The sequence below is a fragment of the Gymnodinialimonas sp. genome, assembly GCF_059726805.1.
In genome coordinates, this window is sequence record NZ_AP041059.1 from 2352062 (window position 1) to 2581084 (window position 229023).

202 protein-coding genes, 1 tRNA gene and 5 pseudogenes (2 of these 208 only partly in view) are annotated in these 229023 nt (G+C 63.0%); 98 read left to right on the top strand and 110 right to left on the bottom strand.

The window, feature by feature from the left end:
* Both AC6I9R_RS11535 and acuI read left to right on the top strand, forming a co-directional pair.
* On the top strand, positions 1-331 hold the final stretch of the coding sequence (locus AC6I9R_RS11535; RefSeq protein WP_461425711.1) for a dimethylsulfoniopropionate demethylase. The gene continues 773 nt to the left of window position 1, outside the view; 331 of the gene's 1104 nt are visible here — the last part of the coding sequence; the start codon falls outside the window, past its left edge; it ends in the stop codon at positions 329-331.
* Positions 332-374: 43 nt separating this feature from the next.
* On the top strand, positions 375-1367 hold the full coding sequence (acuI, locus tag AC6I9R_RS11540) for an acryloyl-CoA reductase (RefSeq protein WP_461425712.1): 993 nt from the start codon (positions 375-377) through the stop codon (positions 1365-1367).
* A gap of 54 nt (positions 1368-1421) precedes the next feature.
* Here the strand turns inward: acuI and AC6I9R_RS11545 are convergent, their stop codons facing one another.
* Entirely contained in the window at positions 1422-1880 is a 459-nt protein-coding gene (locus AC6I9R_RS11545; RefSeq protein WP_461425713.1) for an Lrp/AsnC family transcriptional regulator, read from the bottom strand.
* Between the two features lie 118 nt (positions 1881-1998).
* Here AC6I9R_RS11545 and AC6I9R_RS11550 point away from each other — a divergent pair, with 118 nt between their 5' ends.
* From AC6I9R_RS11550 to AC6I9R_RS11560, 3 genes are read left to right on the top strand one after another with little or no spacing between them, the layout of a single operon-like run.
* Positions 1999-2217, top strand: a complete 219-nt coding sequence (locus AC6I9R_RS11550) for a DUF6356 family protein (RefSeq protein WP_461425714.1) — start codon at positions 1999-2001, stop codon at positions 2215-2217.
* Entirely contained in the window at positions 2218-3027 is an 810-nt protein-coding gene (locus AC6I9R_RS11555; RefSeq protein WP_461425715.1) for a class II glutamine amidotransferase, read from the top strand.
* Between the two features lie 47 nt (positions 3028-3074).
* On the top strand, positions 3075-3509 hold the full coding sequence (locus tag AC6I9R_RS11560; protein ID WP_461425716.1) for a c-type cytochrome: 435 nt from the start codon (positions 3075-3077) through the stop codon (positions 3507-3509).
* A 20-nt stretch (positions 3510-3529) separates the two neighbouring features.
* On the opposite strand, the gene arsC is transcribed toward AC6I9R_RS11560, so the two are convergent.
* A complete protein-coding gene (arsC, locus tag AC6I9R_RS11565; RefSeq protein ID WP_461425717.1) occupies positions 3530-3934 on the bottom strand; it encodes an arsenate reductase (glutaredoxin) in 405 nt (134 codons plus the stop codon).
* 238 nt (positions 3935-4172) lie between these two features.
* Between arsC and AC6I9R_RS11570 the strand changes: the two genes are divergently transcribed.
* The gene (locus AC6I9R_RS11570; protein ID WP_497862949.1) at positions 4173-5555 is read left to right on the top strand and encodes a S8 family peptidase; all 1383 of its coding nucleotides are present in this window, start codon (positions 4173-4175) and stop codon (positions 5553-5555) included.
* A gap of 4 nt (positions 5556-5559) precedes the next feature.
* Positions 5560-5793 (top strand): hypothetical protein, encoded by a 234-nt coding sequence (locus AC6I9R_RS11575; RefSeq protein ID WP_461425719.1) that lies wholly within the window; start codon positions 5560-5562, stop codon positions 5791-5793.
* Between the two features lie 122 nt (positions 5794-5915).
* On the opposite strand, the gene AC6I9R_RS11580 is transcribed toward AC6I9R_RS11575, so the two are convergent.
* The 5 genes from AC6I9R_RS11580 to AC6I9R_RS11600 all read right to left on the bottom strand — a co-directional run bounded on the left by AC6I9R_RS11580 (position 5916) and on the right by AC6I9R_RS11600 (position 11061).
* Positions 5916-7130, bottom strand: a complete 1215-nt coding sequence (locus AC6I9R_RS11580; protein ID WP_461425720.1) for an NADP-dependent isocitrate dehydrogenase — start codon at positions 7128-7130, stop codon at positions 5916-5918.
* Positions 7131-7321: 191 nt separating this feature from the next.
* Entirely contained in the window at positions 7322-9517 is a 2196-nt protein-coding gene (locus AC6I9R_RS11585; protein ID WP_461425721.1) for an NADP-dependent isocitrate dehydrogenase, read from the bottom strand.
* 148 nt (positions 9518-9665) lie between these two features.
* The gene (locus AC6I9R_RS11590; RefSeq protein WP_461425722.1) at positions 9666-9965 is read right to left on the bottom strand and encodes a hypothetical protein; all 300 of its coding nucleotides are present in this window, start codon (positions 9963-9965) and stop codon (positions 9666-9668) included.
* A 209-nt stretch (positions 9966-10174) separates the two neighbouring features.
* Complete coding sequence (locus AC6I9R_RS11595; protein WP_461425723.1) at positions 10175-10402, bottom strand: hypothetical protein; 228 nt, start codon at positions 10400-10402, stop codon at positions 10175-10177.
* Positions 10403-10407: 5 nt separating this feature from the next.
* A complete protein-coding gene (locus tag AC6I9R_RS11600; RefSeq protein ID WP_461425724.1) occupies positions 10408-11061 on the bottom strand; it encodes an alpha/beta hydrolase in 654 nt (217 codons plus the stop codon).
* A 213-nt stretch (positions 11062-11274) separates the two neighbouring features.
* On the opposite strand from AC6I9R_RS11600, the gene iscR reads away from it, so the two are divergent.
* The 9 genes from iscR (at position 11275) to AC6I9R_RS11645 (ending at position 19828) form a co-directional block, all read left to right on the top strand.
* Positions 11275-11733 carry a Fe-S cluster assembly transcriptional regulator IscR gene (gene iscR / locus AC6I9R_RS11605; protein WP_461425725.1) on the top strand — a complete coding sequence of 153 codons (459 nt, stop codon included), beginning with the start codon at positions 11275-11277 and terminating at the stop codon, positions 11731-11733.
* Between the two features lie 202 nt (positions 11734-11935).
* Positions 11936-12976: a cysteine desulfurase family protein gene (locus AC6I9R_RS11610; protein WP_461425726.1), complete on the top strand. Its 1041-nt coding sequence runs from the start codon at positions 11936-11938 to the stop codon at positions 12974-12976.
* Positions 12977-12996: 20 nt separating this feature from the next.
* Entirely contained in the window at positions 12997-14526 is a 1530-nt protein-coding gene (sufB, locus tag AC6I9R_RS11615; protein WP_461425727.1) for a Fe-S cluster assembly protein SufB, read from the top strand.
* A gap of 68 nt (positions 14527-14594) precedes the next feature.
* Entirely contained in the window at positions 14595-15386 is a 792-nt protein-coding gene (locus AC6I9R_RS11620; RefSeq protein WP_461425728.1) for a glycosyltransferase family protein, read from the top strand.
* A gap of 16 nt (positions 15387-15402) precedes the next feature.
* Positions 15403-16158 (top strand): Fe-S cluster assembly ATPase SufC, encoded by a 756-nt coding sequence (sufC, locus tag AC6I9R_RS11625; RefSeq protein WP_461425729.1) that lies wholly within the window; start codon positions 15403-15405, stop codon positions 16156-16158.
* The gene (gene sufD / locus AC6I9R_RS11630; RefSeq protein ID WP_461425730.1) at positions 16159-17451 is read left to right on the top strand and encodes a Fe-S cluster assembly protein SufD; all 1293 of its coding nucleotides are present in this window, start codon (positions 16159-16161) and stop codon (positions 17449-17451) included.
* A gap of 3 nt (positions 17452-17454) precedes the next feature.
* Positions 17455-17994, top strand: coding sequence for a YIP1 family protein (locus AC6I9R_RS11635; RefSeq protein ID WP_461425731.1), 540 nt, complete (start codon positions 17455-17457; stop codon positions 17992-17994).
* Positions 17991-18608 carry a YIP1 family protein gene (locus AC6I9R_RS11640; RefSeq protein ID WP_461425732.1) on the top strand — a complete coding sequence of 206 codons (618 nt, stop codon included), beginning with the start codon at positions 17991-17993 and terminating at the stop codon, positions 18606-18608. The genes AC6I9R_RS11635 and AC6I9R_RS11640 overlap by 4 nt, the downstream gene beginning before the upstream one ends.
* Positions 18605-19828, top strand: coding sequence for a cysteine desulfurase (locus tag AC6I9R_RS11645; RefSeq protein WP_461425733.1), 1224 nt, complete (start codon positions 18605-18607; stop codon positions 19826-19828). The genes AC6I9R_RS11640 and AC6I9R_RS11645 overlap by 4 nt, the downstream gene beginning before the upstream one ends.
* Before the next feature lie 90 nt (positions 19829-19918).
* On the opposite strand, the gene AC6I9R_RS11650 is transcribed toward AC6I9R_RS11645, so the two are convergent.
* The 10 genes from AC6I9R_RS11650 to mazG all read right to left on the bottom strand — a co-directional run bounded on the left by AC6I9R_RS11650 (position 19919) and on the right by mazG (position 29357).
* Positions 19919-20536 (bottom strand): TetR/AcrR family transcriptional regulator, encoded by a 618-nt coding sequence (locus tag AC6I9R_RS11650; RefSeq protein ID WP_461425734.1) that lies wholly within the window; start codon positions 20534-20536, stop codon positions 19919-19921.
* Positions 20536-21420 (bottom strand): polyphosphate kinase 2, encoded by an 885-nt coding sequence (gene ppk2 / locus AC6I9R_RS11655; protein ID WP_461425735.1) that lies wholly within the window; start codon positions 21418-21420, stop codon positions 20536-20538. Before ppk2 ends, AC6I9R_RS11650 begins: the two co-directional genes overlap by 1 nt.
* Positions 21421-21495: 75 nt before the next feature.
* Positions 21496-22428, bottom strand: coding sequence for an alpha/beta fold hydrolase (locus AC6I9R_RS11660; protein WP_461425736.1), 933 nt, complete (start codon positions 22426-22428; stop codon positions 21496-21498).
* Positions 22425-23366: a homoserine O-succinyltransferase gene (locus tag AC6I9R_RS11665; RefSeq protein ID WP_461425737.1), complete on the bottom strand. Its 942-nt coding sequence runs from the start codon at positions 23364-23366 to the stop codon at positions 22425-22427. Before AC6I9R_RS11665 ends, AC6I9R_RS11660 begins: the two co-directional genes overlap by 4 nt.
* A gap of 105 nt (positions 23367-23471) precedes the next feature.
* Complete coding sequence (locus tag AC6I9R_RS11670; protein ID WP_461425738.1) at positions 23472-24275, bottom strand: hypothetical protein; 804 nt, start codon at positions 24273-24275, stop codon at positions 23472-23474.
* 41 nt (positions 24276-24316) lie between these two features.
* Positions 24317-25174, bottom strand: coding sequence for an ATPase (locus AC6I9R_RS11675; RefSeq protein ID WP_461426610.1), 858 nt, complete (start codon positions 25172-25174; stop codon positions 24317-24319).
* Between the two features lie 48 nt (positions 25175-25222).
* Entirely contained in the window at positions 25223-26125 is a 903-nt protein-coding gene (locus AC6I9R_RS11680; protein ID WP_461425739.1) for a DMT family transporter, read from the bottom strand.
* A 116-nt stretch (positions 26126-26241) separates the two neighbouring features.
* A complete protein-coding gene (locus AC6I9R_RS11685) occupies positions 26242-27396 on the bottom strand; it encodes an OmpP1/FadL family transporter (RefSeq protein ID WP_461425740.1) in 1155 nt (384 codons plus the stop codon).
* Positions 27397-27557: 161 nt separating this feature from the next.
* The gene (locus AC6I9R_RS11690) at positions 27558-28481 is read right to left on the bottom strand and encodes a DMT family transporter (protein WP_461425741.1); all 924 of its coding nucleotides are present in this window, start codon (positions 28479-28481) and stop codon (positions 27558-27560) included.
* Between the two features lie 66 nt (positions 28482-28547).
* Complete coding sequence (mazG, locus tag AC6I9R_RS11695) at positions 28548-29357, bottom strand: nucleoside triphosphate pyrophosphohydrolase (protein WP_461425742.1); 810 nt, start codon at positions 29355-29357, stop codon at positions 28548-28550.
* Positions 29358-29522: 165 nt separating this feature from the next.
* Here mazG and AC6I9R_RS11700 point away from each other — a divergent pair, with 165 nt between their 5' ends.
* Both AC6I9R_RS11700 and AC6I9R_RS11705 read left to right on the top strand, forming a co-directional pair.
* Positions 29523-30155 (top strand): outer membrane protein, encoded by a 633-nt coding sequence (locus tag AC6I9R_RS11700; protein ID WP_461425743.1) that lies wholly within the window; start codon positions 29523-29525, stop codon positions 30153-30155.
* 166 nt (positions 30156-30321) lie between these two features.
* Positions 30322-31482: a M20 aminoacylase family protein gene (locus AC6I9R_RS11705; protein WP_461425744.1), complete on the top strand. Its 1161-nt coding sequence runs from the start codon at positions 30322-30324 to the stop codon at positions 31480-31482.
* A 6-nt stretch (positions 31483-31488) separates the two neighbouring features.
* On the opposite strand, the gene AC6I9R_RS11710 is transcribed toward AC6I9R_RS11705, so the two are convergent.
* Positions 31489-32679 (bottom strand): Hint domain-containing protein, encoded by a 1191-nt coding sequence (locus tag AC6I9R_RS11710; RefSeq protein ID WP_461425745.1) that lies wholly within the window; start codon positions 32677-32679, stop codon positions 31489-31491.
* Between the two features lie 80 nt (positions 32680-32759).
* Positions 32760-33320: a flavin reductase family protein gene (locus tag AC6I9R_RS11715; RefSeq protein ID WP_461425746.1), complete on the bottom strand. Its 561-nt coding sequence runs from the start codon at positions 33318-33320 to the stop codon at positions 32760-32762.
* A gap of 64 nt (positions 33321-33384) precedes the next feature.
* Here AC6I9R_RS11715 and speB point away from each other — a divergent pair, with 64 nt between their 5' ends.
* The 7 genes from speB (at position 33385) to AC6I9R_RS11750 (ending at position 39106) form a co-directional block, all read left to right on the top strand.
* The gene (gene speB / locus AC6I9R_RS11720) at positions 33385-34347 is read left to right on the top strand and encodes an agmatinase (RefSeq protein WP_461425747.1); all 963 of its coding nucleotides are present in this window, start codon (positions 33385-33387) and stop codon (positions 34345-34347) included.
* Between the two features lie 85 nt (positions 34348-34432).
* Complete coding sequence (locus AC6I9R_RS11725) at positions 34433-35392, top strand: lysophospholipid acyltransferase family protein (protein WP_461425748.1); 960 nt, start codon at positions 34433-34435, stop codon at positions 35390-35392.
* Positions 35392-36201 carry a glutamate racemase gene (locus tag AC6I9R_RS11730; protein ID WP_461425749.1) on the top strand — a complete coding sequence of 270 codons (810 nt, stop codon included), beginning with the start codon at positions 35392-35394 and terminating at the stop codon, positions 36199-36201. Before AC6I9R_RS11725 ends, AC6I9R_RS11730 begins: the two co-directional genes overlap by 1 nt.
* Before the next feature lie 156 nt (positions 36202-36357).
* Complete coding sequence (gene argC, locus AC6I9R_RS11735) at positions 36358-37386, top strand: N-acetyl-gamma-glutamyl-phosphate reductase (protein WP_461425750.1); 1029 nt, start codon at positions 36358-36360, stop codon at positions 37384-37386.
* Positions 37387-37398: 12 nt separating this feature from the next.
* Entirely contained in the window at positions 37399-37845 is a 447-nt protein-coding gene (gene ccmE / locus AC6I9R_RS11740) for a cytochrome c maturation protein CcmE (protein ID WP_461425751.1), read from the top strand.
* Positions 37846-37967: 122 nt separating this feature from the next.
* Complete coding sequence (locus tag AC6I9R_RS11745) at positions 37968-38579, top strand: holin-associated N-acetylmuramidase (protein ID WP_461425752.1); 612 nt, start codon at positions 37968-37970, stop codon at positions 38577-38579.
* Positions 38570-39106, top strand: a complete 537-nt coding sequence (locus AC6I9R_RS11750; RefSeq protein ID WP_461425753.1) for a holin family protein — start codon at positions 38570-38572, stop codon at positions 39104-39106. Before AC6I9R_RS11745 ends, AC6I9R_RS11750 begins: the two co-directional genes overlap by 10 nt.
* Here AC6I9R_RS11750 and AC6I9R_RS11755 read toward each other — a convergent pair.
* Complete coding sequence (locus AC6I9R_RS11755; RefSeq protein WP_461425754.1) at positions 39103-40473, bottom strand: M20/M25/M40 family metallo-hydrolase; 1371 nt, start codon at positions 40471-40473, stop codon at positions 39103-39105. The two genes, AC6I9R_RS11750 and AC6I9R_RS11755, sit on opposite strands and share 4 nt — an antisense overlap.
* A 178-nt stretch (positions 40474-40651) precedes the next feature.
* Between AC6I9R_RS11755 and AC6I9R_RS11760 the strand changes: the two genes are divergently transcribed.
* From AC6I9R_RS11760 to AC6I9R_RS11785, 6 genes are all read left to right on the top strand, one after another.
* Positions 40652-41620, top strand: a complete 969-nt coding sequence (locus tag AC6I9R_RS11760; RefSeq protein WP_461425755.1) for a TAXI family TRAP transporter solute-binding subunit — start codon at positions 40652-40654, stop codon at positions 41618-41620.
* Between the two features lie 78 nt (positions 41621-41698).
* The gene (locus AC6I9R_RS11765) at positions 41699-44347 is read left to right on the top strand and encodes a TRAP transporter permease (protein ID WP_461425756.1); all 2649 of its coding nucleotides are present in this window, start codon (positions 41699-41701) and stop codon (positions 44345-44347) included.
* Positions 44348-44359: 12 nt separating this feature from the next.
* Entirely contained in the window at positions 44360-44794 is a 435-nt protein-coding gene (locus AC6I9R_RS11770) for a universal stress protein (protein WP_461425757.1), read from the top strand.
* Complete coding sequence (locus AC6I9R_RS11775; RefSeq protein WP_461425758.1) at positions 44791-46113, top strand: aspartate aminotransferase family protein; 1323 nt, start codon at positions 44791-44793, stop codon at positions 46111-46113. The genes AC6I9R_RS11770 and AC6I9R_RS11775 overlap by 4 nt, the downstream gene beginning before the upstream one ends.
* Before the next feature lie 189 nt (positions 46114-46302).
* Entirely contained in the window at positions 46303-48339 is a 2037-nt protein-coding gene (gene lodA / locus AC6I9R_RS11780; protein WP_461425759.1) for a CTQ-dependent lysine 6-oxidase LodA, read from the top strand.
* Positions 48340-48341: 2 nt separating this feature from the next.
* Positions 48342-49622 (top strand): FAD-dependent oxidoreductase, encoded by a 1281-nt coding sequence (locus tag AC6I9R_RS11785; protein ID WP_461425760.1) that lies wholly within the window; start codon positions 48342-48344, stop codon positions 49620-49622.
* A 3-nt stretch (positions 49623-49625) separates the two neighbouring features.
* Here AC6I9R_RS11785 and AC6I9R_RS11790 read toward each other — a convergent pair whose 3' ends face one another.
* From AC6I9R_RS11790 to AC6I9R_RS11820, 7 genes are read right to left on the bottom strand one after another with little or no spacing between them, the layout of a single operon-like run.
* Positions 49626-50807, bottom strand: a complete 1182-nt coding sequence (locus tag AC6I9R_RS11790) for a hypothetical protein (RefSeq protein ID WP_461425761.1) — start codon at positions 50805-50807, stop codon at positions 49626-49628.
* Positions 50808-50819: 12 nt separating this feature from the next.
* Positions 50820-52178: a hypothetical protein gene (locus AC6I9R_RS11795; protein WP_461425762.1), complete on the bottom strand. Its 1359-nt coding sequence runs from the start codon at positions 52176-52178 to the stop codon at positions 50820-50822.
* Between the two features lie 13 nt (positions 52179-52191).
* On the bottom strand, positions 52192-53937 hold the full coding sequence (locus AC6I9R_RS11800; protein WP_461425763.1) for an FISUMP domain-containing protein: 1746 nt from the start codon (positions 53935-53937) through the stop codon (positions 52192-52194).
* Complete coding sequence (locus AC6I9R_RS11805; RefSeq protein ID WP_461425764.1) at positions 53934-58211, bottom strand: hypothetical protein; 4278 nt, start codon at positions 58209-58211, stop codon at positions 53934-53936. Before AC6I9R_RS11805 ends, AC6I9R_RS11800 begins: the two co-directional genes overlap by 4 nt.
* Complete coding sequence (locus AC6I9R_RS11810; protein ID WP_461425765.1) at positions 58208-59131, bottom strand: hypothetical protein; 924 nt, start codon at positions 59129-59131, stop codon at positions 58208-58210. The genes AC6I9R_RS11805 and AC6I9R_RS11810 overlap by 4 nt, the downstream gene beginning before the upstream one ends.
* Positions 59128-60753: a hypothetical protein gene (locus AC6I9R_RS11815; RefSeq protein WP_461425766.1), complete on the bottom strand. Its 1626-nt coding sequence runs from the start codon at positions 60751-60753 to the stop codon at positions 59128-59130. The genes AC6I9R_RS11810 and AC6I9R_RS11815 overlap by 4 nt, the downstream gene beginning before the upstream one ends.
* Positions 60750-65381, bottom strand: coding sequence for a DUF6603 domain-containing protein (locus AC6I9R_RS11820; RefSeq protein ID WP_461425767.1), 4632 nt, complete (start codon positions 65379-65381; stop codon positions 60750-60752). Before AC6I9R_RS11820 ends, AC6I9R_RS11815 begins: the two co-directional genes overlap by 4 nt.
* 386 nt (positions 65382-65767) lie before the next feature.
* Here AC6I9R_RS11820 and AC6I9R_RS11825 point away from each other — a divergent pair, with 386 nt between their 5' ends.
* Positions 65768-66844, top strand: coding sequence for an AbrB family transcriptional regulator (locus AC6I9R_RS11825; RefSeq protein ID WP_461425768.1), 1077 nt, complete (start codon positions 65768-65770; stop codon positions 66842-66844).
* A 3-nt stretch (positions 66845-66847) separates the two neighbouring features.
* On the opposite strand, the gene AC6I9R_RS11830 is transcribed toward AC6I9R_RS11825, so the two are convergent.
* From AC6I9R_RS11830 to AC6I9R_RS11915, 18 genes are all read right to left on the bottom strand, one after another.
* Positions 66848-67618 (bottom strand): ABC transporter permease, encoded by a 771-nt coding sequence (locus tag AC6I9R_RS11830; protein ID WP_461425769.1) that lies wholly within the window; start codon positions 67616-67618, stop codon positions 66848-66850.
* The gene (locus AC6I9R_RS11835; RefSeq protein ID WP_461425770.1) at positions 67615-68439 is read right to left on the bottom strand and encodes an ABC transporter ATP-binding protein; all 825 of its coding nucleotides are present in this window, start codon (positions 68437-68439) and stop codon (positions 67615-67617) included. The genes AC6I9R_RS11830 and AC6I9R_RS11835 overlap by 4 nt, the downstream gene beginning before the upstream one ends.
* Positions 68440-68648: 209 nt before the next feature.
* Entirely contained in the window at positions 68649-69662 is a 1014-nt protein-coding gene (locus AC6I9R_RS11840; RefSeq protein ID WP_461425771.1) for an ABC transporter substrate-binding protein, read from the bottom strand.
* Positions 69663-69826: 164 nt separating this feature from the next.
* Positions 69827-71158, bottom strand: a complete 1332-nt coding sequence (locus AC6I9R_RS11845; RefSeq protein WP_461425772.1) for a sigma-54-dependent transcriptional regulator — start codon at positions 71156-71158, stop codon at positions 69827-69829.
* Positions 71155-72888, bottom strand: a complete 1734-nt coding sequence (locus AC6I9R_RS11850; protein ID WP_461425773.1) for a sensor histidine kinase — start codon at positions 72886-72888, stop codon at positions 71155-71157. The genes AC6I9R_RS11845 and AC6I9R_RS11850 overlap by 4 nt, the downstream gene beginning before the upstream one ends.
* Positions 72889-72892: 4 nt before the next feature.
* Positions 72893-74887 carry a TRAP transporter permease gene (locus AC6I9R_RS11855; RefSeq protein ID WP_461425774.1) on the bottom strand — a complete coding sequence of 665 codons (1995 nt, stop codon included), beginning with the start codon at positions 74885-74887 and terminating at the stop codon, positions 72893-72895.
* A 12-nt stretch (positions 74888-74899) separates the two neighbouring features.
* Positions 74900-75364, bottom strand: a complete 465-nt coding sequence (locus AC6I9R_RS11860; protein ID WP_461426611.1) for a DUF1850 domain-containing protein — start codon at positions 75362-75364, stop codon at positions 74900-74902.
* Between the two features lie 2 nt (positions 75365-75366).
* On the bottom strand, positions 75367-76353 hold the full coding sequence (locus AC6I9R_RS11865; RefSeq protein WP_461425775.1) for a TAXI family TRAP transporter solute-binding subunit: 987 nt from the start codon (positions 76351-76353) through the stop codon (positions 75367-75369).
* Positions 76354-76613: 260 nt separating this feature from the next.
* On the bottom strand, positions 76614-78671 hold the full coding sequence (locus AC6I9R_RS11870) for a hypothetical protein (RefSeq protein WP_461425776.1): 2058 nt from the start codon (positions 78669-78671) through the stop codon (positions 76614-76616).
* Positions 78668-82642 (bottom strand): DUF6603 domain-containing protein, encoded by a 3975-nt coding sequence (locus tag AC6I9R_RS11875; protein ID WP_461425777.1) that lies wholly within the window; start codon positions 82640-82642, stop codon positions 78668-78670. Before AC6I9R_RS11875 ends, AC6I9R_RS11870 begins: the two co-directional genes overlap by 4 nt.
* Positions 82639-84924, bottom strand: a complete 2286-nt coding sequence (locus AC6I9R_RS11880; protein WP_461425778.1) for a hypothetical protein — start codon at positions 84922-84924, stop codon at positions 82639-82641. The genes AC6I9R_RS11875 and AC6I9R_RS11880 overlap by 4 nt, the downstream gene beginning before the upstream one ends.
* A gap of 11 nt (positions 84925-84935) precedes the next feature.
* Complete coding sequence (locus AC6I9R_RS11885) at positions 84936-87242, bottom strand: hypothetical protein (RefSeq protein WP_461425779.1); 2307 nt, start codon at positions 87240-87242, stop codon at positions 84936-84938.
* A 154-nt stretch (positions 87243-87396) separates the two neighbouring features.
* Positions 87397-90912 (bottom strand): hypothetical protein, encoded by a 3516-nt coding sequence (locus AC6I9R_RS11890; RefSeq protein ID WP_461425781.1) that lies wholly within the window; start codon positions 90910-90912, stop codon positions 87397-87399.
* Positions 90913-91333: 421 nt separating this feature from the next.
* Positions 91334-92608, bottom strand: a complete 1275-nt coding sequence (arsJ, locus tag AC6I9R_RS11895) for an organoarsenical effux MFS transporter ArsJ (protein ID WP_461425782.1) — start codon at positions 92606-92608, stop codon at positions 91334-91336.
* Positions 92605-93603: an ArsJ-associated glyceraldehyde-3-phosphate dehydrogenase gene (locus AC6I9R_RS11900; RefSeq protein ID WP_461425783.1), complete on the bottom strand. Its 999-nt coding sequence runs from the start codon at positions 93601-93603 to the stop codon at positions 92605-92607. The genes arsJ and AC6I9R_RS11900 overlap by 4 nt, the downstream gene beginning before the upstream one ends.
* Positions 93600-94445, bottom strand: coding sequence for an arsenate reductase/protein-tyrosine-phosphatase family protein (locus AC6I9R_RS11905; RefSeq protein WP_461425784.1), 846 nt, complete (start codon positions 94443-94445; stop codon positions 93600-93602). Before AC6I9R_RS11905 ends, AC6I9R_RS11900 begins: the two co-directional genes overlap by 4 nt.
* A gap of 769 nt (positions 94446-95214) precedes the next feature.
* On the bottom strand, positions 95215-95697 hold the full coding sequence (locus AC6I9R_RS11910; RefSeq protein ID WP_461425785.1) for a hypothetical protein: 483 nt from the start codon (positions 95695-95697) through the stop codon (positions 95215-95217).
* Between the two features lie 325 nt (positions 95698-96022).
* A tRNA-Ser gene (locus AC6I9R_RS11915) sits at positions 96023-96112 on the bottom strand.
* A 221-nt stretch (positions 96113-96333) separates the two neighbouring features.
* Here AC6I9R_RS11915 and AC6I9R_RS11920 point away from each other — a divergent pair.
* From AC6I9R_RS11920 to AC6I9R_RS11960, 9 genes are all read left to right on the top strand, one after another.
* Complete coding sequence (locus tag AC6I9R_RS11920; protein ID WP_461425786.1) at positions 96334-97230, top strand: hypothetical protein; 897 nt, start codon at positions 96334-96336, stop codon at positions 97228-97230.
* Between the two features lie 108 nt (positions 97231-97338).
* Entirely contained in the window at positions 97339-97782 is a 444-nt protein-coding gene (locus AC6I9R_RS11925) for a hypothetical protein (RefSeq protein WP_461425787.1), read from the top strand.
* 214 nt (positions 97783-97996) lie between these two features.
* Complete coding sequence (locus AC6I9R_RS11930) at positions 97997-98752, top strand: 50S ribosomal protein L21 (protein WP_461425788.1); 756 nt, start codon at positions 97997-97999, stop codon at positions 98750-98752.
* Between the two features lie 7 nt (positions 98753-98759).
* On the top strand, positions 98760-99029 hold the full coding sequence (gene rpmA / locus AC6I9R_RS11935; protein ID WP_461425789.1) for a 50S ribosomal protein L27: 270 nt from the start codon (positions 98760-98762) through the stop codon (positions 99027-99029).
* A gap of 154 nt (positions 99030-99183) precedes the next feature.
* The gene (locus tag AC6I9R_RS11940) at positions 99184-99723 is read left to right on the top strand and encodes a GNAT family N-acetyltransferase (protein ID WP_461425790.1); all 540 of its coding nucleotides are present in this window, start codon (positions 99184-99186) and stop codon (positions 99721-99723) included.
* A gap of 95 nt (positions 99724-99818) precedes the next feature.
* Complete coding sequence (gene obgE / locus AC6I9R_RS11945; protein WP_461425791.1) at positions 99819-100853, top strand: GTPase ObgE; 1035 nt, start codon at positions 99819-99821, stop codon at positions 100851-100853.
* Positions 100841-101944 (top strand): glutamate 5-kinase, encoded by a 1104-nt coding sequence (gene proB / locus AC6I9R_RS11950; RefSeq protein ID WP_461425792.1) that lies wholly within the window; start codon positions 100841-100843, stop codon positions 101942-101944. The genes obgE and proB overlap by 13 nt, the downstream gene beginning before the upstream one ends.
* A 61-nt stretch (positions 101945-102005) precedes the next feature.
* Entirely contained in the window at positions 102006-103274 is a 1269-nt protein-coding gene (locus tag AC6I9R_RS11955; protein WP_461425793.1) for a glutamate-5-semialdehyde dehydrogenase, read from the top strand.
* An 88-nt stretch (positions 103275-103362) separates the two neighbouring features.
* Complete coding sequence (locus AC6I9R_RS11960; protein ID WP_461425794.1) at positions 103363-104553, top strand: trans-sulfuration enzyme family protein; 1191 nt, start codon at positions 103363-103365, stop codon at positions 104551-104553.
* Here AC6I9R_RS11960 and AC6I9R_RS11965 read toward each other — a convergent pair.
* Entirely contained in the window at positions 104550-104957 is a 408-nt protein-coding gene (locus AC6I9R_RS11965; protein ID WP_461425795.1) for a response regulator, read from the bottom strand. The two genes, AC6I9R_RS11960 and AC6I9R_RS11965, sit on opposite strands and share 4 nt — an antisense overlap.
* 173 nt (positions 104958-105130) lie before the next feature.
* Between AC6I9R_RS11965 and AC6I9R_RS11970 the strand changes: the two genes are divergently transcribed.
* From AC6I9R_RS11970 to phoB, 7 genes are all read left to right on the top strand, one after another.
* Positions 105131-106168, top strand: coding sequence for an ATP-binding protein (locus tag AC6I9R_RS11970; RefSeq protein WP_461425796.1), 1038 nt, complete (start codon positions 105131-105133; stop codon positions 106166-106168).
* Positions 106169-106307: 139 nt separating this feature from the next.
* Positions 106308-107342 (top strand): substrate-binding domain-containing protein, encoded by a 1035-nt coding sequence (locus AC6I9R_RS11975; RefSeq protein ID WP_461425797.1) that lies wholly within the window; start codon positions 106308-106310, stop codon positions 107340-107342.
* Between the two features lie 80 nt (positions 107343-107422).
* Complete coding sequence (gene pstC, locus AC6I9R_RS11980) at positions 107423-108877, top strand: phosphate ABC transporter permease subunit PstC (RefSeq protein ID WP_461425798.1); 1455 nt, start codon at positions 107423-107425, stop codon at positions 108875-108877.
* Positions 108874-110235: a phosphate ABC transporter permease PstA gene (gene pstA / locus AC6I9R_RS11985; RefSeq protein WP_461425799.1), complete on the top strand. Its 1362-nt coding sequence runs from the start codon at positions 108874-108876 to the stop codon at positions 110233-110235. Before pstC ends, pstA begins: the two co-directional genes overlap by 4 nt.
* A gap of 18 nt (positions 110236-110253) precedes the next feature.
* The gene (gene pstB, locus AC6I9R_RS11990) at positions 110254-111102 is read left to right on the top strand and encodes a phosphate ABC transporter ATP-binding protein PstB (protein WP_461425800.1); all 849 of its coding nucleotides are present in this window, start codon (positions 110254-110256) and stop codon (positions 111100-111102) included.
* On the top strand, positions 111102-111812 hold the full coding sequence (gene phoU / locus AC6I9R_RS11995) for a phosphate signaling complex protein PhoU (protein WP_461425801.1): 711 nt from the start codon (positions 111102-111104) through the stop codon (positions 111810-111812). The genes pstB and phoU overlap by 1 nt, the downstream gene beginning before the upstream one ends.
* Before the next feature lie 3 nt (positions 111813-111815).
* Positions 111816-112502, top strand: a complete 687-nt coding sequence (gene phoB / locus AC6I9R_RS12000) for a phosphate regulon transcriptional regulator PhoB (RefSeq protein WP_461425802.1) — start codon at positions 111816-111818, stop codon at positions 112500-112502.
* Positions 112503-112519: 17 nt separating this feature from the next.
* On the opposite strand, the gene AC6I9R_RS12005 is transcribed toward phoB, so the two are convergent.
* The 3 genes from AC6I9R_RS12005 to AC6I9R_RS12015 all read right to left on the bottom strand — a co-directional run bounded on the left by AC6I9R_RS12005 (position 112520) and on the right by AC6I9R_RS12015 (position 115788).
* Entirely contained in the window at positions 112520-113443 is a 924-nt protein-coding gene (locus AC6I9R_RS12005) for an amidohydrolase family protein (protein ID WP_461425803.1), read from the bottom strand.
* Positions 113444-113548: 105 nt separating this feature from the next.
* The gene (locus AC6I9R_RS12010) at positions 113549-113890 is read right to left on the bottom strand and encodes a RidA family protein (RefSeq protein ID WP_461425804.1); all 342 of its coding nucleotides are present in this window, start codon (positions 113888-113890) and stop codon (positions 113549-113551) included.
* Entirely contained in the window at positions 113887-115788 is a 1902-nt protein-coding gene (locus AC6I9R_RS12015; RefSeq protein WP_461425805.1) for a propionyl-CoA synthetase, read from the bottom strand. The genes AC6I9R_RS12010 and AC6I9R_RS12015 overlap by 4 nt, the downstream gene beginning before the upstream one ends.
* Before the next feature lie 126 nt (positions 115789-115914).
* Here AC6I9R_RS12015 and AC6I9R_RS12020 point away from each other — a divergent pair, with 126 nt between their 5' ends.
* The 3 genes from AC6I9R_RS12020 (at position 115915) to AC6I9R_RS12030 (ending at position 117638) form a co-directional block, all read left to right on the top strand.
* On the top strand, positions 115915-116313 hold the full coding sequence (locus AC6I9R_RS12020) for a rhodanese-like domain-containing protein (protein ID WP_461425806.1): 399 nt from the start codon (positions 115915-115917) through the stop codon (positions 116311-116313).
* A gap of 81 nt (positions 116314-116394) precedes the next feature.
* Positions 116395-116838 carry a type II 3-dehydroquinate dehydratase gene (gene aroQ / locus AC6I9R_RS12025; RefSeq protein ID WP_461425807.1) on the top strand — a complete coding sequence of 148 codons (444 nt, stop codon included), beginning with the start codon at positions 116395-116397 and terminating at the stop codon, positions 116836-116838.
* Positions 116835-117638: a helix-turn-helix transcriptional regulator gene (locus AC6I9R_RS12030; protein ID WP_461425808.1), complete on the top strand. Its 804-nt coding sequence runs from the start codon at positions 116835-116837 to the stop codon at positions 117636-117638. Before aroQ ends, AC6I9R_RS12030 begins: the two co-directional genes overlap by 4 nt.
* A 510-nt stretch (positions 117639-118148) precedes the next feature.
* On the opposite strand, the gene AC6I9R_RS12035 is transcribed toward AC6I9R_RS12030, so the two are convergent.
* The 4 genes from AC6I9R_RS12035 to rpsB all read right to left on the bottom strand — a co-directional run bounded on the left by AC6I9R_RS12035 (position 118149) and on the right by rpsB (position 121588).
* The gene (locus tag AC6I9R_RS12035; protein ID WP_461425809.1) at positions 118149-119060 is read right to left on the bottom strand and encodes an LpxL/LpxP family acyltransferase; all 912 of its coding nucleotides are present in this window, start codon (positions 119058-119060) and stop codon (positions 118149-118151) included.
* A gap of 79 nt (positions 119061-119139) precedes the next feature.
* On the bottom strand, positions 119140-119436 hold the full coding sequence (locus AC6I9R_RS12040; RefSeq protein ID WP_461425810.1) for a hypothetical protein: 297 nt from the start codon (positions 119434-119436) through the stop codon (positions 119140-119142).
* A gap of 370 nt (positions 119437-119806) precedes the next feature.
* On the bottom strand, positions 119807-120682 hold the full coding sequence (gene tsf, locus AC6I9R_RS12045; protein WP_461425811.1) for a translation elongation factor Ts: 876 nt from the start codon (positions 120680-120682) through the stop codon (positions 119807-119809).
* 81 nt (positions 120683-120763) lie between these two features.
* The gene (gene rpsB, locus AC6I9R_RS12050) at positions 120764-121588 is read right to left on the bottom strand and encodes a 30S ribosomal protein S2 (RefSeq protein WP_461425812.1); all 825 of its coding nucleotides are present in this window, start codon (positions 121586-121588) and stop codon (positions 120764-120766) included.
* A gap of 268 nt (positions 121589-121856) precedes the next feature.
* Between rpsB and AC6I9R_RS12055 the strand changes: the two genes are divergently transcribed.
* From AC6I9R_RS12055 to AC6I9R_RS12065, 3 genes are all read left to right on the top strand, one after another.
* On the top strand, positions 121857-122747 hold the full coding sequence (locus AC6I9R_RS12055) for a PfkB family carbohydrate kinase (RefSeq protein ID WP_461425813.1): 891 nt from the start codon (positions 121857-121859) through the stop codon (positions 122745-122747).
* On the top strand, positions 122744-123652 hold the full coding sequence (locus AC6I9R_RS12060; protein ID WP_461425814.1) for a pseudouridine-5'-phosphate glycosidase: 909 nt from the start codon (positions 122744-122746) through the stop codon (positions 123650-123652). Before AC6I9R_RS12055 ends, AC6I9R_RS12060 begins: the two co-directional genes overlap by 4 nt.
* A gap of 75 nt (positions 123653-123727) precedes the next feature.
* Positions 123728-124429, top strand: coding sequence for a DUF502 domain-containing protein (locus tag AC6I9R_RS12065; protein ID WP_461425815.1), 702 nt, complete (start codon positions 123728-123730; stop codon positions 124427-124429).
* Between the two features lie 109 nt (positions 124430-124538).
* Here AC6I9R_RS12065 and AC6I9R_RS12070 read toward each other — a convergent pair whose 3' ends face one another.
* Positions 124539-126359, bottom strand: a complete 1821-nt coding sequence (locus AC6I9R_RS12070; RefSeq protein ID WP_461425816.1) for an extracellular solute-binding protein — start codon at positions 126357-126359, stop codon at positions 124539-124541.
* A gap of 357 nt (positions 126360-126716) precedes the next feature.
* On the opposite strand from AC6I9R_RS12070, the gene AC6I9R_RS12075 reads away from it, so the two are divergent.
* From AC6I9R_RS12075 to AC6I9R_RS12085, 3 genes are all read left to right on the top strand, one after another.
* A complete protein-coding gene (locus AC6I9R_RS12075) occupies positions 126717-127502 on the top strand; it encodes a 3-hydroxybutyrate dehydrogenase (protein WP_461425817.1) in 786 nt (261 codons plus the stop codon).
* 313 nt (positions 127503-127815) lie between these two features.
* Positions 127816-128250 carry a pentapeptide repeat-containing protein gene (locus AC6I9R_RS12080; RefSeq protein ID WP_461425818.1) on the top strand — a complete coding sequence of 145 codons (435 nt, stop codon included), beginning with the start codon at positions 127816-127818 and terminating at the stop codon, positions 128248-128250.
* Entirely contained in the window at positions 128234-129283 is a 1050-nt protein-coding gene (locus tag AC6I9R_RS12085; RefSeq protein WP_461425819.1) for a patatin-like phospholipase family protein, read from the top strand. The genes AC6I9R_RS12080 and AC6I9R_RS12085 overlap by 17 nt, the downstream gene beginning before the upstream one ends.
* A gap of 120 nt (positions 129284-129403) precedes the next feature.
* Here the strand turns inward: AC6I9R_RS12085 and AC6I9R_RS12090 are convergent, their stop codons facing one another.
* The gene (locus tag AC6I9R_RS12090) at positions 129404-130030 is read right to left on the bottom strand and encodes a helix-turn-helix domain-containing protein (protein ID WP_461425820.1); all 627 of its coding nucleotides are present in this window, start codon (positions 130028-130030) and stop codon (positions 129404-129406) included.
* A 66-nt stretch (positions 130031-130096) separates the two neighbouring features.
* Here AC6I9R_RS12090 and AC6I9R_RS12095 point away from each other — a divergent pair, with 66 nt between their 5' ends.
* The 4 genes from AC6I9R_RS12095 to AC6I9R_RS12110 are packed head-to-tail and all read left to right on the top strand — an operon-like array spanning position 130097 to position 133864.
* Complete coding sequence (locus AC6I9R_RS12095; protein ID WP_461425821.1) at positions 130097-131533, top strand: class I adenylate-forming enzyme family protein; 1437 nt, start codon at positions 130097-130099, stop codon at positions 131531-131533.
* Entirely contained in the window at positions 131530-132195 is a 666-nt protein-coding gene (locus AC6I9R_RS12100) for a DsbA family oxidoreductase (RefSeq protein ID WP_461425822.1), read from the top strand. Before AC6I9R_RS12095 ends, AC6I9R_RS12100 begins: the two co-directional genes overlap by 4 nt.
* Positions 132192-133412 (top strand): multidrug effflux MFS transporter, encoded by a 1221-nt coding sequence (locus tag AC6I9R_RS12105; protein ID WP_461425823.1) that lies wholly within the window; start codon positions 132192-132194, stop codon positions 133410-133412. The genes AC6I9R_RS12100 and AC6I9R_RS12105 overlap by 4 nt, the downstream gene beginning before the upstream one ends.
* Positions 133413-133450: 38 nt before the next feature.
* Entirely contained in the window at positions 133451-133864 is a 414-nt protein-coding gene (locus tag AC6I9R_RS12110) for a hypothetical protein (RefSeq protein WP_461425824.1), read from the top strand.
* A 34-nt stretch (positions 133865-133898) separates the two neighbouring features.
* Here AC6I9R_RS12110 and AC6I9R_RS12115 read toward each other — a convergent pair whose 3' ends face one another.
* The 4 genes from AC6I9R_RS12115 to AC6I9R_RS12130 form a co-directional block, all read right to left on the bottom strand.
* A complete protein-coding gene (locus AC6I9R_RS12115) occupies positions 133899-134609 on the bottom strand; it encodes a DUF2306 domain-containing protein (RefSeq protein ID WP_461425825.1) in 711 nt (236 codons plus the stop codon).
* Positions 134610-134698: 89 nt separating this feature from the next.
* Positions 134699-134980 carry an excalibur calcium-binding domain-containing protein gene (locus tag AC6I9R_RS12120; protein ID WP_461425826.1) on the bottom strand — a complete coding sequence of 94 codons (282 nt, stop codon included), beginning with the start codon at positions 134978-134980 and terminating at the stop codon, positions 134699-134701.
* 43 nt (positions 134981-135023) lie between these two features.
* Positions 135024-138470, bottom strand: coding sequence for a transcription-repair coupling factor (gene mfd / locus AC6I9R_RS12125; RefSeq protein WP_461425827.1), 3447 nt, complete (start codon positions 138468-138470; stop codon positions 135024-135026).
* A 68-nt stretch (positions 138471-138538) separates the two neighbouring features.
* Positions 138539-139057 carry a component of SufBCD complex gene (locus AC6I9R_RS12130; protein WP_461425828.1) on the bottom strand — a complete coding sequence of 173 codons (519 nt, stop codon included), beginning with the start codon at positions 139055-139057 and terminating at the stop codon, positions 138539-138541.
* 187 nt (positions 139058-139244) lie between these two features.
* On the opposite strand from AC6I9R_RS12130, the gene hemB reads away from it, so the two are divergent.
* The 4 genes from hemB to AC6I9R_RS12150 all read left to right on the top strand — a co-directional run bounded on the left by hemB (position 139245) and on the right by AC6I9R_RS12150 (position 144057).
* Positions 139245-140243, top strand: coding sequence for a porphobilinogen synthase (gene hemB, locus AC6I9R_RS12135; RefSeq protein WP_461425829.1), 999 nt, complete (start codon positions 139245-139247; stop codon positions 140241-140243).
* A gap of 142 nt (positions 140244-140385) precedes the next feature.
* Positions 140386-140961 (top strand): lipid-binding SYLF domain-containing protein, encoded by a 576-nt coding sequence (locus AC6I9R_RS12140; protein ID WP_461425830.1) that lies wholly within the window; start codon positions 140386-140388, stop codon positions 140959-140961.
* Positions 140962-141051: 90 nt separating this feature from the next.
* Complete coding sequence (locus tag AC6I9R_RS12145) at positions 141052-141528, top strand: DUF302 domain-containing protein (RefSeq protein WP_461425831.1); 477 nt, start codon at positions 141052-141054, stop codon at positions 141526-141528.
* 45 nt (positions 141529-141573) lie between these two features.
* Positions 141574-144057, top strand: coding sequence for a penicillin acylase family protein (locus AC6I9R_RS12150; protein WP_461425832.1), 2484 nt, complete (start codon positions 141574-141576; stop codon positions 144055-144057).
* A gap of 12 nt (positions 144058-144069) precedes the next feature.
* Here the strand turns inward: AC6I9R_RS12150 and AC6I9R_RS12155 are convergent, their stop codons facing one another.
* The 5 genes from AC6I9R_RS12155 to trkA form a co-directional block, all read right to left on the bottom strand.
* Positions 144070-145299 (bottom strand): sensor domain-containing phosphodiesterase, encoded by a 1230-nt coding sequence (locus AC6I9R_RS12155; RefSeq protein WP_461425833.1) that lies wholly within the window; start codon positions 145297-145299, stop codon positions 144070-144072.
* A gap of 82 nt (positions 145300-145381) precedes the next feature.
* Complete coding sequence (gene hflX / locus AC6I9R_RS12160) at positions 145382-146632, bottom strand: GTPase HflX (RefSeq protein WP_461425834.1); 1251 nt, start codon at positions 146630-146632, stop codon at positions 145382-145384.
* Positions 146633-146685: 53 nt separating this feature from the next.
* Positions 146686-146919, bottom strand: a complete 234-nt coding sequence (gene hfq / locus AC6I9R_RS12165) for an RNA chaperone Hfq (protein ID WP_011455365.1) — start codon at positions 146917-146919, stop codon at positions 146686-146688.
* 127 nt (positions 146920-147046) lie between these two features.
* On the bottom strand, positions 147047-148564 hold the full coding sequence (locus AC6I9R_RS12170) for a TrkH family potassium uptake protein (protein ID WP_461425835.1): 1518 nt from the start codon (positions 148562-148564) through the stop codon (positions 147047-147049).
* Positions 148565-148573: 9 nt separating this feature from the next.
* A complete protein-coding gene (trkA, locus tag AC6I9R_RS12175; RefSeq protein WP_461425836.1) occupies positions 148574-149950 on the bottom strand; it encodes a Trk system potassium transporter TrkA in 1377 nt (458 codons plus the stop codon).
* A 222-nt stretch (positions 149951-150172) separates the two neighbouring features.
* On the opposite strand from trkA, the gene AC6I9R_RS12180 reads away from it, so the two are divergent.
* Positions 150173-151900 (top strand): tetratricopeptide repeat-containing protein, encoded by a 1728-nt coding sequence (locus AC6I9R_RS12180; RefSeq protein WP_461425837.1) that lies wholly within the window; start codon positions 150173-150175, stop codon positions 151898-151900.
* A 72-nt stretch (positions 151901-151972) separates the two neighbouring features.
* Here the strand turns inward: AC6I9R_RS12180 and ntrX are convergent, their stop codons facing one another.
* The 5 genes from ntrX to dusB form a co-directional block, all read right to left on the bottom strand.
* Positions 151973-153370 carry a nitrogen assimilation response regulator NtrX gene (ntrX, locus tag AC6I9R_RS12185; protein WP_461425838.1) on the bottom strand — a complete coding sequence of 466 codons (1398 nt, stop codon included), beginning with the start codon at positions 153368-153370 and terminating at the stop codon, positions 151973-151975.
* 3 nt (positions 153371-153373) lie between these two features.
* Positions 153374-155608: a sensor histidine kinase NtrY-like gene (locus AC6I9R_RS12190; RefSeq protein WP_461426612.1), complete on the bottom strand. Its 2235-nt coding sequence runs from the start codon at positions 155606-155608 to the stop codon at positions 153374-153376.
* Positions 155609-155721: 113 nt separating this feature from the next.
* Entirely contained in the window at positions 155722-157101 is a 1380-nt protein-coding gene (locus tag AC6I9R_RS12195; protein WP_461425839.1) for a response regulator, read from the bottom strand.
* Between the two features lie 135 nt (positions 157102-157236).
* Positions 157237-158304 (bottom strand): two-component system sensor histidine kinase NtrB, encoded by a 1068-nt coding sequence (locus AC6I9R_RS12200; protein WP_461425840.1) that lies wholly within the window; start codon positions 158302-158304, stop codon positions 157237-157239.
* A complete protein-coding gene (gene dusB, locus AC6I9R_RS12205) occupies positions 158301-159266 on the bottom strand; it encodes a tRNA dihydrouridine synthase DusB (protein ID WP_461425841.1) in 966 nt (321 codons plus the stop codon). Before dusB ends, AC6I9R_RS12200 begins: the two co-directional genes overlap by 4 nt.
* A gap of 203 nt (positions 159267-159469) precedes the next feature.
* Here dusB and AC6I9R_RS12210 point away from each other — a divergent pair, with 203 nt between their 5' ends.
* The 4 genes from AC6I9R_RS12210 (at position 159470) to AC6I9R_RS12225 (ending at position 162905) form a co-directional block, all read left to right on the top strand.
* Positions 159470-160636: a bifunctional 2-C-methyl-D-erythritol 4-phosphate cytidylyltransferase/2-C-methyl-D-erythritol 2,4-cyclodiphosphate synthase gene (locus tag AC6I9R_RS12210; protein WP_461425842.1), complete on the top strand. Its 1167-nt coding sequence runs from the start codon at positions 159470-159472 to the stop codon at positions 160634-160636.
* Positions 160633-161118, top strand: a complete 486-nt coding sequence (locus AC6I9R_RS12215) for a phosphatidylglycerophosphatase A family protein (RefSeq protein ID WP_461425843.1) — start codon at positions 160633-160635, stop codon at positions 161116-161118. The genes AC6I9R_RS12210 and AC6I9R_RS12215 overlap by 4 nt, the downstream gene beginning before the upstream one ends.
* Positions 161115-161579 (top strand): CinA family protein, encoded by a 465-nt coding sequence (locus AC6I9R_RS12220; RefSeq protein WP_461425844.1) that lies wholly within the window; start codon positions 161115-161117, stop codon positions 161577-161579. The genes AC6I9R_RS12215 and AC6I9R_RS12220 overlap by 4 nt, the downstream gene beginning before the upstream one ends.
* A 141-nt stretch (positions 161580-161720) precedes the next feature.
* A complete protein-coding gene (locus AC6I9R_RS12225; RefSeq protein ID WP_461425845.1) occupies positions 161721-162905 on the top strand; it encodes an ammonium transporter in 1185 nt (394 codons plus the stop codon).
* Positions 162906-162991: 86 nt separating this feature from the next.
* On the opposite strand, the gene AC6I9R_RS12230 is transcribed toward AC6I9R_RS12225, so the two are convergent.
* The gene (locus tag AC6I9R_RS12230) at positions 162992-163438 is read right to left on the bottom strand and encodes a type II toxin-antitoxin system RatA family toxin (RefSeq protein ID WP_461425846.1); all 447 of its coding nucleotides are present in this window, start codon (positions 163436-163438) and stop codon (positions 162992-162994) included.
* An 85-nt stretch (positions 163439-163523) separates the two neighbouring features.
* Between AC6I9R_RS12230 and hpt the strand changes: the two genes are divergently transcribed.
* The 3 genes from hpt (at position 163524) to AC6I9R_RS12245 (ending at position 165607) form a co-directional block, all read left to right on the top strand.
* Entirely contained in the window at positions 163524-164063 is a 540-nt protein-coding gene (hpt, locus tag AC6I9R_RS12235) for a hypoxanthine phosphoribosyltransferase (RefSeq protein WP_461425847.1), read from the top strand.
* A 108-nt stretch (positions 164064-164171) separates the two neighbouring features.
* Positions 164172-164633, top strand: coding sequence for a c-type cytochrome (locus tag AC6I9R_RS12240; protein WP_461425848.1), 462 nt, complete (start codon positions 164172-164174; stop codon positions 164631-164633).
* Between the two features lie 74 nt (positions 164634-164707).
* Positions 164708-165607: a c-type cytochrome gene (locus AC6I9R_RS12245; RefSeq protein WP_461425849.1), complete on the top strand. Its 900-nt coding sequence runs from the start codon at positions 164708-164710 to the stop codon at positions 165605-165607.
* Positions 165608-165626: 19 nt separating this feature from the next.
* On the opposite strand, the gene AC6I9R_RS12250 is transcribed toward AC6I9R_RS12245, so the two are convergent.
* The 4 genes from AC6I9R_RS12250 to AC6I9R_RS12265 form a co-directional block, all read right to left on the bottom strand.
* On the bottom strand, positions 165627-167075 hold the full coding sequence (locus tag AC6I9R_RS12250) for a tetratricopeptide repeat protein (protein ID WP_461425850.1): 1449 nt from the start codon (positions 167073-167075) through the stop codon (positions 165627-165629).
* 98 nt (positions 167076-167173) lie between these two features.
* Positions 167174-168127 carry a lipoyl synthase gene (lipA, locus tag AC6I9R_RS12255; protein WP_461425851.1) on the bottom strand — a complete coding sequence of 318 codons (954 nt, stop codon included), beginning with the start codon at positions 168125-168127 and terminating at the stop codon, positions 167174-167176.
* A gap of 107 nt (positions 168128-168234) precedes the next feature.
* A complete protein-coding gene (locus AC6I9R_RS12260) occupies positions 168235-168507 on the bottom strand; it encodes a hypothetical protein (protein ID WP_461425852.1) in 273 nt (90 codons plus the stop codon).
* 256 nt (positions 168508-168763) lie between these two features.
* A complete protein-coding gene (locus tag AC6I9R_RS12265; RefSeq protein ID WP_461425853.1) occupies positions 168764-169897 on the bottom strand; it encodes a DUF6456 domain-containing protein in 1134 nt (377 codons plus the stop codon).
* 209 nt (positions 169898-170106) lie between these two features.
* On the opposite strand from AC6I9R_RS12265, the gene AC6I9R_RS12270 reads away from it, so the two are divergent.
* Positions 170107-170349, top strand: a complete 243-nt coding sequence (locus tag AC6I9R_RS12270) for a DUF6477 family protein (RefSeq protein WP_461425854.1) — start codon at positions 170107-170109, stop codon at positions 170347-170349.
* Positions 170350-170484: 135 nt separating this feature from the next.
* Here the strand turns inward: AC6I9R_RS12270 and AC6I9R_RS12275 are convergent, their stop codons facing one another.
* Positions 170485-172038 (bottom strand): trimethylamine methyltransferase family protein, encoded by a 1554-nt coding sequence (locus AC6I9R_RS12275; protein ID WP_461426613.1) that lies wholly within the window; start codon positions 172036-172038, stop codon positions 170485-170487.
* Positions 172039-172186: 148 nt separating this feature from the next.
* Here AC6I9R_RS12275 and guaA point away from each other — a divergent pair, with 148 nt between their 5' ends.
* Positions 172187-173779 (top strand): glutamine-hydrolyzing GMP synthase, encoded by a 1593-nt coding sequence (gene guaA / locus AC6I9R_RS12280; RefSeq protein ID WP_461425855.1) that lies wholly within the window; start codon positions 172187-172189, stop codon positions 173777-173779.
* Positions 173780-174093: 314 nt separating this feature from the next.
* Entirely contained in the window at positions 174094-175350 is a 1257-nt protein-coding gene (locus AC6I9R_RS12285) for a tyrosine-type recombinase/integrase (RefSeq protein ID WP_461425856.1), read from the top strand.
* On the opposite strand, the gene AC6I9R_RS12290 is transcribed toward AC6I9R_RS12285, so the two are convergent.
* From AC6I9R_RS12290 to AC6I9R_RS12350, 13 genes and pseudogenes are all read right to left on the bottom strand, one after another.
* Positions 175340-175609, bottom strand: a complete 270-nt coding sequence (locus tag AC6I9R_RS12290; RefSeq protein WP_461425857.1) for a helix-turn-helix transcriptional regulator — start codon at positions 175607-175609, stop codon at positions 175340-175342. The two genes, AC6I9R_RS12285 and AC6I9R_RS12290, sit on opposite strands and share 11 nt — an antisense overlap.
* Positions 175610-175746: 137 nt before the next feature.
* Positions 175747-175995, bottom strand: coding sequence for a DUF2274 domain-containing protein (locus AC6I9R_RS12295; protein ID WP_461425858.1), 249 nt, complete (start codon positions 175993-175995; stop codon positions 175747-175749).
* Positions 175992-176831, bottom strand: coding sequence for a TraB/TrbI/VirB10 family type IV secretion system protein (locus tag AC6I9R_RS12300; RefSeq protein ID WP_461425859.1), 840 nt, complete (start codon positions 176829-176831; stop codon positions 175992-175994). The genes AC6I9R_RS12295 and AC6I9R_RS12300 overlap by 4 nt, the downstream gene beginning before the upstream one ends.
* Before the next feature lie 340 nt (positions 176832-177171).
* The gene (gene trbG / locus AC6I9R_RS12305) at positions 177172-178152 is read right to left on the bottom strand and encodes a P-type conjugative transfer protein TrbG (RefSeq protein WP_461426614.1); all 981 of its coding nucleotides are present in this window, start codon (positions 178150-178152) and stop codon (positions 177172-177174) included.
* Positions 178152-178841: pseudogene (gene trbF, locus AC6I9R_RS12310) on the bottom strand (conjugal transfer protein TrbF). The gene trbG and the pseudogene trbF overlap by 1 nt, the downstream one beginning before the upstream one ends.
* Before the next feature lie 572 nt (positions 178842-179413).
* Positions 179414-180454, bottom strand: a pseudogene (locus tag AC6I9R_RS12315) (conjugal transfer protein TrbE); the annotation flags it as partial.
* Positions 180455-180458: 4 nt separating this feature from the next.
* Positions 180459-180731 (bottom strand): VirB3 family type IV secretion system protein, encoded by a 273-nt coding sequence (locus AC6I9R_RS12320; RefSeq protein WP_461425860.1) that lies wholly within the window; start codon positions 180729-180731, stop codon positions 180459-180461.
* Positions 180731-181057 (bottom strand): TrbC/VirB2 family type IV secretion system protein, encoded by a 327-nt coding sequence (locus AC6I9R_RS12325; RefSeq protein ID WP_461425861.1) that lies wholly within the window; start codon positions 181055-181057, stop codon positions 180731-180733. The genes AC6I9R_RS12320 and AC6I9R_RS12325 overlap by 1 nt, the downstream gene beginning before the upstream one ends.
* Positions 181054-181989, bottom strand: a complete 936-nt coding sequence (gene trbB, locus AC6I9R_RS12330; protein WP_461426615.1) for a P-type conjugative transfer ATPase TrbB — start codon at positions 181987-181989, stop codon at positions 181054-181056. The genes AC6I9R_RS12325 and trbB overlap by 4 nt, the downstream gene beginning before the upstream one ends.
* Before the next feature lie 378 nt (positions 181990-182367).
* Positions 182368-182880: an SRPBCC family protein gene (locus AC6I9R_RS12335; RefSeq protein ID WP_461425862.1), complete on the bottom strand. Its 513-nt coding sequence runs from the start codon at positions 182878-182880 to the stop codon at positions 182368-182370.
* Positions 182873-183217 (bottom strand): ArsR/SmtB family transcription factor, encoded by a 345-nt coding sequence (locus AC6I9R_RS12340; protein ID WP_461425863.1) that lies wholly within the window; start codon positions 183215-183217, stop codon positions 182873-182875. Before AC6I9R_RS12340 ends, AC6I9R_RS12335 begins: the two co-directional genes overlap by 8 nt.
* A 226-nt stretch (positions 183218-183443) precedes the next feature.
* A pseudogene (locus tag AC6I9R_RS12345) lies at positions 183444-184073 on the bottom strand (LysE family translocator).
* 345 nt (positions 184074-184418) lie between these two features.
* Positions 184419-185573 (bottom strand): AraC-like ligand-binding domain-containing protein, encoded by a 1155-nt coding sequence (locus tag AC6I9R_RS12350; protein WP_461425864.1) that lies wholly within the window; start codon positions 185571-185573, stop codon positions 184419-184421.
* A gap of 496 nt (positions 185574-186069) precedes the next feature.
* Between AC6I9R_RS12350 and AC6I9R_RS12355 the strand changes: the two genes are divergently transcribed.
* The 5 genes from AC6I9R_RS12355 to AC6I9R_RS12375 all read left to right on the top strand — a co-directional run bounded on the left by AC6I9R_RS12355 (position 186070) and on the right by AC6I9R_RS12375 (position 194901).
* Entirely contained in the window at positions 186070-186930 is an 861-nt protein-coding gene (locus AC6I9R_RS12355) for a MarR family transcriptional regulator (RefSeq protein WP_461425865.1), read from the top strand.
* 1 nt (position 186931) lies between these two features.
* A complete protein-coding gene (locus AC6I9R_RS12360; RefSeq protein ID WP_461425866.1) occupies positions 186932-187654 on the top strand; it encodes a hypothetical protein in 723 nt (240 codons plus the stop codon).
* A 950-nt stretch (positions 187655-188604) separates the two neighbouring features.
* Complete coding sequence (locus AC6I9R_RS12365; protein ID WP_461425867.1) at positions 188605-188901, top strand: hypothetical protein; 297 nt, start codon at positions 188605-188607, stop codon at positions 188899-188901.
* A gap of 3 nt (positions 188902-188904) precedes the next feature.
* Positions 188905-193485: a Hint domain-containing protein gene (locus AC6I9R_RS12370; protein ID WP_461425868.1), complete on the top strand. Its 4581-nt coding sequence runs from the start codon at positions 188905-188907 to the stop codon at positions 193483-193485.
* Between the two features lie 339 nt (positions 193486-193824).
* Entirely contained in the window at positions 193825-194901 is a 1077-nt protein-coding gene (locus AC6I9R_RS12375) for a helix-turn-helix domain-containing protein (protein ID WP_461425869.1), read from the top strand.
* A gap of 215 nt (positions 194902-195116) precedes the next feature.
* Here AC6I9R_RS12375 and AC6I9R_RS12380 read toward each other — a convergent pair whose 3' ends face one another.
* Together AC6I9R_RS12380 and AC6I9R_RS12385 are read right to left on the bottom strand one after the other, a co-directional pair.
* Positions 195117-196085: a helix-turn-helix domain-containing protein gene (locus AC6I9R_RS12380; RefSeq protein WP_461425870.1), complete on the bottom strand. Its 969-nt coding sequence runs from the start codon at positions 196083-196085 to the stop codon at positions 195117-195119.
* A gap of 756 nt (positions 196086-196841) precedes the next feature.
* Complete coding sequence (locus tag AC6I9R_RS12385) at positions 196842-197333, bottom strand: helix-turn-helix transcriptional regulator (RefSeq protein ID WP_461425871.1); 492 nt, start codon at positions 197331-197333, stop codon at positions 196842-196844.
* A gap of 238 nt (positions 197334-197571) precedes the next feature.
* On the opposite strand from AC6I9R_RS12385, the gene AC6I9R_RS12390 reads away from it, so the two are divergent.
* Complete coding sequence (locus tag AC6I9R_RS12390) at positions 197572-198789, top strand: flavin monoamine oxidase family protein (RefSeq protein WP_461425872.1); 1218 nt, start codon at positions 197572-197574, stop codon at positions 198787-198789.
* Between the two features lie 34 nt (positions 198790-198823).
* Positions 198824-199633: a cyclase family protein gene (locus AC6I9R_RS12395; RefSeq protein WP_461425873.1), complete on the top strand. Its 810-nt coding sequence runs from the start codon at positions 198824-198826 to the stop codon at positions 199631-199633.
* A 275-nt stretch (positions 199634-199908) separates the two neighbouring features.
* Here the strand turns inward: AC6I9R_RS12395 and AC6I9R_RS12400 are convergent.
* The 4 genes and pseudogenes from AC6I9R_RS12400 to AC6I9R_RS12415 all read right to left on the bottom strand — a co-directional run.
* Positions 199909-200316: pseudogene (locus AC6I9R_RS12400) on the bottom strand (type 1 glutamine amidotransferase domain-containing protein); the annotation flags it as partial.
* 21 nt (positions 200317-200337) lie between these two features.
* Positions 200338-200646, bottom strand: a complete 309-nt coding sequence (locus tag AC6I9R_RS12405; protein ID WP_461425874.1) for a type 1 glutamine amidotransferase family protein — start codon at positions 200644-200646, stop codon at positions 200338-200340.
* Between the two features lie 13 nt (positions 200647-200659).
* Positions 200660-201214, bottom strand: coding sequence for an antibiotic biosynthesis monooxygenase (locus AC6I9R_RS12410; RefSeq protein WP_461425875.1), 555 nt, complete (start codon positions 201212-201214; stop codon positions 200660-200662).
* Positions 201211-201798: an NADPH-dependent F420 reductase gene (locus AC6I9R_RS12415; RefSeq protein ID WP_461425876.1), complete on the bottom strand. Its 588-nt coding sequence runs from the start codon at positions 201796-201798 to the stop codon at positions 201211-201213. The genes AC6I9R_RS12410 and AC6I9R_RS12415 overlap by 4 nt, the downstream gene beginning before the upstream one ends.
* A 140-nt stretch (positions 201799-201938) precedes the next feature.
* On the opposite strand from AC6I9R_RS12415, the gene AC6I9R_RS12420 reads away from it, so the two are divergent.
* Positions 201939-202811: a LysR family transcriptional regulator gene (locus tag AC6I9R_RS12420; RefSeq protein ID WP_461426616.1), complete on the top strand. Its 873-nt coding sequence runs from the start codon at positions 201939-201941 to the stop codon at positions 202809-202811.
* 186 nt (positions 202812-202997) lie between these two features.
* On the opposite strand, the gene AC6I9R_RS12425 is transcribed toward AC6I9R_RS12420, so the two are convergent.
* The 3 genes from AC6I9R_RS12425 to AC6I9R_RS12435 all read right to left on the bottom strand — a co-directional run bounded on the left by AC6I9R_RS12425 (position 202998) and on the right by AC6I9R_RS12435 (position 208079).
* The gene (locus AC6I9R_RS12425) at positions 202998-203567 is read right to left on the bottom strand and encodes a GNAT family N-acetyltransferase (protein ID WP_461425877.1); all 570 of its coding nucleotides are present in this window, start codon (positions 203565-203567) and stop codon (positions 202998-203000) included.
* Between the two features lie 394 nt (positions 203568-203961).
* On the bottom strand, positions 203962-207081 hold the full coding sequence (locus AC6I9R_RS12430; protein WP_461425878.1) for an efflux RND transporter permease subunit: 3120 nt from the start codon (positions 207079-207081) through the stop codon (positions 203962-203964).
* Positions 207082-207086: 5 nt separating this feature from the next.
* Positions 207087-208079 (bottom strand): efflux RND transporter periplasmic adaptor subunit, encoded by a 993-nt coding sequence (locus AC6I9R_RS12435; protein ID WP_497862950.1) that lies wholly within the window; start codon positions 208077-208079, stop codon positions 207087-207089.
* 235 nt (positions 208080-208314) lie between these two features.
* On the opposite strand from AC6I9R_RS12435, the gene AC6I9R_RS12440 reads away from it, so the two are divergent.
* The gene (locus tag AC6I9R_RS12440; RefSeq protein ID WP_461425880.1) at positions 208315-208929 is read left to right on the top strand and encodes a TetR/AcrR family transcriptional regulator; all 615 of its coding nucleotides are present in this window, start codon (positions 208315-208317) and stop codon (positions 208927-208929) included.
* Positions 208930-209088: 159 nt separating this feature from the next.
* Here the strand turns inward: AC6I9R_RS12440 and AC6I9R_RS12445 are convergent, their stop codons facing one another.
* From AC6I9R_RS12445 to AC6I9R_RS12455, 3 genes are all read right to left on the bottom strand, one after another.
* Positions 209089-209568 (bottom strand): SRPBCC family protein, encoded by a 480-nt coding sequence (locus tag AC6I9R_RS12445; RefSeq protein WP_461425881.1) that lies wholly within the window; start codon positions 209566-209568, stop codon positions 209089-209091.
* Between the two features lie 116 nt (positions 209569-209684).
* Positions 209685-210518 (bottom strand): oxidoreductase, encoded by an 834-nt coding sequence (locus tag AC6I9R_RS12450; RefSeq protein WP_461425882.1) that lies wholly within the window; start codon positions 210516-210518, stop codon positions 209685-209687.
* 12 nt (positions 210519-210530) lie between these two features.
* Positions 210531-211412, bottom strand: coding sequence for an oxidoreductase (locus AC6I9R_RS12455; RefSeq protein WP_461425883.1), 882 nt, complete (start codon positions 211410-211412; stop codon positions 210531-210533).
* A gap of 79 nt (positions 211413-211491) precedes the next feature.
* Between AC6I9R_RS12455 and AC6I9R_RS12460 the strand changes: the two genes are divergently transcribed.
* Entirely contained in the window at positions 211492-212055 is a 564-nt protein-coding gene (locus AC6I9R_RS12460; protein ID WP_461425884.1) for a TetR/AcrR family transcriptional regulator, read from the top strand.
* A 565-nt stretch (positions 212056-212620) separates the two neighbouring features.
* Here AC6I9R_RS12460 and AC6I9R_RS12465 read toward each other — a convergent pair.
* From AC6I9R_RS12465 to AC6I9R_RS12480, 4 genes and pseudogenes are all read right to left on the bottom strand, one after another.
* Positions 212621-212752, bottom strand: a complete 132-nt coding sequence (locus AC6I9R_RS12465) for a transcriptional regulator domain-containing protein (RefSeq protein ID WP_461425885.1) — start codon at positions 212750-212752, stop codon at positions 212621-212623.
* Positions 212706-213188, bottom strand: coding sequence for a hypothetical protein (locus AC6I9R_RS12470; protein WP_461425886.1), 483 nt, complete (start codon positions 213186-213188; stop codon positions 212706-212708). The genes AC6I9R_RS12465 and AC6I9R_RS12470 overlap by 47 nt, the downstream gene beginning before the upstream one ends.
* A gap of 49 nt (positions 213189-213237) precedes the next feature.
* Positions 213238-213591, bottom strand: a pseudogene (locus AC6I9R_RS12475) (DUF932 domain-containing protein); the annotation flags it as partial.
* Between the two features lie 198 nt (positions 213592-213789).
* Positions 213790-214770 carry an EamA family transporter gene (locus AC6I9R_RS12480; RefSeq protein ID WP_461425887.1) on the bottom strand — a complete coding sequence of 327 codons (981 nt, stop codon included), beginning with the start codon at positions 214768-214770 and terminating at the stop codon, positions 213790-213792.
* Between the two features lie 177 nt (positions 214771-214947).
* Here AC6I9R_RS12480 and AC6I9R_RS12485 point away from each other — a divergent pair, with 177 nt between their 5' ends.
* Positions 214948-215460 (top strand): hypothetical protein, encoded by a 513-nt coding sequence (locus AC6I9R_RS12485; RefSeq protein WP_461425888.1) that lies wholly within the window; start codon positions 214948-214950, stop codon positions 215458-215460.
* Between the two features lie 117 nt (positions 215461-215577).
* Positions 215578-216042, top strand: a complete 465-nt coding sequence (locus AC6I9R_RS12490; RefSeq protein ID WP_461425889.1) for a hypothetical protein — start codon at positions 215578-215580, stop codon at positions 216040-216042.
* On the opposite strand, the gene hmuQ is transcribed toward AC6I9R_RS12490, so the two are convergent.
* From hmuQ to AC6I9R_RS12515, 5 genes are read right to left on the bottom strand one after another with little or no spacing between them, the layout of a single operon-like run.
* Positions 216039-216365: a heme-degrading protein HmuQ gene (gene hmuQ / locus AC6I9R_RS12495; protein WP_461425890.1), complete on the bottom strand. Its 327-nt coding sequence runs from the start codon at positions 216363-216365 to the stop codon at positions 216039-216041. The two genes, AC6I9R_RS12490 and hmuQ, sit on opposite strands and share 4 nt — an antisense overlap.
* 18 nt (positions 216366-216383) lie before the next feature.
* A complete protein-coding gene (locus AC6I9R_RS12500; RefSeq protein WP_461425891.1) occupies positions 216384-217169 on the bottom strand; it encodes a heme ABC transporter ATP-binding protein in 786 nt (261 codons plus the stop codon).
* A 4-nt stretch (positions 217170-217173) separates the two neighbouring features.
* Entirely contained in the window at positions 217174-218247 is a 1074-nt protein-coding gene (locus AC6I9R_RS12505; RefSeq protein ID WP_461425892.1) for a FecCD family ABC transporter permease, read from the bottom strand.
* Positions 218248-218250: 3 nt separating this feature from the next.
* On the bottom strand, positions 218251-219138 hold the full coding sequence (locus AC6I9R_RS12510) for a heme/hemin ABC transporter substrate-binding protein (protein ID WP_461425893.1): 888 nt from the start codon (positions 219136-219138) through the stop codon (positions 218251-218253).
* Positions 219135-220190 carry a hemin-degrading factor gene (locus AC6I9R_RS12515; RefSeq protein WP_461425894.1) on the bottom strand — a complete coding sequence of 352 codons (1056 nt, stop codon included), beginning with the start codon at positions 220188-220190 and terminating at the stop codon, positions 219135-219137. Before AC6I9R_RS12515 ends, AC6I9R_RS12510 begins: the two co-directional genes overlap by 4 nt.
* 299 nt (positions 220191-220489) lie before the next feature.
* Here AC6I9R_RS12515 and AC6I9R_RS12520 point away from each other — a divergent pair, with 299 nt between their 5' ends.
* The 6 genes from AC6I9R_RS12520 to AC6I9R_RS12545 are packed head-to-tail and all read left to right on the top strand — an operon-like array spanning position 220490 to position 225450.
* Positions 220490-222514 (top strand): TonB-dependent receptor domain-containing protein, encoded by a 2025-nt coding sequence (locus AC6I9R_RS12520; protein ID WP_461425895.1) that lies wholly within the window; start codon positions 220490-220492, stop codon positions 222512-222514.
* A complete protein-coding gene (locus AC6I9R_RS12525; RefSeq protein ID WP_461425896.1) occupies positions 222502-222933 on the top strand; it encodes a hypothetical protein in 432 nt (143 codons plus the stop codon). Before AC6I9R_RS12520 ends, AC6I9R_RS12525 begins: the two co-directional genes overlap by 13 nt.
* On the top strand, positions 222930-223616 hold the full coding sequence (locus tag AC6I9R_RS12530) for a MotA/TolQ/ExbB proton channel family protein (RefSeq protein ID WP_461425897.1): 687 nt from the start codon (positions 222930-222932) through the stop codon (positions 223614-223616). Before AC6I9R_RS12525 ends, AC6I9R_RS12530 begins: the two co-directional genes overlap by 4 nt.
* A gap of 31 nt (positions 223617-223647) precedes the next feature.
* Positions 223648-223986 (top strand): ExbD/TolR family protein, encoded by a 339-nt coding sequence (locus AC6I9R_RS12535; protein ID WP_497862951.1) that lies wholly within the window; start codon positions 223648-223650, stop codon positions 223984-223986.
* 4 nt (positions 223987-223990) lie between these two features.
* Complete coding sequence (locus AC6I9R_RS12540; RefSeq protein WP_461425899.1) at positions 223991-224365, top strand: ExbD/TolR family protein; 375 nt, start codon at positions 223991-223993, stop codon at positions 224363-224365.
* The gene (locus AC6I9R_RS12545) at positions 224362-225450 is read left to right on the top strand and encodes an energy transducer TonB family protein (RefSeq protein ID WP_497862952.1); all 1089 of its coding nucleotides are present in this window, start codon (positions 224362-224364) and stop codon (positions 225448-225450) included. Before AC6I9R_RS12540 ends, AC6I9R_RS12545 begins: the two co-directional genes overlap by 4 nt.
* Here AC6I9R_RS12545 and AC6I9R_RS12550 read toward each other — a convergent pair.
* The gene (locus tag AC6I9R_RS12550) at positions 225447-225743 is read right to left on the bottom strand and encodes a DUF2218 domain-containing protein (RefSeq protein WP_461425901.1); all 297 of its coding nucleotides are present in this window, start codon (positions 225741-225743) and stop codon (positions 225447-225449) included. The two genes, AC6I9R_RS12545 and AC6I9R_RS12550, sit on opposite strands and share 4 nt — an antisense overlap.
* A gap of 131 nt (positions 225744-225874) precedes the next feature.
* Here AC6I9R_RS12550 and AC6I9R_RS12555 point away from each other — a divergent pair, with 131 nt between their 5' ends.
* The 4 genes in view from AC6I9R_RS12555 to AC6I9R_RS12570 are tightly spaced (each overlapping or abutting the next) and all read left to right on the top strand, a layout consistent with a single transcriptional unit that may run on beyond the window.
* Positions 225875-226771, top strand: coding sequence for a siderophore ABC transporter substrate-binding protein (locus AC6I9R_RS12555; protein ID WP_461425902.1), 897 nt, complete (start codon positions 225875-225877; stop codon positions 226769-226771).
* Positions 226772-227716, top strand: a complete 945-nt coding sequence (locus AC6I9R_RS12560) for an ABC transporter permease (protein ID WP_461425903.1) — start codon at positions 226772-226774, stop codon at positions 227714-227716.
* Entirely contained in the window at positions 227709-228653 is a 945-nt protein-coding gene (locus tag AC6I9R_RS12565) for an iron chelate uptake ABC transporter family permease subunit (protein ID WP_461425904.1), read from the top strand. The genes AC6I9R_RS12560 and AC6I9R_RS12565 overlap by 8 nt, the downstream gene beginning before the upstream one ends.
* On the top strand, positions 228650-229023 hold the 5' portion of the coding sequence (locus AC6I9R_RS12570) for an ATP-binding cassette domain-containing protein (RefSeq protein WP_461425905.1). Its footprint extends 379 nt past the window's final position; 374 of the gene's 753 nt are visible here — the first part of the coding sequence; its start codon is at positions 228650-228652; its stop codon lies off the right edge, out of view. The genes AC6I9R_RS12565 and AC6I9R_RS12570 overlap by 4 nt, the downstream gene beginning before the upstream one ends.

Here is a 229023-nt window from a genome sequence, read left to right on the forward strand (position 1 = left end):
CGGGCTTGGCAAGTTCTGCAACACCGCCACGGCGGTGGGGTGCATCGGGCGCGACGCGCTTTTGCGGGTGGCCAAGGAAGGCCCGGTGCAGCAGTTGCGCCCGATTGCGATTGACGCGCCCGCGTTGCCGTCCTGTGACCGGGCCTGGCCGCTGATGGCGGGCAAGAAGCGGGTGGGGCAAGTGACCTCGGCCGCCTATAGTCCGGATTTCAAGGAAGGTGCGGCGATTGGCATGGTGCGCATGACCCATTGGGATGCGGGCACGCAACTGCATGTACAATCCCCCGACGGGCTGTTGCCCGCCGAGGTGCGAGAGAATTTCTGGATTTAACGCCAAGCAGTTACGCGGCGATGCTAAGGTAAAGGATGAAGAGATGACGTTTAACGCACTGATCGTGGAAAAGAACGACGAGGGCAAGACCAGCGCCTCGGTCCAGGCCATTACCGAGGATCGTTTGCCTGCGGGTGATGTGACGGTGGCGGTCGAGTATTCGACCCTCAACTACAAGGACGGCCTCTGCGTTGGCCCCGGTGGCGGGCTGGTGCGCAACTACCCCCACGTGCCGGGGATCGACTTCAGCGGCACCGTGGAAGCCTCTGACGATCCACGATATTCCCCCGGCGACAAGGTTGTTCTGACGGGCTGGCGCGTGGGCGAGGCCCACTGGGGCGGCTATGCGCAGAAGGCGCGGGTGAAGGCCGATTGGCTGGTGCCGCTGCCCGAGGGGTTGAGCACGCGGCAGGCCATGGCGGTGGGCACCGCCGGGTTTACTGCGATGCTGGCGATCATGGCACTTGAAGATCACGGGCTAAAGCCCGGAAATGGCGAGGTTTTGGTCACCGGGGCCGCCGGTGGTGTCGGGTCTGTCGCCACCGCGATCCTGGCGAATTTCGGCCATGAAGTCGCGGCAGTCACAGGCCGTCCGGAGCAGGCGGATTACCTGAAATCCCTGGGTGCTACCCGGATCGTGGCGCGGGAAGAGTTGAACGAGACGACGAAAAGACCTTTGGAAGCAGAGACTTGGGCCGGATGCGTCGATGCGGTGGGCGGCGATATGCTGGCCCGCGTGTTGGGGCAGATGAAATACGGTGCCTCCGTCGCTGCCGTGGGTCTGGCCGGGGGCGCGGGTCTTCCGGCAACGGTCATTCCGTTTTTGTTGAGGGGTGTCAATCTGTTGGGCATCGACTCGGTCATGCAGCCCTATGATAACCGGGTCCGGGCGTGGAACTTCATCGCCAAGGATCTGCCGATGGAGAAGCTGGAGGCCATGGTGGTGCCCGCCACCCTGAACGACCTGCCTGACCTCGGTCGCGCGATCCTCAAAGGCGGTGTTCGGGGGCGTGTCGTTGTCGATGTGAACGCCTGACGCGCCGCCCCGAAGGTAAATCAATGGTATATCAATCTGCCCCCTAGGGAGATGTCATAGAGGGAGAGCGGTGCTCTCCTTCAACTCCTCCATCACGAAGCTGGCGGAGACGTCGCCCATCTCGACCCGCTCGATCAGGCGCTGGTAGAGGCGGTCGTAATCGGCCATGTCCGACACGCGGGCGCGGATCAGGTAATCCAGATCGCCGGTCATCCGGTAGACGCCGAGGACCTCGGGCATGGAGCGGACGGCGCGGCGAAACTGCTCCAGCCAATCGGCGGAGTGATGCGCGGCGCGGACCTGGATGAAGACCATGAGGCCAAGGCCCACGGCTGCGGGGTCGACAACCGCGACGCGCCCCGCGATCACGCCGCTTTCCTCCATCGCCTTGATGCGCCGCCAAACCGCGTTGCGCGACAGGCCAACGCGGTGGCCAAGCTCGGCCAATGGCTCATCACAGCGTTTTTGCAAACGGGCGAGGATTCGGGCGTCTACTGGGTCGAGAGTATTCATTTCGTTAATTTAGCGGGAACGCTTCCACAATGAAACAGCATTTCGCGCCCAAATTGGGAGCAATGCACGCCCCTGATCTGGCACTGTGGTGGAATATAGCGCAACAGGAGCCCCTGACATGATCCCCAAGGTGATGAACCGCATTTTTTTTGACCACCCTGCCACCGTGGACGAGAGTTTCCTGGAACATATGGCCTTCGCCGGAAAGTTCAGCGGCAAGCTTTTCCTGGCGGCGGGCGCGGCCGCGGTCCACGCGGTGATCCCCTGTCTGTTCGAGAAGACCGCCAGCAAGATCATCGCCGAGCTTTACGCCAAGACCCACAACCGGGGCGCGTGAATGTGCCGGTGGGCCGCCTACCTCGGGCGGGCGATTTTCCTGGAGGAACTGCTGACCGCGCCCGGGCATTCCCTGATTGACCAAAGCCGCGCGGCCACCGAATGCAAGACGGCGATCAACGCCGATGGCTTCGGCGTGGCGTGGTACGGCGCGCGGCCCGAGCCGGGCCTTTACCGCGATGTTTTTCCGGCGTGGTCGGACCCGAACCTCGCCTCCCTTGCGCGCACGGTGCAAAGCCACGCCTTCCTGGCCCATGTCCGCGCCTCGACCGGCGCTGCCACCAGCCGCAACAATTGCCACCCGTTCACCCATGGGCGGTGGAGCTTCATGCACAACGGCCAGATCGGCGGCTTCGATCGGTTCCGCAGGAGCGCTGATATGGGTGTGTCCGACGCGCTTTACGGGCACCGTAAGGGCGCCACGGACAGCGAGTTGTTGTTCCTTTATGCCTTGGAAAGCGGCCTGGACGCGGACCCGTTGGGCGCGGTGATCGACGCCCATCACAGGTTGGAGCAGATATCGCGTCGCAACGGCATACCGCCGCATCTGCGCAGCTCTGCCGCGTGGAGCGACGGGCAGCGCCTGTTCGCGCTGCGCCTTTCCTCGGACCACATCGCGCCCTCGGTCTTTTATCGTTGGAGCGCCAGCCGAAGCGGGTGGGCGGTGGTCTCTGAACCGCTGGAGGTGGGGCAGGGCGGATGGTCTGAGCTGCCGCCGGGACATGTGGCGGTGTTTGAGGGCGACGGCGTGGCGGTGCGCGCCGTGGTCGACCAAGCCGCCTTACGTCCGCCGATGATCCGGCCCCCATGATCCAGGTCAATCGCAAGGGCGGTGCGATGGTGTAGGATTGGCCCGACATGACATGGGAGAGCGATGACATGAAGGGTGTGAGATGGGGTGTGGTCACGATGGCGGTGCTTGCGGCGGCTTGCACGCCGGATCTGGAGGATCGGACGAGTGCCGCCAATGGCGCGGCGTTGTTTGCGCAGAACTGCGCGGCGTGCCACGGCGCGCAAGGGCAGGGCTATGACGGTCCGGCCCGGGATTGGACACCGCCGCCAGACCTGACGCTTCTGTCGCAACGCAACGGCGGCGTCTTCCCCGAGATCGAGGCCTTGGCCACGATCTTCGGCAGCGCCGATCACACCAACCCGGAAGGCCGCGCGATGCCCGAGTTCGGGGCGGGTGATCTGGGGCCGACGGTGGTTGTGGAGGTGGAAGAGGGCATCGGCACGCCGATCCCGGCGGATCTTGTGGCGCTGTCAGAGTATTTGCGCAGCATCCAGCGGTAAGGCCATGGCTCGGGCCAGCGTCAGGGCGCGGGCCAGATCACCTCACCATCCGCGTCGCGCACCTCGCCCCCCGGGGGCGCGGGTAATAGGTTAACGACGTTAACGCTCGGACGGCAGAGGGCCACGCCCTTGGGCGTGCAGACGATGGGCCGGTTCACCAGAATGGGATGCGCAACCATCGCGTCGAGCAACGCATCGTCGCTTACGTCGGGGTCCGTCAGGCCAAGCTCCTCCGCCGGAGATTTGGCGATGCGCAGCGCCTCCCGCGGGGTGATGTCGGCGGCGGCAAAGAGGCCTTGGAGCTGGGACCGGGTCCAACCGGTCTGAAGGTACTCGATCACGACGGGCTTAACCCCTGTGGCTCGGATGATGGTGAGGGTGTTGCGAGACGTGCCGCAATCGGGATTGTGGTGAACGACGATCATGGGGGCCTCCGGTGTTTTGCGGGCATATACTGCAACGTCCACGTAACAGGTGAGTGGCAAAAAACCGCCGCTGGGTCAGTCTTGCGATTTCTATTGGCTTCCAAGCCTCCGGCGGCAGGCGGGTCCAGCAGAGACCTTTATGCGGCGCTCCGATACCGTGACGCCCAAATGGAACTTAGAATTCTTTCAAAAATATGATACGAATTAGAATTACATTTTATTTCTTGGAGGCAATTCGATGACCGGTGTTCAAGTATTAATTGAAGTAACAGCAGAGCGCGAAAACTCATTGGAGATGTTTGGCGCGGCCACCAGTTCCAGCGCTGAGGCGGAGCGACAGGCATCAGATTTTCTATCGGATGTCGGCGGATCTGGGATTGAGTTCGAAGAGGGTTTTGCACCCGTCCCGATGTATGAGCCCGAGGATGGCTCGGCCGAGCTGCAGACGTTTTCCGAGGCGTTTTCGCCCAGTCTGGGCGTGAGCCCGCCGCGATCAAACTCCTTCGTTCTGCCAGCCGAGGTGACGCGATCCCGGTTGGATGAGCTGTACGAGACCGATGGGGTTACGGTTTGGCCGAACTCTCAGATCACCCTGTTTGGGTCCGGGCGCCAGGCGATATCCGATGCCAGTTCGAAAGGGGGCGTTGATTGCCGTCCGTTTCGCTCGGCCGTCGATCTGGATGTGCTGCGTGACCTCTTGGGCGTGGATACCCTGTGGGACCGGGGCTACCGGGGCCAGAACATCATCGTTGGCATCCTGGATGAAGGTGTTGATGGGAGCGTTTACCCGGTGGTGGGCGGTTTCGCCCGACCGAATGCGGCACTTCAACCGGGTGCGGCCGCCATCTCAAGCCATGGGTCGATGTGCGCCGCCGATGTCATGGTCGCCGCGCCCTTCGCGCGGCTTTATGATTACCCCTTCCTTGGTATTCCCAGGTCAGGTGGCGCCCTGCAGATGTTTCAGGCGGTCCTGAACCAGCGCAATATCGACGGAACACCGCATTTGACGAACAATTCCTACGGCTTCGTCGGTGTGCCTGACCAAGCAAGCTTCCCCAATCATGAAGTTCACAACTTGAACCATCCCGTGCACCGCAAGGTTCGCGAAGTCGTGGCGGCGGGTGTTCCCTGTTTCTTTGCGGCCGGGAATTGTGGGCAGAATTGCCCGAGCGGCGCCTGCCATCCCTCCGGTATCGGGCCCGGCCAATCCATTCACGGCTCCAATAGCCTTGAGGAAGTCATTACCGTTGCCGCCGTTAATGCGCGGCATGAACGTATTGGCTATTCCAGTCAGGGCCCCGGAATGTTTGAGGCGCAGAAACCAGATATCGCGAGCTATTCCCACTTCTACGGGAACTCCGGGCCTGGGCGGCCAGCTGGGGGGACGGCAGATAGTTTCGACAACGGGACCTCTGCGGCGACACCGGTTGCGGCGGGCGTCGCGGCGGCATTGATGTCGGCCGATCCGTCGCTGACGCCCCAGCGCCTGAAGGAGTTGATGGTGGCTTCCGCTGCAGATGTGGGCCCCATCGTGGGTTGGGACCGTGACCACGGCCACGGGATCGTCAATGCAGCGGCGGCCTACATGGCTATGCAGGCGACCGCGCCGTTGATATCCTGAGGCCATGCAGTCATGGCTCGTTACGGTTGATCAAAGCATTTCCGACGCGGATGCCTTTGCCAGGCTTTCCGAGGCCGGAGCGGCGCCGGACGGCGACACTGATGTGATCGCTCTCGACGATCGGGAGCGTATCATCACGGTTCACGCCACTTCAGATGTCGCGGAGGCCCTGTCCCAGTTTTCCTGGGTCTGCGGTGTCTTCCCTAATTCTGAAATGACGCCTTATGGACCCCGGTGAGGGGAAGCATTCGGTGATCTGGTCGCGGCCATCCTTGGTCCTGGTTGGACGGGGAGGGTGGTGGCGTCTTTGGACGTTTCAGAAGTAGCGTTCGAAAACGCCTTTGCGCAAGATGCGTCTGCTTACTTCGAAAGTGCCGCCTGCAGGTTCTCGTCAATCTTCTCCAGGAAGCCCATCGTCGTCAGCCAGCTTTGGTCGGGACCGACCAGAAGAGCGAGGTCTTTGGTCATGTGACCGGCCTCCACGGTTTCCACGATCACCCGCTCCAGCGTTTCGGCGAACTCCAGCAGGCGCGCGTTGTCGTCCAGCTTGGCGCGGTGCTTCAGGCCGCCGGTCCAGGCGTAGATGGAGGCGATGGAGTTGGTCGACGTGGCCTTGCCCTCCTGGTGGTTGCGGTAGTGGCGGGTCACGGTGCCGTGGGCGGCCTCGGACTCGACGATTTTGCCGTCGGGGGTCATTAGGACGCTTGCCATCATGCCGAGGGAGCCGAAGCCCTGGGCCACGACGTCGGATTGCACGTCGCCGTCGTAGTTCTTGCAGGCCCAGACGAAGCCGCCGTTCCATTTGATCGCGCAGGCGACCATGTCGTCGATCAGGCGGTGTTCGTACCAGATCTTCTTCTCTTCAAAGGCGTCTTTGAATTCGGTGTCGAAGACTTCCTGGAAGATCTCCAGGAAGCGGCCATCGTATTGTTTCAGAATGGTATTCTTGGTCGACAGATAGACGGGCCAGCCGAGGTTGAGGCCGTAATTCAGGGACGCGCGGGCGAAGTCGTAGATCGATTTGTCGATGTTATACATCGACATGAAAACGCCCGCAGAGTCGGCCTTGTAGACCTCATGCTCGATCTCGGTGCCGTCTTCGCCGGTGAATTTCATCGTCAGCGTACCGGCGCCCGGAAACTTCATGTCGGTGGCTTTGTACTGGTCGCCAAAGGCGTGGCGGCCCACGACGATGGGTTTGGTCCAGCCGGGCACAAGACGCGGCACGTTCTTGCAGATGATCGGCTGGCGGAAGATCACGCCGCCCAGGATGTTGCGGATGGTGCCGTTGGGCGAGCGCCACATCTCTTTCAGGCCGAATTCTTCCACGCGCGCCTCATCGGGCGTGATGGTGGCGCATTTGACCGCAACACCGACTTCCTTGGCCTTGTTGGCGGCGTCGATGGTGATCTGGTCGTTGGTGTCGTCGCGCGCCTCGATGCCCAGGTCGTAGTAGAGCAGGTCGATGTCGAGGTAGGGCAGGATCAGCTTTTCCTTGATGAAGGCCCAGATGATCCGGGTCATCTCGTCGCCGTCCATCTCGACGATGGGGTTGTCTACTTTGATTTTGGTCATTCGTCTGTTCCTGTTACCTCGCGCGGGATCAAGGCGAAGCCGCCGCGCATCGCCGGGCCGCCCCCCCCGGCACAACGATTTGGTTGGTCTTTGCGCATCGTTTGATCTGCGCCATAATTTGGCAACCATAAATCGAATTAGTACGTCCGTGGATCGCCGCACCGCAGCCCGACGATCCACGGCTTGAGTGTTCAACCGATGATCGCGTTCAGCGTTGCGCTTGGCCGCATGACGGCCTCCAGCTTGGCGGGGTCGTTCATGTAGTAGCCGCCGGTATCGGCCTCGGCGCCTTCGCCCGCGTCGAGTTCGGCGATGATGTCGGCCTCGCTGTCGGTGAGGGCCTGGGCGAGGGGGGCGAACTCGGCGGCGAGGTCTGCGTCCTCCGATTGTGCGGCGAGGGCCTCGGCCCAGTAGCGGGCGAACCAGTAGTGGCTGTCGCGGTTGTCGGGCTGGCCCACCTTGCGGCCGGGGGAGCGGTTGTCGTCGAGGATGCCTTGGGTGGCGGCGTCAACGGCGTTGCCCAACACGCGGGCCTTGGGGTTGTTCTTGGCGTCGGCCAGGAAGGTGAAGCTTTCGCCCAAGGCGCAGAATTCGCCCAGGCTGTCCCAGCGCAGGTGGCCCTCGGAATGCAGCTGCTGGACGTGTTTCGGGGCCGAGCCGCCCGCGCCAGTCTCGAACAGGCCGCCGCCCTGCATCAGCTTCACGATGGAGAGCATCTTGGCCGAGGTGGCCAGCTCCAGGATCGGGAAGAGGTCGGTCAGGTAATCGCGCAGCACGTTGCCGGTGATGGCAATGGTGTTCTCGCCCTTGGTGATCGTCTCCAGGCTGGCGCGGGTCGCTTCACGGGGTGCCATGATCTCGAATTTGTCAGCAACACCAGCGGCTTGCAGGAGGGGCTTAACGTATTGGATCAACTGCGCGTCATGGGCGCGGTTGGCATCGAGCCAGAAGATCGACCGGTATCCGGTGGCCTTCTGGCGGGCAATGGCGAGGTTCACCCAATCCTCGATCGGCGCCTTGCGCGCAGAGGCCGAGCGCCAGATGTCACCGGGCTGGACGTCGTGCTGGTGCAAGACCGTGCCGTCGCTGGCGATCATCTTGACGGTGCCCGCCTCCGCGATCTCAAACGTTGTGGGGTGGGAGCCGTATTCCTCGGCCTTCTGGGCCATCAGGCCGAGGTTCTGGACCGTGCCTGCGGTCGCAGGGTCGAGCGCGCCGTTCTCTTTGAAGAAGGCGATGCTTTCGTCATAGACGGGCGCGTAGCTGTTGTCGGGGATGACGCAGACGGCATCATGTTCCTTGCCATCGGGACCCCAGCCTTTGCCGCCCGCGCGGATCAGGGCGGGCATAGAGGCGTCGATGATGACATCGGAGGAGACGTGCAGGTTGGTGATGCCCTTATCGCTATCGACCATATACATGGGCGGCCGCGCGGCCATGCAATCGTTAATAGCGTTAACGATCTCGGCGTTGTCCGCCACGCGGGCCAGCAGATCGCCCAGGCCCTGGTTTGGGTTGACGCCAAGGGCCGCCATCGCTTCGCCATGGGCCTCGAACACCGGGGCCAGGAAGGCACGGACGGCGTGGCCGAAGATGATCGGGTCCGAGACCTTCATCATCGTGGCCTTCATGTGCAGCGAGAACAGCACGCCCTCGGCCTTGGTCTGTTCGATCTGCTCGGCCAGGAAGGCATCGAGCGCGGCGGCGGACATGTAGGTCGCGTCCAGCACGGTGCCGGCAGGGTAGGAGAGGCCGTCTTTCAGGACGGTCTCACCACTGGCGGTTTCCAGCACGATCTTGGCGGAGGTCTCATCAGCCAGCGTCACTGAGGTCTCATTCGAGAAGAAGTCACCGCCGGACATCGACGCGACGCGGGTCTTGCTGGCGGCATCCCAGGCGCCCATGCGGTGGGGGTTGTTCTGGGCGTAGTTCTTCACGGCGGTGGCCGCGCGGCGATCCGAGTTGCCTTCGCGCAGGACCGGGTTCACGGCGGAGCCCTTGATGGTGTCGTACTTGGCGCGGATGGCCTTTTCGGCGTCTGTCGCGGGGGCCTCGGGATAGTCGGGGATATTGAAGCCCTTGGACTGCAGCTCAGTTATGGCGGCGACAAGCTGCGGGACGGAGGCCGAGATGTTGGGCAACTTGATGACGTTGGCTTCAGGCGTTTTGACCAGTTCGCCGAGGGCGGAAAGGTCGTCAGAGACGCGCTGGTCGTCCGTGAGGTGTTCGGGGAAGGTGGCCAGGATGCGGCCCGCAAGGGAGATGTCCTTGGTGCCCACCGTGATGCCTGCGGCGCGCGCAAAGCGCTGGATGATCGGCAGGAGAGAGGCCGACGCCAACTCGGGCGCTTCGTCGACTTTGGTGTAGATGATGTCTGGATTGGTCATGGCAAGGCCCTCGCAGCGTGTGTCTGTTGAGGGTCCGTGTAGCGGATTTCACCCGTTTGTCAAAGAGCGTATACCATTGCATACCGGGATGTAGTGTCGCGGGAGGGAATTGGTCGGTACCAAACACGGGCCAAGTCACCGATGAAACTCACTTCGCCAAAATCAAGGCCAATGCAACGGCTAGGAAAATGAAGAACCAGCGGATCTCCCGAATGAGACCACGCACTTCGCTGATGAGAGATCGGCAGGCATCGACCAGTTTTGTAATTGCTGGAATTGCTGACGTTGGGACATCCGCGTCCATTTGGTTTTCTATGCGCAACCGTATCATCTCGGGCGGGAGCGGGGGCGTCCCTTCCAAAATGATCTTATCCACGGTTTTCACGAATTGATTGTGCTCAGGCATACGTCGCAGATGCGGCGGATAATGATATCGTTGAACGGACACGGCAGCGCCTCCCTTTACGCAAGCAAACAGGCCTAGCGTATGGCGTCCGACGGAACTTCCTGAATCATGTTTCTTACTAACGCCCGTCAGGCGCTTCTCGTAAGCAATGCTTACAGAACGACCCCATGAATTCTGCGCTGCAGCACGCGTAGGGTGCTGGCTTGCTAATCTGCAAATTCAAACTTGGATTCAATAACTTAGTTTGGAATCTAGGAGGTCTCCGCCTCAGCCGCCGCGATCTTCGCTTCCAGCACCTTACGGGCGCGCGCCTCGGCCTGGATCACGCGTACGGCGGTGCGGTAGAGCTCTTCTGTTGTGGGCGAGGACGCTCCGACGACCTGGGCGATGGCCTCGGGCAGGGTCTCGTCATCCAATGCGATCGCCGCTGCGCAGGCGTCGATGGCAAGTCTTTCGGCTAGGTCTGTCGCAAGGCTCATAGGGTCTACCGGGTGTTCTCGGTCAGGCGGCGGCGGACGTAGCTTTGGACGCTGTCGATCATCGGATCCATGTAGGGATCTTCAAAGAAATGGCCCGCGCCTTCGGCCTCTTCATGGGTGATCGTGATGCCCTTTTGCTCGTGCAGTTTATCTACAAGAATGCGGGTGTCCTGGGGTTTGGCGACACGGTCCGAGGTGCCGTTGATGATCAGGCCAGACGCCGGGCAAGGGGCGAGGAACGAGAAATCGTACATGTTGGCGGGCGGCGAGACGGAGATGAAGCCGGTGATCTCGGGCCGGCGCATCAGAAGCTGCATGCCGATCCAGGCGCCAAAAGAGAAACCCGCGACCCAGCAATGCTTGGAATTGGGGTTCATCGATTGCAGATAGTCCAGCGCCGAGGCGGCATCGGACAATTCACCAATCCCCTGGTCGTATTCGCCTTGGGAGCGGCCCACGCCGCGGAAATTGAAGCGCAGGACGGTGAAGCCCATCTGGTGGAAGGCGTAGTGCAGGTTATAGACGACGCGGTTGTTCATCGTGCCGCCGAATTGCGGATGCGGGTGCAGGATGATGGCGATGGGGGCGTCTTTGGCCTTTTGCGGGTGGTAGCGGCCTTCAAGGCGTCCTTCGGGACCGGGGAAAATAACCTCGGGCATCCATGTCTCCAATCGCGTTCGCGTGCTCTGCGGATGGGTGCGGTTTCTTGACGGAGACCACGCACCACCCTAGAACGATTCCAAAGTATGCGCAGGCAGCACCCTGCGCAAAGGTTGCATCGCAGTTACGCGCGGGGCGCGAAAAGGTCAATCATTCAGGCGCTGACCGTCCGGTTTTGGGGCAGTTGGCGGCGCGGCGGCAGGAGCAGGCAGATGAAACTGAGCACCAAGGGCCGTTATGCAATGGTGGCGATGGCCGATCTGGCGTTGCAGAAGGACGACACGCTGACGCCGCTGTCGGAATTGTCGCAGCGCCAGAACGTCAGCCTGCCGTATCTGGAACAGTTGTTCGTGAAGCTGCGCCGGGCGGGGCTTGTCGTGTCTGTCCGGGGACCCGGCGGGGGCTACCGACTGGCAAGGGCGGCAAGCGAGATCCGGGTGGTGGAGATTTTCGAGGCCGTCGATGAAACGGTGAGTGCGATGCACCTGGGCGCGGGGGCCACGGGCGGTGGATCCGGGAGCCGGGCGCAGAGCCTGACGAACAGGCTGTGGGAGGGGTTCTCGGCCCATGTCTATGTGTTCCTGCATCAGACGCGGCTGTCGGATGTGGTGAAGAACGAGCTGTCGCCGTGCCCTGCGGTGCCCAACCTGTTCGAGTTGGTGGATGAGTAGGGCCAAGGCCAAGCAAAGGGGTTGCGCCGCGCGGGCGCGCGTCGCCGGTAGCGATTTTCCTGCGCGAGGATCGCGGCGTGTGGCTTCGGGTGTGCCCCTGTGTCTGATCGCGGTGCGCGCGACAGGTGTTGGAGCCTCCGGCGGGGATATTTTTAAGAACGGGGAATGGGGGGCGGTGCGCGCAGGCCTTGGCGGCTGTGGCGTGAGGACGCGGGTCTACCTCGATTGGAATGCCACGGCACCTTTGAGGCCTGAGGCGCGGGCCGCGATGGCCGCGGCGATGGATGTCGTGGGCAACCCCTCGTCGGTCCATGCCGAGGGGCGTGCGGCGAAGGCGATGATGGAGCGGGCGCGGGGCCAGGTGGCCGAGGCACTCGGGGCCTCAGGCGCGGATGTTGTGTTTGTCTCGGGCGCGACGGAAGCGGCGGCGCTGGCGATGGCGGGGCGGGGGCTGCATACCTCGGCGGTGGAGCATGACGCGGTGCGGGCTTGGGGTGTGGAAGACCTTTGCGTGGGCGCTGATGGCCGCGTTGCGGTGCCGGAGCCCGGGGCGGCCTGCGTGCAGGTTGCCAATTCCGAGACCGGTATTTTGCAGGATCTGCCCGAAGGATTGGCGGTCAGCGATTGGACGCAGGGGTTTGGAAAAATCCCTTTGGCGTTTGATTGGTCGGGCATCGACATGGCGTTCGTGTCGGCCCACAAGATCGGCGGCCCCAAGGGGGTCGGCGCGCTGGTGATCAAGCGCGGGCTTGATGTGCAGGCGCAGATCAAGGGTGGCGGCCAGGAGATGGGGCGGCGCCATGGCACGGAAAACCTCATCGGCATTGCTGGATTTGGGGCGGCGGCGCAGGCGGCGGCACAAGATTTGGCCGATGGTTTGTGGGAGCCGGTGGACAAACTTAGAATATTTCTAGAAAAGACTCTGGAAGACGCGGCAAGTTCGACTATTTTAGTCGGGAAAGGTGCAGATCGCCTGCCCAACACCTCGATGTTCATCACCGAGGGGTGGAAAGGCGAGACGCAGGTGATGGCGATGGACTTGGCGGGATTCGCCGTTTCGGCGGGCTCGGCGTGTTCCAGCGGCAAGGTGAAGACGTCGGGCGTGCTGCGCGCGATGGGATACTCGGAGGCTCAATCGGGATGCGCGTTGCGCGTGTCGTTGGGGCCCACGGTCACAGAGCCTGAAGTGGCGGCGTTTTGCGACGCCTGGCTGAAGGCTCGGGGTAAGAAATTTCCGCGCTAGGGGCGCGGGTGGAGGGAACGATGAGCGCACTCGATATCGATGAAGTTCAGGTGAAAGACGGCGTGGATCAGGAGACCGTGGATGCGGTCAAAGGTCTGGGCGGGGCGTATAAATACGGCTGGAACACCGAGATCGAGATGGACTACGCGCCGATGGGCGTGAACGAGGACATCGTGCGCCTGATCTCTGAGAAAAACGAAGAGCCCGAATGGATGCTCGACTGGCGTCTGCAAGCGTTCAAGCGCTGGAAGCAGATGAAAGAGCCGGAGTGGGCGATGGTCGACTACCCGGCGATCGACTACCAGTCGCAGTATTACTACGCGCGGCCCAAGAGCATGGAGACCAAACCGAAGTCTTTGGATGAGGTCGACCCCAAGCTGTTGGAAACCTACAAGAAACTGGGCATCCCGCTGAAGGAGCAGATGATCCTGGCGGGTGTGGAAGGGGCCGAGGATATCCCGGCGGAAGGCCGCAAGGTCGCTGTGGATGCCGTGTTTGATTCTGTGTCCGTGGGCACGACATTCCAGGCGGAGTTGAAGAAGGCGGGCGTGATCTTCTGCTCGATTTCCGAGGCGATCAAGGACCACCCGGATCTGGTGAAGAAGTACCTCGGCTCCGTGGTTCCAATCACCGACAACTTCTTTGCGACGTTGAACTCGGCGGTCTTCTCGGACGGGTCCTTCGTCTACATTCCGCCCGGCGTGCGCTGCCCGATGGAGTTGTCGACGTATTTCCGCATCAACGCCGAGAACACCGGCCAGTTTGAGCGGACGCTGATCATCGCGGACCGCGAGAGCTATGTCTCCTACCTCGAAGGCTGCACCGCGCCGATGCGCGACACCCATCAGCTGCACGCGGCCGTGGTGGAGCTGGTCCTGCTGGACGACGCCGAGATCAAGTATTCGACCGTCCAGAACTGGTATCCGGGCGATGAGAACGGCAAGGGCGGGATCTATAACTTCGTGACCAAACGGGCCGATTGCCGGGGCGACCGCTCCAAGGTGATGTGGACGCAGGTGGAGACAGGAAGCGCCGTGACCTGGAAGTACCCAAGCTGCGTGCTGCGCGGTGATGACAGCCAGGGTGAGTTCTACTCCATCGCCATCGCCAACAACATGCAGCAGGCCGACACGGGCACCAAGATGGTGCATCTGGGCAAGCGGACGAAGTCGCGGATTGTGTCGAAGGGGATTTCTGCGGGCAAGGCGCAGAACACTTATCGGGGGCTGGTTTCTATGCACCCGAAGGCGAAGGACTCGCGCAACTACACGCAGTGCGACTCGCTTCTGATCGGCGACAAATGCGGGGCCCACACGGTTCCTTACATCGAGGTGAAGAACAACTCTTCCCGGGTGGAGCATGAGGCGACGACGTCCAAGGTCGACGACGACCAGATGTTCTACTGCCAGTCGCGCGGCATGGACGAGGAGGAGGCCGTGGCGCTGATCGTCAACGGCTTCGCCAAGGAAGTGCTGCAGGCGTTGCCGATGGAGTTCGCGATGGAAGCGCAGCAGTTGGTGGCGATTTCGCTGGAAGGCTCGGTGGGCTGATCCATGGCACTGCGCCGGGTGATATTGGACGTGACTGGTCGAGCGCTGGTCGGGGCGGCTGTGCGGCTATGAGCGCGCCAATCCGCCTCTACTATTGGCCTGCGCCGAATTTCGGCGATGCGCTGAGCCACTTGATTGTGGAGCATGTCTCGGGGCGTGCGGTCGTGAACGCGCGGCCGAAACAGGCGGAGCTGTTCGCGCTGGGATCGTTGATGCATGTGATCTCCAAGCATTGGACGGACCGGACGCGGGGCGAGGGGCCTTTGTTGTGGGGCACGGGCCTGCTCAACCCATTCTACCGCAAGGACTTTCTGGAGAATGTGCGGGTGCGGCTGCTGCGCGGGCCGATCTCTGCCGCGTTTCTGCGCTTGAAGATGACCGAGTTTGGCGACCCGGGGCTGCTGGCGGATGAGGCCCTTGGCCCGGTGCCTGAGCGCCATGACCGCGTGGCGATCATCCCCCATCATAGCCAGATGGAGGACCCAAGGTTCGTGGACATGGTAGAGGCCGATCCGGCGCTGCATCTGATCGATTCACGGCTCGATCCGGTGACGGTCTGCCGCGAAATCGCCGCGTCGGCCCATGTCTTCAGCGCCTCCTTGCACGGGCTGATCGTGGCGGATGCCTACGGGGTGGCGAACACCTGGATGGACCCCGACACGCAAGGTCGCCTGAAGTACCACGACTACGCCGCCTCCATCGGGCGCGACATGATCGCGCCGGTCGAGATTGACGATGTCCCCAAAGCCGCCCGCGCGGCCCGAGACACGCCGTTCCCCTATGCCGAGGGCATCGCGCGCTGTCGCGAAAGCCTTCACACACATTTCCCGGCCGAGCTGCGCGCCGGGGCCCAACCATAAGACACGAGGTGAGATTATGCTGAATATCAAAGACTTGGCCGTAAAGCTTGAAGAAGAAGACAAGCAGATCTTGAAGGGTGTCGACCTGGAGGTTGAGGCCGGCGCGGTCCATGCGATCATGGGGCCCAACGGCTCGGGCAAGTCGACGCTGTCCTACGTGTTGTCCGGCAAGGGCGGCTATGAGGTCACGGGCGGCGAGGCGACGCTGGACGGTGAGGATCTTCTGGGCATGGATCCGGAAGAGCGCGCGGCAGCGGGCCTGTTCTTGGCGTTCCAATACCCCGTGGAAATCCCCGGCGTGGGCAACATGACCTTCCTGCGCACCGCCGTGAACGCACAGCGCAAGCTGCGCGGCGAGGAAGAGATGTCGGCGGGCGAGTTCCTCAAGGTGATCCGCGCCAAGGCCAAGGATCTGAAGATCGATGCCGAGATGCTGAAGCGTCCGGTGAACGTCGGCTTCTCGGGCGGTGAGAAAAAGCGCAACGAGATCCTGCAGATGGCGATGCTGGAGCCCAAGATGTGCATCCTCGATGAGACCGACTCTGGCCTCGACGTGGACGCGATGAAGCTGGTGTCCGAGGGCGTGAACGCGCTGCGCGATGCGGGTCGGGGTTTCCTGGTTATCACGCATTATCAACGGCTTCTGGACCACATCAAGCCCGACGTCGTGCATATCATGGCCGACGGTCGCATCGTGAAATCGGGCGGGCCCGAGCTGGCCCTTGAGGTCGAGAACAACGGCTATGCCGATATCCTGGCGGAGGTGGCGTAGATGGCCAATCCGGCACCGAAACCTGACCTGACGCAGGTCCGCCTGGCGTCTCTGACGATGCCAGAGGGCGCGTCCGAGGCGCGTAACGCGGCGCTGGCGCGCGTCAACGCGATGGGCCTGCCCACACGGCGCGACGAATACTGGCGCTACACCGATCCCGCGACGCTGACACAGGCCAATGCGCCCCGCGCGGCGATCTTCCATGACCCCAATGAGCAGCCCCTTTTCAGCGATGTTGACCGGGTGCGGGTCGTGTTTGTGGACGGCGTTTTTGATGCCGAGCAATCGGACGATCTGGCCCTGGCGGGACTGGAGATCGAGCGTCTGGCCGACGTGCTGCGCAAGGACATCCACTGGGCCAAGGACCTCTACGGCACGCGCGAAGCGGCGGGCCAGGACCCTGTGGCGCGGCCCTTGGCGGCGCTGAACACGGCCTTTGCAACCGACGGCATCGTGATCCGCGCGACGGCCAAGGCCGAAAAGCCCGTGGCGCTGATCTACCTGCACCGAGACGAGACCTCGGACGCGATCCTGCACCATCTGGTGAAAGTGGAAAGCGGTGCCGAGTTGACGGTGCTGGAAAACGGCCCCGCGGCCGCGCGGTTCAACAAATGCATGGAGATCGACGTCGCCGACGGCGGCGCCTTCCACCATGTCCGCGCCCAGGGCCGCGATCACGAGCGGCGCTGCGTCAGCCATATGTTCGCCCGCGTCGGCGCCGAGGCGCAGTACAAGTCCTTCACCATGACCGCCAATGGCGTCACCACCCGCAACGAGCATGTCATTGAAATCGTGGGTGATAACGCGATTGCCCACGTGGCGGGCTGCGCCCTTGGCGATGGCAAAAGCGGTGATTTCCACCACGATGACACGGTGTTCATCACCCACGACGCGGTCAATTGCGAAAGCCGCCAGGTGTTCAAGAAGGTCCTGCGCAATGGCGCGGAGGGCGTGTTCCAGGGCAAGATCCTGGTCAAGGCGGGCGCCCAGAAAACCGACGGCTATCAAATCAGCCAGGCACTGCTTCTGGACGACGACAGCAGCTTCCAGGCCAAGCCCGAGCTGGAGATCTACGCCGACGATGTGATCTGCTCCCACGGCTCTACCACCGGGGCGATTGACGAAGAGGCGCTGTTCTACCTGCAATCGCGCGGCGTGCCGAGCGATCAGGCGACGGACCTTCTGGTTCTCGCCTTCCTGGCCGAGGCGATTGAAGAAATCGCCGACGAGGCGCTGCGCGACGACATTCACACGCGCCTGGAAGAGTGGTTGCTGCGCAGGCGGGCCGGCTGATCGATGAGCGTCAGCCAAGACATAGTCGCCACCTGGCGGCGTCCGCGCGCTGTGATGCGGCGTCTATTGGCGATGGGGCGGCGCGAGGATCGCGCGCTGGCGTTCCTCTTTGCCGCCTGCGCGCTGATCTTCGTGGGCCAACTGCCGCGCCTGCAGCGGGCCAACACGCTTGAGCAGCAGGAATGGCTGGCGGCGGGCGCCAAGGCCTCGGACAAGGTAGCGACCTTCCAGGCCGAGATCGCGATTACAGGCTTCGCGTGGCTCTTGGTCTGGCCGCTTTTGTTCTACTTCATCGGCGGGCTCACGCATCTGATCGCCAAGCTATTCGGCGGCAAGGGCAGCTTCTACTCCGCCCGTCTGGCGCTGTTCTGGACGCTTCTGGCCACCAGCCCGGCGTGGCTGTTCCACGGATTGGTCTCGGGCTTCATCGGGCCGGGCCCGGCGCAGCAAATCGCGGGCATCATTGTCGTGGGGTCGTTCCTGTTGTTCTGGAGCGTGTGCCTGAGAGAGGCCGAAACCAACCCCGAAGGGGCAACGCCATGAGCGAGATACTCGACCTGCGCTTTCTGACCAAACTGGCGTTCGAGACGCTCCGCGATCCCCGCCAGGGCGCGGAAACCGCCCTGCGCCTGGCCCCGCCGCGCCCGGCACTGTGGCTCGCGTTTTCGCTGATGATCACCCTGTCGCTGATGATGGGCGAGGTTGTCACCCTGATTGCCGCCCCGCCCGAGGCCGGGCCTTTGACCGGCCAATCCGCCCTCGCGCTGGGTCTTCTGCAGGCCGCGTTCCTGTTCCTGATGGTCTTCGCCGTGACGCACATCGGCCGCGGCTTCGGCGGCACGGGCACCTTCGACGGCGCGCTGGCGCTGATCACCTGGCTGCAATTCGTCTTCTTCCTGCTGCAGCTTTTGCAGCTGGTGTTGCTACTGATCGCCCCGCCTCTGGCGGCGATCGTGACGATCCTGGCCATCGGACTATTCTTATGGGTCCTGGTCAACTTCATCACCGTTTTGCACGGTTTTCAATCGGTTGGCATGGTCTTCGTGATGACCATCGTCAGCTTCATCGGCATTCTTTTCGCGCTCAGCATCGTTCTGACGATCCTGGGCGTAACACTCGACACGGGCGCCATGCCCCAAGGAACTGTGGCCCAATGACCTATGATGTAGAGGCGATCCGCGCCGATTTCCCGATCCTGTCGCGTGAGGTCAACGGCAAGCCGTTGGTCTACCTCGACAACGGCGCCTCGGCCCAGAAGCCGCAGGTGGTGATCGACGCGATCACCCAGGCTTACAGCCAGGAATATGCGAACGTTCACAGGGGCTTGCACTACCTCAGCAACCTCGCGACCGAGAAATATGAGGGCACGCGCGCGACCATCGCGCGCTTCCTGGGCGCGCGCGATGAGGAAGAGATCGTCTTCACCTCCGGCACCACGGAGGCGATCAACCTGGTGGCCTACGGATGGGCCATGCCCCGCATGGAGGCCGGCGATGAGATCATCCTGACCATTGCCGAGCATCACGCCAACATCGTCCCCTGGCACTTCCTGCGCGAACGCCAGGGGGTGGTGATCAAATGGGTCGATGTGGACACCAACGGCGATCTGGACCCGCAAGCGGTGATCGACGCCATGGGCCCGCGCACCAAGCTGGTCGCCATGGCCCATATGTCCAACGTCCTGGGCACCGTCTTTGACGTCAAAACCGTGGTCGAGGCGGCCCATGCCCGCGGCATCGCGGTGCTGGTCGATGGCTCGCAATCCGCAGTCCACATGCCCGTCGATGTCGACGCCCTCGGCGCTGATTTCTACGCGATCACCGGCCACAAGCTCTACGGTCCCAGCGGCTCCGGCGCGATCCACATCAAGAAGGACCGCATGGCTGAAATGCGCCCCTTCATGGGCGGCGGCGATATGATCCGAGAGGTCGGGCGCGACGTAATCACCTGGAACGACCCGCCGATGAAGTTTGAGGCCGGCACACCGGGCATAGTGCAACAAATCGGCCTGGGCGTCGCGCTGGAATACATGATGGGCGTCGGCATGGCGAATATCGCCGCCCATGAGGCGGACCTGGCTTCCTATGCCAGCACGCGCCTGAAAGGGCTCAACTGGCTGAATGTGCAGGGACAATCCGCCACCAAAGGCGCGATCTTCAGCTTCACGCTGGAAGGCGCGGCCCACGCCCATGACATCTCGACCGTGCTCGACAAGAAGGGCGTCGCCGTGCGCGCGGGCCACCATTGCGCGCAGCCGCTGATGGAGCATATGGGCGTTAACGCCACCGCGCGCGCGTCCTTCGGGATGTACAATACCAAGGCCGAGGTTGACGTGCTGGTCGACGCATTGGAACTCTGCCACGACCTCTTCGCTTAAGCGCCTACAGGCTTCCCCGTTCTCTAAATATCCCCCCCGGAGGGTCCCACGCCGCCCAAAAGCACGGACCTTGCCGGAAAGGGCGACATCCTATCCGTCAGGCTCAATCAAACCCAACCCTCGCAGATAAATCCCGATCCCGGCCTCCAACAGGTCTTCGGGCGGGAAGGGCGCATTGGCCCCGGGCCGGCCGCGCGCAAACAGCTCCACCACCCCGTGGGACATGGACCAGATATGGGCCGAGAACATCGACGGCGGCGGGCGCTTTTCGGGCGGGATGTGCTTGGACAATTCCTCAGCCGCATGTTCCAGAACCGCGCTTGACTTGCTGGCCGCCGCCGCCAGTTCCGGCGTTGCATTGACCGAGGTGCCGCTTTCGAACATCGCCATGTAGTGACCGGGGAACTTGCGGGCAAAGGCCAGGTAGGCGCGTCCCGTGGCCTCAAACGCCGCTAGCGCAGTAGGTTTGCCGCCATTGAACGCATGTTCCATCAGGTCGGCAAAGATCTCATGGCCCTGGCGCGCGCATTCCGCGATCAGATCCTCGCGTCCTTCAAAATGGCGATAGACCGCCGCCGGGGTGACGCCCGCGTTTTTCGCGGCCTCCGACAGGGTGAAGCCGGTCGGGCCCTTGGTCTCGATCAAGCGAAGCGCTGCATCGACCAGCGCTTGCTTGAGGTTGCCGTGATGGTAGCCGCGCTTGGGCATCAGGCCGCAGCACCGGGATCAGACCACATCTCCGGCCCGCCGGTGATCGCAGGGTCGGGCGCGCCCACAAGACCCTCGTCTTTGCCTGCGTAATCAAGCCCTTGCAGCACCGCTCGGATCACCGCCAGACGCGCCCGGCGCTTGTCGTCGGACCGGATCACCGTCCAGGGCGCGGCTGCCGTATGCGACCGCTCCAGCGTTTCGCCAATAGCCTCGGAGTAGGCGTTCCATTTCTTCAGCCCCTCCACGTCGATCCAGCTGAGCTTCCATTGCTTCAACGGATCATCTTCGCGATCAAGGAACCGGCGCAATTGCTCGGCCCGGCCCACGTTCAGCCAGATCTTCGTCAGGTGAATACCGTCCGTCGCAATCGTGCTTTCCACCCCGGGAAGCTGCGCAAAGAACGCCTCGCGCTGTCCGTCATCGCAAAAGCCGAAGACCTTCTCGACCACGCCGCGATTGTACCAGCTGCGGTCGAACAGCCGGATCTCTCCGGCGCTTGGCAGATGCTGGATGTAGCGCTGGAAATACCATTGCCCGGCCTCCCGGTCGGTCGGCTTCGACAGCGCCACAACGCCCGCAGCGCGCGGGTTCAGGTTCTCGCGGATGCGCTTGATCGCGCCGCCTTTGCCCGCCGCATCGCGCCCCTCGAACACCACGGCCACGCGGGCGCCCGTCTCGCGGACCCAGGCCAGCATCTTGACCAGCTCGATCTGCAGCGCGGCCAGATCCGCCTCATAATCCGCGCGCTTCATGCGCTTGGCGTAGGGGTAGGAAGGGTCGAGCACCCGGGTCTTCTGCGCATCGGCGATCTGTGCGCGCACCCAATCGGGGGCTGCGTCGTGGAAATAGGCGCTGATGGCGCCATCGAAGGGTTTGGTCATGGGATCCCGCTGCTCATGTTATTTGACATTACATTAAGGGCGCGGGCGCGGTTTCGCAATGAACCTTGGGGATAACTACCGTGCGGCCAGCCGATCAATCGCCTCCACCAGCGCCTGCGGCGCGGCATGCTGCGGCATGTGGCCGACGCCTTCCAGAACCGTGAGATTTGCATCGGGGATCTGTTGGCTGAGCGGGACGGAGTGGATGTGCAGCCCCACGGTCGTGTCAGCGTCGCCGTGCAGGATTTCGGTGGGCACGGGGATGTCGGGATAACGCGGCACCATCGCCTCGATCTGCGGCAGAAGCGACGTGCGCTGCCAGGCGTTCTCCAGCATGGAGAAGCGGCGCAGGGTCAGGCCGGTGCCGAAGTGATCGCTGTAGCCTTCCGGGGCGGATTGCGGCGCGAATGTTGCCTCGACGCTGGCCTCCACCACGCGGTCCGGCACCCAGGCGACGATGGCCGTAGCCATGATCGGGCCGAAGAAACGGTTGGAAAGCAGGCGGTAATAGGTGCTGATGCCCGTATCCCAGGGGTTTGAGGCCCCGGCCAGAACCACGAGGCCCGACAGAACGTCGGGCCGCTCGATCCCCCAGGCCAGCGCCACGGCACCGCCAAAGGAATGGCCCACGACGATGGGGTTTTCGGCACCCAGCGCCAGGGACGCCTCTGCCAAAAGGCGCGCCTGATCCGCGATGGGCGTGTTGCGGCCAAGCGTGTCGGTGTAGCCCAGACCAGGGCGATCAAAGGCGATCACCCGGTAGCGGTCCGAGAGGCGCGCGACCATGTCCAGCGTCCAGTCGTTCAGGTTCCCGCCCGAGCCGTGGATCAACACCACGGCCGGGCCGTCGCCCTCTTCCACGTAATGCACGCGCGTACCATTCACCTCCACAAATGCCCCGGCGGGCGGATGCGCGGCCTCGGCCCGCGCCTCGTTCTGCCCGGCTTTCCAAATCGTGACCGCTGCGAGGAGCGCTGAAAGCGCGAGGAGGGCCAGAACCACCTTCATTTGCGCAGATCCGTCGTCGCCAGGCCGATCTGATCCATGTCGAAGGGCGTGGTCAGGTACAATTCGCTCACCCAATTGCCGTAGAGAAGATGCGCATGGGACCGCCAGCGGTTCATCGGCTCGCGGCTGGGGTCATCGTCGGGATAATAGTTCACCGGCACATTGATCGGCGCGCCCGCGTCCGCGTCGCGGTCATATTCCTGCTTCAACGTGCCGCTGTCATATTCAAAATGGTTGAACACATAAAGCGCGCGGTGGGCCGGGTCCTCGATCAGCGCCGGGCCGACCTCGTCCGAACCGATCAGCGTGCTCAAGCCCGCGGCGGCCACTTCGTCGGCACGCACCTCCGTCCAGCGCGACACCGGCATCAGCACATCATCGGAGAACCCGCGCAAGTAAGGCGAGGCCGGGGCCTGGTTCACATGGCGGAAGCAGCCGAACGCCTTGGCGTCGAGCATATGTTTCTTGATGCCGTGGAAATGATAGGCCATCGCCATGCCGCCCCAGCAGATGCCGAAGGTGGAATGAACGTGGGTCTGGGTCCAATCCATGACCGTCTTCAACTCGTCCCAATAGGTCACCTCTTCAAACGGCAGATGCTCAATCGGGGCACCGGTGATCAGCAAGCCATCGAATTTCTCTCCGGTGGCCTGAACTTCGGCGAAGGGGCGGTAGAATTCATCCATATGCTCGGACGAGGTGTTCTTGCTTTCATGCTCGGACATGCGGATCAGCGACAGCTCGATCTGCAGAGGAGACGCCCCGATCAGCCGGGCGAATTGCGTCTCGGTCTGGATCTTTTTCGGCATCAGGTTGAGCAGCCCGATGCGCAACGGACGGATGTCCTGCTTGGACGCCGCATCCTCGGGCATCACCATCACGCCTTCGCGCGACAGGATGTTATAGGCGGGCAGGGTATCGGGTAGTTTGATCGGCATGGGGTGCGCTCTTTGGCAGTCTGACGCCTTGATCTAGGACCTTAGCGCCCGAGCGGCAACCACGTGGCCGGACGGATCACTCAAACGCGATGTCGATGGGCGGGTTTAGCCGCCGACAAGCATCAACGGCGCCAGGGCTGCAAGGAACTGCATGCGGCGTCCTAGGTCCTCGGGCGGGATCTCCATTTGCTCATAATAGCTGCCTCTATTGGCCGAGACCTCGATCACCATGCGCGCGCCGGGCACATCAAGGGCGGTGTTTACGCTCAGGATGTCTTCGATGTTCGTCAGGCCGAATTGCGACGTGTCGCCGGGGAAGGACTCGAGCCGAAGAGTCAGATCGGATTGAGGGAACCGCAGCCGGACGCGGATGTTCTCGGGCGCGGCGCGGCCCAACTCCATGTTGAAAACCGCGCCGTCATAAAGAACCCTCGGCGCGATGACGATGTTAAGGCCGACGAGATCGCCCAACGTCGTATAGGTCCGCTCAAATAGCGCGCCCTGGGGGGCGTCAGTGAAGAACGTCTCACATTCAAACTCACCGGCGACGGGGGTGTCGGCGAAACAGGCGGCGAGTTGCTCCTGCTCCGGCGCACCAACTGCCGAAAAGCGCGCAACCAGTTGCGTATCGCGGTAGATGACCTGCACCTCGCCGCCGTCGACGGGGATGTTTTCGACCGCGACCATCTCGATCTGGCCATCGGCGCGACGGTAAAAGATGCAGCCCATCGCCTGGCCAAATCTTCCCGGCGTGGTGAGTGGTGAGACGATGACCGAGGGCTCCGCGCCATGGGGGACATCGCCAAAGGCGGTGACCGTGGCGCAAGCCTGTCCGTCGATGGATTGGGCGTTTGCGGGCACGGAGGCGGTGCAAAAGGTGGCTAAGGCATAAAAAAGAAAGTGCTTCATCGCGCCATAACAGGGCAAAGCGCCCGATCTGGCAAGAGCGCCTAGCGCGACAGCGCCGTGGCGATCATCTCTTCCGCATCCGTGGCGTCGCGCACGGCCTCCACCTCGGCCGCCGAAACGCTGACGCCCCAATGCTGTGCCATCGCCGCATAAAGTGGCGCGCGGTGGTGGATGACGTGGGCGAAGGCGTGGACGGCGAAGGCGTCGGGGTCAACGTCGGCCTCTTTCACCCCGTGGGTGTCCAGATAGCCCTGCCACAGCGCGTCGAGCATCGCGGGCCGATAGTAGATCGGCTTGGGGTTCAGCTTGAAGCGGCGGATCAGCTCGGCGTCATGGCCCTCGGGCGTTTCGATCCAGATCATCAGCGCGTTCTGTGCCAGGGTGCTCAGCACCTCGTCAGCGGGGTCCGAGGGATCCACGACCTCACAGATCGACCCGCCGGTGTCGCAGATGAAATTGTCGTAGCCGTAAAGCGAGGTGGCGCGGTGAATGAAGGGCAGGGTGTCGAGCAGCGCGTTGACCTCGGCCCGGCGGTGCAGGGCCTGGCGGCGATTGTATTCCGCAAACGGCAGACCGCCGCGCGCGGGATCGCCGGGCTTGCCCAGATAGGTGGACAGGGGCGCAAGGTTGCCGAAGGTGATGTTGGACCCGATGTAGATGCTATCAGAGCGAAAAAGATCGGCCAGAAACGGCACCGTCATGGCCTGCGCCTTGAGGTTATCGGTAATGTGCTCGCCCATATAGGCCGTGCCGATGCGGTAATCGACGGAGTAGTGGAACCAATCACCACCCGCGCGCAGCTTGTCTGACAGCACCGTCTTGCCGAGGCCCGACATGCCAAAAACCGCCACCCGCTTGGCGGGGGCGTCCAGGAAGGCTTGGGGGCTGTCGTAGATCAAGTCCATGGCCGCAGGCTTGCCACGGCGCTTGCGCGATTGGCAAGGACCCTAGGGGCGCAGCCACCGGATTATGCGCCCATCCAGGATCAGGAGACCCAGCGCCAGCAGGCTGAACCCCGCGAAGGCTTGCGGGGCAAGGCGCTCGCCCAGAACAAGGGCGCCGAGCACAATGGCGACGGGCGGGATCAGCAAGGTCACCAGCATCGCATTGCCCGCGCCCGCCATGGCCAGCACGCGGTAATAGAGAAGGTAGGCAATCGCGGTGCCAAAGATGGCGAAGTAGGCCACAGCGGCGTAGGTGACGGGCAGGGCGGGCCATTGCGGCGTGCCGTCGAGGATCAGCGCGGCAGGCACCAGGATCAGCGTGGCACCGGTCAACATGCCCGCCGCCGCGACGGGCGGGGCCAGGCCTTGCAACGTCCGGCGCGCCCAAGCGCTGGCGAAGGCATAAGAGATCGTGCCGCCGATCACCGCCAATTGCGCGAGTGAGCGGATATCAAACTGCCGCAGGCTGTCGAGGCCGATGGCCACGGCGACCCCCGCAAAAGCGACGATCACGCCCGCGCTCTTGCGCAGGGTCAGGCGCTCATCGGCAAAGACCAGCGCCGCGACCAGCACGCCGAAGATCGCGGTACCTGCGTTGAAGATCGACGTCAGGCCCGTCTCGATGAACTGCTGGCCCCATGCCATGAGCGAGAAGGGGATGACGTTGTTCAAGAGGCCCATGACGAGAAACGCGCCCCAGATGCGCGGATCGCCCGGCACGGGCAGGCGGCGGATCAGAACGTAGGCCCAAAGGATCACGCAGGCCCAGACGACGCGGTGCATGACGAGGGTGACAAAGGGGATCTCTTCAAGGCCCACTTTGATGGACAGGAACGAGGCGCCCCAGATGAGGCCCAGAAGGCCCATCTCGGCCCAGGCGCGGGTGCTGACAGAGGTTTGCGTCATGGCAGCGGTCTAGACCGGGCATTGGCCTCGCGCGACCCGGAACCTGCGGATCAGGCGAAGAAAAACCCCGCGCGCCTTCGGGGCACGCGGGGTTTGGGGTGCGTCAGGCTGCCAGCTTAGAACGTGTAGCCAACCCGCAGGCCGAAACCGACGGCAGTGTTGTCGTTGAAGTTGGCAAATGTCGTCCCATTGGGGAACGGCTGCGGCGCTTGGGTGATCGCATCGCCCAGAAGCGTGTAGTTGATGCCGCCGGTGATGGTGACGTTGCCGCTGGTGTAGCGCGCGCCAAGGCCAAAGGAGGTCCGCCCGTCTGTGGGCCCGAGGTTGCCGGCAAAGCCGCCGACCTGATCTTCATAGGTGATCGAGCCCAGAAGCGTCCAAGTGTCGTTCAGCACCCGGGCACCGCCGAGCGTGTAGGTCCAGACGTCAGAGTTGTACTCCACCAGCGGACGCCCGGCAGAGACGGCGGCGATATAGGTGGGGGGCGAGATGTTGAACTCGGTCCAATCGGTCCAACGGACCGAGCCGAAAACCAGCGTGCCCTCCGCGACGCCCGATTGCGCCTCCAGCAGCACTTGCTGCGGGATCGTGGAGTTGAACGTCGACGGTCCGGTCACGCCGCCGGCGGTTTCGGTGCCGGTGAAGGTGTGCTCGGTGGCGCTGTAGTAGGTTAGCGCGACGCGCAGGGCGATGTCTGGACGCTCGTAGGCGGCACCCAGCATGAAGCCAAGCTCATGATCCGTGTCGGCTTCAACCTGATAGCGCGTGGCGCCCCCGCCCGAGCCGTTGAACAGGCGCACATCGCCCTCCAACGTCACGGCGCGCAGGCCGCCGTAAACCGAGATGTTCTCGTTAAACTGGTAGCGTGCCGCGATCGTCAGGGCCTGCGCGCGCAGTTCCGCTTGAGAGCCTGCGCCCAAACCGTAGAGGTAGGCGGCGTTCTGATAGTCGACGTCCGCGCCAACCGGCTGATCATAGATCAGCGCGACAGACACCGAATCGGTGATGTCCTGGCGGTAGGCCAGCGACGAAAAGCTGTAGGACGGGGCCACATCGCCCGAGTCCGCGCCCGCCGCCGTCGGCGGGGCGTTCACCGCCTGGATGCCGGAAATGTCGGGGTCGACATAGGTGAAGCCAAACTCAACATAGGTGCCTTCCTGGAACAGGATGGCGGGGCTTTGGGCCTGACGCTCCACCCCGCCGGCATGGGCAAGGGTCGTGGTGGCCAGAAGTGCCGCAAGGGCGGTGGTCGATGCAGTGAAGCGGGTCATACGTGTCTCCCCGTCGAAGTGTCCCGGAATGTCCCGCGCTCTCCCACGCAGGTCTTGCCTAAGTTTAAGGCGTAATATCCTTGCGCCGGTCAATTATTCCCCAGCGTCACGTGACAATTGTCATGGTTTCAGGATTTGTTCTGTGTCCCTTTTGTGACACTTCACCGGGTCTGGGCAGGGTTCCGGCTGCGCCGATGCTCGGCCAGGATGTTCATGTAATTGGCCCCGAAGATCAGAACCGCGCCGATCAGCACGCCCCATTGCAATGGCTCGGCGTAAAGGATCATGCCCACAATGGCGATCAGCGGCAGACGCGCGAAGTCGATGGGCATGACCACAGAGGCGGGCGCATAGGCAAAGGCGGCGGTCATGCAGAAGTGTGCCGCAAGCCCGGCAACGCCGATCACGATGACCCAGGGCAGGGTCTGCGCCGAGGGGAAGGCCATCTGCCCGTCATAAAGGCAGAAGGCGAGCCCCAGGATCAGTTGGATCACGGTCAGCCAGAACAGGATGCAGGTGATGGACTGGTCGCGGGTCAGCCGTTTGGTGAAGATCGCCGTGATCGCAAAACAGACCGCCGCCAGAAGTGCGGCACCCATGCCAATCGAAAACGGTGCTGATCCCGGCTGCACGACAATCAGCACGCCGATAAAGCCCAGGATCGCAGCGAAGGTCTTCACCCGCGTCAGCCGCTCGCCCAGAAACAGCGCCGCAAAGCCCATCACCCAAAGCGGAGAGGTGAATTCCAGCGCAAAAAGCTGTGCCAGGGGAATCAGGCCGACGGCCAGAAACCACAGGTTTTGGCCCGCGAAATGGAAGATGTTGCGAAAAACATGGGTCGGCATCCGGTCCGTGCGGATCTCGTTCAAATGCCCGGTCAGCCCGCCGATCAGCAGGACCAGGAACAGCCCGACGATGGAGCGGTAGGTCATCAACTCGAAGGTGTCGATCTCTAGCGTTGCCTCGCGGCCTGCCACGGCCATCGCCGAAAACGCGAAGATCGCGCCGACCATGAAGGCCGCCGCCTTGGGCACATTGGAGGGCGCAACCTCGGGCAGCGCGGGTGAGGGGGGATGATCGACCATTGGGGCGCAATGTATCGGCCCGCACGGCGGCGACCAGCGAAAAGCGCGGCGCAGGGCGCGCGCCCGTCAAAGCCCCTTGGCCTTGGCCGCGTCCCAAAACGCGTCCATTTCTTCCAACGTGCTGTCTGCGGGGCTTGAAGAACGCGCTGCAAGTTGTTGTTCAATATAGGAAAAGCGGCGCACGAACTTGGCGTTTGCGCCGCGCAGCGCGGTTTCCGGGTCCACCTTGAGGTGCCGCGCGAGGTTGGCCATGACGAACAGCAGATCGCCCATCTCTTCCTCGATCTTAGCCTGAGGAAGCGTATCGCGCGCCTCAACCAGCTCTTCAACTTCTTCGGCTATCTTGTTGATAACCATGTTAATCTCGGGCCAATCAAACCCGACGCGCGCGGCGCGCTTCTGCAGCTTCTCGGCCCGCATCAGCGCAGGCAACCCCAAGGCCACGTCATCGAGCACACCGCCTTTTGCCTTGGCAGCCCGCTCTGCCGCTTTCACGGCCTCCCAATCGCTGACCTGCTGTTCGGCGGATTTTTCGTTGCTTTCTTCGCCAAAGACATGGGGGTGGCGGGCGATCATCTTGTCGCCGATCGCACGGGCCACGTCGTCGAAATCAAAGAGCCCCGAATCCTCGGCCATTTGGGCGTGGAAAACCGATTGAAACAGCAGATCCCCCAATTCGCCTTTCAATTCCTCCATATCGCCCCGTGCGATGGCATCGGCAACTTCATAAGCCTCTTCAATGGTATAGGGGGCAATGGTTGCGAAGCTTTGCGCCACATCCCAGGGGCAGCCGTGCACCGGGTCGCGCAGGCGGGACATGATAGCCCGCAGACGCGGCATCGGGTCAGAAGGCAGGGCGTGGTTTGGATGGCTCATACCGGCCTTATTGTGGCGAGAATTTCGGTCAATCAAGGGGGCGTGCCGAATCCGCCACAGTCTCAACACATTTCAATTCCGGGGCGGACGCGGCAATTGAACGCCGCCTGCCGCAGGGTTAATCAATCCTCAGCTTCAACCGAAGAGTATCAGTGAGGATTACCAATGAACAAATTTACTGCTGCCGCACTCGTTTCCCTGATGGCCCCGACAATGGCATTTGCCGGCCCCGTAGAAGTTCCCCCTGCACCGGTTCCGGTCGTGATCGACCCCGTTGTGACCTGGGACGGTTTCTACGTCGGTCTTGGCGCCGCCACGACGATGGGCGACATCGACTTCTTCAACCCCGATGTTCCGCGTGAGCTGGACGACGGCAACCTCCACTCCATCTTCGCCGGTTACCGCATGCAGAACGGCAACTTGGTTTACGGTGGTGAACTTGCCCTCCACATGGTCGACGAGATCGCTGTGACCGGCTTCGCGGGCACTTCCGCGCTGGACGGCACGTTCGTCGACGCCCGCGCCACGTTGGGCTATGCGCTTGGTTCGGTGCTGGTCTACGGTGCCCTCGGTTTCTCGACCGGTACCTATGACGACATCCTGGCGACCGACGGCAACGAGTTCGATCTGACGGGCTTCAACTATGGCCTCGGCGCCGAGTTCCAGATCACCGACAGCATCATCGTCGGTCTCGACTACACCGCACGTATGCTGGAAGGCGACAACCCCAACAGCGCCACGCAGACGACCGAGGTTGACCTCAACACGATCTCGCTGCGCGCGTCCTTCCGCTTCTAAACAAGCGTAAGAACCCAAGTTACCTCGAAGCCGCTTCCCGATGCCATCGCGTGTTGGGGGGCGGTTTTTCTTTGGGCGTGGTGCAAAGCCCAGATGCGGATAGGCGTTGAGGTTTGGTGGAACCTGTGGCTCCATCTCGGGCGGATCCACCAAGGAAGCACGCCCCATGCCTGTCATCAATTCCATCGCCGCCGCTGCGCCCGAGATGAAGACCTGGCGCAGGCACTTGCATAGGCACCCCGAGCTGAACTTTGATTGCCACGGGACCGCCGCCTTCATTGTGGAGCGTCTGAAGGCCTTTGGCATCACGGACATTCACACCGGCATCGCAACCAGCGGCGTCATCGCGATCATCGACAGCGGCGTGCCGGGCCCCACCATTGGCCTACGCGCCGACATGGACGCGCTGCCCATCGCCGAGGCGACGGGGGCAGAACATGCCTCGACCGTTCCGGGCACAATGCACGCCTGCGGCCATGATGGGCACACGACGATGCTGCTTGGCGCGGCGAAATACCTGGCCGAGACGTGCAATTTCAGGGGCCGTGTGGCGCTGATCTTCCAACCCGCCGAGGAAGATGGCGGCGGCGGAGAGGTCATGGTGCGCGAAGGCGCCATGGATAGATTTGAGATCGAGCGTATCTTTGCGATCCACAACATCCCCGGCGCGCCGGAGGGGGCGTTTTACACCACGCCGGGGCCGATCATGGCCGCCGTCGATACCGTCACGGTCGAGATCACGGGAAAGGGCGGGCACGGCGCCTATCCGCAGGACACCCTCGATCCGATCCCGCCCGCGCTGGCCATCGCCCAGGCCTTTGGCACCATCGTGTCGCGCAACAACCGCTCGCTCGATGATCTGGTGGTGTCGGTCACGCAGATCCACTCCGGCTCGGCCAGCAACGTGATACCCGATACAGCGATGCTGAACGGTACCGTGCGCACGTTTGACCCCGCCGTTCAGGACATGGTGGAACGCCGCATGGGCGAGATCGTCGACGGCACCGCGGCGGCGTTCAACGTCACCGCGCAGCTGACCTATGAGCGCGGCTACCCCGCGACGATCAACGATCCCGAACAGACCGCCTTCGCCGCTCGGGTCGCGCGAGAGGTCGTGGGGGACGCCGCTGTCGTGGATGATGGCAACAGGGAAATGGGGGCCGAGGATTTCGCCTATATGCTGCAAGCCCGCCCCGGGGCGTATCTGTTTCTGGGAGCCGGCGCGGGCGCGGGGCTGCACCACCCGGAATTCGACTTCAACGATGACATCGCGCCCATCGGCGCCAGTTTCCTTGCGCGGATCGTCGAGACGGCAAACCCTGCCTAAGGCGCTTTATTCGGCCTCGATCAATTGCCTTTGAGGGTTGCGCCCATGGCGCTCGACCAAGCGGCGCAGCCTGTGACCCTTGGGGATCCCGCGCGCGGGCGTCGGCATCGTCGGGGGCAGATCCGGGAACAGGGCGGCGATTTCCGCCAGTGCATCTGCGCCAAGCGTTTCGCGGGCCATCGGGCCGAGGTAGAGGCTTTCGGTGGCGCTGCCCTCGGAAAACACGATCTCGTGGCGGTCGAAGAGCAGATGATAATAGGTCACCGGGGCCGGTCCCATGCGGGTGACGCCGGGCAGGGGCAAAAGCTTCACCGCAGGCACCAGAACGCCGCCCGGGCCGAACATCCGCTCGGCAATGCGCGACTGCACCAAAATCCGATGCTGCGGCGACACCAGAAGATCGCGGGTGGGCAGGCCCTTGCCCAGGGCCCCCGTCGCGATCCGGATCGGGCGCAGGTGGGGCGCGGCGCAAAGTGCGGCGCGGCTCTGCGCGCTGCTGCCAATCCAGCGCAGGGTTTGGGGGCCATTGTCCCGGGTCACAATCAGATCGCCCGGCGCCAAGTCTTCGATGGGGCGCGGGCCCGTCGCGGTCAGGATCTGCGTGCCTTTGACGAAACAAACGGGCCCGGAATCGTCAGGGTCCGGCGTACCTTCGACCAGATCGCCGTTTGCGTCCCGCTGAATGCTGGTCGCATTCGGCGCATCCGAGGTGGTGCTTTCCAGGCCCACGTTGATTGTGCCAGGAAACCCCAAGGGTGTCGCGACATTGCCGGGATGGGACGGGCCATATTCCAGCGCGATATACTCTAGGGTCGTCTCGTTGACGAGGTAGATCGTGTCCCACTTGCCGGATTCGCCGTCCTCCAAGAACCCCTGGTTCGCGTTGCCCTCGGGCAGGCCCGCGCTGAAGTAATTGGACCCCATGGGGGGCGTGCCAGTGTAGTTGCCCACAACCGTCGCCGTGCCATCGCTGGCGATGGAGGGGTTGGACACCGTGCCGAAATCAAACAGCTCACCGCGCTGCGCGCTCCAGATTGAATAGTTGCTCAGGTCGATCGTGGATTTGGTGTTGTTCTGGATCTCGATGTATTCATCGGCCTTGTTGGTCGCACCATCGCCATCGGTGTCAAACGCACCGGACCCGGCGTTGTCCGCCAGGATTTCACTGAAAAAGAGGCCATCCAGAAAAGCTACCATGGGGCGCAGTTAAAAACTGACTTTGGCACATTTCTGGAAGAATCGTGGCGAACCGGTGAAACCGGCAAAAACGGGCCTGTTCAGTGGGATTGCGCCCGCAGATATCTGCGCATTCCGTAAAGCAGCGGCTCGCCCTCGGGGGCCACTTGCACGGCCTGAACCGCGCCGATGCAGATGTGGTGCGTGCCGAGCTTCTCGGCTGAGACCAGCGTGCAATCAAACCCCACCAGCGCCTCGGTCAAATAAGGCGCACCGCTGGCCAGGACGCCGTGGGTGACCGCGTTGAACTTGTCACCACCCGGCGCCGGGATGCGGGACGAGAATACGTCCGATATCTCGGTCTGCGCGGTGTTGAGCACATTGATGCAGAAGCACCCGTTCTTGAGCACAATCGGCAGGCACGACGAAGACGCGTTCAGGCAGGTCAGCATCGTCGGCGCCTCGCCATCGGCCGAGATCGACGTCATCGCCGAAACCGTGACGCCCGCGCGCCCTGCAGGCCCATCGGTCGTGACCACACAGACCGAGGCGGCTGCCTTGCTCATGCCTTCCAGAAAGGTTGCTTTCAGATCGTCCATCACATGCCCCCAATTCGCGCCGCCACACTCGCCCACGGCGTCACGCGGCACAAGATGGATCAATTTGGGGCTTCGTCTCGGGAAAACTTGCGGTTAGCAAGGCTTAAGCGAAGCAGAGGGGCAGATCATGGCGCTGGAAGATGCGAAAAACGACGTAGATGCAGCCTTCACCCGGCGCGATTTGAAGGGCCTGTCGTTCGAGAACGTCTTTGCGGGCGCGCCGTCGTTCCTACGCCGCAAATACACCAAGGACCTGAGCGGCGTGGATGTGGCCGTCACCGGCATCCCCTTTGATCAAGCCGTCACCAACCGCCCCGGCACCCGCCTTGGCCCGCGCGCGATCCGCGCCGCCTCGGCCCTGCAGCCCTGCGATCCGCCCTATGGCTGGGACGGCTATTCACCGCTGGAGGCGCTTGCCGTGGCAGATTACGGCGATATGGCGCTGGATTACGCCTACACCGCGGATGTCCCGGCCCGGATCGAGGCGCATATCGCGGGCATCCTGGGGGCAGGGACCGCGGCCCTCACCCTCGGTGGCGATCATTCCATCACGCTGCCCATTCTGCGCGCCCACGCCGCCGTCCACGGGCCTCTTGCCCTGATCCAGGTCGATGCGCATACGGACACCTGGCCCGACGATGATCCCCTGCGGATTGATCACGGCACCTTCTGCTACACGGCGGTCAAGGAAGGGCTGATCAATGTCGCGCGCTCCTCTCATATCGGGATCCGCACGGTGGTCGAGGATAACCTGGGCATTCATATCCACGACGCTCGCGAGGTGGTAGAGGCAGGCCCCAGCGCCGTCGCGGCAGCCGCCAAGGCGCGCGCGGGGGACGCGCCGGTCTACCTCAGCTTCGACATCGACGCGCTCGATCCGGCCTTTGCGCCGGGCACCGGCACGCCGGTCTGGGGCGGGCTGACCTCGGCCCAGGCGGCGATCCTTCTGCGCGATCTGGCCGGGATCAACCTGGTCGGCGGCGATGTGGTCGAGGTCTCGCCCCCCTTCGACACGGCCGAGATCACCGCTGTCGCCGGCGCCCATGTGGCGATGGAGCTTCTGTGCCTTTGGGGCTGGACGCGTCGATAGGCGGCCCCTGTCGCCGAAACGTCACTGGACCGGGCAGGCGGCAATCCCTACATGTCGGGGTGCACGCCCCTGACGAGGTCATCCAATGCCCAACCGTCGCCGCCCTGACCCCGAGACCCGCGCCGTCGCGCGCGAGATCTCCTACGCCAATTCGGCGGCCACCAAGGGCGGGCGCGCGATGATCCGCGCGATGGAGAACACCACCGGACGCCTGCGCCTGATCAAGGCGGCGGAAGGCTACGACGACGAGGTGCGCCGGGGCCGCGATTTCTGGGACGTGATGGTGGAGCGGTACAAGCTGGAGCTGAAGGTGATCGGCGGCGCGCTCTCCAACATCCCTACGACCGGGCCCGTCGTGCTGATCGCGAACCACCCCTACGGCATCCTCGATGGGCTGATGATGGGCCATATCCTGGCCCAGACCCGGGGTGATTTTCGCATTCTCGCCCATCAGGTGTTCCGCAAGGCCGAGGACCTGAACCGGATCATCCTGCCGGTGTCGTTTGATGAAACCAAAGAAGCGCTGGCCCAGAACATCGCCACGCGCAAGACCGCACTGAATTACCTGGCCGAGGGCGGTGCGATTGGCGTGTTTCCCGGCGGCACGGTGTCCACGGCGGCCAAGCCCTTCGGGCGTCCCATGGACCCCAAGTGGCGCAGTTTTACCGCACGGATGATCGCCAAGTCGGAAGCCACCGTGGTGCCGATCTACTTCGACGGCCACAACTCGCGCCTGTTTCAACTCATGAGCCACCTGCATTACACCCTGCGGATGGGCCTTCTGATCAAGGAGTTCAAAGCGCGCACGAATTCCGAGGTGAAGGTGGTCGTGGGGGAGCCGATCCCGCGCGCGGACCTCGATGCGCTGGCAGGTGACGCGAAAGCCTTGATGGAGTTTCTGCGCCAAACCACCTATGCCCTGTCTCCACGGCCCCTTGACGCGCAGGCGCATGGGTTCGAATTTGAGGACAGGCACCGTGGACCGGAAGAGAAGTCCGCGAAACTGAGGTTGAAGGCCAAGAAGAGCATGAAGGACTATTATTGATGGCAGTGGGAATTTTCGATTCTGGCCTGGGCGGGCTGACAGTGCTCGACGCGGTTTCCAAGGCGCTGCCCGAGGTGCCGCTGATCTACATGGGCGACAACGCCCACACGCCCTATGGCGTGCGCGAGGCCAATGACATCTACAACCTGACGACGGACGGCGTGCAGGAGCTGTTTGATCGCGGCTGTGACCTGGTGATCCTGGCGTGCAACACCGCCTCTGCGGCGGCGCTGCGGCGGATGCAGGAGGGCTGGGTGCCCGAGGGCAAGCGCGTGCTCGGCGTCTTCGTGCCGCTGATTGAAGCGCTGACCGAGCGGCAATGGGGCGACAACTCTCCACCGCGCGAAGTTGACGTGAAAGAGGTGGCGCTTTTTGCCACGCCCACGACGGTCAGCAGCCGCGCGTTCCAGCGCGAGTTGGCGTTCCGCGCCATCGGCGTCGATGTGGAGGCGCAGCCCTGCGGCGGTGTCGTCGATGCCATTGAGGACGGCGATATGATCCTGGCGGAAGCGCTGGTGCGCAGCCATGTGGATGCGTTGAAGCGGCGGATGCCCAACCCGCAAGCCGCGATCCTGGGGTGTACCCATTATCCCCTGGTCGAGGATGTGTTTCGCGATGCCCTCGGCGACGGCGTTGCCGTCTTCTCGCAGCCGTCACTGGTGGCGGCGAGCCTGGGCGATTATCTGCAGCGCCGCCCCGAGATGTTGGGCGAAGGCCAGCCCGCGTTCCTGACCTCGGGTGATCCAAAATCGGTGGAGGCCAAGGCCACGATCTTCCTGCGACGAGAGATCAAGTTCCAGGCCGTGTGACCCGGCGCAGGCGCCCATCGGTGTATGGGGTGTGTACAGGGTGTGTACGCGCTGTGTACCGATGTCACTGCCCGTGATGGGCCGATCACAAGCGATGATTTGAACGCGCAGACGCATTGGCATAGACCCCCTCGAGATGAAAAAACGGTGACGACAATGACCAAGAAAATCGCGATCCTCGGCGCCTCGGGCTACACGGGCGCAGAGCTGTGCCGCCTGATCGCCGGGCACCCGGAAATGGAGATCGTGGCGCTGACGGGCGACCGCAAGGCAGGCCAGCCCATGGCCTCGGTCTATCCTTTTCTGCGCACGGCCGGGCTGCCCGATCTGGTGCGGATCGAGGATGTGGATTTCTCTGGGGTTGATTTGGCTTTTTGCGCCTTGCCGCACGCGACGTCACAAAGCGTTATCAAAGACTTGCCGGGCGATCTTAAAGTTGTGGATTTATCGGCAGACTTCCGGCTGCGCGACGTCGCGGATTACGCCAAATGGTATGGCAAAGCCCACGACGCGCCCGAGCTTCAGGCCCAGGCCGTCTATGGGTTGACCGAGTTCTACCGCGACGAAATCCGCACCGCGCGGCTGGTGGCGGGCACCGGCTGCAATGCGGCCACGGGGCAGTTTGCTTTGCGTCCGCTGATCGCGGCGGGGGTGATCGATCTTGATGAGATCATCCTTGATCTGATCTGCGGCGTCTCGGGCGCGGGGCGGTCGCTGAAGGAAAACCTGCTGCACGCAGAACTCAGCGAAGGCACAAACGCTTATGCTCTGGGCGGCACGCACCGGCATTTAGGTGAGTTTGATCAAGAGTTTAGCCGTGTCGCAGGCCGCAAGGTCGAGGTCCAGTTCACCCCCCATCTTGCGCCCTTCAACCGGGGCATTCTGGCGACGTGCTACGTCCGGGGCGAGGCGCAAGCCATCCACGGCGCGTTGGTTGATGCGTATCAAAGCGAGCCCTTCATCGAAGTGCTACCGATGGGCGCAGCCCCCTCGACACACGACGTGCGGGGCACCAATTATTGCCACATCGGCGTGGTCGCCGACCGGCGCAGCGGCCGGGCCCAGGTCGTGGCGGCGTTGGACAATTTGTGCAAAGGTTCCAGCGGTCAGGCCGTGCAGAACGCGAACCTGATGCTGGGGTTGGAAGAGACGGCGGGCCTGACGGGTGTTGGGGTCTTCCCGTAAGGAGATGTTGAGATGCGAGGACTGAAAAAACAGCGCCGGATCCAGATCCTTATCGTTGCCGCTGTTGCGCTGACCCTGTCGTCGGTCCTGATCGGCTATGCTCTGCGGGACGGCATCAATTTCTTCCGCCCGCCCGCGGAAGTGGCCGAGAACCCGCCGCCCCCTGATGAGGTTTTTCGCATTGGCGGCATGGTGGAAGAGGGCACCCTGGTGCGCGGCCAGGGGGAGACGATTACGTTTAATGTCACCGATTTCGCGGCGTCCATTCCCGTCAGCTACACGGGCGTGCTGCCGGATTTGTTTGGCGAGGGCGAAGGTATGGTCGGGACCGGGCGGATGGTGGACGGCACGTTTCAGGCCACGGAAATTCTCGCCCGCCATGACGAGACTTACATGCCCGCCGAAGTGACCGAGGCGCTGGAAGCGCAGGGGTACACCATGGAAGGCAACGGTACCTGAGGCGGGCCAACCCCTCCTCGGCTGACGCCTCCTCGCAGCTTTTTTGAGGTCCGTTAGGGCTTTGTTAACCCTGCCATTGTTCCTTTGGGTCTTCCGAAACCTAGAGCATGGAGGGCGAACCCATGCAGTCGGTTCGGTCTATCGCAGAAGAAATCGTGGCCCGCGAAGGGGGCTTTGTGAATGATCCCGACGATCCGGGTGGGGCGACGAAGCATGGTGTGACGATCCACACGATGCGCGCCTTGGGCCTTGATCTGGACGCGGATGGCGACGTGGACGTGGCTGATGTGCACCTCGTCACGCCGGAAATCGCCACGGATCTGTTTCTGGAGCATTACTTTCGCCGCCCCAACATCCACATGTTGCCCGAGCCGCTGCAGGCCAGCGTATTCGACATGCAGGTCAACGCGGGCTCGAACGCGGTGAAGATCCTGCAGCGGCTGTTGCGCGATATGGGGCTCGATATCGCCGTGGATGGCGCGATTGGCCCGCAAACGGCGCGGGCGGCCCATGCGGCCTTCACCGATGCGCCGGATCATCTGGCCGATGCCTACGGCATCGCACGGCGCAATTATTACTACCGGATCGGGGATCGCAGGCCGGCCTCACGCAAGTATGCGCGCCGGCGCGATGGCGGCAAGGGCGGCTGGATCGTGCGGGCGGAAGAGTTCATCTCACCGCGCTATCACCTGACCTTGGCGCAGCACCGGGATCGGACCGCGTCATGGGGCTGATTGACCGCGCCCTGGGCGGGGGGCAAACCGTGGGCAGCATCGGCGAGGCGGCGGAGGGACTGTCGGAGGTCTTCGTGCCCAACGCCACTCGCGCCATGGAACTGGCCGCCGAGATCCATCAGGCCACGCTGGAGACCGCCTCAGCCGAGTTCGAGCACGCAGGCACCGGCTGGTTCGACCGAATGATTAACGGTCTTAACCGTTTGCCGCGTCCGATGCTGGCGCTCGGGACGCTGGGTCTGTTCATCTATGCGATGGCTGAACCCGTGGGCTTCTCGGACCGGATGGTGGGCCTGCAAGAGGTGCCCGAGCCGCTGTGGTGGCTTCTGGGGGCGATTGTCAGCTTCTACTTCGGCGCGCGTGAGTTGCATTACACACGCGAACAGGACCCGCGCCCGGGCGGCACCCGGCGTCGCAGCCTGCGGGATCGATTGGGCAACGTGTTCCAACGCCGCCGCCGGGAAGAAGAGCCCGCGCCCCAAGCCGCCGACAATCCGGCCCTGTCAGAGTGGCGCGGCAGCGACTAACCGCGCAGATCCCCGGGCCGGACACCGTCCAACGCGCCCCAAGCTATGCTCATCACGCCTGTTGCATCCTGCAGCAGGCGTTTTGGCAGATGCTCGTCCGGGGCGTGTTGCGAACAGCCGGGGAAGGAATGGGGCACCCAGACCGTGGGCAGGCCGAGGGTGTCGCGGAAGATGTCATTGGGCAGCGACCCGCCGAGGGCGGGCAGGATCACCGGAGGCGTCCCGGTGCCCTCGGCAATGGCGCGGGCGATCAGCTGTGCGGCGGGATGGTCGACGGGCGTTTGGCTGGCGGCAAAGAACGGGCCTTCCTGGGTAATGGCGATGTCGGCGAAGCCATGGGCATCGAGATGCGCGCGCAGGGCGGCCTCTAGCCGGGTATCATCGGTGCCGGGGGCAAAGCGTAGCTGCACCCAGGCCGAGGCGCAGGGCGGAATGGCGTTGACCGGTGCGGGCGGGTCGCCTGCGTGAAACGCCAGCACTTCGGCCGAGGACCAGGCGTGAATGCGCTCCGCCGGGGTCAGACCGGGCGCGCCCCAGTCGGGATCAATCGCGCCGCCCGCAGGGGTTAACCCCGTTAACGCTTGCCGTGTGGCGTCGGGGATCGTGCCGGGTGTCCAGCCTGGGATCTGGATCGCGCCGTTACGGTCCGCGATCGAGGTCAGCGCATGGGCCATTTCCAATGCCGGATTGCGCAGGGCGCCGCCGAAGTTGCCCGAGTGCCGCCCGGCCTCCCGGTGGATCAGATCGAGCCGAAACGTCGCCCCGCCGCGCGCGCCCAGAAACACCGTCGGGCGGTCCACGGCCACACGAGGCCCGTCAGAGGCCAGCAGCATGTCGGCGGCAAGGGCTTCAGAATGCGCGGCACAGAACTCCGCCATGCCCGGAGAGCCGATTTCCTCGCCCATCTCGATCAACCAGGTGACATTGGCACCGAGGCGCCCGCGGTTGGCCAGCACCGTCTCTAGCGCCGTCAGGTTGACCAGAAACTGGCCCTTGTTGTCGGCAATCCCGCGCCCGAACCAATCCTCTCCCACTTCCGTCAGGGTCCAGGGATCAAGGCCGCCCTGCCACCGCCCCTCCATGCCCGGCACGACGTCCCCGTGGGAATAGCTGAGGACCGTGGGCAGGTCTTCGGCTTCAAACCGGTGGGCAATCAGGAACGGCAGACCGTCAGCCCCGTGGCGCGCGATTGTAAATCCTAACGCCGTTAACCATTCACCGACGAGGTCAAAATAGGCCGAGAGATGCGGCGCAGCCCCTGGGGCCTTGGCATCGGTCGGCACGGCGATCAGCGCCGCGAGGCGGTCACGAAACGCATCGGTGCCAGCGGCGGCAGCGCCCGCCCGGTGAAGAGAACTTGGGGACATGGGCCAAGCATAAAAGGCATCGCCGCCCTCTGCATCCCCTAAAACCAAGCGCTCCGCGCCGCCAGCGCCCCCTTACGCGGGGGAAACTAACCCTCACGTCCGGTTGACAGATTTCCCGCTTTCGCCCCATGCTCGCGAGGTCTGAACAATAAATCTGCCAGACCAACGGGAGCATATCATGAACAAGAAATTGGTTGGCGCGCTTGTCGCGGCCACGACGATCTTTGGTGCCGGTGTATCCAGTGCCCAGGAATCCTTCATCTCCATCGGCACCGGCGGCGTGACCGGGGTGTACTACCCCACGGGCGGCGCGATCTGCCGCCTGGTGAACCGCAACCGCGCCGACCACGGCATCCGCTGCGGCGTGGAGTCCACCGGTGGTTCGGTCTTCAACATCAACGCCATTCGCGGCGGCGAGTTGGAGTTTGGCGTGGCCCAGTCGGACTGGCAGTACCACGCGTTCAACGGCACGTCCCGCTTTGAAGAGCAGGGCGCGTTCGAGGATCTGCGGGCGGTCTTCTCGGTCCACCCGGAACCCTTCACCGTGGTGGCGCGTGCCGACAGCGGCATCACCAACTTCGAGGATCTGCAGGGCATGCGCGTGAACGTCGGCAACCCCGGGTCCGGCCAGCGCGGGACGATGGAAGTGCTGATGGAAGCGATGGGCTGGACGATGGACGACTTCGCCGTCGCCTCCGAGCTTCAAGCCGCCGAGCAATCGCAAGCGCTGTGCGACAACAACATCGACGCGATGATCTACACCGTGGGTCACCCGTCGGGCTCGATCCAGGAGGCCACCACGGCCTGCGACTCCATCCTGGTTAACGTAACCGGCGACGCCGTTGATGGGCTGGTGGAAGAGAACTCGTTCTACCGCACGGCCACGATCCCCGGCGGCATGTACCGGGGCAGCGACGATGACGTCATGACCTTCGGCGTCGGCGCGACCTTCGTGACCTCGGCCGATGTGCCCGAAGAGGTGGTCTACACCGTCGTGTCCGCCGTGTTCGAGAACATCGACACCTTCCGCGGCCTGCACCCGGCGTTTGCCAACCTCGACCCGGCGCAGATGGCCAATGACGGCCTTTCCGCACCGCTGCACCCCGGTGCCGAGCGTTATTTCCGCGAGGCGGGCCTGATCGAGTAATCGGTCCCCAAAGACTTGGCTGCGGGCGGGATGCCTTGCCCGCGGCCCCAACAATAAAAGCGCGAGAGGGATGGCCCGATGAGTGATCAAGGCACGGATCAAGACGGGCGCGAGGGGCGCCAATTCTCCGACGAAGAGCTCCAGGATCTGGTGGCCAGCACCGACAGCGGTGCGCGCAACCCCAGCAATCGTTATGTGGCCCTTCTGATCGCAGGCATCGCGCTGATCTGGTCGATCTTCCAGCTTTGGATCGCGCAGCCGCAGCTTTGGTTTGCTGAGTATATCTCGGCGATGAACTCCACCCAGACGCGGCCCCTGCACCTGTTCTTCGCCATCGTACTGGCGTTCCTGGCCTATCCGGCCTTCAAGAATTCCCCCCGCAACTACGTGCCCTGGTACGATTGGGTGCTGCTGGCGATTGGCGCCTTCACGACCTTCTACGTCTTCTGGGCCTCGGACCAACTGGCGATGACCGCGCGCTCCGGCCTGCCGACGCAGTTCCAGGTGATCCTGGGCGCCGTCGGTATCCTGCTGTTGCTGGAAGCCAGCCGCCGCGCGCTTGGGCCCGCGCTGACCATCGTGGGATCGCTGTTCCTGCTCTATGCCTACTTCGGGCAGGGCGCGCTGATCCCCGATCTGATTTCTCACGAAGGCCTGTCGTTTACCTCGCTGATCAACGCCCAATGGCTCGACACCGGCGGTGTCTTCGGCATCCCGCTCGGCGTGTCGACGGCGTTCGTGTTTCTCTTCGTGCTCTTCGGCTCGCTGCTGGATAAGGCGGGTGCGGGCAATTACTTCATTAAACTGGCCTTTGCGGGCTTGGGCCACCTGCGCGGGGGCCCGGCCAAGGCGGCTGTTGTGGGCTCGGCCATGACGGGCCTGATCTCGGGCTCTTCCATCGCCAACGTGGTCACGACGGGCACGTTCACCATTCCGCTGATGAAACGGGTCGGCTTCACGTCAGAGCAGGCGGGCTCGGTCGAGGTTGCCTCTTCCGTCAACGGTCAGATCATGCCGCCCGTCATGGGCGCTGCCGCCTTCCTGATGGTGGAATTCATCGGCATCTCCTACGTCGAGGTGATCAAACACGCCTTCATCCCGGCGGTGATTTCCTACATCGCGCTGGTCTACATCGTGCACCTTGAGGCGCTGAAAAAAGACATGCCCGCCCTGGGGCAGGCCAAAAGCTTCAGCGGCATGTTGATCAAGTTTTTCCTCGGCTTCGCCGTGGCGGGCGCGGGCTTTACCGTCCTGATCTACGGTGTGGGCTTCCTGCGGGACACCGTGCCCGGCGGCACCGGGCCGATCATGATGGCGCTTCTGGCGGCGGTCTATGTCTGGTTGGTGGCGATCGCCTCGCGCAAGCCGGATCTGGAGGTCGATGACCCCAACGCCAAGGAAATCAAGCTGCCCGAGGTCAAGGACATCTACGCCACGGGTCTGCACTATGTGCTGCCCATCGTCGTGCTGGTCTGGTTCCTGATGGTGGAGCGTCAGTCGCCCGCCCGCTCGGCCTTCTTCGCGACGTCTTTGATGATCGGCATCATCGTCACTCAACGCCCCCTGAAGGCGCTGTTCCGGGGCGAGGCCGCGCGCATCGCGTCGGAGTTCAAGGCAGGTCTCGTGGACCTGCGCGAGGGCCTGATCGCGGGCGCGCGCAACATGATCGGCATCGGCGTCGCCACGGCGGCGGCCGGTATCATCGTGGCCACGGTCACGCGGACCCCCATCGGCACGGAATTGGCCGGATTGGTGGAGATGCTGTCGGGCGGCAACCTGTTCCTGATGCTGTGTCTTGTGGGTCTGTTCTCGCTGATCCTCGGGATGGGCCTGCCAACGACGGCCAACTACATCGTGGTGTCCTCGCTGATGGCAGGCGTCGTGGTGTCGCTCGGCGCGCAGGAAGGGCTGATCGTACCGCTGATCGCGGCGCACCTCTTCGTGTTCTACTTCGGGATCATGGCGGATGTGACGCCCCCTGTGGGGCTTGCAAGTTTCGCCGCCGCCGCTGTGTCCGGCGGCGATCCGATCAAGACGGGCTTCACCGCGTTCTTCTATTCGTTCCGCACCGTGGCGCTGCCGTTCCTCTTCATCTTCAACCCCACGCTGATCCTTTACGGCGTGGACCTGGGCACCTGGGCGGGCATCGGTCAGGCGATCTTCGTGTTCATCGTGGCCACCTTCGCGATGCTGCTGTTTGCCGCCGCGACCCAGGGCTACTTCTTGGCCAAATCGCGGATCTACGAAAGCGCCGCGCTTCTGCTGGTGGCCTTCACGCTCTTTGTGCCCAACGTCTGGCTCAACATGGTGCAAGACCCGTTCCGCACCGCAGCGCCTGCGGAGTTTGAAACCCTCCTCGCCGAAGCGCCGGAGGGCGAGCAGCTGCGCCTGTTGATCGCAGGGCCGGACTTCAACACCGGGGAGACGGCGGAAACCACCCTGATGGTCACCGCCGAGGGCGCCTCGGCGGGGGAGCGGATGACCAACACCGGGCTCTTGCTGCTGCCCGAGGGGGAGGTCATGCGCCTGGATGAGCCGATGTTCGGCACCGATGCCTCCGAGGCGCTGATCGACTTCGACTTCTACGCCGACAACCCCGTGCAACTGGCCGCCGTGCAGGTGGCCCAAGACCGCTGGCCCGAGCAGATCTTCTACCTGCCCGCGCTGCTTCTGCTGGGGATCGTGATTCTGCTACAACGACGGCGTCAAACCAAACCGGCTTTCTAAGGAGGGAAGACCATGTTCAACACCATCCTTTTGCCCATCGACCTGTCCGCCGAAAACAGCTGGTCCAAGGCGCTTCCCGCAGCGCTGGAGCTGGCCAAAGGCTCGGATGCGGCGCTCTTGCATGTGATGACCGTGGTGCCGGATTTCGGCATGTCCGTGGTTGGCAGCTTCTTCGAGCCGGGGTTCGAGCAGCAGGCGCTGCACAAGGTCGGCCAGGACCTGTCCGATTGGATCGCCGCCCAAGTGCCTGAGGGGATCAACGTGCAGCCCCACGTCATGCATGGACGCGTCTATGATGAGATCATTTCGGCGGCCAATCAATTGAACGTCGACGCTATCGTCATGGGCTCTCACACGCCCGACCTGTCCGATTACTTGCTTGGCCCCAACGCCGCCCGCGTGGTGCGCCATGCTAACCAATCGGTCTTCGTGGTCCGCGGCACATGACCCATGTTTTTGGCCGCAGCTCTGCCAAGCTGCGCCGCGCGGTGGCGGGCGATGGATGCTACATCATCGACGCCGACGGCACGCGTTTTCTGGATGGCTGCTGTGGCGCGGCGGTGTCGTGCCTGGGCCATTCCGACGAGACAGTACGCGCCGCGATGCACGCACAGATCGACGCGATTGCCTATGCCCACACCGGTTACTTCACCTCGGGCCCCGCCGAAGACCTGGCCGATCTGCTGATCGACCACGCGCCCGACGGGATCGAGCGGGTCTACTTCCTGTCCGGCGGGTCCGAGGCGATGGAAACCGCCCTGAAACTCGCGCGGCAATATATGGTGGAGACGGGGCAGGGCAGCCGCCACCGGATCATCGCGCGTCGGCAAAGCTACCATGGCAACACGCTCGGCGCCCTTGCCGTCGGCGGCAACGCCATGCGGCGCGAGAAATACGCGCCTTTGCTGGTCGAGACCTCGCACATCAGCCCCTGTTTCGAATACCGCCACCGCGCAGAGGGCGAAAGCGCGCGCGACTATGGGTTGCGGGCCGCGAATGAGTTGGAGGCCGAGATCCTGCGCCTCGGGCCCGAGACGGTCATGGCCTTCGTGGCTGAGCCGGTCGTGGGCGCCACGGCAGGCGCCGTGCCAGCCGTGGAGGGCTATTTCAGACGCATCCGCGAGATCTGTGATCACTATGGCGTGCTGCTGATTTTGGACGAGGTCATGTGCGGCATGGGCCGCACCGGCACGTTGTTCGCGTCCGAGCAGGAGGGCGTTTCCCCCGACATCGTGGTGATCGCCAAGGGCCTTGGCGCGGGCTATGTGCCGATTGGCGCGATGCTGTGCTCGGGCACCATATACGACGCCATCACGGGTGGTTCCGGCGCGTTTGAGCACGGGCACACCTATCAGGCGCATCCGACATCGGCGGCGGGCGCTTTGGCCGTTGTCCGCGCGCTCCTGGATCGCGGGCTTCTGGACCGCGTGAAAGAGCAGGGTGATAAGCTGCAGGCAAGCCTTACCGCCGCGCTGGGGCAGCACGCCCATGTGGGCGATATCCGGGGGCGTGGCCTCTTCCGCGCTGTGGAGCTGGTCGCGGACCGCGCCACGAAAGAGCCGTTTGACCCCGCCAGAAAACTTGGCGCGGCCCTGAAGGCGGCGGCCATGGACGAGGGGTTGATGATCTACCCCGGCAACGGCACGGCGGATGGATGGCGCGGCGATCACATTCTGATCGCGCCGCCCTTCATCATCTCGGACGACCAGATTGATGAGCTGACCACGAAATTGACCCGCGCCCTGACGAAGGTCCTCGCCGCGTAGTTCCTTCGCCTGCCCCCCATGGCCATTGTGAAACTGCAACACCGCAGCAGCAGGCGGTGTTTACTTGCCCCTACGTCACCCACCATGGCCCTAGCGTGTTGACAGAATGCCGCGCGAAACGGACGCTACTTTTATATCTCGTTTTAAGTGTTTCGATCTGTTTTTCGGCAAACGACAAAGGACTTTTCAATGGACGTTTTTGAGATTCACCCCCGCATCGGCGTCGCGCGATTGGGCAATAGCCTGAATGAATGCTACCTCGCCCCCGATGAAATCGGGGGCCTGCCAATTGCCTGTGACGAAAATGGCAATGAGATCAAGGACGCAGGGCCGGTTAAGGTTTTCAAAGACAAGGTCGGTGCGATCAAACGCCAGGCCGCGAAGTTCCGGATCTTTCGCGCCGACGGGTCCGAGCTTAGCCTGCAGGACCCCGATGTCGAAACGGTTGAATGGGTGGCGCATATCGCCAACAAAAAGCCCGTTTGGTACACGTTTTCGGAATTGATCGGTGACCTCGAATTTGGCGAGGGCAATAGCTACAAGGCCAACCACGTCCCCGTGAACAACCCCGATGTCACGGACCTGGCCGACCGCCAAAAGCTGATCATCGATCCCGGCCCGCGCACGATCACGGCGCCGGGGCAATCGGTGTCATTCTCTCGCTACACGATCCCCGAAAGCTACCCCCACGGCGCCTTTCCACCCGTGGATGCGGGCGGTCAGCAGATCGACACCCTGGGCGAGTTGAAGATGGACGCCGACGGCAACCTGATCGCCCTGGGGGGCTTTGGCCGTGTCACGGGCAGCGCGCAGATCACTAGTTTCCGCGGTGCCTCGGGCTATTGGGATGACATCGCCGATGGCTATGTCGCAGCGCGCGTGAAGATGACGGGCGGGGAGTGGGTTGATGCGGGCACCGCCTGGCTCATCGTCGGCAGCCCGAAGTACGCGCCCGAGGTAGTGAATATCACCACGCTTGCCGACACGATGGAGGATATCGCGATCCGCAAGAACCGCGCGCGGCCCGACATCTACAACGACAGTCAGTCCTACGAGGGCTGGCCCCGTGATCCGCGCAATGACTACACGCCGCTTTACGGGTTCAACCCCGAATATGTGGTCAATTTTGACCGCGATGTGAAGCCGATCATGGACCGGATGGGGCTTTACAAATTCGTGGCCAATGTGCCCACGATGGATGATTTCGCGCGGCCCCGGTTCGATGTGCGCGACGCCTCGGACGCCAATGCCGATAACCGCATGGCCTATTTCAACATGTTCCGCATGCCGCTATTGCCGACGGATTACGCTAAGTTCTATTCAACGATGTCCAAAGGTCCCGCGCAGCTTTACGGGTTGGAAGACAACGACCCGGATCGCCCCTCGGGCCTGCCGATGATGCCGTTGAATTCTGGCGACAATTCAGTGACGAACACCGGGCCGATCTACAAGTTTGAGACGCTGTCGCCGACGCAATATTTCTATCTGTTCCAATGGGCGCAGGGCAGTTTCTCGACCGACCCGCCGCCCTGCCATTCCAAACGGGAGCATCTGGACCGTGTCGATGCGGCCAACTGTGTCGGGGCGCCGTTTTCCCCCGGCATCGAAGTCACCTGGAGCGTGCGCAGCGCCAAGATCTACCAGGCCCCGCTGCATCTGAAACTCGCCCATGATAGCGACGGCATCGGAGCGATGATCAAGCATTACGAGCGCACCGGCCTGTCGCCTGAGCGCAACGAATGTGAAGGCGGCGGCTGTGAGCCCGGCGATCTGACCAAGCGCATGGCGATCCCCTGGATGGCGGATTTCCACGAATGCACCGTACAGATGCCCAACATCACCGACATCAACGTCAACCAGCTGGCCGACGGATCCGGCATCGAGGTGCCGCCCGCCTTCTATGTTTACTGGTGGCCGCCCCAAAGCCCGTTCAACGTCACCACAGGCACGGTGTTGGCCCAGGATCAGGTGCTGGATGCCTTCGTCAGCGACATCGACGGGCAGACGATCATTCCCCAGGGCCAGAACGTGGAGTTTCAGCGCGGCATCAACTCGGCCGAGGATATGATCAACTCCTGGTTCATGTTGGGGTTCGTGCTGAATCGCGGCACGGAAACCATGCCCTATATGGTTGAAACGGAACGCAATTTCGATCAGCTGGCCCAGGCCCATATCCAGACCATCGCGAAAGCGGCGGCCTCGGCCTCGACGGCGGCCAAGGGCTAGGGTTGGACTGCGACGTTGCCATCATCGGCGGCGGCCCGGCGGGGGCTGCCGCCGCGTTGACCCTGCGCAAACGGCCCGACATCTCGGTCGTGGTGGTGGAGCGCGGGTCCTACGCCACCCCCAAGATCGGCGAGTCCCTGTCGCCTGGCACGCGGGCTTTGCTGCAATATCTTGGGGTGTGGGAGCGGTTTCAAAGGGATCAGACCCTGCGGCTGTTCGGCAGTGAGGCCGCATGGGGGCAGGATGCCCTGGGGTCGATGGATTTCATGCTGACCACCCACGGCGCCGGGTGGGCGCTGGACCGACGGCAGTTCGATGAGATGCTGGCAGAGGAGGCCGCCCGGGCGGGCGCAAAGCTGCGCACCGGCACGCGGGTGAAGGGATGCGAGCGTCTGGAAGACGGCTGGCGGATCGAGACGGATCAGGGCGCGCTGACGGCGCGTTATGTGATCGACGCGGGCGGGCGGGCCTCGCCCTTCGCGCTGGCCACCGGAGCGCAACGGCAGCGCAACGATGCGCTCACCGCGATTTTCGCACGGCTGCCGAGGTCCTACACCGCGCCACAGATGAGCCGGGTGGAAAGCGTCGAGCACGGTTGGTGGTACGGGGCGCCGCTGCCCTCGGGCGAGACGATCCTCTGCCTTTTCGCGGATGCCGAAGGGGTGCACCGCCTTGGCCTCTCCGCGCCCGACGTCTGGATGCAGCACCTGGCGCAGACCCGCCACATAAGCGCGATGGCCAAGCCCCCAACCGCCCCGCCCAAACTCGAAGTTCAGTCCGCGTTCTCGGCCCTGTTGACGGGCCACGACGCCTCGATCCCGCTGATCGCTACAGGCGACGCCATGGCGGCGCGCGACCCGCTGTCGTCCTCGGGCATTCCCAACGCGATTGGCGGCGGCATTCAGGCCGCGCGGGTGGCGGCGGATTACCTGTTCGGCGACGGGCAGCTGCGCCAGGGCTACCTACATAGCGTGACGCTCGATCATCAGGCCTACCTGCGGACCCATTGGGCCACCTACGCGCGCGAGGCGCGCTGGCCCGACGCGCCGTTCTGGCGTTTCCGCACCGCGCGGGTGACGCGCGCGCCGGAAATCGCGGTCAGGCAGGCGCCGGGGGCGCAATCGTCGATTTTCGTCCCGGGCCCGGTTGCCGCCTGGATAGCCGAAGCCGCGCGCACACCGCTGCGCCAGGTTGACCTGGCCCGCGCCGCCCGCGCGACTTTCCCGGACCTCGCCGATGATCGCCTGCTTCTGGCAATCGAAGACCTGACACAACCGGCCTGAGGTTTACTTCGGCTGCGGCGTGTACTGCGCCGGTTTGCCCGAGACCGTGCCGTCGACGCCGGGATCGCCAATCTCGCCGTCGCCGCCATATCCCCCATCGGGCCCCTTATGGCTTCCCTTGCCGCCCTCTGCCCCACCGGTGCCGCCACCGCCCTTGCCGCCTGCCGCGCCGCGATCGCCTGCTTTGCCGGGAGGGGCCTGTGTGGCAATGGCGGTCTGCTGAACCTTTGCAAAATCGGCGTTGGGCACCGAGAGAACGATGTTGGCGGCGGCATCCACGCCGTTGCCGCCATCGCCCGCGCGCCCGCCTTTGCCACCGATGCCGCCCTTTTGACCGGGCCCGCCATCCAGCGCCGTCCCGCAGCCGCAGCCATCGCCCTTGCCGCCATTGCCGCCCTTGCCAGCATCGCCGCCGGGCCCGCCGTTCTGCCCGGCGCCGCCCGCACCCGATTGGGTCGCCACCAAAAGCTTCGTGGTGCCGGTGACGCTCAGCGACGTCGTGATATCGATGTTGGCAAACTGGCTGGGGATTCCGTCATTGCCGCGCGCGCCATTGCCGCCGTTCGTCCCGTTGGTGGCCACTTCGCCGATGCCCCCCGGCTTGCCAGAGCCACAGACCGCCACATGCCCGGTGGAGGCCTGGCCCGGCGTGCCGGGCTTGGAAATCGCGCCATGGGCGGCGCCGGTCTTGCCCAGAATGTTGAAATGGCCTTTCCCGGCCGGCGGATCCCCCTCCAGGATCAACTTGTCACAGGTGAAATCCAGCGGCGTCGCCTCGGCCACGATATAGCCGCCCGCCTTGATGGTGACGGTGCCGTAGACGACCTTGTGCAACTCGCCATTGGTCGTAGTCAGGTCCAATTCGCCGTCCACGTCAATCGACTTGGCCGCTTGCAGATAGATGTCGAGCGGAAAGGTCGGCCCGGCGGATTGTTCGGCCAAGGCCATGTCATCGGCCAGGCCGAAGACGAATTCCTCAGCGGCGCGCAGCTGTTCGTCCTGGAAATTGGGCGTGTCCGCAAAGATCGCGTCGAAGCGTGCGCGCCTTGTGTCGATATCCCCTTGGACACCAATGATGTCCCGCAACTCTCGCAGGCTTTTGACGCTGACGCGTATGTCGAGCGGGGCGTCTGAAGCCTCATCGGGATCGATGCCCAGGGCGCTCAATCGGGCTTGGAAATCCATGGTATGTGTCTCCTAAGTGGTCGCGCCGGACCGGACGGCGGCGCGCGGGGGATCAAATTCAAAGGTGGCGGGACGCTCGTTGAGGAACATGGGCGGGGCAGGGCGGTCGCGCCCGGGATTGCCGGGCTTGGCGGGGGCACCGGGGCTGCCGTTTTTACCGTCGGGGCCGATGATCTCGGGCCTGTCGCCAGCCCCTCCGGCACCGCCTTTTCCGCCCGAACCAGAGATGCCGGCCGCCCCGCCCGCGCCGCCTTTGCCGCCCTTCGCGACAAGGCGCACCTGGTGCGTCTGGGTTTCCGGCACGGTGACATAGATGTTGGAGGCGATGCCGCCGTTGCCGCCCTTTCCGCCATCCCCGCCGCGCCCGCCGTGGCCGCCATCGCCGCCCGCGCCGCCCCGGATTGGGCCTTGCCGGGTGCGCGCGCCGGGCATGGCATTGCCCCCTTCACGCCCATGGCCACCATTGCCGCCGTCACCCCCTTTGCCGCCCCGCCCGCCTTCGCCGCGCACCACCAGATTGCCGGAGAGGCGGCGGATGATGACCTCGGCCAGTTTCGCGGCACCGCCGGTGCGTGCCGGGTCGCCATGGGTGCCGGGCAACCCGTCGGTGCCGGGCGTGCCGTCCAATTGCCCGGGCTCGGGCGGGTGCATCAGCTGCGGTCCGAGGAGAGAGGGGCTGAGTTGCAAGATCCGTCCGTCATTGCCCGGCACGCCATCGTGCCCGTCTCGGCCGTCTTCGCCATCGGTAGGGCCGGTGCGAAAATCGACCGAGAATGGCGTGGGCAGGATGCCGATGTGAAAATCCTCCGCCCCCATCGGAGCGGGTTCGATCACCAGGTGTTGGCAGAGGAAGAAGAACAGGTTGCCGCGCACGATGATGCGCGCGCCGGGCTCCAGCCGCAGGGTGCCTACGTTGAGAACCGCGATGACATCGTCGCGGTAAGAGATATCGAATAGGGCCTCGCCGTCAATGGTCAGATCCCAGGTCTCTCCCGCGCGCACGGTTTTGTCCCGCAGGCTGGTGGCGCGGACGTTGAAGGGCAGGTGGACGGCGAGGCCGTCAAGGTCAGATTGCGCGATCTCTGTATGACCGCCGTAGGCCACCGCTTCGCAGCGGTCGTGTACGCCTTGGCCCAGGCGACGGCGGGCGCGAATGGTCGGGTTGAAGAAATACTGCGCCCGCATCGCGAGTTCCGCAGGCGAGGCGGCGGTGAGGTAGCTGCCGCCCTGTAAGGAGGGCAACAGCACGTGGGTCTCGATGACCTCGCCCCGGGCCAAGCGCTTTGGATCGTGGCCGAACTGTCGGGCGCGGATGTCAAACTCGGAGGCGTCGCCATCTGCCTTTGGGGGCTCCAACACATGGGTCCCCATCCCGTTTGGGGTGTCAAATATTGCGGACATAGCGGCACGAGACCCAGAATTCATTTTGAAAGATGTTGGGGTTCACGGCCGAGGATTGCCGCAGGAACATCGCCGCGTATTTTGAGGTAGCGGACCAATAGGCGCCGAGGTCGCCGTAGCCGCTGGACCCTGACGCGGCATGATGCCCCGACAGCGTCGCATTGAACCCGGTGGAGCCGCCGGTTTGCAGCGCCGTGAACGCATCCTCCCCCTCGGGCACTTCGGCGATCAACCGTTCCCAATCGGCCTTCGTGGGCAAGCGCCACCCCTCGGGCGCGGTGTCGGCGCTGGAGGCCGCGTCCCACGAATACAGCATCGTGCCCGCCTTCTGCCCCTTGGTGCTGCCGTCGACCGGAAGCGTGTAATCCTCGGTCATCCAGAAGGTGTCGCCGAACTGCTTGATCGGATAGACGGTGCCCGCCTTGTCGGTGACGAACATCGCCTCGGCAAAGGTGGCGAACTGCAAGGCATTCAGGAACCCGCCGTTGCCGTCGAAGGCTTGCAGGCTGATGATATAGGCCGTGTTGCGCGCGACCGACGGCACAGAGAATGTCGTGGTGTCATTGGCGATCGGCTCGGGCACGGCATAGTCTTTTTTGTAGGGCAATTGCCCCGGGATATTGGTGATCGCCATGACCGAGGCGACGTCAAACATGGTCCAGCGCACGTCAATATCGAACGGTTTATGGGGATCTGTCACCTGAACCACCGGGTTGATCCCGCTGAACGCCAAAAGGCCGCGCGTCGGCGGTGGATCCTGTTTGGAGATATCGAGCACAAACAGATGATCGGCGTAATTCGTCGTGTCGTCCTTCTTGAAGCCCTTGAACTGCACATACATCTGCGTGTGGCCGATGGGCGTGAAGGCGATGATATCGCTGAAGGAAAACGACACGTTGGCCTGGGCGGCGGTGCCCAGAACCACCGGGTTGCCGGGAAAAAGGCTCCAGACAGGTTGCGGCATCCCGCCCGCGCCCTGGGGGTTGTTGACGCTCCAACTCAGCGGGGCGACGCTGGTCTCGCCGGTGATGTTCCAGGCAGACCCCAGGGGGTGCTGATGCTCTCCCTCGGCGGCGGGCGCAAGCGCGCCTGCGGTGGTGCCATAGACGAAACTGACGCTCACCTCGCCCTGGGGTTGCTGCTTGGTGCCGCTGTAAAGCGGCTTGGGCCCGACGTTCTTGAAGTTAAGGCTCAGAGTGTTCTTCAACGGATCGCCCGGGCGCGAGCGGTAGACCGATCCGCGATTGTCCAACGAGATCTGCAGGACCTGCGACAGATCGGCATCGCCGGGCTGGGGCTTGGCATTCAGGATCAGCGGCGCGAATGCCGAGGATGGCACGTCATTGCCAAAGTCCGCCAGCAGAAGCGTCACCCGGAACATGCCCGGTTTGGCCGACGAGGTCAGCGCGTCGATGCAGAACGTCAGCGTGTCATCCTTGGCCCAGATCTGGTCCTGGGTCGCGGTCAGCACCAGGCTTTTCGAGGTCGTGTCGTGCGAGAAATCCCACCCGGCCGCGTCGATGGTCGCGGCTTCCAATTGCGCAGGCGTGATGAACGTCGGCGGCAGGAAAAGGATCTTCAGTGTGGAGGCCGGCGCCCCGCTTTGGATCTTGATATCGGCGCCCGTCTTATTGCTCAGCACGACGTTCAGGCTGGCCGAGGTGTCCACCTGCATCTCGGGCTTGCGCAGCGCCGGGTTGCTGACCGTCATGGTGATGGCGGCGGTCATGATTTGGACCCCGATTTCTCGGGCGTGCGTGACAGTTTCAGCCAGCCGTCCTGCAAGGTTTGCGGCGTGTATCCATAGGTGGCCACATCGGTCCCGCCGCCGGGCGACAGCGGCTCGGTCGGTTGGTTATACATGACCCACGACCAGTCGAACCCGGCCTCTTCAGGCAGTGGCAGGGACAGGCCTTGCGCGGTGCGCAGCACCGGGTGGGTCGCGAAGGTGACGGCCAGATCGGCCATGGCGGCGGCGAATTGATCCGGCGGCACCGCGCGTTCCGTCACCGGCAGAATGCCCGTTGTCGCATGGACGGGCGCGCGCGGGTCGATCAGCATTGTCAGCGGTGTCGCCAGATCGTTGAGCGTCAATTGCACGGTATTGGCCTGGGGCCGCACCACGCCGTGGGTGCCCGTGGCCTTGGCGAAGGCGGAATAGACGATCGTATAGGGCTGCTTGGCCTTTGCCTCCGGCAGGAAGGCCACTAGGCCGTCATCGATGCTTGCCAGATTGCCCATCCGCACCGGGAAGGTCACGGCACTGAGGTTGGCACTGGTGTTTGCCTCGCGCGTCTCATAATCGGTCCAGCCTTTCAACACGGCCTTCGACAGCGCCGACGCCTCAGACGTATAGGCCTGGCTGACCGGCAGGATGCCGCCAAGGGTGCTGAGCCCCAGTTTGGCGCGCACAAGCGCCAGCGGCCGCCCGATCAGCACCGAGAGCGAGACAGAGTCGTTGCGCAGCGCCGGGTTGATGAATTGATCCGAGGCCTCGATGGCATGCATCAGGTCGTAAAGGCCCGTGGCACTTTGCCCGTTCACATAATGCATGAACTCCGCCAGATGCGGGTTGGTGCCGTTGGCGGGATCGCCAAGCGGGCCGATGTCGACATCCAGCACGCTGCCTGGATTGGCCGTGTTGCCGGGCCGCGTGCGGTAGCGGATCTTGTCATTCTCCACCCCGAACGAGCCGATGGGGCTGCTGTCGCCATCATAGAACATCAGCGATACATCCAGATGGTTCGGCACCACCCAACCGCAGATCGGAGAGGTCGCGGGGTGGTCGTTCATCATGATGAAATCGCCGTCGACGGCCTTGATCTTGCCGTCGAACCTGGCCGACAGCCAATCAAAATCCAGCCGCGCGGGCGCCAGAGAGCGCGGCGGCAGGAAGATCCGCTCGGCATTTTTCGTGTCGGCCTCGGGCGGCATCAGGCTGAAGGCGCGCGTCGTCTCCATCGCGCCAGATGCGGTCTTTCCGGCGTCCAGCTCCATGATCTGGCCGAAGACATCGACAATCGTCAGGGTGCTGACGTCCATAAAGCCCGAGCGCAGCGGGCCGAAGTTGTATTGCGCCAAGGGCCCGGTCGAGATCGGGGACAGATCGTTGAAGCCCACGTCGTACCATGACGGCACCGGCGGCGCGGGCTTGGCGGCATCGGCGACCTTGGGCGTGGTGGTATCGACGAAGGGAAAGATCAGGTTCTCGACCTCGATCTGCGGGATCGGGGCGCGCAGGGTTTGGGCCTGGGACAAGCCGCTGAGCGATTGCGACAGGATGCGTCGCTTTAAAAGACCCTCGCGGGCGCGCTTCAGGTCTTTGTCGGCATCGCCATCGTTCGGGAAATCCTTCAGGTAGGCGCCAATCTGCTCGGACAGGCCCTTCATCGGGCGCCGGTTCAGCAGTGCGGCCCCGGAATAGGTGAGCGTGTTGTCGGGGTTCGTCAGACCGGGCAGCGGCGCTCCGTTCTCGACCGGGTAGACGTAGTCCACGGCGTCGTCGTCCAGCTCAAACCGCCGCTCGATGGCGTCGGGCAGGTAATCCTTGCCGGGGTTGGGCCCGAGGCCGCGCTCCAATGGGGAAAGCTCCGCCTCCCACAGCAGCCAAACCGGCAGAAACGGGTCGACGCGGCTTTTGCTGAACGCGGGCATTGCCGTCTGCTTGGTCCAACCGACCGGGTCCGGGGCCCAGGCCGTGGCATCGTTGGCGAAGGTGACCGAGAGGTCGAGGGGCGTCGTGACGGCCTCCACCGGGTTCGGCTTGGGGTCCGCGCCTTCGGCATGGACCGCCTGGAACAGGCCACTGGCGGGCGCGCCGACCTGCGGGCTTTGACCGCCCTGGGTCAGGCGCAGCGCCTCGACAAAGGCCGTCGGGCTTTCCATGGCGGGATTATCCGCGCCGCCTTGCGCCGCAAGCGCTGCCTGCACGCAGGGCGCAAAAAGCGGCATCAGCACGCCCGCCTCTGCCACCAGCGCGGCAGCCGTCGCCGCATGGGGCCAGGCGCTTGGAACCGTCGCCAGCCCCGCCAGGTCGCCCGCCGCGACCTCAAAGCTCTTGCCGTTCGAGGTCAGCGACAGCTTCCCGATCACCTCCGCCGTGGTGCGCACGTCGATGTCGTGGGTGGCGCCGTTGCGGCGCACGGGCTCGATCCGGTCTCCTTCTATGGCCAGCACCGGATCGGTGGGGTGCCAGAACGGCTGTGCGTTGGAGGCTTCCAATTGCCAGTGATGCTTGTGCGCCTTCAGCGCCGCGTCCACCGAGTTGTAGGCCGCCACCAAAGCGCCCGCCGCCGTCGTCGCGTCCGAGGATGTCGAAACGCCGGTAATCGCCCCGGACTGCGGATCACGGACGTAGCTGATCACGCCCGCCTCTGCATGGGCCTGCATCACGAACCCCAACTCACCGGAAGAGCGCGAGCCGATGAACTGCTGCAAATCCTGAATGGTGACGTAGGGCGTGGGGCTTTGGGGGTCCACATTCAAGCGGGTGAATTGTTTAACGTAGGTGACCCAGTCCATGAATAGTTGGCGGCGCAACTCGTCCAGGCGCGCTTGGGCGCGGTCATAGGTTTGTTGTGCGACGTTGAGAATGTGCAACTGCTCGGCCAGGGGCAAGGGCAGGGTGACCTCGCTTCCCGCCTGGGGCGGCGCGCCTGCGGGTTGGGCCGGATCGGGCAGTTGCGAGACCGCCCAAAGCTGCCCACCCGAGCGCGAGCCAAAGGACTTGGAATGCACGGTTTCCGCCAGGACCGACAGCTGGCTGCCCTTGGTGGCTTCAATATCGCGCAGGATGCCCAGTTGCAGCGCGTCGAGCAGGAATTCGTAGCTTTCCAGCACGCCCGTCCCACCTGCTGGCGGCAGGTCACTGCTGATCAGGGCCGACATCGATTCCGCCGTGGTATTGCCCACCGCGACCTTGACGGCGTCGGTCCAAAAAGCCTCGCCGGTGGGGGAGGCCAGAAACGGTGTGTCTTGCAGGGGCTTTTCCTGGTTCCAGGCGATCTCTTGCGTCAAGCCCGCCACAAGCGTGGCCTCTGGCGCGGTCAAAGTGTCCAACTTGCCGTCAGAGTCGTTCAGCGTGTAGCTGACGGCGTCGGGTTTGAAGATCCATCCGAACTGGCGCTGCGCCATGTCCAGGAACACGTCGGTCGGCGTGCGTTTGATCGGGGTCTTCTCGGCAATGGTCTGGTCGACATAGTCATCGTATTGGGTGCGCACGGCGTCCGCGAAAGACGCCAGCGGATCGGTCGCCGCGTCGCTGAGCGCGCCAAACACCTGATAAGAGGCAGTGAATTCGGCCGGCAGATTGCCATTGATGGCTTTTGACAGCTCGGGCAGGTCGTAAAAATTGTCCCAGAAGCCAAACACCGTGCGGCAATCGGGGTAGTAGGACGCGAAGGCAGGGCCCACGAAACCGATGGAATTGAGGAAGTAATTGCCGCCCTGCGGGTTTTTGAAATGGGTCAGGTAGTTGGCGGGTTCGTCTTTGCTGGGATCCCACCCCTCGGCCTCCAACACGCGGCCCATGTACATGAAAGGCGGGTCATTAGCGCCCGCCTTCAGAGGCACAGAGATCTGGCGGCGCAAGGATTTGTCAGGGCCCTCTGCGGGCTCTACCGAGACGTAATCGCTTTCCACCACCCAGGCCTTGGATTGAACCGGGGTTGCCGCGCCTTTGACCGAGATCGAGCGGACCACCAGCCAGCGGTTCGGGGCATGGGGGAAGTGGATGCTGCCGTCAGGCCGCTGCGCGCCGCGTTTGAACGCGTCCGGCAGTTCCCAATGCAGGTGAATGCCTGCCTCCAGGGCCGAGACGGCGCGGTTGGTGGCCAGCGGGCGATTGATCGCATCGCCGGTGCTGGCGCGGGTGTCATTGGGGGTGAATTCATAGGGCAGCTTGTCGAAGGCCGCCGTCAAACCTTTGAATTTCAACGTAACGTTGCTGTGGTCGACGTTGCTGACCCTCAGGGCCACGACGTTGAGGGGGACAATGGCAGTCATGATACGTCCCGATTGATGAAGGTGACTTTGCCGACGCCCTGCGTCATCTCGAACCCCATTTCGGCGGAATTGACGGGCGGGCGATCGTTGGCGGTGCCGACGATCTTGGCCATCTCCGTCATCTTCATCACCCGGGGGGAGGCTGTGCGGAAGGTGCCGCCGATTTGCACCGGTTCCTTGGGTTGGTCCGAGCACCAGACGATCTCTCCGCCTGGTTTGATTTCGAACCGGCGCAGGAACTTGGTGGCGACAGGCTGCGCGCCGGGGACCTGGGAATAGGTGTCGATCCCGTAGTGCAGCGCCTCGGGCGCTTCGTGGATATCGACGTGGAACGCCTCCCCCTCCACCAGACACAGGATGGTGTCAGAGGTCTCTCCCAACCGGTCGAGGCGGCGCACGGGCAGCAGGATCGGTTGCTTGTCGGTGGGCGTGTGGCCCTTGGGATAGACGTTGACGCCCAGGCCCGGGTAATCCGTGACGAGGCGCGAGCGCATGATGAACCCGTTCCAGATCGGCGGGGCGGCCTGCGCCTTCATCGGGGCGAGGGTGGCCGCGCGACGGGGGCGCAAGGGCGCCAGATCCTGGCTTTGCCCCAGGACATCGCCCAGAACCGCCGCATCAAGGGTGGTGCTGGCCGAGGCTTCTGCCGTCAGGTTGCGCCCCAGGCTGAATGCCCCGTCGATCAGCGCTTTGACCCAAGCGCCGTCGAGGCGGAAGAACCGGATCGACTCGGGCGGCAACATCCCCTCATCGGGCACCAGATAGTGGAAGGGCACGCCCACCAGCGTGTGCAAGCGCCCCAGCCATTTCGCCACATCCTGGGGCAATTCTGCGGTGCCGAGGGCGTCTTGAACCGTGGCAGGCGCGCTGAAGGCCCGCGCGATCTCGGTGCCGAGCTTGGTGTTGGCGGTCGTGATCATGGCGTATCCCCCCGGCCTGCATCGTCTTGGCCTGTATCTTCCTGACCTGTATCTTCCTGGCCCGCATCCCCGGGCCCTCTTGCGCTTTCGGCTTCTTGGACAAACCCCATTGCCCGGCCCAGAAGGGACGTCGGCTTGCCGTCTGCGGACATGGTGCCCAACTGACCGGCGCCGATGGCACCGAAGAGATCGTCAATCAGGCCGCGCTCGACCTCATTGACGACCTTCGCCGACAGCCCGCGCTTCCATTGGTAGAGCGAGGTGGAAAACGTCGTGTCCTGCAGGGCTGCCAGCCGCCCGATGGTCCAGGCCGCGCCTAGCGACACGTCCAGCATCCCCATCGTCGGGTCAAACACCGTCAGATTGTCCGCCGAGGGCACGGGGGTTTGCAGCTCCGACGCGGGCACTTTGGCGGGCGACAGGGGCCCGCGATACCACGACACCGTGTTGCCGCCGCCGCGCAGGTCGTGGTTCATCGGCACATACCCCAACGCCAGCGCGTCTTTCACGGGGCCCTCGGCATCGGGCAGGTCCAGCCTCAGGTTCGTATTGGGCGCATCGCCCGTCCCGTCGCCACGGCCATTGAGCGCCATCAGACGGTCCACAAAGCCCGCCGTCGTCCCGGTGGCGAAAAAGCTCCAGGAGGCCAGTACCGCCAGGCGGATGGATTTGGTCATGTTCACATTACTGCCCGCAGGCGCGGTGCCGTCTTCATCCCCGGGCAGGAAGTCCGATAGCCCCTCTAGTGAGACCAGGACGGCGTGGGATTGCTGCATGCTTTGGGGCAGGCGGGTGCCGATGACGATGGAGAAGGACCCGATGGGATTGTCCGGCGCCGCCGTGCCCGAGGGGATCGGCTTATTCTCCACGCTGACCTCGCGCACATGGGCGGTCAGTTTCAGGTCGTCGAGCGTCGGGGCGACGGGCACGAACAGCGAAAGCGGCACGTCGACGTAGTGGATCGCATCGTCGAGGCTTTCGCCAATCTCCAGCCCGTCGGTGTTCGTGACCCCAAAGAAGTAGGAGTAATTGTCGCCCAAGGTGCTTTTGCCGTCGCCGGGCCCGAGGGCCGCGGGCGGGAACAGATCGCGCAATGTGCCGGTTTGGGTGGTCAGGGTCAGCCCATCGTGGGCCTGGGCGTCGTCTTCATCGAACACCAGAACCGCCAACCACGTGGCGCGGTCCTGATCCACGGGCACGTCCATCTCGGCCACGGGCCCGGTGGATTGCGGTGAGCGGGTCCAGGGGAAGGCGGGGTTCGACAGGACCGCATGGGCGAAGACGCCGCTGTATTCACCGCTGGCGTTGTTGGCGGGGAACACGCTGTTGAGCGTGCCCGGCCCGTTGGACAGGGCAAACCGGTCGCCTTGCACGGCGAAGGTGTAGGTATTCTCGATCTCGCCATCATCGATGCGGGTGTCGGTGTCCTTGTCATCGTTGCGGGCGGCGGCGCCCTGCTTGGGTTTGCCGGGATCCGCCTCTTTCATCAGCTTCTGTGAGACGTGAAGCTCGAACGTGCCGTCCTCCAGCCCCGGCAGCTTGTGTTGGATGAACGTCACGAATTCATCGGCGATGGAGGGATCCGTTTTCAGTTTGGGAGAGGTCTTGGCAGGTGCGCTCATGCGGCTTCTCCCAGTTTGGCGACCTTGGGCCAGGCCGTTAGCACGGTCTGTGTCGCCTCAGTGTCGATGTTGATGCCCGCGGGCTTTGTGGTCTGGAAGCCGAGCGCGCTGAGCTGGTCCAACACGCTGTCGCGCTGCGCGGTCACCCAAGGATCCGCCAGCGCGGTCAGGACCATGCCGTCGTTTTGCAGGCTCTGCTCGGCCGCGCCTGTTACGGTGATTTCCTGCACGGTGCCGGTGATCTTGCTGGCGACATTGTAGCGGTCATCTATCACGCGGTCCTGGTAGCCATAGCCCGTCTCGTGGCCCGGCCCGTAGATCAGTGCCAGCATGGAAATCGCGGCGATCTGGGCGGGGTTGCGGGGCACCGGTGTCAGGCGCAGGCCGGTCAGCGTCGCCTCGATCAGGCGCGGCGCATTGGGGTCCTTGTCTTTGGTCTGCTCAGCCCAAAGCGCGGTGTTGGACGGGGTCAGAAGCGGCTCCACCGAGACTTCGGCGAAATAGGTTTTGAAGTTGCCCGCCCGGTCGGCCTTGCGGAAGGCGATCTGGTGATAGGAGTCCACCGGGCCGTCGTCCATCGGGCCGATGTGCAGGACATCCGCCCAAACCTTGCCGTCGCCCGCGGTCTTGACGTCCTTGGGCAGGCTCAGGTGCATGCCCTCGGGGATCAGCGATGTGATGGGCGCGGGCGCAGCGGTGGCAAGGGCCACAGCCTCGGGCATCGGCAGAAGCGGCGGCGAAGGCTCGGTGCGGTCGTAGTCGGCGGTGACATTGGGCAGCTCCAGCGCCTCGGTCGCGTCCACGGCCCAAGTGACATGATTGGCGGGGATCGTGGAACTGGTGACGATGCTGAAGCGGTCGGGATCGATGATCCAGTTCACCTGACCCGGCGCGTCGCCCTGGCCTTCGCGCAGCAATCCATTCTCCACAGAAGCCTTGATGATGTTGCTTCCCTCGGCGGGTGGCGCACCGGCCTGGGCGCGCGCTTGCGTGGCGAACATGCGCGGCACCGGCGCCTTGTTGGTATCGCCCGAGGCGGGCAGGAAACTGTCGCGGAACGTCGTCCACCCCACCGGCGGCGGGCCAGAGCGTTCGGCGCCGAAGGCGATGGTGAACGAGAATATGTCCAAATCAACGAGCGCCGTGCCGCCAAAATCGGGGCCAAAGATCTCCAGATCCGCGCCGATCTGGATCGAGATCGTGAAAAGTCCCAGATCAATCGAGCAGCCCACATAGATGAAGGCCCGCGCGTCATAGTAGAACGGCGCCCAGGCGATCAGGAAGTCCACGCCCGCGTCAAACCAGGCCTTGATCGGCCCCAATTCGAACGTGGCGGTCAACCGGATGCCCGCCATCAGCGCACCCGGTGTCAGGGCGAAATAGGCCTGGCCCACAACCTTGAGCGGCCCCAGCGCGAAGGCGATCTGCAGGCGCGGGACGACGGGGTAGTTGTCGGGCTTGATGTAGGCCGGGCTATAGCCCCCCAGCGTAACCACGAAATCCCCGCCATGGGGGCCTGAGAACCAGGCGAAAAACGCAAATCCGCCCGAAAGCTTCACGAAGCCGCCAAAAAGGTTCGACGCCGGGTTCAATTGGCCCTGGACCGCCAGAAGGCCCGTGGAAGGCGTGAAAGAGGCGATCAGGTCGATCTGGATGAAGGCGATGGGTGACTTTTCGCCCGTCCCGGTGGGGAAGGTCATCGTGCAGGTGCCGACGATGCCAATCTCGGTCTCGACCCCGAAGGAGACAGTGATCACGGCTTGGGCCTGCACCATCTCGAACGAGGTGAAAGAGATCCCCGCCGCGATCCAATATTGCCCCTTTTCGGGCTTGATCCGGCTGCCCAAGGCGGCGACGGCATTGGCGATGGTTTGCGCCGGTGTGCCCACGGCGGGCGGGTTGGACGTTGGCAGAAGCGGGAAGGACGCGACATCGTCAATCGTTGGCAGGCTGAGGGCCGAGTTGATCCCGAAGCCGCCCGCCACGCCGGTGACAAACAGAAACGGCGGGCCGCCCAGGGGCGCGTTGACCGAGAGGTAGATGAAGAAGCTACCGGTCTTGGGGGTCCAGCCGCCCACGGCCTTGAGCCCGAATTTGGAGACCTTGACGATCAACTGCCCGTAGAACGAGGTGACCTCGTCGCCGTCGACCTCTTCGGTGACGCGCAGGAAGCTGCCGCCGATGTTCACGGGTGGGCGGTTGAAGTCGACCGACAGACCGGTGAGGCCGAAGACCGGCTTGAATTCACTCAGCGGCGAGCCGATGGTCAGGCCCGTCACCGCAAAGGCCATCGGCCCCACGGCCAGCGAGGCATCCAGCGCAAACTCCAGAACGTTGTTCTGATAGCCCACGCCCACCCGCTGGAGCGAGAAGACCTTGATCTGCTTGTTCACATCGACCCATTTGATCGGATCCGAGGCACTGGCGGGCGCGCTACTGCTTGCGGCGAGCGTGCCTTCGATCGCTACGTCCTCAGGCTCTTTCTTCTTCGGCGGTTTAACCCCGAACTCCAGATGCTTCTTGAACGACCCCGCCACCACGTCGGTCGAGATGGCGATCCCCTTGCCGGTGCCGTCCTTGGGCAGATCCGTGACGCCCTTGGGCAGCACGGCGTTCACGACCTTCACCTGTTTGTCGGTGAAGGCGGCCGAGGTGTAGAGCATCTGCAGGCTTTCGAGCCCAATCGTCTCATCCTCGGGCAGCATGTGGCCGATCACCGGAATGTCGCGCAGGGGAATGCCCGTCTCCCCCAATCGGACGCCGAAGGCCCAGGCGGTGTCTTTTTGCTTGAGGAAGACGAATTTGACCTCCTGCACGGTGAACGTGATCCCCTCCGGGATATCCGCAGCAGCCGCGGGCGCGACGGTCTTGACCATGCTGGCCAAGGTGGTGGATTTGGCCTTGTTCAGGAAATCCGCCACGAAGATGTTGGGGCCATCCGTCTCGGTCGAGAAGGTGAGGTCAAACTGCAATTCGCCAAATTTGACCTGGCCGCCGAACTTGGCCTTGAAGCCCTTCTTGCCGACGTAGACGTCCTCTCGCAGGCCCGGTTCGTCGTCTTCTTCCGTCCGCTCCACATCGATGGAGAAGGTCATTTCGACCTCGGTCTCTTCGACCTCGAACTTGCCCTCACACTCGAAGCCGAAGGTCTTGGTGCCGGTCTGATACTGCACTGTCAGCTTGTCGAGCTTGAGGCTGCGCAACGGCTCGGGCACTTCGTTGATGTCCCATTTTCCCAGGCTCTTGATCACGTCTTCCATGACGATCGGCTTGTCCGGCAGGGTGCCGCCCAGGAACGTCCAGCCCTTCTTGGCGCCCTCGTACTTGGCGGACAGTTGAAGCGTGATCGCCTCGGCCAGCAGGAAGATGGCCTGAAATTCGCCGGTGATTTCCTTGTCGCCGTCCTTGGGGTTGGCGTAATCCACGCCCAGTTTGATCTGTTGCAGTTGCACCGGGCCCTCGGTCCAGATGCCGGTGACGTCGATCTTGAAGCTGTAGGTCGCCTTCTTCGGCGCGGCAGAGAACTCGGCGGTCTTGATGGTCAGCGAGGGCGGCACTGCGTCCGTCGGCAGATCCGCCGCTTCCAGCATATCGACGACTTTAACCGCCTCTTCATCCGCCAGATTGCCCGCGAGCGTGAGGGCCGGATAGGACAGCTTCAGATCCAGCTTCAGGCCCAGGATCGTCAGCACGCTGAGGATTTCCAGGTCGGTGACTTTAGGGGTCTTCGGCTCAAACGTCAGCGTGGCTTTGGACAGCGCGATGTCGAAAAGATTTGGGTTCAGGCCGAGCCGTCCGAACCCTTCGGTCGTCTGATGGCCCAGGTCGCCGCCTGCCACGACCCAATTGGCAAACTCGACGATGCCGGGGAAGGTATCGCCCTCGGCAGGCTGCACGACGGCCTTCAACTCGGGCGCCTTCTCAATGCCGACCACCAGATCCACCCCAACGGTGGCAACCATCCCGTGACCGGTCACGGTGACCAGCCATTTCTCGGGCGTGATCGCGACGGCCAGATCGATGCCGTTGAAGGCGATGACATCCTTGATCAGCAGCCAGGACCCGCCGCCGGCGGTCAGGTTGAAATGGTAGTCCGAGGCGTCCTTGCCCGCGGTGAACGTGACCCCGAAATCGCTCGGGTCGACGCTTACGATCTGCGAGAAGAGGTCCAGCTTGGGCGGGATCGTGAAGGGCAGGCTGTTGCCGGTGCCCAGGACCACTAATTGCGTCGGCGTCACCCCGTTCAACGGCCCATCGAGCGCCACGGACCAGGCCCCGGACGCCGCGGGTGTCAGCTTGACCGCGGCCACCGCGCCCTTGGCTACTTCCATGCCGCCGCCAAGAACCACATTGGCCGCACTATCGGTCACCGTGAGGGTTGCCGAGGCAAGCGTCACCGTCGCCTGGCCCAGGCCTCGCACGGGCCAGACATCTGTTGACGTGGCCTCAACCGTCAGCTTTTGGCCCGCCAGCGTAATGCCCGCGCCGGTGAGTGTCAGCGTGATCGCCTTGCCCGGCATCGCGCCAAGCAGATCCTGGAGGTTTTTGGGAAGATTGGCATCGGAGTTTTCGAGTTTGAAAGAGGCGCCAAGCCCTTTCAGATACTTTTCCAATGCCTGAAGATCCATCAGAAACCTCCCAAAAGATATTGCGAGAAAGCAACACTATTCATCCAGCAAACCGCTGAATTACAAACGAAATTAAAAAGAAGCACTTGGTTAACAGGTGATCACAGGATCGGGATTCGAGCAAGCTTGGTCTGCGTTTGAAGGGCGTGAAATCATAACGTTCGGCAGCATTTCGGGAAATCAGGCGGCAGCGCGTGGAATTGCCGGGGATATAGCGACGGTCTTTTTGAGTGCAATCCGGCGAATGAAAGCGGAGAGAAACGCAGCAGCCCGTCGCGCAATTGCTCTATGCCAAGGAAAGTAGCCCCACCACGCGCGCCCTTCGTTTCTGGGTTTCCTAGGGTCATGCACTTGGATACATCCGGGGGCATCACCTCGGAACCGCCATGACCCGCCTCCCGACCAGCCCCATAAAGCAGCGCGGCCTGACCCTTGGTCTGGCGGTCATCGGCACGGCCCTGTTCTGGTCGACCGGCCTGCCACTGCCGTTTCTTTTCGGCCCCATGCTCGCCTGCCTGATCGCCGCATTGGTGGGCCTTCCCCTGAAGGGCATGGGACAGGTCTCCGTCGCGGCGCGCACGATCCTGGGCGTTGCCGTGGGTGCCTCGATCACGCCCGATCTCATGGGGCGGCTGCCGCAACTGGCGTACTCAGTAGCGCTGATCCCGGTCTACGTGATGATCATTGGGCTGATCGGCGTGCCGTTCTTTCGCAAGGTCTACAAGTTCGACTGGGCCACAAGCTGGTACGCCGCGATGCCCGGGGGGCTGCAGGATATGGTGATTTTCGGCACCGAGGCGGGCGGCGATCCGCGCGCGCTGTCGTTGATCCATGCCACCCGTGTGTTGATTTTCGTGTCGCTGGCACCGCTGATCCTGACGCTTGGATTTGGGGTCTCGCTCGACAATCCCATCGGCGTGCCCGCCGCCACGCTGCCCATGCACGAGTTGGGGCTGATGGTGCTGGCCGCCTGGGTCGGCTGGAAGGGCGGCGAGCGGATTGGCTTGTTCGGGGCCTCCATTCTGGGGCCGCTGATCGTCACCGCGATCCTGTCGCTGTCGGGCCTGATCCACGTGCGCCCGCCGTCCGAGGCGATCTTGCTGGCGCAATTCATGATCGGGATCGCCATCGGCGTGGGGTATGTCGGGGTAACGCTTTACGAGTTGCGCCGCGATGTGACCTCGGCCGTGTTCTTCGTGCTGTTGCTGGCAGTGCTCGCGGCGGGGTTCACCGAGGTCGCCTACGCCCTGGGCCTTGCGCCGCCGGTGGAGGCGTTTCTGGCCTTCGCCCCGGCGGGACAGGCGGAAATGACCGTGTTGGCGATTGTGGCGGGCGCAGACCTGGGCTTTGTCATCGTCCATCACCTGGCAAGGATCGTGGTCGTCATCATTGGCGCGCCCATCGCGGCGCGGCTGTTTCGGATCACCGACCGCATGGCGTCCGACAAGGATGATCCCCCCTGAGCGTCAGGTGCCCGGGGTGCGCTCGGCCCATCCCGCGAAGATGCGCTCCAGGAAAACGATGAAGTAAAACAACACGATACCAAGGGCCGCCATGGCGAATAGCACCGCAAACATCAGCGGGTAGTCGGCGCTGATCCGGCCGCTGTCAAAGAGGTCGCCGAGGCCGCGACCGTGGGGTGAGACGATCTCCATCAGGTTGGTGCCGATGAAGGCCAGCGTCACGGCGACTTTGAGCGCGCCGAAGAATTCCGGCAGGGTCTTGGGCAGGGCGATTTTCCAGAAAATCGTGAAGTTTGAGGCCCCCAGGGACCGCAGGATGTCGCGGTACTCGGGCTCTAACGTCGAGAGGCCGATGGAGACAGAGACGGCGATGGGGAAGAAGCTGATCATGAAGGCGATCAGGATGGTGTTGAAGTCATGCTGGCCCACGAACATCAGCGCGACGATGGGTACGACGGTGGCCTTGGGGATGGCGTTGAAGCCCACGAGGATGGGGTAGAGGCCTTCGCGCGCGAACCGCGAGAAGCCCATGATCATGCCGATGAGCGTGCCGACCACGACAGCAAGGCCCAGGCCCACGACCGTGCGCCAGAGCGTTTCCCATGATTTTATCAGGAACAGGTCCCAAAAGCGGATGTAGCGCGGCACCAGATCGGACGGGCTTGCCATCCGGAAATCGGGTAAGTCGTTGTACCAGACGGCAAATTCCCAGGCGCCCAGGATGCCGACGATAAAAAGGATCGGGGCCACGATCTTGCGGGTCGTGTCGTTCATTGAGCCGCCTCCGTGGGCGCAGGGTGGCCGTCGAGCGGCGCATCGGCATCGACCGCGCGGCCCTGGGCGACCTGGATCTGGTGGCGCAGGACGGCCAGCATGTCGGCGGCCTTGGGCGTATAAAGGTCCTCCAGCGTGCGTTTGTGGCCGTCAAATTCGACGTCCAGCACGTATTGCGCATGGGCAGGTCTTCCCGATAAAACAATGACTTGGTCGGCCAGGAAGACGCTTTCGCGCAGGTCGTGGGTGATCAGCAGGCAGGTGAAAGGCTCTGCCTCGCGCAGGTCGTGCATGGTGCACCAGAGGTCTTCGCGGGTGAAGGCATCGAGCGCGCCGAAGGGCTCATCCAGGATCAAGACGTCAGGCTTGTGGATGATCGAGCGGCAGAGGGAGGCGCGTTGGCGCATACCGCCCGACAGCTCGGAAGGACGTTTGTTTTCAAAGCCTTGCAGGCCGACCAGTTCCAGCAGCTGCATCGCGCGTTCGCGCGCCTGGGCCTTGGACATCGGGCTTTTCACGATCTCGAACGGCAGCAGGACATTGTCCAGAATGGTCCGCCACTCCAGCAGAACAGGGTTCTGGAAGGCCATGCCGACCGTGGGGCGCGGCGAGGTAACCTTTTGATCATGCAACCAAACTTCGCCCTCATTGGGCTTCATCAGGCCCGAGACCAACCGCGTCAGGGTGGACTTGCCGCAGCCAGAGGGGCCGACCACGGCGCAGAACGTGTTTTCCGGGATCTGCAACGTCAGTGCGTCCAACACAGGCAGCGGTCCGGCCTTCGTCTTATAGGCATGAGAGACCGACTTCAGTTCGATCATGGGGCTGGCTGCGGTCATGGGCGGCTTTCCGGCAAACGGGGTTAAAGGCGGCGTAACGAAGGTAAACAGATGTTCGATTTGGGACAGGTTGTGGTTAACGGCATGGGCTGTGACTTCCGTACACAGCCTGTACACAACCCGTACACAGGCGAGCGCGCCCGACGGATCCTGATCGGATCGCCGGGCGCGCCAGGGTCTTCAGACGCCGCTCACTCCGGCGCGACCATCAGCACGTCACCCTCAGGAAGATAGGCGTCGGTGAAGTAGAGCGACGCGTCGGGTTCGGCCGTGAACTCATAGGTCAGGCGCAGCTGCTCGATCGCGCGGTCGAAACGATCCGCGTCGATGCCGCCCATGCCATTCTCGATCACGTAGGGCGTCAGGATATTGGCCTCCAACGCCAGTTCCAGCCGGCGCTGTTCCAGCTCGGCGTCGCCGGCGGGGTTGCGCCCGATGACGGCGGCAGCCCCTGCGGCGGGATCGGCAGCGGCAGCGGCCACGCCTTGGGCCACGGCGCCGAGGAAGGCGGTGACGACATCGGGGTTTTCAGCCGCAAAGTCGGTGTTGACGATGATGGCGTTGCCGTAAAGCTCCACGCCATGGTCGGCGAACATGATGGTGGTGATGTCATCTTCCGGGATGCCGAGGCGGGCCAGCGACAGGTAGGAGGAGAAGTTGAAGCCGGTCACAGAGTCCACCGCACCTTCGGCCAGCATCGGCTCGCGCGTGGGGAAGCCCACGGGCTCCACGGTGATGGTGGAGACGTCGATGCCGTTGACTTCGGCCAGGATCGGGAACTGCGCCCAGGCGCCATCGGGGGGCGGGGCACCGAGGATGGAACCTTCCAGATCGTCGATCCCAGAGATACCCTGCGACACACGGCCCACGATGGAGAACGGCGGGCTGTCATAGACCATCATCACAGCGGTCACGGGCGCGCCGGGGTTCTGGTCCAGGAACCGGATGAGGCTGTTGATGTCGGCGAACCCGATGGGGAACGCGCCCGAGGCCACCTTGGGCAGCGCGTCCAGCGAGCCCTGGCCTGCGGTCACTTCCACCGACAGATCGGCATCGGCAAAGTAGCCGTTGTCGATGGCGAGGAAATAGGGGGCGGAGGGGCCTTCGAAGCGCCAATCGAGCGCGAAGTTGATCTCGGTCTCGGCCGCGAGGGGCGTGGCGAGCATCACGGTGGCAGCCAGAGTGGGCAGCAAACGGGTGAACACGGGTAAAATCTCCTAGTTGGGCTGCCTGTGTTTACGGCAGCGATCAAGGATTGGGCCGCGGCGCCCGCAAGGGTCAATTGAGGGGCGCGATTAACAATCCACGGGCAGAGTATTTGCGGAATTATTGGGCGTCCAGCTTATTTATTGGGCGCGATCTGGGTGCGTTAACCGGTTGGGTCAGGCTTGCCCTGGGGGTCTGCGTAAAGCCCGTAGCGGCGCATTTTGTCGTTGAGCGTGCGGCGCGGCAGGCCCAGGGTCTCGGCGGCGCGCAGGGTGTTGCCCGCGTGGGCGTCGAGCATGGCAGAAATCTCGCGCGCCTCAAAATCCGCGACCCGCTCGGCCAGGGTGAGGGGGCCGGACGGCGCGGCCTCGGGGGTGGCGATGTCGTGCAGGCCCAGGGCATAGGCCTCGGCGCTGGTCTTGAGCTCGCGCACGTTGCCGGGCCAGGCGCGGCGCTTGAGTTTTTGGGCCATCGCCCAGGGCACCTCGGGGTCCGGGCGGCCATAGCGGCGCGCGGCGAGCTGTGCGTAATGGGCGAAGATCAGCGGGATATCCTCCCCCGCCTCGCGCAGGGTGGGCGTGGCGAGTTCGGTGCCCGCGAGGCGGAAGTAGAAATCCGGGCGGAAGCCGTCGAGCAGGCGCAGGTTGGTCTTGGAGGTGGCGATCACGCGGGCGTCAAAGGGGCGCGGCGTGGTCTCGCCCATCCGCTCAAAACTGCGTTCCTGCAGCACGCGCAAGAGCTTGGCCTGGATGGCGGGCGGCATGGTCTCGACCTCATCAAGCATCAGCGTGCCGCCCTGGGCCGCCTCCAGCTTGCCCGCGCGGCCCTCGGCGTCATGGGCGAAGACGCCCGCGCCGTGGCCAAAGAGGATCGTCTCGGCCATCGGTTCGGGCAGGGCGGCGCAGTTGAGGGCCACGAACGGACCGTCGCGGCGGGGGCTGGCGGCATGCAGCGCGCGGGCGCCCAGTTCCTTGCCGGTGCCCGTCTCGCCGGTGATCAGCACGTCAAGATCGACGGAGGCGAGCGCGGCGATGCGTTTGCGAAACGCGGCCATGGCGCGGGATTTGCCCAGGATGGAGACATCGGCGCGCTCGGCCAGGATCTTTTGCAGGCGCGCGACCTCGCGCCGGGCGGCTTGCGCATCCAGCGTGCGGCGCAGGACGGCCAGAAGATGGGCGGCGTCGTAGGGCTTTTCCAGGAAATCCTCAGCGCCTGCGCGGATCGCTTCCACCGCGTGGCCGACGTCGCCGTGACCCGTCAGGAGCACGACGGGCAGGGTCGTGCCCTGGGCGCGGAGGGCTTTGAGGAATGCGATGCCGTCCATCTGCGGCATGCGCAGGTCCGTGATGATGAGGTCGGGCGGGTCGGAAAGCGCGTCCAGCGCGTCGCGGGCGGCGGCGAAGGGCTGGACCGTGTAGCCCGAGGTTTCCACCAGATCGCAAAGGGCCGAGAGGTGATCGGCGTCGTCGTCCACGATGAAGATGCGGGCGGTCATGGGGCGGGGGCCTTCTGCGGGGCGAGGGGCAGGGTGACGGTGACTTCGGTGCCCTGGCCTTGGGTCGAGGCAATATCGAGCGATCCGTTGAAATCGGCAAGGATTGCCTTGCAGATCGCCAACCCAAGCCCCAGCCCTTCGCCGGAAAGCTTGGAGGAGGTGAAGGGCTCGCCGACGCCGGCCAGATCCGCCTCCGCGATGCCCACGCCGTTGTCGGTCACGATGAGGTGGGCGTGGGTGGCATCCGTGGTGAGGGAGATGCCGACCTGCGGCGCTGGCGTCTCGGCCACGGCGTCCAGCGCGTTGAGGAGCAGGTTGACGACGACCTGCTCCACCCGGATCGCCCCGGCCATGACGTTCACGGGCGCGCCTGGGGGCACGTAGTCCGGCGTCACGCCAAGGGCGCGCAGGCGCGGCGCGACGAGGTCGAGGGCGGAGGGGACGGAGGCGCGCACGTCGATCAGTGATAGTTCCGCCACGTCCTTGCGCGCGAAGCTTTTAAGGTGCTTGGTGGTGCGCTGCATCCGGCGGATCAGCCCGCGCGCTTTACCCAGGCGGGTCATCGTCGCGGTGTCGGCGTCATCGGCGCCGATCTCGGCGGCGGAGAGCGTGGCTTCCATGGCTGCCAGCGGTTGGCTGATCTCATGGACGATGGCGGCGGACATGCGGCCCAGGGCGGCCATCTTCTCGGTATGGACCAACGCCTGCTGCGCGGCGCGCAGGTCCACCTCGGCCTGGCGGCGGGCGTCGACCTCGCGGGCGAGATCGGCGGTGCGGGCGATGACCATGGATTCGAGCTGTTCGGACTGCGACAGGCGCAGGGCGATGATCTGGCGGCGCTGCTCGCGCGATTTCAGGGCGGCGGCAATGGCCAGGGTGGCCAGCGCCGCCAGCGCCGCCCACCCAAGCGCCACAAGCTGCATCCCCGCCGTGTCGCGCGCGGCGATCACCTGCCAGCCCGTCACCGGCATCGGCGCGATCCGGGCGATCCAGCCGGGGCCTGCGGCGTCTGCCCCTGCGATGTCTGAGACCAGTGGCGGAGCGGCGGCCAGATCGACGCCTTCATAGGCGCGGGTGGCTGCGATGTTGCTGAGCACCGCGTCTGAAAGGGGGGCGAGAGGATGGTATTGCCACGCGGGCCGCGCCGACAGGAACACCACGCCATCGGCATCGGCGAGCGCCACGTCGGCCTCTGCCGTGCGCCAGATCTCTTCCAGGGGGCGCAGGTCCAGCTTGACCACCAAAACGCCCTGAGTGTCGCCCATGTCCAGCCGGGTCGACAGGAAATAACCGGGCACGCCGGTGGTCACGCCGATGGCGTAGAACTGGCCCTGGCCCGTCTGCATCGCTTCCTGGAAGTAGGGGCGGAAAGCGTAGTTCTGGCCCACGAAACTGCCCGGCAGCGCATAGTTCGATGCGGCGATCGTATCGCCCTGCGCGTCGATCAGGAACAGATCATCGGCGCGGGCCTGAACGGCGATGGTTTGCAGGTAATCGTTGGCGGCCTGCAGCGGGCCGGTGCCTGCCAGCGCCTCACGCACCCGGACATCTTGCGCGGCGACCGCGGGGAGGGAGCGGAGGCGGTCAACCTCGGCCTCCACCGCGCGGGCAGTCAGAAGGAGCGTCTGATCAAGCTGCGTGCGCGCGGCGCTGAGCGCGAGGTTCTGGGCCACGACCCAGACCAGCGCCGCCGCAAGACCCGCGACAAGAAGCGGCCGGATCAGGGGCATGGCATCAGGTTTCCGATGGCGCCGCATCCACGGGGGCCTTCTCGCCCCGCGATCCGGCCCAGTTCAGGCCCAAAAGCACGACGATCAGCACCGTGCCCGCGATTTCAACCCGCAGGTCGGGCCAGAACAGCGCGATGACGCCCGGCACCAACGCCAGCCGCATCCAGAGCGGCATGGGACGCCACAAAAAGCCCTCCAGCACCGCGGCGAAGGCGATAAGGCCCAGGATCGCGATGGCACCGCTCCAAAGCACGAGGGGCAGGGGACCGCCGAGGATGATCTCGGGGTTGTAGACCATGAAAAGCGGGATCAGGTAGAGGCCCTTGGCGTATTTCCAGGCCTGAAAACTCGTCTCCATCGGTTTCGACCCGGCAATCGCCGCGCCTGCGAAGCCCGCGAGCGCCACGGGGGGCGTGACGTTGCTGTCCTGAGAGTACCAGAAGACCACCAGGTGGGCGATCAGGATCTGGATGCCGAACTGCTCGGTCAGGGCGGGGCCGACGAGGATGATGAGGACGATATAGGCGGCGGTCACCGGCAGGCCCATGCCGAGGATCAGCGAGGCGATCAGCACCAGGATCAGCGCCAACAGAAGGTTGCCGCCCGAGAAGGCCACCATCATGGCTGAGAACTTGAGGCCAAGCCCGGTAAGGCCCACGACCCCCACGACGATGCCCGCCACGGCGCAGGCCATGGAGACGGCGACGGCGTTTCGCGCGCCGAGTTCAAGCGCTTCCAGCGTCAGGGCGACGCCGCGTCGACACATGGTGATGAAGCCGTCCAGCGACGGGCTGTTGGCACCAAAGTTCCACAGGGCGCGGGCGGCAGCGGCGGCGAGGATGGAGCCGATGGCGTAGAAGCCCACGCGCATCGGCGAATAGCCCGCCACGAGAAGCGCGATGAGGGCCACCAGCGGCAGCAGGAAGTGCCAGCCGCCCGCAAGGACTTCGCGCACGCGGGGGAGATCGGCGGCGGGCAGGCCCGTCATGCCCTGTTTCACGGCGGCGATATGGACCAGCAGGTAGACGGTGCCAAAGTAGAGGAAGGCCGGGAAGATCGAGACCAGCACAATGTCCACATAGGGCATGCGGGTGAACTCGCTCATCAAAAAGGCGCCCGCACCCATCAGCGGCGGCATGATCTGACCGCCGGTGGAGGCCGCCGCCTCGATCCCGCCTGCCTGGGCGGGGCGGTAGCCCAAGCGTTTCATCAGCGGAATGGTGAAGGCGCCGGTGGTCACGACATTGGCAATGGCCGAGCCCGAGATGGAGCCCATGCCCGCAGAGGCGATGACGGCGGCCTTGGCGGGCCCGCCGCGTTGCCGCCCGGTGGCGGCATAGGCCAGATCGATGAAGAACTTGCCCGCGCCGGTGACCTCCAGAAACGCGCCGAAAAGCACGAAGATGAACACGAAGGTGGCCGCGACGCCAAGCGGGATGCCGAAGATCCCCTCGGCCCCGAGGGTCATCTGACTGGCCAGACGTTCCAGCGAATAGCCCCGGTGGTTGAGGATGCCGGGCAGCCAATCGGCGAGGAACGGTAGCTCTCCCCGGCTGCCTGCGAAGGCGTAGGCGATGAAGAACGCACCGATCAGCGTCATGCCGAGGCCGACGCAGCGGCGCGCGCCCTCCAGGACCAGCACCATGGTCAGCACGCCCATCCAGACGTCGACGGTGCGCGGGAAGATCTGGTTGGCGATGATGTCGATGTTCACCGGCACCCAGCCGCCCGCGACGATGCTGGCCAGGATCAGCGTGCCGTCGATGGACCACCCCAGCGCGCCGCGCGGCTTGTCGCGGCCAAAGGCGGGGTAAATCAGGAAACACAGGACCAGGATGAAGCCCAGGTGGATGGGGCGTTGGTAGAACAGCCCCAGGGGCTGGACGCCCGCAGCATAGAGCTGGAACAGCGACAGGCCGATGCCGATGATGGTGATCGCCTTGAGGACCAGCAGAGGTTGTTGCGGGGGGCTGGCGGGGGCCTCAGCGGTAGCGTCCATCGGGGGCAGTCCTTATTGCGGCGGTTCGAGCGCGATGCGCACCCGTTCGCGGGGGGCCTGGGCCGAGAGCGACACTGTCACCTCGCCCGCTTGCAGCCGGTGGTCGACGATCCCCGCCCCGGGGCGCAGGACATAGGCATTGCCGGGCACGGCCTCGTTGATATTCAGGATCAGGTAGCCGCCGTTGCCGTCCGAGACCTGCTCCCCCCGGCCCGGAATATGGTCCAATCCGGCAGCGAAATCAGGCAGATGCGACCAGACAAGCACCATCTGGCCCGCGCGGTTCTCGTAACAATCGGAGACCTCAAAGCCTTGCACGGAGTGATGCCAAAGCACGCACCAGCCTTCCCCTTCAGGAATGCTCAGCCGGGCCAGTTCGGTGCCATCGGCGATCCGGGTCGCGACAAGATCCTCGGCGCCGGCGACATGGGCAGGGGCGATGAGGAGGAGGGCTGAAAGCCCCCCTCGCCAAAGCATATTCACTCGCGCAGAGCGTCCGGCACATCCGCGCCGACTTCGTCATAGTACCGCAGCGCACCGGGGTGCAGCGGGATCGGCGTGGCGCCCATGGTGAACGGGATCGTGGTCTCGTTCGCCGCCGGATGCACGGCCTGCAACTCGGCGATGTTCTCGAACATGGCCTGGGTCAGGGCATAGGCCAGATCGTCGGACATCTCGGAGGACACGGTCAGCACGTTGGGAATGCCCAGAACCGGGGTGTCTTCATCGACGCCGTTGTAGCTGCCGCCGGGCAGGGTGGTCATCGCGAAGGTCGCGTGGGCGCCCATGGCGGCCTCCAGCTCGGCCTCGGTCATCGCGATGATCACGATATCCTGGGTCGTGGCGAGGTTCAGGATCGAGGAGGTGGGCGCACCCACGGACCAGAAGCCCGCGTCGATGTCGCCATTGGCCAGCGCGTCGGCAGTCTCATTGAAGTTCAGGCGCTGCTCTTCGATGTCGTCATAGGTGATGCCGTTGGCCTCAAGAATGGCGGCTGCGTTCACTTCGGTGCCGGAACCCGGCGCACCCACGGACACGCGCATGCCGCGCAGGTCTTCGAGCGACGTGATACCGCTGCTTTCCAGCGCCACGATGTGGACCATGTTGGCATAGAGCGAGGCCAGCGCGCGGACCATCGGCAGCTGCTGGCCGTCAAAACGACCGGTGCCGGAGTAGGCCTGGGCCACGGTATCGGCCAGCGCGATGGCAAGATCCGCGTCGCCGGTGGCGATCAGACCCATATTCTCAACCGAGGCGCCGGTGACTTCGGCGGTCGCGGAATAGCCCTCAACGTGGTTGTTGACGATTTCCGCCAGGCCGCCGCCCACGGGGAAATAGGTGCCGCCGGTGCCGCCGGTGGCGATCGACAGCTGGTCCTGAGCCACGGCGGGCGCCGCAAAGCTCATCGCGACAAGGGCCGCGGTTCCAAACAAGCCAACAGGCTTGCGAAGCAAGTGTGTGGTCATAGCATCCTCCCAAAAGGGCATGTCGCCCATATCATCCCGCGTCTCCGCCCGGGATCTTCGTTGTCTTAACAGATTGGGAAAGTAATGGGACAGGTCTTGTCGGGAAAGCGGAATCTTCTTCGCAGCCCACCGCCCGGGCGCGCGCAGGATCTTGCCAAACCCGCTGCGCTGCAGCGCGGGGCGTGTTGTGTGGGTGAGGGGACGGGCGCTGCGTAGATCAGTGGCACTGGAAGCGAGGGCGGCTGAGGCGGATGGCGGGATCAGTCCTGACCGGGCTCTGGCGCGGCCTCGTTTGTGTGGAACATCACGCTTTCAACGCCCACCACCATCTGGAACGCGAAATCGCCGGAACTCATCGGGGGTTCTGACGGCGCGGCGGGGCGCAGGGCGGCTTCAAGGCCTGCAAGATCAACGACCCGGGTCGCAGGGTCTGCGTGGCCCGCGAGCGAGACGGATTGGGCCAGATCGACCGTGCCGTCCGATTGCCGGTGGGGTTTGGTGTAGCTGGCGATATCGGTTCGGGCGCTGTCAGGGCGGTCGAAGCCGAAGTGCAGCACCTCGGCCTTCTGCGCGACGCGGAGCGCCTCGGCCTGGCCGTGGAACAGCGCCAGAAGCATGTGATCGGACAGAGGCTCATGGCGGAACCGGGGCAGCCCCGGGTCAGAGGCTTGCCCGCCCTGGGGCTGCGCATAGGCGGTGACCTGAAGATCCGGCCAGCCCTTCACCGCGTCCGAGCGCAGCACGATCCCGCTGATCACCTGGGCAGGCGGGGTGGCAGGTTGGGGCAGCGTGGGTTCATGGGCCAGATCGGCATGGGACAAGCGCCCGACGCTGAACGCGCCCGCCTGCAGCGCCGCGACCCATTGGGGGTCGACCGCCAGAAGCCGCAGGCTTTCAACGGGCAACAGCGCGTCTTGGGCAAAGAGATAGGCCATCGGCACATGGCGCAGGCGGGCGAGGTCGTCAAACCAGCTTGCAACCTCGGGCGGCAGATCCGGCGCGCCGTCGAGGGGGCGGAAGGGCAAATGATCCAGGTGCCAGCGGGCGTTGCGAATGGCGCGCAGATGCTGGCGCTTCCAGTGGAACAGTGCACGCGCAACGATGCGGCGTTTCAGGGTCAGCCCGCGCCCCAGTTCCCAAGCGGCGGCAAGCGAAATGTCCAGCAGGCCGCTATCGTGGCGGCGCAACAGCGCGTCAGCGGTTGCCACATGGGGGATGCCGGTGGTCCCGCCGACCACATGGGGCACCAGCGGCCCGCGATAGAGCGCCGCCGTGGCGCTGCCATCGCGCATCCGGTACTCAAGGGGCACGTAGCCCTCGGCCGCCGCGTCCTGCAACGCAGCCGAAGGCCCGGTCATCGCGTTGGGCAAAAGGTGGAGGCGGGCGGGCGTGATGTCGATCTTCTCCAGCAATCCCTTGAAACTCTCGGACCGCGATTTGCAGCTGTAGCGCCAGGAATGCAGGCTGATGAACCGCACCTGCGCCGCGCCGGCGGCTTTCAGATCAATCATGCCCTCCGCGTCAAAGCGTGCCTCGATTGACACCAGATGCACCGTGGCGCTTTTGCCGGGGCGCGCCAGGCGCGTGCCGGTGATGCAGGACAATTCCGACGTCACGACCTCTGCCGCGTCCTTCATTTGGCGCACATGGGCGGTGTAATAGAGCGCGTGCCAAGGGGCCGCCGCGCCGGGCACCCAGGTGGGGCAGATCCTGCGCAACAGATCGGCAGAGACGTCGATCACCCGTACCTCGGTATCGTCGGTCTTGCCGAACTCGGGCGTGAAATGGCCCATGGTAAAGCGCGGCGCGGCGGGATCGGGCGTGCTCAACTGCGCGCGCAGGGCGCCGATGGTGGTGGTACTTGGGACCGGCTGAGGGTCGTCTTCGTCGAAGAGTAGCAGCGCGAGCCACGGCATCCGGTCCCGCCTCTGTGGCTCGGGCTCGGGCTGGTCGGCGTTTGGCAAACGCTCCCACGGGAGCGTCGTGCGGTTGAACATGATGTGCGGCAGCGCATTGGCATGATCCCCAAGCGAGCCCGGGGGCGGAAAAACGTTGCGGATGTGCTGGGGCGGCACGCGGAAGCGGTCGCCGGAGACGGTGAAGGCGTGATCCGCCGTGTAGGTGGCCGTCTCGGTTGTGTGCGTGATCGCGTCCGGCACGCCGACGGCGTGATCGACGTGCAGCACGTAGTTGCCCGCCAGAACGCTCGGCAGATGTTGCGAGGTCAGCGACAGCCTTTGCGCCGGATCGACGGGATCGGGCAGGTCTGTCGGGTCTGTCGGGTCACTTGGGTCTGTCGCATCGGTCACGTCGGTCATGTGGGCCTCTGCAATTGAGTCAGAATGTCGGTGGCCAGGGTTTGATCGGCGTCGCTTTGGGCGGCGCGCGTGCCGTGCCAGGTGCCGGGCGTGATCACCGGGGCGGTCTGGCCAGAAAGCGCGTTCAGCGTCTGGGGGCGCGGGGTGGTCTCTGTCTCCAGCACGGCCTCGGACACGGTCACATAGGGTTCCGGATCTATCGGCGGGGCGGCTGGCACCAGGGTCAGACGGTCCAGAAGCGAGAGGGTGTGCTTTTCGGCGTTGAGCTGCGCGGGCGCGGCTTTGCCGGCATCCGTGGCGGGCTTCCAGATGGCGGCGGGCAGGGCGGAATGATGGCCCACCACCTTGAAATCATGGGTGATCTTGCCGCCGCGATCCGGCCCCGCTGCGCCGGTGCCATGGGTGACCCAGATCTTCAGATGCGAGGTGGCGCCGTCATCCACCACACCCATCGCGCCGATGCCAAAGGGGGCGGGGCTGTCGCCCTCGGGCGCTGCCATGCCGTCGGCCTTCATCGACCGCATGGGCAGGGCGGTGGAGACTTCCAGGCACAGCTCCTGCGGATTGAGGATCCAGTGCGGCGTGCCCGCCGAGGTCACCGTGTCCATCAGCCCTGCACTGGCCTTGACCGTCACGAAATCGGCCTCAGACTTGGGCAGGAAGGCGTCTTTGAACGCGGCCCAGGACAGGGGCGGCACCTTGGGCCTGGACGGGCCGAAATGGATCGTGACCGAGAAGATCCAATAGCTGACCCGCACCTTGCCCGCGAAATCCGGGCCCCAAACGTGCAGATCGCCGCCGATCTCGACGCTCAGGTGGTGGGTGCCGAAGAAATGGATCGTCAGCTGCGCCCCGATGGAGACCATGATCTCGGCGTCGTAGTGGTAGGGCTGCCAGGACAGAAGGAAATCCGCGCCCGCCATGAACCAGGCCTTCAACGGGCCGGAATCGTAGACCGCCTTCAGGTGACCGCCCGCCATCACGGCATGGGGTGTCAGGGCGAAATAGGCATCGCCCTGGATGCCGATGTCGTCGTTGATCTTCCAGTCAAAGCCCAGGCGCGGCACGCGCGGATAGTAGGGGGGCACGACGAACTGGCGGTGGTAGCCACCGATTGTGGCCACCACATCGCCGCGCCGGTCGGCGGGCGCATCCCCGAACCAGGCCGAGAACGCGAGGCCGCCGGTGACCCGGCAGGACCGCGAGAAGAGGTACGAGTTTGGGGTCAGGACCGAGCGGACCTGCAGCACGCCCTCGCTCGGCACGAAGCTGGCCTTGGTGGCCAATTGCAGCTCTACAATCGGGGATTTGGGCGTTTGCCCGCCGGGCTCGGGCACCGGCACGGTGATGGCGGTCAGGCCCAGGACGTCAACCTCGAAGCGCTTGCCGAACTCGATGGCCAGGACGACGACGCTGTCGATCATCTCGAATGAGGTGAAGCGGATACCGGCGGCGAAGAAATACTCGCCCACGTCAATCGGCACAGCGGTCTGGATCTGCGCCAGCTCTGCCGTCAACGCGTCCCCGATCTTGGCCAGCGAGGTGGCGCCTTTCTCGGAGGCGGTGGTGGTATCTTCGCCGTCTGCGCCTTCTGCGCTGTCTTCGGCTTCCGGCTCTTCCGCACTTTGCGCGCCGCCGGTGATTGCGGCCACGAAGGGAAATTCCGGCACCGCTTCGGCGGCGGGGACCCGGATGGACCGGTTATAGCCAAAGCCGCCCGCAATGCCGGTCATAAAGAAAAACGGCGGCCCGCCAATGGGATAGTCGAGGGCCGCGTAAAGGAAGAAGGATTTCTCACCGCCGCCCAGGGCGGCATAGGCGCCGATGGCCGAGAGGGTCAGGATCTCGGTCTCGACAATGACAGTGCCGGCAAAGGCCTCGGCGTCCGGGTGCTGGGGCGGGGTGTATTTCATGAACCCGCCGCCGATCTGGATATCGCCGGTCTTGTAGTCCAGCACCAAGCCATCGAGCGTGAAGTCGAGGTCAAACCGGTCCAGTCGCGCGCCCACGCCCGCGTTGATCAGACCGAGCGAGAGCGGCCCGAGGGTAACGGAGGCGTCGAGCAGGAACCACAGACGCTCGTCCGCGTAATTGACGCCCAGTTTGTCGAAATAGAGCGGCCCAAGGGGCTTTTGGATCTGGAACCACTTGGCGGAACTGGCGGGCGTCTCGGGTGCGGCGGGTGTCGCAGGGGCCGCGCCCGTGCCCGCATCCTCGGCCTCAGGTGCCGCGGCGGGGGTGCTGCTTTCGATGGGCAGCTTCACACCGCCCAGGTCCAGATCCGCGCGCAGCACCAACCCGTCCAGTGCCGGGGCGCCCGCCAGCTCCGCGCTATCCGGGGCCGGGTCCGGCGCCGGGGTGGCGTCAGCGGCGTTAGGGTCATCCTCCCCCACCGGTTCGGGCTTGGGCAGGGCCGGGATGCCGAGGCTGTCGAACCAGGCATCCATCGCGGTGACATCGGCCTCTGTGAACGGCGAAAAGGCGTAGCCGATCAGCACATCGCCCAGTTTGCCCGCGCCCTTGGCGTCCAACCCCAACGGCTTCAGGGCGGCGATGTTGAGGTCAATCTCAAGATCCGCGCGCGCGAACATGCGGCTTTCGGGTTTTGCGGGCGCGGTGCTTTCCTGCCCGGCGTCCTCGGTTGGGGCCGCTGCGGTATCTTCTTCAGACGCCGCACCCTCCTCGGACGCGGGGGCCTCGCCGCCGGAGGCATAGACAAAGGCCGCGTCCTTCACGGTCAAATCCAGGGGCGGCGCGGGCAAGGGGCGTTCGGCGATCGCCTCCAAAAGCGCCGAGAGGCTCAGGTGAGAGCCGCCGCCAAGCGCGCCCATGACCATGCTGGAGGCCGCCGTTTCGCCATCCTCGGACGCGGGGACGCGCTTGAAGTCGACGTCGAAGAGCAGGCCGTCGACCTCGATATGGCCGCTCAGCTCTGTCCCTTCCTCGCCCGATTGCAACCGGACCGAGACGCTCAGGTGATCGAGGTCGGGGATTGAAACGGCGATCATCGCGTCAAACCCGGCCTTGGTGCCAAAGGACACGCTCAGGCCCGTGACGGCGGCGTGGGCGAAGACATCGGGTAGGGTGGGGGTGACGGTATGGCCCTCGAAGGCGCTGGCCAGGTGGGTCACCAGCGCGCCACAGCCCAGGCGCCCGCCGGGTTTCAACGTCGCGGAAAAGGCCGCGTCGCCGTCGGTGTAGCTGGCGTCGAGATCAAAGATAAGCGGGGTTTGCGGCGCGTCTGACAGTGCCGGAAGCGTGGCCTCTGCCCAGAGGGTGACGTTGGTCGCACCGGCGGCGGTATGGGCGATGTGGGCCTCCACCGCGTCGACGGTGAAGGCATCGAGGTGCAGAAGATCGCGCAGGCGCACGACCAGATCCGCGGTGCCATCCTTGGGTGAGACGCTGACGCGCAACGACTCCAGGCTTGGCGAGGGGTCGGTGCGCCCGTTGGGCAGGGCCAGCTTGTGTTTGGCCGCGAATGTCTTGCCGTCCACCGCTATGCCGGGGGCAAGGAAGCCGTCAATCGACAGGCTGGGGAACTGCACTCTGGCCGAGGTCGTGACGTCAAAGACGTCCACTGTAGCCTCGACAAATCCGGTGACGCGGCCCCCGGTGTCAAGAAGCGTCAGCGCGCCCATCCGCAATTTCAGCGCATGGCTGAACTGGTGGTCCGTCAGGGTCGCGGCGGCGGGGGCGTCCGTCCAGGTGACCTTGAGATCCAGCTTGTAGGGCGCCTCATCGTTGGCGGGCGTGAAGCTGAGCCGTTGCAGCGTCAGCCCGCCCGCCGCCTGCCGGATCGGCGCGGGGATCGCGTCGGTTAGGCCCGGGACCAGTTGCACCAGCACGTCGGTGAGCGTCCCGGCGCGGATCGGCTTGGTCACCAATATCTCATTGCCCGGCCCGATGGAGACATCGGCCTTGAGCGTGCGCAGTGCGGCGCTGATCTTATCGTGGAGCGCGTCGGTCAATGGTGCACCATGGCAACAGGCGGCACGCTCAGCTCGGCCAGGCGGTCGGGCGCAAGGGTGGGGCCGTCAGTGGGCGCGGTCCAGACGTGCAGGTCCAGCGTGGATTCCACGCTGACCCCCAGCGTTGCCTCATAGGCGAGGCCGAAGCCGTAGGTGTCGGTCAGGCCCAGGTCGAACACGGTTTCATTCTCTGACTTGGTGCCGCCCAGGGGCACGCGCACACGGATGGTGTTGAGGATCAGGCCTTTTCCCTTCGTATCCAATGCCTTGACCTTGTCCAAGTCAAAGAGGGCACGGGGCGCGTAGGACGTGCCGGGGCGCGCGACCTCCGCGATGGCAGGCGTATGCGCCTCCAGCGGAATTTGGAGCTGAGTGGCGAAGGCGAAGCCCGCCTCCAGCGAGATGGTCTCAATCCCCGCCTCGGTCATGGAGGCGCGGTAGCCCGCATCAATCGGGCACTCTTTGGCGAAGCTCTTCAGGTTGGCTTTGGTCAATCGCAGGGAGGCCAGGATCTGGGTTTGCACGGCCCGTTCGGCGGCCTCCAGCGCCCCGCCGCTGCGCGCCTTCTCCAGCCATTTGAGGAAGAGATCCGCGTTCAACGTCAGCCCAAAGGACACGCCACTGCCGTTGGGCAGCGCGCGGGCGGGCGAGCCCTCGGACTTGTAGGGCCAGAACACCGTCACGGCGCTATAGGCGAGCGTGTTGTAGTAGGCGGTGCCGGGGCCGGTCGGGACCGCCGCGCCCTCATCCTCGTCGTCCTCCTCCACATGCAGCGCGTTAAGGTAGGCCTTATGCGCCGCGCTCTGGTCGGTGGCGCGGCCGATGTCGAGTTGCTGTTTGGCCTGGCGCACGTCCTGGGTCATCACGATTTGCCGCCCGCCGCTGGCCTCGGATGCGACCTGGAAGCGGTAGTCCGTCCACCGGCTGCGCCCCGATGTGCCGACGGAGGCGCTGGCCGATGCCTCCCCGCCCAGGGTCACGCCGGTATTGACCAGCGTCAGGTCCACCGCGCCCGCCCCCTTGGCGCCCGCGTCGAAGGTCCCGCCCCAGGAGCGCGCCAAAAGCATCGTGTAGGGCCCGGGCGTCAGCGGCTTGGGGGCAGGCGCCGGTTTGCCCGCCGGATGCAGAGACAGGCCCATCCAGTCCGCGAAGCGCTGCAGGTAGCCGGTGGCCTCAAAGCCACGCTCCACGCGGAGGTGCTGCAGCTCGGTAATCAGGTCTTGCGCGTGACGTGCCACCATCAATTCGCGCGCGCGCTTGCGCTTGGCGTTGCGCGGGTTGCCCTTTTTGCTGAGCCCGGTGGTCACGATGCGGATGTGGTCAAGATCGGCGATCAGCTTGTCGAGGTCGGGGGCCGTGTCCAGCAGTTGCGACGGCAGGGTGCCGCCCTTGATTTCAACCCCGGTGCGGGTCTTGACCTCATCCTTGGCGGTGGCGACCGCCTTGGCCTCCGCCGCCTCCACAACCCAGCCGAAGCGGCCCAACATGGTGGTCAACCCGCTGCGGAATTGCCCGATGGCGTCCCGGATCCCCGCGGGCGTCGCAGGGCCGTTGGCCGGCGCCACGACCGACAGTTTCGCCGCCGCGGCAATCAAGTTGCGCGCCTTGTCGACGACCGAGATGTCGACCGCCGTGCGCATCGCCCGCGCCATCGCCTCGGACTGGCCGTTGCCGCCGAAATACTGCGGCTGCGGATCATAGAGCTTGGTGTCTTTCAGGTGCACCTCTGCCGATGCCTTGAAGGTGAGGGTGCCCTTCAGCTCCAGAATGGACAGCGGTTGGAATGCCTGCTCCATCTTGGCGGTCTTGCTGACCTTCGCCTGTCCCTCAAAACAAGCGCCCGTCAGCAACAAGAGCGCTGTGGGCGATTGCGTCTGCCACCAGGTCATCGCCGTGGGCGCGGGTTGACCAGCGCGGTGGGCTTTCTTGCGGCCCTTCGCGGCGCCGGTGGCCGGGCGCAGCAGCGTGCTGGTCCAGATCGATTTCGGCATCCGGTAAATGCCGATCATATAGACAGAGTTGCGATCGGCGGTATTGGAGATCTTCGGCGCAACAAGTGCCGAAAGCCACCCCAGGCCCGGCACCGCGCCGAACCAACTGCCGTCCACCGATAGTTTCAGCCGCCCCCCAATCGCGCCGATGGCCGTCGACAACTGCCCCTTGAGGTTGGGGTCGATCTGCACCAGCCGGTGATAGCGCGAGAGCTCACTGGCCTCGGTGATCCCGTCAAAATCATCGAGATAGCGCGCGATGGCCTGGGCCTGGGGGGAGGGAGTGCTCACGTGACCTGCCATCAGTAGAATGCGAAGAAGGAGAAATCGGCAGCCTCGTTGCTATCCGCCCGGATCTGCACGATCTCTGCGTTTTCTCCCCAAACCCTCCACCCTGGCCAGGCCCAGTCTGGCGATTTGCCTCTGCTTGAATTGTTTATGTATTCGACCAAAACAGTGTTGTTAGACGCGTGGTCAGAAGACTCATACGCACCGAAAAATGACGCTACCACTGTTGGAACTTGCGTCGCGTCATCGAACTTCAGGAAGAAAACTTTTGAGTCGAATGTATATTGCGTCACGCCTGCAATCTTATATTTTTTGTATGTACGCATTTTCCCGTCAATGGTCGGGGAGTTTGTAACAAATGGATCACTGCGCCTTATCCGGCCGCCACACATATAGTTAAATGTCGCGCCCCTGACCTTTAGTGAGTCAGTATAGATGCCCCTAGATGTCACCGATTGGATGAAGACCGTTGATCTTGGGGCGCGTGGCAGTATGTCGTAAAACCGTGCGGTCGGCGCAGTCACCTCCGTCGCCGTCATCACCAGCGTTTCATCCAGCCTCTTGAGTTGGCCCGGGTTCGCCGGGTCCGGCACGGACTGGGCAAAGGTGATACCCGTGGGAGCCAGGCTCATCCGATTGGGCAGTGCCGCAACATCCGAACTTCTGTCCTCGGCAAAGACACTGGTCGTGGCGCGCAGTGTGGGGGTTTTCGCGATGCCCGTCAGCGTCAGATCCTTGGCCTCGACCGCCTCTGTCGCGACAAGCGTCTTCGCCGTCAGTTTGCCGTCCGGCGTCAGCCGCAGGGCGGGTGCGTTGGTCGCAGGCGCGGCCACATTGGCGATCTTTAGGTCATCGCCGTCCATCGATAGCGCCATCCCGCGACCGCCGGTTCTGAGGCGCAGGCGGTTGACCCCCAACTCTCCGGTCTCCAGCTTGGTCAGGCCCGTCTGCTCCAACGGGCCATAGAGAAGCGGGCTTTTGCTGACGATCAGCCGGTCACGCACAAGGCCCAAGGGCACGGTGACATTGGCGGGGGCGGGGTGGTGTACCTCAACGCCTTCCAACTGGACGTCCAGCGCCGTCAGCCCGATCTGGGCGGTGGACTTCAGCCCATTCAGGGCCAGGATCAGGCCTTCATCGATATCGCGGTCCAGCGCCGTGGCTTGGGTGTAATTGAAGGTGCATGTGTAGATGCCCGCCTCCGCCTCTTGGCCCGTGTAGCGGAAATTATCGCTCTTGGTGGACGAAGCGGTGAGGCGAAGTTCCTCGAAGACCTCGCCGGCGATCGAACCGGCCTCGGGGGATTTACACAGCGCGCCCGAACTTGCGGGCGCAACGCTGAACCGCAGGACCACCTTGGACCCCTGGACAAACCGCAGTTTGGGCGTGGTGAGATTGCGGATCTGGATCTTCAGATCCGTCGCCATGATGCCGTCGGTCATCACATGCGACGCGCCTTTGACGAAAGAGATGTCGAGATGCACGGGCGCAAGCGGTGCGGCGGGGGCAGGGGACGCCGCTGGGCCGGGGCGCGCGCCCGTCGTTGGGCTTGCGGGCGGCGGGGTTGGGCTCGGGGCCGGATCGGGCCCGGGTGCCGCGTTTGTAGGGGGGGCAGAGGTGGGCGGCGGGGTCTGCCCGGTGGTCTGAGGTGGCGGCGGTGACGTGGGCGGCGTGGGGGGCGCCTGCGTCGTCGGTGGCGTCGGCGGGGCGCTCTCTGGCGGCATCTCCTGCACTGGGTTGAGCGTGTCGGAAGGGGCCATGCCCGGCGGTGCGCCCAAGGGATCATCCACCGTCGTGGTCGGTGCCGCCTGTGCGGTCACCTGCAACGCAAGGCGCGCCTCAAAGGGCGAGGCCGAGCCTTGGTTGTCGAACCAAAGCGAGACCGTCAGCTCGGTATGGCCCAAGGCCAGGGGCGGGGCCACATGGACCCCGTTCAACTGGAAGGGCGCCACGCCACCTGCGGGGATCGTGATCCTCTCTTGCGAGCGGAAGGTGATCTTGTCTTGCGGTGCCTGGGTCTCGACGTTCAGATCATACTCCGGCGCGGCGGGGGCTATGGCCTGAAGGTTGCCCAGGACGCCGTTGCGAAAGCGCACGATGACTTGCGCGGCGTCTTCGACCGTGTCCGACGCGCGCAGGGTGATATCTTCCGTGCCTGTGTTCACCACCTCGACGATCAAAGTCCGGTTCTCGCTTCCCGGCGTGGCCTGCGCGTCATAGACCAACCCGCCCGCGCCGGTGGCAGTGCCCGAAAGCTGGATCTTCAGGGGGGAGGGGGCGAGGCCCGTGGCGCCCTCTGCGCCTTCGACAAATTGCGTCATGGATCACTCCCACTGTCAGGGCCAGCCGAGGTCAGATCCTCAGAAGCTTGTCGGCGAATTTTCTCAACCAACTCAAACACCTCCAGGTAGGGTTTGGTGCCGAGGGCATCGAGAACTTGGTTTACCTCATCCAAGGTGAGGGTCAGGGATATCGTCACGGAGAGCTGTCCTTACGCGCGGCTTTCGCCTGTTTCGTGTCATTGGGGCGCAGCGCGAGCCAGCCGTCGCGCGCGATGATGTGGCTGCCGAAAGTGGGCGCGTCTGTGGGTTGTTGCGGCGGGTGAGGCGCGGTGAAACCTGCGCCGTCCGCCTCGTACCAGGCCCAATCATAGCCACCCTCCACAGGGGTTGGCACGGCCACCCGCGCCGCATCCGGCGCAAGGATCGGTGCGGTCTGGAACGTCACTTCCAGCCGCGACAGGGCCTGGGCCACATGGTCTTGGGGCAGTCGAAGCTTGCTGACGGGCAGAAGCCCTGTCGTTGCGTGAACCGCGGCGAGCGGGTCCGTCAACAGCGTCACGTCAACGCTGTCGCCCGCCGCACTCACCGCCAAGGGACCCGGCGCGCCGGGGCGGTAGGCTGCCAAATGCGGCCCCTTTGGATTGGTCACCAACGGCATGTTCAACGCCGCCCCCACACCAGGCGCGGATCCCATCCAGAAGCCAAAAAGCCCGTCCCCCAGTTTTCGGCGATCCCCCAGCATGACGGGCACGCTCAGGTGCTCGACCCCTCCGGTCTCTGCCGGGCCGCCGTAGTGTTCCCGCAGGAGGCTCTGCCAACTGTGCGATGTGGCGGGCGCGCCGAGATATTCCAGCTTCAGCCGCGCGCGCACGATGGCCATGGGCCGCCCCATCAAGAGCGCGAGGTCGCCTTCGGCAAACCCGCCCTCGGGGTCTATGTGATCCTCGGCCTCTTGCAAGGCGTCCATAAGCGCCGCGTGGTCCCCACCCGGATCGTCGAGCCAGGCTTGCACCGCACGCAGGCCCGGAGCGACGGGCTCGGAGGTCAGGCCCGGACGTTTGGCGTGATCCGGATCATCCCGGCGTCGCCCGTCGTGGACAGAACAGGCGCGCCCCGCGGCATCAAAAAGTTGCAGCGCCCCGTCGATATAGTCAGGCACGATCCAGCCCAGGATCGGGCTCGTGAGCGGGTGGTCGTTGAACACCTCGGTCGCGCCCTCGCCGGCGGATACAAAGTGAAACCCAAGCCGCGCGGCCTGGGTGAGGCGCGGTTGCAGCAACAACCGCTTAGCCCGGCCCCGGTCCGCGCCCCGGTCCGGCCCCGCCACCGAGGTGCCCGCCATGGTCAGCGATTGCGCGCTGTCGATGTCGGGCTCCTCAAGATCAACGAACTGGCCAAAGCCATCAATCAACCGCAGCTTGGCAATCCCCACGGCCCCGGATCGGAGCGGCTGGAACGGGCCATCGGGCTTGGCCGCCAGAAGCGGCCCAGACCCGAGCGCGTCGCGCACATCCTCGGCAAAATCCGCAAAACCGCCGAGGGCAAACGGATCCATGATCGGCATTTGGAAGCCCTGCACACGCTGCAACAGCGCATCGTTGAACCCCGCCAGCGCCTGGCTTAGCGCCATGACCCGGTGATCCTTGGGGTAAACCAGATTGATCAGCTCGATAAGGAAAGCGGCCTCCGTGGCGCTGACATGGGGGCACGCGGTGGCCGCAGTAGCGTAGAAGCCCCGCAACACGCCATGGTTGGCGGCCACATAAGCACGCTCCTCGCCCGAAGGCGCCCGGCGGGCCTGAAGCGGCTGGCCGTCCGTGTCGGTGGTGAAAAACCCGTCCTGGACGGCGCGGGTCACCAACAGCTCTTCGGCCTTATCGGTCAGGTCTGCGCCCGCGTGCGGCGAGAGCGGCGCGCGCCCCGTGACGGGGGACGGCGAGGGCCGCAGCGCGCTGGCACCGAGGTCGCGGGTCAGATCCGTGGGGGCCGCGTCGATCAGCGCATATTGCGTGCTCAGAAGATCGGCGGGGTAGGCCGGAACGCCTGCGGCACCGGGCGCCTCAGACTGCCAGGGATGGACGGCGGCGTCCCACTCCATGATCAGCGGCGTCCATTCGGTGCTCTGCGGGCGTACTTCGCCCGGCGCGCTTGTGGTCGCGGCACTGTCCTCAACGTAAGCGTGGTCCGAGGCATCGCGATTGGCTGAGACAGCCGAGATCGCCGCACCGGTCAACAACACGACCGGGTCGCGCGGGCGCCAGAAACGGTCCGACACGGTCTGCTCCGCCCGGTAGGCCAGGCCCGCTTGCGACAGCGCCGCATCCAACGCCTGCCGCGCCGCGTCCCGGTCCGAAAGGGTCGCTGCGCACGCCGCGCGCAGGTCCGTCAGGGCCTTGAGCGAGGTCGCCGTAATCACCTGGCGCAGGTCCGCCGGTGTCAGCTCGTCCGGGCTGTCGTCCAGGTCCTCCTCAGAGGCGCTGCGCAGGTATTTGCACCAATCGCCGAACAACCGTTGGCGCGCCGTTTCAATTGCCGCCGTCTCTCGGTCCAGCTTGGCCTGGGTCGTGTTCAATGTCGCCAGCGGGGCAGCGAGCGTATCGGGCAGCGGAGCCCGTGTTTCCGCCCCTCGCGCATCGGCCTTCTGCGCGGCCTTATCCGGAACAATGCGCCAATGGGTGCCGCCATCGTGGGCGTCAAAGCCGCTCTGGTGGCGGGCCTCTCCGAAAAGCGGGCCGTGATCCATGCTCGCCACGTCAATCTCGGGCGCGAGGGTGGCGGCGATCAACTGATCCTCGAACCGTCGGCGCTTGGCCATATCCGTCCCATGGGCTTTGCACGCCAGGGCCGTGGCCAGCGCCTCCGTCCCGGTATGGGCAAGGGTCAACGTGATATCCCCCGCGCTCGGCGGCGGCGCGGGATTGGGCGCCGTCGCGGTCCCCCGGCACGAAAGATGCGCCGTCGCGGGCCCCGTGTCCGCCTCCCAGGGCACCCACTGCGTGTCTTTCCAGACCAAAAGCGGCCCGGTCAAACGGCTGCTCAGATCTTCGACGCCGCCCGGCTCCTGCAGCGGATCATGGTCGCTATACGTGCCCTCAACCGTATAGACGTCCCCCGCCTGCCCATCGGGATCGAAGAGGCCGAAGATGCTGTGGCAATTGGGGTAGAAAGAGGCGAAATACGGATCGCCCCAGCCGATTGCTGTCAACGCGCCGCCCCCCAGATCAGCCAGCCGTTGCGCCGGGGGCGCGGCGGGCCCGTCGGTGATGTCGATCTGACGGCCAATATGCGCGTAGGGGCGCTGGAAATCGAGACGCCTGGCCAAGGGGTAAGTGACGCCGCTTTCGTCCCCGCGCACGGCGTCGCTGTCCACCTGCCAACGCTTGCCCCCGCGTGCGCGGCTCACATGCCAGCGGTTGGGAAGGCGCGGAAACTCCTGTTCGCGCGTGTTGTCCGCCCGCGTGACAATGCGCCCGTCGGTCAGCACCGAGGGCATGCGGAAATGCAAATGCACCCCGCGCTTGAGAAGCGTCAGATTGCCCGAAAGCGGACGGCTCGACACCGCGTGGGCCAGCGGCGGCACGCCGGTGTTGTAGTCCCGGTCGCGGTCATACCAGGGCAGGCGCGTGACGTCATAATGGGCTGGCGCAACATGAAGATCATCGCCCAAACAGAGAATATCGATCTGTGTTCCAAGAACGACATTCGCCATCTTGTTCCCCCCGTAAGGGTCAGTCTAGGCATGACTTTTCTTACAGATCAACACCGCAGGGGCATTTTGTTAACGCTGCGTAAGGTGCCAATGAAATGGGGCTGGCCAAGAGGGTGTATAATGACGTTTTTTTAGGCGATGCGCACACGGCGCGCGGGTTGCCACCACGCCGCCGCCGATATCAGACGCTTCCTATTGCACGGAAGGATAGACGGGAGAGACAGTCTGAAAGTCGATAGATTTCGGAGGTTCAAGTTTTTCATTAAGTTGGAAGATCTGACCCGTAGCAGAATGTACGGCAAGATTGTGACCGCATTGGTTAGATGGCGCCGACCGCGCAAGTCTTGGGCCGTTGCGTGCAGATCGCTTCCGCGCGCGACACTGCGATACTACTGCAACGAATTGCGGCACCTAAAGCCAACTAAGTCTCCGCGGCTTGGGAGTCACTCCGCAAACACCCAGCCGCGAGCGCTGCACCCGCGACCATGAGCGACGCTGTCCCCAGCATCAGCGGTAGGCCCCCAAGCTGATAAGTGGCGCCGGACAGCACCGTTCCAAGGAGCCGCCCTCCGGCGTTCGCCATGTAATAGAAGCCCACATCCATGGTCACGCGCTCAGCTTTTGTGAAGGCGAGAATAAGATACGAATGGAGGGCGGAGTTGATCGCAAAGATCGCGCCGAAGATGAGCAAGCCCGCAACCAAGATGGGTGTCAGCCAGGTCTGAGAGCCTTCAGACGCCAGGGCCGCAACAGTGAGCATGGCGGGGATCGCGGCAAGGGCCCAGGCCCAACCTTTTGCGGCACGCACCAAGTCACCCTCGGGCCGTGATGACGCACGCAGAATGCGTGGGGCGGAGGCCTGGACGACGCCATAAAGGATGACCCAAACCGCCATGAACGCCCCGATCATGAAGAAGGCCGCTCGGTTTCCGGACACGGTTCCGTCGGACAACACCGCGTAGAAGTAGATCGGGATACCAACCACGAACCAGACGTCGCGCGCGCCGAACAGAAACACTCGCGCCACTGAGAGCCAGTTCACATTCGATGACTTTGAAAAGACCTCTGAGAACTTCGTCCCTTTCCGACCCTTCGGAAGACCCGGTGGCATCGCGATCAACGCGGCGACCAAGATGACGGCAAGGATCGCGGCCATCCCAAGAACAGCCCAGACAAAACCGAGCGTCGCGAGCAGCGCAGCCCCCAGCAGAAAGCCGAGGCCTTTCACCGCGTTCTTCGACCCCGTGAGCAGCGCCACCCAGCGGAACAGCCCGCCCCTCTCTGCTGGGGCCAGTAACTTCACAGCAGACTTCGAGGACATCTTTGCGAGATCTTTGGCCACCCCACTCGCGCCCTGCACGACCATCACGAAAGCCACGGAAACACCGATCGCCCAGGTCGGGTCGAGCTGAGCCAAAGCCAACAAAGCCAGAACCTGAATGCAGAGACCCACATAAAGCGTAGAGGTCAAACCGAACCGCGCGGCGATCCACCCAGCACAGAGATTGGTCACCATGCCCGCGATTTCATAGAGCACGAAGAGGTAGGCGAGCTGAACAGGGCTGAAGCCCAGGGTGTGGAAGTGCAGCAGCACCAGCATCCGCAGCGCACCGTCGGTGAGCATGAACGCCCAATAGGCCGCCGTCACGGCGATATAGGCCGAAAGCCCCTCTGGCCGCGCGGAGGTGTCGGTCACACGGACGCTCCAACCATCAGCGCCACATCAACAAGTCGGTGGGCATAACCCATTTCATTGTCGTACCAGGCGTACACCTTCACTTGCGTCCCGTTGATGACCATCGTTGATGGCGCATCCACGATGCTTGAGCGTTCGTCATTGGTATAGTCGGTCGAGACGAGCGGCCGTTCTTCGTAGCCCAGAATGCCCTTCAGTTCGCCGTCCGCCGCGGCCTTGAAGAGGCCGTTGACCTCTTCAGCGGTGGTTTCACGCTCCACCTCAAAAACACAGTCGGTCAGGGAGGCGTTCAAAAGCGGCACGCGCACCGCGTGGCCGTTCAGGCGCCCGGTCAATTCCGGATAGATGAGCGTGATCGCAGTCGCGCTGCCTGTCGTTGTCGGGGTCAAAGAATTCAAAGCCGAGCGCGCACGGCGCAGATCCTTGGCGGGCCTGTCGACGATTGTCTGGGTGTTCGTCACGTCATGGATCGTCGTGATCGAGCCATGCTTGATGCAGAGGTTCTCATGAACGACCTTCACGACCGGCGCGAGGCAATTGGTGGTACAACTCGCCGCCGTGACAATCCGGTGTTTGCCCGCGTCATAGATGCCCTGGTTGACGCCATAAACGATGTTGGCAGCATCGCCGTCTTTCACGGGCGCAGAGACGACGACTTTCTTCACGCCCGCCTCAAAGTAAGGCGCGAGCTTGGCCTCTGACTTGAAGACCCCTGTGCAATCGATCACGACGTCCACGCCGTCCAACGGCAGAGCTTCAATGTCTCTTGTCCCGATGAACGGCAGGCGCGTGCCGTCAATCGTCACGCTGTCCGCATCATGGGAAAAGGCGGCCTTCCATCGACCATGAACCGTGTCAAACTCCAGAAGATGGGCGTGCATTTCTGGATCGCCGACCGCGTCATTGATCCAGGCGATCCTGGCCCCGCGCTCCAGCAACGGCTTGAGTGCAAGTTTGCCAATCCGGCCAAGGCCGTTGAGCGCGTAGGTGGTCACGCAGAAGCTCCTTCGTTCGTTTGTGCGATATCGTCGACAGCTTTCTGCAACGCGATCCGGTCGAGCGACGCGATCGGCAAAGCCGTGAAGGCTTTGATCCGGTTCAGGAGCGCGCCATAAGACTGATGAAAAGCCAGGTTCTTCTCCGCGTTGGAACCTTCCACCTTCACCGGGTCCGGCATCCCCCAATGGGCGCTCACCGGCTGACCGGTCCAGGCCGGGCACTCTTCATTGGCCGCCTGGTTGCAGACCGTGAAGACGAAGTCGAAGTCCGGGGCATCTTGGCCCTGGAAGGCCGACACGTTCTTCGCCTCCAAAACAGTGATGTCGTGCCCCTTCTGCTCCAAAACTTCGAGCGCAAAAGGGTTCAGCTCGGAACGCGGCTTGGTGCCCGCCGAATAGGCCACGAACCTGTCCCCGGCCTCCTTGCGCAGGATAGATTCAGCAAAGATCGAGCGCGCTGAATTGCCGGTGCAGATGAAAAGGACATTGTACTTGCGATCCGTCATGGGACTGTCTCCTTCAAAGCCAAATGAGGTGAGGGGTGAACAGATTTCCGGGCGCCCGCGACAGCAATCGCGCAGCAGGTAATCAAACGTCTCGCGCACCGCATCCATATGGATCGCATAGCGAAGCGACGTTCCGACACGCTCTTGCGTGACCAAACCTGCCTGCATCAGCGCGCTCACATAGGTCGATAGCGTATTGGGCTTAAGTGCGAGTGCATGTGCCAACTCGGTCGCAGGCACACGATCCGGGTACCGCCGCATAAGCAGCCGGAACAGGGCCAGGCGTTGCGGATGGCCAAGGGTCGAGAGACGGTTGGGAGCTTGTGATTCCATAATTCATGAAATAATGAATTATTGAGTTCGGCGCAATGGATTTCACACCGTTTCAGAGAACAGGCATTGCTCTGCGGCGGAAACAATAGACTACCGGCCAATATCGGAACAACTACCAAAGCAGTCTCAGGCTTCGTTCAAAGTTCCTAGAACTGCGAGCTTATCGGTGGCGGACCTTCGTAGCAGCAATCTAGCCTTCCCTTTGCTTTGCGCAGTGTTGAGCTAAGCTTGCGTAGATGCAGAGAACAATCTGGCCGTCGCGAACAACTTGGCGATTTTGGCTGACGACGTGCCGGGCCGTCCATACAATAAGGTCTGACGTCGGCGGACGCTCTTGCGACGCCTCCCTTTCAAATGAGATGTAAGGCACATCACGATCATGTCAGAACATGTCCATGTGAGAGCAGCGCCCTCGGAGGGCCGGTAGCCGATGTTGACTTCACCGAGGAGCAGGCACACGCTTGGTCGTCCAAACCGTCGAGCACGCTTGGGGCCAGGACCAAGGCTGGTCCACACGGCATCTACAACGAGTTTGTTGTGGGCGTGCATTCGCCAACTCGTGCGATCTGGCCACTCATTTGGAACGGATCGGGGCAAACGCCAAAAAGCCTGTTATTGGTTGCTAGCGAGCCTTCATTATCAATTGGAGATCTTGCGGAACGTTATGGCGTTTCGGTTGGGGGATATACGGCGCGACGGGTCACGCCCAATTCGTCCAAACCAACGTCGCCATTGAAGTCAATTCTGGGGCTGCGGTTTTTCAGGAACCTCAGAAAATGGGTATCGGAGAAAAACAGTTCGTCCACATGCAAATAGCTGCGTTGCGATCTAGGGGCATTGAAAAGGCAATCCTAGCTTGCTGATACTCTTCACCCCGCAAGCTTCGCACAAGGGTCGGGATTAGGTCCAAATCTTCAATGTCGTCGGTGTCTTCAAGGTAGCTTCCGAAGACTTCCAACCGCTGCATAAAAACGGGGCTGTCGGGGAATTCCACTTTGTATTGGTCAATCCGCCCCAAGACTTTGGCCAAGAGCGTATCCGCTTCCTCTCGGGTCATGCGCTTGACGAAGCGCACATAGGTGAGGCGAAGGGCCTTCTCTGTGGTCTTGAATGTGGACGGGGCGGCGGCAGCTTTGGCGTTGTATCGGTCCACCTCTTCGTCACTCAAAAAACCACCTTTCGTTAAGAAAAAGCGTTCCGCCTCTTCCAACCAACCTTCGGTCAACATCGCGTCGAATTCGTCGGCGGTCATTTGCTCTAACCAGACGTCGCGCGTTGCTTCCCAGCGCAGCGCCTTTTTTTTGGAAGTCGCGCGCGTCTTTGGCGGGCATTCCGCCGATGACGTCCGTTTTGCTGACCTTCAAAGTCACGTTCTTTTGTTGGTGGCCATCCGAATATGACCCGAGTTGAGCCGCCTTAGAAGGGGGTGGGTCCGCTTCGCGCACATAGGTCAATTAATCCGGTTTGTATTGCGCAACCTCATGCAACGAAAATAAACGGCACAGATCCATCCGGTGCTGGACCGGCGCTGGGGCTTGGCGTTGGCACGAAATCCCTTATTCTATGCTTTGAATTGATGGCGGAGAGACAGGGATTCGAACCCTGGGTGGGCTTGCACCCACAACGGTTTTCGAGACCGCCCCGTTCGACCACTCCGGCACCTCTCCGCGGTCTTGGACCCCGCTCGGGCGGGCTCCCGGGCGGACAGGTAGCGGCAAGCGGCGGGGCACGCAAGGGGCTGCGACGTGCAAGCACGTTTGAATTTTTCCTGTCACGGGCGCGCGGCTTTGCGGAAAAGTGCCCATGGGCTCACCACAATGTGATCGCGCCATGGCTTTCAGGATCAATCCGCGTCATCCTAAGAGGCAGAATTGACGAGGGAGCCCCGATGATCCGCACCGCTTATTTGACCGCTGGCCTGGCGCTTGCGGCCCTGGCATTTCCGTCGCCGCCCGCGCAGGCGCAAGCCCTCCCTCTGGCGCAGGACGTGCAGGCGGCCGCTTCGGTGACTTTGGCGCAGGAAGCGCCGGAGTTGTACCGGATGCTCGACGCCATGGGCATGTATGAGATCATCGCGCTGATGGGCGCCGAGAACATGCGCGGCGCCGCCGACCTGGAAGAGCAGCTCTTTCCCGGGGCAGGGGGCGCGGCTTGGCAGGCGACGGTCGCGGGGCTCCATGCCACGCCCCGGATGGTGGCGCTCTTTGAAGAGGCGTTTGACCGTAACGCGCTGACGGCCGAGCAGATCGCCACCGTGCAGGCCTTTTTGGAGACCGAGGCAGGCGAACGGGTCATCGCGGGCGAGCTGGCCGCGCGGCGCTTGTTTCTGGACGAAAGCGGCGTCGAGGCCGCGACCGAGGTTTTCATGGCGGCGGTCACGGAAAATGACCCCCGGCTCGAAATCCTGCAGCGGTTCGACGACATCAACGGGTTGATCGAACGCAACGTCTCGGGCGCGTTGAACCTGCGCATTGCCTTTTACCGGGGGCTCATCGAGGGCGGGGCCTTCGACAACGAAGTGCCGGAAAGCCTGATGCTGGCCGAGGTTTGGGCGCAAGAGCCCGAGGTGCGCCAGCTTACGGTGGAATGGCTGTTCTCGTTCCAGCTTGCCGCCTATGCCGAGGCCTCCGATGCGGATCTGGAGGCGTACCTGGCGCTCTCCGACAGCCCGGCGGGGCGGGCGGTGAATGCCGCGCTGTTCGCGGCGTTCGATGAGATGCTGGCCGCGCTCAGCTATGATCTGGGCTATGCGGCTGCGGGGTTCATCGCGGGCGAGGACATCTGACAGCGGGCCCTGGGGCCGGATCAAGCGGCGGGGCGAGCGGCAAAAACCATTGCCTTTTGCACCGCCACGGGTAGTCTTCAAGCCATTGTTTTTGCTTGAGGGTTAAAGATGTTCAATGAAATGGGTTTGATCTACGGCTACGATGGTCTTTTTGGCCTCTACCACCGGACCGACATGAAACTGGCCGAGCGGATGGACGCGATGTCGGATATTTTCGATCAGTTCAACGCCAACGACGGGGCGGCAATACTGGCGCTTCCCTTCACCGAGGCCGTCGCACTTTCCAAGATTGCCGGCGATGCCGTGCTGTTGGCCCAAAGCGTGCGCAACAGCCCCAATGCCTCGGTCACCGAGATCAGCGCCGCGGTCCGCCTTGAGGCGGCCGCGCGCAAAACGCTGGAGTATCTCACGAAACGGCCCGACCATGAGAAGATCGCGGAAATGGCGAAGAACCTCGGCAAACAGTGGGAAGAGTACATCTCCCCCATTATCGAGCGCCACGTGGAAACCGGCGCGCGCCTGCAAGAGGCGATGAAAGAGATCACCGCGTAAGGCAGCGCGGACCCGCGCAAAAGCCGTGCCAGGCCTGTTGACAAAGCCTGCGCCATGGCCGATACGGCGGCTTCCGACGGGCAGATTGCGCGTGGGAAATGGTATGTATGACGCCCTGAAAGAGGGGCGCGCAGCCCGAGGTGGGGAAACCCGAAACGCTTTCGCGCAGATCGCGCGTTTGGACCACAGGGCGCGGGACAAGAAGGAAGACACCATGTTCGCTGTCATGAAGACAGGCGGCAAGCAATATAAAGTCCAGGCCGGTGACAAACTGCGCGTGGAACTGCTTGCAGCAGAGGCCGGTGAGGCCGTGCAATTCAACGATATCCTGATGCTCGGCGGTGACAGTGTCACTGTGGGCGCGCCGCTTGTGGCGGGTGCTGCCGTGCAGGCCAACGTGATCGACACCGTGAAGGGCGAAAAGCTCATCCACTACGTCAAGCGCCGCCGCAAGCACTCGTCCCAGCGCAAGAAGGGCCACCGCCAGAAGCTGACCCTGATCGAGATCACCGAGATCCTCGCATCGGGTGGCGACAAGACCGGCGTGAAAGCCGCGATGGGCTCGGGCTCTGTGACCGCAAGCGCGGCTGTTGCCGCCGCTGCACCAAAGAAAGCCAAGAAGGCAGAGGCACCCGCCGCCGAGGCCCCCAAGGCCGAGAAGAAAGCGGCGCCCAAGAAGGCGAAGGCCGAAGCCGCCCCTGCGGCGGAAGCGGCAGACGCAGGCACCGCGCCCGCGAACCTGCTGACGGAAGCGCGTGGCGGCCAGCCCGATGATCTCAAGAAGATCTCGGGCGTCGGGCCCAAGCTGGAAGGCCTGCTGCACGAAAACGGCGTGTTCCACTTTGACCAGATCATGGCTTGGGGCCCGTCCGACATTGCCTATATGGATGACAAGCTGTCGTTCAAAGGCCGCATTGAGCGTGACAACTGGATCGAGCAAGCCACCGCGTTTGCCGCAGAACAGGAGTAATTGACCCATGGCACATAAAAAAGCAGGTGGTTCCTCCCGCAACGGCCGCGACTCAGCCGGTCGCCGCCTTGGCATCAAGAAATACGGCGGCGAAGCCGTGATCCCCGGCAACATCATCGCGCGTCAGCGCGGCAACAAGTGGTGGCCGGGTGAGGGCGTGGGCGAAGGCAAGGATCACACGATCTTTGCAGTTGCCGAAGGCCACGTGTCCTTCAAGAAGGGCTTCAAGGGCCGCACGTTCATTTCCGTACTCCCAGCAGCCGAGGCTGCAGAGTAATCGCCATATCCCAAGGGTAAGACATTTCAGGGGGCCGGCGATTTCGCCGGCCCTTCGCATTTTTGTAACCTGTCTTGTGTCAGGAGGCCCCAGCGCCCACATCGCGCTGGAAGGACATGGGCTACGGGAGATCGGTTCGGAGGAGGACTGACGGATGAAACAGGAAACCATTTTGGCCCAGGCCGTGATCGAGACGCCGCGCATGTTCCTGCGGCCCCTGCGTCCCTCGGATGCGGGGCTGTTGTCGATGTATCACGCCGACAAGCGGGTGGCCGAGATGACGACCTCGATCCCGCATCCGTTGCCGCCGGGCGCTGTGGAAAGCTTCATCGCCAATGTGATGAAGCCCGATCGCGGGTCCTATGCCTGGGTCATGGATGCGACGGAGTTTGGCGGCGCGGAAGTGATGGGGGTGATTTCGCTGGACCAGATGGATCGTAACCAATCGGAAATCGGCTATTGGGTTGCGCCTGCGATGTGGAACACCGGGTTCGCTTCCGAGGCCGTGCAGGCCATGGTGGACGCCAACCCCTTGGAAAACAGCACATTTTTCGGCTCCGTGTTTCAGGATAATCCGGGCTCGGCCCGGGTGCTGACCAATGCGGGGTTCGACTATCTGGGCGATGCCGAGGCCTTCTCGGTGGCGCGCGGGGCAAAAGTTGCGACGTGGACTTATCTCAAGCGGTTGGCGTAAGAGGCAGTTGTCGGAGAGGTGGGGGCCAGCCCCCACACCCCCGGAGTTGTAGGGGCAAGATGAAGGGGCGGGCCAGCGGCGCGCTTGGGTTTTAGATGAAGTTTCTTGATCTTGCGAAAGTCTACATCCGGTCCGGCGGCGGTGGCGGCGGGTCGGTTTCGTTCCGACGCGAGAAGTACATCGAGTATGGCGGCCCTGATGGCGGCGACGGCGGCACCGGAGGCTCGGTATTTGTGGAGGTCGTGGATGGGCTGAACACGCTGATCGATTTTCGCTACCAGCAGCATTTCTTTGCCAAGAACGGCCAGCCCGGCATGGGTAAACAGCGCACCGGCAAGGACGGCGCGGATATTGTGCTGCGGGTGCCGGCGGGCACCGAGGTGCTGGAGGAGGATCAGGAGACGCTGATCGCCGATCTGGACACCGTGGGTCAGCGGATCTGCATCGCCAAGGGCGGCAATGGCGGCTTTGGCAATTTGCATTTCAAGAGCGCGACCAACCAGGCGCCGCGCCGGGCCAACCCCGGGCTTGAAGGTGTGGAGCGCACGATCTGGCTGCGCCTGAAGCTGATTGCCGACGTGGGCCTGTTGGGTCTGCCGAATGCCGGCAAATCGACGTTTCTGGCCGCAACGTCCAATGCGCGCCCCAAGATTGCCGATTATCCGTTTACTACGTTGGTGCCCAATCTGGGTGTTGTTGGCGTGGACGGGGCGGAGTTTGTCGTGGCCGATATTCCGGGTCTCATCGAGGGCGCGAGCGAGGGCAGGGGCCTCGGCGATACGTTCCTGGGGCATGTGGAGCGGTGTGCGGCGCTGCTGCATCTGGTCGATGGCACGTCCGACGATGTGGTGAGTGACTACCAGACGATTATTGCGGAACTGGAAGCCTATGGCGGTGAACTGGCGCTGAAGCCGCGCATCACCGTGCTCAACAAGATCGACGCGATTGAACCGGAAGAGCTGGCCGAGAAGCGCGAAGCTTTGGGCGCTGTGGCGGGCAACCTGATGGAGATGTCGGGCGTGGCGCGCACCGGCGTGACCGAGGTGTTGCGCGTGTTGCGCGCGCGCGTCGACGCCAATCACAAGGCGGCCCGAGAGGCTTTGGAGGAGCCCGAGACATGGCGTCCCTGAGCGGCGCCAAACGCGTTGTCGTCAAGATCGGCTCGGCGCTGCTGGTGGACCGGGTCAGCGGCGATTTGCGCCGCGACTGGCTGGTGGCGTTGGCCCAGGACGTGGCGGCGTTAAAGTCGGCGGGCACCGATGTGATCCTTGTGTCCTCGGGCGCGATTGCGCTGGGGCGCGGGGCCCTGGCCCTTGGCACCGGCGCGCTGTCGCTCGATGAGGCGCAGGCGGCGGCGGCGGTGGGCCAGATCCGCCTGGCGGGCGCCTATGAAGAGGCGCTGGCGCCCCATGGGCTGACCTCGGCGCAGATCCTGCTGACGCTGGACGATAGTGGCGACAGGCGGCGCTACCTCAACACCCGCGCGACCTTCGCGGCGCTTCTGGCGCGCGGGGCGGTGCCGATTGTGAACGAGAACGATACCATTGCGACAGACGAGATCCGTTATGGCGACAACGACCGGCTGGCCGCCAATGTGGCGGTGATGGCGGGCGCGGACATCTGCGTGCTGCTGAGCGATGTGGACGGGCTCTATACGGCGCTGCCGGGCACCGAGGGCGCGCAGCACCTGCCGCGGGTCGATGCGATCACGCCGGAGATCGAGGCGATGGCGGGCGATGCGGGCTCGGGTCTGTCGAAGGGCGGGATGAAGACCAAGGTTCTGGCCGCGCGCACGGCGACGGCGGCGGGCTGTGCCATGGCGATCACCCAGGGCGACGTCCTGCGGCCCTTGCAGGCGCTGGAGGATGGCGCGAAAGCCACCTGGTTCACCGCGACCCTCTCGCCGCAACAGGCGCGCAAGGCCTGGATCGGGGCAATGAAGCCCAAGGGCGCGCTGCGCCTTGATGCGGGCGCGGCGGCGGCGCTGGGGCGGGGCAAGTCCCTGCTGCCGGCGGGCGTCAGCGCCGTCTCGGGCGCGTTCCAGCGCGGCGATCCGGTGCGGCTGGAGGGACCGGAGGGCGCCGCGCTTGGCATCGGGCTCAGCCGCTATGCCGCTGACGAGGCGCGCGCAATCCGGGGGCATCACTCCGATGAAATCCCCGAGATCCTGGGCTATCCAGGGCGCGCTGCCCTGGTCCACCGCGATGACATGGGCCTCTGACGCCCCTTCACACCCGCTCAAAACCGCCTATCCTTCCGAAACACCCGCGATGAGGTTTGAGATGAAAGACCTAACAGACAACGTCCCCGCCCTGATGGCCGAGCTTGGCGCGCGCGCCAAGGCGGCCAGTGCCGTGCTGGCGTTTGCGGCGCCAGAGGCCAAGGTGACGGCGCTCACCGCGGCCGCCGATGCGGTCTGGGCGCGCCGGGCCGAGATCATTGCCGCCAACGAGAAGGACATGGCGTTCGGGCGTGAAAAGGGCCTGTCGGACGCCATGCTGGACCGCCTGATGCTGGACGAGGCGCGGGTGGACGGCATCGTTTCGGGCCTACGCTCCGTGGCGGGGCAGGACGATCCCGTGGGCCAGGTGATGACCGAATGGGATATGGAGAGCGGGCTGCACATCAAGCGCGTCCGCACGCCATTGGGGGTGATCGGGGTGATCTATGAAAGCCGCCCCAATGTGACCGCCGACGCCGGTGCCCTGTGCCTGAAATCCGGCAATGCGGTGATCCTGCGCGGCGGCTCGGAAAGCTTCCATTCCTCGGGCGTGCTGGCCGATTGCCTGCAAGAGGGGCTGCGCGCCGCCGGTCTGCCCGAAGATGCCGTGCAACGGGTGCCGACCCGTGACCGGGAGGCCGTCTCGCAGATGCTGACGATGACCGAGACCATCGATGTGATCGTGCCGCGCGGCGGCAAGGGGCTTGTCGGGCTGGTGCAGCGCGAGGCAAGGGTGCCGGTCTTCGCCCATCTGGAGGGGATTTGTCATGTCTACCTCGATGCCTCTGCCGACCCCGAAAAAGCGCTGCGCGTGGTGCTCAACGCGAAGACCCGGCGCACGGGGATCTGCGGCTCGGCTGAATGTCTGCTGATCCACCGCGAGGTGTTTGACACCATCGGCCAAGGCGTCGTGCGCGCCTTGCTCGACGCGGGCGTGGAGGTGCGCGGGGACGCGGATGTGCAGGGCATAGAAGGGGTCGTGGCGGCGCAGGAGGACGATTGGGGGCGCGAGTTTCTCGACATGATCATCGCCGCGCGGGTGGTCGATGACATCGACGCCGCGCTGGATCATATCCGCAACTTTGGCTCCAACCACACCGATGCGATCATTGCCGAGGAGGGGGCAGCAGTTGCGCGCTTTTTCCAGCGGCTCGACAGCGCGATCCTGATGCACAACGCCTCCACCCAGTTTGCCGATGGCGGCGAGTTTGGCATGGGGGCAGAGATTGGGATTGCCACGGGCAAGATGCATGCGCGCGGGCCCGTGGGGGCGCAGCAGTTGACCTCGTTCAAGTATCTTGTGTCGGGCGATGGGACTGTGCGCGGCTGACGGTGCGTTTGGCGGGTTGCGGGACTGAGGGGCCAGCCCCTCAGACACCCCGGGATATTTTTGGAACAGGGAAGAGGGGGAGCCCGTGATGAGCGAGGGGCGGAATTCCAGGCCGGGGACATTGGTGCGGCGCGCGGCGTTGCGCGAAGGGGTGAGCCGGGCGGTGGTGACGCCGATCCAGCCCTCGGTCGTCTATGCCTCGCCGTCGATTGCGACGTTGCATTCCCAGTATGAGGGGCGGGCCCATGGATATACCTATGCGCGCGAAGGGCACCCCAATGCAGAGCTGCTCGCGCGCAAGATTGACATGCTGGAGGAGGCTGAAGGCGGTCTGATCCTGGGCTCGGGCATGGCGGCGGTTTCGGCGACGATCCTGGGGCTTCTGGGCGCAGGCGACCATATCGTGGGCGGCAACCAGCTTTACGGGCGCTCCTTGCGGTTGATGCATCAGGACCTGGCGCGGTTCGGGATTGCGACCTCTGTGGCTGATCCGACGGATGTCGCGGCCATGCGCGCGGCGATCCGGCCCGAGACGAAGATGATCCTGGTCGAGGTGATCTCCAACCCCACGCTGCGGGTCGCCGATATGGCGGGGATCATTGCGCTGGCCCAGGAAGCGGGTGTGATCCTGGCGGTGGATAATACGTTCACCACGCCGCTGGCTTATCAGCCGCTTGTCGAGGGTGCCGATATCACCATTCATTCCGTCACCAAGCTGCTTGCGGGCCATTCCGATGTGACCCTCGGCTATGTGGCGGCGCGCGACGCGGGCCAGATGCGCGCCATCTACGATTTCGCCGTCACGGTCGGCATGACACCGGCCCCAAACGAGTGCTGGTTGGCGGAGCGGGGGCTTTACACGTTTCCGTTGCGGTTCGAGAAGGCGCAGGCAAACGCGAGCGGCCTCGCGGACTATCTGGCGGATCATCCGAAGGTGGCGCGGGTGCTTTACCCGGGGCGCGCGGACCATCCCGACCACGCGAAAGCGGCCTCCCTGGTGGGTCAAGCCTTTGGCAACATGGTGAGTTTTGAGCTGCACGACGCCACGGAAGCCGCCGCCGACCGGATGGTGCAAGCCGCCCCGGACTTGCCCTTTGCGCCGACCCTGGGGGATGTCGGCACGACGCTCAGCCACCCGGCCTCCAGCAGCCACCGGGGGCTGACGCCCGAGGGGCGGGCGGCCTTGGGGATTTCCGACGGGTTTTTCCGCGTCTCGGTCGGGATCGAGGATCTGGACCTGCTGATCGCCGATTTCGAGCGCGGGCTGGCGGCGATCTAAAGCAGATGCAGCGCCGAGCTGCCGTCGAGCGCGATGACGTCCACGTTCAACGCGGGCGCCTGGGCCAGGACATCCGCGCGCACCAGCGGCACGTCGGGCATATGCGGCGTCAGGACCAGAATGCGGCCCCGGTAATCGGCCTCGGTGAGGGCCCCGAGCAGATCCATCGCGTCAAAGCCCCGCGCCGTCAGCGGCGCCAGGATCAGATCCGGCGCATCGGCGCCGGTCACTTCGGCCGCCGTGACACGGGCCAGGGTGCTGAGCGAGACATGGGCATCCGGCGCAAGGACATGGCGTGGCATCTGCGACAGCGCGGACGGCGAAAGTGCCACCGCCAGGACGTTTGGTCCGCCGCCTGAGGGCTCGGGCCGGGCCTCAAATCGCGCGCGTGGGTCGGTCTTCATGGCGGGACCACCTGACTACGGCAGAGGCCCCGGACGGGCCCCACCTGAGCTCCCTTGTACTGCAGCCAGAATTAATTGCCAATGAAACGATTGCGACTGAAAGTCGCTTCTGCGTTGCGCGTCTGCGCAGAATCGCCCCACATCCGCGGCATTGCCTGAGGGGAGCCGGGGCCATGACCCGCGATCTGATCCATTCGGTGATCGATGCCGTGCCCGATCCGATGCTGTTGATCGCGGCGGACGGCACGATTGACCACGCCAACGCCGCCGGGACGGCGCTGCTAGGAACATGGATCATCGGGCGCAGCCACGGCACGGTCCTGCGCCAGCCCGCGTTGCTCAGCCGGATCGAGGCGGTGCAGCAGGGCGCGCCCACGGCGGAGGTGCGGATCGAGCGGGCAGAGCAATCGGGCGTCGTGGAATACAAGGTGCGCATCGCCAGCCTGCAAGGGCAGGGCGGTGCCCTGCTGTTGCATTTCACCGACATCACCCACCTGCGCGAGACCGAAGAGATGCGCCGCGACTTCATCGCCAACGTCAGCCACGAGCTGCGCACGCCCCTGACCTCGGTCATGGGCTTTATCGAGACCCTGCGCGGCCCCGCGCGCGATGACCCCGCCGCCCAGGACCGCTTCCTCGGCATCATGGAGGAGGAAGCGCGGCGGATGAACCGCCTGATCTCGGACCTGCTGTCCCTGTCCAAGGTAGAGGCCGCCGCGCGGATGCGCCCGGACGAACAGATCGACCTTACGGTCCTTCTGGGCAGCGTCATCGCGGCGCTGAAACCGCGCGCGGATGATGCGGGCAATACGTTGAACCTGATCCACGACGGCGCGCCTGCGCGTGTGTTGGGCGACCGCGATCAACTGATGCAGGTGTTCCTGAACCTGGCCGAGAACGCGATGAAATACGGCGGGCCGGACAAGCCGGTGACGCTGCGGCTGACCCGCGACAAGGGGCGGGGCCTGTCCAAGGGCGACATCGTCGTGGTCGATGTCAGCGACGAGGGGCCGGGCATCGCCTCGCAACACCTGCCGCGCCTGACCGAGCGATTCTACCGCATCGACGCGGGCCGCTCGCGCGAGATGGGCGGGACGGGCCTGGGCCTGGCGATCGTGAAGCATATCGTCAACCGCCACCGGGGGCGGCTGAAAATCACCTCCCAGGAAGGCCAGGGCAGCACCTTCTCGGTGCAGTTTCCTGTGGATTAAACACGCCGCCCCGCGCCTTGTCATAATACTGTTACACAGACGTCACAAAAGCTCAGCGAACGGGGCCTAGGCAGCCTCCCAAGCGTTGGGCCCAAAAGCCCCGCGTGATGTCTGAAAACAACCTTGGAGCACCTCCAACATGTCGTTCGCAAAATTGAGCGTTTCCGTCCTTGCCATCGCTGCTGTGGCAACCACCGCTTCGGCCCAAAGCCGGGACAACGTGCAAATCGCCGGGTCCTCGACCGTGCTGCCCTATGCCACCATCGTCGCCGAAGCCTTCGGCGAAAACTTCGACTTCCCCACTCCGGTCGTCGAATCGGGTGGATCCTCCACCGGTCTGCGCCGCTTCTGCGAGGGCGTGGGCGAGAACACCACCGACATCGCAAACTCCTCGCGCTCGATCCGCGAGAGCGAAATCGCGACCTGCGCCGAGAACGGCGTGACCGACATCATCGAAGTGCGCTTCGGTTATGACGGCATCGTCTTCGCCTCTGACATCAACGGCCCCAGCTTCGAGTTCACCCAGTCCGACTGGCACCTGGCGCTCGCCGCTGAACTGCCCGTCGACGGCGAGATGGTCCCCAACCCCAACACCAACTGGAACCAGGTCCGCGACGCGCTGCCCGATCAGCCGATCTCGGCCTTCATCCCCGGCACGCGTCATGGCACCCGCGAAGTCTTTGACGAGCGTGTGATCCTGCAGGGCTGCGAAGACAACGGCTCCATGGCGGCGATGATGGAAATGGGCATGGATGAGGATGCAGCCGAGGAAGCCTGCATGGAAATCCGCGCCGACGGCGTCTCCGTCGACATCGACGGCGACTACACCGAGACGCTCGCCCGCATCAACGCGGACGCCAACGGCATCGGCGTCTTCGGCCTCGCGTTCTACGAGAACAACACCTCCGTGCTGCAAGTCGCCACCATGGCCGGCGTTGTTCCCACCGTGGACGCCATCGCATCGGGCGAATACCCCGTCTCGCGCCCGCTGTTCTTCTACATCAAAGCAGCCCACCTGGGCGTGATCCCCGGCCTGCAGGAATACGCAGACTTCTTCGTCTCTGACGACATCGCCGGTGAGTGGGGGCCCCTGGCCGCCTATGGTCTCGTCTCCGACCCCGAGCTGGCCGAGACCCAGGCCGTGGTCGCCAACGGCACGCTGATGGGCCAGTAAGCCCCGTCGCTTCAACCTCGGGTGGGGCCGGTGCGCGGCCTCACCCAATTCTTTCCTGACCTGATCCCCGGACCCCTGCCATGCTCTGGATCCTTCTCGGCCTGCTGTTTCTGGGTACGCTCGGCTTCATTCTGGGGCGTCAACGCGCCGTCGCCTCTGCCGAGGGCGATGTGCGGCTTCTCCATTCCCTTCCGTCCTACTACGGCACCAACGTCACCCTTCTGACCATCGTTCCGGCGCTTCTGGTGCTGCTGGTCTGGCTGGTCGTTCAGCCCATCATTGTCGACCGCACCGTCGCCCAACTGATCCCCGAGCGGGTTGTGGCCGAAAGCGGCTCCCGCGATCTGTTGATGACCGACGTGCGCCGCCTGGCCCAGGGCCTGGATGCCGCCGTGGAACGCGGTGCCTTCACCGAAGAGGAAGCCGCCGGTGTTCGCAGCGGCTTCACCAACATTCGCGACCGCCTGGCCGAGGTCGGCGTCGCCCTCGGCTCCGATGTGGAGCCCGAGGTGCTGGTCGCCGCCCAACGGTTCCGGGAGCTGTCGTCGACCGGCCGGACCTACATGTTGATTGTGGTCTTCCTGCTGGCCGCCGCAGGCCTGGCCTACGCCTATATGCGGACCAACCGGGATCTGCGCGCGCGCAATGTCGTGGAATCGGCCATGCTGACGATCCTCATGGCCGCCTCCACCATCGCGATCCTGACCACCGTCGGCATCGTCTTGTCGATGCTCTGGGACACGCGCAACTTTTTCCAGCTCTACCCCTGGCAGGACTTCTTCTTCGGCCTCGAATGGCGCCCGAGTTTTGAGGGCGGCTCGGAACTGGGCCTGATCCCGCTCCTTTGGGGCACGATGTATATCTCGTTCATCGCGCTTCTGGTGGCCGTGCCCATCGGCCTTTTCGCCGCCATCTACATGGCCGAATATGCCTCGAACCGCGTCCGTTCTTTCGCCAAACCGCTGATCGAGGTGCTGGCAGGCATCCCCACCATCGTCTACGGCCTTTTCGCGCTGATCACGGTCGGCCCGATGCTGCGCGATTACTTCGCCCAACCCCTCGGGCTTGGCGATAGCTCCTCCTCGGTCATGACGGCGGGCATCGTCATGGGCATCATGCTGATCCCCTTCGTGTCCTCGCTGTCGGACGACATCATTAACGCGGTGCCCCAATCCTTGCGCGACGGGTCCTACGGGCTTGGCGCGACGCAGTCCGAGACGGTCAAACAGGTCGTCCTGCCCGCCGCCTTGCCTGGCATCGTCGGCGCCGTGCTTCTCGCCGCCTCCCGCGCGATTGGCGAGACGATGATCGTCGTGCTCGGGGCAGGGGCCGCGGCAAGGCTCGACCTCAACCCGTTTGAGGCGATGACAACCGTGACGGTGAAGATCGTGGGTCAGTTGACCGGCGACACGGATTTCTCTTCGCCCGAAGCCCTCGTCGCCTTCGCCCTGGGTCTTACGCTTTTCGTCATCACATTGGGCCTCAACATCGTGGCCCTCGCCGTGGTGCGCAAATATCGGGAGCAGTACGATTGACCGACGCTGTTAACATGCCTGCCGCCGCGCCCAAGCGCTCGCTTTTTGCCAGCGACACGCGCACGGCCAAACGCAACCGGGCCGAAAAGCGGTTCCGCGCCTACGGGGTGGCTGCTGTCACCGTCGGGATCCTGGCGCTGATCGTGTTGCTGATCTCGATCCTCGGCAACGGTCTGAGCGCGTTCAAGCAGACCTACATCAGCTATCCGCTGGAACTGTCCGCCGATCGTCTCGACCCCGACGGTAACCGCGACCCGGCCGAGATGGCCCGCGTGACGACCTTCGGCTACCTGCCCGTGCTGGCGATGTCTTTCGAGGCCTTCCTTGAAGATCAGGGCATCGAGCATGAAATGGGCGGGCGGGAGCTGGCCGCCATGTTGTCCGAAGAAGCCCCCGCGCAGATCCGCGCCATGGTCCTCGCCAACCCTGATCTGGTCGGCCAGACCATCAGTGCCGAGATCCTTCTGGGCGGGCGCATCGACGGCTTCTTCAAGGGCCGCGTGACCATGGACACGGCAGAGCGGGACCGCAACGTCTCCGTCAACCAATTGGTCCTCGCCCAAGCCCTGGCAGAGCGCGGCGATGTGGTGACGCGCTTCAACTGGGATTTCATCACCTGGCCCGATGCCTCCGGCTCGCGGCCCGAGGCGGCGGGTCTGGGCGTGGCGATGATCGGCTCGCTCTACATGATGATCGTGGTGCTTGTGCTGGCGCTGCCCATCGGCGTCGCGGCCTCCATCTACCTGGAGGAATTCGCCCCCACCAACCGCCTGACCGATTTGATCGAGGTGAACATCTCAAACCTCGCCGCCGTGCCCTCCATCGTCTACGGCATTCTGGGCCTTGCGGTGTTCATCAACTTCATGGAGTTCAACCAGTCCTCTCCCTTGGTGGGCGGTCTGGTCCTGACCCTCATGACCCTGCCGACCATCATCATCGCCACCCGCGCGTCCCTGCGCGCCGTGCCCCCCTCCATCCGCGAGGCCGCCCTGGGCCTCGGCGCCTCCAAGATGCAGTCCGTCTTCCACCACGTCCTGCCCCTCGCCATGCCCGGGGTCCTGACGGGCACCATCATCGGCCTGGCGCAGGCCTTGGGCGAAACCGCGCCGCTCCTGCTGATCGGCATGGTGGCCTTCGTGCGCGAATACCCGGACCTCGTGTCTTCGCACTCCAACGCCTTCCCGCTCATGGGCGACGGCGCCACGGCGCTGCCGGTGCAGGTCTATTCCTGGACCCAACGCTCTGACCCCGCGTTCGTGGAACGCGCCTCGGGCGCCATCATCGTGCTTTTGATCTTCCTTCTGATCATGAACGCCATCGCCATCCTCCTGCGCCGCCGGTTCGAGCGGCGGTGGTGAGCCAAGAGAGACGCTGATATGTATGATACGACCCAGACAACCAAAGGGGCCACGGCCGTGGACGAGTTGAAAATGCAAGCGCGCGGCGTGGACGTGTTCTACGGGGCAGGGGCCGCAGGCCGCACTGCCGCCGCCATGGCCGCCGACAAGGCCGTGACCCACGCGATCAAGGAAGTCGACGTTGACATCGCCGACAAGACCGTCACCGCCTTCATCGGGCCGTCGGGCTGCGGCAAATCCACCTTCCTGCGCGTGCTCAACCGGATGAACGACACCATCGATGGCTGCCGCATGACCGGGCAGGTGACGCTCGACGGCGAAGACATAAACGACCCCAAGGTCGACCCGGTGCAACTGCGCGCCAAGGTCGGCATGGTGTTCCAGAAACCCAACCCGTTCCCCAAGTCGATCTTCGACAACGTCGCCTACGGCCCCCGCATCCACGGCCTGGCCCGCAACAAGACGGACCTTCTGGAAATCGTCGAAAAATCACTCCGCCGCGCCGCGATCTGGGACGAGGTCAAGGACCGCCTCGATGCGCCCGGCACCGGCCTTTCCGGCGGCCAGCAACAGCGCCTGTGCATCGCGCGCGCCGTCGCCACCTCGCCCGAGGTGCTGCTGATGGACGAGCCGTGCTCGGCCCTCGACCCCATCGCCACCGCGCAAGTGGAAGAGCTGATCGACGAGCTGCGCACGCGCTTCTCCGTCGTCATCGTCACCCACTCCATGCAGCAGGCCGCCCGCGTTTCCCAGAAGACCGCGTTCTTCCACCTCGGCAACCTGGTGGAATTTGACGAAACCGACAAGATTTTCACCAATCCCAGCGATCCACGCACGGAAAGCTACATCACGGGACGGATCGGATAATGCCGAATACAGAACACATCGTCTCTTCCTTCGACCGCGACCTTGAAGGCATCCAGGCCCGGATCATGCGCATGGGCGGGCTGGTGGAGGAAGCGATCCACAAATCCGCCGCCGCGCTCGACACCAAGGACCTGGAACTGGCCCAACTCGTGCGCCGGGGCGACAAGGCCATCGACGCGCTGGAGGAAGAGGTGAATGAGGAGGCCGCGCGCATCATCGCGCTCCGCCAGCCCATCGCCTCGGACCTGCGCACCGTGCTGTCGATCTTCCGCGTCTCTGCCAACCTGGAGCGCATCGGCGACTACGCCAAGAACATCGCCAAACGCACCCAGGTGGTGCTGGAACAGCCCACCGTGCCCGGCGAAACCGCCTCGCTCAAGCGCATGGCCCGTCAGGTCGAACTGATGCTGAAGGACGCGCTGGATGCCTACATCCAGAAAGACGCGGACCTCGCCGAAGACGTGCGCCAGCGCGACCTGGAGGTCGATCAGATGTATTCCGCGCTCTTCCGCGAATACCTCACTCACATGATGGAAGATCCCACCCACATCACCGCCTGCATGCACCTGCATTTCATGGCGAAAAACATCGAACGGATGGGCGATCACGTGACGTCCGTGGCCGAGCAGGTGATCTATCTGGTGACCGGCGAATTGCCCGACGAAGACCGTCCCAAGGACGACAAAACCGCCTATATGCAGGAGGCCTGAGCCATGGCTGGCGAACCCCTTGTTCTGGTGGTGGAGGATGAACCCGCCCAACGCGAGGTGCTGGCCTATAACATCCGGGCCGAGGGCTTCGATGTGGTGACCGCCGCCGCCGGCGACGAGGCGTTGGAGGCCGTGCGCGACACGCCCCCCGACGTGATCGTGCTGGACTGGATGCTGCCCCATGTCAGCGGGATCGAGGTCTGCCGACAGCTGAAAATGGCCAGCGATACCTCCAAGATCCCGGTCATCATGCTCTCTGCCCGGTCCGAGGAATCGGACAAGGTGCGGGGCCTGGAAACCGGCGCCGATGACTATATCACCAAGCCCTATTCCGTGGCCGAGCTGCTGGCGCGCCTGCGCACGCAACTGCGCCGCGTGCGGCCCTCGACGGTAGGGGAGCGGCTGGAATATGAGGATATTGCCGTCGATCTGACCGAGCATCGCGTCTATCGCGGCGAGGATACGCTGTCCCTTGGCCCAACCGAGTTCCGGCTCCTGACCGCCTTCATGGAACGCCCGGGCCGGGTCTGGTCGCGCGAACAATTGCTCGACCGCGTCTGGGGGCGGGACATCTACGTCGACAGCCGCACCGTGGACGTCCACGTGGGCCGTCTGCGCAAGGCCTTGAAGGTCGGCGAGGCGGGCGATCCGATCCGTACCGTGCGCGGCGCAGGCTACGCCCTGGGGTGATCCGGCCCGTTAAAGCGTTACGTTAGCTTTATGCCGTAAGCCTCTGATGCAGAACGCATAAAGACAGTATCGCGCGCGGCCTCAGGCACCATTTCCACCTGGACATCGCGGCAGGTGTCATAGCGCGTCGCCAGCTTTTCGACCGGATAATTGCTGCCCCACATGACCCTGTCCGCGCCGAAGCGCTCAAGGATCTCGGCCAGCTGCGGTTGCACCGCAACGCCGCCGTTCATCGTCCATTTGGTGTCGTACATGCCCCAGCCGCTCAGCTTCATATAGGTGTTGTCGCGCGACGCCATGAGGGCCAGCGCAGCTTGCCAGCGCACGACGTCTGCCGGATCATAGGGGCACAGCGCATGGTCGATGATGACCGTCAGGGCAGGGGTCTTGGACAGCGCCTCCAGCGCCGCCTCGGCCTGTTCGGGATACATCTGCAGATCAAACGTCAGCCCCTGGTCTTCAAGAACCTTAAGGCCGTTAACCCATTTCGGGTCGCTCAGGTAATCCCTTGGCGCAAATGACAAATCCGGGCGGTGATCCAGTCTTCCGACGATCTGGCGCACACCGCAGAAATCGCGGCTCTCAGCGTGCGCTGAGAGGGTATCGGTCAGGTCATCGGCGCTCAGGTCGACGAGAGCGACGATTTTGACGGTGTGATCCGTGCGATCCGCCTCGGCCTGCACGAACCGCGTCTCGGCCACCGGGTCCGGCAGCGCACCGTCGGTCTGCACATGCACGGACGCACACGGCTTGTCCGAGGCCTCCGCCAGAAACTCCGCCATCAGGTAATCGCGCTGGATCGGCGTCGGATCGCCAAAGGGTTTCATCGCACCAATGTCGCGCAACCAGCCGTAGCCTATCTCATCGCCACGGCTTTCCGGCGCCCAAACGTGGTGATGGGCGTCGATATATCCGTGGGGGAGGCGTTCTGTCAGGCTCATATCGTGATGTCCATTTAGCCAGTAATCATGATTATGTTAAATATGCCGTTAACGAAGTATTGGAGTAATCCCAATGGCTTAGACCCGTGCTCAAGCTTGAGCACGCTATTTGATGGCCGCTGTGACGATCATTTCGACTTTCAAGATGTCCCGCGCCAGCTTCGCCTCACCACAGGCCCGCGCCGGTGCGTGCCCCTCGGGCACCCAGGCGTTCCAGACCTCATTCATCGCCGCGAAGTCCGCCATATCCGCCAGCCAGATCGTCACCTGCAACAGATGCTCGCGCGAGGATCCGGCCTGTTCCAGCAGCGCGTCGACGCGGCGCAGACATTCCACGGTCTGCTCCGTGATATCCGCACCCTCGCCCACCTGACCCGTCAGATACGCGACCCCGTTATGCTTCACGATTCTCGAGCTTCTGACGCCCGGTTCAATCCGCTCGATCATCCGATCAATCCTTTCGCGTCCAACGCCGTTTTGATCTCATCCAGGATCGCCGGATCATCGATCGCGGCGGGCATCTTGTAGCTTTCCGCATCCGCAATCTTCTGCATCGTCCCACGCAGCACCTTGCCCGAGCGTGTCTTCGGAAGCCGCGCCACGCCGACAGCCAGCTTGAACGCCGCGACCGCGCCGATATCCTGGCGCACCTTCTTGACCAGCTCTGCTGCGATCTCATCGGCATCCCGCGTGACGCCCGCTTTCAACACGAAGAACCCCAGCGGCACCTGGCCTTTCAGCTCATCCGCCTTGCCCACAACCGCGCATTCCGCCACCGCATCGTGGTGGGACAGAACCTCCTCCATCGCGCCGGTCGACAGCCTGTGGCCCGCGACATTGATGATGTCATCGGTGCGCGCCATGATGTGCAGATAGCCATCCTCGTCCAGAATACCGGCGTCAGATGTGGCGTAATATCCGGGGAATTCGTTGAGGTAGGACTTCAGAAACCGCTCCTCCGCGTTCCAGAGCGTCGGCAGACAACTGGGCGGCAAAGGCAGCTTCACCACGATATTCCCCAGCGTCCCGTTGGGCACCGGATTGCCACCATCATCCAGCACTTGCACGTCGTATCCCGGCATCGGCACCCCCGGCGAGCCGTGCTTCACCGGCAGCGCCTCGATCCCCATCGGGATCGCCGAGATCGCCCACCCCGTCTCCGTCTGCCACCAATGGTCGATCACCGGCACGCCCAAATGCGCCTCCGCCCAGGCCAGCGTCGCCGGGTCCGAGCGTTCGCCCGCCAGAAACAACGTGCGCAGGTCCGAGATGTCGTAGTTCTTGATGAATGCGCCCTCTGGATCTTGGCCCCGGATGGCCCGCAGGGCCGTCGGCGCGGTGAACAGGACGCTGACATCGTGATCCTCGATCACGCGCCAGAACGTGCCCGCATCGGGCGTGCCAATCGGCTTGCCCTCAAACACCACCGTCGTGCATCCCGCCAGAAGCGGCGCGTAACAGATGTAGGAATGGCCCACGACCCAGCCCACGTCCGAGGCGGCCCAGAAAACCTCGCCCGGGTTAACGCCGTAAAGGTTTTGCATCGTCCAATGCAGCGCCACCATGTGCCCGCCGGTGTCGCGCACGACGCCCTTGGGCTGGCCCGTCGTCCCGGATGTGTAAAGGATGTAAGCCGGGTCCGTGGCGGCCATCTCGGCGCAATCCGCGCGACGCCCCTCGACCCGCGCGCGCGCCATCTCGGCGGCCCAATCCAGATCGCGGCCTTGGGTCAGCTCACAGGGCTGCACGTCGCGCTGAAGCACCAGGCAGGATGCGACCTTGTTTTCTGCAATATCAATGGCTTCCGACAACAAGCTCATGTAGTCGATCACCCGCCCCGGCTCGATCCCGCAGGACGCCGTGATCACCGCAGAGGCGCCCGCGTCGTCGATCCGCGTCGCGAGCTCGGCCGCCGCAAAGCCGCCGAAGACCACCGAATGCACCGCGCCGATCCGCGCGCAGGCGAGCATGGCGATGACCGCCTCGGCAACCATCGGCATGTAGATGATCACGCGGTCCCCCTGCCCCACGCCCATGTCTTGCAACACAGCGCCGAGGGTCGCGACCTCGTCTAACAGCTCGGTGTAGGTCCAACTGCGCTTGGTGTCGGTCACCGGGCTGTCGTAGATGATCGCGGGCTGATCGCCACGCCCGGCCGCAACGTGACGGTCCACGGCGTTGAAGCAGGTGTTGCCCACAGCCCCTTCAAACCAGCGCCCATAAACGCCCGAGCCGCCGGTGAACGCCTGGCTCGGGGCCACCGTCCAATCGATGCCTTTCGCGGCCTCCAGCCAAAAGGCTTCGGGGTCCGCGGCGGCGGCGGCATAGGTCTCTTGATATGTCATGGCGTCTGTCCCTTCTCCTGACGCGCCCGGGCGCATCAGTCCTCCATTTCGCCCATAGGTTGCGGCCCTGGGGTGATGCGGTCAATGTGCGTTAACGCTATCTGCGACACAATAGGAGCCTGCCCCATGAGCCTGAAAACGTCCGCCGCCCAAATGGTGTCCGAGGCGCGCGCCCGGATTGACGAGGTCGAGACGCCGGACCTGATCGCACAGCTGACCGACCCCGATGTTGTCGTCGTCGATATTCGCGATATCCGGGAGCGTCAGCGCGGGTTCATTCCGGGCTCCGTCCATGCGCCGCGCGGGATGATTGAGTTCTGGGTCGACCCCGACAGCCCCTACTTCAAGCCGGTGTTTGGCCAGGAGGGCAAACGCTACGTCTTCCACTGCGCGTCGGGCTGGCGGTCGGCCCTGACGGTGGCAACGCTCCAGGACATGGGCTTTCCCGCCGCGCATCTGCGCGAGGGCTTCTCGACCTGGGAGGCCCAGGGCGGCCCGGTCGAGATGCCCGAGCCCAAGGATTAACGCCGTTAATACCTGCCGTTAAGCACGACTCGACGCAGACGTCACTTTGAATATATGGTGCGTTCAAAGGGATTTAGACGCATGAAGATATCTGTTTTCAACGGGCCGAACCTGAACCTGCTCGGGCTCCGGGAGCCCGAGATTTACGGATCTCATACGCTTGCCGATATCGAAGCCACCTGCCGCGCCGCCGCGACCGACCTGGGTGTCGAGGTCGACTTCCTGCAATCCAACAGCGAAGGCGCGCTTGTCGATGCCTTCCATGCTGCGCGCGACACCTCCCAGGGTGTCGTCATCAACGCCGGCGCCTATACCCACACCTCCATCGCGCTGCGCGATGCGATCAGCGCGACCCAGCTTCCGACCGTAGAGCTGCATCTTTCCAACACCCACGCCCGAGAGGAGTTTCGTCATCGCTCGATGATCGCCCCGGTCTGCGTGGGCCTCATCCTGGGCTTCGGCGCGAATGGCTACCCCCTCGCCCTCTCCGCGCTGGTCCAGCATCTCAAAGGCACCGCCCCATGAAGAACCTGCGCCCCTATCTGGAAATGACCACCGTCGAGGACCTCTGGTCTCATCACACCCATGTGCTGGCGGGCTACGGCTTTGACCGCGTCTTCTACGGCTTCAACGCCTTCCGGGGCGCGGGCCTTTATGACAACCCCGAGGACGCGCTGCTGCTGACCAACATGCCCCCCGATTACGTGGAGGCCTATGTGGACGGTGGCATGTTCCGCGACGGCGTGATGATGCGGTGGGCGATTGACAATGTCGGCGCCGCGTCCTGGCGCGATGTCTATATGGCGATGGCCCATGAAGAGCCCTCCAAGGGCGAGTTGGCGATGCGGGCGATGAACGAAAAGCACGGGATGACAGCGGGTTACACGATCAGCTTTCCGATGGCGATCAAGAACGCCAATGCCGGGATTGGCATGGCGGTGAAGAAGGGCATGGACCAGGACGCCGCCGACGCGATCTGGGCCGAGCATGGCGAGGATATCGAGACGATCTGCCATGTGGCACACCTGTGCATTCTGCAACTGCCCGCGACCGGGCAGCGCAAGCTGCTGACGCCGCGCCAGTCCGAGGTGCTGGAACTGGTCGCCGACGGCAAGACCATGGCCGACATCGCGCTGCTGCTGGAGCGCAACGTGGCCACCATCGAGAAACACCTGCGCGGTGCGCGCGATGCCCTGGGGGTTGAAACGACGGCCCAGGCGGTGCGCAAGGCCTCGATCCTGAACCAGATCTTCCGTTTGGATGAGCGCGACGACCCGACGCCTCGGCTGCCGCATATGGCTGGGTCAGTGGGCGACCGGGGGTAACGGGCGCTGGGGCTTGCGTCTGATCGGCTGTTTTTTGGGAGAGCGCTTTAGGTTGGGGTGGGCAGCTACGCGATTTCTTTGAAATCGCTAAACGCTGCTTCTACGCGTTTTCTGCGAAAACGCTTTAGGAGTAAGGAATCCCTTCCTTTCGCGTTTTGTCACAATATCGCAAAACAAATGTGTTCCGTGAGTGATGGCAATTACAGCCAGGAACGCCGGGTTTCGGAGCGGTATTTTCCCGCCTCCGAGCCCACTCGGGCGGTGCTTGCATCGGTCGGGGCTCGGAGCGGTTGGTTCGTATTTTCAGGACCACCTCGCCGCTTCGGGGAAACGGACGTCGCCGGATCTGTCCCCCCGGTGACGCCCACAGCAGACGACAGCGCGGCTTGTCCCCCCGCGCTGACCGCTCCGGCGCACGTCTTGTCCCCCGCGCCGGACATGCGAAGACGGCGTTGCCCCTGTCCCGGGCAGCGCCGTTTTTTCGTGGATCAGGGCGCAGGACGCAGCCCCCTATTCCGCCCGCAACACCCGAGACCAATGCTTGTCGAGGCAGAAGGCCCATTCGTGGGGATGGGCGAGGACCAGATTTTCCAGCTCAGCCACCCAAGCCTGGGTGCTGGCCGCCAGGTCGCTGTTCGGGTGGGAGGCCTCCCCGAGGATCAGGCCAACGCCATCCTCGGTTTGCTCGACCATCGCAGGCACAATCGGCGCGCCTGCCTTGGCCGCGAAGCGCGTGGGCCAGCCGCCGAAGCCCACGGGGCTGCCAAAGGCCGTGGCGCGCACCACGTCGCGGTCACGGTCAATCGCCGCCTCTGGGGCGCCTTGGATACGGTCCACGGTTCCGGCAACGATCTTGCCCGACTTCAACGCGCCCAGGATCGCCCGGGCGACGGCCTGGGGCGTCTCGCTGCGCACATCGAGGATCTCACACCCGGCCTGATCATAAAGCGCGCGCTGCGCCGCTGCGCGGGCGGGGTTGCGGGTCAGGCTGACGACGGCCAGCATGGGGTACTGGTGCGAGAGGCAGTAGACCATCGCGAAAGAGGCATGCAGATGCGGCAGCGCCAGGAACACGCCACGCTCTTGCAACAGCCCATCCAGCCGCGCCTTGTCGGGGATGGTCAGGCGGCCGTCCAACTCGGCCCCGAACCCATGGCGCACCCGCTCGGCCATGTCGGTGCCGGTCAGAAAATGGCGCACGTAGCGGCGGAACAGCGCTGTCGGTGACCCCTCCCCTGCCCGCCCGGCCAGCGCCTTGAGCGTGGGGCGCACGGAGTTGCCAGGCAGCCCGTAGGCGGCCCAGAACACCGCACCAAAGGTCTTGTAAACGGCCATCCGCACCGGCCTTGGCCGCCGCGAAAGCCACCCCGAGAGCGTCTCATACCCCGCAAAGACCCTGTCCTTGGTTCTGGAAAACCCCATCTTGTGCTCCCTTGGGCGCTTGCAACCAATGGGATTGTGTCGGACGGGTTTGGGAGGAATGCAAGACCACAACGCTGGATTAGAGTTCTGCCAAAACTCCGTTCTTCATTGCGGAGTCACAACGGCGATACCCCTCACGCGGCCCAGCAAAGCCACTTTGATCGTTCTCAACAAAATCCGCCAACTCTAACCGGAACAGCTTCCAAGCTGTAGGCTTTCCGGACTCGGAAGCACCTTCAACTTGGAATGCACGGAGCAGTAGTTGCCCAGAGCTTCCAATTCCAAGAGTGTGTGGTTCGACAATCCGTCTGCCAGGCCGATAGTCAAGAACCAAGCGCCGCTTGCCATTGATAGCATCAGAGATAACGTCAATCATTTTTCTGCCTTTCTGGTCTTGTGAAGGCAGGCCGCTTGACTCATCGAGTTCTCGACGTTTACGTCTCAGTTGCTGGTTCGAAGTTCCGCCACGACCTGCCGGGTTAGAGGCGGCTCCTTGATCCTTAGCGCTGTCTCGTCTTGATCACGAGACAGCGCGACAAACCAAAGAGTTAACGCAAGGTGGACTTCTCGAATCATCCCGTCAAGAGCTTTTTGTTGCTTGCGTTGGAGTAGCTACAATATGTAGTGCGCTCGCGGAAACGCCGTTCGCCTTCTTCAGTCACCAAATGGCCCCAAAAAGGGGGCAAAGGATCGCTCCTCTGCCCCTTCGATAGTATTAGTAGACCATGCGCTTCCCCGTGGCAGAGTCAGCCCTTCGCCGTCTTGGCGACTTCCTCGGCGAAGTTCTCGACCTTCTTCTCGATGCCTTCGCCCACTTCCAGACGCACGAAACCGGTGATCTCGGCACCGGCCTCTTTGGCGGCCTCGCCGACGGTGAGGTCGGGGTTCACCACGAAGGCCTGGTTCACGAGGGTGATCTCGGACAGGTACTTCTTCATCCGCCCCACGATCATCTTTTCGATGACCTGCTCGGGCTTGCCGGATTCGCGGGCGATGTCGATCTGCACCTGACGCTCTTTTTCGAGCATGTCGGGATCAACGGCGGCCTCGTCCAGCGCGGCGGGGTTCACGGCGGCGACATGCATGGCGACCTGCTTGGCAAAGCCCGCATCCCCGCCTTTGGTGGAGACCAGAACGCCGATCTTGCCCATGCCGTCCGCGGCGGCGTTGTGGACGTAGGAGACGACAACATCGCCTTCCAGCGTGGCCATGCGGCGCACGGACATGTTCTCACCGATGACGGCGACGGCGTCGGTGACGGTCTGCTCAACGGATTTACCGCCCATGTCGGCGGCCTTGAGCGCGTCGATGTCATTCACGCCCATGGCGACAGCGGCGATGCCGGAGACCATGGTCTGGAAGTCCGCGTTCTTGCCGACGAAATCGGTCTCGGAGTTCACTTCGACCGCAACGCCCTTGCTGCCGTCGACGGCGACGGCCACGAGGCCCTCTGCCGCGGTGCGGCCGGATTTCTTGGCGGCCTTTGCCAGGCCCTTGGTGCGCAGCCAGTCAACGGCGGCTTCCATGTCGCCTGCGGTTTCCGTCAGCGCCTTCTTGGCGTCCATCATGCCTGCGCCGGTGGTGTCGCGCAGCTCTTTTACCATGCTTGCCGTGATTGCCATGCCATGGGTCTCCTGAGAATTTGAGAATGGGTCGGGCCCGGCGATACCGGGCCCTGATGTCAGTGCTGTGACGCTTTCGGCTTACGCCTCGGCTGCGGGGGCCTCTTCCGCTGGCGCGTCGTCAGTGGCGGGCGTCTCCTCGGCGCCCGTTTCACTCAGCGCCTCCTCGACGCTGCCCTCTTCCAGCGCGCCCAGGTCAACACCGGCGGTTTCCAACTGCGTGGACATGCCATCGAGCGCCGCGCGGGAGATCAGATCGCAGTAAAGCGCGATGGCGCGGGCCGCATCGTCGTTGCCGGGAATGATGTAATCCACACCATCGGGCGAGCAGTTGGTGTCGACCACGGCCACGACCGGGATGCCGAGCTTCTTGGCTTCGGCAATCGCCAGGTCTTCCTTGTTGACGTCGATGACGAAGATCAGGTCAGGCAGACCACCCATTTCGCGGATGCCACCAAGGGAGGCTTGCAGTTTGATCTGGTCCCGCTCCATGCCCAGACGCTCTTTCTTCGTCAGGCCTTCCAGCGAGCCGTCGGCCTGCTTTTCGTCGATCTCTTTGAGACGCGAGATGGAGTTGGACACGGTCTTCCAGTTGGTGAGCGTGCCGCCCAACCAGCGGTGGTTCATGTAGTATTGCGCGCAGCGCTCGGCGGCGTCGGCGATGGGCTTTTGCGCCTGACGCTTGGTGCCGACGAAGAGGATCCGGCCGCCTTTGGCGACGGTTTCGCGCACGACCTGAAGCGCTTGCTCCAGCATCGGGTGGGTCTGCGTCAGGTCGAGGATGTGGATGCCATTACGGTCGCCGTAGATGAACTCGCCCATGCGGGGGTTCCAGCGTTGCGTTTGGTGGCCAAAGTGGACGCCAGCTTCAAGAAGCTGACGCATGGTGAAATCAGGAAGCGCCATGCCATTGTTCCTTTCCGGTTTGCGCGTAGGGCGAAGGATCAGAAGCTGCTGCTTCAACCGGTGGACCGACCCGGGGAATTTGCCCCGAAAGCCCGCCTTCGCCTGAGAAGTGCGGCTGCCTTAGGGCAGTTGGGAAACCTGTGCAACCCCTGTTGCTCAGGTGGCGTGCGGCGGGACGGGGGCGTTGCCCCTGCGACCCCAGAGTTTTTTTGGCAAGATGAAAGGGAGGGAGGTTGCGAGGGGCGCGGGCGCGGGGCAAGAGAGGGGCATGGAGACGAAGCCGGATATATTGTGCATCGGCGCGGTGTTGTGGGACATCATTGGTCGCTGTGACGACGCGATGATTTTGGGCAACGACAAGCCGGGGCGCATCACGCGGTTGCCGGGCGGGGTGGCGCTCAACATCGCGATGACCTTGACGCGGTTCGGGCTGAGGCCCGGGTTGCTGTCGGTTGTGGGTGAGGATGCCGACGGGCGCGAATTGCGTGCGGCCTGCGCGGAGATGGGGCTGGATGTGGGGGCGATGTTGGTCGATGCCGATTTGCCAACGGATCGATACATGGCGATCGAGGCCCAGGGCGCATTGATCGCGGCGATTGCCCATGCCCATTCCCTGGAGGACGCGGGCGCGCGTATTCTGGCGCCTTTGGCCGATGGGCGGTTGGGATCGGAGGCCGCGCCCTGGGCCGGGCCGGTGGCGTTGGACGGCAATCTGACGGAAGATCTGCTTGCTGAGATTGCCGCGAGCCCGTTGTTCTCGGGCGCCGATCTGCGCATTGCGCCGGCCTCGCCCGGTAAGGCGATGCGGTTGCGGCCCCTGCTCTCTCATCCCCGGGCGACGCTTTATGTGAACCGTGAAGAGGCGGGGCTTTTGACAGGCACGCATCCGGCCAATGCCGCCGCGGCTGCCGCCGCGCTGATCGCCGCGGGGGCGCGGCGCGTTTTGGTTACCGAAGGCGCGCAGATGGCCGTGGATGCCACGCCCGACAGCACGCTGTCGGCAGTGCCGCCTGCCGTGGAGGCGCGCCGGATCACCGGGGCGGGTGACACGTTCATGGCGGCGCATATCGCCGCGGAAGTGGCCGGAAACCCCCGCGAAATCGCGCTGGAGGCGGCTGTTGAGGCCGCCGCTACTTATGTCTCGGGAGATACGCCATGACGTTACCGCTTACCTTTTCGCCTGAGGTGCAAGAGGCCCGTGAGAGTGGCGCGCCACTGGTGGCGCTGGAATCGACGATCATCACCCATGGCATGCCCTACCCGCAGAACCTCGACACTGCCCGCGCGGTGGAAAAAGAGGTGCGTGACGCGGGCGCCGTACCGGCGACTATTGCGGTGATGGAGGGGCGGATTCACATCGGTCTGACCGAGACCGAGCTGGAGGTTCTGGCGCAAGCCACCGATGTCGCCAAACTCAGCCGCGCGGATCTCGCGGCCTGTGTGGCCACCGGCGGCATCGGCGCCACCACGGTCGCCGCCACGATGATTTGCGCCGCGCTGGCCGGGATCCATGTGTTTGCCACGGGCGGGATCGGCGGCGTTCACAAAGGCGCGGAGGAAACGTTCGACATCTCGGCTGACCTACGCGAGCTCGCCGAAACCCCGGTCAGCGTGATTGCTGCCGGACCCAAGGCCATCCTGGACCTGCCCAAGACCTTGGAAGTCCTTGAGACCCTTGGCGTGCCTGTCATCGCTTACGGGCAGGACGCCTTCCCGGCGTTCTGGAGCCGCGACAGTGGGCTCAAGGCGCCCCTGCGGATGGACACCGCCCGCCAGATCGCGCAGGCGCATCTGATGCGTGCCCGCCTTGGGCTGCCCGGCGGGCAACTTGTGACCAACCCGATCCCGCAAGACGCTGAAATCCCCTCGGAAACCCTTTCGCCGATCATCGCCCGGGCCCAGTCCGAGGCCGATGCCAAAGGCATCTCGGGCAAGGACGTCACGCCTTTCCTGCTCAACCGCCTGTTTGAGCTGACCGAGGGTGCGACGCTTGCCTCAAATATCGCGCTTGTGCGCAACAACGCGCGTCTTGCGGCCCGTGTGGCGCGCGAAATGCAGGCCTGAAGGCGCGCGCGCTTGTGCGTCGCGCGAACGCCGCCTAGATATCACCTAAAGTTTCGCACGAGAACCGGCGCCCCGATGCAATTGCCCCCTGCCCCTCCTCCTCCCCGTCGCGGTATCTTCGCGTCGCTTCGGTCGAATTTCCTGACCGGCCTGATCGTGATCGCCCCCATCGGCATTACCATCTGGCTGATCTGGACCCTGACCGGCTGGATCGACAGCTGGGTGCTGCCGTTCATCCCTGACCGCTACAACCCCTCGCTGCTGATCGCCGAATGGACTGGCATCCAGATCAACATTCGCGGCATCGGTGTCGTCACCTTCCTGATCTTCACCATGCTGGTGGGCTGGGTCGCCAAGGGCCTGATCGGGCGCTCGATGATCCGGTGGGCCGAAAGCCTGGTCTTGTCGATCCCGCTGATCCGCTCGCTTTATTCCGGCCTCAAGCAGATCGCCGAGACGATCCTGCAGCAGGGCCAGCAGAACTTCGACAAGGCCTGCCTGATCGAGTACCCGCGCAAGGGCATCTGGGCGATTGCCTTCATCTCGACGTCTGCCAAGGGCGAGATTGCGTCCCGCGCGCCTGAAGACATGGTGTCGGTCTTCCTGCCGACGACGCCCAACCCGACCTCGGGCTTTTTGCTGTTTGTGCCGACCAAAGATACCATCGTGCTGGATATGACGGTCGAAGATGCGGCCAAGCTGATCATCTCGGCCGGCCTCGTCTATCCCAATGGTCAGGATCCGACGCGGCCCCCGGCAACGGCCCCCGAGGCTTAACCCCAAACGAAAAAGGCGCCACCCTCTCGGGTCGCGCCTCTCTTCATCTTGCCAGAAAAAAATCTGGGGGCTACGCGGCAGAGCCGCTGAACGGGGAGCAAAGCCCCCTTTACTCCGCCTCCACCCACCAGACGTCAGGCTGCCAGCCGACCCAGTCGCCGTAAATCGGGATGTGATCGGGGAAGTTCAGCTCGGAGTTATAAGCGATCCGGCTGATCGGATTGTGGTGGAACGGCACGACGTAGCGGTCCGAGATCAGGATCCGATCCAACGCATGGACCGCCGCGCGGTAGTTGTCCTGGGACGATGCGCTCAGCATCTCGTCGATCATCGCCTCAATCGCCGGGTTACAACCGCCGTGCAGGTTGCGGCCCCCCTCGGACTCAGCCGCCGCACAGCCCCAATAGTTGCGCTGCTCGTTGCCGGGCGACAGGGACAGGCCCCAACGGTAGTAGATCATGTCGAAATCATAGACATCGCGCCGCTCGCGGAACTGCGCGCTGTCGACCCGTGTCACGTCCACCGCGATCCCCAGCCGCTCCAGCGCCTCGGTGTAGATGTTGGTGATGGCGTCATTTTCCGAGCTTCCGGTCTGAAGCAGGATCTCGAAGGTCACCGGGCCGTCGGGGCCGGTCATCACACCTTCCTCGATGGTATATCCGGCCTCTTCCATCAGGGCGATGGCCTGGCGGATGCCCGCGCGGTTGCGCTCGGACCCGTCCGAGACGGGCAGCTCATACCCCTCGATTGCGCCGGGGTTCAGATCATCGGCGAAGGGTTCCAACAGCTCCAACACCCGGCCTTCCGCAGGCCCAGGCGACATCGACAAAGGCGAGTTAGAGAACGGAGAGGTGATGCGGGGATCGACACCGCCGTTCACGGTCGTGTTGATGAACTCGAAATTATAGGCCTGGATCATCGCCTCGCGCACGCGCCAGTCGGCGAACAGTGGATTGCGGGTGTTCATCACGTAGCCCGTCATGCCTGAGGGGCGCTGATGCGGCACTTCGACCAAGAGCACCTCGCCCGATTGCACGCGGGGGAAGTCATAATCGTTGGCCCAGGCGGTGGCCGAGGTCTCGCGCTGGGTGGTGACGATGCCGCTGGTGAAGGCCTCGCGCATGGCGGTGCCGTCGGCGAAGAACTCCATCCGGATCTCATCGATGACATTGGTGCCCTGGCGGAACGCCAGATCCGCGCCCCAGTAGTCCGGGTTGCGGGTCAGCTGCACGAAACGCCCGGCCTCAAAATCCGTCACCGTGTAAGGAGCCGTGGCAATCGGGATCGTGTCTAGCCCGCTTTCCGTGAAATCGAGGCCTTCCCATTGGGCGGCCTGCAGGATCGGGCGCAGGCCCATGATCATGGCCAACTCGCGGTCCGCCTCATTGAGCGTGATCCGAACCGAGCGCTCGCCCGTCGCCTCGATCCCCGCGACCCGGCTCCAAGCGCCCAGGTAGCGCGGGTGGCCTTGGGTGCCGAGCGTCTCGAACGACCAGATCACATCGTCGACCGTGACCGGGCTGCCATCGGAGAATCGCGCCTCTTCCCGCAGCACAAATTCGACCGAAAGGTTGTCGTCGGCGATGTCGACCGATTCGGCCAAAAGCCCGTAAAGCGAGAACGGCTCGTCCCAGGACCGGCCCAGAAGCGATTCGTAGGTCAGGAATCGGAGCTGCCAAGGGGTAGAGCCCTGGCGGATGTGCGGGTTCAGGCTGTCGAAGCCACCGACCTCACCGGTCACAATCCGACCGCCCGTGGGGGCTTCGGGGTTGGCGTAGGGGAGATGGGTGAAGTCCGGGCCCAGGGCTGGTTCACCATACATAGCCACACCATGTTGTGGGTCAGCCAGGCTCGGAGTGCTAAGTCCGACGCTCAGCACAACTGCCATCGTCACGTTCCGGGCGCTTTTCGTGAAACAATTTGTCGGCATCTGCGAACAATCCTCCTGCGGCTCGATATTGTTATGGTTAAAGGCTACCGGGCGCAGCACACGGGCGCAAACTTTTCAGTTGGCAGCGGCCAAGTCATTGCTTATAAAGAACTCACTGCTCGATAGGTTTCTTGCCTGTATGAAACCTGCCTCAATGACTTAGCCCTGGCCTTGTGCCAGGGTTTTTTTTGTTCCGCAGGTGGATCGCGCGGCATCTGACCTGCGCGCTGCAAATCTCTTGCAAGTGATTTCCAAGGCTTTTGCAAAAGCCTTGCGCGCTTGACGATCGCACGGCCCCTGTTCATTTCGCACCTGCAGCATTAGCCTATCGCAAACGATCTTTTGAGGAGCACCGCAATGGCCATCACCACCGACCTCTCCGGCAAAACCGCCGTCATCACCGGATCCAACTCAGGCATCGGCTTGGGAATCGCTCAGGAACTGGCCCGTGCAGGCGCCGATGTGGTGCTGAACTCCTTCACCGATACGCCCGAGGATCACGCCCTGGCCGCCGACATCGCGGCCGAACACGGCGTGAAGGCCCGCTACATCCAAGCCGACATGTCCAAAGGCGACCAGGCCCGCGCCCTGATCGAGCAGGCGGGCACCTGCGATATCCTGATCAACAACGCAGGCATTCAGCACGTGGCTCCCATCGACGAATTCCCCACGTCCAAATGGGACGCGATCATCGCGATCAACCTCAGCTCGGCCTTCCACACCACGGCCGCTGCCCTGCCGATGATGCGGGCCGCCGGCTGGGGCCGGGTGATCAACATCGCCTCCGCCCACGGCCTGACGGCCTCCCCCTTCAAATCCGCCTACATCGCCGCCAAGCACGGGATTGTCGGCCTGTCGAAGACCGTGGCGCTTGAGACTGCGAAAGAGCCGATCACCGCCAATGCCATTTGCCCCGGCTACGTGCTGACGCCCCTGGTGGAGTCGCAAATCCCCGACACGGCCAAGAAATACGGCATGACCGAGGAGGAGGCGAAGCAAAAGGTGATCCTGGAACGTCAGCCCTCAAAGGAATTCGCCACGACCGAACAGCTCGGCGGCACCGTCGCCTTCCTCTGCTCGGCGGCGGCAGACCAGATCACAGGCACCACCATCAGCGTAGATGGCGGCTGGACAGCGTTGTGATTTGCCCCGTCAAATCACAACGGGCCGGAAAGGACGGTTTTGCCCCCGCAAAACCTGTCCCCCGGCACCTCAACCATTCCGGGCGCATGTCACTAAGGCCCACCGCGCCCCACGTTACTTGAGGAAGACTCTCTACTTGGCCTACCGCGCTTCGCGCTACTTGAGGCCGGGTTGGCCCACCGCGCCCCGCGCTACCTGAGGAAGACCGCCTACTGGCCTACCGCGCCCCGCCCCACTTGAGGCCATGACCACCACCACTCGCCCAGAACGCCCCGAACACTCAAACCCCACATCCACCCCGAAGGAGCCGCACATGTCAGACCAACCCGAAGCCGGCCGCGACAAGCTGGAGATCTCCAACATGTATCTCTGCGGCTCCACCTTCACCGCCGTCAGCCTCAAGGACGCCGAGTTCCGCGACACCCACCTGATGAATGCGCTGGTCGACGATGTGAACGCCACTGGCCTGCGGTTCAACAACGTCAACCTAACCGACGCCTCGATCCAGGACGCCAACCTGACGAACGCCTCGATCCGATACGCCAACCTCACGGGCCTCACGATCAATGGCGTCAACATGACCGGCGTCACAATCTCCGATGCCAATTTGACCGGCGTAAAGATCTCGGGCGTGAACCTGACCGGCGCCGCGATCTCCAACGCTGACCTCACCGACATGACCATCGACGGCATCGACGTCGCCCAGATGATCACCCTTTGGAAAGAGACCCATGGCCCGCAAGCCTAAATCCAAACCCAAACCCATTAACCTCGCGCTGCAGGGCGGCGGTGCCCATGGCGCGTTCACCTGGGGTGTGCTCGACGCGCTTCTGGCCGAGCCCGGGATCGAGATCGCCGCCATCTCCGGCACCTCGGCGGGCGCTTTGAACGGCGCGGCGGTGAAATCCGGCCTCTCCCAGGGCTCGCGCGATCTGGCGGTCGAGACTCTGGCATGGGTGTGGGAGGAAGTCGGCGCCATCACCGATCCGGCCTTCGCCCCCTGGCTCGACATGGTCTCCCCCCAAGCGGTCAGCGCCGTGCTGGAAACCTCGCTGCCGTTCCTCGCAGGCGACGCCTATTCGCGGACGTTCAGCCCCTATGCCACCGGGCCCTTCTACGCCAACCCGCTGGAGCCCATCGTCTCCAAGTTCCACTACGACGATATCTGTTGCGACGCGGGGCCCGATTTCTTCATCTGCGCCACCAACGTGCGCTCGGGCAAGATCCGGATCTTCTCGGGCGAGGATATCAGCCCGCAGGCGATCATGGCCTCCGCCTGCCTGCCGACGATGTTTCGCGCGGTCGAAATCACCGACCCCGAAACCGGCAAACCCGACGCCTATTGGGATGGCGGCTACACCGGTAACCCGGCGCTTTTCCCGCTGTTCGCGCCCAATCTGCCGCGCGACATCGTCATCGTGAACATCAACCCGCTCTACCGCGATGAGGTGCCAACGACCGCGCGCGGGATCCAGAACCGGATCAATGAGATCAGCTTCAACTCATCGCTTCTGCGCGAGTTGCGGGCCATCGAATTCGTGCAGCGCCTTCTTCACAAGGGAACGCTCTCAGGCGACGCGATGAAGGACGTACTGATCCATATGATCGCCGACGATGATTTGATGCGGCAGCTTTCCGTCGCCACCAAGGTCATCGCCACGCCCCAGGTCATTCACCAGCTGCGCGCCGCAGGAAAAACCGCCGCCGAAGCCTTTCTGCGCGACGGCATCGATGACATCGGCGAGGACAGCACCGTCAACCTGCGCGCCATGTTCGAATAAGAGCACCGGGGCCGAGCGCCCGCAGGGCGCGAGGCCCCCCCCGGCGACGCCGAAGGCGGCGCAATACCAATAATATCGCCGAAGGCGGCCCGCACAATAGGTCCCCTGAAGCGATACCCGTCACGCAAGCGACGTAACCCACAGGATCGTCGCGTCGTCGTCCGAGGTCGACACCACATTGTGCCCCATCGCCGCATCGTAGTAAGCGCTGTCGCCGCGCACCATGTCGACGGGCTGGTAGAACTCGGTGAACAACCGCACCGCGCCCGTCAGCACGTAAAGGAACTCTTCCCCCTCGTGGCGCACCCAGCCGTCGAATTCCTCGAACGTGCGCGCGCGCACCCTTGCGCGGTAGGGCAGCATCGACTTTTGCACCAGTTGATCGGCCAGCAATTCATGCTCATAGGTCGTGGTCGCATGGGCGGCACCCTCGCCGCGCTTGGTGGTGATCATCCGCCCGCCGCCTTGGGGTGCCACCGACGGCGTGAAAAGCTGCGGCACCGAGATGCCGAGGCCTCCCGCCAGTTTCTTCAACGCATCGTAGGTGGGCGACATCTGCCCGTTCTCGATCTTCGACAGGGTGGAGCGCGCCAAGCCCGCCTGCCCCGCTGCCTGCTCCAACGTCCAGGCGCGCGCCTTGCGCAACTCGCGCACCCGCGCGGCGAGGTCGACGGGTACGGGTGCGGCCTCATCTCCGGACGCGCGGGCAAGGCGGATTAGGCTCGGTTCATCGGCGGCTTGGCTCATGCCCGGTGCGATAGCGCACACAGACCCCCGCTTGCAACCGCTGGCGCGGTCTCATACCCCACGCCCATGCAATGCCCTGACCGCTTCAACCTCTCTTCCTATGTGCTGTCCAAGGCCCAGGAGACGCCAGACAAGATCGCGCTGGCGGTCCTTGGCCCGACACGGGCCGAGCGATGGTCCTACGCGCGGCTGGAAGAGGCCGTCGCGCGCGCGGCGGGTGGGCTTGTGGCGGCAGGTTTAACAACGGGCGATAAGCTGTTGTTGCGCATGGGAAACTCCGCGCAATTTCCCATCGCTTTTCTGGGGGCGATCCGAGCGGGGATCGTGCCGATCCCCACCTCCGCCGCGTTCACCGTGCCCGAGATCACCAAGATCGCCCAAGCCCTGCCGCCGCAAGCCATCCTGGCCGAGCACGGCATCGCGCTGCCGGAATGCGCCTGCCCGGTTCTCTCCCTGGACGTGCTGGAGGGCCAACCGCATCCGGCCTACGACAGCGCCGCCGATGATCTGGCCTATGTCGTCTTCACCTCCGGCTCATCCGGGCGGCCCAAGCCCGTGGCCCATGCCCATCGCGCCGTCTGGGCGCGGCGGATGATGTGGGAGGGGTGGTACGGGTTGCGCGCCGATGACCGCCTAATGCACACCGGCGCGTTCAACTGGACCTATACGCTCGGCACCGGCCTTCTGGACCCCTGGGCGATGGGCGCCACGGCGCTGGTCCCGGCCCCCGGCACGCCGCCCGAAAGCCTTGCGCTGCTGGCCAAACGCCACGATGCGACGATCCTGGCGGGCAGCCCGGGGATCTTCCGCAAGCTCCTCCATACGCCCCTGCCGCCGATACCGAAACTCCGCCACGCGCTCAGCGCCGGAGAGGCCCTGCCCCCTTCCCTGCGTGCCCGCTGGCACGCGGCCACGGGCACCGATATTCACGAGGCGCTGGGGATGTCTGAAGTCTCGACCTTCCTGTCGGGCGCGCCCGCCCGCCCGGCGCCTGAGGGCACCATCGGCTTCCCCCAGGACGGGCGCAATATCCGGATCACCGACGGCTGCCTTGCGATCCACGGATCGGACCCCGGGCTGATGCTGGGGTATATCAATGGTAGATCAATTGATCTGCCCCTGACAGACGACGGCTGGTTCCAGACCTCGGACCGCGTCACCCGCCGCGACGATGGCGCCTACACCTATCACGGGCGCGCCGATGACATTCTGACGGCGGGCGGTTTTCGCATCGCACCGCTGGAGATCGAGCAGGTGTTCCACGCCGCCCCCGGCGTCACCGACTGCGCCGCGCTGACCCTAACCCCGACGCCCGAGACGACCATCCTCGCCCTTGCCTATTGCGGCAGCGCGCGCGAAACTGCGCTTCAAGATCACGCCCGCACGCACCTCGCCCGCCACAAACACCCCCGCGCCTATCTGCCCCTCGACGCCTTGCCGCGCGGGGCCAACGGCAAATTGAACCGCCGCGCGTTGGATGCGGCAGTGAAGGACATGACATGATCACACTCGATATCCTTTCCGACCCAATTTGCCCCTGGTGCTACATCGGCTGGTCCAACCTGGCCCGCGCGATGGAGGCGCGGCCAAACCACCCCTTCACGATCCAATGGCATCCGTTCCAGCTGAACCCCGACATGCCTGAGGGCGGCATGGACCGCCGCGCCTATCTGGAGGGCAAGTTCGGCGGCAAAGAGGCCGCCGTGCGCGCCTATGCGCCCGTGGTTGAAAAGGGCGCAGAGGCCGGACTGACCCTCAACCTCGAAGGCATCAAGCGCACGCCCAACACCCGCGACGCGCACCGTCTGATCCATTGGGCGGGGATCGAGGGGCGGCAGACGCCTGCCGTCCTCGCGCTCTTCCGCGCCTATTTCGTCGACGGGCGTGACATTGGCGACCGGGAGACGCTTCTGGACATCGCCGAAAGCGTGGACCTCGACCGCGCGATGATTGCCAAACTCTACGACAGCGGCGCCGACGCCGAGGATATCAGCGCCCGCGACGCCCATGCGCGCGAGCGCGGCGTGCAGGCCGTGCCGACCTTCATCGTCGCCAACCAACACGCCGTACCCGGCGCGCAGCCGCCCGAGCAATGGATGGCGATCATCGATGATCTGAACGCGCAGCTTGAAAAGGCCCGACAACACGAAGACGCCGCTTCATGACGGACACCGTCGCCCCGCCCGACATCAAGCGCTTGTCCTCGGGCGAGTTCATTGCGCTGATCGGCATGATGTTCGCCACCATCGCCTTTTCCCTCGACGCGATGCTGCCCGCCCTGCCGGAAATCGCTGAAGAGCTGACGCCAGACAGGCTGACGCTGGCGCAATTGGTGCTGACCAGCTTTATTCTCGGGATGGGCGTGGGCACGCTTTTCACCGGGCCCCTGTCCGATGCCTTTGGGCGCAAGCCAGTGATCTTCGCCGGTGCCGCCCTTTACGTAACGGGCTGCGTGCTGGCCTGGGTCGCCCCGACGCTGGAGATGCTGCTCTTCGCCCGCGTGCTGCAGGGCCTCGGCGCGGCAGGCCCTCGGGTGGTCGCCATGGCCCTGGTGCGCGACCTCTACACGGGGCGCGAGATGGCGCGGATCATGTCGTTTGCCATGCTGGTCTTCACCGTCGCCCCCGCCGTCGCCCCGCTGATCGGCGACGGCATCGTGGCGCTGTTTGAATGGCGCGCGATCTTCGTGTCCTACATCCTGTTTTCCGTCGTCACCGTCGGCTGGCTGATGCTGCGCCAGCCCGAGACCCTGCCCCCAGGCACCCGGCGTCCCCTGAACCTGCCCGCCCTTTGGGCCAGCACGAAAGAGGCCCTGGCGCTGCGGCAGATGCGCCTCTCGATCCTGGTGCAATCCTTGATCTATGGCGCGCTCTTCGGGACACTCTCGTCGGTCCAGCAGATCTTTGATCTGACCTATGGGATGGAGGCCGCTTTCCCCTGGCTCTTTGGCGCCATCGCGGTGCTGGCGGCCCCCGGCGCGCCGATCAACGGACGCCTCGTGGTGCGGCTGGGGATGCGCCCGCTGGTGCGGCGGGCGCTCTTCGTGCAGGTCGGATGCTCTAGCCTCTTCGTGGCGGTTCTGGCCATGGGCTTTGCCCCAACGGTTGAGGTGTGGGTCTACTTCGCCTGGACCGCGACGGTCTTCATGATGATGGGCTTTACCATCGGCAACCTGAACGCGCTGGCGCTGGAGCCTTTGGGGCATATCGCCGGGCTCGCCTCGTCCCTGATGGGGGCCATTTCCACCATCGTCGGGGCGGCCATTGGCGCGGCCATCGGCCAGCTTTACGACGGCACGGCCCTGCCCCTGGCCGTGGGCGTCGCCGTTCTGGCTGGGGTCGGCGGCATGATCATGCGCCGGATGCCCCGTGAAGCCGTGTGAGGAGGCCAAGCGATGGCTAAGCAGAGCCGTACCCGGCCGTGACCTACAAGGGCCCCACGCAAGTCCCCTTTGACCGCGTCGAGATTGAGATCATCGCCACGCCCGCCGGGGAGGCGCCAGAATGGGTGCGACAGGCCTGGGTCGGGGTCGTCCTGCCCCTCGCCCTCCCCGAGGTCGCGACGTGGGAGACGGTTGGCGTCCTGTCCGGACCAAGGACGTGGCTCGGGCAGCTGTTCCATGGGTGGTTCGGGCGCCGGGAAACGCTGATGGGCTATTGTGTTTTCGCAGACGAAGCCATCACGATCCTGGCCTGCCATGCGCCCGAGGCCGCGCGGTGGTGGCGCGACAACGCCCCCCACCTGCGCGCCCCTCAAGAGACATTGCTATTCGAGGAACGGGCCTGCCGCCGCGTGGCGCGCGGACCTTGGGGACCCGCCGCCAACCGCCCCTGACGGCGCGGCCCGCCTATTCTGCCGGTCGTCTGGCCTACTCTGCCGGTTGCACCGCGGGCGCAGGTTTGCGCGTCTGGCGATACCACCACCAGGCTACGACCAGCACATTGGGCACCCAGCAGGACCAGCCGAGGTAGGGGAACACCAGGTCCATATCGAGGCCAAAGACATGGCGCAGGATCGGCAGTTGCAGGCGGAACGACACCGCCCCGAAGCTGAGCGCGGCCATCATCACCATCCAGCGCTGGTGGCGCACGAACTGCTTGGTCCGGATCGCCCAGATCCCCATCACCAGCGCAAAGAACCACGCGACAGAGCCCATGGCGAACCCCAGTTCGGACCAGAACGGCAGAGTCATGTTGAAGCTAATGGGCGGGGTTGTCAGCGCCGCGATTGTGACAATCGGCACCAGCGCCCACCCCAAGTAGACATGCTTGCGCCGATCACCGCGGCGCCACATGCGGCTGACTTGGACCGGCACCAGGATAACAGCGAGCCCGCCCGCGATCATATGAACCGCCAGGATGGAGCCCACGTTCTCGATATGATGGGCCACGTGATCGGCACCGCGCTGGATGCCCTCGACCACGAAACCCATCCACGACCCGCCCTCCACAAACACGCCGTAGATCAGCCCCGGCGGCACGAACTTGAACGCCGAGGCCGCCGAGATGGCCGAGAACAGCAGAAAGGCGTACCAGCCCCAGCGGGGCATCTGGCGGGGCGTTTTGGGGGTGTCTGACATCGTGCTCAGGCCTTGGCTACTTGTGACGTCGCGCTTGGCCGCGTCTTACCGTGCAGGCGCTTTCCCCGCAATGCGACCAACGCGCTCGCTCAACAGCGGCTCCGGCACAGGTTCTCGCACGGAATGCCATCATTGTCGCCATCGCGGCGTCGGTCCCCGCACACAAGAAGGGCGTGGCAGGCCTCGGCGCAGCTCGACATCTGGGTGCAGGTGCGGCCAGAGCAGGTGAAGCTCTGGGCGTGGGTAAGCTGGCCGAACGCGGTGTCCTGGACCCGCGGCAGCACCGACACCGCCTCTTGCTCGGCGGAGGCAGGCAGGCAAAGCGCCAAGGCGCAGAGCGCCGCGCACAGTGAGTTTCGGACCGTTAACATAAGTTAATGAAAGGTTAACCGAAACGCCCTGTCAATGCGCCGCTTACCCCTTGGCGAAAACCGCCAGGTCGCGCGCGACGGCGAAGGAGCCTTTGATCTTGTCGGCGTCCTTGGGCCAATCGGCCATGACGACGATCTTGTTGTCCTTGACCTTCGCCTTGCCCCCTTGCTCGTGCACGAATTGCACCAGCCCGCCGGGGTTGGGGAACTTGTCGTTGTGGAACTGGATCGTCACCCCCTTGGGCCCCGCGTCCAGCTTGGCGATCTGGGCGCGTTTGCACATCGCCTTGATGCGCACGACCAGCATCAGCGTGTTCACCTCTTTGGGCAGCTTGCCGAAGCGGTCGATCAGTTCTGCCGCGAAACCTTCGAGATCGACCTTGGTTTCCAGCTGGCTGAGGCGCCGGTAGAGGCCGAGGCGCACGTCGAGATCGGGCACGTAGGCCTCCGGGATCAGGACGGGCACGCCGAGGTTGATGGTGGGCGACCATTGCTCGCCATCGCCGGGCAGGCCTTCGCCCTCGCCGGATCGGATCTTGGCAATCGCCTCCTCCAGCATGGACTGGTAGAGCTCAAAGCCCACCTCCTTGACGTGGCCCGATTGCTCTTCACCCACGATGTTGCCCGCACCGCGAATGTCGAGGTCTTGGGAGGCAATCGTGAAGCCCGCGCCGAGGCTGTCGAGGCTTCCCAAAACCCGCAGCCGCTTCTCGGCCGACGGTGTCAGCTTCCCGCGCGGCTTGGTGGTGAGGTAGGCATAGGCGCGGGTCTTCGCGCGCCCGACCCGGCCCCGGATCTGGTAAAGCTGCGCCAGGCCGAACATGTCAGCGCGGTGGATGACCATGGTGTTGGCGGTGGGGATGTCGATGCCGGATTCGACGATGGTGGTGGCCAGCAGCACGTCATATTTGCCGTCATAGAACGCGACCATCCGGTCATCCAACTCGCCCGCCGCCATCTGGCCATGGGCGGTGATGTAGGAGACCTCGGGGACCTGTTCTTTGATGAACTCCTCGATCTCCGGCAGGTCCTGGATGCGAGGGACGACGTAGAAGGTCTGCCCGCCCCGGTAATGCTCCCGCAATAGCGCCTCGCGGATGGTCACGCTGTCGAACTCGCTGACATAGGTGCGGATCGCGAGGCGGTCGACGGGGGGCGTGCCGATCATGCTCAGGTCCCGCACGCCCGATAGCGACATCTGCAACGTGCGCGGGATCGGCGTGGCCGAAAGGGTCAGGACGTGGACGTCACTGCGCATCTCTTTCAGGCGCTCCTTATGGGTGACCCCAAAGCGCTGTTCCTCGTCGATGATCATCAGGCCAAGGTTCTGAATCCGAACGCTTTTCGCCAGGATCGCATGGGTGCCGATGACGATATCCACCGAGCCATCGGCGAGGCCCTTACGGGTCTGCTCCGCCTCCTTGGCGCCCACGAAGCGAGACAACTGCCGGACGGTGATGGGGAAGCCCCGGAAGCGGTCCTGGAACGTTTTCGCGTGCTGGCGCGCCAGCAACGTGGTTGGCGCGACCACCGCCACCTGCATGCCGCTTGCCGCCGCCACAAAGGCCGCGCGCATGGCGACCTCGGTCTTGCCAAAGCCGACGTCGCCCACGACGAGGCGGTCCATCGGGCGGCCCAGGGTCAGGTCTTCCAACACGTCAGCAATCGCGCTCAACTGGTCGTCAGTTTCCTCGTAGGGGAAGCGCGCGTTGAAGGCCTCCCACATGTCGCCGGGGGGCTCAAAAATCGGTGCTTTGCGCAGCTCCCGCTCCGCCGCGATGCGGATCAGCTTGTCCGCGATCAGGCGAATGCGCTCTTTCAGCCGCGCCTTCTTGGCCTGCCACGCGCCACCGCCGAGCTTGTCCAGAAGCCCGTCATCATGGCCATAGCGCGACAGCAGTTCGATGTTTTCCACCGGCAGGAACAACCGGTCGCCGCCCGCATATTCCAGCGCCACACATTCATGGGCCGCGCCCGCCGCCGTGACCGTCTCCAGCCCCATGTAGCGGCCCACGCCGTGGTCGACGTGGACGACCAGATCGCCGGGGGACAGGCTTTGGGCCTCGGTCAGATAATTGTCGGCGCGCTTGACCTTGCGCTTGGGACGAATGAGCCGATCACCAAGCACGTCCTGCTCGGATATCACCGTCATCCCTTTGCCTGTGAACCCTTCCTCCAACGGCCAAACGGTCAGGTTGACGCTGCCCTTGTCGCCAATCCCCCGCGCATCGTTAACGCGGTTAACCTCTGTCAGGCCCTCGTCGTCCAAGAGCCCTTCCAGACGCTCCCGCGCGCCCTCGGACCAGGAGGCAATGACCACGGGCCCCTCTTCACGCATGACTTTAATATGCTCTGCCAAGGCACTGAAAAGGCTGATTTGTTCCTGCTGCCGCTCCGGCGCAAAACTGCGCCCCACGCGGCCCCCGGCGTCGATGATGCTGGGGCCGGGCGCGGCGGAATTGACCGAGAATTGCACCAGCCGGTGGCCTGCCACGGCCTGCCCCCACGCGCTTTCGTCCAGGTACAACAGCCCCGGCGGGGCGGGTTTGTAGACGGTGTCAAGCCGCCCCTTCTGGGTCAGCGCGGTCTTGCGGGTATCATATTGGTCGGTGATGCTGTCCCACCGGGCCAGCCGCTGCGGCGTGGCTTGATCATCAAGCGTGATCGTGGCGCCGGGAAGGTAGTCAAAAAGCGTCTCCAGCCGTTCGTGATAGAACGGTAGCCAATGCTCCATCCCTTGGGCTTTGCGGCCTGCCGTGACGGCCTCGTAAAGCGGATCTTCCGACCCGCCTGCCCCAAACTCCACCCGGTAGTTCTGCCGAAAACGCGCAATTGCGGTCTCGTCGAGGATCACCTCGGACACGGGCGCAAGCTCCACCCGCTCCAGCTTCTCCGTTGTGCGTTGTGACGCCACATCGAAGCGCCGCGCTCCGTCCAGCGTGTCGCCGAAGAGGTCCAGGCGCACCGGGGTTTCCTCGCCGGGCGGCCAGACGTCAATGATGCCGCCACGCACCGCGTAGTCGCCGGGCTCGGACACAGTGGGCGATTGCACGTAGCCCATGCGCACCAGAAAGGCGCGCAGCGCCGCCTCATCCACGCGGCCCCCGACCGTTGCCACGAAGGCCGAGGAAGCCAGCAGATCGCGCGGCGGCACGTACTGCGTCGCCGCGTTTAACGTCGTTAACACAATGAAGGTGCCCGAAAGCCCCGCCGCGAGCGTCGCCAGCGTCGCCATGCGGGCGGCCGAAATCTCGGCCTGGGGCGAGACGCGGTCATAGGGCAGGCAATCCCAGCCGGGGAATTGCAGCACCGGCACGGAGGGATCGAAGAACGCCAGCGCCGTGGCCATGGCCCGCAGGCGCTTGTCGTCGCGGGCGACATGCACGACCGGGCCGCCCCGCGCCTCTTTCAGTACGAGCGTGGCATCAAAGCCTTCGGGTGCCCCCCCACATAAAATCTGGGCGCTTGGGATTTGTGTTGGATCAGCCATCGGACGCCTCACCTACGCCGCCCCGACCCGGTGTCAAGGCACAGTATCAAGACGCGCTTTGGGGCGCGTCACCCCAAAGGCCCGACGTTAACGTTCTGATACATGCCCCAAAACGCGGTGAGGAAGATGAAAATCAAGCCCAACATCTGCACCAACGCCCGATGCTGGCGCAGCATCTGCGTGACGTTCTGGTAGTCATCGGCCTTCAGCCGGTACGAGGTCCAGACCCCAAGACCCAGCACGATCATCGAGGGGCAGAGGAGCAGGAAGATCGCCTGGCTGAACTCCACCCCATAGACCCAGCCGGTCAGCGCCAGACCGGTCAGGATGAAGGTGGAAAACGCCATCGCCACGGTGCCCGAGGTTTCGGCATAGGCGACGTTGCGCTCCGCGTTCATGCGCGCGAGCACCATCATATCGGCCTGCGCGTCCGCGTCGCCGCGCCGCGAGCGGGTGACCAGATGGAACGGCACGCCGATGGTCCAATGGCTCATCGACGACCACAGGATCGCCAGAACGATCCAGTACCACAGGTTCGAAAACGACCTGAGGTCAATCACTTCGGTGACAAGATCGAAGAAGTCCAAGGGGCAATCCAGTTGGGCTGAGGGGCCAATTTCGCGCACCATATGCGGGGGCTTTCCGGGATGCCAGCCCCCTATGGGCGCTTGCGCGGGCCCCCTCTTTATCCGCGCTTGCGTGGGACGCGGTGCCGTGGCACCTCTGTCAAGTAGACCTGACACCTGAAAGCCCCCCCGACGAAAGACCGCGCCGATGACCGTCAATCAAGCCCCCTTCCCCCTGACCCGCTTCCGCCGCACCCGCGCCGCCGCGCCGATCCGCAATCTGGTGCGCGAAAGCAGCCTCAGCGTACATGACCTGATCTGGCCGGTTTTCGTCTGCGCCGGAACCGGAGAGCGGCAGGCGGTGGCCTCCATGCCGGGGGTGGAGCGTCTGTCTGTGGATCTGCTGGTGGAGGCGGCGCGCGAGGCCGCGTCGCTCGGCATCCCCGCGATCTGCATCTTTCCCTACACCGATCCGGCCCTGAAGACCGAGCTTTGTGAAGAGGCCTGGAACCCCGACAACCTCTCGAACCGCGCCATCCGCGCGATCCGCGAGGCGGGCATCGAGATCGCGATCATGACCGACATCGCGCTGGATCCCTACAACATCAACGGCCACGACGGGATCGTGCGCGGCGATGTGGTTGTGAATGACGAGACGGTCGATGCGCTGGTGAAAATGGGCCTGGCCCAGGCCGAGGCGGGCGCCGATATCCTTGGGCCCTCGGACATGATGGACGGGCGCATCGGGGCCATTCGCGCGGCGCTGGAGGAAAACAACCACACCAACGTCACCATCATGTCCTACGCCGCGAAATTCGCCAGCGCCTTCTATGGCCCTTTCCGCGATGCGGTCGGCGCATCGGGCGCGCTGAAAGGCGACAAGAAGACCTACCAGATCGACCCTCTCAACGCCCGCGAGGCCCTGCGCTGCGTAGAGCGTGACCTGCGCGAGGGCGCCGATATGGTCATGGTCAAGCCCGGCCTGCCCTATCTGGACATGTGCCGCCAGGTGAAGGACCGCTTCGGCGCGCCGACCTACGCCTACCAGGTCAGCGGCGAATACGCGATGATCGAGGCCGCGGCCGCCAACGGCTGGATCGACGGCGACAAGGTCATGCTGGAAAGCCTGATGGCGTTCCGCCGCGCGGGCTGCGACGGGGTGCTGACCTATTTCGCCCCGCGCGTGGCGCGGATCCTCAACGGCTGACGTTAATGGATAGGCATTTATCGGCGAAAACCCGCATATCTTGTGGTTTCCCGGATGACAGGGCGCGCATTTCGGCGTATTCTTGCCGCTAAGGATCGGGGCACCAAGCCCCGGCGATCGCAGTATATAGGCAAGGTACCCCATGGCAGATGGTCTCTCTCCCGCTACCCTTTCGAGGCGTTCTCTCCTTCTTAGCGCGGGCTCGGTCCCGCTTCTGGCGGCCTGCGGCAACCCCGTTGGCAACGCCAACGCGCCGCGCATCGACGCCCGCGTCGATGCCGCGATCGACTTCATGCAGCAGGAGGTGCCCGGCACCGAGGCGCTGGTGAACCAGGCCTCGGGCATGTTGGTCATGCCCCTGATCTCCGAGGCGGGTTTCGGCTTCGGCGGCAGCTACGGGCGCGGTGCCCTGCGCGTGGGTGGGGCCACGGTGGACTATTATTCCGCCGTCTCCGGCAGCTTCGGGCTGCAAATCGGCGCGCAGCAATACGCCCACACGTTGTTCTTCATGACCCCCGCGGCGCTGGCCGAGTTCCGCAACTCCGTCGGCTGGTCCGTGGGCGCCGACATCCGCTATGCGGTCAACACTGACGCGGGCAACCTGGGCTTTGACACCGCCACCCTGGCCGAGCCGGTGATCGCGGTGATCTACGGCCAGGCAGGCCTGATCATCGGGGCAACGCTCGACGGGACGCGCTACACGCGGATCATCCCCTAAACGGTTAACGCCGTTAACCTCTCGCAACCGTGACTGGCCGCGCGCACGGGGCCAGTCCATTCTGGCATCTCCACTTATCGGAGGTTTCCCATGTTGCGTGCGCTCTTTGCTTTGGTCCTGATGTCCCTGCCGCTGGCCGCCCAGGATGTGGCTGATCTGGCCCCGTTGCCGGGCTGGGAAGCCCATGTCACGGACCATGATTTCGCGACCCTGGTCGAACGGACCAATACCGCCGTAAGGGACAACGGCATGGCCGTCGTCACCCGCGCGGGTCCCACGGGCGCCGCCGCCAACCGGGGCGTCACCATCCCTGGCAATATGGTCATCGGCGTCTTCAACAACCTCTTCGCCGTGCGCATCCTGACCCATTCGACCGAGGCGATGATCCACGCCCCGATCCGCCTTTACGTGACCGAGAACGCCGACGGCACGGCCACGCTCAGCTATATCCGGCCCTCCACCCTGCTCGCACCCTACATCGACACCGCAGATCCCGACTTGGGCGTCGCCGCGTCCGAGCTGGATGAGATCTTCGCCGCCATTGCGGCAGACGCCGCCGCACGGTAGACGCGAGCGAACCGCGACTCTCGCCGCCGAAGGGCTTACCCGCTGATGATGACACTCTTGCGATGGCTGACGCGCCTGGTGGGCGCCGGTATCGCGGTGATCGTGCTTGCGGGCGGCCTGTCCTACTGGATGGCGAGCCGCTCGATCCCCGATTATGAGGCCGATTGGACCGTCCCCGGCATCGATGGCGAGATCGAGATCGTGCGCAACACCGCCGCCGTCCCGCATATCTTCGCGCTGACCGATCATGACGCCTATTACGGCCTTGGTTTCAGCCATGCCCAGGACCGCCTGTGGCAGATGCTGTTGATGCGCCGCCAAGGCCAAGGCCGCCTGTCGGAGGTCTTCGGGCGGCGCACGTTAGAGATCGACGACCTGATGCGCCGGCTGGATCTGGACGGGCGCGCGACGCGGTCTCTGGATGCGTTTTCCGAGGAAAGCATCGGGATTCTAGAGGCTTACGCCGACGGCGTGAACGCCTGGCTACGGCTTGTCGGCTCCGAAGCGCTGGGGCGCGGCGCGCCGGAGCTGTTCCTGTTCGAGCCCGAGATCGCGCCGTGGCGGCCCAACGACTCGGTGCTGATTTCCTTCCTGATGGCGCTGGAGCTGGCCACGCACCATGAAAACGAAATCCTGCGCGCCCGCGCCTCTCTGGCGCTGCCGGAACCCGGGCGGATCACCGATCTGATGCCCGACGCGCCCGGCACCGGCGCGGCAGAGCTTGGCGATTTCGCCAGCCTGATAGGGCTGCCGCGCACGCTTTTTGCCGAGGCCACCGGCAGCAGCGGGCCGCGCGATGCGCTGCATCCGAACTGGCAGGGCCGCAATCGTGGCGGTGCCTCTAACGTCTTTGCTGCCACGCCCGCCCGCTCGGCGGCGGGCGGCGCGCTGATGGCCTCGGACCCGCATCAAAGCCTCTCTGCGCCGACCCTGTGGTATCTGGCGCGGCTGGAACTGGCGACCGGCGGCGTGATTGGCGCCACGATCCCCGGCACGCCCGGCATCCTGAATGGCCGGTCCGAGCGGCTCAGCTGGGGCATCACCGCCGCCTACCTCGACGACATCGACCTCTATATCGAGCAGGTGAACCCCGAGAACCCGCAGCAATACCGCACCCCCGACGGATGGGCCGAATTCGAGACGCGGCGCGAGATCATTGAAATCGCCGATGAAGCGCCCGTGACGATCACCCTGCGTGAAACCGTCAACGGCCCTGTCATCCCCGGTGTCCATTGGGACGCGGGCACCGTGACCCCGGCGGGCCACGTGATGGCGATGCGGTGGACCGCGCTTACCGACGAGAACACCACGATCCAGACCGGGTTGCGCCTGATGCGGGCGCGCACCATCGAAGAGGCGTTGGAGACGGGCGAGGATTTCGTCGCCCCCTCCGCCAACCTGATGCTGGCCTCCGCCGATGGCCGCATCGCGATGCAGGTCGTGGGCCACATGCCCTGGCGCCTGATCGAGCATGAGACGCAAGCCCGTATGCCCTCGCGCGGGTGGGTGGAGGGTAACCGGTGGCAGGGCATCACCCAGTATTTCGCCAACCCCACGTTCATCGACCCCGAAAGCGGGGTTTTAGGCAATACAAACAACAAGATGGTGGATCGCGAGTTTCCCCTTCACGTCAGTTTTTCCTGGGGTGACACGCAGCGGATCACCCGGCTCAGCCGCCTGATGGAGGCGCGCGAGGTGCATACCCGCGACAGTTTCATAGGCGCGCAGCTGGATACCGTCTCGCCCGCCGCGCGCAACCTGCTGCCGCTGGTGGCCCGCGATCTGTGGTTCACCGGCCAGCCGGCCGCGGCCGGCACGCCCGAGCGGATGCGCCAGCGGGCGCTGGAATTGCTGGCCGATTGGAACGGCGAGATGAATGAGCATCTGCCCGAGCCGCTGATTTTCGCGGCCTGGATGCGAGCGCTGCAGCACCGGCTGGTGCGCGACGACATCGGGCCCTTGGCGGAAGAGTTCTGGACCGTGGAGCCGGTGTTCCTGGAACGGGTCTTCCGCGACATCGACGGCGCCTCGGTCTGGTGCGATGTGCGTCCGTCCTCCACGGTCGAGACCTGCACCGAAATGGCGGAGCTGGCCCTTGATGAGGCCTTGCAGCAACTCTCGGAAACCTATGGCAGCGACATCGAAAGCTGGCGCTGGGGCGCGGCCCATGAGGCGGTGCATGAGCATCCGGTCCTAGGCGAAACGCGGCTGTTTTCGTGGATCGTGAACATCCGCCAGGCCACCTCGGGGGGGGATTTCACCCTCAACCGCGCCGCGACACCCGGCACCGGGCCCGAGCCCTACATCAACATCCATGGCGCGGGCTACCGGGGCGTTTACGACTTCGCCGACCCCGACAGCTCAGTCTTCATCATCGCCACGGGCCAATCCGGCCACCCGCTGAGCCGTCACTACGACGATATGGGAGAGCTATGGCGGCGCGGGGAATATGTGCCAATGACGCTTGATCCGGACCTCGCGCGCGCTGCCAACCTCGGCATCACCGTCCTGAGCCCGCGCGCACCCTAGGCCCGGGCGCGCTCACCTCACCTGCGCTGCCTCTACGTTCGCAATGACCTCTTCAATCGAGACGAGCCGCCCGAAGAAATACCCCTGCGCCCGCTCGACCCCCAGGTCCCGCAGCACGTCCGCCTCTTCCTGCTGCTCGATCCCCTCGGCGACCAGAGCGGCACCGGTTTCACCCGCGAAATAGACCATGGCCGAGCACAGGGCGCGCAGGCTGGTGGAGGTATCGATCCCAGCGATCAACGAGCGGTCCAGCTTGATGATATCCGGGCGCAGGCGCACCATCTGTTGCAGGCCCGCATAGCCCGCGCCCGCGTCGTCGATGGCGATCTTCACGCCCAGGTTGCGCAGCGCCGTGATCTCTCGGTTCAGCGCGTCCCAATCGGCGATCATGTCATGCTCTGTCACTTCCACCACCAGGCCGTCTGCCGGATGCTCTTTGAAGATCATCGACAACATCCCGGTGCAGATCGTTTGCGGGCTGGCGTTCAGCGACAGGTAAATCCCCTCGGGCAGCCGGTCGAGCGCTGTCAATGCGGGCTCCAGCACGCATAACTCCAGCATCTCGGCCAGGCCAACCCGCCCCGCTTCGGCAAACCAGATGTCGGGCGTGCGGTAGGGTTGCGCCTCAAACCGGCAAAGCGCCTCTACCCCCAACAGATCCCCCGTCTGTAGCGAGACAATCGGTTGATAGACGATCTTGAACGATTGTTCTTCGACCACCTCGTGGATCGCGGCCAGCGCCGCATTGCGTTCCGCCTCTTGCTCCAAGGAGCTTTGAACCTCACTCTGGGCCAGGCGCGCGAAACTCCGCATCATCACCAGATCGCGTTCATTCAGCGTCGTATTGGGCTTGGGCGAGAGGCAACAGAACATCCCGTAAAGGGAGCCATCGGCGCGTTCAATCGGCACGCTGACATGGGCGCGGATCGGCAGGGCATGGGTGATCGGCAGCGCCGCCGCGACAGGGTATTCCAGCGTATCGGCCATCATCTGCGGCAGATCGCCCGACAGGATGTGATTGCAATAGGTCTCGGACAGGGACCGCGTGTCACCGGGTTGCGCCAGATGCTCCAGCCCCGGCGCGTCAACGGCGCGAAAGACCAGCTCATCCCCCACAAATTCAGACAGATAGCCGATTTCCATGCCCAGATGCGTGCGCATCGTGCGGATCGCCTCGGTGATCACCGTCGGCCCTTCGACCGGTTCCGCAGCCTCGGCACGGATAGGCTGTAAATTCGACATGCTTCACCTCCCTCAGGCCAGTCCGAGCGGCCCTTCAAGGATAGTCATGGCGCAATTTTGTTAACGGAGCGTTTAACCGGCCCTAGAGGTCCCGAAACGCCTTTTGTTGGCGCGCGGTCCAGCGCACGGTCAGGCGGGTTGCCTCGGCCCCCGCCTCTTCCGCCTCCACGATGCCCTGTTCGAACAACCAAGCCCGTTTGCGACCCTCGCGGTGGGGCAATTCCACCACCGCTTCCGAACGGGGCGGCGACAGGCTGTGGGACACGGCGGTCAGCATCTCGTCCATGCCCGCCCCGGACAGCGCCGAGGTTGCGAAGATCGCCTCGTTCCGGTCCGCCTCCACCTGGCGGGCGGCCTGGGCGTCAGCATCCAGCAGGTCCAGCTTGTTCCAGACCTCCAGCTGAGCGGACTGCTCCCCGACGCCCAAATCGGCCAGGATCTTTTGCACATCCTCCGCCTGTTCCGCCGTCTGCGGGTGGCTGATGTCGCGCACATGCACGATCAGATCGGCGTCCAGCACCTCTTCCAGCGTGGCGCGGAACGCGGCCACTAGTTGCGTCGGCAGGTCACTGATGAACCCCACCGTATCGGACAGGATCACATCGGTGCCGTCGGGCAATTGCACCGCGCGCATGGTCGGGTCGAGCGTGGCGAACAGCATGTCCTTTGCCATCACATCCGCGCCGGTCAAGCGGTTGAAAAGCGTGGATTTCCCGGCGTTGGTGTAGCCGACGAGGGCTACAATCGGATAGGGCACCTTGGCCCGCGCGGATCGGTGCAGGGCCCGCGTCTTGACCACCTTCGCCAACTGCCGCTTGATCCGCGTCACCGCCTCATCAATCGCGCGCCTGTCGGCCTCGATCTGCGTCTCACCGGGGCCGCCCACGAAGCCCAGGCCGCCGCGCTGACGCTCCAGGTGGGTCCAGGCGCGCACCAGCCGCGTGCGCTGATAGGACAGCGCCGCGAGCTCCACCTGCAACACGCCTTCGCGCGTCGCGGCGCGGTCGGCGAAAATCTCCAGGATCAGCCCAGTGCGGTCCAGCACCTTGCAGCCCCATTCCTTCTCCAGATTGCGCTGTTGCACGGGCGTGACGGGGCCGTCGATCAGCACCAGGCCGATGTCCATCGCCTCCACCAGATCATGCAGCTCCTTGATCTTGCCCTTGCCAAACAAAAGGCCCGGCTGCGCGCGCGGCAGGCTTACGGTCTGGGCGTCCACGACCTCCAGGTCCGGCAAAGCGGCGGCCAGGGCGACGGCTTCATCCAAAGCGAACTCGGGCGCGCGGCGGGTGCGGTCAGATTTGATATCAGGATGTAGGACAAGCGCCCGCATTGGGCCTTTTTCAAGGCCCTCATCCTCTCCTTCAGTGGCGCTGGAAATCGCGCTCACTCTTCCCCATCGTAAAGGCTGATGGGTTGCGCCGGCATGACGGTCGAGATCGCGTGCTTGTAGACAAGCTGCGACTGCCCATCCCGGCGCAAGAGAACACAAAAGTTGTCAAACCACGTGATGACGCCTTGCAGCTTCACGCCGTTGATCAGGAAAATTGTCACCGGAACCTTTGTCTTGCGGACATGATTCAGAAACGCATCCTGCAAGTTTTGTTTATTTTCGGCCATTTATATATACGCCCTGTTGGTGTTTTTGACCCGGGGTTTTGCCCGGTTGCGTTGCGTGCGCGGTCACTATGTCCGCGATTCTAATGGATTTCCACCCCTTGGGGTGAGGAGGGCAAAGCGCCGTGGCCTAATCGCGCCAGAAGCCGGGGTTCAAAAGGGCGATCATCACCAGCGTCTCGATCCGGCCCACGATCATCGCTGCCGCGCAGATCACCTTGGCCGCGTCCGACAGGAGGAAGTAATCAATGGGCGCCGCCCCCGCGACCGAGGCCAGGGGCCCGGTGGTGGTCAGCGTCGCAATGGCAAGGATCGTTGCGGCCTCAAAATCGAGGCCCGTGGCCGCCAGCGCCACCATCACGGCGGCAATCGACAGGACGAGCAGCATGAAGACGACCCAGGCGATATAGGCCCCCTCGCGCCGGATCCGGCGGCCCAGGCGCCCTGCCCCGGCGACCGAGTTGGGGTAGATCAGCTTGCCCATCTCGCGGGTGCCGTGCTTGTAAAGCGCATAGACCCGCAGCAGTTTCACACCGCCCGCCGTGGTCGCCACGCCGCCGCCCATCAGCACCAGGCCCACCAGCAACAGCCCCGGCGTTTGCAGGCCGGACCAGGCGCGCGCGTCGCCCCAGGCGTCGCTGACAAAGCCCGTCGTGGTGAGGAAGGAGATCACGGTGAAGACCGAGCCCCAAAGCGCCGACAGCGCCGCGCCCGCGTCGGCCAGTTCATCCACTTCCAACGCGCCAACCCAGTGGCGCGCGAACAGGAGCGTCGGCAGAACGATGCCCGCGAACAGCGCCAGGCGGATCTCCCGGTCCTTGGTGAGGCGTTCGCGCAGCTCACGCCCGATGCCGCTGGAATACGTCCGCCGTGAGAGGGCGAAGAGGAAGAAGAGAAAGATCAACGCCTCGGTCAGCAGCCCCGTGGGCCGCCCCTCCAACCCGCCGACCGGGCTGATGCCCGAGGTCGCCATGGTCGACATCGCGTGAATGGCGGCGATCAACGGCTCTTCCCCCGCCGCCGCCAGGCCAATGGCCAGGGTAGCGGTCAGCCCGACATAGATCGGCGTCAGCCGCACTGCATGCTTGCGCAGCCGTTCCGAGGCACCCGCCGCCCGCATCTGACCGCGCGCGTTGACGATCCGGCCCTGCACCGTCGCCTCTGACGTGACCTCGTAGCCGCCCAGGTTCAGGGGCGCGAGCACCGCGAAGGCGGTGATCCAGATCAATAGCCCGCCCATCCAGCCCACGAGCCCGCGCCAAAGATGCACGGCGGGCGCCAAACGCTCGGGGTCAAAAACCTCCGCCCCCGTCGTGGTCAGGGCCGAGACCATGTCGAAATAGACGTTGATAAACCGCGTGTTGCCCACCGCCTGATCCATCGGGATCGCGAGGACCAGCGGCAGCCACAGATAGGCCAGGAACAGCGAGGCGAGGTGACTGCGCTCCGACGGCGCGCGGCGCGGGGTCTGGCTGGCGAACCCCAGAAGTACAGCCGCCATCAGCACCATCACCGACCCGTAAAGGAACACCCGCCCGGTGCGAAAATCCTCCGTCGCCGTGGCCACGCCCGCGGGCAACAGCATCGCCGCGCCCGCCACGAAGATCAGGATCGCGAAAAGGGGCAGGTTGCGGAAATAGGCGGCCATCGGCGCGGCTCAGAAGAAATCGATGGAGACTTGCAGCAACGTCTCGACCGCGGGCACGTCGGAGGCCAGCGCGAAGATCACCACCGCGTCGCCCTCCTCGATCCGAGTGGCACCGGTGGGGCGGAACACCTTTTTACCGCGCTGCACGGCCCCCAGAAGCGCCCCTTCGGGGAAGTCGATGTCGCGCACCGCCTTGCCTGAGATCGGCGAGGTCGACAGCACCTGCGCCTCGATGATCTCGGCCTCCGCATCGCCGATGGAATAGACGCCTCGCACGCGCCCATGACGGATATGGCGCAGGATCGAAGACACCGTGGTAGAGCGCGGGTTCACATAAGCATCGATCCCCAAGGGCGCCATCAGCGGCACCAACGTCGGGTCATTCACCAGGCTGATCGCCATCTTCGCGCCGGCTGATTTGGCCCGTACGCTCGCCAACATGTTGGTCTTGTCGTCATCGGTCAGTGACAGAACCACATCGGCCCGCTCCACCCCCGCCTCTCGCAGCAGGTCCACGTCCAACCCGTCGCCGTGCAGCACGATCGTGCGCTCTAGCGCGTCAGCGGCAATCTCGGCGCGCGCGCGGTTGGCCTCGATCACCCGCGTCCGCATCCGGGTCGCGGCCTTCTCCAGCTTGGCCGCCACGCTCAGGCCCACGTTGCCGCCGCCGATGATCAACACCCGCTCGGGCAGCGCGCGGGTCTTGCCAAAGATCTCCAACGTGCGCGCCACATCATCGGTATGGGTGAAGACATAGATCTGATCGCCCGCAAACATCTGATCGCCCGGCTCGGGCGCAAAAAGTGTCCCCTCGCGCCGGATCCCCACCACGATGGCCCGCAGGGTCGAGAACAATTCCGACAGCTGCCGCAGCGGCGTATCGAGCACCGGGCAATCTTCATCCAACGCGATCCCCAGAAGCTGCGTCGCGCCGCCCAGAAAGCTTTCCGTGTCAAACGTCGAGGGCGAGGCGATCCGGTTCAACACCGCTTCTGCCACCTCTTTCTCGGGCGAGATCACCACGTCAATCGGCAGATGATCGCGGCGGTAAAGATCCGAGTAAATCGCATCCAGATAGCTCTGCGCGCGCAGCCGCGCGATCTTGCGCGGCACAGCAAAAACCGAATGCGCCACCTGACAGGTCACCATGTTGACCTCATCCGAGAAGGTGGCCGCAATCACCATATCCGCGTCCCGCGCGCCCGCCCGGTCCAACACATCCGGATGACTGGCAAAGCCCGTCAGGCCTTGGACGTCTAACGTATCCGTCGCCCGCCGCACCAGATCGGGATTGTTATCCACCACCGTGACGTCGTTGTTTTCCGATGAAAGATGCCGCGCAATCTGCCAGCCAACCTGACCCGCGCCGCAGATAATGACCTTCATGTGGGGCTTTTCCCGTGAGGACCTGTCCGGGGGAAACTGTTGGCACCTTGGGGGGGCGGCGTCAATGTCGGGCGTCGGGCGTTATCGGCTGGCTTTGGCGCCTGGGGGTGCAGGTGAGATTGAGTTGTATTTGGCAAGATGAAGGGGGGAGCGGTGTGCCCTGCCCTTGCCGGGGCGCGTTTGGTCAGCGACGGTGGGTGGCGTGTGTTGCGGGAGTTGGATATGATTGATTGGGCAACGGGGCTGTTGCAGGAATATGCCGCGATGGGCAATGCCGGTCAGGTGGCGTTTGTTTTCACGATCCTGGCCCCTCTGGGTGCTGTCTTTGCGCTGACCCGCGCCATGGCGCGCCGGGGCTACCGCACCTCCGCCGCGCTGACCGAGGACCTCACCATCGCGCGCGATGAGGTCGCCAATCTCACGCGCGACAAAGCTGCGCTGGCGCGTGAAAACGCCGTGCTTTCTGCAAGACTGCCGGAGGCCTTCATCGAGCGCCTCGACGCCCAGATCGCCCAGGGCAACGAAGACCCCGCCACCCGCGACGTCTACGAGCTGCTGTCCGAGTTCGCCCCGGCGCTGACCGCCGCCTTCGCGCATCTGGCGCGGGAAGAGGCGAAGAATGTCGCGACGGCCGAGGATGCGCGCGAGCAAGCCATGTTCTACCGGCTAGCCCGCGACAACGCGCGGATTGCGTTGGCGCTGACGCCGGATCATGCGGAGATGGCGGGGTTGGAGGAGGAGTTGGCGGTGGCGACGGCCGCCGCCGAGCAAGGCCTGACGGTGATCTCCACCGACGACGCCATCCGCGAGTTGCGCTGGAAAAACCGCATGGATCGAGAGCGGTCGGTGCCGGTGTTGATGGCGGTGTGGAATAAAAATAGGGACCGCGGCGCCTACCACCTCGCCCTCTTTGCCGCCAAAGAAGCCCGTCGCCTCGCCAGCCGCGGCGGCGCGGAACTCTCCCGCGACGCGCTCTTTGCCGCCTATGCCGTGGCGAACACTCAGATGTTTTTAGGGGCTTACGGGGCGGCCCTGTCGCTGGCGCAATCCACAGCCCAACAACAGACCAAAGCTTTCGGGGCCGATGATCCACACACGCTCATCACCCGTTACCTCATCGCGGACATCCTCCTGCGCAAGGGCGAATACGACGCCGCCTTGGCGGAGGCAGAGGCCGTTCGCACGGCACAGGAGGCGCACCCGGATATCGGGGCGGATCATCCCAATACGCTCACCATCCGCCACCTTATGGCGAACCTCCTCTTGCGCAAGGGCGAGAACGACGCCGCCTTGGCAGAGGCACAGGCCGTTCGCTCCTCGCAGGAAACGCACCCGGATATCGGGGCGGATCATCCCCACAAGCTCACCACCCGTGACCTCATCGCGGACATCCTTCGGAGCAAGGGCGACTATGACGCAGCATTGACAGAGGCACAGGTCGTTCGCGCAGCGCGTGAGGTCCACCCGGATATCGGGGCGGATCATCCCCAAGCGCTCACCAACCGCTACCTCACCGCGGATATCCTCCTTCGCAACGGCGACAATGACGCCGCCTTGGCGGAAGCAGAGGCGGTTCGCGCAGCGCGCGAAGCGCACCCGGATATCGGGGCGCATCATCCCGACACGCTCACCACCCGCCACCTTATGGCGGACCTCCTCCTTTGCAAGGGCGACGATGACGCCGCCTTGGCAGAGGCAAAGGCCGTTCGCGCTGCGCGTGAGGCCCACCCGGATGTCGGGGCGGATCATCCGGGAACGCTTCGAACTCGGCTGTTGGTTGCTGAAATTCATCACGCGCGCGGCGATGACAGTGCCGCGCGGGCGAGTTTGGATCGCGTGAAACCAAAGATTGAGGCGCTCGACCTTGCTGAGGGTCATACGTGGCTCAAGGCGATGGCGTCGCTTGAGGCTGCGTTAGCGGAGGCGGGCGAGCAGCCGGAAAAGGGTTAACAAATCGTAAACGAAAATACGATTACCATTTCATTTCAATCAACTAGTAAGGGTGCTCAAGCTTGAGCAGCCCTACCCCTCGCTCACCTGAGCCACCCGCGTGCCCGCCTTCGAGGTCGTCACCACGCCGAGCGATTTCAGCTTCCGATGCAGCGCCGAGCGCTCCATTCCAACAAAGCTGGCGGTCCGCGAAATATTGCCCCCGAAGCGGTTGATCTGGGCCATCAGGTACTGCCTCTCGAACAGCTCCCGCGCCTCGCGAAGCGGCAGGGTTGTGAGCGACGCCGACAGCGACATCTCGTCCTCGTTCGCCGCCGGTTCCACCTGCCCCGGCAAGTCGCGCGCCTCGATCGGGCCGGTGCCGTCGCCCAGGATCATCACCCGTTCGATCACGTTCTTCAGCTGGCGCACATTGCCGGGCCAGGACATCGTCTGCAGCATCGCCGCGGCGTCCTCGCCAAGCTCGCGCGCTGCCAGGCCTTGCTCGCGGTTGAACAGGTCGATGAAATGGCGCGCCAGCTCCGGCACGTCCTCACGGCGGTCCTCCAGCGAGGGGACCTCGACGGGCACGACATTGAGGCGATGGTAGAGTTCCTCGCGGAACCGCCCCTCGGCAATCTCGACGGCAAGGTCCTTGGTGGTCGATGAGATCACCCGCAGATCGACGCGCACCTTGGCGGTGCCGCCGACCCGCGTGAAGCTTTGGTCCACCAGGACCCGCAGGATCTTGCCCTGGGTCGCCAAGGGCATATCGGCGACCTCATCGAAGTAGATCACCCCGCCGTGGGCCTGCTCCAGCAGGCCCTGCTCCACGCCGCGCTGCTGGCTTTCGCGGCCGAACAGGACCTCCTCCATATGGTCCGGTTGGATCGAGGCGCTCGAGACGGTGACGAAGGGCGCGTCGGCGCGGTTGCTTTCGGCGTGGACATAGCGCGCGGCGACCTCTTTCCCGGTGCCCGCGCCGCCCGTCAGCATCACGCGGCCGTTGGATTTCGTCACCTTGTCGAGCTGGCTTTTGAGGGTCCGGAAGGCGGACGAGGAGCCGATCATATCAGCGGACCGCGTATCCTGCCTGCGCAGCGACACGTTCTCGCGGCGCAGGCGCGAGGTTTCCATCGCGCGTTTGATCACCACCATCAGCTGGTCGATGTTGAACGGCTTCTCGATGAAATCATAGGCCCCCTGCTTGATCGCCGCGACGGCAATTTCCACGTTGCCGTGGCCCGAAATGATCACCACCGGCACCTCGGGGTTGTCGCGCTTCACATGGCCCAGGATATCGATCCCGTCCATGTTGCTGTCCTTCAGCCAGATATCGAGGATCATCAGGCCCGGCTGGCTCTTGTTCAGCTCGGCCATCGCCTCATCCGAGTTGCCCGCCATGCGGGTCGAGAACCCCTCGTCTTGCAGGATATCGCAGATCAATTCCCGGATATCGCGCTCATCATCTACGACCAGAATATCGCTCATGTCTTACTCTCCTGTAGGGTCAGGGAGGCGCGGCAGAATGATGCGGGCCATGGCCCCCGACTGCGCGCCGTCCTCAAAGGGTTCGGCATCCAGAAGCTCCAGCGTGCCGCCGTGCTCCTCGATGATCTTTTTGACAATCGGCAGGCCGAGGCCGGTGCCCTTGTCGCGGGTTGTGACGTAGGGTTCGAACAGTTTCGCGCGGTCCGGCGGCAGGCCGATCCCGTTGTCTGAGATGTCGATGCGGATGGTGTCCGGCTTCAAGGCGACATCCAACTTCAACTGCGGTACATGCCCCTCGGGCTTGCCCTTTTCGTAAAGGCTTTCAATGGCTTCCCCGCCGTTCTTCAACAGATTTGTCAAGGCCTGCCCGATCATGGTGGCATCGACCTCGGCAGAGACTTCACGGTCCGGGATATCGGTGACGAACCGGGTGTCGGGCTGACCCGCGCGCTGCAGCATCACCGCATTGTTTAATAGTTGAACTATATCTTCGGTGCGGGTCTCAGGCTCCGGCATGCGGGCGAATTTGGAGAATTCATCGACGATCCGACGCAGGTCGTTGGTTTGACGCACGATGACCTCGGTCATCTGTTCAAGTGATACTTTATCTTCGCCCTCCAACTGCATGGAGAACTTGCGTTTTATGCGTTCTGCGGAAAGCTGGATCGGGGTCAACGGGTTCTTGATTTCATGGGCGATCCGGCGCGCTACATCGCCCCAGGCCGCCATCCTTTGCGCGCTGACCAATTGCGTTACATCATCAAAAGCCACCACGTAGCCTTCGAGCGCACCGTCCAGATTGCGGCGTGTCGCCATGCGCACCAGCAGGCTTTCCTGCTTGCCCGAGCGGGTCAGCTTGATCTCTTCCTGCACCGACTCTGCCGTGGTGCTCGTGAGCCGCTCAAAAAGCGGCGCGAACTCCGGCACCGCAGCTTCCAGCGACAGGCCGCTGTCGCGTTGCTCCACCAGGGACAGCAAGCGGCGGGCGGAGCGGTTCATGAAGTCCACGCGCCCGCTTTCCTCCAACCCGATGACCCCCGCCGTGACCGAGGACAGCACGCTGTCAAAGAGCCGCCGCGACTCCTCGGTGGCGGCGTTCTGTTCGATCATCGTCTCGCGCTGGCCCTTCAGCTGGCGGGTCATCTGGTTGAACAGCCGCCCCAACATCGCGATCTCATCGTCGGAAGTTTCCTCACGCACGCGCACGTCCAGATCACCCTGCCCGACCCGCTGCGCAGCACCGGCAAGCTGGCCGACAGGGCGCGACAAACGCTCGCCAAAGGACAGGCCCGCCCAGATCGCAGCGAGGATCATCAGGGTCGCGAACCCCAGGTACAGAAGGGCGAAATCGAACAGCAGGCGGCCCCTGTCGGCCTCCACCTGGCGGTAGAGCAGCACCGTCTGTTCTGTCTCATCGAGAAGCGCGATGATCTGGCCGTCAACCTCGCGCGAGACATAGAGGTAGCGGTCCGGGAAGGCGGCCAGGCGGAAGAGCGCGCGGAACTCGTTCTGGGCACGATCCTCGGACAAGACGACCTCCCCTTCGGCCGCGCGCGCCAGATCCTCGGCGCTGGGGGCATCGTAGTCGAAAAGGTAGGACCGCGCGCCACGGGCCCGCAATTCGCCAGCGCCGTCGATCACGAAGGCCTCTCGCAACCCGCGTTGGATCTGGCTTTGACCGTTGGTCAGCACCTGCCGCAGATCGCCATCCGAGAGGAATGGCGCGGCGCGGCGGTTGAGGTTGAGATAGGCACCGAGGGCACGGGCGTCCTGCTCCAGATCATCGCGGTGCTCTTGCTGGTAAGCCACTGCAGCGTCAACGGAATTTCCGAGCGCTGTGGACACGCGGTCCGAAAACCACCCCTCCAGCCCCATGTTCACGCTGAGCACCGCGAGGACCGCGACCACCACGGTCGGCACCAGCGCCACGACCCCGAAAATCGCCGTCAATCGCAGGTGCAGGCGCGAGCCCGCAGATTGCGCCCGGCGCGAGGCGACAATGCGCGCGACCTCGCGCAGAACCAGCGTGGCCACGACAAGAATGTAGACAAGATCGGCCAGAACGATGAGGCGCAGGCCGGGGCTGTCCGCCACTTCGGCGAGCGGTCCAAGCGCCAGAAAAGTCGCTAGGGCCAGGACTGGCGCAAGGATCACGAGGCCAATCGTGCCAATGCTGCGGAGCCGCCGATTGCGGCGCAGCTGACCCAAACGGTCCAGAATTGTCAGCTGATCGCCCATACCACGGGCGGGCTCATCCACCACTCGTAACCCCCAATCACGCGCTTCATTGGCCCCATTGGACCAGTGCCACAAAGGGAGCCTGTTCCCGTTGTGCCACGCGTGTGGCTTTATTACACCAGTTTGCGGCGGCGTGTCACGCGAATATCGAGATCAGTGATCTTTTTACGCAAGGTATTGCGGTTGATGCCGAGCAAATCGGCACATTTAGCTTGATTGCCCGCTGTCGCATCAAGGGCGATTTCGATCAAAGGCGCCTCAACTTCCTTTAGAATCCGGGCATATAGGCCCGGCGCGGGCAGAACGCCGCCGTGCAGATCGAAGTACCGGCGCAGATGTTTGGCCACCGACGCGCTCAGCTTGTCGCCCTCGCTGGCGCCGGAAATCAGCGGCTCGATCGCGGGTTGCGAGCCTAGGACCACCTCCACCTCGGCGCGGCTGATCTCTTCGACCTGGGCGGTGACCGTCAGGCGGCGGATGGTATTTTCGAGCTGCCGCACGTTGCCGGGCCAAGAATAGGCGCGGACAAGTTCAAGCGCGGGGTCCGAGAAGCGGCGCACGGCGGCGCCGTCGCGCTCGGCGCGGGCGAGGAAATGGGCGGCCAGAAGCGGGATGTCATCGACGCGTTCGCGCAGGGCCGGCACGGCGAGGCCGACGCCGCCTAAACGGTAGAAGAGGTCCTGGCGAAAACGCCCCTCTTCCATCTTCTCGGTCAGGTCTTTCTGGGACGTGGCCATGATGCGCGGATTGGCCTGCGGCATGGCGTCGAGCATGCGCACGATCTTGGCCTGGGCCTCTTCATCGAGATCACCGACCTCATCAAACAGGATCGAGCCGCCCTTGGCCCGGTTGAGGATTGTCGAGGGCCCGTCCGCACCGCGCAGATCGGCGGCGGAGGCGACCACGAACGGCAGCGTACGCCGGTCCGAGAAGTCGTGAATAGCGCGCGCGATCAGGGACTTACCGGTGCCGCTTTCACCAGTGATCAGGACCGTGAGGTCAGTGTTCATCACCCGCGCCACGAGGCGGTAGAGCGCTTGCATAACAGGGGTGCGACCGACCAGGGGCAGGTCTTCTCCGGTCGCAGGCAAAGCGGGCTCAGTAGTTTTCGTGGTCGCGGGTGCGCGACGCTTCTGGTCTAGGGCGCGGGCGGCGCGCTTCATCAGATCGGGCAGATCGAAGGGCTTGGGCAGGTAGTCGTAGGCGTCCTTTTCGGTCGCCTGGATCGCCGTCATGATCGTGTTCTGGGCCGAGATGATGATGACCGGCAGGCCGGGCCGCGCCTGTGTGATCAGCGGCAGGGTGTCGAGGCCATTGCCGTCGGGCATGACCACGTCCGAGATCACCAGATCCCCCTTCCCCTCATCCACCCACCGCATCAGCGTCACCAGGCTGGAGGTCGCATGGACCTTGCAGCCTGCCCGGGTCAGGGCCTGGGTCAAAACGGTGCGGATCGTGCGGTCATCGTCCGCGACAAGTACGGTTCCGTCCATGGATCTAGTGGCCTTTCAGATGATTGCAGGGTGGAGAGAGGTTGCCGGGATTGCGCTTGGGCGTGAGGTTTGTGCGCGTTTCGCGCCGGATACGAGACGTGTTGGCGGCATTGGCCTTGCTTTCGAGACAAATGTTCATTGCGCCTCCTTCGGGGCGACCGGCAGCGAGATGCGGAACGCCGTGCGCCCCGGCGCACTTTCTACCGCGATCCAGCCGTCATGATCGGCCACGATTTTCGAAATCAGCGCGAGGCCCAATCCGGTGCCATTCTCGCGGCCCGAAACGAAGGGCTCGAACACATCCTTCACCAGTTCGGGCGCGATGCCGGGGCCGTCGTCAATGACCTCAATCTGCAACGGCACGGCCCCGCCAGAACCGTCGGGACGGCGCACTTTCAGGGACATCTCATAGAACGTGCGCAGGCGGATCGTCCCGCCGGATTTCCCAGCCTCCGCTGCATTCTTAAGCAGGTTTACGATGACCTGTTGCAGCTGATCCGGGTCGGCCCAGGTATGGGGAAGCGAGGGGTCGTAATCCTCGATTATATTCATATGCGCGGCAAAGCCGACGGAGGCAGACCGGCGGGCGTGGTCCAGGACGTCGTGGATGTTAACCGCGCGCCGCTCGGGCGGGCGGACATTGCCGAAGTCCTCGACCTGCTCCAACAGCTTCAGCACCCGGCGGGTTTCGGCAACGATTAAGTCCGTTAACTCTCGGTCCTCGGCATTGGCGTTCATCGAGATCAACTGCGCCGCCCCGGTGATGCCCGCCAGGGGGTTTTTGATTTCGTGGGCCAGCATTTCCGCCATCCCGATGGCCGATTTCGCCGCCGTTTTCGACGACATCGCCCGGTCCATGCGGCCGACCAACTCGCGGTTTTCCCAAAGCACCAGGACATGGTCCGGCTTGTCCGTCAGAACCGCGATCTGCACATCGCAAAGCACCGGTTTGCGGGTCTCGGCGCTGACATCGACGGCATTGACATAGAGCGATGATCGCGCCCGGCGCACCCGGGCCACCGCATCTTGCAGCGGTGTGCCGAGTTGGATTTTCTCCCACATAACAGCGTCTTGCAGGGACTTGCGCGAGGCGTTCAGGAACGTCTCGGCCGCCGGATTTACGTCGCGGATGCGATCCTCGGCATCAAGGATCAACGCCGGGATCGGCAAAGAGGCCCAGAGCGCATTGGTCATCGCGGTCATGCGGCGACCCTATCGGTGGCCTGTGCCAGTGCCGTCGGCAGCGCTTTGAGGACCGCGGCGGGGTCCTTCTCGGTCAGGATCTGTTTGCGCAAGGCGGGCGGCGTGCCCGCGTGGTCCATGTACCACCCAAGGTGTTTGCGCGCGACTTTGCCGCCGAGGGCCTCGCCGTAGAACGACAGCATATCCTCATAATGGCGGGCGACCATGTCTATCAAATCGCTGCCCGTGGGTCGGATTGGCGCGGGCGTGCCAAAGAGCGTTGCCCCGATCTCAGCCACGAGCCAGGGCTGGCCTTGGATCCCGCGCCCGACCATGACCCCGTCGGCGCCCGAACACCGCAACGCCTGCGCGGCGGCGGGCGCGTCGGTGATGTCGCCATTGGCGATGACGGGGATGCCGACGGCATCTTTCACGGGCCGGATCGCGGACCAATTTGCGGTGCCTTTGTAGAACTGACACCGCGTGCGACCATGGATGGTGATCATCTGAATGCCCGCGTTTTCAGCACGTTGCGCCAAAGTGGGCGCATTGAGCGTCTCGTCATCCCACCCCAGCCGCGTCTTCAGCGTCACGGGGAGGTTAACGGCGTTAACCACCGCATCGATCAACCGCAACGCATGGTCCAGATCGCGCATCAGCGCCGAGCCTGACATGCCGCCCGTCACTTTCTTTGCCGGGCACCCCATGTTGATGTCGATGATTCTAGCGCCCTGCCCTTCGGCAATTCGTGCCGCCTCGGCCATCCAATGGGCCTCGCGCCCGGCGATCTGCACCGCGGTCGCCTGCTCGCCAAAGCCCAACTCGGCCCGCGCGCGCACCGATGCTTTGGCTTCGACCATCTCTTGCGAGGCGACCATCTCACTCACCACCAGCCCGGCACCGAAGCTCGCGACCAGTCTGCGAAACGGCAGATCCGTGATCCCGGCCATCGGCGCCAACAGGACGGGCGGATCCAGAGACATATCTGCGAGGGTCAGGGGCAAAGTGCTTAATCCTTGGGCAACTGCGAATTAGGTAGTCCGCGCCTAGGGCGAACACAAAGGTGCAGCGCCCTGTTTTCACACAATAGGGCCGTGTTGCACAAAAAATAGGCATTTGCGGTGGAAAAATGAGCGCAGGCTGCAGGTGATTGTGCCGAAACCGCTTTGGGCCTAGACCGTTTTACATGAGCCCAACGCCCCCGATATCGCCCCCTTTTCCAGCAGCAGCCCTGATCGTGGCGGCCGGTCGGGGAACCCGCATGGGCGGGGGATTGCCAAAGCAATACAGGGACTTGGGCGGCCTTCCCGTAATCGCGCGGACGATCCAGGCTTTTGATGCGCATGCGGATGTGGCTCAAATAGTCGTGGTGATCCACGCCGATGACGCAGAGGTTTTCGCCAAGGCCTGCCCGAACACGGAAACACCGCTGATCACGGTGATCGGCGGGGCAACCCGCGATGCCTCGGTCCGGGCAGGGTTGGCGGCAGTGGAGAGCTGCGAAAGCGTCTTGATCCACGATGCGGCTCGGCCGCTGGTGCCGCGCGCGGTGATCGACGGGGTGTTGACGGCCTTAACCACTTACGAGGGCGCCGCACCCGCCCTGCCCGTCACGGACGCGCTTTGGCACGGCGATGAAACCGTTAACGGCGTTAAGGATCGCAATGGGTTGTGGCGCGCACAGACCCCGCAAGGCTTTCTGCTGGACGCGATCCGCGCGGCACATGCGGCGCTGGACGGCCCCGCCGCCGATGACGTCGCGGTCGCGCGCGCCCATGGTTTGGCCGTCGCCATCACGCCGGGCGACGAGGCGAACCTCAAACTCACCTCGCCGGGCGATTTCGAGCGGGCAGAGCAGATGTTGGAGAAACCTATGGATATTCGTGTCGGCAACGGGTTCGACGTGCATCGGTTCGGGCCGGGCGATCAGGTGTGGCTTTGCGGGGTTTCCGTGCCACACACCCGCGGATTGCAGGGGCACTCGGACGCCGATGTGGGGCTGCACACGCTGACCGATGCGATCTACGGCGCGCTGGCCGAGGGCGACATTGGCACCCATTTCCCCCCGAGCGATCCCCAGTGGAAAGGGGCGGAGAGCCATATTTTCTTGGCCCATGCGGTCGATCTGGCAGCCACGCGCGGCTTCAAGATATCAAACGCGGACCTCACGCTGATCTGCGAAAGGCCCAAGATCGGGCCCGTCGCGGGGGCGATGCGCGCGCGCGTTGCGGAACTGTTGCGCATCGAGGCGGGGCGTGTGTCGGTCAAGGCCACAACGTCAGAACGCCTTGGGTTCACGGGCCGGGAAGAGGGCATCGCCGCCCTCGCCACCGTGACGCTGGTGGCGACATGACACGGCTGATTGCGACCCTCGGCGGGGTCGGGCTGTTGCGCCCTGCCCCCGGGACATGGGGCAGCTTGGCAGGCGTTGCGCTCGGGGTTGTGTTGCATTTTTTGGGCGGATTCTGGCTGCTTTTCCTGGCGACTTTCGGGGTCACGGCGTTGGGTTTCTGGGCCGTCGCCGCCGAGGTCGGAGACAGCGCCGATGACCCCTCGGAATTCGTGATCGACGAGGTCGCGGGCCAGTGGGTGGCGCTTTGGCCGGTGTCCTTGGGAGCGTGGATGATGGGCGCGGATATCCTGGCGCTTTACCCTGGCTTGATCACGGCCTTCCTGGCGTTTCGCGCCTTTGACATCCTCAAACCCGGCCCCGTGGGATGGGCGGACAAGCAGCACGGTGCGTTGGGGATCATGGCCGATGACGTCATCGCGGGTTGGCTCGCGGCGATGATCGTGGCGCTGCTGGCGGTCTTCGCGCATCTGGTGCTGCTATGAGCGTTAATACCGTTAACCTTTTGCGGGCGCGGGGCTGGATGCTGGCCACAGCTGAGAGCTGCACCGGCGGCTTGATCGCGGGGGCCATAACGGATGTCGCCGGGTCATCCGCCGTTTTTGACCGGGGGTTCGTGACCTATTCCAATGCCGCCAAGGTGCAGATGTTGGACGTGCCGATGATGGTGATCGAGGCCTATGGGGCGGTCAGCGAAGAGGTGGCCGACGCCATGGCGCGCGGAGCCCTGGCACGGTCGGACGCGCAGGTGGCGGTCTCGGTCACCGGTATCGCGGGGCCCGGTGGATCGGAGCACAAACCCGAGGGACGGGTGTGCTTTGGCCTGGCAACCGGCGGGCATTGCCACACGGAAACGGTGGACTTTGGCGCGCTGGGACGTGCCGAGGTGCGGGCCAGAACGGTGGCCCACGCCCTTGCGCTGGTGGATCAAGCGACGCTTAAGTAGCGCGCATTTGCGGCTCAATCTGCCCTTTTTTTGGGCATTGCAGAAACTGCCTGCGGATTCGGCGCCCAATTCGACCAACGCCTCTTTTTTCTACACCGCGAACCCGCTCTGTCGCGACAAACGAAGAGGGAGGGACACCCAATGAATGGAGCGGATACCGCTTGGATCATCGTCGCCACGGCGCTGGTCCTCTTTATGTCATTGCCAGGATTGGCACTTTTTTACGGTGGCCTGGTCAGGGCCCGCAACGTGTTGAGCGTGTTCCTGCACGTCTACGCTATTGCTGCTTTAATGAGCATTCTTTGGCTGGCGGTGGGCTATTCCATCGCGTTCGGACCGGGTGAAAGCGGTTTTTGGGGCGGATTGGAGCGCGCATTCCTCAACGGCGTTAACGCAGACACCTTGTCCGGCACCCTGCCCGAAGTTCTGTTCTTCGCCTTCCAGATGACCTTTGCAATTATCACCCCCGCGCTGATCGTCGGCGCTTACGTTGAGCGGATCGGCTTCGGCTTCGTGCTGCTCTTCTCCAGCATCTGGATGCTGGTGGTCTACGCGCCCGTGGTCCATTGGATCTGGGGCGGCGGCATGTTGGCGGATGGCGGCATCTTCGGCGACGTGGGCGTGCGCGACTTTGCGGGCGGCATCGTGGTGCATGAGACGGCAGGACTGGCCGCTTTGGTGCTGGCCGTGATGTTGGGCGCCCGGAAGAACGCCACCACGCCGCCGCACAATCCTGGCATGGTCATGGTCGGCGCGGCCATGCTTTGGGTTGGCTGGTTCGGCTTCAACGGCGGCAGCCAGTTGGCAGCCGACGGCGGCGCGGCGATGGCGCTGACGGTCACCCATATCTCGGCCGCGGCGGCATCGCTCAGCTGGGGTCTCTGGGAAAAGGTTAAGTACGGTAAGGTTTCGCTGGTCGGCGTTGTGACCGGCACCATTGCGGGCCTCGCCTCGATCACCCCGGCGTCGGGCTTCGTCGGACCCGTGGCGGCTTTGATCATCGGCTCTGTCGCGGGGATCCTGTGCCAGGAAGCGGTGAATTTCATCCGCAACAAGGCGCATATCGACGACACCCTGGACGTCTTTGCCGTCCACGGCGTTGGCGGCATCTTCGGCACGATCATGATCATCTTCTTTGGCAGCGATGTCAGCGCTTTGGCGCAGTTCGGCGGCCTTGCTGTGGTGGGGGTCTACACGGTCGTGCTGACGGCGGTGATCGCGAAGCTGGTCGGGATGATCACGCCCCTCAGGGTCGATCAGGAGACCGAGGAAACCGGGCTTGACATCACCGTCCATGGCGAACGCGCTTATGACATGAGCTCTTAGAGCGTTAACGCCATTAAGAAACGCGGAACGCCCGGGTGACCTGCCCGGGCGTTTCCCTATTCACCCGTGCGGTCGCAAGGCCCGGTCTAGGATCCGTACAACGCCGCCGCACGGCTTTCGAACGCGCGCACGATCCGTTGCATCGCGTCCATGAAGAACAACCCCGCCGCGCCCTGCAGCAAACGGTTGCGGAACTCGAAATCCACCTTGAAGCGTACTTCACATCCGCCCTCGGTATCCACAAATTCCCAGTTGGAAATCAGATACTTGAACGGCCCATCCACATACTCCGTATCGATCTTGCCGGCCTCTTCCATCAGCGTCACCCGGCTTAGAAACTTCTCTCGGAACATCTTGAAGCCCACGACCATATCCGCATGCATGACCGCGTGATCACCAACGGGTTCAACGGATTTCACCCGCGTGGCGATGGTCCAGGGAATAAACTCAGGATAGCGGGCGACATCGGCTACAAGATCGTACATCTGGCGCGCCGAGTAGGGCAGCACGCGGGTCTCTGAATGGTTGGGCACGGGGGGCCTTTCGCCTTTTACCTTTGCCCCCCATGTCATAAAACGGACGTGAAAATTCAAGGCGAGACAGGGATTTGGGGGCGAAATGGCGCAGCAAAGCTACAGGGTCGAGCAGATGATCTCGGCCAAATCCATCGCCGCCCGAATCGAGGACCTGTGCCGAGAGATCGAGACCGATTACGCGGGCACCTCCAAGCTTGTCGTCGTGGGGCTTTTGCGCGGCTCCTTCGTGTTCATCGCCGATCTGGTGCGCGAGTTGAACCTGCCGGTGGAGGTCGATTTCCTGGAGGCGTCGAGCTACGGCAACGAAATGGAATCCTCGCGCGAGGTGCGTATCCTCAAGGACCTGCGCGGAGAGATTCAGGGCCGCGACGTGCTGGTGGTCGAAGACATCGTCGACACCGGCCACACGCTGACCCATGTGGTGGCACTGCTGAAACAGCGCCAGCCTAACCGGTTGAAAACCATCGCGCTTCTCAACAAGAAAATCCGCCGCGAGGTCGAGATTGAGGCCGATTGGGTGGGCTTTGAGATCCCCGACGAATTCGTCGTGGGGTACGGCATTGATTACGCGCAGCGCAATCGCAACCTGCCGTTCATCGGCAAAGTGGTGATGGAGGCCTAGCGCATCAGCGCAGGGTTGCCTGCAAAGGAACGCACCGAAGCTTGATTTGACACAATGTCGCAGGCGATTACGGTTGAGGGGAACGCCCACCTCAAAAGGAACCGTTTAATGAGCCTCAGCAAGATCTCCCTCGCCACAGCCCTTGTCGTCGGCACGCTCGCCACCGGCGCGTTGGCCCAGGATAGAAACCCCGCCGTCGATGCCCGACAGGGCCACATGCAGATCATGTCGCTGAACCTCGGGATTCTGGGCAATATGGCGCGCGGCAATACCGATTACGATGCCGCCGTGGCCCAGGCCGCCGCCGATAACCTTGTGGCGATGGGCATGGTCAGCCAGCGATTCTATTGGCCGCCGGGCACCGATAGCGAAAACTACGAGGGCTCGCGCGCCCTGCCCGCCCTGTGGGAAAACCAGGCGCTGGTGTTCGAGATTGGCGGGCGGTATACGCCTGCGGCTGAGGCGCTGGCCGCCGCTGCGGGGCAAGGCCTGGATGCGATGCGCGGTGCGATCGGGCCCGTGGGTGCTGTCTGCGGCGATTGCCATGAGGCGTTCCAGCAGGAACGCTAGGGCCAGGCTTGGGGTGCGGGGACGGTCGCCCTAGGCTTCCCCGTCCCCCTGCCGGGCCAAGGTAAGGAAACGCCATGCCGCCAGTGATCCGTTGGGCCTTGTTTCTTGCCGTTATCGGGTTGGGGACGGGGTGGGCTTTGACCCGGCCCACACATATCACCTATGCCGAGGTGGCCGGGCTGACCGGCGATGCCGAGGCCGGGGAGGCCGTTTTCTGGGCCGCTGGCTGCGCCTCCTGCCACGCGGGCGAGGACGCGGAGGCGGAGGCGCGTTTGGTCTTGGCCGGAGGTCAGGCGTTTCCCAGCGACTTCGGCACGTTCCGCGCGCCTAACATCTCGCCCGATCCGACCCATGGCATCGGCGGTTGGACCCTGGCGCAGTTCCTGACCGCGCTTCAGAACGGCATCAGCCCCGAGGGTCAGCACTATTACCCCGCCTTCCCCTATACCGCGTACCGGCTGGCGGAGCGCCAGGACCTCGCAGACCTGTTCGCGTTCATGCAGACGTTGCCTGCCTCTGACACGCCGTCCCTGCCCCATGATGTGGGCTTTCCCTTCAGCATCCGCCGTGCGGTGGGCCTGTGGAACGTGCTCAATTTGCGCGATGATTATGTCATCACCACCGAGCTGACCGAGGAAGAGGCCCGAGGGCGTTATCTGTCCGAGGCATTGGCCCATTGCGGCGAGTGCCACACGCCGCGCAATGCCATTGGCGCGCTGGATAGGGCGCGCTGGATGCAGGGCGCGCCCAACCCTTCCGGGCGCGGCACGATCCCGGCGCTGACGCCGGATGTCTTGACCTGGTCGCAGGATGAGATCGCCGCCTACCTCAACGATGGCTTCACGCCGGATTTCGATACGGCGGGCGGGCACATGCGCTCTGTCATCGAGAACCTTGCGCTGCTGCCCGCGCAGGACCGCGACGCGATTGCTGCCTATTTGCAGGCCTTACCGGCAGCGGACGTGGCCCCCTGACGGCACCCGGAACTTTGGCTCAGAACGCCGCCGCCATCTCGGCGGCGCGCGCCTGATCCTCGGCGCTCAATTCCGCCTGCAACCGTTCGCATGTCGCGACATGGTCGATCTGGATCTCTTCCTCTTCCGGGACCCAGTCATTGGCGTACATGTAAAGGCAATGGGCACGGGCGCGCACCGGGTCCGATTGCGGGCCGGCGTAGGTGGGGGAGCCATAAAGCTCGATCCCTTCCAGCATCGACAACCAGTGGCGCTGCGCCATGGCTTGCTCCAGGAAAGTCGTGGCCGAGGCGAGATCAACCTCCGTCCCTTCACCGCGCATCTGCATGAACCCGATGGAATAGGGAATGTGGGCGTAGTCCGGCAGCATCTCATAGGCGTCCAGGAACATCGCCAATGCGCGTTCGTGATCCTCGGGCTCGCCTTGGCCCGCGTAGGCCATCTCTGCCAGCTCGACCAGGCCATTCACGTTGCCGCTGTCATAGCTGCGGGTATAGGCGGCGCGGGCAAGGTCATAGTCCTCCTCAACACCGATGCCCATGCGGTAGAGGTCGCCCAAGACGTAAGAGGCGTAGCCGTCGCCCAAGGCGTCCCCCTCCATGGCGAGCGCGAACGCGCGGGGCAGATCGGCGGGGGTGTCGCCCACATCTTCTTGCAGAAGATAGGCGAGGTAGCCGAAAGCTTCCCGGATATCACCCGCCACCGCCTGTTCCAGAAGCGGGATCGCCGCCGCGTCGTTCTCAGACGTGCCTTCGGCCCAATAGTATTGATAGGCAGCGGCGAAGGCGGCGTGCGGACTGCCCGCCTCGGCGGCCTGAAGGTAGAGGTCCAGGGATTGCTCGTAATCCACTTCTTGCCCTTCGCCGTAGTAGGCGAGATCGCCCAGAAGCATCAACGCGGGCGCACGTTCGGGGCCCTCCAGGGCGCGCTCGGCCCAGACCCGGCCCGCCGCCACATCCGCCTCGACCCCATTGCCGTTCACCAATGCATGGGCGGTGTCGTAGAAGGCGAATTCATAGCCAAGCTCGGCCGCGGCATGGAACCAGCGAAACGCCTCTTCAAGGTTGGGTGGGCTGCTTTCGTGAGCTTCTTCATAGGCAATGCCCAGATTGTGCATTGCCGGGCCAAAGCTTTGCTCGGCGGCGGCCAGAAGATAGGCAAAGCCTGTATCGCCATCATAGGGACCGTAGGCGGCGTTCAGATCGGTCAGGGCGACGCCGACGATGTTCTGCGCCACCGGATTTCCCGCATCTGCCATCGGGCGCAAGACCTCAAGCGCCGCGGCGTGATCGCCCGCGAAGAACTGCGCCCGCGCCGCGGCGGCCTCGGCCATGGCCTCTGCGAAATCACCGGGGATTTCTTCGAGGGCGATCTGGGTCAATGGATCCACCGGCGTCTGCGCCCAAAGGGGCGTGGCAAGACTGACCGACAGGACCAACGCCACAACGGCGGAACCGGGAAAACGCATGATAAAGGCCTCTGCAAAAGAAATTTGCAGGTAGGCTAGGCGAACACCATCGGATCAGGCAAGCGCGGGAGAGCGGGCCTTGACAGGCCCGAACCGCCTTATCCGTTGCCCAATTTGGCCATCCGGTTGGAGCGTAGCCGGGCGAAATCATCGCCCGCGTGGTACGACGAGCGGGTCAGCGGCGTGGCCGAGACCATCAGGAAGCCCTTGCCCCAAGCGGCTTTTTCGTAGCTGGCGAATTCCTCGGGCGTCACGAAACGGTCCACAGCGTGGTGCTTCGGCGTCGGTTGCAGGTATTGGCCCACGGTCATGAAATCGATGTCGGCGGCGCGCATGTCATCCATGACCTGCAGGACCCCTTGGCGGTCCTCGCCGAGGCCCACCATGATGCCGGACTTGGTGAAAATGCTCGGGTCCAGTTCCTTGACGCGCTGCAAAAGGCGCAGCGAATGGAAGTAACGCGCGCCCGGGCGCACCTCGGGATAGAGGCCGGGGACGGTTTCAAGGTTGTGGTTGAACACGTCGGGCTTGGCGGCGACGACAACCTCCAGCACCTCCGGCGCGGCCTTGATGAAGTCGGGCGTTAGGATCTCGATCGTTGTATCGGGCGAGCGCTTGCGGATGGCGCGGATGGTTTGGGCGAAGTGCTCCGCCCCGCCGTCTTCCACGTCGTCGCGATCCACCGAGGTGATGACTACGTGATTGAGGCCCAGTTTCGCCACCGCATCGGCGACGCGACCGGGTTCGAATACATCAAGCGCCTCGGGCGGCTTGCCCGTGGCAATGTTGCAGAAGGTGCAGGCGCGGGTACAGACCTCGCCCATGATCATCATCGTCGCGTGACCCTGGGACCAGCATTCACCGACGTTAGGACAGCCCGCTTCTTCGCAGACGGTCGTCAGCTTATGCTCGCGCATGATGCTGGCGGTGGCTTTGTAGCCTTCGCCTACGGGCGCTTTGACGCGGATCCACGACGGCTTCTTGGGCTGAGGATTATCCGGACGGCGCGCCTTTTCAGGGTGCCGCTGTTCGGGGATCTTCAGGTCACGCATCGGGGCCTCCGGGTCGGTATGGCCTTTAGATAGCGTGTTTTTTCACGGATGTAAGTGACCCATTTCGACACAGCCGCCATGCGAGTGGCGCAAGGCTTGGGCGCGCGTCAGCCGCCCGAGCCGGACGTTGCCACCGTGACGATCACCCCGCCCGATGTCGAGGCCGAGAAGGCGCCCGGTGCCGCCGCGTTCTGCGCGAGGCTCTGGAAGTAGGCGGAACATCCTGCCACGGCGCTGGCGGCGTAGTTCTGCGCGCCGACCATCAACATCGTCTCGCATTGGGCGGGCGTCATGGCCGATTGCGATGCGGCCGGCAGCGTGCCGATGGCCAGGGCGACGGCGGAAAGGGCGATCAGGGATTTCGGAGCGGCGAGCGTCATGGGACAACCTTTCAGGTATGTCGGCGCCCTGATGGCGCACGACGGGGGAAGAGACCGCCGAAGTGGCACATCCCATGACCCATCCCGTAAAGCGCTATATCCAAGGCATTTGAAACGCCCTTTCAACGCCTTGATCTAACTTGCCTTTTTTATTGGTTAGCAAAGTGCTACCGCCCGCGCCGGGGGTTGAAACCGCTGCGATTTCACAGTTCCGCCACATTCGGGCCAGCCCCCTTCCGTCCAGCCCTTCACGGCGTCATCCGTCCCGTTGGGCCGGGACGAAACCGTGGCGCTGCTCATAATGCTGCAACAGCCGCTGCAGCCCGATCTTCAGCACGACCTTGCCCGAGCGGGCCGACCAGCCGAGCCGCTTTTCGGCGGATTCCAACCCTTCCAGAAAGCAGCAAACCCGCATCACCACATCGCTGAGGCCCGGCCCCAGCGCATCAAGCGCCTCGGACACGCGGGCCCGCGCGGCGCGCGGCCCCTCGCCGATGCCGCCATCGGTCATGAAGCCGCCCCGGTCCGAGCCTGACAGGAACCGGTCCCAGTTCTGACCCACCCGGGGACCCATCTGCGCGCGTTCAAAGTCCTCTCTCAGGCGCTCTCCGGCCTGGACCAACTCTGCGCCGAGGAAGGGCTTTCCGTCCGAGCCCTTGCGGCGCGCGAGGCCCGCCAGCGGGGATTCGGACAGGTTCACGCGCATCTTTTCGCGCTTGCCACCCGCGCCCGCGACCGCGCGGGTGCCCCAATCGGCGTGCTGTCCCTGGAAGCTGCTGGGGCCTTCGGCAAAACCCGCCGTTCCCATGCGGCGCTTACGGTCCTCATCCAACAGGCGTTTTAAGGTGGTCTTGCCGACGCCGGTGATCGCGTAGCGGGCAAGCTTGCCGCCCTTTTGCACGCAGGAAATCCAGTCCTTCACCGCGAAGGCTTGCGCCACGCGGCGATCAACAACAGCGGTGCGGGTCTGGTCGCCGTCGGGGCCCTGGCGCAACACCACGGCCTTGTCCATATCCTGGGCGACCGCCAGAACGGCGCCGGTTTCACATAGGCGGCGAAGAATGCGCCGGGCTTCACGGGTAATCATTGCCTCGTCGTGAAGTGGCGTCCGAATTGGGGCAGTCATGCGCCTCATCTCCTTATTGATTGTCCGGTTGTGGGCTGGCCTGGTTGCCTCGGCCAAGCAGCTGAGTGCCTCATCGATCAAGGGATCGTCCCGCCGGGATTCGATCTGGCGCACGCGACGAAAAATCGTCGACGGCGCCTCCCCGGTCTCTTGTGCAATGTCACGCAGGGTCAGACCCTCGGCCACATGCGCCAGGTATTGAAGTGCCGCCTCTGGCACCCATCCGGGCAGTCTTGGGCTGATATGAGTGTCGGTTTGGGTCATGGCCTTGGGGCCCTTTTGGTTTCTGCGATAACCGGTGCAGATTTCCGCCGTATTGATTACTGAATCGTTAAAAACTGTGGATAAGTGGAAAATTGTTTCTTTTCCGTAAACGATCGCGAAGGGTCCGCGCGCATGAAGGCGGTAATGCGCAACAGGGCAAAAGCTGAGTCACACTGGGGCCACGAATTCATCCCCTAGGAGCGCTCGAAATGACTGACCTGACAACGCACCTCTCGACTATGCACCGCCCCGGACTTTTGGTGAAAGCCGCCACTTTGGCCTGTGAAACAGGGGATGCCCACCGCCGCGCCAAGCGTCGGCCCGTGGGCAAACTGCTGGCCGAAGAGGAAATGTTGAACGCCGCGCGCATGGGTGGGGGCATGGGGTATTCGCCCACCCGCCACGTCCAGGTCATGAGTGCGCTACTGGCCGCCGCCCGTGGCGTGAACTAGAAAACTTGACGAAAATCGGAGGCTTCGGCGGAATTGCCGATTATGTGGATAAGTCGGCCCCATCCGTTTCGGAAAGGCCGACTCACAGGGTGCAAAAAAGCCCAACGTCCGCCTTAAGGCGCGAGGCGCGGCGCACTAGATGAACGCATCCGGCATCGAGGCTTTTTTCTCGGCGATGTAGGCCCGCAGCGCCTCGTCGGTCACCGGGTCCAGGTGGGGCTGTTGGTAGTCCTCCAACATCCGCGCCACTTTTGCTGCCGCCAACTCATAGCTTGAGCGGCTGCCCTCTTCCGACCAAGTCTCAAACGGCTTGTAGTCCAGCACGCCCGAGCGCCAGAACGCCGTCTGGTAGTTCTCCTGGGTATGGGCGCAGCCAAGGAAGTGCCCGCCAGGGCCCACTTCCCGCAACGCGTCCATGGCCTGGGCGTTCTCATCCACTGAAACGCCCTCTGCCAGCCGGTGCAAAATGCCCAATTGATCGGCGTCCATCACGAATTTCTCGGGCGAGGCCGCAAGGCCGCCTTCCAGCCAGCCACAGGCGTGGAGCATGAAGTTCACGCCCGAAAGCAACCCCATGTTCAGCGAGTTCGCCGTCTCGTACCCCGCTTGCGCATCGGGGATCTTGGAGCCGTTGAACGAGCCCGATGACCGGTAAGGCAGCGCCAACCGCCGCGTCAGCTGGCCCATGCCATAGGTGATCTGCGAGGCTTCGGGCGTACCGAAGGTCGGCGCGCCGGAGTTCATGTCGATGGACGTCACCATCGCCCCCATGATCGCGGGCGATCCGGCCCGGACTAGCTGCGAATAGGCCACGCCCGCCAGCCCCTCGGCCAGGCATTGGGTCAGCGTCCCCGCCACGGAGACAGGCGCCATGGCGCCGCCCACGATGAAGGGCGAAATGATCGAGGCCTGGCCCGCCGCCGCATAATGCTCCAACGCGCCCATCATCACGCCGTCGAAGGTCAACGGCGAGTTGATGTTGATCAGCGAGGTCATCACGCAGTTGCTGTCAACCACATCCGCGCCGAAGAGGATCTTCGACATTTCAATCGAATCGAGCGCGCGCGACGGCTCTGTCACCGAGCCCATGTAGGGTTTGTCCGACAGCGACATATGGGCATAGAGCATATCCAGATGCCGCTTGTTGACCGGCACATCGGTGGGCTCGCAAACCGTGCCGCCCGAGTGGTGCAGCCACTTGGACATGTATCCCAGCTTCACCAGTTTCTCGAAATCCGCCATCGTCGCGTAGCGCCGCCCGCCCGCGTGGTCATGGACGAACGGTGGTCCGTAGACCGGGGCCAGGACCAGATTGTTGCCGCCAATCTCCACATCGCGAGCGCGGTTGCGGGCGATCTGGGTGAACTTCGAGGGCGCGGTCTTGATCAACTCGCGGGCCAAGCCACGCGGGATGTGGACACGCTCGCCCTTCACATCGGCCCCGGCTTCGCGCCAGCGGCCCAGGGCGGCGGGGTTCTCGACGAACATCACGCCGATTTCTTCCAGCACCGTCTCGGCGTTGGTCTCGATGATCTCCAGCGCTTCCGTGTTGAGGATCTCCAGGTTTGGGATCTTACGCTCGATGAAGCGCGCAGTCTCAAAGCTGACGGCCGAGCGGGATGCCCGGCGCGCAGCGCCCCCTCCACCGCGTGCGCGACGCCGTCCGGTTGATTGTTCTGCTTCGCCCATGACACCCTCCATCGGCGTGAAAATCATGCCCTTGCCTAACCCGTAGCCGCGTCCCCCCATCGCCGATGTGCGACATGTGGGACGCGGATGCGACATGGGCGGGCCGGATCATCTTGCGCCCTGCCCCCGCGCACCGTAATCCCTGCCCATGAACAAAAGCGCCGTGCCAGACCCCGCCAACCATGAACGCCTGCTGATCATCGACTTCGGGTCGCAGGTGACGCAACTGATCGCGCGCCGGTTGCGCGAGTTGAGCGTCTATTGCGAGATTCACCCCTATCAGAACGTCGATGACGCCTTCATTGCGGATTTTGCCCCGAAGGCGATCATCTTTTCCGGCGGGCCGGATTCGGTGACGCGCGCGGGCTCGCCCCGGCCACCGCAGGCGGCCTATAGCGCGGGCGTGCCGATCCTGGGGATTTGCTATGGCCAGCAAGTCATGATGCAGGATCTGGGCGGCGAGGTTCACGGCGGCAAGATCTCGGGCGGCGGCGGCACGGCAGAGTTTGGCCGCGCCTTCGTGGAGCCCACGGGCGCGCTGGCGCTGTTGCAAGGCTGGTTCGCGGATGGATCCGAGCAGGTCTGGATGTCCCACGGCGACCATGTGGCGAAACTGGCTCCTGGGTTCGAGGTCTACGGCACTTCCCCCAACGCGCCTTATGCGATCACCGCCGACATTTCGCGCGACTTCTTCGCGGTCCAGTTCCACCCCGAGGTGCATCACACCCCGCGCGGCGCGATGCTGTACGAGAACTTCGTGCGTCTCGCGGGTTTTTCCGGCGACTGGACCATGGACGCCTACCGCGAGCAGGCGATTGAAGCGATCCGCGCGCAGGTGGGCGACTCGAAGGTGATCTGCGCCCTTTCGGGCGGCGTGGACAGCTCGGTGACGGCGGCGCTCCTACATGAGGCCATCGGCGATCAGCTGACCTGCGTGTTCGTGGATCACGGTCTGCTGCGGCTCGACGAAGGGGTGGAGGTCGTGGAGATGTTCCGCGATCACATGAACCTTCACGTGATCCATGCCGAGGAGCAGGATCTGTTCCTGGGCGAGTTGGAGGGCGTTTCCGACCCGGAAACCAAGCGCAAGATCATCGGGCGGCTGTTCATCGACGTGTTCCAGAAATATGCCAATGAGATCGACGGCGCGGCTTACCTGGCCCAGGGCACGCTCTACCCCGATGTCATTGAATCCGTGTCATTTTCCGGTGGACCGTCGGTTACGATCAAGTCCCACCACAATGTTGGGGGCCTGCCGGAAAAGATGGGCCTCAAGCTGGTGGAGCCGCTGCGCGAGCTGTTCAAGGATGAGGTGCGCGCCCTGGGTGCCGAGTTGGGCCTGCCCGCCCATTTCATCGCCCGCCACCCCTTCCCCGGCCCCGGCCTCGCGATCCGCTGCCCCGGTGAGATCACGCGCGCCAAGCTGGATATCCTGCGCCAGGCCGACGCCGTCTACATCGACCAGATCCGCAAACACGGGCTTTACGATGAGATCTGGCAGGCTTTCGTCGCGATCCTTCCGGTCCGCACCGTGGGCGTCATGGGCGACGGGCGTACCTATGATTACGCCTGCGCGCTACGCGCCGTGACCAGCGTCGATGGGATGACCGCCGATTACTACCCGTTCAGCCACGAGTTCCTTGGCGAAACGGCCACGCGGATCATCAATGAAGTCGCGGGGATTAACCGCGTCACCTACGACATCACGTCCAAGCCGCCCGGAACAATTGAGTGGGAATAATTTCGCCTACTCTAGGGCATCCGGAAACACTCAACAGTGCGACTTAAGTGACTGATTAGCAGAGAATTAGTGCTCATCACGGTTCGCGATCTATCGCGCCGCTATTGAATTTTTCGACGGCATACCTGACGGTACGGGCGTTTTCAAATTTGGCCGGATTTTGATATACCGTCATTACGACCGAGGCGATGACGGTATATTTTTTCCCGTAACCTGCTGAATTGACAGATGAAACTTTGCATCACGGTCCCTGAAAGTAGGTGACGGTATATTTCCGTAACTTCGCTCAATCCACGTAGGTTTGGGAGCGTACTATGCTGACGGACGCCGCACTTAGGTCACTGAAACCAAAGGATAAATTATACAAAGTATCTGACCGTGACGGTATGTACGTGACAGTACAGCCATCGGGCACCATTGTGTTTCGTTTCGACTACCGCCTGAACGGCCGCCGAGAAACGCTGACGCTTGGTCGCTATGGCGCAGCAGGACTGTCCTTGGCCCGTGCCCGTGAAGCATTGATCGATGCCAAGCGGCTCATCGCAGACGGCTTGTCTCCTGCGCAGGAAAAGCAACGCGCAAAACGCAAGGTGAAGGAGGCCAAGAGTTTCGGTGAGTTTGGCGAACGCTGGTTGAAGGAAGCGACGATGGCCGACAGCACGCGCGCTATGCGGCGCTCTGTCTTTGAGCGCGATATCCTTCCGGCGTTTCGCAATCGATTACTGTCCGAGATCACGGCAGATGACCTGCGAACGAGGTGTGCAGCCGTAAAGGATCGCGGCGCACCAGCGACCGCCATTCACGTACGGGACATTGTTAAGCTAATATACGCGTTCGCGATCCTTCACGGAGAAAAGGTCGCGAACCCAGCCGATGAAGTCGGGCCTTCATCTATCGCGACTTTCGTTCCGAGAGATCGATCCTTGTCACCCGCAGAGATCCGCATCCTTTTGACCCAGCTCGAACATGTTGCGACCCTTCCGACGATACGTCTGGGGGTTAAATTGATCCTGCTGACCATGGTGCGCAAGAGCGAGCTTCAGGATGCGACTTGGGATGAGGTCGATTTTGAGAACGCGGTTTGGTCGATCCCCAAAGAACGGATGAAGCGTTCCAAACCGCACAACATTTACTTGGCTCAACAGGCGATCGATATTCTTGTCGCCCTCAAGACTTGTGCAGGAAACTCCCGCTATCTGCTCCCGTCTCGCTACGACGCGGATGCCCCGATGTCGCGTGCAACGTTCAATCGCGTGACGAAAGCCGTGATCGTGCGCGCTCAAGAGGAAGGCCTGCCATTAGGGCACTTCACGGTGCACGACTTGCGCCGGACAGGATCAACCCTGTTGAACGAGTTGGGATTCAATGCGGATTGGATCGAGAAGTGCCTGGCCCATGAAGATGGGCGGTCGTCCCGTGGAATTGACAACAAGGCGGAGTATGCGCATCAGCGGCAGCACATGATGCAGGAGTGGGCCAATCTGGTGGATGCGTGGACTTCAGGCCAGAAATACCAACCGACGCTGTATCCGCCGGCAATGGATCTGTTCGTTCCCGAGCCTACGATTTGACAGGACGGGTCTTGCGCAAGCGCACGTCCGGTATTGGTGCGCGATTGCTCAAGTTCGCGTCCGATTGTCTGCGCCGCTGCTTGAGCCACTCCTCGACCTCTGCCTGATCCCAGACAACGCATCTGGCTGACAATCGAAACCGCCGTGGAAACTCCCCGCGTTTCTCGAGTTCATAGATCGTTGTATCGGCAAGAGGAACCATCTCGCGCAGTTGATGGCGCCTAATGGTCCGCATCATGGGGGGTGAATTCTGACTCATTTGTTGAGCTTTCTGGTCGCTGTGTGGTGCGGGTTTTCGGCTTGCTGGAACGGCGAACTTGGCATTGAAGCAGATGCATGTTGGCGTTGAGCGGGCAATGAATATGCTCGGCGCACGTTTAGATTGTCCCGCTCAACTCATGTGGTGCCGTCACTTGTAGGGTCTTGCTGTCGGTTTGTTTTTCTTTGCTGAACGAATGCGCGGTCAGAGGCCATGAACCGTGCCAGCATCGGGGCTATAATCCGTTTGGCATCGGTCTGCTGGCCAGTCTCTTGGCTGAGTGCTTTTGCGTAAGCGATGAGATCGCCGTGTACCTCTGCAGATAACTCGATGGAGAGCTTCACGGGCTTGTCGTCCGGAATTGCGCCTAGCTTCAATTTAGTCATCTGATCTCTCCTAGTGGCTCAAGGATCAGGTCCTGCGTCACCATTACTCGCACGGGAAAGCCGGGACGGATCGTGATGGTTGGGGGAACGGCAATCTGCTGCCGGACGATCTCGTCACCTGTACGCCCAATAGTGCTTTGCGCAGCGTAACGGATAGCATTGGCGACGTCATCTTCGCTGTCTGCGTCGCCTTCCAAACCAAGGTTCAGAACTGTAGCGAGGCCAGTTGCCAATAACACTCGTCCCCAGTGATAGTTGACTCGGTCGCGAAAGCCCGCAGCGCCGGTTGCGTCAGCGCCCGGTTGAGTGTCGAGGATGATCGAGCGTCCGTCTGGTAAGATCATCCGCGTCCAAACGAGAAGAAGGCGGTTCTGACCAAATGCGATACGATTGTCATATTCGCCAAGCAGCCGCGCCCCTTGCGGGATCAATAGATAGCGCCCGGAAGGGCTGTCGAAGACATTGGATGTGACCTGGGCAGTGATCTGTCCCGGAAGATCGGAGCGGAGCCCAGTGATCAGAGCGGCAGGGATGACGGAGCCCGCCTGCAAAACATAGGGGCTTTGCGGAGACGTCAGCCGCTCCGGGCTGACCACGCCATTGTCGCTAGTAGCATTACCTCCCAACAAGCCTTCCTGCGGGGCGGCTGTGGGGTGCGGCGTGGATGATATCGCTAAACCACTCGACGTACCGGCGCCGTTCACCCCAGATCGCGGGCTTGTTTGCGTTTCTGCAAACAGGACGCTCAGTCTTGCGACGTCCTCCTCTTGAAGACGTATCTGTTCCAGAGGATCCAGCCCAAGGGCGGTAAGGCCGGTAAGTGCCGGGACCGGCATTGGATCGCCTCGCTCTTGAGCACTCAGAATGGGACGCCCAAGTTCACCCGGTAGCGGCGGACCTAGGCGGGGAATGTCTCCGTAGGTCGTCGGAAGTTGCGACAATCCTTCAGCGGCTTGAATTCGCTCTGTGGAAAATAACTCGTTAGAGCCACCAGTGATGCGACGGTCCTGCATTGAAGCAATCAGGACGGCTCCAAGGCTTAAGCCACCGACCGTAGCGAGCACCGAGATCGACTTTCACGAGAGACGCATGACCTTCGGTGGATCAGGACGAAGGCGGAGCTCCTTGGCGATTTCGTCATTGCTTCTGCGCGACGGTGTCGCCTCATCGGAAGTGTCATTCATGATCTCCCTCCTCAGCATTCGGGGCACCGCGGTGGCGTGTGTCGTTATCAATTCGCAGGATTCGGACGACCGCTTGATCCCGTTCACCAAGCCGAAGTTCAGCGGCGGCAAACAGCCTGTCGATGATCAGAACATTGCCCGACACCCGGGTGTTGACGATCTGCCCCTGCCCATCAGGACCAACCACGAACAAGGGTGGCATCTCTCCCTGCGCAATTCCTGCAGGGAAAACCACATACACCCTGCGGCCGTCATCGAAAACAGCGACGGGACGCCATGGCGGGCTGTCTCCTTGTAGCCCGTAACGGTAGTTTCGCTGACCTTCGGAAGGAATGGTCGGGCGTCTTAGGATCGGCAATCGGGGTGTTGAGCGCTCCGCAGGATAGGCCCAAGCGACCGATGGCATCCAAATTTCTTCATCAGAGCGAAGCTCGATAAGATAGGTGCGTCGGTTCGTGTTGATAATGAGGTTCGTCGAGATGTCCGGACGCGTCGGTTTCACGAGAATATGGACGCGGGCGGTCCGCCCTGCCCCACTTGAGGTGTCCCCGATGATCCAACGCGTGGTATCTCCGGCAGCGATGGGCCCCGGCCCGGTCAGGCTTTCCCCCGGTTCCAATGCAATGTTCGTGATTAGGCCGGGTGCGGCGTAAACCTGATAGAGAGCGCCTTCGCTCCATGGGAACACTTGCATCGCGTTGTAGTACCCCTCCTGCCGGGGCTCTATCCGTGCGGCAGCATTTGCGGCCGCGATACGCGCTTCCAAGCTGTCTGCATCCGGATCACCCCCGCGCGACGGCGTCCAAGCTGACGGTACGTGAACCGGTTGTATGGGTACTTTCGCAGGTGGTGGTGCCAACGGCTGCGCAAGAGGAGGCACGTGATCATCGTATGGTATCTGCGGCGGGCTTTGGTTGGCACAGGCCGTAAGCGCCGTTGCCGCAAGCAGGATTGACATAGATTTGAATCTCATCATTGTGCGCTCTCCCTTGACCAATTGATGGCGTGAACAAAAACTCCCAGAGGATTTTGGCGCAGACGCTCAGCGTCGCGCGGTGGTTGGATCACCACTGTCAGGATTGCTGTCCAACGTTCGGTCACGGCTAGCTGCCCGTTCTCATAGCGCCGCTCCACCCAAGCAACGCGGAAACTGCCTTCAGACGCCCGAATGACACTTGAGACCTCAATGGACACTTGAGTATCGCTGACCAAAGCGAACGGGTCATTGGTTCGGGCGTAGTCGTTCAGCGCAGTTGCACCTCGGTCGGTTGCAAAGTCGTAAGCCCGCAGCCAGTTCTGACGCAAAACGATCGGGTCTGCGGGAACCTGCCTGACGTATTCAACGAACCGGGCAAGATGCCACGCGATTTGGGGATCAGTCGGATCGTAATCTGCCAAAGCGGGATTGACCGCTTGGGCTGCACCTAGGTTATCGACCTCGACGACGTTAGGCACGATCGTACTTTGGGTCGATTGCCAAACGAGGGTGACGCTCAAACCAGCGACCAGCGCGAGGCATCCGTAGGCCATGAGGCGTCAGTTACGGGCCTGCACACGGGCAGAGCCGATGCGTTCGTCCCAAGCTTGAGCTGCCTTTTGGTAGGGCGTGACGGGTTCAGGTGTAGTAGAATATCGAACAGATGGACGGCGGAACATGGTCATGGTTTCTCCGATACGCTGACGGCTGATCCGCCGCCGCCGTGATCGCCAGAACGGATCACATGGGCCGCAGTGCTTACGCCGTGATGAAAGGATTGCTGTTGTTTCAGACGACGGGCCCATGCGGGTGGCCCATCGTTAGTGGAGGGCGGGTTGGAAGGACCAACCGAGCTTCCGCCAGTTGCCGCATATGCGGCGCGTGCACCGGACTGCGCGCTGTCAGACATCGATTGTCGCAGTGGATTGGTTGCAGCCCCAGCGGCAGCCTTGCCAACCGAAGCCACACCGCCTGCGACACTTCCAAGCGTCGTCGATCTTGAGCCCGACCCTAGCTGATATGCGCTGGAAGCCCCGCCAGCAAAAGCGCTCGCACCCCGCGCGCCAGCACCCGCAGCCCCAAGGGCTATGCGTCCAGCGGCCACGCCACCCGCCGCAACGCCACCCGCTGCTATTGCCGTTCCCACGGCGCTACCTGCACCAAGTTGCGGGCCACCCGATACGATGCCATTGGCAATGCCTGGGCCAAAAATACCAAGAGCCAAAAGCGATAGTGCGCCGAGGACAACCGACATGGCGTCCTCGATTGTCGGCTCTTCGTCCCAAACGGTTGTTGTTGCAGTCACAAAAACCGCGCCTGCGAAGTCAGCACCCAGTTCCTGCAAGGCTTCATCGGCGTCAGCAGCTTTGTTGGACGCGTCGTTGTCGAGAAGCGTGGACGCTTCGTTGGTCATGACCTCTTTCAGGATCGCTGCTATGGATTTGCGTTTGGCGAACCACTGACGACGGATGCGCGTGAAGGCCTTTGTGGCGTCGGTTTTGTCGAGGCAGATTGCCCGTGTGCACCATCGATACTCGAGCGCCAGACTGTTCAGTTCGTCAAGCAACCCCGGCCACGTTGCATTGGGGAGGCCAATGATGGTGAGTGTCTTCAGGTAGCGTGATCCAAGCTGAGGCGTTAGCCCTCCGCTAAGTGGTTCGTCTGTAAGCAATGCGTCGAGATGTATGGGGATATCCGGAACGCTGACTCGCTGACGGCGTGACGAGACTGTCGAATGGAGGTAAGTCAGAGTCTCTTCGTCGGACAGCCATGCAACCTCTGGCATGAAGCCTTCAAGAAGATCGAACAATCGATCCGTTCGATGCGCAAAGGTAGCAACTTTCTCTTGTGGATCGCCGGATCCATTGGGGGCATTTTCAAACAACACGCCGCCTGCCCTGCTCACATCATCTGTCGGCGGCATCCATACGAACGTGAGAAAGTAAGCACTCTCGAAGTGCGTCTCGGCCTCTTCAAATTGAGCTTTCCGTTCCGCATCGACGAGCCCGGAGATTGGGTCGGGGAAGATTGAGACCGGATAGTCTTGAGCCGGGCTCCGCTGCGCTTCGACGAAAATAGCCCACCCGGAACCGAGCCTGCGCAAGGCGTTGTTGAGTCGAGCGGAAGTAGCCACAAGGTCGGAGAGTATGGCTGAATCGAGGTCTGGCCCGCGAAATCGGGCAGTTCGTTGGAAGCTTCCATCCTTGTTGAGGATCACACCAAGACCGATGAGCGCTGCCCAGGGAAGGTAGTCTGCCAAAAGTGCTGGTTTCAAACGATATTCAGCGAGGCCCATCATCTGCTCAAACTCCGAACCAAGTAGGATATCGGAGATGCCTGCGCGCTACTTCTGCTAACTGCGCGTCACGCTTGGCGGTCCAAACCGCCAGCAGATGCCCTACAAGCCAAAACAGCAGGCCGACGAGCCAAAGCCGAAGTCCAAACCCAATCCCTGCAGCGAGCGTGCCATTGGCGATGGCAATTGAGCGCGGGGCACCTGCCAGTAGAATTGGATCTGACAGTGCTCGATGAACGGGAGCATAGAATCCCGGGATGTCCGTTGAAAAATCAAGCATCAGATCAATGCACCTCCGCCGAAGGAAAAGAAGGACAAGAAGAAGCTTGATGCGGCAAAAGCGATAGTGAGCCCGAAGACGATTTGGACCAAACGTCGAAACCCGCCGCCCGCATCACCGAATGCCAGTGTCAGCCCAGTAACGATGATGATTATGACGGCGATGATCTTCGCAACCGGCCCTTCGATGGACTCCAAGATCGATTGAAGGGGTGCTTCCCAAGGCATTCCCGAACCGGCCGCGACGGCGATATCAGGTAAAGTCACGATCGCTACTGCAAGGATTGCTACGGCAGTAACCGGACAGCATGTTTCAAAGCGTTTCATAAGCATTCCCCTTCCGTTGTGGCGAGAAGGTTCTTCAGCGAATAATCACCGGACGCGGTCAAGCCTGTGACGCACGAAAGCCCAGACAGCCGCCGGTCGGCGCCTCGCCCTGAAAGAACAACGACAAGGTCAATCGTTTCCGCTATTAGGGCCCGTGGTACGGTCACGACCGCTTCTTGGATAAGTTGCTCTAAACGGCGAATAGCCCCCATCGCAGATCCGGCATGGATCGTCCCAACACCGCCCGGGTGGCCCGTGCCCCAAGCCTTGAGCAAATCAAGGGCTTCGGGGCCGCGCACCTCTCCTATTGGGATCCGGTCGGGCCGAAGCCTGAGCGACGAGCGCACAAGGTCTGATAACGTTGCAACGCCATCTTTTGTACGCAGCGCTACAAGGTTAGGCGTAGAGCATTGAAGCTCTCGCGAGTCCTCAATCAGGACCACGCGGTCCGAAGTCTTCGCAACTTCGGCCAAGAGCGCATTTGTCAGCGTGGTTTTGCCGGTCGACGTCCCACCAGCGACGAGAATGTTGGATCGCTCACTGATCGCATCTCGCAAAATCTGCGCTGCGCTCGAGGTCATCACGTTGCTTATGACGTAATCGTCTAAAGTGAAGATAGCGACGGCGGGCCTGCGAATAGCAAAAGTGGGAGCGGCGACAATTGGCGGAAGTAGACCTTCGAACCGTTCTCCGGTTCCTGGCAGTTCAGCTGAAATGCGGGGGGAACTCGCGTGAACCTCAACACCGATGTGATGCGCAACAAGTCGAATAATCCGTTCAGCGTCGCTTGAAGCGATGAATTCGTCCGTATCAGCCAACCCCGTTTCAAGACGGTCGATCCATAGGCGACCATCTGGGTTCAACATGACTTCAACGACGGCCGGATCTTCTAGCCACGACGCTATATTCGGTCCAAGTGCAGTTCGCAGCATCCGAGCACCACGTGCCAAAGGCGCTTTCTTGAGATTTGTGACGTTCATGATTGGCCTCGTGATGTTTTACGAGGTCGATCAAGACGGCCTTCTTTCGATCACGCGCAATAGTCATGAAGGCGTGGTAGTGTCAAAGCGAACTAAGACAGGGGAGAGTGCGGGAGTTGATATGCCGGAGTAGCGGAATGAGCGTTCTCGGCCCATTCCTGCCGTTGGCCAACAGGTAACGACGCTGCGAACGCAGCCCGCATAGCCGCCGTTCGCCGCAAGCGCGAAAGCTGCGGTCGGGCCAACTTCCACTCTGCGAGACGGAGCGGACACTGACGTCTCCCTTCTGAACGTCAGCTTCTGAAGTCTTGGACGCGGACTTCCTCGGGTCTACGACGTGAAGGCAGCGTTCTCACTTGCAACGAACGCGGCAAATTTGTCCCACGTCTGAGCCCCATATTCGACGGCGCCAAATCCGATTACGATAGCGCGACGTTCAGCCGAGGGGTGCATCTGACGCAGAGTGACTGCTGTCTTGCCGTTGTCCTGCTGGTCGAAAGTCACCAGCATGCGAAAGGCGTCAGGATCGTTTTCTACATCACTCCCATGGATGAACTCTATCATCTTGGAAGGCTCGATCCGCAGAAACTCCATGCGATTTGCGAAGACAGTTCCATCCGGTGCTGTCATGTCGAACCGCCAAACCCCACCAACGCGGATATCAATCTCATGGGTTTGCGTTTCAAAACCGCTCGGTCCGAACCACTGAACAATTTGTGTAGGATCGATCCAAGCTCGGAATGCAGTCTCGCAATCTGCATCGACGACACGGGCCATCACCACTTCCCTTTCCAATTGCAGTGCGGTCCACGGCGATTCGATTTCTTGCTTTTTCTCAGTCATTGGGCTTCTCAGACTTCATGTTCTTTAGGTGTGCCTGGTAGCGATCCATGCGGTGCTCCCATTGCTGGCGGTAGGTAGCCATCCAGTCTTCGGCGACCTTCAAAGTCGAAGGGTTGAGAGAGCAGATACGGCTGCGACCTTCGCGTTTGGAGACGATTAGTCCCGCATCTTCCAGAACAGCGAGATGCTGCGTGAAGGAAGGTAGGGCCATCTCAAACGGTTTCGCCAATTGTGAGACTGCTGTTGGGCCGTTGCTCAATGCTTGAACCACGGCGCGCCGCGTTGGATCGGCAAGTGCGCTGAAAGTCGTTTCGATACGGGAATCATTGTTAGGCATGAACCTAACTTAGGTTGACGCCTTACTAAGGTCAATTCCCAATAAATGTCTTACCGCTTACCGAATGCGGTCATGTGATCAAAGTGCAGCATTTGGGAGGTCTGGGCTCCAAGCAGCCGTTCGCTGCACATGCGAGCGCCCCAACGCGGTCAGCCGCCCATCTGAAGGTCCGCTCAGCGGGACAGAGCGGCATTTCGCTGCGGCTGCATCAGTGTCAGCCATTCACTTATTGGCGCGAGATAGTTTTCAGCCCAAGAAGCACAGCTGCACCGATCATGAAGCCGCCGCCAATGCGCTCAACCCAAACCCGCGCGCGGCCCTTGAACCTTTTGACGACCCAGTTTGACCCTAGTCCGTAGGCAGACAGAAACAGCCCGTCGATGACAATGTATGTCGCGGACAGGATCAGGAATTGAGGCCAGAACGGTGCATCCAGAGTGATGAATTGCGGGAATAGCGCAGAGAAGAACACTACAGCCTTCGGGTTTGCAGCAGACGTCAGGAACCCCTGTAACCAAAGGGTCTTCAGTGGGGTTCATTCTTGCTGCCGTTGCGTGGCAGTATCATCTGGTTTGGCGCGCCGGATCATACGAACACCTAACCAAATCAGGTACGCAACCCCTGCCCACTTGATGACGGTTAGGGCCGTGGCAGATGCTGCAATAATCGCCGCAAGGCCTAGTCCCGCCGCCAGCATCTGCAAGGCGTTCGCTGAAAGGTCACCTGCTGCGGTAGCAAGCGATCGATGGAAGCCGTGAACACCGCTGTTTGTCAGCATCAGCAGTTGGCTAGGCCCGGGCGTACTCATCAAGGCGATAACTGTGAGCACGTATAGCGTCCAAGTTTCAAAAGGCATGAATTCGGTTTCCTTATTTCGGCAACACTATTGCCCTAACCAGAGACCTAAGCAATTCGGAAGAATCGTGAGCGCAGGCACAACGGACTTTAGCCGCGATGCGGAAATCTCGAAATTTGGGCTCGGAGCTGCCATCGGAGCAACCGCGGCATTGGCTCGATCTGGGGCTTTCGGTAAGGCACGGACGGCCCATAGCTGAAGTTGATCGCAGGCTTCTTTCGCTGCGGCAGAGCTTGGCAAAGCGGTCATTCTCTGTGAGCGCGAATAACGCCCTGCCCGCTGCCAACTGCCAACGTTCTTTCTCGAGAAGAACTGCTCCGTCGCGCGGTACTGCCGAAACGAACGTCACGAATAGATTTCTGCCAGACGCCGAAGTCGAGGGACTGCTTCGGTCCGACGTTCGGTCGTCCGACTTTCGCCTGATGTCTGCATCGCCAAAGCTGACCCAAGGGCGTCGCCCGGTTTGAAGCCGAAGGCATTGCGAAAAAGGCGGGTGAAATGGGCCTGGTCGAAGTAGCCCCAGTGCTTCGATATGCGCGAGATTGCCCCTCGCTCGGGCACCGAGACTGCCAAATCGTCAAGGATGCGGTCCAAACGCTTTTGAGTAATGCTGCGTTGCAGACCGCCCTCCTCGGAAAACATTCGGAATAGAACCGGTCGCGACACGCCGATCGCTTCGCAGATCTGTTGGGCATCCAGGGAAGGGTCGCGCAAGTTCTCATCAATGTAGCGTCGTACGGCGATTTCGCGGGCCCGCATGGACGCTTGAAACGCTGTCTCATCGTGGAAATCCCGTGTCACCAACCCGCGCATCAGGCCGATGAACCCATCGGACAAAGATACGGTCTCATCCACCGTGCTCATCGGGATGGCTTCAAACAGCCAGGCGATGTTGTTGAGGATGGTGCGCCCGATCGGCGACGCACTGGGCAGTTGCATCAGCCTTGGGTGCCGCGATGGATCGTAGCCGATTGCCTCGTAAGGGAAGGTCAGGCTGATGAACTCAACATCGTCTTCCTGTCCATTATAGTCCTGGTGGAAATCAAAAAGGGTGAGGCGGTCTTGCCGCATCTTGAAGCTTGTATCGTTCATCACGCCGTTCGTCGCGCCCGACAGGTGTACGCGGAGGACCAGCAGATCCTCACGCTCCAGCTTTAGATTTTTTTGCGTACGACGAATACGAGCATCCGTGACGGAATAGCGTCCCAGAACCGACTGCCCGATCCGAACTGCACTTGCGCTGGCATCGAAGTCGCGCTGCGCCACGTCGTGCAACCCGACGTCGAAAAGACCAGAAAAATGCCCCCGCCATGCGTCCATGCGCTGGCGTTGATCAAGACCATCAAGCAGTAGCTCCGTATGAGGAAGCGCGTAGCGGACGCTCTGCTTGTCTTTCAACACGTCTTGTGGACGCGGGAGGGGAACGCCCCCCCCAGGTATCCAGAGCGGTTCGTTCGTGACATCCGGCTCGGATGACATCGCATGGTTCGACTTGAACATGTGTTCGCCTCAAATGACCAATTTGATAGTTGTGGGGGCGCGCCCGCTGGCGATCAGCCAGCAGACGCAATTCGCCCAGTTCGTCAACTTTACCCGTGTCGCAGCGTGAAATGCTGCGGTCTGGATCGAAGTTGCCACAAGGATTGGTGCCTGCCGAGAGCCTCACCAGGCCGTCCATGATTTATGAGACTCACGTCCAAGGAACTGCCCAATTCTCACGGATAGTTGACCGATTGGCTGTGGATAAAATGCCGAAAAACTATGCAGGCGGGTGGTTTAGCGCCACGGGGCGTTTCCGGTCATTCAGGGTTCGTTTCGGTGCGTGCAGGCAGCCTCTGCCACGAAATCGCCTTGATTGAAGCCACCTTTGAGACTCTCGTCCAACGACCCGGTCGTCCCATTGCCGTAGCTTTCTCGAAAGCCTCACACAGCCGCTCTGCCAAAGGTCGAGCCATCCTGACGAGGTCGTGCAAGCAACGAAATGGAGCCGATTTTCATGACCCAGCTCGAGTCGTATTCCAAGTATTTTGATGCGAATGCGCCGAGCGAGATCGCGGGGGCAGCGAGATCTGTCCGTGTCGGCTCTCACGTGTTGGCTGTCCTGGAAGAGATCGCGGCCAGCGGCCCGATCACCAAAGCCCAGATCGTTCGCAGGCTTTGCTTGTCGGCGACAATCGTGAATAAGACGACGGCTGTTCTGCTGGAACAAGGTTGGGTCCGCACACGGTATGCGGACGGCGCATTTGAGCTCAGCGCCAAGGTCGACGACTTCTTCTCGAAGGCGCATGTGGCGCCACCGGAGGTGCGCGAGTTCGCGCCAGTCATCGCGGCCGTCGGGTCGAGCAGCCGGATGTCTGTCGTTATCGGTATATTTCAGGAGAAGGGCACCTTCTGCGCGATCGATGCGACTATGGCGCGAAAGGACTTTGGCAAAGCCCGATCCTTTGTCTTTGATGATCTGGCGATGGCCGCGCAATCCATACTCAGCCAGGACCAGCTCGCAAGCCACATCTCTGCGTACGTCAAAAACCACGCAACGCCCGAGGAAGTGTCGCTGATTGACAGTGGCTTTCATGACAAGAACGTGGCCGCATTGGTCGATGACGGCCTCATCTGGCTGGTGTCCAAAGCAGGTTTCACCGTCCCGTTGGAGTTTGCGACCGGAAACGTTGGCGCGATCCGGTTTGAGGCCCGTCCGCCAAGTGATTCAGAGCCACTTATCTTGCGGGAATTCTCAAACCGGCTGCGCGGGGCACGCCCGGCTCCCGGCCAGGGGATCAAAGCCGAACAATTGACCCGCTTGGTGCAGCTATCGCTCGAATTCGACGACTTAATGCATGATCCGAGGGAGGCCTGATGTGAAGGAAACTGAACGCAAGTTAGCCTATGTTCAAAGCTCTCTAAGTCCCCGCTGTCGCGAGTTTCTGGATGTGCTCCTGAGGCTTGTGGAACAGGATCGATTGCTGGGTGCAACGGCCGGAGGTGTCGCGGGCTCCACGCTTGTCTACACGAAGCGCGGGGTTCTACCAGCGAGTGACTTGATGCCGGACGACCGGCTTCTCGACCACAAGACCGGAGACTTTGTCAAAGTCGTCGATGTCTATGTGAGCGACCCTGGAGGTGCGGCGGGCAACTTGACAGTAGAGCTGCCGAGCACTGATCGCCTGTCGCCAGGTCGATTGCGCGTGCACCCAAGCCAACCAATCGTCGTGTCGGGGAACCAATCGGCAACCTACATCTTCGGCAACAATCGCATTCTGCTGCCTGCTCTTTGGGCGGGTCCTTTTCTTGGCGGGCAGCTTTGCAGCAGTGTTTCGTCTTGGCTCTTTCGTCCGGTGACGGAGCGGCCGATCTTGATGTGGACGGTAGAACGCCCGGTGCCCTGTCTTTCCCCAGGTCTGACGTGGGCGGACTGTCAACTTGAACAGAGTTTCTCTTCGCTTGAGCTGCAAAAATGGTTGATGCTCTACGGCTTCCGCGTCGACAGCTTCTTTCGCGAGCACAAGGTCGCCGCCTGTCGGCAGAAAGCGATTGGACTACCAATAAAGGCTGAGACGGGTCCCGGTGCATTTGGTGCCTGAGCGTCGCAGTTCCTTGTTCAGCGGGCAACGTCCCGTCTGAGCGTCCTGTTGGCTAACCTGAAAGCTGCTTGCGAGCTCACTCTCGTCGCAGCCGATAGGCCAATGGGGTCAAGAAGTCGCGTTTCCTGTTCTCGGCAGCAGAGTTGTAACAACACAACTCGGACGGGAAACGCGGCTTCGCCTCTCCTCCAATTCCCTTTGTAGTCTTCGGACGCACGGCAGGTCATTCCGTCTACGGCGTCCTCGCGGGTCATTTGCCCCCCTGTGGTGTGCAGCCCAATCCCATGATTTCTCGCAAGTTTACGGGCCATCGCTCCGATTCGAGTCGGGTCCCCCACTGTTTCTGAAATCGGAACGAGGGACGGCAGGGGTCCAAACCGTTTCCGTTCCCGTACCACGTGCCACAATCTTGGCGAGAAACAACCACGGCGTCCAAAGTATTTGAGACGCTCGTCCAAAGAACCGGCGGCCTCCGATCTGTAGCTTGGTGTGAGCAACTTTCATCAATTGCTCCACACTTTTTCCAACCGTTTCAGGATCGAAAATCCTGGCACCGGAGTGGAGCTTTCAGTTCGGACGGGCGACGGCATGCCAAGCACAGTTTCTAGCCTCTATTTGAGCGACCTCGGGCGCCGCCCAGGGTTGTATCGGGCGCAGCCAAGCGTGGATCGTGACCTCCCGGGTCATGAACGCCTCACGCGTACTGTCCTCTCCGCTGTCCCGACACTTTGCCCTGCACGGACGCGCCCAACGGGGCCTTGCAGCGCCAAAAATTCAACGCCGCGGCCTATCCACCGGCACCTCACCGTGACCCCTCAGCCCTCCCCCAAAATACGCCCTCCGCACCCATGGTGCGGCTCGGGTGTGGGCGGGTCGTGAGGGGTTTTCAACACCGTCAGCAACCTTCGTCCGAATACTTTTCGGCTTAATATCCATAGGGATACGAGAAAATGACCACTGCAAAGACGACACCGGCCAAGCCCGCTCAGGGCACGCAGACAGACGTCACGATCACGCTGTCGCAAGAGGTTCTGGCCAAACTGCGCAAGCAGGTGAAATTCGAAACCGTTTCCGATCTGCGTGAATTGGTGGCCGACGCCATCAACACCTACGTGCAACTCGGGCAGCTCCGGGCGAGTGACGCCGAGATCCTCGCCCGTCAGGGCCCCGACGGCAAACTCGTCCGCCTGCATTTCCCCTTTGATCCCAACCCGGCCGCCGCGGCGACCGACGAGAGTGAGGCCTAAACCATGCCGATCAGATCTTATACTTTCATTGGCGGTCCAAACGGTGACAACGCCGGAACCTCGGTTTCCTCAGCGGGGGACGTGGATGGTGACGGGCTGGACGACATTCTCGTCGGCGCCCCAGGTGCCGTCCTGGGCGGCGGCACCACGCCCATCTCCTATGGCTATCTGTTGGCGGCGGCTGACCTAGAGGCCATGGACGCCGCGGACGGGACTGTGGACGGCGTGATTGACCTCGCAAATGTTGACGGCCACAGCGGGTCGTACACGTTCGGCAGGATTGGTCCACTCGGGTCAGAGGGGTTCACGCTGTCGTCGGCAGGCGATGTGGACGGCGATGGGCTGGACGATCTGTTGATCGGTGATCCCACTGGCACGAGTGAGGGTCAAACCTTTCTTCTGATGGCCGCTGACCTGGCCAGCGCGGACGCGACCGATGGGGTTGCGAATGGCGTGATCAACTTGATCAACGTCAGCGCACAGCCGGGCTCGTACCGGTTTGTCGGACAAGACAGCAACGGCGATGCGGGCGCATCTGTCTCCTCAGCCGGGGACGTGGATGGCGATGGTCGGGATGATCTACTCATTGGTGAGCCGAATGCCGGCAACGGAGCTTCGCGCGAAGGCGTTGCGCATTTGATGACGGCCAATGATCTGGCCGCCGCCGATGCGGCGGATGGGGTCGTCGACGGGGTGATCCAGCTTTCGAATGTTGCGGATCAACCCGGATCCTACAGCTTCACTGGCGAAATCCTCAATTATGAGGCGGGGTCTTCGGTGACGTCGCTGGGCGATATCGACGGGGACGGCCTAGACGACCTGGTGATCGGTTCAGAAAACTCGGATGATAATGGGAACCGATCCGGGGCGATTTACATCACCTCGTCCTCGGACCTTGCCGCTGCGGATGCCGCAGACGGTATGGTGGATGGCAACATCGACCTCGCGAATGTCGCGGCCCAAAGCAACTCTTATGAGATCCAAGGCGCCGACCCTAGCAGTAACACGGGCAATTCCATCGCCAATGTCGGCGATGTCGACGGGGACGGTGTCGACGATCTTTTGATCGGCGCGCTTCTTGCAGACGGCCCAAACGGGATCAATTCCGGTGGTGCCTTCCTCCTTACGAATGCTGATCTTGCCGCAGCGGACGCGGCGGACGGGTCTGTGGACGGTGTCATCGACCTGGCGAATGCCGCGGGCCTGGGATCCTCCTATGAGTTCATCGGGTCAGAAGCCGGTGAACTTGCGGGCGCTTCGGTGAGCACTGCCGGCGATGTCGATGGCGACGGGCGGGAAGATCTGCTGATCGGATCGATAGACGGTGTCAGCTATCTGGTGGCGATCGCGGATCTGGCGGCGGCGGATGCGGCGGACGGGTCTGTTGACGGCATCATCGACCTTGGAAATGTGAACGACCAGGAAAACTCCTACGAGTTCGCGTCGGGCACCGGGTTCGACAATGCCGGTTTCTCCGTGTCCACTGCGGGCGACGTGGATGGCGACGGTCTCGATGATCTGGTGATCGGCGCGCCGGATGGCAACTCGGGCGGCGGATACATCATCAACGCGACCGATCTGGCCGCCGCAGATGATGACGGCACAGGCCAGGACGGCATCATCAATTTGGGCAACCTGTTTTTCGATGGTGTGGTCGAAGGTACATCCGGCGCCGATCTGATCGACAAGGATTTCCTTGGCGATCCCGAGATGGACCGTGTTGACGATACCGACAACGCCGCGGGCACCAATGACGATGTGATCCAGGCGGGTGCTGGCAACGACACGATTGTCGCCAGCCAGGGCGATGACATCATCGATGGCGGTGCGGGTCGCGACACCTATGTCAGCGGCAACCTGGGCAACAGCTACACCTTCGTTGGCGAGGGCCTCGTGGCAAACTCCGGCTCCCAGGTGTCGATGATCGATGACATCGATGGCGACGGTTTGTCGGATTTCGTCATTTCGTCCGTCAACTTTTCCGCTACCGGCCCCGATACGGTTGAAACCTTCATCATTTCCTCTGCAGATCTGGAGGCAGCCGATGCCGCGGATGGCGCCGTTGACGGGGTCATCAACCTAGAAGACATCGATGCGCAGCCGAATTCCTACCAGATCATCGGCGGGCCATCCCAATTCAGCACCATTCGGGACATCTCCTCGGCGGGAGATATCGACGGCGATGGGTTGGGCGATATCATAATCGGGTTGACCCCTCTCCCCGGTGGAGGTGGTGCCGGAAGCTATCTGGTGACCGCCGACGGCCTTGCGGCGGCGGATGCCGCGGATGGCAGCGTCGACGGCGTCATCGCGTTTGACAATATCGCGAACCAGGGTGGCTCGTATAGCTTCGTCAACGGCGCAAACGGCGAAGCCGTTGGGGCCGCTGTTGGAACGGCCGGGGATTTCGATGGTGATGGGTTGGATGATATCCTCATTGGCGCATCTGGATCCCTCGTGAGTGACGATAGCGGTGCAACCTACCTGCTTTCTGCGGCAGACCTTCAGGCGGCGGATGCTGCGGATGGCAGCATCGACGGTGTCATCAATGTGGACAACATCAGCGCACAAAGCGGTTCCTTCGAGGTCAGGTCTTCCGGCAACTCAGGAGAGAGCGGCGGGGACATGTGGTCGGTCGGGGACATCGATGGCGATGGTCTGGACGATTTCATGGTCATTGGCCGGAACGGAGCGCAGGGATCCTTCGGCGAAAGCGCTTACCTCATCTCGGGGGCTGATATCAGTTTGATCGACGCCGCCGACGGCAACCTCGACGGTGTCCTCAATGTTGGTGAATTTTTCGACGAGTTCGGCTCTGAGGTTGGGCAGCCCGGTGGGCAGGGTGGGCCCGACACCAACTCCTACAAGTTCGTTCCTGACGATGTAGCAGGTAGCAGCGGCGGGGAAGGGCTGAAACTTGCCGGGGGCGCCGATCTGGATGGCGACGGTATCAATGACCTCGTGATCGGCGAACCGGACAACCCCAGCCCCATAGCGGGCGATGCAGGATCGGTTTATTTCATCAGCGGCACGGATCTGGCCGCGGCGGATGCGGCAGATGGCACAATCGATGGCACCATTCAGCTGAACCAGGTGCATACGCTGGAAAATTCCTACGAGTTTCGCGGCGAGGGTGACGACGACAGGGCAGGTATCAGCCTGTCAATCGTGGACGATACCGATGGCGATGGTCTGAGTGATGTGCTGATCAGCGCTTTCAATGGCCTCGGCAATGACGCAACGGCCTATCTTGTCAGCAGTGCCGATTTCGCGGCCGCCGACGCGGCAGATGGGGTCACCGACGGGATTGTCGATCTGGAAAATGTCCATGATCAGTCCGAGTCCTACCAGTTTGTTGGCATCCGAGGGAACGCGATAACTGGTGGTGGCGATGTCGATGGGGATGGGATCGGGGACTTCCTGATCGGCTCCCCCGGCACCACCAATGGTCTCAACTTCGAAAACGGCGAAAGCTATCTGATCTCTGGCGTTGATCTTGAGGCGCTTGATGCGTTGGACGGCAGCACCGATGGCATCATCAGTGTCGGTGTCATCACGCGGATCGACGATACCGTCACGTTGGACGTGAACGATGAGGGCGACGGCACTGTTACCGGCACCTATGTCACCGGCACCGACACGCTGACCTCGGTCGAAAACTACGTTGCGGGGGAGAACTCCGACGAGGCCGACGCGATCACAATCACGGACACCGGTTCAGGCTATTTGACCACGGATATCTCGGGCCTCGATGATGCGTCGGAGGGGACGTTTGTTCCCGGAAACGGCGACCCCGTCGTCAGCTTTGGCCCGGGCACGGGGGTCGTTCTGAGTGACGTCATTCAAGACATCCAGAACGGGACATACTTCAGCGGTGGGGCCTTCCAGATCACCGGCGGTGATGAAACCGGTCAAGTCGGCAATATCTCGTTCGAGAACTTCGAGACGATCAACTTTGACGTCGTCTGTTTTGCGCGCGGCACCAAGATCGCGACGAAATACGGAACGTTCGCGATTGAAGATCTGGCGGAAGGCGACCGGGTCATGACCCTCGACAACGGGTATTGCCCGATCCGGTGGATTGGATCCTGCACGCTGGATGCGATCAGCCTGACCCTGAAGCCAAAGCTCAAGCCCATTCGCATCAAGGCAGGCGCCTTGGGGCGCGGAATGCCAGACGCGGATCTGCTCGTGTCGCCGCAACACCGGGTCCTTGTACGCTCTGAAATTGCGCGCCGCATGTTTGGTGAGACGGAGGTTCTGGTCGCCGCGAACAAGCTGCTTGCGCTGGACGGGTTCGACATCGAAGAGGATGTCGAAAGCGTTGAATACTTCCACATGCTGTTCGACCAGCATGAGATCGTATTCTCAAACGGGGCACCGACCGAGAGCCTCTTCACCGGTCCCGAAGCTCTGAAATCGGTCGCCCCCGAGGCACGGGCAGAGATCCAGTCGTTGTTTCCAGATATCCTGGCGCCCGACTTTGCGGCAGTTCCCGCCCGTTCCATCCCCGAGAAGGGGCGACAGATGCGGCGGTTGGCCGAACGTCACCAATCGAACGAAAAGCCACTGCTCTCCTTGTAGGTGCGGAGGCCGTTTCAAAGGGCGAATACTGCAAGCATCGGCAAGTTGTGTTACCATTGCGCAGCGGCTTGGTGCTGGCAGGCCTTCGCGCCCACCGCGCCTGAGCACGGGAAGACCTCTCTATCGCTGCGCAGCGGCTTCATCAGCGCTGACCGGACGGAAACGGGTATCCGTCCGGTCGATGCCCATGAAGCACCCACGATCCACATTCAGACGTTGGAAGGCGAACGCAACGACGAACATCGATCCATAAATCGACCTGGCGAGGGCTGTTAGCATGCACTTTCACGCTTACGATTCCATTTTTTCCCAGTCCACCAATTCGGGGCCAGCGCCGCTTTGCTGCGCGCGCTTGTGATGGACGGATCAGGTCCTAAAGTGCCGTCGATTTCCTTCGACACGGCATCGTTTGACGCACGCGACCGCCAGGACGCGTGGCATACGCTGAACGCCGGTTTGTTCGAGCTGAAGTCCCATGATGTGGCCAATCAGGAATTCCATGCCAGCGGGCAGACCTTTCAAATGGGACAGGCGATTATCGGGCGGTATGCTGTGACCGGCAACATCGTCAGCCGAGTTGAAAACCGGTTGAAAGTGGAGCGGGAAGACTTGTTCGTTCTGCGAATGCATCGATCAGGATTCACCAAGGGCCTGATGAACGACGGCGGCTTTGAGATGAAATCTGGCCGTTTTACCCTGTTCGACTTTCATCAGGATCTGCACGCCCAGACGGAAAACGTGGATTACCTGAGTGTGACACTGCCTTATGCGGCCATCGGTTACGATCCGTCGCGCCATTCGGGCTTGCTCCAGCTCCCGATGCAATCCTCGATCGGTTACGTCCTGCGAAGCAATCTCGAACTGATGTTTGATCTCGCAGCAAGTGTGACAGCGGAAGAGTCGATGAACCTTGCAGACGGGTTCGCGGGGCTTTTGCGCGGGATTGTCGCCCGGGATCTAAAAGAAGAGACGGTTTTTCGCAGATCCAGCCAAGCCAGAAAGGTCGCCGTGCACCGGTTCATCACAGACAATCTGCACGATCCAAGTCTGGACGCTTCAGCGATCTGCAACGCGATCGGCGTGTCGCGGCCTGTCCTTTACCGAATGTACGAGGCCGAAGGTGGCGTGGCGCGCGCCATTGTACGAATGCGGCTCGAGCGGACACGGGAGGATTTGATGACGTCCAGCCCCGAGCGCGGTGCAATCACGCGCATCGCTCGGCGTTGGGCGTTCCATGACCCAGCACATTTTTCGCGTCTGTTTCGAGCAGCCTTCGGTGCAACCCCCAGTGACGTCTTGGGATCCGCGCACGAAGCGCTGCACCCGGCACGGCAACGGCCAAGGTCCGCCAGCCTCAAGAGCCCGAGGGAGCAGGCCCAGTTAGTGAACTTGTACAATTCCACCTATCCGTCGTGAGCCGGACAGGCGACATGACCTACGATCTGACGCCACTATGGATACAGGAGCTTTCCGGGCGTGCGACATCTGGGTCGCCGGGCTTGTGGATACCTATTTGCTGGCAAGAGCAAGCAGGACTGAGCTGAGCTAAGATGTTGAAAAACAACCCGCTTTCAGTACTGCGCTTTCCGCCAAATCACCCAACGGCAGTTGGGAAAAACCAGACCCAAAACTCAAGGTTGGTGACGCGAAAGCTCGGTATGAAAGAGATCAAGCAGTTTTTGGTTTTGCGATTGTCTGCCGCGAACTTCGGAGTCTGCTAGGGGACCTCCCGACACATGGGAGGCATGTGCGGACGCCAGCACATCACTTGCCGTAATGCCAAACTCGTTTCGGAACAGCCGGGCAAAATGGGATTGGTCCGAAAACCCCCAGGATCTCGCAATACGGCTTACCGCACCGCGCTTCGGTTCAGCAGCCGCCAGTTCTTCGTACAAGCCCGTGAGGCGCATTCGTAAAATTGCCCTGCCAACGCCACCATCAGCCTCGTACATTCGGTACAACACCGGTCGCGAAACACCAGCCGCCTGACAAATCTTATCCGCGCCCAGGTCGTGACTGCGTAGATTCTCCGCAACAAACCGCCGCACCGCGATTTCTCGGAACCTGCTGGATTGCTGAAATACAGTGTCTTCCCGTAGATCCTTCGAAATAACTCCCCTGAGAAAACCAGCCAGACCATCGGCAATGGTTCTCGCTTCGTCAGGTGTGGTCCTAGGTGCCAAACCCAAGATCATCTCAAGATTACTTCGCAACACGCGGCCAACTGGAGCATTCATAGGCACGTGAAGAAAACCAGGATACAGGCTTGGATCATAGCCAACCGCGGAATACGGCAAGGTTAAGCTTATGAAATCTATGTTCCTGGTTTCGCCGTCCATATTCTGATGAAAATCGAACAGTGTGAAACGGTCCGGTTGCATTCGGTAACCTGCGTCGTTCATGACCCCTCTGCTGTAGCCGCAGTAAGGCATTCGCAATACGATGAGGTCTTCGCGCTCGACTTTTAGTCTGTTTTCAACCCTTTGGACCACATGGCCGGAAACTTGATGACGCCCAAGCACCGCCTGCCCCATGCGATAGGAGTCCGCCTTGCAAGCAAACTCTCCGTTATCCACGTCATGAGATTTCAGCTCCAGCATACCCGCATGAAACGACCGCCAGGCTTCGACCCGGTCTCGCTTCGGAAATCGGGACGTGTCAAAGGACACCGACGGCACCGAGTATTCCGCGCGCGATTTCAAAACGCAGGTTTCCGATGTGGCGCGTCGCCACCAATCGGGCGAGGCGGCGCGTTCGGGGCGGTTAGATAAGCGTGCATTCAGACTGATCCCGCAGACTAGAGTTCGGCTTCTGGTATCGTTGGGGTAGACGTCTTTTCGCTGGCGAAGACTGACCTAAGACGCATGTCTTGAAACGCCCCGCTGCTGGCAGGGTCAGAATGCCAAAACGACACAACTTTGGCGATAAGCTTTCTGTGTATCAGGCGCAGGGGCGGATTATAGCTGATCGCCGCGTATCGATCTGAACCACAACCTGGCGATACGAACGAACTTGAAGGCAACGCATTTCTTTCTTGTTTTTTTCTGCCTAGCCACGCCCGCATGGTATGCTAACCTGCCATTGAACCCTTATGCTCGTGCCACGAATTTCATCCCGACCTAGGTTACGTGCATCATGATTGGATGGATGTGTGGAGCCGGCCCAAAGCCGCCGTCCGCAACGATCGGCGCCGCTACATCGCAGCATGCCGAAAACGGACATTTGGGATCATAGCGGTATCCCTCGTAGATGGATGACGCATATGCTGGCCCAAGGGACCGTCCGCAGCCACGCAGCAAACGGCTGTTGCAGGGGCCTGGCTTTGGATACGAAAGGCAGACACGGGACGAGATTTATCAGGGGGTATCCTTAACGGAGCGTCCACCCGATAGGTCTTCCACTAATGCGCTCAGGATCTCGTTTTTGCCGCCAAAGCCAGATTTTTGGTAAATCTTTGCCGCCTGCGCTTTCACTGTTCCCTCGGCCGTGTTGCGCATTTCCGCGATTTGGCCATGGGTGCATCCTTTCAGAATGAGCATTAGGACGTCGCGCTCGGCGACCGACAAGCCCCATCGTGCGGCGTAAGACGCGACGGTTGATCGGAATGCCTCGGCGGACGCTCTAAGTTGAGTGTCCATCTGATGCATGGAACGGCGCATTCGCCAAATCTCAGCTGCCAATAGGATCGCGACCAAAACGTTCAAATAACCCCAAGGGAGGTACCAGAACGACCAGGCAAGATCCTCCCAGAGACCGCCGAAGTTCACGATGATTTCGGCAATGAGCTCTGCGACAACGTAGAGCGCGAGGTAACTGGCGGAGAAAACAAAGCGCTTACTCGGGGGCATCTGAAAGCCTCATAGTCAGAATAGACGGATTCAGCACGAAAACTGCATAAACCTTCGTCATACCGACCGTACACTAAGGTCAGTCAGCGGCAATTTCCACTAGCGACGCACATATGCAGAAATCCAGAATCTCTATACTTTTCAACACTTAAGTGGCACTCTTCGCACGGGCGGCGCCTTTTTGACACGAGCGCACCTCTCCTGCATCTGCGGTCTATCGCAGTTCAGGACACACTCAATGGATCGCCGCTTATTTCTTGCCTCATCAATCGCCGCCATTGGCGCGGCCTTCGGCCCTACGGCCGCATCTGCCCAATCAGGACCGAGTCCGACAGGGTATCTCAGAACGAATTGGAGCCGCGATCCCCACAGCTATGGCTCGTACTCCTTCTTTGCGCGGGGCTCGGCCCGCCGCCATGCCCGCGATCTGGCGAGATCGATAAACGACACGGTTTTCTTCGCGGGCGAAGCGACGCACCCACAATTTAACAGTACGGTTCACGCGGGCTACGAGTCGGGCATTCTGGCTGCAGACGCTGTTGCGGAAACCTCAGCACAAAGGGTTTGTGTTGTCGGCGCTGGCATAAGCGGGCTTGCATGTGCGGCTCGGTTGCGCGGCCTGGGACACAACGTAACCATTCTTGAAGCCCGCAACGACATCGGAGGGCGCATTCGGACCAATCGCGACCTCACTCTTCCTCTGGACCTCGGAGCCAGCTGGATCCACGGCGACATCGACAATCCGTTGAATGCACTTGCGCGGCACCAGCAGCTCCGCACGGTTCCAACATCTGACACCTTTGTTGTTCGTGGCGCTGGCGGCACCGAACTGCGTGGCCGGGATGTGCCCCGCTGGCTGAACCGAGTGGCGACAATTCAGCACTCCGCTGGAGCCAATTTGCGTGAGATTAACGTCCTCGCATACGCATTCGATCGCGACTATCAGGGCGAAGACTTGATGGTCGCTGGAGGTTACGACCAACTGCTTCAAAGCCTCGTGGGTGGGCTAGACCTGCGGCTCAATTGGCAGGTCAGCGAAATCAACCACTCGCCGGGCTCCGCAGCAATTCGAGGCGCTGACGGCGGACGCCTTACATTCGATGCAGTCGTAGTGACCTTGCCGCTTGGCGTGTTGAAAGCGGGCAGAGTCGCCTTTGACCCGCCTCTCCCATCACAGAAGCAGACAGCCATCCAAGCGCTCGGAATGGGTGTGTTGGACAAGGTCTACCTCAAATACCGGAACGTCTTTTGGGATGCTGAGACAACCTGGATCCTCACGCCAGATACGGGTTTGCCTCAGGGGCAATTCAATCAATGGCTCAATCTATACCCATATACCGGTGAGCCTGTGATCATGGCATTCAACGGAGGCCAACCTGCTCGGGATTTATCCGGTCGATCTGACAGTGAGATTGTGGAAATGGCCACATCTGTTCTCGCGCGCACCTACGCATAACCCAACGCAATTCAAACCAGAGTAGGAACCGCAAATGTGTGATGCCTGTGTGATCGACGCTGTGAAGCAAAAAATGCTGAGCCGCCGCGCCCTCTTGGGCGGAACGGTCGCTACCGCTGGATTGGCGATAGCCCCAATACAGCCTGCTCAGGCTAATGCGCCCCGTCAATTCTTTGACATGACCCACGCGATCTCTTCGAACTTTCCGACATATTATGGCTATTCCGGCCTGCGTTATCGTCGCCTCGCACGGTACAACCGCGATGGATACAATTCGTACAACCTGGAAATCTCCGAACATCTCGGAACCCATATCGACGCGCCATTGCATTTCTCTGAGGATGGAAAATCCGTCGACCAGATTGAAGTGAACGATTTGATCTGCCCGCTCGTTGTCATCGATATCCGCGACAGGAGTATTTCTGACCCCGACACAATGCTGACGCCTGATGACGTACGGGCCTGGACCCGCAGACACGGACCGATCCCTGATGGTGCATGTGTGGCTATGAATTCAGGATGGGGAAACCGGGTCTGGACAGAAGGTTTCCGTAACGCTGATCGGAGGGGCGTTCAGCATTATCCGGGTTTTCACCCCGAAGCCGCAGAAATGCTTTTGGAGGAAACACACGCCGCCGCCATCGCGTCGGACACCTTGTCAATAGATCGAGGGATGAGTGAGGACTTCGGCACTCACTATACTTGGCTCCCCGCGAACCGTTACGGCATCGAGTGTTTGGCCGGTCTGGAACAGGTCCCCGACGCTGGAGCCACCTTAATTGTCGGCGCATCGAAGGTCATTGGGAGCACTGGTGGTCAAGCACGGATCTTTGCAATGGTTTAGAAAGGCCGTTTGATCGAATGACTTGATGAAGCAATGCCACCTCCGGCCCAATCCCGACCTTGGACACCCGATGGAGATGCTGCAGTCGCATTCCGCTTAGCGGCCATTCGCTGCGACGGCGAAATCTTCTGGTCTAGGAACGCGAGACCTGCGGACAAGACTAACTTTCGATCATTCTTTATTCTGCGTGACCGCTTTCGTCTTTCGACACGTTAGCAGGCATGTGAAGCTAGACCTCCGGTCTGTGCCGGAGGCCTAGCAAGTTGCTTTAGATTTCAACGTCCGAGCGCGTCCACAACCAACTCAGCCGCGGCTGCACCGGAAAATTGCTGCTGCCCCGTGATCAGATTACCGTCCCGCACGGCAAAGGGCTTGAACATCGAGTGAACCACAAAGTTTGTGTGTTCGAGTTTGCGCGCCTCTTCCTCGATCCAAAACGGCTGGATCTTTTGGCCTACGAAATTGTCGGCGAATTGCTCTTCGGCGTCGGCAAAGCCCGTCCAGGTCTTGCCCTTCACAAGCAACTCCCCGTTCGAGAGCCGGGTTTTGAGCAGGATACACGTGCCGTGGCAGACGATACTGACGACCTTGCCCGCCTCATAAGCCTTGGCAATGAAGGCGTGCAGGTCAGCGTCATCAATCATGGTCACCATCGGAGATTGGCCGCCCGCGACAAACACCGCATCGTAGTCATCTAGCGGGGCCTAGGCGATGGATTTGGTGCCCTGTAGCATGGCGATGTGGGTCGCCGACTTTTTGAACCCCAGCGAGACGATATCATGGGCAGAGTATTGGCTGTCGTCCTCGGGGTCCGAGAAACCGTCAGCCATCAGATCGCCGCCCTTGGGTGAGACGATATCAACCTCGTAGCCAGCTTCGTTAAAGGTCCAATAGGGGTGCGTGACCTCGGCCCACCAAAAGCCCACGGGCCAGCCGGTGGTGGGCGAGGTGCCCGGGTTCGCAACGATCATGAGAACGCGTTTGGTCCCGAGTGTGTCGATAGATGCAGACATGTTGATTACCTTTCTAAGGTGTTGTTTGGGTTGAAGGGAAAATCCAGCGCGCCAGCAATCGCGTGACGCGGGGCATGATAAGATAGGTCATTAGGGTGACTTGCAGGACGACCGTGATCAGTAGGCGTAGAGCCAGCGGCCAGTCTCCAATCAGCGGGCTCAGCGCGACGTTCAGGAGCAAGACCAGCAGGAACACGACCACGATCAGAACCAGCGCCATGCGATGCGGCGAGGGTTTGGCGACAACCGTGCCCGGCGGTGCTTCGAACCAGACCTCAAGCCCAGTGATCCGATCCCAGACGGCATCCGCCACCACATGGGGCGCAATCTCGGCTAGGTAACGCGCACGCAGGTCGGAGCGTTCAAACGCTTCCAAGGTCTCAAGGCTGTCGAACCGAAACACGCTTGTGTAGGGCGCGCCTTGGGTCGGTGGCTTTTGAAATTGCGCACCGAGATAGCCCTGAAGCGCCTGCGCGTCGGACGTCAGGCGGTTCAGCCAGTCCTCGTAGAATTGCTCTGAACCTGCCCGCACGCGGCGGCGCACAACGATGGTAACAGGCTCGCTCATTGGGCTGCTCGCGGCATCGCACCAAAGGCCCAGTTGCGCCCGTGCTTCTGCGCAATAGCTTGGTTGATCCAGGTCACGGCGAAGGGCTCAAGAAGGCGCGCTTTGGAAAGGCCCCCGGCGTCCAGTGGCTCAAAGCCCAAATCGACGAGTAGGGCCGAGACGATCATCTTGGACGCTTCATTGTCGCCAGCAAGGAACTGTACCGGAGCGAGGGCAAAGCCAGTGGTGTCGGCCATCACCTCGGCCCCCACCTGATTGAGCGTCTTCACCACGTGCGCGCCAGGCAACAACGCTTGTAACTGCTCAGCGCCTGAGGTCGTATGACCGACCGCAAGCCCCATCCCGTCCGGCACCGTGGCAATCGGGTTTGTGCAGTCAATGATGGGTTTGTCTTTGGCGGCGATGGTCGCCGCGATGCCTTCCAGCGCAGCATAAGGCACGGCGAGGACGATGACCTCGGCCCAGTTTGCAATCTCGGGTGCGCCGGGTGTGGTATCCCGCCCGCTAAATTGAACCTCATGGCCTTGTGCTTCCCAGCCAGCTGCCAGCGCCGATCCAACCCGTTCCCCTTCCGATAATCCCAATCCGCATGCCACCTCTCCATTGCCTTGGCCATGATCGAGAGATAGGGAAGCCAAGACTGCAATGAAAACGAATTGGATCGAACCTGGATATCGATGAAATTGAATTAAGAAGGTTAGACCTGACTGTCCTTCTGGTCTTCATCAACCTGATGCGGCTGCGCAAAGCCTCTGACGTGGCGGATCACATGGGGCTGACGCAATCCTCAATCAGCCATTCAATCAAACGCTTGCGGGACGCTTTTGGCGATCCGCTGTTCCTGCGCACGCCCAAGGGCATGGAGCCGACCGCGGTCGCTCTGGGGTTGGAGCCCAAGATCCGCAGCGTGATCGAAACACTGTCGCAGGCAATCAGCACACCTGTTGTATTCGATCCGGCCTCATCAACCGACATCCTACGGATCGGGGCATTTGATAATGAAATGACAACGCTGGTGCCGCAACTTCTGCAAGTGGTCCGTGCCGAGGCTCCCAGCATGCGCGTGAGCATCCTGCCGCTTGGACGCCGTCCCGCAATTGACGCTTTGGAACAGGGCGACATTGACCTTGCACTAGGATTTGCCTGGAGCTTGCCTCGCAGCATCCAGAAAACCAAGCTATTCGACGAGAGCTACAGCGTGGTGATGCGACAGGGGCACCCGCTGGCGCAGCAGCAAATGACGCTAAAGGCCTATACAAGCGCTGAGCATTTGATCGTATCTCCACGCGGGGATCACACAGGGATCGTCGACGAAGAGTTGGAGAAACTTGGACAGGTGCGCCGCGTGACAACGGCAGTCCCCCAATTCTTGCCCGCGCTCACCATCGTCGCGACGACGGACTTGATCGCGACACTGCCCGGTCGGTTGGTGGCAAGCCAATCAGAGCGCTACCGACTTTTGTCTTTTCCGCCGCCTGTCGAGATCCGTCCGTTCACCGTTACCGCCATGCATCATGAGCGCAACTCGAACAGCCCCATGCATCAATGGGCCATCTCGGCTCTGTCAGGGATCGCACGCGATGCGCCCCTATCGTGACGCGTATTGGCGGATTATGTGACCACTGGTCGAGCCGGCCCAAACCTGCCGTTCACCAATCTGCTTGAATGCTGCGGTGCGGCCCGCCAAAGCGGCCGTTCGCTGCTGTTGCGAAATCAAAGGGAGCTCAGAGGTCCGCTGTGCGGACGACGCGGACCCTCATTGCATAGACACGACGGACTACCTTCAGATTTTGAACAATCGCTTCAACTCGTCATCGAGCGCGGTTTGCCCGGAACGATAGTCCACAGCTTTGCGCCGTAACTCGTTTGTGTAGTAATGCAGATGCACCAGAACACCGTGTGTGTCGTCGATCTCGAATTTGGAGATTACGAAGCCAGCCTTGAGCTTTGGAATAATCACCGCGTTGTTCGTGGCGCAGTGTCTGCTGTAGATGACTTGGAACCCCATAGCCGATACCGTCGCGACCGTGGTTTGAAGCAGCGCGCTGTAAATACCCTTTCGCCGTTCACTTTCAAGGACGCCAGAATTTACCATACAGAACTTGGCCTTCGGCTCTTGCTTACCCCAAGTCCAGCCGACAAATCGGTCGCTCTTATCGAACGCGCCAAAGTATAGGTGCATCGGTGCACCGAGCCTGCTGTCCAATTCGTTTAATTGTTCCAGTTCCGACCCGGTAAGAGCATCGCTCAGCGCAAATGAATGGTCGCCAGTAAAGACCGAATGAACGTGGTGCTGAAACAGCGGTCCGAATTCCTCTTTGGGCATCTCTTTGATGATGAGGGGGTAATTCATAGACCTGTCCCAAGTCGACCTTCGCAATCATCGCCTGCTTTGAACGTACAAGTCCACACCGCTGTCGTCAGAACTGACGTATGGGCGCAGGTCAGCATTTAGTGGACTGGGCTCAAAGCGGTCATCGGGTTCCTTGCTGCATTTGGTGGTATCCTTGCGCAAACGGTGACGGGCACGGCCCAAACCTGCCGCTGCGGATTGAATTTCGAGCGGCTGCCACTCGGGTGGTGAACCGAAGACAGCCTTAGTTTAGCTGCATAGCACTTGCTTCTGCGATTGCGTCAAACTGCGATTAAGGTACGTCGGGAGATGGAGCACGGCAAACACGCTGGGGTAATTTCTCGCACCTTCTGATCGAGCGTTTCGCTGACTTTGCAGCACAGCTATGGGCGCGTCATTCCGCGGCCACTTGCAAATGTGAGACACTAGGCGTGCGCTCAGTTCGCGGCACCGCTGCCTTTCGGCGATACACCATGCAGAAAACAGGTGGCACGAAATAAAACGACACGATTGCTGACAACAACACCCCTCCTGCAATGGCGACGGCAAATGGCGGCCAAAATCCGCCTCCTCCCAGGATCAAGGGAAGAAAGCCTCCGAAGGTAGTGATCGTGGTCGAGATGATGTGCCGGCTTGACCCGCATACTACCCGCGCCATGACCTCGGTATCGCCAGCGGCTGCGTCCGGGTCAGCCTGTAGGCCCGTCAGGATGATGATTGCGGCGTTGATCGAAACCCCGATCGAGCCGATGACACCGATGATGGCATTGATCCCGAACGGGAATTGTAACACCGCCAGTGACAGCAACGACAACCCCGCCGACAAGACGCAGACAACCAGCGCCACAGCCGTCAGCCGGAAGGAGTTGAAGGTTAGCGCGATGGTGGCGATGGTCAGGGTCACAATCAGGCCGATGGAAGCGAGAAGTTTACCCACGGTGCTGGACCGCGCATCGCTGTCACCTCCCAATTCGATCCGGTAGCCCGGCGGCAAAGCAAAGCCCGCCGCGTCAAACTCGGCCAGAACCGCCTGCAGCGCCTCTTCCGGAAGGACTTCTGGCACGATGAATGCTTGCACAACGTTCACACGCTCGCCGTTGCGGCGGGTGACGACGCTTTCGGCAGGCTCCAGAATCGGTGTTGCAAACTCGGACAGTGGGACCGCCGGGAACACACGCTCAGTGGACAACGTGCCAGCGCCCGGCAACAGGATCGGCATGTCTGAAACGGAGGCGAGATCGGTGAACGCGTCGCGATCGAACCGCGTGCGCACCGGCAATTGATCTGTGCCTTCCACCAGGCTGCCACCTGTCGTGCCGACCATGCCGTTTTCTAGCTGCGCCGCAATGTCGGTGATGTTGAGGCCGAGAAGCCGCGCTGCCGTTTCATCGATGTCGAACCGGATTTGGGGCGCGCCGCCAGAGACGCCTGTGCGCACTTGCGTGACTATCGGGATGCCCGCCATCAGGGCCCGCGCCTGATCCCCGTATTCGCGCAGGATCTGCAGGTCGGGGCCGACAAGGCGCACTTCGATGGGGGCAGCGACGGGCGGGCCTTGGACGAGCCCGCGCACGATGATGCGCGCTTGAGGATAGTCGGCATCGACCTGCGCCTGGATCGCCGGGACAAGACGCGCCGCATCCTCTGCCGTTTCGGTCGTGATCATGGCGATGGCGTAGCTGGGTTCCTGCGACCGGCCGCCGGTGATGTTGTAGTAGAAAGCCGGTCCCGATTGGCCCACGGACCAATAGACCTGCGCGATACCATCGGTTTCAAGCAGATCGGCATCAATGGCGCGCACGACGTCAGCGGTGCCGCTCAGCGCGGTGCCGGGCGGCATCTCGACCTCAAGGTAGAATTGGTCGCGTTCAACACCGGGAAAGAACTGCGCGGTGAGCGACGGGAAGGCGGCAAAACCCGTGACTGGCAAGATCAGCGCCAGAGCGACGGATTTCACCGGGTTGTTCACCGACCAGCGGATCGACGCGGTGAACGCCCGTCCCAGCGGCGCAAAAGTAAGGCCGCCGCGCCCCCCGGATTGGATGAACCACCCTGCAACGGCGGGCGCCACCGTCAGTGCGATGAACAGTGACCAGATCAGCATGATGACAACAGCGATTGCGATGGAGCCCACGAAATCACCCGCCGGTCCGGGCAGTAGGATCATGGGGGTGAAGGACAAGGCGGTTGTCACGGTCGAGGCCAAAAGCGGCGCGGCAAGGCGTTTGATGGCGTCGCCCACCGCCGCTTCGCGGCCCATGCCCCGGGCCAGCCGTTGGCGGACCTCGTCCACCATGACGATCGCGGCATCCACCAAAAGGCCAAGTGCCACAATCAGGCCGGTCACCGACATCTGGTGGATGGGCAGCCCGATGAAGTTCATCGTCGCGATGGTCGCAAGCGATACCACCGGCAGAACCAGCGCCACGATCGCCGCGGCCCGAAGACCTAGCGTGATGAACAACACGGCAACCACAAGCGCCACACCGATGGCCATATTTGTGCCGACCTCCGCTAAGCGGCTGGCGGTGTAGGTCGATTGATCGAAGATCAGCGTTTCGTTCAGGCCCTGCGGCACCAAGGCGGCACCTTCCGTAAGTTCTTCTCGAACGAAGCCCATCCACCGGTCGATCTGCACACCGTCTTGCGCCAGCACACCGACCAGAACCGCAGGTCGGCCGTTGGCATAGGCCAGTTCCGTGGACGGATCGCGTGGCCCGCGCGAGATATCGGCGACATCGACCACAGTAACCGTGGCGCCGGCTGCCCCTTCCCGCAGAACGATGCGGCCCAAGCGTTCAAGTGCGGTAATCTCGCCCGAGACACTGATGGTCAGACCGGTCTCGTCGCCATCCAGCGCGCCAGCGCGAACCTTACCATCGGCAGCGGCAATCCGTTGTGAGACCTCTGCCACCGTCAGCCCGAGGGATGCGGCGGCATAGGGATCAAGCTCGACCAGCACCTCCTCTTCCGGTTCGCCGAACAGATCGACGGCGCGTGTCGACGGGATCGACCGCAAGCGGTCAGCCAAAGCCTCGGCATAGGCGTGGGTGAGGGTCAGAGGCACGCCGTCATGGTCTGCGGTGACAGCGATGACGGCGGAATAGGCCGAGATGCCTTCGGCGTTGAACTCGGGCGCAAGAACGCCTTGCGGGAAGTTGCGGCGCGCATCTTCCACCGCATCCCGAGCTTCGGACCAGACTTGTTCAATCGTCGTCTCATCCAGCGTTTCCAAAAGCTCTACCGAAACGACCGATACGCCCGTGCGTGAAACCGAAGTGATGGTGTCGACTTCCGCAATCTCGCGCAGCTCTTCCTCGATCTCGGCGGTGACCAGTGCCTCGACCCGCGCTGGATCAGCGCCGGGGAATTGCGTTGTGACAGTGGCAAAAAGGTTGGTGATCGTCGGATCTTCCTGTCGGCCAATCGACAGGAACGCCGACAGTCCGGCGGAGATCAGGACCAGAAGGATCAGGGCGACGACGCGGGGTTGGCGGAACGGCAGGGTCAGCATCGGCCTTACTCCGCATCAACGATTGGCTGGACGGCTTGGCCCGGCACGACGCGGTGCGCGCCCGTTCGGATCATCTGTGCGCCGGGCGCGAAGGTGCCGCTGACGTAGGCGCGCGTCGCATCTGAATGACGTATTTCAACCAGCGCCACACGCACTTCCTCGTCTTCGACAACAAGCAGGTTCCAACTGCCGCCAACCCCTTCCTGCAGCGCATCCAGCGGCACCCAAGTGCCTGAAGCTTCGAGCCGGGAGGTCAGCGTCAGCGTCGCGGTCTGCCCGAAGGTCGGCATGTCATCCGTCAGCAACGTGAACAGGGCCGTGCGAGTCCGCGTGACCGGGTCGATGTCGGGGCGGACTTGCAACGGCCTGGCGGGGTAGGTTTGCCCGCCAATCTCGATTGAAACCTCTCCCAATGTGGTCGCATCGATCGACAGCGGAAGGCCGACGCGAACCTCCGGTGCGGCCGTCTCGATCAGGGTCAGAACCGGTGCGCCCGCCGACAAGGTTTCGCCCCCATCTACGTTGCGCATCCCGACGCGGCCCGCGAACGGCGCGCGCAGTTCGGACTTTTCCAGATTGATCGCTACAGCATCGATTGCGGCGGCAATCTCCATCATGCGGCCTGCCAGTTCATCGCGGGTGGCAAGCGCCTGATCCAGCGCCTCTTGGCTGACGTGGCCGTCGGCCAGCAGCGCTTGGGCCCGGGTCAGGCGGGTTTCGGCCAATTCAAGCTGTGCGGCGGTAGCCGATTGGCTGGCTTCCAGCCGGGTCCGCTCCGCCACCAGTAACGAAGTGTCAAGCCGCGCGAGGATCGTGCCTGCCTCAACCTCTGCGCCTTCGGCGACGGACACGTCATTTAGCCGTCCGGCCAGTTCGAATGACAGAACCACGCTGGACGCAGCCTCCACCTGGCCCACGAATTGGCGCGGGATGTCGAACCCGTCGGACACCTCAAGCGCCACTACTTCGACCGGGGTGGGATCGGCAATGTCGGTCACGGCCGTGGCTTCGGCACGGTTGGCCAATTGAGTTGACCCGAAGAATACTGCGCCCCCCGCGCCGGCGACCACAACCAACGTTATGGTGAGGGTTGCAACTTGGCGCAGTACGCGCCGCCACAATACCGGTTTTGCTTGATCGACCATGGCCCAGACCTTTCAATGTTAGAGGCTCTAACATATGTTAGTAGTTCTTACTTTGACAAGAGTTACGAAGTCTGAAAGCACTTGGATCATGAAAAGTTCTGAAAAAGTGACCCCCCGAACGGGCTATCACCACGGTGATTTGCGGGCGCAGTTGATCGAGGCGACGCGCCAATTGGTCGAGGAAAAAGGCCCCGATCACCTTTCGGTATCGGAAGCCAGTCGCCGCGCCGGGGTCTCAACTGCCGCACCGTATAAGCATTTCAAAGACAAGAATGATCTGCTGCGCGCCGTAGCGTTTCAGGGGATGGAGCGACAATATGATCAGATGCTGGAAGCCATCGCGCCGCTTGCCCCGCGAAGCCTTGCCCGCATCTCTGCTCTCGGGCACGTCTACATCAACTTCGCCAGAACAGAACCAGCCGTGTTCCGCCTGATGTTCGGCCTTTCGGAGGACCACGCCGACGATGAAGCGATGGTCGAGAAAGGGCGCAGCACCTTTGCCGTCGTTCAAAGGGAAGTCGCTGCATTCCGCGGCAGCGACACCGTCGAGGAGATCGATCTGCGCCGCGCCTTCCAATTGTGGAGCTTCGTGCACGGCCTGTCGTTTCTGCTGATCGATGGGAAGCTGCAGCAGATGGACATACCGCTGAATCTTGAAGACATGCTGGACGACGTGGGGCGGAGAGTGATGCTGGATCACTAACTGCAAGCGCCGTGGACGGCCCAAACCGGACCTTGAGTGCAGCCGTCGAATGCTGCAGTGCGGTCGTGGAGAGCGGACATTGTTCGCACGTCTCCCAATCCAGAACGCCCTTGAGCCATGGCGACCTTCGCCGAAACCGGAAAGACCCTCTGCTCGGGTTCAACTGCTGCTAATCCGCCGTTCAGTTTCCGCCATTAGGCCACGGTTGAAAGCTTGGTAGCCAGCCAAGTACATCTTGGCCAAGCGTCCGCCCATCAGGAAGGTCATGCCGCCCATGATCTCGTCGGATTGGATGAACCGTGTTTTGCCGTCTGCGGTCGGCTCGACCTTGAAGTGGTGGTTATCGCGGATGCCGCCTGGCCCTTTCTCGGCCCAAAAGAACTCCCGACCATCCACAACCGAGATCTTGTGGTCGATCCGAGTGAATTTCTCCTTTTGCGGGTTTGTCTGAAACACCGCAGTGATCGTGGCACCTTCGGCGATTTCGCCTTCGATACCGACCAAGAACGCCGCCCACGCACTGTAGTTGTCGGTGTCGGTAAGCACCGCCCAGACGGTTTCAGGCTCGGCATTGATGATGATGTCGGTGTAGAACTTGTAATGCGCGCGGCTCAGCTTTTCGGTTCTGCCGGAGTCCATAATGGCGGGTCCTTTTTGGTTTGTCTGGGTGGAGGTTATTTGTGGGTTTTTGGTTGACGCCGCGGCTCGTGACGTCCGCCGCTTTGCAAAATCAGAACTGCTAACTGTTTCTGGACTTATCCGAGCATCCGCATCATGAAACGGTCCATCATTCGGTCGCTGAGGATGCGACGGAAGAAAATGGCCTGCCGCACCCCGACACCTGCCGCATATCGGGTTCTGGGGCGCGGTGCCTTGATGGCCGTTAGGATTGCACTGGCAATCACACTCGGCGGAGAGGCTGTCCCTCGCTCGGCGTTCATATTGCGGAACCAGGCCGCCATCTTCTGAGCTATGGCGCTGTAGGGACCGCTGCCAGAGGTCTCAAGCAGGGGCTCGACGAAGCCGCCGACTATCTCGGTATCAATGGCACCGGGTCGGATGACCACCACGTCGATGCCGAACTGAGCCGTCTCGGCCCGCAGGCAGTCGCTGAACCCTTCGAGGGCAAACTTGCTCGACACATACCAGGCGGCAAGCGGCGCATGCACTTTCCCTTCACCGGACGAGACATTAACGATCCTGCCCCATCCTTGCTGGCGCATATGCGGCAACACAAGCTGGGTCAGGCGACCGAGCCCAAAGAAGTTCACATCGAACTGATATCGGGCCTTTTCGATGTCCGTTTCCTCGACCGAGCCATAAACGGACAACCCTGCATTGTTCACGAGGATGTCGACACCGCCATGGTCCCGTTCAATCTGCTGAACCACGGCGACCACGTCCTCTTCTTTGGTCACATCCATCTTGATTGCGATGCAACCTAGAGCCTTCAGATCGTCCATGGCGCCCAACCGGCGGGCCACCCCATAAACGACGTAGCCATCCTTGATCAGTGCCTCTGCGGTGGCCTTGCCGATGCCGCTGGAGGCACCGGTCACCAAGGCAACGCGTGTTGCTTTGCAATTCATGACCCTGTCTCCTCAGACCGCGAACGTCTGGCCGGTCATCTCTTCCGAGAGCTGCCACAGACGTTCAGCCACCACGTGATCGGAGCAGATCGGGTTGCGCATCGCGACGCCGACTTCTCCGCTCATCTCCTCTGGGCCGGTCGGGCCGTAGAAACCGCCACCTTCGACCTCATCTGACAGCGCCGCATAAAAGGAGGGTTTGGCGGCATCGGCGTTTGAATGCAGGAGATGCGCCACTCTGGCCTTCATGGTCTCGCGCTCTTCGTCTCCCAGGCCCTCGAAGAGGCCCGAGTCCGAGCCGCCCGGATGCACCGTCAGTGACTTCAACTTTTTGTCGGCCGCCTTCAGTCGACGGTCCAACTCATCCCCGAACAGCAAACAGGCCAGTTTCGACTGCCCGTACGCCGCCATCGGGTCGCCGCCACAGGTCAGTTCATCTAAATGGATGCTGGCCCCTTTATGCGCGATGCTCGAGAGCGACACGATGCGCGATGCCGGGTCATCCGGAATCAGGTCAATCAGCAGTGCTGTCAGAAGGAAGTGGCCCAATTGGTTAGTGGCGAATTGCAGCTCAACACCATCTGCACTTGTCTGCGCTGCGTAGAGCAGAATGCCTGCGTTGTTTATTAAAACATCAAGCGCGCCGTAACGGGCCCGAAACGCATCCGCGAAAGCCCTGACTGAGGTGAGGTCGCTCAGGTCCAGGATCATAACGTCGAGCGATGCATCCGGGACCTGGGTCAAGACCTCCGCTTTGGCAGCTTCTGCTTTCGCCTGGCTGCGGCAGGCCATGACCACATGGAACCCGGCCTTAGCCATGCCGATGGTGGTTTCAAATCCGATGCCATTGTTGGCCCCGGTAACGATGGCGGTTCTTAGGGAAGGCGAGTTCACTGCGTCTCTCCACAAAAGTGACAAATTACGTATGACTGTAAATATTGACACTCATCCATAGAATGTCAATATGTTGCTCATGAAAAATCGTGACGCTCACATCCTCGATGCTGCCAAACGCCTCTTTCTTCGCTTCGGTGTGAAGCGGACGAGCATGAATGACATTGCAGAAGAAGCAGGCTTATCGCGTCAGACACTCTACAAGGCGTTTGCCAATAAAGATGTGGTCTTACAGGCAACGATCCGATCTCTGGCGGACAAGGTTGTGGTGGATATCGAAGCCGGGCTTCAGAAGGCGAAGGGGCTTGGCGCGCAGCTTGATGTGATCTTCCAGCACACTGTGATCGAGCACTACGATTTTCTGCAATCCTCTCCCAATGCGGAAGACATCATCGCGGGGGTAACTGCGTCTTCACATAAAGAGCTTGAGTCGGGCGCTCAAAGGAACACGGAAATCATTGCCCGGGTTCTGGAGCCGTTTGCCGATCAACTCGCCCACTCCGACTTGGCAGTGGACCAATATGCCGATTTCATCCAAAGGACAGCGACAGCAGCAAAATACGCCGCCAAAAGCCGCAAACATTTGCTCCAACTCTTGGATGCCCTCCGCGTCTCAGTGCTCAGGGTTGCCGAAGCCGACTAAGGGCAGCGCCCAATGCAGCTCATTAGGGCTGGTCGCGTCGTGACCGGCCCAAACCTGCCGTTCACCAATCTGCTTGAATGCTGCGGTGCGGCCCGCCAAAGCGGCCGTTCGCTGCTATTGCGAAATCAAAGGGAGCTCAGAGGTCCGCTAGGGGATACAAAGGCCTTCTGCGTAACTTGCCTTCAGTTCGCGCCCATCCAACGTTCGGATGGCCGAAAACATGCGTGACCGTTGTTGAGCAGTAATCGGGTCCAGCGTTCGCCCAAGCCCGAAAAGCGATTGCCGCAATCGATGCGCCACAGCGACTCGGGTGGCCCAATGCCGATCAATCGGGATCAGGATACCTAGCCCGTTTTGCAGATGTTTAGAAGTTGAGATCGCCGATAGACCGGATTGAAGTCGGACCTGTTTAATGCCCTTTGCAACCTCTACTACGTGCGAAGGTTGCTCTTTAAGTTTGATAGAGCCGGGTGAAGCTTCCGGGACTTGAGCAAGATAGCCAACGCTGGCTGGCGCAATATCCGGTAGCCAGCATACGGGTGCGAGCGGCGCCTCGAGATCAGGATCAACTGCGAAATCGCAACCCCCAATCAGAGGCGGGAAGTAAACCTCTCTGCATGTCTGAAAACTGAGCGCGATACTCCGGGTTTCTACGCAGGCATTCCCAAGCCAATGTGCGGATCGCGTGCCAACGCATCGCGCAAGGCCAGTGTCCTGTGGGCCGTCAGCTCGGTCAGCAGTCGATCAGAAAGCGGTTTTGCCACGTCTTCTTCGTCATCCTCAATTGGGGGTTTCTGGTCATGATCCGCGTCGTCGGGGTTTTCGATCGAGGCAGCATCCGCACCGTCTGATGCATCTTCGGACGGAACAACGGGCTCATCTTCTCGGCGCACATAGCCTCGTTCGACCCTCAGCCGCCCGGACCCATCTAAGCTGACGAACGCACCTGCAAGGGCGAGGTCCTCATCCTCAAACCGAATTGGTCGATCCTGCAATACTTCCATTGCCGTCTCGATTTCACCAAGTCTCTCGTCGACCTCCTCAGGAAGCTCATCAGCATCGGCATGATCGGCTTCCAGAGCTTCAAATTCCGCTTTCAGTGCCTCGTACGTTGTCTCTTCAGCATCGCTCATTGGTTCAGTCGTTCCTTGAATGCGGCGCATTTGGAAAGTGTGCCCATACAGGCAGTTGGCGCAAATAGGCTGCAGGTGCGCTCACGATGCTCGCCAGCTGGCCAAAGCTCCAGTGTGTCGGTGTGACGGGCTCGTCCGTTCCCGGTATCATCAGCGCGAGGCATTCAGGGTCTTCGCGTTTTGCTTCCACGCGGATTGCTGCACTCTCAACTGTGCGGGTTCTGCCCTGATCGGCCCGGGTTTTGACCGACGCAAAAAGTTCATCCAAAGACAGGTATCGCTGATCGTCGGGGCGCGAAAACCACTCTGACGATACGCGGTCCGCATTTTCACCGCGTGACACATCCACCTTATATCCTCCACCAACACCCGGGCGGGCCTCAAAAGACTGATCAACATTCATAAGGGAACCTCCACGATGGACGCCGGAGGCCTCTCCTCCAACTCTAAACCCATCACGAAACTCCCTGCCCTCCTCTCACTCTAGGAGGTTCACGTCGCTGCGACCCCGACAACTGAGGCGTACTCAACTGATCTTTCGGAGAATTGCGAAAATCTGATCGGACGGGTGAACCATTTGCATGGCACTTCTGGCCAAAATCTAACTCAGTATACGTTCGTATATCGAATGTCGGGCACGGCTCCAGATGACCAATAACGATCCCACGACCATGATGCATCCGAACAACGTGACCGAGGACCAAATGGCCGTGGGCGCAAGCACGTTGAGGCGAATTGCAAGGGCTTCCAGCAGCATTGATACAAGCGGAAGGGCTGCCAGGGCCGCTAGGTAGTTCGTTGTTCCAACCCGATATATTGCTCCGAGCGCAAGAAACATCGATGGCCCCCGAAGGGCGACGCCCATAAGAACGGCTGTGCCCCAAAGCGCCGGGTCCAGTAGGATCAACGGATCGTGTACCCAGGCGATCTGCACTGGGAGGATGTTTGTCACGCTCGGAACCGCGAGCGCCAAGGCGGTCAAGCTTCCGGCGACGACAAGCATCACGAAAGCGCTCGCCAGAAGCATGAGGCCCGTGAGGCCCGCACGTTGGCGCATATCCTCGGATTGGTTTTGGGGATGGAGCTCTGCAATGAGGGTCGAGCAGACAACGCACAGCTCTGAAAGGATCATCAGCGCAATGGCGGGGTTGCGCCAGCCGCCCTCGATCACGCCGGCAATCAGGACCAGACCCAGAAGGACCAGGATATGGCCGGGCAGCTCCCACGGGCTTGGGCGGCGGCGCAGGAACGCCCAGACCAGCAGAACGCTTGTTGGCACCGACAGAATGGCGAGGAAGGCGGCATTGGCCGCAGACGTGTGGATCAGCGCCGCTGTGAAGAACGCGGCCGTCATCACCCGCAAGATGCCATAGATCCAGACCCACCTGTCCCTGAGCCGCAACCCCAACGCTTGGATTTGCCCCGTCATGAGGATCAAAAACAGCCCCCCTGCCATCATTTGAATGAAGGTGAACAGCCAAGGATCAAGGTCAAACGTCAGAAGAATGATCCGACTGGCGACCAACAGGATCGACCAGCTGAACAAGGCGCCTACGACCCAGATGGCAGAGGATACTTTCATGAGAGAACAGGTGTCGGCGGGAGTGATTTCATCGTCAAACAATCTATGGTTGATTAATCTTATTGTTTTTGTCAGGTATAAATGACCTAGTCAGACAGCCTTGTCGAGCCCGGTGATTCCTTTCATCGAACGCAAAGGCCACACGCATATGACGTCATTCAAATGGATGAGGCGACAATGAGCCGCCGGGATGAGGACGCCTGCTGTGGGCGTAAACTGGACCCCAAGGAAATCCTTGTGGCAGATGCCGGTCTTGATCGTGACGAAGTGGCGATCCTTACACTCACCCGCTTCTACTTCCAAAGTTTCGCGGTCCCCCAGACCCACGCGTGGATCGGAGCGTTGGAGCATACACAAGCGCACTTTGGCGAAGCACATGGTTTGCTGGTGGCAGGCCGCGTCTTGGGGGCGATCAAGGTGATGCGCAGCACGCGACGTTCCGTGTTTTGCTTCAACTCTCCCACATGTCCGGGGTGTGCCGCGATCCTGACAGAGCACGAGCGGCGGATGATCAGAAGCCTCGCGGCCCTGCGCTGCGGACGTGACGGCCTCGCCCGGACAGAGCTGATGATGCTGTGCGAAGGCAACGATACGGATGATGTCTTGGCGGCCTTCCGCGTGTTGGCACAGGCATTGCCCTATGTGGCCAACCGGGCGGAGGGTGCAAATGTTTACCACTCTGTTCATTGATCTGCGCGCGGCACGCGGCTTTGCCCGTCCCGTTAGTCCGACATGCGAGGGGCGTCTGGGTGATGACCTGCCGCCATTTGTGCGGTTGTTCATTGGCGCAAGACGGGCGGGTCGCTGATGGACCGGGTAGAGGCGCTTGACCCCACAAGCCGCGCCTTGGTGCCGGTTCTGCGCAACTTCGTGGCGGCGTTTCTGGCCCCTGACAGCATGGGATGGCGCCACGCGTTTGCCGCGGCGGTGGGCACTTGGGGTGAGGCGCGCGGGCTTGCGTTGGCCCACCTCTGTCAGGAATTCGTGTACGCTTTGCTGCAAAGTCGCCCCGTGCCGCTTGCGTTTGCCGACCCGATGGATCTGGACGCGCGCGCCACGCTCACGCTGGATGAGCGCACCGTCCTGGCCCTGCTGCTTGCCATGTCCCGAGACGAGCCTGCCCGCGCCCGCGCCCGCGATCTTATCGCAAAGCTCACCGGTGGGCGCGTAGAGGCCGCCGTGGTGCGCACCGGTTTAGCTCTGGCCGCGCGGTTGGATCCGGTCAGTGACCACCGCCCGGTCGCACGACCCAAGCTGCAATTGGTGGGCTAGGCGGTTTCCGCACCAATGTGCTGGATCGTCTCGAACCCCTCAAACGTTGGGCTGCCTTCGTGCAGCTTCATGGTCTTGCCCGCCCCCTTGTGGGCCTCGCGGAAGGCCATGCTCTTGGTCCAAGCCTTGAAGACATCGACGTTCTCCCACACCGTGTGGGAGGCATAGAGGATCGTGCCGTCGTCGGCCTCAGGACCTTTGAGCATGTGGAATTCCACAAACCCTTCCATATCCTTCAGGTGGCTGTCCCGGCCGAGCCAAAGATCTTCAAACGCCTGGGCGTTCTGCACGGTCACGGTGAAGCGGTTCATGGCAATATACATGGGGCAAATCCTATGGTGTCAGCCCGTTCGCCGGGCGAGATGGGGTAGAAGATAGGTCGCGTCCCCCGGAGGGCTCGCGTTGACCTGCAAGGTGCAGCCGTAGGCTTGGCTGAGCGTTACATCGGTCATGACTTGGGCGGGCGGGCCTGAGGCCAGGCAGGAGCCTTGGGCCAGCAGCACCATGTGATCGGCAAACATCGCAGTCAGGTTCAGGTCATGCATCACGGCAATCACTCCGCCCCCACCCCGCGCGTAGTCGCGGGCGATCTCCATGACCTCCAACTGGTGCCCGATGTCGAGGCTTGAGACAGGCTCATCGAGAAACAGCCACCGGGGCTGACCGTCTTGCATCGGCTCCCACACCTGCGACAGGACGCGGGCCAGCTGGACGCGCTGTTGCTCACCGCCCGATAGTTCTTGGTAATATCGCCCCTCGAACCCTGCAAGGCCCACGCGGGCCAGCGCTTCTTGCGGCAGGGCTTTTCGCGCCCCGTCCCGGCCCGCCAAAAGGCCCAAGCGCACGACCTCCAACACCGTAAACGGAAACGCGATCCGAGAGGCTTGGGGCAGGACGGCGCGCCGAGTGGCCAACTCCCACGGTTTGAAAGACGCGATGTCGGTGCCATCGAGGCGGATGGTGCCGGTGTAGGGCGCCTCCTGCGTCATGGCGCGCAGCAGCGTGGTTTTTCCGGATCCGTTGTGGCCGACGATGGCCGTCACCTGCCCGGCCCGCGCCACCATGTCGATGCCGTGAAGGACTTGTGTGGAGCCCAGGGTCACTTTGATGTCTTCAGCACTCAGCATGGGGTCATAGATCCAATAGAGAACGGTTGCGCAGCAGGATCCAAAGGAAGAACGGCCCGCCGATAACGGCGGTAACGATCCCGATGGGCAGCTCTGCGGGGGCAATGATCGTTCTTGAAATCATGTCGGCCACGATCAGCAGCGATGCGCCCAGAAGCGCCGCGTTAGGCAGAAGGAAGCGGTGATCGGGGCCCACAGCGATGCGCAGAAGATGCGGTACAACGATGCCGATGAAGCCGATGCCGCCAGAAACGGCGACGGCTGCGCCGACGGCGGCGGCCACGGTCAGGATCGCGATGGCTTTCATGCGTTGCACGGGAATGCCAAGGTGAGAGGCCGCCGCCTCCCCCAATGCCAGCCCGTTCAGGCTGCGCGCTAAAAAGGGCGCAGCGGCAAGTGCCACGATAATCAGGGGTGCTGCGACGATCAGCTTGAACCATGTCGCCCCAGCCAGTGACCCAAGGCCCCAAAAAGTCAAATCGCGCAGCTGTTGGTCGTTTGCCATATAGACAAGGATCCCGGAGAGGGCCCCAGTCAACGCGCCCAAAGCGATGCCCGCCAAAAGCATAACGGCAACGGACGTGCGTCCCCGGCTTGTGGACACAACGTAAAGCAAGATCGTCGTGACCCAACCACCGAAGAAAGCCGCGAATGGCACAAGGTAATAGCCCACAGCGTCCCGCATCGCGATGGGCAGCAGGCCGCCCAGAACGATCGCTAGGATCGCGCCGAGGCCCGCGCCTGCACCCACGCCCACAAGGCCCGGATCCGCCAGCGGGTTGCGGAACAGCCCCTGCATCACCGCGCCCGACACAGCCAAGGCCGCGCCCACAAGGATACCCATGATCAGGCGCGGCATACGGATGTCGAACAGGACGGTGCGGGTGACGATGTCCAGATCTTCTCCCCGCGCCCAGATGCTGAATACTTCCACCAAAGATATCCCGGACGCCCCTGTCGTCAGGCTTGCAAGGCTCACCACGCCGAGCAGGCCCGCGAGCACAAAGAAACACGCGCGCGCGCGGGCTTCCCTATCACCCGCCAAGGGCAAGGGTACGGATTGGGTGATTTCGGCCATGGATCAGCCGCCGACCGTGCCAAGGGCTGCGGACAGGCGCGCAACGGCCTCGGGCGTGCGGGGGCCGAAGCCCAGAAGCAGCAGGCCATTGATCCGCACGACGCGGTCGGCCTCCGCTGCGGGCGTCAGGCCCAGGGCGGGATGCGCAAAAAGATCCGCGTTACCGGCGGAATGGTCCCCGCCCCGATCCATCATCAAGATCACATCGGGGGCGGCTGACAAGACCGCCTCGTCCGTCAACGGGCGATAGCCTTCAAAGGCGGTCACGGCGTTCTCTCCGCCGGACATCTCGATGATGCCATCGGCCGCCGTGCCGGTGCCCGACGCCATGATCCGCCCGCCCTCCATGGACAGGATGAACATCACACGCGGCGCCTCACCCGTCACCGCTTGGGTCGCCTCCGCCAGTTGCCCGGCGATTGTGTCGGCCAGCTCCGCGCCCGCGTCGGGCACGCCGAGGGCTTCGGCGACGGCGAGGATCTTCGATTGCACGCCCGCCGCGTCGTAGGTCTCGGGCACCGTGATGAAGGTGACTTCGGCGTCGGACAGGACTTCGATGGTCTCGGGCGGCCCTGCCCCGTCCTCGGCGATGATCAGATCCGGGCGCACCGACAGCACACCTTCGGGCGAAAGCGCGCGCATGTAGCCCACATCGGGCAAGGCCTCGACCTCCGCAGGCCAGCTGGAGGTTGTGTCGCGGGCCACCAACAGATGCTCCATCCCCAGCGCGTAGATGATTTCGGTGATGGAGCCACCAACCGCCACAACGCGGGGCTCGTCTTGGGCACGCGCAGGACCGACGACGAACGCCGCAAAGAGGCCCGCCGCCATGATCAGGGCGAGGCCGCCCGGCGTCAGGCGGCGCAGTGAAAACCGAGGACCGAGGCTCATGCCACTTCCTCCGATTGGGCGAGGCGTGGGAGGGCCTCGGTCAGAGCGCGGAACTTGGCGACGTTGTCCTCCTGCCCCTCTTTGCGGTAGGCGAAGCATTGCAGGATCAAGGCACCACGGGCATCGAATGCCTCGATGGATATGGCAGGGCCGCGCTTGGTGGGCTTGTTGACCAGCCAGACTTCGGCCACGTGATCGGCGCGCAGGTGCAGGTTGAAGCCAGGGTCCATGACGTTCTGCCAGGGCCCCATGGGCTTGAGGGAATGGATCGGCCCGGTGTGGATCTGAATGCAGCCGCGATTGCCCACAAACATCATGATCGGAACGGCGGTCTCGGCCATAGCCTGTAGCGCTGTAGTCATTGCCGACGGATCCAGCGCCACCACATGGGGGGCGCCTGCCATACGGTAGGCCCCAAGGCGGTTCATCTTAAGCTTCGACGTCAGGCGCATGAACTGATGCGTGTCGGTCATCTTGGTCCACTCAGCCCGTAAAATATCCGCCTTGTCCGGGTCGCCCTTTGGCACCTCCACTGGCGCGCGCTCCTCAAAGATTGGCACGGCGTCGGGGCCTTCGAGATCACGCAGCATAACGTCCCACATGGCCACGTTAGAACGCTCGCGCAGGATCACTTTGTGCACGGCGTCCCCCGCCGCGTCGAACACCTGAATGGAACGTCGGACACTTCCATCCACCTCCTTCTCCATCGCAAAGGAATGGACCCAGTGGCGCGAAAACAGGCGCAGGTCGATGTCCGCGGTCAGAACAGATGACGCATGATCGCCGGAGTGAAAGTTGTCGTAGACGCCGATCTTCTCGTGCACCGCGCTGTCATTTCGGGTCAGCGCCATGACCTCGCCAAGCGTGCAAATCGCAGGGATCAACTTGGTGGTGTCCGCGACCAGCGGAACCACACCAAAACCCACCTGCGCGGCAACCAAAGCGGCCTCGGGCAGGCCCAGGTTCGTCGCCAGGTCGCGGGGACGGAGTTTGGGGTTGTCGGCAATCGCAGCACGGATTTCTGCTGCGGAAAGAGGAGTGTCTGCGCCCATGTCTGCGCCTCATATCGTTGAATGTGAACGGTAAGGGCTTGCTCCCGCCTCCGCGTCGAAGGGAAGGGCTGGCGCTTGTGCAACTGCGGCAACTTGGCTACATCGCTATTGTTGACGCTTTTAGTCAGATACATTAACCACCGCAAGTATCGCAGGCCACCGCCGGTCACTTTGCCGCGCATACCCCCACGATCTGCCAGCTGGAACGACCGGCAAGCACCAATTCAAAACAGCAAACGCATGAGGGGGGTATGATGTCATACCGCATGGGACACGTGTGCCTTGGCACGTCAACGGCCATGGCCGCGGCATTGGCCGTATTGGCGACACCGGGTTACGCACAAGACACGACAACACCACTGGGACGGATCATTCTGGGCTGGGGCACGGATCAGGTGGCGCTGGACACGCCGCAGGCTGTGACCGTCATTGACCAAGAAGAGATCGAGCGTCAGCAGGCCACCACCATCGGCGAATTCTTCGACGGCGTGCCGGGCGTGCAAGCCATCGGGTCGGACCGCGTGTTGGGGCAAACCTTCAACATTCGCGGCTGGGGCGAAGTTCCTGCGGGCGACGAAGGCCGCGTGGTCGTGTTGCAAGACGGCGCGACACAGTATTACGAGCAGTACCGCATGGGCTCGTTCTTCTCGGACCCCAACCTGTTCTGCAATATCGAGGTTCTGCGCGGGCCCGCGTCGGCCACGCTTTACGGCTCGGGCGCCATCGGCGGCGTGATCCGGTTTGAGACCTGCGATGCCTCTGACTATCTGACCGAGGGCCAAACCAGCCAGTTCCGCTTCTCGCTCGGCGGAGAGACCAACGGCGAAGGCGGCAACGTCGCGCTGCGCTACGCCACGCAACTGGGTGAGAATTGGGAGGTCTTCGCAAACCTCAACTACCGCGAGGCCGATGACTATGTGGACGGCGATGGCAACACCATAGAAGGATCCGCGTTCGACAGCGCCTCGGCTCTGGTCAGCGCCACCTACAACTTCAACGCCAGCCGGTCCGTGCGCTTCATCTACGAGATATGGAACAGCGATCTGGACGACACGTCCTATTCGCAGACCGGCTCTGACGGGTTCGGCAACATCGACCGGCGCACGCAGGATCAGACATTCTCGATGATCTACAACTCAGTCGAAGACTTCGGCGATCTCGAAGTGACGCTGGCCTATTCCGACACGGACGTAGAGCAAAGCGATTGGGAGGCGTCGTTCCCCAGCACCAGCGTGCTGTTCGAGGACACGGATTATGGCTACAGCACCATCTCTCTGGACGGTCGCGTCACCACCGACATCACCTTGGGCGGCATCGACACGACGCTGGTCTATGGCGCGACCATAGCGCAGCAAGTCCGCGAGGCGGAGGCGCAGACCTCCACCTTCATTGAGTTCCACCCTGAAGGCACGTCCCTGCGTGCCGCGATCTTTGCGCAGGCCGAGATGGATTTCGGCAACGGGCTAACCCTCGTGCCCGGTGTGCGCTTGGAATACGCGCTGAACACGCCTGGCACGGACAACGGCGGCACGACGCTGGATAGCCGTGAAGAGGCCGAAATCATTTCCTTCTCGCCCAAGATCGCCTTCACCTACGATATTTCGGACGAATGGGGCGTCTTCGGCTCCCTCGCACAAACACAGCGCGCGCCGAACCTGGATGAGCTGTACTCCTACGACACCCGCGACGGCGAGACGCCCGCCGTGGACCTGGACCCTGAGAATGCGCGCTCCATTGAGTTGGGCTTCACCTATTCGCGGGCGGGTCTATTGAACGCTGACGACGCGTTCGATGCGCGCGTCACCACCTATTATTCCTTCGTGGAAGATCTGATCGAGCGTGATAGCCGGGCGGGCACGCCTTACCACCGCAACATCGCGGAGGCTGAGATTTATGGCGTCGAGATGGAAGCCGCCTACGTGTCGGAACGGTGGTTCAGCAACCTGTCGCTGTCGATCATCGAAGGCCGCAACCTGACCGATGATGAGGTCTGGAGCCAGCTGCCCCAGGACACGCTGTCGTTCACTTTAGGCGGGCGCAACCAAGCCCTTGGCATCGAGTACGGCTGGACGATGAACGCGTTTGCCGACATCGATTACGCCGACACGGTGTCGCGCGGTGTTGTCAGCGACAACTTCTTCGGAGGCTACGCGACCCACGACCTGTTCGCCAGTTGGGCCCCGCAAGAGGGCGTCCTTGAAGGGCTGGAGTTCCGCGCGGGCATCGATAACGTCTTCGACCGCACCTACACCAACGCGTTGGACGGTGACCCGGGGCGGGGCATGACGGGCCGCCTGACAGTCGCCCGTGTGTGGAACTTCTGATGCGCGCGTTCCTTGCAATCGCTCTGGTCGCAGCCCTCCCTCTGGGGGCTGCGGCACAGGAGGCGCCAGCTTCACTGATCGTGGAACTCAACCGCATTGTGCCGTTGGAAGGCGCGTGCAGGCTGACCTTCATGGCGCAAAACAACATGGACGCGGACGTGGATCAGATCGTGTTTGAAACAGTCCTGTTCACCCACGACGGCCATGTCGAGAGGTTAACGCTGTTCGACATGGGCGCCCTGCCCGCGTCCCGCCCTCGCGTGCGCGAATTTGATATGCCAGGCCTCGCGTGCGACGACCTTGGCCGGGTTCTGTTTAATGGTGTGGATGCCTGCACGGGCGAGGGTCTGGACTCCACCGTCTGTGCCGATGCCCTCACCCCCATCAGCCGCGTCGATGGCGTGGAGGTCATTGGATGATGTTTGAGACCGCATTGTCCAATATAGGCGGGCTCGTTTCCCTTGGCGGGCCCGTCGTCGCTTTGCTTCTTGGCATGTCCTTGGTCGCTTTGGCCGTCATCATCTTCAAGGCGGCCCAGTTTCTGCGGGCGGGCGTGGGGCGGCACAGCCGTCTGATCCGCGCAGGCGCTGCGTTGGATATCGGAAACCGCACACAAGCACGGCAATTGGCGGGCGAAAGCCGCAGCCATCTGGCCCCGGTTTTTGAAGCGCTTGTGGACCGTATGGGCGACATGCGGGGAGACGCCGGTTTCCGCGCTCGGGTGGAGGTTGAGGCGTCTGAGCGTCTGGATCACCTCGAAAAGGGTTTTCGCCTTCTGGACTCCATCGCTCAAATCGCCCCGCTTCTGGGCTTGTTTGGCACGGTTCTGGGCATGATCGACGCTTTCCAGGCCCTGCAATCGGCGGGCGACGCCGTGGATCCGTCTATTCTTGCCGGCGGCATCTGGGTGGCTTTGATGACCACGGCTGCGGGCCTTGCTGTCGCGATGCCGACGTCGCTGATCCTGACGTGGTTCGAGACGCGGATGCAGGCAGAACGTGCGTTGGCGGGCAGCATGATCACCCGCGCCTTCTGCCCCGTCGCGGGCCCCGAGGCACCCGAATGTGCGCCGCTCCCCGTGCTTGACGCCCATGCCCGTTAGAGGTGCCACCTACCGCCGACGCGCTCTGTCGATGACGTCCCTGATCGACGTCATCTTCCTGTTGCTGCTGTTCTTTATGCTGACCTCCACCTTCACCCGGTTCTCGGAAATTCAGCTGTCGGCGGCGGGCTCTGGCGCTGGCGCACCGTCGGATGCGGCCCCGCTGTTCCTCACCCTCTCGCCCGAGACCGCATCGCTCAACGGTACGGAGGTTGCGATCTCCGCCCTGCCCGTTGCCATCGCAGCGTTGAGCACAGACGCCCCAACGCTGCTGGTCAGCGCTGATGACGCGGTCACGTCCCAGCGTCTCGTGGATCTGCTGGTGGCGCTTGCCCCGGTGGCTAACCTTTCCATCACCGTGCTGGACTAGCCCCATGTCGCTCCGCCGCACCCCCACCAAACAGACCCGCGAACCTACAATCGCGCTGATCAACGTCGTGTTTCTCATGTTGATTTTCTTCCTCATTGCGGGCTCCGTCGCGCCGCCGCTGGACCCGCGCGTGGCGCTGGTGGACACGACCTCGCTGGATGGCCGCGCGCCGCCTGATGCCGCCGTGATCCTGCCCGATGGCACGCTTGAGATGCGCGGAGAGGCCATTACTTTGGCCCAGATCGTCGCGAGCAACCCGACCCCACGCCTTGTGCCGGACCGCGATCTGCCCGCCGCAGAACTGGTCGCCATCTCGCGCGCGTTGCGTGAGGCAGGCGCAGAAGAAGTCTGGATCGTGACCGAGCGAGGCATGGAATGAAGGGCGCGCGCCCCATTGGAATGATCGCCGCTGTGGCTTTGTCAGGCGGGGTTCATCTGGCGGGCGCGGGATACTTCACCCCCGATGTGGTGGAGTTGGACGGCGGCGGAGATCCTGCACCTGCCCGCCTTGGGTCATCCTTCGCGGATATGGTCGCGGGCACACCGGGCCGCGCCGAGCCGGACGTGGTCGACCCGGTGGAGGTCGAAGATGCGCCGCAAGATCCCGTTGACCCGACCGAGACCGAGGCAGCCCCCGAGGATACTGCCGAGACACCGGCGCCTGATGCCACAGAGCCAACAGCGCCTGAACCGGCCGAGCCCGCCACGCCACAAGAAAGCGCGCCCGCAGAGACGGCTGAGGCAGCGCCATCGGAGGCCATCGCCGCCCCAGATGCGCAGCCATCAAACGGTGAAGCGGTGATTGCCGCAGCCCCCGCCGTCACCCCCTCGATCATCGCAGCCGTTCCGGTCCAACCGGCCCGACCCGTCGTCGCACAACCCACGGTGACAGCCACCCCTTTGGCGGCTGAACCCACCGCAGCGGCCAGCCCTACAGACGTAATGGTCGCCGAGGAAGAGGTCATCCTGACCCCGCTGACCAGCCCGCGCCCGCGCGCCCGGCCCGAAGGCCTCGCCCCGCCACCGCCCGCGCCCGCCCCGCAAGTCGCCGCACCGCGCCCACAGCCGCAACCCCAAGCGCCCGCCGCCACCGGCAATGCCGCCGCCAACGCCACCAGGGGCAGCACCACAGGCACGGAGGGCGCCGCGGCGACCGCCACAGCCCCCGCAGCCCAACCCGCACCACAACCGGGTAACGCCGCCGCCGTCGCGAATTATCCCGGCCAGGTCCTGCGTCGCATCTCGCGTGCGGGGCGGCCTCGGGTCCGTCATACGGGGCCTGATGTCGTGATCTCGTTTCGCATCAGTAGCGGCGGAGGATTGGCTGGCCTCTCTGTCGCGCGATCCTCCGGTAATCCGGAATTGGACCAGGCGGGCCTTTCTATCGTGCAACGTGCCGCTCCATTTCCGGCCCCGCCTGCGGGCGCGCAAACCAGTTTTTCGATCAACTTCGGCGGGCGCTAAAGCCCTTCAGGCTCGGCCCAATCCATCGCTTCAAACCCTTCGCGGAACGCAAATGTCTTGAGGTGGCTGTCGATCACATACCGCGCCATTTCCAGCGCCGCCGCATCTTTGCCCGTCACCGCAATCCGCAGCATCTCCGGCTCTGCCACCATGGTCGCAGGCCCCGCAGGCAGCGCCGCCTCGCCGCGCATCTCGTCATAGGACACTTCAACCTTGTGGGCGAAGTGCTTGCAGAGTTGCTCAATATATCGCCCCGCCCTCTGGGTGCGGAAGGTGCCGGTTTGCGTCGCCATGGGTGCTCTCAAATGCTGACTGTTTTGCTCAACAATAGGTTGCATTTCCACATTGTCCTCGTCTACCCCTTGGGCAAACGGTAGCCGTCGCCACCCTCTCTCCGCGCACTCAACCTTCGAGAGGATTTGCCATGATGTTCCGTGTTCCGACCACCCTTGCTTGCCTGATGCTGGCCAGCGTTGCCCATGCCGAAGAGGTCACGGTGACCACTTACACCGGCGAGGCCAGCGTCACGACAGCGCCCGCCACCATCGCCGTGTTGGACGCCGCCGCCATCGATACAATCAGCGCGCTTGGCATCACCGTGAACGCCGTCCCCGCCATGCCGCCCCTGCCCTATCTGGCCGAGGTGCTGGACGCCGCCACGCCCGTGGGCAGCCTCTTTGAACCGGATTTTGAGGCGTTGGCCGTTCTCGCGCCCGACCTGATCATCGCAGGCGGGCGGTCCTCTCGCCAAGTCGAGCCGCTGTCCGAGGTTGCCCCCACCATCGACATGACGATTTGGGGCGAGGATATGATCGGCCAGACCGAGGACCGCATTGCGGGCTACGGCGCGATTTTTGACCGCGAGGCAGAAGCCGCCGCCCTGACAGAGGCCCTGCGCGCGCGCCTGGCGGAGGCGACAGAGGCCGTGGACGGTCAAGGCAACGCCATGATCGTATTGGCAAATGGCGGCAACATCTCGGCCTACGGCGACGATAGCCGCTTTGGCTGGCTGCACACCGCTTTAGACCTGCCCGAGGCATTTCCCGACTTGACGGCGGAAACCCACGGCGAGGCGATCTCGTTCGAATTCATCGCCGAGGTGAACCCAGACTACATCCTCGTCATCGACCGCGCTGCCGCGATTGGCCAGGACGGAGAGGCCGCAGCCGCCACCCTTGACAACCCGCTGGTGGCCAGCACCACGGCGGCGCAGGAGGGGCAGATCATCTACCTTAGCTCTGGCCCGCTGTATCTGGCAGGTGGCGGCGTGCAGTCGATGATGATGACACTGGACGAGATCATCGCCGGTTTTGGCGGCTAAATGACCTTGAGGCTTGCGATCGCTTTGGGGCTTGTGTCCCTTGTGATGGCAAGCCTGTCGGTGGGCGCGGCCAGCCTGTGGTCGGGAGATTTCGACGCGGGCTGGCTGATCGCGATCAGCCGGTTCCCCCGTACCGCCGCCGCCATGCTGACCGGAGCGGGCCTCGCGCTTGCGGGCGTGATCATGCAACAGGCCGTCCAGAACCGGCTGGTCGAGCCCGGCTTGACCGGCACGTCCGAGGCCGCAACGCTGGGTTTGCTGGCGGTCACGCTTATTGCGCCGGGCACGGCGATCATGGGCAAGATGTCCATCGCCGCAGCTTCCGCTTTGGCAGGCACCTTCGGGTTCCTCGCACTGTCAAGATTTGTGCCCCGCCGTGATCCGATACTGCTGCCGTTAGTCGGCATCATCTATGGCGGTATCCTGGGTGCCATGGCCCTTTGGCTCGCGTGGACGGCGGACCTAATGCAGTTCATAGGGATCGCGATGTTGGGCGATTTTTCCGGCGTCATGCAGGGCCGGTATGAGCTGTTGTGGATCATCGCCGCGCTGGCCGCCTTGTTGTTTCTCATCGCGGACCGGATCACCCTACTCGGCTTGGGCGAAGACTACGCCTGCTCCCTCGGCCTCAACTATCTGCAAACCCAAATGCTGGGGCTGGTGATCGTGGCGATCACCGTGTCAGCGGTGGTAGTCACCGTGGGCGCGATGCCTTTCGTGGGCCTGATCGTGCCCAACCTGATCTCGCGTTGGCGAGGCGACAATCTGCGCGCCAACCTTTGGGTGATCGCCCTAAGCGGTGCGGCGCTTGTGCTGGTCTCTGACCTGATCGGGCGCGTCATCCGCTACCCCTATGAGATCCCCGCCTCCACGATCTTCGCCGTCTTCGGCGCGGGCGTCTTTTTGTGGCTACTCTATGCGCCTACACGGCGACACCATGGTTAGGGCGCGACTCATCCCTCTGGCGGCTCTGTTGGCCGTGCTCAGCGCCTTGTTTCTCGGCTGGAACCTGCGCGCGCCGGTCAGTTTCATCCTCTCGCTGCGGTTTGAAAAACTGGCAGCCCTGATCCTTGTGGGGGCGGCCACCGGCATCGCGACGACCCTGTTCCAGACCATCGCTCAAACGCGCCTTCTGACACCGGGCATCGTCGGGTTCGATGCGCTGTTCATCTTCCTCCAAACCGCCTTGGTGTTCACCCTTGGCGGCGTGGGCTACGTCACGCTGCCCGCCTTCACGACGTTCCTGGCCGAGGCCGCCGTGCTGATCCTTGCCGCCGTCGCGCTCTTTGGGATCATCCTGCGCAAGGGCGCGTCTGACCTGGTGCGCATCGTGTTAACCGGCGTGATCCTCGGCATTCTGTTGCGCGGCGTAGCGAGCTTCCTGCAACGCATCCTCGACCCATCCGAATTCGCCATTGTCCAGCAGGCCATGTTTGCCTCTTTCGCGAGCGTTGAGGCGGATCAACTGCTGGTCGCAGCCCTCGTCTTGGTCGCCGCAGGGGCTGCGGCGATGGCGCTGGCCCCAAGGCTCGACGTGGCCGCCCTTGGCCGTGACACCGCGCGGTCGCTCGGCCTCGACTACGACCGTTTCGTTCTGTGGGTTCTGGTCTTGATCGCGGCGCTCGTGGCCGTGTCGACAGCGCTTGTGGGGCCGATCACGTTCCTTGGCCTTTTGGCCGCGAGCCTCGCCCATGCCGCGATCCCGTCCCACCGCCATGCCCTGCTGATCCCAGCCTCTGCCGTCATCGGCGCCGCGATCCTTGTGGCCGGCCAGTTCCTGTTCGAGCGTGTCTTGTCGATGACCTCCACCCTTGCAGTCCTGATCGAATTCCTTGGCGGCATTCTGTTTCTGATCCTCATCCTAAGGCGGCGTGTGACATGATTGAGGTGGATGCCCTGTCCCTTACCCGCGACGGAAATCGCGTTCTGGACGCCATCAGCGCGCACCTTCCGGCAACGGGCCTCACGGCGATCATCGGGCCAAATGGTGCGGGCAAATCGACCTTGCTGCATGTGATCGCGGGGTTGCAGGACCCGACCGTAGGGCGTGTTCGTTTGGACGGCGTGGACGTGCATGGGACAACAACGGCCGAGCGCGCAAAGATGCTCGCAATCCTGACCCAATCACAGGCTCAAGTACCTCGATTGACCGTCGCTGATCTGGTGGCCTTCGGGCGCTGGCCGCATCACCGGGGGCGGCCCACGGCGCAGGACCATGCGCTGGTGGCAGAGGCTGTCGCGCAGTTTGAGTT

Bases quoted from the DNA above. Each gene is read 5' to 3' on its own strand.
- acuI (WP_461425712.1), top strand. From the start codon at position 375: ATGACGTTTAACGCACTGATCGTGGAAAAGAACGACGAGGGCAAGACC.
- AC6I9R_RS11545 (WP_461425713.1), bottom strand. From the start codon at position 1,880: ATGAATACTCTCGACCCAGTAGACGCCCGAATCCTCGCCCGTTTGCAA.
- AC6I9R_RS11550 (WP_461425714.1), top strand. From the start codon at position 1,999: ATGATCCCCAAGGTGATGAACCGCATTTTTTTTGACCACCCTGCCACC.
- AC6I9R_RS11555 (WP_461425715.1), top strand. From the start codon at position 2,218: ATGTGCCGGTGGGCCGCCTACCTCGGGCGGGCGATTTTCCTGGAGGAA.
- AC6I9R_RS11560 (WP_461425716.1), top strand. From the start codon at position 3,075: ATGACATGGGAGAGCGATGACATGAAGGGTGTGAGATGGGGTGTGGTC.
- arsC (WP_461425717.1), bottom strand. From the start codon at position 3,934: ATGATCGTCGTTCACCACAATCCCGATTGCGGCACGTCTCGCAACACC.
- AC6I9R_RS11570 (WP_497862949.1), top strand. From the start codon at position 4,173: ATGACCGGTGTTCAAGTATTAATTGAAGTAACAGCAGAGCGCGAAAAC.
- AC6I9R_RS11575 (WP_461425719.1), top strand. From the start codon at position 5,560: ATGCAGTCATGGCTCGTTACGGTTGATCAAAGCATTTCCGACGCGGAT.
- AC6I9R_RS11580 (WP_461425720.1), bottom strand. From the start codon at position 7,130: ATGACCAAAATCAAAGTAGACAACCCCATCGTCGAGATGGACGGCGAC.
- AC6I9R_RS11585 (WP_461425721.1), bottom strand. From the start codon at position 9,517: ATGACCAATCCAGACATCATCTACACCAAAGTCGACGAAGCGCCCGAG.
- AC6I9R_RS11595 (WP_461425723.1), bottom strand. From the start codon at position 10,402: ATGAGCCTTGCGACAGACCTAGCCGAAAGACTTGCCATCGACGCCTGC.
- AC6I9R_RS11600 (WP_461425724.1), bottom strand. From the start codon at position 11,061: ATGCCCGAGGTTATTTTCCCCGGTCCCGAAGGACGCCTTGAAGGCCGC.
- iscR (WP_461425725.1), top strand. From the start codon at position 11,275: ATGAAACTGAGCACCAAGGGCCGTTATGCAATGGTGGCGATGGCCGAT.
- sufB (WP_461425727.1), top strand. From the start codon at position 12,997: ATGAGCGCACTCGATATCGATGAAGTTCAGGTGAAAGACGGCGTGGAT.
- AC6I9R_RS11620 (WP_461425728.1), top strand. From the start codon at position 14,595: ATGAGCGCGCCAATCCGCCTCTACTATTGGCCTGCGCCGAATTTCGGC.
- sufC (WP_461425729.1), top strand. From the start codon at position 15,403: ATGCTGAATATCAAAGACTTGGCCGTAAAGCTTGAAGAAGAAGACAAG.
- sufD (WP_461425730.1), top strand. From the start codon at position 16,159: ATGGCCAATCCGGCACCGAAACCTGACCTGACGCAGGTCCGCCTGGCG.
- AC6I9R_RS11635 (WP_461425731.1), top strand. From the start codon at position 17,455: ATGAGCGTCAGCCAAGACATAGTCGCCACCTGGCGGCGTCCGCGCGCT.
- AC6I9R_RS11640 (WP_461425732.1), top strand. From the start codon at position 17,991: ATGAGCGAGATACTCGACCTGCGCTTTCTGACCAAACTGGCGTTCGAG.
- AC6I9R_RS11645 (WP_461425733.1), top strand. From the start codon at position 18,605: ATGACCTATGATGTAGAGGCGATCCGCGCCGATTTCCCGATCCTGTCG.
- AC6I9R_RS11650 (WP_461425734.1), bottom strand. From the start codon at position 20,536: ATGCCCAAGCGCGGCTACCATCACGGCAACCTCAAGCAAGCGCTGGTC.
- ppk2 (WP_461425735.1), bottom strand. From the start codon at position 21,420: ATGACCAAACCCTTCGATGGCGCCATCAGCGCCTATTTCCACGACGCA.
- AC6I9R_RS11660 (WP_461425736.1), bottom strand. From the start codon at position 22,428: ATGAAGGTGGTTCTGGCCCTCCTCGCGCTTTCAGCGCTCCTCGCAGCG.
- AC6I9R_RS11665 (WP_461425737.1), bottom strand. From the start codon at position 23,366: ATGCCGATCAAACTACCCGATACCCTGCCCGCCTATAACATCCTGTCG.
- AC6I9R_RS11670 (WP_461425738.1), bottom strand. From the start codon at position 24,275: ATGAAGCACTTTCTTTTTTATGCCTTAGCCACCTTTTGCACCGCCTCC.
- AC6I9R_RS11680 (WP_461425739.1), bottom strand. From the start codon at position 26,125: ATGACGCAAACCTCTGTCAGCACCCGCGCCTGGGCCGAGATGGGCCTT.
- AC6I9R_RS11685 (WP_461425740.1), bottom strand. From the start codon at position 27,396: ATGACCCGCTTCACTGCATCGACCACCGCCCTTGCGGCACTTCTGGCC.
- AC6I9R_RS11690 (WP_461425741.1), bottom strand. From the start codon at position 28,481: ATGGTCGATCATCCCCCCTCACCCGCGCTGCCCGAGGTTGCGCCCTCC.
- mazG (WP_461425742.1), bottom strand. From the start codon at position 29,357: ATGAGCCATCCAAACCACGCCCTGCCTTCTGACCCGATGCCGCGTCTG.
- AC6I9R_RS11700 (WP_461425743.1), top strand. From the start codon at position 29,523: ATGAACAAATTTACTGCTGCCGCACTCGTTTCCCTGATGGCCCCGACA.
- AC6I9R_RS11705 (WP_461425744.1), top strand. From the start codon at position 30,322: ATGCCTGTCATCAATTCCATCGCCGCCGCTGCGCCCGAGATGAAGACC.
- AC6I9R_RS11710 (WP_461425745.1), bottom strand. From the start codon at position 32,679: ATGGTAGCTTTTCTGGATGGCCTCTTTTTCAGTGAAATCCTGGCGGAC.
- speB (WP_461425747.1), top strand. From the start codon at position 33,385: ATGGCGCTGGAAGATGCGAAAAACGACGTAGATGCAGCCTTCACCCGG.
- AC6I9R_RS11725 (WP_461425748.1), top strand. From the start codon at position 34,433: ATGCCCAACCGTCGCCGCCCTGACCCCGAGACCCGCGCCGTCGCGCGC.
- AC6I9R_RS11730 (WP_461425749.1), top strand. From the start codon at position 35,392: ATGGCAGTGGGAATTTTCGATTCTGGCCTGGGCGGGCTGACAGTGCTC.
- argC (WP_461425750.1), top strand. From the start codon at position 36,358: ATGACCAAGAAAATCGCGATCCTCGGCGCCTCGGGCTACACGGGCGCA.
- ccmE (WP_461425751.1), top strand. From the start codon at position 37,399: ATGCGAGGACTGAAAAAACAGCGCCGGATCCAGATCCTTATCGTTGCC.
- AC6I9R_RS11745 (WP_461425752.1), top strand. From the start codon at position 37,968: ATGCAGTCGGTTCGGTCTATCGCAGAAGAAATCGTGGCCCGCGAAGGG.
- AC6I9R_RS11750 (WP_461425753.1), top strand. From the start codon at position 38,570: ATGGGGCTGATTGACCGCGCCCTGGGCGGGGGGCAAACCGTGGGCAGC.
- AC6I9R_RS11755 (WP_461425754.1), bottom strand. From the start codon at position 40,473: ATGTCCCCAAGTTCTCTTCACCGGGCGGGCGCTGCCGCCGCTGGCACC.
- AC6I9R_RS11760 (WP_461425755.1), top strand. From the start codon at position 40,652: ATGAACAAGAAATTGGTTGGCGCGCTTGTCGCGGCCACGACGATCTTT.
- AC6I9R_RS11765 (WP_461425756.1), top strand. From the start codon at position 41,699: ATGAGTGATCAAGGCACGGATCAAGACGGGCGCGAGGGGCGCCAATTC.
- AC6I9R_RS11770 (WP_461425757.1), top strand. From the start codon at position 44,360: ATGTTCAACACCATCCTTTTGCCCATCGACCTGTCCGCCGAAAACAGC.
- AC6I9R_RS11775 (WP_461425758.1), top strand. From the start codon at position 44,791: ATGACCCATGTTTTTGGCCGCAGCTCTGCCAAGCTGCGCCGCGCGGTG.
- lodA (WP_461425759.1), top strand. From the start codon at position 46,303: ATGGACGTTTTTGAGATTCACCCCCGCATCGGCGTCGCGCGATTGGGC.
- AC6I9R_RS11790 (WP_461425761.1), bottom strand. From the start codon at position 50,807: ATGGATTTCCAAGCCCGATTGAGCGCCCTGGGCATCGATCCCGATGAG.
- AC6I9R_RS11795 (WP_461425762.1), bottom strand. From the start codon at position 52,178: ATGGGGACCCATGTGTTGGAGCCCCCAAAGGCAGATGGCGACGCCTCC.
- AC6I9R_RS11800 (WP_461425763.1), bottom strand. From the start codon at position 53,937: ATGACCGCCGCCATCACCATGACGGTCAGCAACCCGGCGCTGCGCAAG.
- AC6I9R_RS11805 (WP_461425764.1), bottom strand. From the start codon at position 58,211: ATGACTGCCATTGTCCCCCTCAACGTCGTGGCCCTGAGGGTCAGCAAC.
- AC6I9R_RS11810 (WP_461425765.1), bottom strand. From the start codon at position 59,131: ATGATCACGACCGCCAACACCAAGCTCGGCACCGAGATCGCGCGGGCC.
- AC6I9R_RS11815 (WP_461425766.1), bottom strand. From the start codon at position 60,753: ATGAGCGCACCTGCCAAGACCTCTCCCAAACTGAAAACGGATCCCTCC.
- AC6I9R_RS11820 (WP_461425767.1), bottom strand. From the start codon at position 65,381: ATGGATCTTCAGGCATTGGAAAAGTATCTGAAAGGGCTTGGCGCCTCT.
- AC6I9R_RS11825 (WP_461425768.1), top strand. From the start codon at position 65,768: ATGACCCGCCTCCCGACCAGCCCCATAAAGCAGCGCGGCCTGACCCTT.
- AC6I9R_RS11830 (WP_461425769.1), bottom strand. From the start codon at position 67,618: ATGAACGACACGACCCGCAAGATCGTGGCCCCGATCCTTTTTATCGTC.
- AC6I9R_RS11835 (WP_461425770.1), bottom strand. From the start codon at position 68,439: ATGATCGAACTGAAGTCGGTCTCTCATGCCTATAAGACGAAGGCCGGA.
- AC6I9R_RS11845 (WP_461425772.1), bottom strand. From the start codon at position 71,158: ATGACCGCCCGCATCTTCATCGTGGACGACGACGCCGATCACCTCTCG.
- AC6I9R_RS11850 (WP_461425773.1), bottom strand. From the start codon at position 72,888: ATGCCCCTGATCCGGCCGCTTCTTGTCGCGGGTCTTGCGGCGGCGCTG.
- AC6I9R_RS11855 (WP_461425774.1), bottom strand. From the start codon at position 74,887: ATGGACGCTACCGCTGAGGCCCCCGCCAGCCCCCCGCAACAACCTCTG.
- AC6I9R_RS11860 (WP_461426611.1), bottom strand. From the start codon at position 75,364: ATGCTTTGGCGAGGGGGGCTTTCAGCCCTCCTCCTCATCGCCCCTGCC.
- AC6I9R_RS11865 (WP_461425775.1), bottom strand. From the start codon at position 76,353: ATGACCACACACTTGCTTCGCAAGCCTGTTGGCTTGTTTGGAACCGCG.
- AC6I9R_RS11870 (WP_461425776.1), bottom strand. From the start codon at position 78,671: ATGACCGACGTGACCGATGCGACAGACCCAAGTGACCCGACAGACCCG.
- AC6I9R_RS11885 (WP_461425779.1), bottom strand. From the start codon at position 87,242: ATGACGCAATTTGTCGAAGGCGCAGAGGGCGCCACGGGCCTCGCCCCC.
- AC6I9R_RS11890 (WP_461425781.1), bottom strand. From the start codon at position 90,912: ATGGCGAATGTCGTTCTTGGAACACAGATCGATATTCTCTGTTTGGGC.
- AC6I9R_RS11905 (WP_461425784.1), bottom strand. From the start codon at position 94,445: ATGGAATCACAAGCTCCCAACCGTCTCTCGACCCTTGGCCATCCGCAA.
- AC6I9R_RS11910 (WP_461425785.1), bottom strand. From the start codon at position 95,697: ATGACCGCCGACGAATTCGACGCGATGTTGACCGAAGGTTGGTTGGAA.
- AC6I9R_RS11920 (WP_461425786.1), top strand. From the start codon at position 96,334: ATGATCCGCACCGCTTATTTGACCGCTGGCCTGGCGCTTGCGGCCCTG.
- AC6I9R_RS11925 (WP_461425787.1), top strand. From the start codon at position 97,339: ATGTTCAATGAAATGGGTTTGATCTACGGCTACGATGGTCTTTTTGGC.
- AC6I9R_RS11930 (WP_461425788.1), top strand. From the start codon at position 97,997: ATGTTCGCTGTCATGAAGACAGGCGGCAAGCAATATAAAGTCCAGGCC.
- rpmA (WP_461425789.1), top strand. From the start codon at position 98,760: ATGGCACATAAAAAAGCAGGTGGTTCCTCCCGCAACGGCCGCGACTCA.
- AC6I9R_RS11940 (WP_461425790.1), top strand. From the start codon at position 99,184: ATGAAACAGGAAACCATTTTGGCCCAGGCCGTGATCGAGACGCCGCGC.
- obgE (WP_461425791.1), top strand. From the start codon at position 99,819: ATGAAGTTTCTTGATCTTGCGAAAGTCTACATCCGGTCCGGCGGCGGT.
- proB (WP_461425792.1), top strand. From the start codon at position 100,841: ATGGCGTCCCTGAGCGGCGCCAAACGCGTTGTCGTCAAGATCGGCTCG.
- AC6I9R_RS11955 (WP_461425793.1), top strand. From the start codon at position 102,006: ATGAAAGACCTAACAGACAACGTCCCCGCCCTGATGGCCGAGCTTGGC.
- AC6I9R_RS11960 (WP_461425794.1), top strand. From the start codon at position 103,363: ATGAGCGAGGGGCGGAATTCCAGGCCGGGGACATTGGTGCGGCGCGCG.
- AC6I9R_RS11965 (WP_461425795.1), bottom strand. From the start codon at position 104,957: ATGAAGACCGACCCACGCGCGCGATTTGAGGCCCGGCCCGAGCCCTCA.
- AC6I9R_RS11970 (WP_461425796.1), top strand. From the start codon at position 105,131: ATGACCCGCGATCTGATCCATTCGGTGATCGATGCCGTGCCCGATCCG.
- AC6I9R_RS11975 (WP_461425797.1), top strand. From the start codon at position 106,308: ATGTCGTTCGCAAAATTGAGCGTTTCCGTCCTTGCCATCGCTGCTGTG.
- pstC (WP_461425798.1), top strand. From the start codon at position 107,423: ATGCTCTGGATCCTTCTCGGCCTGCTGTTTCTGGGTACGCTCGGCTTC.
- pstB (WP_461425800.1), top strand. From the start codon at position 110,254: ATGTATGATACGACCCAGACAACCAAAGGGGCCACGGCCGTGGACGAG.
- phoU (WP_461425801.1), top strand. From the start codon at position 111,102: ATGCCGAATACAGAACACATCGTCTCTTCCTTCGACCGCGACCTTGAA.
- phoB (WP_461425802.1), top strand. From the start codon at position 111,816: ATGGCTGGCGAACCCCTTGTTCTGGTGGTGGAGGATGAACCCGCCCAA.
- AC6I9R_RS12005 (WP_461425803.1), bottom strand. From the start codon at position 113,443: ATGAGCCTGACAGAACGCCTCCCCCACGGATATATCGACGCCCATCAC.
- AC6I9R_RS12010 (WP_461425804.1), bottom strand. From the start codon at position 113,890: ATGATCGAGCGGATTGAACCGGGCGTCAGAAGCTCGAGAATCGTGAAG.
- AC6I9R_RS12015 (WP_461425805.1), bottom strand. From the start codon at position 115,788: ATGACATATCAAGAGACCTATGCCGCCGCCGCCGCGGACCCCGAAGCC.
- AC6I9R_RS12020 (WP_461425806.1), top strand. From the start codon at position 115,915: ATGAGCCTGAAAACGTCCGCCGCCCAAATGGTGTCCGAGGCGCGCGCC.
- aroQ (WP_461425807.1), top strand. From the start codon at position 116,395: ATGAAGATATCTGTTTTCAACGGGCCGAACCTGAACCTGCTCGGGCTC.
- AC6I9R_RS12030 (WP_461425808.1), top strand. From the start codon at position 116,835: ATGAAGAACCTGCGCCCCTATCTGGAAATGACCACCGTCGAGGACCTC.
- AC6I9R_RS12035 (WP_461425809.1), bottom strand. From the start codon at position 119,060: ATGGGGTTTTCCAGAACCAAGGACAGGGTCTTTGCGGGGTATGAGACG.
- AC6I9R_RS12040 (WP_461425810.1), bottom strand. From the start codon at position 119,436: ATGATTGACGTTATCTCTGATGCTATCAATGGCAAGCGGCGCTTGGTT.
- tsf (WP_461425811.1), bottom strand. From the start codon at position 120,682: ATGGCAATCACGGCAAGCATGGTAAAAGAGCTGCGCGACACCACCGGC.
- rpsB (WP_461425812.1), bottom strand. From the start codon at position 121,588: ATGGCGCTTCCTGATTTCACCATGCGTCAGCTTCTTGAAGCTGGCGTC.
- AC6I9R_RS12055 (WP_461425813.1), top strand. From the start codon at position 121,857: ATGGAGACGAAGCCGGATATATTGTGCATCGGCGCGGTGTTGTGGGAC.
- AC6I9R_RS12060 (WP_461425814.1), top strand. From the start codon at position 122,744: ATGACGTTACCGCTTACCTTTTCGCCTGAGGTGCAAGAGGCCCGTGAG.
- AC6I9R_RS12065 (WP_461425815.1), top strand. From the start codon at position 123,728: ATGCAATTGCCCCCTGCCCCTCCTCCTCCCCGTCGCGGTATCTTCGCG.
- AC6I9R_RS12070 (WP_461425816.1), bottom strand. From the start codon at position 126,359: ATGCCGACAAATTGTTTCACGAAAAGCGCCCGGAACGTGACGATGGCA.
- AC6I9R_RS12075 (WP_461425817.1), top strand. From the start codon at position 126,717: ATGGCCATCACCACCGACCTCTCCGGCAAAACCGCCGTCATCACCGGA.
- AC6I9R_RS12080 (WP_461425818.1), top strand. From the start codon at position 127,816: ATGTCAGACCAACCCGAAGCCGGCCGCGACAAGCTGGAGATCTCCAAC.
- AC6I9R_RS12085 (WP_461425819.1), top strand. From the start codon at position 128,234: ATGGCCCGCAAGCCTAAATCCAAACCCAAACCCATTAACCTCGCGCTG.
- AC6I9R_RS12090 (WP_461425820.1), bottom strand. From the start codon at position 130,030: ATGAGCCAAGCCGCCGATGAACCGAGCCTAATCCGCCTTGCCCGCGCG.
- AC6I9R_RS12095 (WP_461425821.1), top strand. From the start codon at position 130,097: ATGCAATGCCCTGACCGCTTCAACCTCTCTTCCTATGTGCTGTCCAAG.
- AC6I9R_RS12100 (WP_461425822.1), top strand. From the start codon at position 131,530: ATGATCACACTCGATATCCTTTCCGACCCAATTTGCCCCTGGTGCTAC.
- AC6I9R_RS12105 (WP_461425823.1), top strand. From the start codon at position 132,192: ATGACGGACACCGTCGCCCCGCCCGACATCAAGCGCTTGTCCTCGGGC.
- AC6I9R_RS12115 (WP_461425825.1), bottom strand. From the start codon at position 134,609: ATGTCAGACACCCCCAAAACGCCCCGCCAGATGCCCCGCTGGGGCTGG.
- AC6I9R_RS12120 (WP_461425826.1), bottom strand. From the start codon at position 134,980: ATGTTAACGGTCCGAAACTCACTGTGCGCGGCGCTCTGCGCCTTGGCG.
- mfd (WP_461425827.1), bottom strand. From the start codon at position 138,470: ATGGCTGATCCAACACAAATCCCAAGCGCCCAGATTTTATGTGGGGGG.
- hemB (WP_461425829.1), top strand. From the start codon at position 139,245: ATGACCGTCAATCAAGCCCCCTTCCCCCTGACCCGCTTCCGCCGCACC.
- AC6I9R_RS12140 (WP_461425830.1), top strand. From the start codon at position 140,386: ATGGCAGATGGTCTCTCTCCCGCTACCCTTTCGAGGCGTTCTCTCCTT.
- AC6I9R_RS12145 (WP_461425831.1), top strand. From the start codon at position 141,052: ATGTTGCGTGCGCTCTTTGCTTTGGTCCTGATGTCCCTGCCGCTGGCC.
- AC6I9R_RS12150 (WP_461425832.1), top strand. From the start codon at position 141,574: ATGATGACACTCTTGCGATGGCTGACGCGCCTGGTGGGCGCCGGTATC.
- AC6I9R_RS12155 (WP_461425833.1), bottom strand. From the start codon at position 145,299: ATGTCGAATTTACAGCCTATCCGTGCCGAGGCTGCGGAACCGGTCGAA.
- hflX (WP_461425834.1), bottom strand. From the start codon at position 146,632: ATGCGGGCGCTTGTCCTACATCCTGATATCAAATCTGACCGCACCCGC.
- hfq (WP_011455365.1), bottom strand. From the start codon at position 146,919: ATGGCCGAAAATAAACAAAACTTGCAGGATGCGTTTCTGAATCATGTC.
- AC6I9R_RS12170 (WP_461425835.1), bottom strand. From the start codon at position 148,564: ATGGCCGCCTATTTCCGCAACCTGCCCCTTTTCGCGATCCTGATCTTC.
- trkA (WP_461425836.1), bottom strand. From the start codon at position 149,950: ATGAAGGTCATTATCTGCGGCGCGGGTCAGGTTGGCTGGCAGATTGCG.
- AC6I9R_RS12180 (WP_461425837.1), top strand. From the start codon at position 150,173: ATGATTGATTGGGCAACGGGGCTGTTGCAGGAATATGCCGCGATGGGC.
- ntrX (WP_461425838.1), bottom strand. From the start codon at position 153,370: ATGAGCGATATTCTGGTCGTAGATGATGAGCGCGATATCCGGGAATTG.
- AC6I9R_RS12190 (WP_461426612.1), bottom strand. From the start codon at position 155,608: ATGGGCGATCAGCTGACAATTCTGGACCGTTTGGGTCAGCTGCGCCGC.
- AC6I9R_RS12195 (WP_461425839.1), bottom strand. From the start codon at position 157,101: ATGGACGGAACCGTACTTGTCGCGGACGATGACCGCACGATCCGCACC.
- AC6I9R_RS12200 (WP_461425840.1), bottom strand. From the start codon at position 158,304: ATGACCGCGATGACCAATGCGCTCTGGGCCTCTTTGCCGATCCCGGCG.
- dusB (WP_461425841.1), bottom strand. From the start codon at position 159,266: ATGTCTCTGGATCCGCCCGTCCTGTTGGCGCCGATGGCCGGGATCACG.
- AC6I9R_RS12210 (WP_461425842.1), top strand. From the start codon at position 159,470: ATGAGCCCAACGCCCCCGATATCGCCCCCTTTTCCAGCAGCAGCCCTG.
- AC6I9R_RS12215 (WP_461425843.1), top strand. From the start codon at position 160,633: ATGACACGGCTGATTGCGACCCTCGGCGGGGTCGGGCTGTTGCGCCCT.
- AC6I9R_RS12220 (WP_461425844.1), top strand. From the start codon at position 161,115: ATGAGCGTTAATACCGTTAACCTTTTGCGGGCGCGGGGCTGGATGCTG.
- AC6I9R_RS12225 (WP_461425845.1), top strand. From the start codon at position 161,721: ATGAATGGAGCGGATACCGCTTGGATCATCGTCGCCACGGCGCTGGTC.
- hpt (WP_461425847.1), top strand. From the start codon at position 163,524: ATGGCGCAGCAAAGCTACAGGGTCGAGCAGATGATCTCGGCCAAATCC.
- AC6I9R_RS12240 (WP_461425848.1), top strand. From the start codon at position 164,172: ATGAGCCTCAGCAAGATCTCCCTCGCCACAGCCCTTGTCGTCGGCACG.
- AC6I9R_RS12245 (WP_461425849.1), top strand. From the start codon at position 164,708: ATGCCGCCAGTGATCCGTTGGGCCTTGTTTCTTGCCGTTATCGGGTTG.
- AC6I9R_RS12250 (WP_461425850.1), bottom strand. From the start codon at position 167,075: ATGCGTTTTCCCGGTTCCGCCGTTGTGGCGTTGGTCCTGTCGGTCAGT.
- lipA (WP_461425851.1), bottom strand. From the start codon at position 168,127: ATGCGTGACCTGAAGATCCCCGAACAGCGGCACCCTGAAAAGGCGCGC.
- AC6I9R_RS12260 (WP_461425852.1), bottom strand. From the start codon at position 168,507: ATGACGCTCGCCGCTCCGAAATCCCTGATCGCCCTTTCCGCCGTCGCC.
- AC6I9R_RS12265 (WP_461425853.1), bottom strand. From the start codon at position 169,897: ATGACCCAAACCGACACTCATATCAGCCCAAGACTGCCCGGATGGGTG.
- AC6I9R_RS12270 (WP_461425854.1), top strand. From the start codon at position 170,107: ATGACTGACCTGACAACGCACCTCTCGACTATGCACCGCCCCGGACTT.
- AC6I9R_RS12275 (WP_461426613.1), bottom strand. From the start codon at position 172,038: ATGGGCGAAGCAGAACAATCAACCGGACGGCGTCGCGCACGCGGTGGA.
- guaA (WP_461425855.1), top strand. From the start codon at position 172,187: ATGAACAAAAGCGCCGTGCCAGACCCCGCCAACCATGAACGCCTGCTG.
- AC6I9R_RS12285 (WP_461425856.1), top strand. From the start codon at position 174,094: ATGCTGACGGACGCCGCACTTAGGTCACTGAAACCAAAGGATAAATTA.
- AC6I9R_RS12290 (WP_461425857.1), bottom strand. From the start codon at position 175,609: ATGAGTCAGAATTCACCCCCCATGATGCGGACCATTAGGCGCCATCAA.
- AC6I9R_RS12295 (WP_461425858.1), bottom strand. From the start codon at position 175,995: ATGACTAAATTGAAGCTAGGCGCAATTCCGGACGACAAGCCCGTGAAG.
- AC6I9R_RS12300 (WP_461425859.1), bottom strand. From the start codon at position 176,831: ATGCCGGTCCCGGCACTTACCGGCCTTACCGCCCTTGGGCTGGATCCT.
- trbG (WP_461426614.1), bottom strand. From the start codon at position 178,152: ATGAGATTCAAATCTATGTCAATCCTGCTTGCGGCAACGGCGCTTACG.
- AC6I9R_RS12320 (WP_461425860.1), bottom strand. From the start codon at position 180,731: ATGCTTGATTTTTCAACGGACATCCCGGGATTCTATGCTCCCGTTCAT.
- AC6I9R_RS12325 (WP_461425861.1), bottom strand. From the start codon at position 181,057: ATGAAACGCTTTGAAACATGCTGTCCGGTTACTGCCGTAGCAATCCTT.
- trbB (WP_461426615.1), bottom strand. From the start codon at position 181,989: ATGCTGCGAACTGCACTTGGACCGAATATAGCGTCGTGGCTAGAAGAT.
- AC6I9R_RS12335 (WP_461425862.1), bottom strand. From the start codon at position 182,880: ATGACTGAGAAAAAGCAAGAAATCGAATCGCCGTGGACCGCACTGCAA.
- AC6I9R_RS12340 (WP_461425863.1), bottom strand. From the start codon at position 183,217: ATGCCTAACAATGATTCCCGTATCGAAACGACTTTCAGCGCACTTGCC.
- AC6I9R_RS12350 (WP_461425864.1), bottom strand. From the start codon at position 185,573: ATGTTCAAGTCGAACCATGCGATGTCATCCGAGCCGGATGTCACGAAC.
- AC6I9R_RS12355 (WP_461425865.1), top strand. From the start codon at position 186,070: ATGACCCAGCTCGAGTCGTATTCCAAGTATTTTGATGCGAATGCGCCG.
- AC6I9R_RS12365 (WP_461425867.1), top strand. From the start codon at position 188,605: ATGACCACTGCAAAGACGACACCGGCCAAGCCCGCTCAGGGCACGCAG.
- AC6I9R_RS12370 (WP_461425868.1), top strand. From the start codon at position 188,905: ATGCCGATCAGATCTTATACTTTCATTGGCGGTCCAAACGGTGACAAC.
- AC6I9R_RS12380 (WP_461425870.1), bottom strand. From the start codon at position 196,085: ATGCTGGAGCTGAAATCTCATGACGTGGATAACGGAGAGTTTGCTTGC.
- AC6I9R_RS12385 (WP_461425871.1), bottom strand. From the start codon at position 197,333: ATGCCCCCGAGTAAGCGCTTTGTTTTCTCCGCCAGTTACCTCGCGCTC.
- AC6I9R_RS12390 (WP_461425872.1), top strand. From the start codon at position 197,572: ATGGATCGCCGCTTATTTCTTGCCTCATCAATCGCCGCCATTGGCGCG.
- AC6I9R_RS12395 (WP_461425873.1), top strand. From the start codon at position 198,824: ATGTGTGATGCCTGTGTGATCGACGCTGTGAAGCAAAAAATGCTGAGC.
- AC6I9R_RS12405 (WP_461425874.1), bottom strand. From the start codon at position 200,646: ATGTCTGCATCTATCGACACACTCGGGACCAAACGCGTTCTCATGATC.
- AC6I9R_RS12410 (WP_461425875.1), bottom strand. From the start codon at position 201,214: ATGAGCGAGCCTGTTACCATCGTTGTGCGCCGCCGCGTGCGGGCAGGT.
- AC6I9R_RS12425 (WP_461425877.1), bottom strand. From the start codon at position 203,567: ATGAATTACCCCCTCATCATCAAAGAGATGCCCAAAGAGGAATTCGGA.
- AC6I9R_RS12430 (WP_461425878.1), bottom strand. From the start codon at position 207,081: ATGCTGACCCTGCCGTTCCGCCAACCCCGCGTCGTCGCCCTGATCCTT.
- AC6I9R_RS12440 (WP_461425880.1), top strand. From the start codon at position 208,315: ATGAAAAGTTCTGAAAAAGTGACCCCCCGAACGGGCTATCACCACGGT.
- AC6I9R_RS12445 (WP_461425881.1), bottom strand. From the start codon at position 209,568: ATGGACTCCGGCAGAACCGAAAAGCTGAGCCGCGCGCATTACAAGTTC.
- AC6I9R_RS12450 (WP_461425882.1), bottom strand. From the start codon at position 210,518: ATGAATTGCAAAGCAACACGCGTTGCCTTGGTGACCGGTGCCTCCAGC.
- AC6I9R_RS12460 (WP_461425884.1), top strand. From the start codon at position 211,492: ATGAAAAATCGTGACGCTCACATCCTCGATGCTGCCAAACGCCTCTTT.
- AC6I9R_RS12465 (WP_461425885.1), bottom strand. From the start codon at position 212,752: ATGCGTTGGCACGCGATCCGCACATTGGCTTGGGAATGCCTGCGTAGA.
- AC6I9R_RS12470 (WP_461425886.1), bottom strand. From the start codon at position 213,188: ATGAGCGATGCTGAAGAGACAACGTACGAGGCACTGAAAGCGGAATTT.
- AC6I9R_RS12480 (WP_461425887.1), bottom strand. From the start codon at position 214,770: ATGAAAGTATCCTCTGCCATCTGGGTCGTAGGCGCCTTGTTCAGCTGG.
- AC6I9R_RS12485 (WP_461425888.1), top strand. From the start codon at position 214,948: ATGAGCCGCCGGGATGAGGACGCCTGCTGTGGGCGTAAACTGGACCCC.
- AC6I9R_RS12490 (WP_461425889.1), top strand. From the start codon at position 215,578: ATGGACCGGGTAGAGGCGCTTGACCCCACAAGCCGCGCCTTGGTGCCG.
- hmuQ (WP_461425890.1), bottom strand. From the start codon at position 216,365: ATGTATATTGCCATGAACCGCTTCACCGTGACCGTGCAGAACGCCCAG.
- AC6I9R_RS12500 (WP_461425891.1), bottom strand. From the start codon at position 217,169: ATGCTGAGTGCTGAAGACATCAAAGTGACCCTGGGCTCCACACAAGTC.
- AC6I9R_RS12505 (WP_461425892.1), bottom strand. From the start codon at position 218,247: ATGGCCGAAATCACCCAATCCGTACCCTTGCCCTTGGCGGGTGATAGG.
- AC6I9R_RS12510 (WP_461425893.1), bottom strand. From the start codon at position 219,138: ATGAGCCTCGGTCCTCGGTTTTCACTGCGCCGCCTGACGCCGGGCGGC.
- AC6I9R_RS12515 (WP_461425894.1), bottom strand. From the start codon at position 220,190: ATGGGCGCAGACACTCCTCTTTCCGCAGCAGAAATCCGTGCTGCGATT.
- AC6I9R_RS12520 (WP_461425895.1), top strand. From the start codon at position 220,490: ATGGCCGCGGCATTGGCCGTATTGGCGACACCGGGTTACGCACAAGAC.
- AC6I9R_RS12530 (WP_461425897.1), top strand. From the start codon at position 222,930: ATGATGTTTGAGACCGCATTGTCCAATATAGGCGGGCTCGTTTCCCTT.
- AC6I9R_RS12535 (WP_497862951.1), top strand. From the start codon at position 223,648: ATGACGTCCCTGATCGACGTCATCTTCCTGTTGCTGCTGTTCTTTATG.
- AC6I9R_RS12540 (WP_461425899.1), top strand. From the start codon at position 223,991: ATGTCGCTCCGCCGCACCCCCACCAAACAGACCCGCGAACCTACAATC.
- AC6I9R_RS12545 (WP_497862952.1), top strand. From the start codon at position 224,362: ATGAAGGGCGCGCGCCCCATTGGAATGATCGCCGCTGTGGCTTTGTCA.
- AC6I9R_RS12550 (WP_461425901.1), bottom strand. From the start codon at position 225,743: ATGGCGACGCAAACCGGCACCTTCCGCACCCAGAGGGCGGGGCGATAT.
- AC6I9R_RS12555 (WP_461425902.1), top strand. From the start codon at position 225,875: ATGATGTTCCGTGTTCCGACCACCCTTGCTTGCCTGATGCTGGCCAGC.
- AC6I9R_RS12560 (WP_461425903.1), top strand. From the start codon at position 226,772: ATGACCTTGAGGCTTGCGATCGCTTTGGGGCTTGTGTCCCTTGTGATG.
- AC6I9R_RS12565 (WP_461425904.1), top strand. From the start codon at position 227,709: ATGGTTAGGGCGCGACTCATCCCTCTGGCGGCTCTGTTGGCCGTGCTC.